Source organism: Pseudoalteromonas sp. OF7H-1 (genome assembly GCF_022347825.1).
Taxonomy (GTDB): Bacteria; Pseudomonadota; Gammaproteobacteria; order Enterobacterales; family Alteromonadaceae; genus Pseudoalteromonas; species Pseudoalteromonas maricaloris.
On the sequence record NZ_JAKRFX010000008.1, the window covers coordinates 1 to 230,686 of the forward strand.

Below are 230,686 nucleotides of genomic sequence, written 5' to 3' on the forward strand. Positions count from 1 at the left end.
TCAACTGCTTGTAACTCATGGTAACTACTCTTGTTTTTTGGCGATTACAGAGTACCACCAACAGGCAGTTGATCTCTCCTCACCGATTAACCATGAGTGGTGCACTTATTATCTGAATTCGGGTATCCACTCCTCGCCCAAAGTAGCCTGCCACATTAAAGATAAACTCGTCCGTTAGTACGATAAATCAGATATGAAATACTAGCGTTAAATCAACTAAAGTAGTGCCCTAACGAATAAAGCAATTTGTCTTTTGGCACATTTCCATGCTTTTTTCTAAATTTATCAATTACTTTTGCAGCGTAGCGATAGGTTATTCCAATATGATCTTCAATTTGCTTCATCGGTTTCCCCGAAACCAAGTATCGCATCACTTGACGCTCTGTATCGCTCATTTTTATATAATTGTCGTATAATTCAGCGACCAAGTTTGGATCTGAGAAAATTTTGCTGTTCAACGCTGAGCAAAATAATCCGATTTGTTCTTCATTTACCTGTACGAGGTGATTAAAGTCTTTATCACTTAAATTGCTATACAAAGTAACACAAGCGTAGCCTCTGTGGTCGCACATGAGAGGGACGACAAAACCGTTATTGAGACCAAATTCGTTTTTTGCATGGGTCAAGGTAGCAACTTGTAACTCTGTGGGGTTGAAACCATGTAGGTCCCGCCACCAGTTTATTGGATCTCGATGACCAGCAAGTATTTTAGCTACGAAGATATCTGTCTCAGGCTTAAAAATTTCATTTTCTTGATAGTACTTTAAATAATCCAGAGGGGCGTTTTCGGTGGCTAGTATGATAGGCATTTGGTTCAAGTGTTTAACAAATTCATGGCTTGGCAAAAAACCATAAATTGCGCTATCAAATCCGATATGTGAGATGGCACGATAAAAACTTGCAGTGTATTCTGCTTGATTCGAAGCATTCAACAAATCGACTAGATCTTGATAGCGCATTTTTATTTTCCTACTTTTTAGCTACGATTAAATTCATTGCACCATGAAAGTGAGTGCAATCTCTGTTTGTTACAGACAGTCCAGCTTGTTCTAGCCAACCTTCAACTTTATCTAAAGTATAAAACGAATGTTGGTATTGTGTGACAAATTGTAAATTCAATCTCTTAAAGTCTGCAACAGCAGGATTGCCACTAAATTGCGATTCATACAATTCAATCATCATTTCCATGTGAGATTTTGTCATGTTTTCATTGGGGTTTGCGATAATTAACAGACCACCCGGAGCAAGTAAGTTATAGCAGTGTTTAAAAACCAAAGACGGATTATCCATCGCGTAAACACTGTTTATTAATGTAATCACGTCGTATTGATGCGTATTAACAAACTCTTCTAGTTGGACATGAAATGCTTGAAATCGCTGTGGTTCTTTCAGTCTCTGCAGATTGGCGTTGGCTTTTTGCACCATATCAAGAGACGTATCTACACCGTGATAAGTAGAAACTTCACCATTGACAAAAGCGGCTAAGTTTCCATTTCCACATCCAGCATCCAGAACAACTCCTGACAACAGCGGAGAAATTGTATTATAAAGTTCAACTTGTGGTGGAGTAATAATAGAGTCAAATGCACTACTATATTCATCCCAATGAGATTTATTCATAATTTCCCTTTTAATTAGACTATCACTCTTATTAAAGCAAGATGATAAGTTTCGATTTAGGAAGCGAAGCCCCCTTTGCTTTATTTCTTTCGTTTCAACAACTAGAGCAGATATTTTTCTATCAACCCCAATATCATAGTTGCAATCATTTTTAATCAGTATAGCGTTAAATAACTTTTTATAAAAATCAACATTCCCTCTCAGGATAAAAAACAACCGCTCATAACCCATCTGTTGTGCTTTATCTAATAACAGGCCATAAACCACTCTGGTAATTGCGACATCTTTACTCGATATACTAAGCTGGCCGACAACTGCATCCTTTTTAGGGTCAAAACCATCACTTAATGATGCCCTTACTTCTTTCCAAACATCCTCATCTTCATACGCGCTGCTCAGTCCAAAAGTGGCTATTGGATTATGTGGAACTTGGCTTATATCACTAAGTAGGTATAGAGAAATACCTTTACCTAAGATTTTATCTTTAGTAACTCTGATAGCTGGAAAGTTTTCCACATAGTTTTCTTTCAACGTTTTAACTGCGACATCAATATTATTTAAATTACATGCTTCTATTTTAAAAGACATAGTAAATTCCTCTCATTCTGTTTTTAAAGGAGAGGTAAAATCTGTCTGCAGCCAGAGTTCACCTTACATCAGGCGTTTGCTTGTTTGCCCGATAGACATAAGGTTAAGGCGATAATGGCAGATGCCAGAGGCCGATATTTGGAAAATCCAAAAACCAATAAGCCATTTAATATCAATTAGTTAATGTATTAGGAAGGAAATAGGAAATAGATTGGAAGTAAAGAAAGGTGCTACTTGTAGCACTTGATATAAAAGGATCTCAAACTAGCTCTGTATTTTTACAAACGTCAGTTACAGACAACCCTCTGCCAGCTCTTTAGTCAGCAATCGTTTTGCTTGAAAGTTTTGCAGGTAAATATTGTAGTTCGATGTAATGGTTGAACTTAAACACCTTAAGCTGAAGGCTCGTGGTATTTGAGGGTGTCTCAATGAGCTATCGCTAACTCATCGAATAATGAACAAAAGTTCTCTCGATTTTCACTTCTGTTGATGGGGAGTATGCAGCAGCGCTGAGTGCGCTGCCCATTGGCTTAGTTGAAAGTTAGCCCAATAAACAAGCAACTCAGATTAGATAACACTTCCATTGTTATTTGCTTTCACTTCAAGTTTTACTACCTCACCTAACTCCTCAAGCCACTTAGGCGAGTTAGAAATTCTGGAACTCAAGTAGTCAAGTAACTGAGCTTTCATCACAGTTGTTGCTTCATATTGAGTATGAAACTGTTGTTTTTTCAGCGCTTCAAGGTGGGCGTCCAATGCATTTCTCAAAACATTAGGGTCCAAATCTAAAGCTTCATTAAACAGAACAATGTATTTTTCTCTCGCTCTTTGAATATTATCTTGAGTATCACGGTAATTCTTGACCAAGTTAGCCTTTGGGTTCTCTTTGGTTGACAAATAGTTACCAAGGATCTCAAGCTGTTTCAAATCATTCGAAAGGTCCGCTGCAAGAGCTGAAAGGTTACTTACCAAAAGGCTGCTTTTTTCCACTAAGTCTTTGTTTACTCCAGCTTCGACAATCATCACGATATGTGACGGCTGCCCTTTCACATTTTTCAGCTTAATGTAAAACATTTCATTGTTTTCATAGACATCAGAGTCAGGAATAATTGGAATATTTATTGATTTTTGCACTTCACCAGGCTGGAACTGTAAAGCAATATCAAGGGCTCGATAGTCCTCAGCTGCTTTTGCAGTACCATCTTCTGTTATTAACTCAATCTGTTGTACTAAATCAATGTTGGCTGTTCGATGAAGAGTAACTTCCACGACAGCACTAGACTCTTGAACTTCAGTCTTCACACCAGAAAAAGTAATATTTTCATATTCTTTAGGAAAGAAATATGGATAAGACAGCGCTGCTAATGTTGATAAACAAAGTACCCAACAAAAGGAAGTAACAAACGAAAAATGCCAACGTGCAAACAGTAATGGCTGAGCACAAACACCACACTTGTTGGCATATGATTTAGTAAATAACTTATGCGCCCGAGCATTACTACAGTGTTCTATATTGCTGCAATAATATTGTGCTTTTATTGGTTTAATCGACATCTACATTACTCAAAGTATCATATCTATTTCTTGTGCTAGTGATTCAAGCTCACTCTCTAGCTGGTTTAGCATTTGCTGTTGTCGTGATTCGCTTGCCGCTTCTTGAAATTGTCTCAAGACCTCCTCTCGACTCAGGCCGAGCCATGGGTAACGTGTTTTCAACTGGCTAATTTTTGTCTGATTAATACGCTCAAGACCTTTGTATGTTTCTATCTTACCCAGCAACGCATCATGGCTTGCAATTAAAGCGTTTAACTTCTCACTTTGTATTACTATCAACTGCGTTAGTTGTACCTTGTCACTTTCAAGCTCTTGATTTTCTTCTTCAATCGCATTCATTTGAGCTTCGATATCCACTACCCTTCGGTTTAGCTGTGCCTGTCGTTGCTTTGCTTTTTCTTCGCTCCATCCATACAACCCACCAGTTGTTGGATCACCTGTCGTCTCACAACCTGATAGCAAAGACAAAAACAAGCAATATATAACCCGCTTCAGCATTAGTATAATTTCCGTCTATCTAATGAAGCTAGCTGGGCTTGCATGAGTTCTAGCTCGTTCTTTTCAGCAAGAAGTTGTTGAATAACCGTTTCACTATGTGAGGCTAATTGTACAGAAACTGTTTCTCTTTCTTGTGCCAGCACATCCTTTTGGTACTGAATTTCTTCAGTCAATATCTCGACTAACTTAGCTGACTTGGAAACCGCTTTAGACAAGCTATCTTTTTGCGTTTCTAAGCCACTATACTCAGCACTGCGTTTTTGAGACTCTGCCTCAATGCTTTCTAACTGCGCGGTATAACCTTCTATTTCCAAATGAATTTTTTCTCTTTCATTTTTTGCTGCGATAAGTTTCTCTTGTGCCCCTTTAATCACATCTTGCATATATAACTCAGTATTAGCGTAATCCTGCTTCTTCTTAACCACACTCTTGGCATAAAGATCACCGGCAACAGCACCAATCAATGCACCAATCATAGCGGCTTGCTTATTGTCACCTAACACCAAACCAAGCGCACCACCAATGAGTGCACCTGTCGATGCACCCTCAGCTCGAGTTTTAGTGTCGTCAGTCATTGCACACCCGGATAGCAAAGCTGTCATGATTGAAGCAGCAACAAGGTTTTTTCTACTTTTCATCGTTCGTTTCCCACTGGTTATTGGATTTAGTAAGTACATCAGCTAATTCTTCGATATCGCTCGAGGCATGGCTGTTAGGGGCAGGCAGTAGCTCTTCTATGGTCGACTCTTTAGTATTTAAATGACGGTAATCATTTTCGATACGCTCTTTTTCTTCTAGTAAGTCCTCAAAATCATCGCTGTCGCGCAGGAAACTCAACCTTCTTTCTGTAACTTCGTCTGCCAGCTTTTGCTTTTCGTCTTTGCTTTGTTTTAAATCAACTAAACGCTGCTCTAAACGCATACTATCGACATCGGCAATTGATTTGAGCTTACGATCTCTACTATCAAGCTGCGCTTGGATCAGGCTTTCGTCTTTAATTTCTAGTCTTTCAATCAGTAGATCCATTCCTCGACTGCGCCTCAACAGAGCCGATACCTCACTGAGTAATTCATCTTGTAACTTTGCGTTATATTCACGTTTGTTTACCCAAAGCGTAATGGAAGGGATAAGTAATGTTGATGCCTTGAAAAGCCTAATAACTTCCTGTTTTATATCTTCTAGTTCATTCTCAATCGCCAATTTTTTACAGACTCTATCGTCATTCCCTTTAAGGGCTGTGTTAGTATGACGCTCAGGAGAATCGATTCGGTAACCAAAATCCCATTTTTCAAACGTTTCCCAACTATGTTCACCACCGGCATCACTGACGACTAGACCGAGCACTTCAAATGCGCCACTGAATGAATACTCGGCACCAATCCCGTCTTGTCCACCAAAAAAATGCTTAAATTGGATTGGTATTTTTTTACCTCTTAGCTCTTCAAGCCTCATGGCATCTTCAGATTCAACTGCCATAAGTGACTTAATACTTACCACCAAGCCATGTTGTTCACTTAATCGTTTGCCAATCTCATCTTCAAGTTGAGGCCGGATTAATTCTTCAAACTGACTTAATGCTTTGTAATGATTAAACTTGTCATTCAACATCACTTCTTTGCAAATGTCGTGTACTAATACTTTTATTCTGTCGAGAATTTGTGCTTGCGTTATCGCTAACAAATCAATCTGATTGTCGTTTTCACTACTTGCAAATAAGTGACGGTATTTTTCAAACTCTCCTTCTTTCGCCTTAACTTCCATGCGAATATTTAACCGTACACGGCTACCAAACATCCCCGTTTTAAATGCGCCATCTTCTTTATCAAACGTGAGCATCAACCCATTCAATAACCTCAGCGGAGCAATGTTTGGTAATGTATGAAATGAGTTAAGTTCATAACCAATTGCAGTAGCTTGTTGCTTAACACTATTTTTAACCTGATCGGAGATAGAGACGTCTTGACTCGTTGCCGTTTTGAAGTTGCTCAGCAAATCCATTTCAGATTTGCCCAAAATATGCTGACGGATTGCTCTATCAATACCCGCTTTCATGTGTGCTACCACCCCCTCGATATCGCTAATTTCAGACTTGCGATAGGCTTGGTAGTTATTCAATGTCATTTGACATTCGGACGTTACTTCTAAGCCCGTTTCTTTAATCTTGGTACTATATTTAAATTCGGCATATCGCTCTGGTGCGTTACGCAGTGTGAAGCCAATATTAAAATCCATTCCTTTTAATTCTTGCTGCATTTGCTCGCACACCGACGTGTTTAATTCACTGCTTTCTCCACGCTGTAGCTCTAGCTGATAAAACTCATCTAATAAGTTGCTATTTTGTGAGTCCAAGCATTTCTTATACATTTTCGACATGCAGTGATGCAGGTGCTTATCTATTAAATTAAATAATCCTTTTTCCGGCGTGCCGGACATACTTAAGATTTCGACTAACTTATGCGCTTCAGTTTGATCTGTAATTTTAAGCTGAAAGGTAGCGTAAAACTCTAGTGCAATCTCACTTGCACCTTCATGCCATTCAAATGGAATTTTGCTAATGACGATTGGTTTTGTATGAGATTTAACAAAGAAATATTCATAATGTTTCTTATTAAATAAATCAGATAGCAAACCTTGCTTGGTTACGATTTGGTTGGTTTTCTTATTCCAAGTGACAACAAACCCCTCTCCATGAACTCTCGGATTGTGAAAGTTAGTATCGACTTTTCTGATTAAGTTGCTCAAATTAGAGATGCTTTCATGCATGGTAGGATTCTCTTCTAGGTTTTTTAAATTGTTTAATAGCTTCGCTTAACACGCCTTTTTTTAGCTTTAGTAGCATCCTCTGCTCTTTATCTGATCTACAATTTCTGTACTGATCTATCGCCTTGTCTCGCTGAATTCTTAAATCCGCTTTAATTTGCTCGTACTGTTTTCTGGTGCAAGTAATGGCAAACAATTGATTCAATCGTTTGAATTTTTCATCCAACTCCGTAAGCATCATGTCGTAATGCTCATATTCGCTTTCATCGGAGACATATTGCGTTTGGATCAGCGTTTGTTTTATATAAATTGATGCAGTTAAAAATGCAGTGATATTTCTCTTCTTTAGGCTTTCATTCAAACTAGGCATCGCTAGCAGTTGGTAAATTAACTCTTCCGCCCCCTCTTCAAACATTAACGTAATCAAGTAAAAGGTGGCCTTATCATCAAGTTGATTATTTCCCTCTAACACACGATGCATAAGGCTAAAAACAAAAATTCTTACAATCATTAAAGTTAAAACACACTTTTCACTATCGGAAGGTATATTTTTTAGTATTTTTAATAAGTGAGATGCATCTGCATATAGATAGCCAGAAAAATAGTAACGAAGCACTGCAAATCCAGGGCGCATATTATTATCATAAAACCCAAGTTCAGAGTTTTTAGAAAACACATACTCCAATGACAAAACTTCAGATTCACTTTCAAACTCAATTGAATAAGCTAGAGTATTAAATAAAAAATAGAGGTGATTTTTGAAGTCATACACCTTCGATTTAAGATTATTTTCAAAGGTTGACTTAAACTCTGGAACCCAATTATCAATATGAATTTCTAAGTCTGATATAGATATTAGACCTTTCTCTTTTTCTTCCACTTGCCATAGTAGTTGACAAATAAATTCATCGATGGCCAACTTGAATCTATCTTGATAAGAAAGCGCCCTAACAAACGAAATAAAATGAATTATTTTTGAATTTTGGCACTGACGATATCGCTCAAAAACTTTTAATAGGTAATCACTATTAATAGTAATTACCCCAACTTCAGAAAGCTTTAAGTAGAAGTAGGCAAGGTCTGAAAAAAGCGCATCTATATCAAGGAGTTCATTTGTTATATCCTGATCAAAAATGACTTCTTCAATAATTGCAGAGAGTACGGCTAGTTGGAATGGGTTGTTTGTAAGCAACTTTTCTCGATATACGCTCGCTTGCTTAATCGAGCTTAGCCGGATACAACAAGTACCTAAACCCGACGGTGATGTGAGCTCAAGCCCAGCTAATTTCAAAAATGCATCAGGATCTTGCTGCCAACGAGCATAAGCATGAGTTAACGCTTCTTCTCCTTCTCCCACTTCTTTAGCTTGATCTAATTTATGGTCAAATGCTTTAGCTATGACATTTTGAAACAACACCAGTGGCATGTTGTTAAACCAACAAGTTAGTGTAATAACTAAACAGTCCAACCAATCGTCGTTATCTAGTGCTGCTACAGGTAATGAGTCATGTGTAAAGTGAACTGCAGGCTGCCAATAACCAAGCATGGAACTTACAGAGTTGAAACGCAGGTATTCTTGGATCCTTCTAGGACAATCACTATCGCCTTTACTATCCAATACCATAAGCAGCGTCGCCTTACGTGCTTTTAGTTTAGACGTCAGTGCATTTAGATTTTCACGGGTTTCGATAAAGCGCTCGAAACTTTCTAAGTCTTCTACTGGCTGCCTAATAACATAAGCGTGTTGACTTTCTACGTAAGGAAATTTTGAATCTAAGTACTCAGTTATTCGACATGAATTATGACGTATGTAGTAAGATGATATGTCGGTGTGCTGTAAAGCAGCAGCGATAGCCTCTGAGAGATAAAAGGCATTCTCGTTATTTTTTTCAATAATCAGCCAGTTGTGACAAACGAGGAAATTGTTAAGTTCGGCTAACTTGATGTCATCTAAAATGACCTCATTACTCGCAATTTTTGGAAACGTTCTTAACTGAAGTGCTTCATACTTCAGTGGTTTCTTATCAGCATTTGAGAAATAGTTATTGACCTGAACATCTCTATTCCCTTGGATCACAGCTTCTTCAAACGTACTACTGTCAAATTGGCTTAGTTGCTGCGGAACATCATCATCATATGCATTGGTTTCGATGCCAATGCTTGAACCAACCTCTGCTTCCTTTGGATCAGCACTCATATAAAATCACTTTTAAAATTTTAAAAACGGGAGCAATTAAGCCTTAAGAGCTTCAAATAGCGAGTACTTCGCTATGAAAGATACAAGCTTCTTAACTAGCTTAAATTTACAGGGTCAAACCACCCCTTATCGGAATTTAAGGTTACCTTTAGTCTTTAGCACCAAAGTTAAGCGTAATGTCCCTATTACCAGTGATGACATTTGGTGCATTCGCCCCGCCGTTAAAGGTACACCCTTGAAACTGAGCATTGCTTTGCTGGCCATTTTGATTTGTAGGGTCTGAGTGGTGGTTGTTTTGTTGATTTTCTATTCGCTTTTGGTGGTATTCCAGCGCTTCTTCAGGCTCAATATTAAGCGCAGTCAATAGATTCTTTAGCTTACTTACCGTCGATGACGAGAGTGGCGCTAAACTGGCTAAGTAGCCTTCCGTCTTATAATTGCGAAGACTTCTATCACTCATGTAAGCACTGTCTGTAACTTGCTGTTCGGACAGTCCTTTTTGATTAATCTTCTCAACAATCAGCTGCCTTAAAGACTCTAATTGCACCTCATCCGCAAAGTTATAAACTTGTTCCATTTCGCGCTCCTTACCCTTAGGCATACCAAAAAATCTCATTTACCGGTCTAAAAAACCACATTTAGATTACATTTCTATACAATTAGAGCACAATTTTCAAATATAATTTCACTTTGTTACTCAAATATAAACAATGAAAGTAACCATCATTAGGTTACCTGCATCATTGTGAATTTTACGTAACCTTGCTCAACAAAATAAAAAAACGATTTAAAATCATTACAATAGAAATTAAGACCATGTTAAGCAACATCAAACACTCTCATCTAACAAGCAAGAGTTAGCACTGTTTACTAGTTCAAACAGGTGCGTCAAGGTAGAAATAACCACCCTTAACGGAGTTTTTAAAAGACAATAAAGTTAAGAAAAATTAACAAAAGGAGTTAAATATGAAATTTCTACCAATACTGAGTGTTATCGCTTTATCTAGTTACTCACTCAAATCAGAAGCTAACTTCACGCTACCTACTCATGACGCTATGACTAGCGCCCCTGTTAATGCCATCAATTATCAAACCTTTAGTAATACTGATGGCATTATTGGGTCAGGTGTTGATGTGTATAAAATCAGTTATAGCGGCGGGGCCGACGATTACGTGATAATTGTTAACTTAGATAGAGGCGGACACCCACTAATAATTAGCTCTGAAAAGCATTCTGTGACCAACTCCTGGATGATGGGAGGAAATTCAAACCAAGATAGTACCCCATATTATTACTTCAAAGCAGCCAGCGGATACGGATTTCATGATGCTTTAAAAGCGTTAGACACTGATCTGGCTCAATCATATGTCGGTTTCACTAACTTAAGTTACTTTGGCCCAGTTAGTTCAAACATAGGTGAAAAGAGAGGGATATTATTTCCTAGCCGCTCGCATTCAATTTGGATGGACGGAGGAGAATTAAAACATTCCTTTTATCATGAAGATTCTGGGTATTACGAGGATAGTATTGACAAAACTTGGGGCTACGCTCTTGATAATTTAGCTAAGCTTGAAATCGGTGGCGGTAAAGCATTTGTAGGGCGTGTTGATGAATTTGATGATGTCACTTCCTTCCAACCCAATGATTCAAGAGATTATTTTGCAGCATTGACTGACTTAGATAATGCAACATATCGGCGCAGTAATTTAGTATCTTACGCATATGCCTTTACTACCAATCATTTAAGTTCCATAAAAGGATACAACTGCAGCTTTGGAGGTGGTTATCCAAGAGGATTTGTCGGCACAGTTGATGCTGATAACAACCCAAGAAACAAGCATGAAAAGCTAGTCATTCTAGTAAGCCAGTGTCAAAATTATGGATACGCGAAGGATGTGCTAGAGATGTATGGACTCAATATGTCTAACGTGATGACTCTAGACAGTGGAGGTTCTTTAAAGTTGTATCTAAATGATTCGAATAGTAAGAAAATAGATTATGGCCGTACAATTCCTAATATACTTGCATTTTTTGAGGATTAACAAAGTAGCCACTCAATTGCTACTGTAAATAGAAAAATCGCTCACTACTCAAGTAGTTTTCGTGGATTTATTCAGATTCTACCGATGACTACTTGTTCCTGCTCACTTATACTCATAGCCTTCCCCCAAAGCGCAAGAGAAAATATACATCCTCGATGTGCTAGCCCAAAAGGCTTTCCATTTGTACTGCCCACAGCTCTTTAAACCAGAGAGAAAGCATGGATTGTATTAATTCGAGTTACCCAGCTCAATTAATCTCCACTAAGCTAAAACTGAATGAAGCATACGGTATAGCAACCATTCGTTCAAACAGGCCTTTCACATTAAAACTCACCATAAATTCAGTTTTCATTCCGTTTAGATTCCTATCATTTCCTTCAAAATCAATAAATTAAATGCAAATCTATAAACACCAAAACAAACCAGATGAGGTGAATATGAAAAAGCTTATTGAAATTTTTATGAAAACAAATCAAGAAAGACAGATAGGAGAATCAAAAATGACTAAAACTACATTGTTAAGAAATGGTTTCTGCCAATATTCTTTGCCAAATTTCAACGTTGGTTCACTACAAGATATTGAGTTGTTACTGAAACAGGTGGAACCTGAATTAGGCTTAGACACTTATATTCCATCCGGCCAAAATGCAAGAGGTATCGTGCGTTATACCGTCAAGGACGCTAACACATACCTTATCAATCCCGAGGATAGACAAGGAGGTCAATATTATGTTTACGGCTTATCTCAACAACTAAACCCGGACGCAGGGGGTAAACAAAGGTGGTTCAAAGCAATAACACATTGCACTGACGGTACATTGATTTGCAACCACCCAGTGATCACAGCGCTGACTGAATTTTTGATCCAACATTCAATTTCGGCACCGTCGTACCATGTTGAGCATCAGTTTATTGGCTATTATCCGACACCTTACGCGGATTGCTTGGTAACCCCAAATACGCTTCATTTCGACGGGTTAAGTCATCAAACAATTACCTCAATCCTTACGCTGGCCAGAGAGAATGTATCAGGCGGGGAGTTTGTGATAGCTGACGGTGTCGCGGTAAACACCCCTATAGATAATGTTAGTACCCAAGATCTTCGGCTCTTTACTGAATTACCTGTGGGGTCAGGAGTGATTATGGACGAGTGTCAACGTGGTACTTCCCGCCCACTTTGCCATAGTGCAATGGCGACAAGAATGGAGAATGCGCAACAAAATACCGTCTCTAAACGAATAATCTTAGTCTCAGAAGTCACGCCTATTTGGCACTAGAAATTCAAAGGGCTCTTTTATAGAGCCCTTTTCAATATAGCTGATTGTAGAGGATAGCTTTTCTATAGCTCGAGTATTACGCCGCAACCCGTCCTTTATGGATCAATCGCTCACATAGCGCCTGCCACTCATCGGTTTGTTTTTTGCCTTCAATTCGGCGACCAAACAGCGTTAATACAGTCTCGCGATTGGCATCAAAAAACTCAATAGAGGTAACCACAGTATTGCCGTTATCCGTGGGTTTTCTGACCACGAACGCACGGGTTAGGTCGTCTGCTTTTATATGCAGGTTAAACTCAGGATCTAATACGTTAAACCAAGGGCCAACTTGTTTGAGGTTTTCAACCTTTCCAGAGAAGATCTGTACCGCACCTGGATTGCCAACGAATACCATAATCTCTTGCTTAAACATGTTTGCTTGCTGAAATATATCTGCAAGGTCAAAGCTTTGTAGCTCAAAGCTCCATGGTGAGCCAACGATTTCAAGGGCCTGCAAGCGTTCAAGGTTGTATGTCTCTAAAAGCTTTGGAAAATGATGGACATCATTTAACTCGCCCCACTGCGACCTAAAATCATCTAGCTGCGCAGTACTCAAGTCCTTAATATTAGTATCTAGGACTTCAAAAGGCGTTACATCCAACTCGTGACTATGTGTTAGCTGGTAGCGTGCTTTAAGGTTCACAAACTCGTTAAAGTCGGCATCTGCTGTCATATATACCTTATGTACAGCCCGACCGTTTTCATCGAAAAATTGAAAACTAGTATGCTTATCCGTTTCAACAAGAAATACACTTTTCCATTTGTGCAAGAAAAGCCGCAGATCAATCCCTCCTGGATTGATGGCCACGGCACTAAGTTTGTTACTGTGCCCTGTAACATAGAGCTTTTCATACAAACCAGTTATCTCGCTCACCACAGAGCCATTTCTAGTCAAAGCCATCACTTTTCCAAGCTTTTTAAATCCTTTTAATAAATCCGCGATTTTATGCTCATCTAATCTGGTAACTCGAGACGTAACAGGCTCATCCAGCTGTGCGTTTAGCAACTCAGCTTCACTCACACCTAGCTGCATAGCCGCAACAATGGGCCTAATGTTAGGCTCTCCGATTAGTAGCATTTTATAATCTTGAATAAGTTGTTCCATATTTCCTCCACAAGGAACCTAGCTTAACCACCCATTTGGCAAAGAAAGAAGACAAGTTGTTGATTTACAGTGCTCACATATATAGACGCAACATCATCCGCTCAAACCACGTACCAACTTTGCAAATACCATGAAGCCCAAACCAAATGAAAATGAGAATTAATATCAAAACAATACTAGCAATTTATTTTGTCTAATGAAAGTCCACACAGATTAAAACATTTCTACTCAATCAAAAGCACTCGTGTTCGATCGAATATGCAGGCTGGCATGCCAACTCGCTTAACTCAGCTTCCAATTTTGAGGCAAGAGAATCTTGTCGATAACACCGCTACCGCGTCCTGCTATCGCCAAGGTACCTACATCCATGTAGGCAAGGCGAAAATTTTGCTATTTAGTTTTTCTAAATGAGAAATTTTTAACGCCGTAAGCGTCAGATTTGCTCCTTAAAATTGAGCAAGTATTAAGGCTAATTGGTACTAGTTACCTCCTAAATTGATGCGCCTTTTACCGGGCGCAAACACAAAATAGCAAGACTAAACAAGGTAATAGCAAGCAGCGTCATCGCAGCCACACCAAGGCTATAAGCAAAACCCGCGACGGCAGACCAGCTCGCTACACCAATGTGCATCATGCTCATAGCCAGTGAGATAAGCACACCGCGATGTGCAGGCGAAAGCTCTGAAATATATGCCTGTAATGCCGGAGCCCCGATACCGCCAGCCAATGCCCAAAGTGTCATCAAAAAGTATAACGGTATGAGAGAGGTACCTTGATACCAATAAAGACCGCTACTGGCGATGAGGCAAACGACCAATGATGCACGCATTACCTGCCGTCCACTTTCAAAATGGGTTGCGAGTTTTGGCATCATCAGGTTTCCAGCAACGCTCACTAAGCCTAATAAGGCATACAGTACACCAATAAACCACACTGACAGTGCTTGTGTATCTCGTAAATGCTGCCCCACCAAATTGAACAAACCAATACCACCACCTAAACCAATACACATGGTAAGTAACGCGCCAACAACACCGGGGATTTGCCATAGCTTGACCGATATCTTGGTGCCTTCTCCAGCTTTGTCATTTGGGATCGCACGGTGGTTTACGGTAAGTAATAATGCCACAACCCAAGTGGCGATCCCGAGCGCAACAAAAGCCGCTCGCCACGACATTAGATGCGTTAAAAACGCGCCAAACGCAGGACTTGAGATCATGCCAAGGGTTAAGCCTGCTTGCACCCAACCGATCCGCTTTAGCGCATCTTCACCAGAGCTTGCCGCGATGGCAAATGCAATCGGTAGCATGCCAGCACTGGCAATACCTGTGATCACACGAGCAAATAAGCCCCACTCAAATGAAGTGACCAGCCCTGTCGCGATAGAGGCACCACCAAAAACCACGATTGCAGGTAAGATGATAGCGCGGCGCCCTACTTTATCTGAGAGTGCCCCAAATAGCGGAGCCACAATCGCAAGGGCAACGCTGTAAGTGGTAATAAACAGCGTAACTCGTTCAGGCTTTACACCTAATTCGAGTCCAATAGGCTCAAGAATAGGCCCAAGCATCAGCTCATCGGCCCCAACTAAAAACGCAATAAAGGCGAGTAATAAAGTCAATAACATCTCATTACCCCTTTTTTGCGCAGCAAACGTTTACCTTGCAGGTGTTCAGCAAAGCAAAAGAAATAAAGCCAACATTAAGCTTGTGTTTGTATGAGTCTATACCTGACGTCATCAGGTCATTTAAAAGCAAATTCATTAAATTACATCCATAAAAAACGGGAGATCGGCTGTAATATCGACCTCCCGTTTCAAAAAATTTCGAAAACGTGTGCCACTGAATTTCGGGCACAAAAAAGCCGACGATGAAGTATCATCACCGGCTTCGTCTTTCCAATCATCAGATACACTGCCGCTGTCCACCTTTATTCAGGTAGTCGCCAATGTCTCTGATGAAGATTTAGAAAGTAAACTCCGAGCAACACTTCATCGTGTTAATGCGCGGAGCAAAGCCTTCTAACAAAATTCTTAAATAGGATGTAAAACATCGTGGAAAGATCCAAATTAAAATCGCGCGCTAATCTATACGATGTTGATTAAGTAGTCAATAATCCAAACTAAGATACATCAACACCACGGTGTACTACCCCTTATCCCTAAGCGCAAAGCGGTAAACACCTGCGATCAGCAAACAAATGGTTATAGGCAACCACAGCGCCTGAAAGTAAAACTTGTTATAAAGCCAAGCGCCTAACACGCCGCCTGCCACAAACCCTGAGATTATCAACACAAACAGTTTTGCTTTTCTGGTATCCAGTGGCTCGCCTCTACATAGCGCCCCAATCATTAGTCCTAGGTCGGTGAATATTCCTGTTACATGGGTTGTCCTCACCACAGCTCCACTGTACGTGGTGGCTAATGCGTTTTGTAGTCCACAAGCTGCAGAGGCAAAAAAGTGACCATAAAATGAGCCTTGCATCAGTAATACGAGAGACACGGTAAGCAAAATAGCTTCAAGTATCAGCGCGGTATCGTAATGTTTGCCAAGCCTTAACGTGGTGCCATGCAGCAAAAACCCCGCAAGTGCAGAGCCAAGCAAGAACGCGAGTAACACTCCAAATAAGTGCAGGGTTTCTTTAAGATTGTCACCTAAAAAACTGGTTCCGAGCATAGTCGCAGTGCCGGATAAGTGAGAAACGGATTGATGCTCGAAGCTAAGTAGGCCGATTGCATTCACAAATCCTGCGACGAGCGCCAATATAAAAGCGCCGATCTCAACCCATTTTGGTAACTTTGAGATCATCTCTTCGCCATAGGATGATCAGGGTTTAGCTGCAATAAGTCCCAGCGGTTGCCATAGAGATCTTCAAATACAGCAACCGTGCCATAATCTTGCTCTTGTGGCTCGCGAATAAACCGAATACCAATAGACTTCATACGCTCATAATCACGCCAGAAATCATCGGTATTTAAAAATAAAAATACCCGTCCACCAGCTTGATCACCAATAAACTTCTGCTGCTCTGGCGTAGAAGCTCTGGCAAGTAGTAACGCCGTACCATGAGAATTAGGCGGTGCCACCACCACCCAGCGTTTATTTTGCTCGGGTTGATAGGTGTCTTCTATTAATTCAAAACTTAGTTTATTGACGTAGAAGTCGATGGCTTCATCGTAGTCTTTAACGACGAGCGCAATATTGACAATATTTTGTTTCATGATGAGGGCAACCCATAGCCTCTTGCCATAAGTGCAGCAAGTAGCGGTAAAACTAAAAGTAACAGCATTTCTAGCCTTTTAATGACGATGATGCGCTGGGGCACAGACAAATTAGCTGCTGTTGTCTTACGGTGCTTCAATAAAAACACAGTCGGAATGATAGATAGTAAAGCGATTAACAAAAATAGTCCGACTTTGGCATGGAAAATCGGATTTTTAGTGTAGAACTCACTGGGCTTGCCAACTGCAAACCATAGCGTTAACCCTGCGCCAAGGGTTACAAGCGCACTGACACCATACAAACCATCAACTACCGCTAACCGCTTAATGCTCTGACTACTCATTGATTTGGAGAGTAGCACGTTTTCAATCGCGAGCGTTGATGCCAAAAATAAAATACCGATAAAATGAATATATCTAACGACTACCTCTTCCATGCTATGCCCCAATTGCTATTTTAGTATCGATAAAGTGTGTTGTTTTCTTCTAAAAAGTTCACCAAAGGCAAAAACAGAGGTTGCGGCAATTCATCAAGCGAAAACCACTGCCATTGTTTGCATTTATTTGGCTCTTTAACTTCTGCATCATGAGTATCGCACCTTGCCATGACAAACAAAGTGACATAATGTTTCTGCTCATCGGCAAAATAATCATTTGTAAAACCAAGCTTTTCAACGTTTACAACATCTAGCCCCGTTTCTTCATACACCTCTCTTATTGCGCATGCCTCAATGTCCTCTCCATACTCTAAATGGCCACCCGGCGTTGCCCAAGTATGTGCGCCATGAGCACCGATGCGCTCACCGAGCAAAATTTTATTATCATGCATTATGACCACGCCAACCCCGACGCGTACAACTTGATCCATCATTTTTCCTTTAGGGCCTGTTTACCTTTCAAATTTGTTTTTGCAGCAGTTTGATTGGTATTTATACAAGGCAGAGCCTGCGTAGCATAGTTGTTCTATGTGAGTCAGGCGAGAACACAGTAGAAATGCCAATCAAGCGCTGCCCTTTGGGTTCACCTGAGTGCGCTTTGTTCATTGTTGCTCAACTTTTACCTAGATTACTAGGCGGCAAGTCGAGCGTCGCGACCAAAACCCACTCAGGAGAACAAAAATCAAACAGCAAAGATCAACAGGCCCTAGTTGTTACTGCAAATATTGACTCGCTGAACTTATTATTCAGGATGATTTAAACACCTCGAGCTCAGCAAGTTTAGCTTCTAGTACCTTAGTGTTTTCATTTTCATGACGGAGCGTCATTTTTTCCGTACCTGACATCAACTCACTCCCCGGTAATGGGGCGTCATCAGCTCAGTGCTATTTCTTTCGCCCCGACATAAAAGGCAGAATAAGTAGAGAAAGGATACACAACCACATCGTTTCCAACTTTCGTTCCTTGTAAATTTTTAACTCGCAGTGTACCGCAAACCTTCACCTAAGTACTATCTTCACACTCCGACTTTTACGTTAAGCCCGCCAAGATTTCAAGCGCATGTTTTCTATCACTTAGCTCGTATAAATCGTTGGTAAAAATAAACTCATCGACCGCTAGCTCACGTTTAATCATACTGAGTTTATGATGGACCGTCGCGGGGCTTCCAACCACAGATAGGCCTAAAAAGCTGTCGACTTGCATTTGCTCTTGGGCATTCCACAGCCCCTCCATCGAATCAACGGGGGGTTTCAGCCATAACGCCTGACCTCGCATCAACGCTAGGATACGCTGTTTTGACGTGGTAGCTAAATACTGCGCTTGCTCGTCGGTATCGGCTGCAACTACCGGTAAGCCAAGCATTACATAAGGTTTATCTAACACCTTTGATGGTTGGAAATCGCGGCGATAAAGTGCGATAGCATCATGCACGAATCGTGGCGCAAAGTGACCCGCAAATGCATAAGGTAAACCTCGCTTTGCGGCGAGCTGGGCACTATAAAGACTCGAACCAAGCAACCAGATTGGTACCTTGGTGTTTTCACCCGGAATAGCACGCACCGAGGATTTACCATCATAAGGACCGAGTAAGGCTTGTAACTCAGCGACTTCATCGTCAAATTGTTCTGCACGTCTGTCATCGCGACGCAGTGCTCGGCTGGTAATCGGATCGCTGCCAGGCGCGCGCCCTAATCCCAAATCAATACGCCCCGGATAGAGGCTTTCTAAGGTGCCAAACTGCTCAGCGACGACTAACGGTGGATGGTTTGGCAACATCACGCCACCCGCCCCCACCCGAATATTGCGAGTATGTCCGGCAATATGCCCTATCAATACGGAGGTTGCTGCGCAGACAATGCCACGCATATTATGATGCTCAGCCATCCAAAAGCGTTTAAAGCCAAGTTCATCCGCTTTTTGCGCATAAGCCACGCTGTTAGCGAGGGTTTGTGAAACGGTATCTCGCTCTTTCATCGGGCTTAATTCGAGCAAAGAAAATGGCATGTTAGCAAGTGAAGTCATAACAATCCTTAACGGTTTGAGTTACACCATAGAGTAAGGGTTGCTACTTCTATTTCAATCCGAAATCCCGCACTACATTGTTGCTGATTCTCGACTGGTTATGAACAGTCAAGCCATTAGCCCAACGTTAAAAGGCCTGATTTCCATGGATCCACGTTTGCGTAACTTTGGTCGCTTTTATTTCTTCGAATGATATATTGAATAGATTTTGGTCTAACACAATAAAGTCAGCAAGCTTTCCAACCTCAAGACTTCCAACAATGTCTTCTTGTCGCATCGCGTACGCAGCATTTATTGTGTAGGCTGCGATTGCTTGTTCTAATGAGATTGCTTCAGGCTGTCGAGTAATTGCATTCGCGATACCGATAAAAGGATTAAGCGTACTCACATTCCAATCGCTGCTCAGCGTGAGCATCGCACCATTTTCACTTAGGCTTTTAATTGGAACCAAATGATCAGCCCGCTCGCGGCCTAACAGTGGTTGCATTTCTTGCCAATGATGCGGTTGAGTAAATTCTCCTGCGACTTGTGCATCAGCTATCACACTCAGCGCAGAAAACCTCTTGTAATCTTCAGGATCAACAACTTCTACATGTGTAAGGCGATGCCGAGCAGCTCCTTTAGAGGCTGCTTCAATAGCATTTAACGCTTCATGTATTCCTCTGTCGCCAATTGCATGAATGTTAAAGTCAAAGCCACTAGGCTCCAATGCTTTTATATATTTCTCTAATCGAGCTTGGGTAAAATAATTCACTCCACGGTTACCATCGAGCTCAAGCCAATCTACTTTATAAGGCTCTTTCATTGCCGCAGTGGTATTCACCAAAATACCATCCATGTAAAACTTTATTTGGTCGACTTTTAATAAGCTATTTGGCGTCGTATTATAAAACGATTTAAGCGCTCTAATTTGGCTTTCATCACTTGCTTCTGGATAAGCCCATAAGCCCAAGCTGACTCGCATCTTCAAAACACCATCCGCTTGTAGCTTTTGCCAAGTATCTAATTGGCCGCGTTGCCAATATACGCGAGCATCACTAATAGATGTTATTCCGTGGCTTAAAAGCATAGGCTGAGTATATTCAACAAAGCCATTATAGTTTTGGCTCTGCTCATCTCCTAAAGATTGCATTGCAAGATCCATAGCAATATTGCCCGCGTTGTCATACAAGATGCCATTCAGCTCTCCGGCATTATTTCGGCCAATAACCCCTCCTATCGGATCACGGCTGCTCGCATGTATGTTAGCCAACGAGAGGGCTTTGGAGTTTACCCACATTGAATGTGAAGTTTGCTCCATGATAATGACTGGTCGGTCTGGGATTACCTCATCAATTAAAGCTTTAGGCGATATATCGAGATCAAGTAAGGTATCTATATTATGACCATAGCCGATTAACCAAGCTGCATCAGGGTTTTCGCTTGCAACTTGGTAAAGTGCATCCTGATAACCATCTATTGTGTCGTACTGCGCAGCTGTAAAATGCGTTGCATCTGACGCTGATTCCAATGGGTGGATATGGACATCATGAAGGCCTGGAAGTACCATCTTACCTCCTAAATCATACACATTTGTTTTTTTACCAATATAGGACTGAGCTCCTTTGTCATCACCTAAATAAACGATTTCGCCATCCTTGATCGCCATGGCTTGGGCCCAAGGCTTGGATTGTGTAACAGTGTAAATAGCAGCGTTACTAAACACTTTGTCTGCAAACTGGGGATCTGAAGGTTCTATTTGAGTTGTTAGCGTATTATTCTCTCCACACCCAGCTAATACACAGCTCAAAGCTATCGCGGTAAATGTGATCATCGTATCTCGCTTGTTCATATCGCTCTCCTAAAAGTCCTCCTAGTATAGCTATACTTAGGTAACCAAAAGGTAACCACCATTCTCATATTTTAGTCGCTAAAACATTTCAGGTTCGCTAGCATAGAGGAAGCAACAGACAAAACCGCGTTTTTATGATTATTTTATTGGTTGAAGATGATCGCCAGCTCGCTACCATCACCGCAAATTACCTCAATGATGAAGGCATTGAGGTTGATTATGCAGACAGCATTTCTAGCGCTAAAGTCATATCGTCAGAACAACAATATGATGCAATTGTACTGGACTTAGAACTACCAGACGGTTTCAGCTTTGAACTTGCCCGTGAGTTTTCAATAAGCCACAAACAAACTCCCATTCTCTTTCTAACCGCGCAGCACTGTATAGAGGCAAAGTTGCGTGCGTTTGAGCTTGGTGCACTTGACTATCTCACTAAGCCCTTCGAACTTGCCGAGCTTAGCGTAAGATTAAAACTACTTGGGCGAAAGCATCACCCCCAACCGAGTGAAATATTTCACCTTGATACCCTCACGGTGGACTTAAGTGCCCACATTGCAACTCGCGCGTTGAGGCCAATCACATTGTCACCACAACAATGGTGCTTATTGAAGCTTTTGATCCGGCACTCCCCTAACCCAGTATCAAAACACACTGTAATAGAACATGTCTGGCAACATGATGACGTTTCGCCTGATATGTATAAGTCACTTTTAAGTCGATTACGAAAAAACCTCAGTCAAGGTCATGAATTGGAGTTATTTCATACCATAAAAGGGGTTGGAGTCCTGCTGGATGCAAAATAGCACACTATCCTTAACAACATATCTCACTAATCGGTTAGTGGGGATATTTATAATTATTAGTCTCATTTTTTTCAGTACCACAATGGTGATTTATTGGTTTGGACTAGATGACACCGCAGAGTTTTACCTTTATGAGGATGCGCACGAGTTTCAAATACAACAGCAAGAAATTGATACTAGATTTCGAACAATGACTCAAACGCTTGGTAGCCTGAATGAACGCGAACAGAATAACTTTAATCATGGCGTTCCATGGGAACAACCGACCCTGATCAGTGAAAATGGCTTAGATACCTATTATCTTAAACTCCCCCCTCTACATAACACCCCTGCACTCTATGTGTTGCATCGTTTCGAACAGCATCAATCCCTAGATATAAAGCCTCTATTATTCACTGTAACTTCAATGATGCTCTGCGTTTTAGCCATAGTCATCTTTTTTGTTTTACGAAAAGTGAGGCAACAAACGCATTACTTTAGAACAAATATCGAGCAACTAGCGAGTCACCACACTATCATTTTTAGTGAATTAGCCCTTGCTCAACAAGCGATACTTGATGCGGTGACAGAACAAAAAAATGCAGTGAAGCGTGAATATGAATTTGCTAGTTTTTTAAGTCATGAGATCAGACAACCGCTCACGTTAATCGGACATCAATTAGCAAGGTTTGACCAACTTGATATGTTACCTCCACCCAGCCTATCGCTAATAGATGCGCTAAAACATGCTCAGCGCGATACGACTCAATTATGCGATACAATTCTGAATTTATGGCAACCGCAAGACTGCAATGTGTCCTCTAAAACGAAAATGAACCAAACGCTACTAGAGTGGGCAAACACCAGTGATGCAGATATTCAAGTTGAGCTTCTTGCTCCAGAACACTATTTACAACTAACTAAACCCGAATTAGCCTTGTTACTCAAACAAATAGAAACTAACTTTAATAAGTACGGTATTGCACCACTTAAAGTCACAGTTCATTCGCAGTATTTACAGTTTGAAAACGCCATCAATGAGGAGCTATTCCACCAGTCCAGTCACGGTATAGGGATGTTTATCATCAAAGCCATAGCTAAAAAAGCAAATTGGCAACTAACCTCTAGTCAGACTGAGTTTACGTTCAGTTTGAAGCTCACTAAACTATAAAAGTGACGCACTTAGCTGCTGAATCATGATAGCTCATCCAGCATTTGGCCAAGACAACTGTTACTACAGCGAATTTTTCGTACTTACAGGTGTTTCTAAGCTCGCTAGTTGCTTCTTTGCAGATTCGAGGTTAGGGTCAAGTACAATTGCCTGTTTTAAAATCGCCTTTGCACGTTTTAGTTGATTATCGGCAATCAGTGCCTCTGCGAAACTATCTAACCCATTGGCTGAACTAGGGAATGCTTCAACGTTTAGCTCAAATGCAGCAATAGCAGCGGCATTTTTCTCTTCTCCCAAAAGCGCATATCCCAAGTCATTCAACTGCGCTTCTGAAAAATCATAATTGTTATACCTATCGGCCTTGAGGCGATTATATTGACTTCTCGCCTCAGCAGGTTCCCCTTGGGTAAACATCTTATAAAGAACTGCTGAAATAGGTTGTTTCACTTGAGGGTATGGTTTCATCGCTAAAATGGCTTCTACCGCTTTTTCATTCTCATCAACAACGTCATCTTGACCATTATTTGTTAATAGAATAATAGTTCTATTATCATCCAATTGATGGCTGTAAATCGACTTAAAACCTCGCCAGTGGCCACTGTGGCCAAACTTGGGATGATCATAGGCATCAGCCTTTAACATGAATCCATAACCGTACTGTTTAGTGTTGTTGTCTAATGTTTTGGTCGGCTGCAGCGCTTGCAGCCAAGTTTCCTTCGAAATAAGTTTATTATTGCTTAACGCTAAGTGCCACTTATACAAGTCCTGAGTCGTTGAATAGATCCCGCCCATCCCCTCAACATCAAAGAAAGGAATTTGATCAAAGGCGCGCTTCTTATCATTTAAGTGACGACGAAACCCATATGCACGAGTTGTTATTTTCTTTTCCGTCAACTTGGTTCGACTAACTGTATAATGCATACCAAGGGGTGAAAATACTTGCTGTTGAAGAAACTGGCTATACGGCATTCTAGATACTGACTCAATGACTTTTGCAAGTACAACATAGCCAGTATTACTGTATTTAAATTGCTCACCCGGTTTAAACATTAATGCAGGTTGCTCACTCAGCAGCACACTCAATAAAAAACTTTGATCAAGGCTGGAGTCCACTTTTCCTTGACGATACAAGTCCGAGATATAAGGCATCATATCTGGCACACCAGAAGTGTGGTTTAATAGCTGATTGATTTTAATATCTTTATATGGAAAGTTAGGAATATATAAATAAACGGGATCTTCAAATTTCAGTTTGCCTTGCTCTTTAAGCATCATGATCGCGATAGCGGTAAACTGCTTTGAAATAGAACCAATATCAAACTGATGTTGAGTCCCTAGCAGCTCTTCACTAGCGTGACTAACCTCTCCCATCGTTCTTTGGAAAAGTATGGCGTCATTTTCTGCAACTAAGACACTGCCATTGCATAACTTTATTTGTTCGCAGTGTGTAAAGTAAGCTTCTAACAATTGTACTCGGTCATCTTCAAAGCTTTGCACATTCATACTATTCAACATTAATACGGTTGAAGTAATGGCAGACAAGACAAACTTTTTCATAATTAATCCTTGTTGTTTTTATACATGTTGAGTCAATCAACTTACACGCCAAAATATATAGCTATAAAAAACAATAGGTTAAATATAAATTCCTTCAACTATTACGTTGATGGTGTATCGAAAGTGGGACATTCTTATAAGACTTGTAGCACTTCCGGAACACCGCAAAATACACTTTACAAGCCTTCCAGACGGTGCGTAAGCGCAACATAGCAAGCACATAATAATCCACATAAAACCAGCTTTTGCCTGCTAGACTCATAAAAAACTGACTTGGAGCAACATCTTATGAGAGCCGCTATCCTGTTTATTTTATTTACTTTTAGTAGCCAGTTATTGGCAGAAACGGACACAGCTAAAATCAATAAACTGTTCGACAGCTACATGAGTAAATACAACCATTATCTGCAAACTGGTGATTTACCAACCAGTCCTCAACTGTACACAGATACGCTTATGTTAATGTCATCAAGTTCAAAGCCGAGCGTGATCACACAAACGCAAATGAATAAACAGGTGCAAGTATTCTTAACACGCCTGAAGGAAGAAGGTGTCAGTCACGTAAAGTGGAGCAAGGTCAGTATTCATTTTCTTGATAAAAATATTGCGTTAGTAAGCAACATTGCTGAGCGATACACCCAATCAGGCGCACTTTTTAATAAAGTAGGCGCAAGCTATTACGTCTATTTAGTTGATGGTGAATGGAAAATATCTGCGTTCGCTGTACATGATGCGAAAAACACTTTACTTTAATTGCATCTAAACTTTGGTGTTGTAGGCATGGAAAACTGGGATGACTTTCAATTACTGCTTGCATTAAAGCGTGCCAATACACTCAGAGGTGCGGCCAAAGTTCTAGGCGTAAACCACACGACGGTATCTCGTAGGCTACATGCTTTAAATCAACGCTTTAGTCTTGATATATGCATGCTTTCGCAAGGCAAAGTCTCGTTTTCTGAATTGGGACTGCAGCTGCTCAGTGCCGCTGAAAACATGGAAGCCTGCCTTGCCCCTCACTTAAGCCAAATTAACACTTCAGTTAAGCAGTTAAAACAACAAATAAACTTATCTATTCCCCCAGCGATTTTGCAGTTTGTCTTGTTAGACGAATTACATGAATTTCAGCAGAACAATCCTTTTCTCACACTGTCGATTAATACTACCTATGCACTTTCCGATCTAGAGAAATCAGAAGCCGATGTCGTGATCCGAGCTTCTCACGTTCCGGATGAGCACTTAGTTGGTCACCGGCTATTTCCGATTTCACTTGGTTACTTCATGCATAAAGACTATCTCGATAAACGCACGAGTGAAAGCGTTTCTTGGATAACCGCCGGCGTAGCAGAAAGACCGACTTGGCTACTTGATACGCCCTATCCAACCGCCCCAGTTTCTCTATCAATTGAAGATTTGGTGCTGCGTCATCAGGCTGCATCCGAAGGGCTTGGTATGATCAGAGGGGCGCACTATATTGCAAGGCATTTCCCTAATTTAATTGAATTTGCACCAGCGAGTGAGCACTATGCAGATTTATGGATCTTGACCCATCCAACAAAAAAATCCTTACCCAACGTCAAGCGGCTCATCAGCTTTTTACTTAAGACTATGCGCAGTAAACACATACTGATCGACTGCGCAAAATAACATTCGCCACGTTAGTTTAGAGCCTGTCCATTTTAATCAGCTAACCATTTATACATAATATAGCTATCAACCAAGCCCAATATCCTGTGTTTATATGCCTTGGGAATAGTGCCCACAATGGTAAAACCAAGCTTTTGCCATAATTTAATCGCCAGTTCATTGGTCGATACCACACTATTAAATTGCATGGCTTCGAACCCCAGCGCTAACGCTTGTTGCTGGGAATGTTCACACATCAGCCGTGCAATTCCTTTACCACGAGCCAAACTCGACACCATGTAACCACAGTTACATATGTGGCTACTCGGACCCATCGCATTTTGTCGCAAATAATAGCTGCCAAGTACTTGCCCATTTTCAACATATGCAAAAGCTTTGAGAGGCGTTTCGCACCAAAGTAAAAATGCCTGCTCCATACTCATATTTGAGTCAAATGCATACGTTTCTTGCGCTTGGATCACTTCTGAAAATGTTGGCCAAAATGACTCAAAATCATTCCGAGTTATCTCTCTTATCATCCCATTTCCTCTAAACGTCATACCTGATAGCAATTAACCCAATTCTTGAAAATATACTCATTCTACTAACCTCACACCACTTTTGTTTTAGGGAGCCTGAGACGAATACTTGTCGAATCGTTAGTTTTTCACGCTAATAGCTACTGACTTACCACTCCTGTAATGCACTGTAACTTTCTGTAATGTATTAAGCCTTTTTCAAAGCCTAGTATGAAACAGTATATTGATGAGAAACCACTCATCAAAAGGATATTTATCTTTCTTGTGAGGTTGTTATGTGTACTAGAGCTTTTAATAACTGGAATAGAGCATATTTGGCTACTGCCAGAAATATGGACTGGATGTTTATATTACCTACCAGCTTGTTTGTACTTGAAAAAGGACTAAAAAAATCGGGGCTTGAGCCTGTTTCGGAGCTAGAGGCAATAGCAAGTGAGAAAACTCGCAACCCACTTACGTGGACATCTTCCTATAGTAGTGTGGTCGCTATGGTTGGAGATGATTGCAGCGGCTGGGCAGCCTCCGATGGCATGAACTCTATGGGGCTTGTCGCAAATGTATTGTACGACTCAGGCGCGACGTACGGTAAATCAGCATGCAAAAGTAAAAAGCAGCTGAGCGTCCTGAGATGGTTGCAATATGTGTTAGATAAATTTGTACTCGTCAAGGAAGTCGTTGACGTATTCAGCAAACAAGAAATTCAGGTCGTTGGTGCAGAAGTACCTAACAGCGAAGGTAAAACCGCAGCATTGCATTTAATAGTGTCGGATATCAGTGGCGATTCAGCCATTATCGAAGTTGAGAATGGGGTTTTTAAGATCCATCACAGCGCTGACTATCGCGTAGTTACCAATGAACCAAGTTATGAAGATCAGCTAAGGATTAATGATTATTGGCTGTGGCAATGGAGTGATAAAAACAATCAGCCGAGCCATACGATCCCTGGCGGTCCATACTCAACCGATAGATTCGAGCGCGCTGCGTTTTATCTTAATCACTTAGATTTACCAAACGATGAGCATGATGCCCTTGCACAGGCTCGCTCGGTTGCTGCAAGTGCATCAGTACCCCTTGGCTATAATTTTACAAGCAGTGCCAGCCCAAATATATCTAATACCTTGTGGACAACCGTTGCAGCGCATAGGAGCCAAACCTATTACTTTTGCAATGCCCGCACGCCTCATGTTGCTTGGGTGGAATTGACAAACTTTAACTTTGAATCGCCAGTCAGTGCCTTCACACTGATAAGCGAAGAGCCATCTGGGGAGTACATCAATAGCACCAGAAATGGCAAGTTAAACAAGCATTTTGAACCAACCGAAGATCCGTTCAAAAAGTAAGATTAGCAGAGCTTCTGAGCCAAACACGCTATAGTTCGTTTTGGCTCAAAAGCACTTAATTTACCGCCATATTCACAGCCATCACTAACAACAGCACCGCAAATACCTTTTTAATCGTGGCAACAGGCAAGTGATGCGTGGCTTTAGCCCCCATTGGAGCGGTGAACCAAGACGTGCACACAATTCCTAACAGGGCTGGCAAATAAACAAATCCGGCGAAACCATCCGAAAGTGCAAAGTGCGCACTGCCCGAGCTAATGTAGCCAACGGAACCAAAGAGCGCGATAACAATGCCACATGCAGAAGCGCATCCTATGGCCTTTTTCATATCAACAGAGAAAAACGTCAACAGCGGTACCAAAAGCGCTCCACCGCCAATGCCTATCATGGCAGATAAACCACCGGTGATCGTCGTTAATACCGTAAGTATGCCTTTATTTGGCAGCTGCCTTTGGGTTGTGCTCTCATTTTTGCTGCTATAAAACATTTTTATTGCTATCAATACCACGCTTACTGCAAATACAATACGCACTGCGTTTTCGGGTAATAGCGCAGCCAAAAAACCACTGATAAGCGCGCCTAATGCAACGCCCGTCATTATCCACGGCGCTACATCCCAAGGTACATTGCCATTTTTATGATGCGCGATTGCCGATGAGGTAGAAGTAAATAAAATGGATGCCAGCGATGTCGCTACGGCGGCTATCACCACTTGCTCCGGTGGTAACATGTTAAAATACAGTAAAATACTGCTAAGCACCGGAACAATAACCAGCCCACCGCCAATACCTAACAACCCGGCTAAAAAGCCGACAACACTACCGAGTAGTGCACAATACACAAACAACAATATCAACTCACTCATTCCACTTATCTCTTCTTTTAATTGAGGCGCAATCACCTAAGTGAGCAATATCGGCGTTGCTTTTAGCCTTTCTGCCACCTAAGCGCTGGCGAGTATAACAACATAACGCTTTGCCATTGGTGCTTTTAACTTGGATAAGCCTTGAATATTCCTCACGTTTTACTTGAAACAAATGCAATTTAGACATTTAGCAGTCTAGACTCTCGGATTTCCAAAGGGTTTCACTCTACAATTGCTCATATTTCCTGCACATGTGACTCAATAAGCGGCATCTATTTTTGTAACTCATGAATCAGACTCATGTTTTATGTGAAATAAAACCGTTTTTCTTCATCTTGTGATCCACGTATAAATCTCACATCACTTAATGTTCGGCACTCTCACTGCGTCCCCGTGGATATCTGTTTATCGCTGTGAAACGTAATTGCCGAGCGCGTCAGCATTAGAATTGGATACCTGAAGAACATGAATAACGAGTTTACTTTCACTATTAAGAGCATTCGTCTTGACGAGAATTACCATCCGTCAAACAGCACGCGGATCACCACTAACTTTGCTAACTTGGCAAGAGGCGAAAGCCGCCAGCAAAACTTACGCAATGCCTTAAAGATGATTGATAATCGCTTTAACGCATTGGCTAACTGGGATAACCCAAAAGGCGACCGTTATTCTGTTGAGCTTGAGATAGTCTCAGTTGATATGGATATTGCAGGCAGTGGACAAACTTTCCCGTCAATTGAGGTGTTAAAAACCAATATTGTTGACCACAAAACCAATGAACGCATTGAGGGAATTGTTGGTAACAACTTCTCATCTTACGTACGTGACTATGATTTTAGCGTGCTATTGCTTGATCATAATAAAGATCAACCTAAATTCAGCATCCCAGCTAACTTTGGCGACTTACACGGTAAGCTATTTAAATACTTTGTCGATTCAGAAGCTTACAAGAGTCACTTTAGTAAGCCACCGGTGATTTGCCTAAGTGTATCGGATAACAAAATCTATCACCGCACTGAAAATCAGCACCCTGTGCTTGGCTTTGAATATCAGCCAAATGAGTCATCATTAACTGAGCAATATTTCAAAAAGATGGGCTTACAGGTGCGCTACTTTATGCCACCAAATAGCGTTGCACCTTTGGCTTTTTACTTCTTTGGTGACTTACTGAATGACTACACCAATCTGGAGTTGATCAGCACCATCAGCACTATGGAAACATTCCAAAAGATCTACCGCCCTGAGATTTACAACGCCAATGCGGTTGCAGGCAAGTGCTATCAGCCAAACTTGAAAAACCTAGATCACTCATTAACGCAGATTGTTTATGACCGCGAAGAGCGCAGCCAGTTGGCGATTGCACAAGGTCGATTTGCCGAAGAGCATTTTATCAAGCCTTACCAAACCGTGCTTGAACAGTGGTCTGCAAATTACGCTTTATAATCAACGGGAATATGGAACAGCATTTATTATGAAAACACTATTACCAACGTCTACTGCTGGCAGTTTACCTAAGCCCGCTTGGCTTGCTCAGCCAGAAACCCTGTGGTCACCTTGGAAACTAGAGGGCGACGAGCTTACTGATGGCAAAAACGATGCGCTACGTATTGCTTTGCAAGAGCAACAACTTGCAGGGATTGATATCGTGAGTGACGGCGAGCAAACCCGTCAACACTTTGTAACCACTTTTATTGAACACCTAAGCGGTGTGGACTTTGAGAAGCGTCAAACGGTAAAAATTCGCGACCGTTATGATGCCAGTGTTCCGACCGTGGTTGGCCCAGTATCTCGCCAAAAGCCAGTTTTTGTTGAAGATGCCAAATTTTTACGCAGCCAAACAGACAAACCTATCAAATGGGCATTGCCAGGTCCTATGACGATGATAGATACGCTGTATGATGACCACTACAAAAGCCGTGAAAAGCTAGCGTGGGAATTTGCGAAAATCCTTAACCAAGAAGCCAAAGAGCTGGAAGCCGCTGGAGTCGATATCATTCAATTCGACGAACCAGCGTTTAATGTATTTTTTGATGAGGTCAACGACTGGGGCATTGCGGCGCTTGAACGCGCTATTGAAGGACTCAAATGCGAAACCGCAGTGCATATCTGCTACGGCTACGGTATTAAAGCCAACACCGACTGGAAAAAAACCTTAGGCTCAGAATGGCGTCAATATGAAGAGGCGTTTCCTAAGCTACAAAAATCCAATATCGATATCATCTCTTTAGAGTGCCATAACTCTCACGTGCCCATCGACTTGTTAGCGTTGATCCGTGGTAAAAAAGTGATGGTTGGTGCGATTGATGTTGCAACCAACACTATCGAAACACCAGAAGAAGTTGCCAACACGCTACGTAAAGCCCTTGAGTTTGTTGACGCCGACAAACTCTACCCATGCACTAACTGCGGCATGGCGCCACTTTCTCGTGAAGTGGCAAGAGGTAAACTAGCCGCATTGAGCGCAGGGGCAGAACTTGTGCGCCAAGAGCTATTAGCCAAAAAATCAGCTTAATCAAGCTTGGTTAATCATAACGCTAGCAGCTAAATAAAACTTAAATTATGTGCCGCCTTCAAGGAATGATAGCGGCGCAGCTTTAGCGGCTTGCCATTATTGATGAACACTCATTTTTTCAGATAACTTACGCACAGATAACTTACGGACACTCACTTCAAACATCCGCAACTTTCATCCGATTTCACACAAAAAACGGCCACTCATTCCTATTCTATTTGACACATCGAGTTTTTATTTCGTTCTATCGCGTATTAGGTGACATTGAATTGCACCTGAATAACTATGTAGCCCTGAATAAAAATTATATAGAGGGTGGCATTATGCCTTTTGGATTGAAACGGACGCTCATTTGCACTTTACTGGCTTGCGCTGCATTGCCAACAGTCGCACAGACTGAGGTGGGATTACAGGCTAAAGACATTTTTGAGCTGGAATATGCAAACGACCCGCAAATATCACCAGATGGTACTCAGGTGGTATATGTGCGTAACAGCAATGATGTAATGAAGGATGCTAAGCGACAAAACCTGTGGCTGGTCGATACTAAGTCAGGCGCACAATCACCACTCTTTTCTGATGAAAACAATTACAGTCAACCTCGTTGGTCGCCAGATGGTAGCAAAATCGCCTTTGTGAGCAATGTATCCGGTAGCACACAAATTCATGTACATTATCTTACTCAAAACCGTACGGCACTACTTACACAGTTGCAATCTGGGATCAGTGGCTTAACTTGGTCACCAGATGGCAAATGGCTGGCTTTTAGCCAAAAGGTTGCTGAAAAGCCTGCGGTCATCGCCAAAATGCCAGAAAAACCAAAAGGCGCGAAGTGGTCCGACTCTGCCATTGTTATCGACAAAGCTTACTACCAAGCAGATGGCCGAGGTCTTATCAAACCCGGCTATCGTCAGATCTTCGTGTTACCGAGTGAAGGCGGCACTCCACGCCAATTAACCTCAGGTAATTACCACCATAGTGGGAAACTCGCGTGGCGAGCAGACGCACAGGCGATTGTGTTTTCAGCAAACCGCATTGCAGACTGGGAATACAAGCGCCTAGAGGGCGACTTATTCGAAGTTGATTTTAACCGTAATATCACCCAGCTTACATCTGCTCCTGGTCGTGAGTACGCACCTAGCTTTTCCGAAAATGGTAAACAGCTGGCTTACCTTAGTGCATCGAACGCGCTAAACCCTTACCGTAATAGCAAACTGAATATTATGGACTGGCAGGACAAAACCTCTCACATGATTGCCAAAGACTTCGACCGCTCAATCCAAGACCCAACTTGGATTGGCAGTGATAGACTGGCGATGACTTACGATGACCACGGCAAGCGAAAGCTCGCGAGCATCACCACAAAAGACAAAATTACCGACATCACAGATACGCTCTCAGGCACAACCCTTGGTCGTCCTTATCTAAGCGGTGAATTTAGTGCTAACTTTGATGGGGAAATTGCCTTTACGCAAGGGTCGAGTGAGCGCCCTGCAGACATCGCTATCACAACAAGAAAAGGCAAAGTAACGCAATTAACCCGCCTTAACGAAGACCTACTTGCACATAAAACTCTTGGTAAAGTGCATGAGATCACGTATAGCTCATCGTTCGACGGGGAAAAAATTCAGGGCTGGTATATTACGCCACCAAATTTTGACCCGAAAAAACAATATCCGTTACTACTAGAAATTCACGGTGGCCCACACTTAGCCTACGGCCCCCATTTCTCAGCAGAATTACAGCGTTATGCCGCTGAAGGTTATGTGGTATTTTACGACAATCACAGAGGCAGCAGCTCTTACGGCGAGCGCTTTGCAATGTTGCTCAAGTACAAATACAGCTCGAAAGAAGACTTTGCCGATCATAACTCAGGGGTAGACGCTATGCTTGAGAAAGGCTTTATCGACAAAGATAATCTGTTTATTGCTGGCGGCTCTGCAGGTGGTATCGCAACAGCCTACGCGATTGGCTTAACGAACCGTTTTAACGCCGCTGTTGTCGTAAAGCCTGTGATCAACTGGCTGAGTAAAGTGCTTACCGCTGACAGTGGTCTTGGTCAAATTCCAACGCAATTCCCGGGCATGCCATGGGAGCATATGGAACACTATTGGCAGCGCTCACCGCTTTCGCTCGTTGGCAACGTAACCACACCAACCATGCTAATGACGGGTGAAGAAGACTTGCGCACGCCAATGGCCGAAACCGAGCAGTTCTACCAAGCACTTAAGCTACGTAAAATTGACTCTGTACTGGTCAAAATTCCAGGTGCGCCACATGGAATTGCAGGCCGTCCTTCTCGGATGATCAGCAAAATCGAGCACACGCTCGCTTGGTTTGAAAAGTACAAGAAGTAAGGAAAAAAGCCGCGTAAAGCGGCTTTTTTCATAAATCGACTCGTTTTTAATCTGAAGTTTATAAAAGTAGCGAACTCACTACTTTTAAAGTTCGCATTTAAAGTTAGCTTTAAAACACCACCTCGCCTCGCTTGAAGCTTCCGCTAACGGTTATCTCACCGACTAAAATCCCACGCAATCAAGGCGATTATATCTATTTGATCCTATACTCACATTGGCGCTTGTGTGGTTGTAAAACAGACAAAGTAACTGGATTGGTATAAGCGCACATTTGTTTGATTATTTATGGTTTTTTATCGTTTTACTTAGAATAAGCAACTCGAGAAGGTAGACTACGATGGCGCGGTTCCAGATCCCCAGCGAACAAATCGGATCAATTCCTCGAAACCCCTGTTTAATAAGCGCTTACAGGGACTATAAGCAAGGAAAGATAAGTTACGCGGTTTTAAACGAAATTGCAGAGCACGAAACACAACAAGTGATAAAAGAGCTCGAAGCGATTGGCTGTCAGGTCGTCAGTGATGGCGAGCAAAGAAAGTTTGATGGTTTTGCTCACTATTGCTTACACGATTCACCTTGCTACTCAGATCAGGGCTTGCTCGTTGATTTTAACGATGGTCACTCTCGGGTCTTTGCGCCACACCTTAAAGTACCGCCATTTCGCTATCAACATACGGCGGATGAATTTCTCGCTTTCGCACTCAAACACGCAACTGTGCCCGTCAAACAAGCCGTTATTTCTCCTTCAATGTTGAGCTTAGTTTATCCATCTCACGGGATTGAAAATTACGATCACGAAAGTTTTATCAGTGATTTGATAACTGAGCATGTTGGCGAAGTAAAACGCTGCTTAGCACTGGGTGCACACAAAGTACAAATTGACTTTACAGAAGCGAGGCTGTCTTTAAAACTAGACCCGTCAGGTCAGACCCTCAAGTCCTTTGTTGAGCTAATCAATAAATGTCTCGCCCAATTTAGTGATAGCGAAAGGCAACGAATTGGTATTCATACCTGTCCGGGTGCTGATATTGATGCAACCCATAGCGCCGACATTGACTATAAATATCTGCTGCCCACGCTTTTCGACATTAATGCAGGAAGCTTCTACGTTGCACTTAGAGGTGAAGAGAACCCCAAGAAAACCCTGAAGCTGATAGGCAGCATCCTCAAGCCCTTCCAACGTGTATTTATTGGTGTGATTAACCCGAACAGTCGCGAAATTGAGAGCCCTGGATCCGTACGAGATCTGGTGTTACTGGCGAGTGAATTTATTCCTATTCCACAGCTAGGCACTTGTGATGATTGCGGTTTTTCGCCATTCGCCGATGATAGTTCAACAACCAGAGAAATAGTATATGAAAAAATAAAATCGCGACTAGTCGGCACACAAATGGCCGAAGAAGCACTCAATACACGTGCGCAGAAAAATTGAATTAGCCAATGGGTTATGCATGAGCGAAGTATTTCCACCTAAATCAGATGACGCAGATCTAATTGCTAAACTTGAAGATGAAGTGCTGGCATTAGAAATAGAAAACCACAAGCTGCAACAAAGGTTACGTGAGAACGAATACGATAGAAAAGCTCTGCTGGATATTCAAAAGCTTGCTAATGTCGGTACGTGGCGGCTTAACCACCTAACCTACAGCGTTAAAATGAGCGATAAACTTGCTGCAATGCTCGGTATTGATGGCGAAGCCATTACACAGTGGGACGACTTTATCAATGCACTAGATCCAAGCGCCGAGCTAGCAATAAAACAGCAGCTCCACAATGTTTTTGTTCACGGTGGAAGCACCACATTTGAGCATGTTGTAACTAGAGCTGACGGCTCCACACTTTATGTAAGACACCACTGTGAAACGCTACTAAACGGCATTGGTCAGCCCCTTAATTCAATTGGCCTGATGCTGGATGTCACACAAGATAAAGTCAAGGCCGCACAATTGGAAGTGCTATCGAATAAGGATGAACTCACCAATTTATACAATCGTAGGAAAATGAATCAGGCACTACACGAGGAAACGGCAGAGTGTTTAACTAACGGGCTCCCCCTCAGTACGATTATTCTGGACTTGGATCTGTTTAAGCAAGTAAACGATAGGTTTGGCCATCATATCGGCGATGAAGTGCTGATGCGTGTGTCGCAGGAAATTCAAAATAGTCTAAGGTCAACGGACATCGCATCTCGTTGGGGCGGTGAAGAGTTTCTTATCTTATGCCCCAACACTAGTCTTAATGATGCACAGAAAGTAGCTGAGCGGATCCGTAAAGCGATTGAAGCCATTCAATTGTCCTGCCCACACAAGATCACTGCCAGTTTTGGAGTAGGCAGTTTACAAGATGGGCAAGACCTATCAGAGATGCTAAAGCGAGTTGACTCTGCCCTATACCAAGCAAAAAAGGCGGGTAGAAACTGCATACGCGTAGAGACTGAATGACGCAAATGCAGATTTAATCATGCTATATCTAGCATCATGTTATCGTTTTCTGTTAAAAACTTCCTTTGAACCCTTAACAGATGGAAGCAAGAGCTTATCGTTGATTACGCACACTTCATGCGTTTGGATATTCAAAGGTATTCTTGGATCCTCAAGTTGAAGTTTGTAGCATTGGCCACTGTCCGAAACAGAAATAATTGAATATGGAGTATGAGTTGGCACTCTGCCGCGAATAAACCCTGAATATATATTTTCGGTTATGATTATTTCTGCTGGTTTTAATATTGATGAGAATTCTTTGACTTCGGCTTCTGTCATTGCTGAATTTTTAAAGCTCTCAATCGTTTCATGTTTACTAAATATCCAATGCCCAATAAAGGCGTAATTCATATTTTGCTCATGAGCGATGCACCCAAACGATGAAAAAATGTAAGCTATGATCCCTAGAAAGAATCTTTTCATTAACTTTTACCTTAAATTATGATGAGCCTGTAGAATTGCTCTTTTTTATATATTTTTCATTACATTACCGACCTTAGCCGAGTTCATGATTTGATTCAATTCTTGACTCTAAACATTACGGTCATTATTTTGCAGTGTTTTGTAACACTATAAACTTGGTTTCTCTGGTGTTTTGCAGCTTGCACTACACAACTAAATCAGGCTATACACTATCGCTTTTTATTCACAGATAATTGGTAATGCATTGTCTCCTAATTTGGCATTCGTTCGAGAAGAACATAAACACAAAAGCTGAAATCTAGCCAAAATAGTTAAATCCAACCGCATTCCAAATCCAAAATGCATAAATAAAACTCAAGCAACTCAGTGTAAAAATCAAATAGTGTATTTTATAAAACCAATGCAAATCACTCATGCGCAACATGACTGGAAGGCTTAGCACTTTCAAAAAGGTCGTGAGAACGATTGCTATCACCAAAGACAGTAGCAGCTTTACCTCTATGGTGGGAAAGCTTGCGTGAAATTGATATTCATCGAACACAATATCGGCATTCATTAAAACAAAGCCCAGCACTGCTGCAAGTATCATACTTGAACTAAAAAATGCCAGCTTTTCAACTACGCCAAGCCTTTTGCTTTTACGAGCTCGAACAAAACTGAACAGCAAAGTGGATAGCGATAACAACGAAGATATCGCCAACGCCAAGTTGAAGAAAAGTGGGCTTTGTAAGAAGCTTACTCGTTCATAATCGCCAGACCACATACTCGCCGAAAAACGATTTACCTTCCCTGTCCCATCGCGATAAAAGTAAAAAATAGGCGCGTCTCGAGCTCCGGCTTGAAAGACGTCCGCTTCAAGGTGCTCCAGTTTTATTTTATTCCCTGCAACCATCATAACTAACCTATTTTGATCATCAATGGCTATCTCAGCCGCCGCATCTAATGCGGCCAGTTTTTCCAGTTGAGTATACGAACGACGAGTACTCAGAAATGTTCCCGTATAATCTTCAAGGTTTGCTTGGCTAACTTGCTGTTTTAAAACTTGCGTGTAGATGTTTGCTTGGGAAGATGTGCTGAGCTGCGACGGCTTTACAAGACTTATCGGCTTGTTTCGATAAAATTTATTAAATATCGCAGTCGGTAAAGCCTCAACAAAGTGTGCCCCGCTTCCCATAACGTTAGTTGAAACAAAAATACCTAATTGAACTTCAGGAAAGATCATCATGTTGGCGGCAAACGTATGTGTGGCACCAGAGTGATGACGCTGCTCATAGCCCTTAAGCTTGCCATTAAACATGCCATGAGCAATCCCTGTCGCCAGCGGTCTATCGTCGTAAAGTCGATGTATCATTGTTTTTTGGGTAGTTGGCTGCACGAACAGGTTGTTATCACCCATCAGAGCTGACATATAAAGCGCCATGTCATGTGCAGTTGCAGAAATGGCCCCCGCACCACCTACATGCCCAATAAATTCAAAAGGTTTGGCGATATTATTGCCTTGTCTATCCCTAAAATACCCCGTTGCAAGCTGTTGTTGTAGCTCAGGCTTCATCGCTGTTAAGGCAGCACTGGTTTTTACTGGCTCTCGTAATGTCGTGTTTTGCATACCCAGTACAGAAAAAATATGTTGCTCCATATAAGTCGCTAAATCCATACCCGACTGCAACTCGACCAGATAACCAAGCAAAGCAAAACCATAGTTGGAATAGGATACATTAACACCCGGTGGCCAAATTCTCTTGGGCATATGTGTTGCGAGATATCGCTCTGTACTGAGCATTTCTGAGGCATTTTCAACGAACAAGTTACCGGCATCCGCTTCTTCAAAACCCGCCCGATGACTTAATAGGGCACGGATTGTAATAGGCGCTTCAAAGGTGTCAGGTATTTTAAATTCGCTCAGATATTCATTTACATCAGTATCTATAGATAGTTTACCCTGCTCCACCAGCTGCATTACTGCAAGTGCAGTCATTGTTTTGGTGATAGAACCGATGCGAAATAGTGTTTTATTCGGTTTAACCATAGCTTGGCTGTATACATCAGCAAATCCATAGCCTTTGAGTAATACAATTTCACCGTCTTTGACGATAGTAACCGCAGCTCCTGGCAGATTATATTGCACCCTTGCTTTTTTGACCCAGTCATCAACATAAGTCCGTAGTCCTTTTAAATCTGGATTTTCCAAGGACGCTTGTACATCGCTAACTGCGCTATCACGCAACAGCTGTGGGCTGTTATCACCCCACGCTTTCGCGTTAAAAAATATGCCGATCGCGACAGTTAACATCAAGGCTTTTAGAACAAGTGTAATATCAACAAACTTCGTTTTCATATTAGCTTCACATCCCTTTATTTGTAATGCGCATCAGTGGGGCTCAAAGAGGTATACAGGAGCCCCTTCGTCAAAAACTAGGTTTCTTTGAGTATTTGGAACTTCAATATCGACTAAGAGTTAGCGGTATTATCAGTTTTACCTTCGCGCTCCACCGTGCCAATCATACTCACCACTTTCTTAGATACTGCTTCAAGCTGCCTAGAAGTAGTTGCACCAAAAATGCCTTCGATAAACTCAGATCGAGTATCTAGTATCGACTCACCAACGACCTCGTTAGTGTCAGTGTTTATTAGCTTTACATTGAGCTTCAGCTCGGCATCACCCGCCATTACACCTACCATAAAGCGGCCAAACCCAGACACATAACGAAAGTGCTCGATGGTGATCTCGACTGATAAAGGTGCTTGAGCTGCACTTCCAGACTCAACAATACTGCCATTAAAGTCTTTGGCTATTAGCGCTTTTAGCTCATTAATGCTGTTAGAAAGTGACTTACTTTTAGAAACTGAGTGCGATGAAGTAATATCCAAAAATACACTTTGTGGCGTCTTCCCTACAGCTCTATTCGCTGTTTTACTTGTCTCTTGAATGTGGGCGGCGCAGCCACTGAAAATAAGCACTGAGATTATTACGGCAAATATTTTAAGATGTTTCATTAGGGGTAAATTTCCGACCTTCAATATATATTCGGTTAACGGCATGCTAACCTTCGTTGGCAGCTATGGTATCAAATATTTTCCCGTAATAGGTAAGCAGTTGAATCACCTCTGCTCTTTGGCTTTGCATCTATTATGATTTATTTGATAGGTTTAATGACCAAAGCCCGGGTTAACTAAGTTTCCTTGTGAAGAGTATTAAGCAAACTCCGAAGTGGATACATCAGCAATTTCGTTCAAGTTTTTTATTGATAGTTTGAATATATTGACTTGGTAGTTTTGCAAAAGTGCTCAAACAGAAGGAGGGAGTGTGAGTAAAAATAATCACTTTATATATACCCATAGCGCTCAGCAGGATGATGTGTCCATGCTGAGCGCAACCATGAGTGATTTCACCTACACCAAACATGCTCATGAAGAGTACTCGATCGGGCTCACTCTAAAAGGCAGACAAGACTTTTTCTGTCGCAGTGCTTTTTATAAAAGTCAGCCTGGCTGCGTAATGCTTTTCAATCCCGAAGATATCCATGACGGTCATTCTGGGGGCGAACACAGCTTAGAATATGTGATGCTTTACGTGCACCCAAGAGAATTGCAACCACTGTTTCGCTCTCTTGGTTATAAACAAGAAACAGTACTAAGACTTAACGACACCTTGTTCAATGACCCACTGTTGCGCTATCAAGTTCTTACCATATCTCAGCAACTTTTGGGACGATCCTACTCCAAAATTGAGCACGAAGCCGCTTTGTTTCAGTTGGCTCAATCATTGGTTCGTTTGCATGGCTGTTTAGAGTTACCACTTCGTAAAACAAGGGCTGAAATTTTAGTACTAAGAGCTAAAGACTATATCTTGGCTAATCTTGCCAACGATATTTCGGTTGATGACATCGCTGATGTCGCCAATATGTCTAAATATCACTTTATTCGAGCTTTTCGAGAACACTTTTGCATAACTCCACACCAGTATGTTTTGAATTGTCGTATCAACTATGCTCGCAAACAGCTACTTGTAGGCCGTAGCGCCACCACCGCAGCGGTAGAGTCCGGCTTTGCTGATGCCAGTCACTTAAATCGTAACTTTAAACGCGTATTTGGCATGACACCAAAACAATTTCAGTTGCAGTTGGGCCGCTAGCTTAGCTCGTCGACTGCTTATATCGGAGTAGTAAATCATGTCAGAAATTTTCGCCTATGCTATCGGGGTAATGTATACCCCTGGGCCTATCAACTTGCTTGGTCTACATAGTGGTCTAAACAAACAGACGCGTGTTCATCTCGGTTTTTTCGCCGGTGTTGGAATGGCAATGTTCATCTTGTTCGTTATCTTAGGGATTGTCGGGCTCAAGTTTATTAATCCACAGCTACTGCCTTTTATCAGCTTGGCTGGGTGCCTTTATATTCTATATATTGCTTGGAAAGTGGCACATGCTAACGTTGAGCTCTGTGATAAGCGAAGTGCGGCCAAATCGTTGAGCTTTCGAGACGGACTTTTCATGCAGCTACTCAACCCCAAAGCGCTAATCGCAACGTTGCCGGTTTCTACCATTCAGTTTCCAAGCGTTGGCATTACCGGCATTGCCGTTGTCATATGGTCAATGCTCCTTGCTGTACTTGCATTCGGAGCCCCCACTAGCTATTCGATAGTGGGTTCAATGATGGGTAAACAGATCTCCGATCCCAAGTATTTTAAAGCTTTTAACTTAGTAATGGCTGCGCTATTAGTCTACGTGTCTTTAAGCATTGGTTATGACCATGTCATAGTGCCTTGGATAGTAAAATAACAAATTAGCAGATAATGGCAGAGATAATTAAGGATAAAGGCTGACACCCACGACGAACTTCAACCGTTTTTGGCTGTATCTTTGAGGTGGGTGTCTTAATCTTCCTTTAATCTTCCCTCTATTCGTAATGATTATAACGGTCGCTATTATTACATGGTGCTTTGTGGCGTCTCTTTGAATGGAGTGCTATTCGATAACTCCTCAAGCTTGTCGTTAATTTCCTTGATTTGATGCCCATCACTTACTGACTTTTTAACTTCATTAAGCGCTATTTTATACGCCACATCTAAGGCGTTAGCCCGTGATGTTTCAATATGAGGTTTAACGCCAATCGATTCCCAATTTGTTTTCGTTTTCGGATTAATAGCCTTCGCTATAGGAATACCAGCTCTAAAACCGCTGCCTAGCTCATAAAACTGCCAAGGATTTGCTCCACCTTTCGTTGTTTCCCCCACTAAAGTTGCCCGTTCAAGGTGCTTTAAGTTATAAGCAAACTCTTCTGCCGCAGAGAACGTATCATTGCTCGTGAGTATGTATATGGGAGTGTCCAGATGAATTGAATCGCTAACATTATCAAAAGTACGGAATTCACGAGTAGAGTCAGTCGCTCGCCAATAAATGCTGTTTAAATGGGTATTTGGCTTTAAAAAATAACTACTAATAAACTGCACCATTTCAGCACTGCCGCCCCCGTTATTACGAAGGTCAAATATAAGAGCATCTACATTAGATACAAATCCCATTACACTTTCTGCTATGTTTCTTGAGTTTTTCGATAATTCATCAAACCCCCAAAAGTCAACATAACCTATATTGCCATCGAGTACTTCAACACGATTAAAGCCTGAATTTTTCCGACTTAATTTGGTAAACCAAGATTCACGCTTTGTTTTATTATTCTGGCTTTCATTTGGGTTTCGCCATTGCACAGTAAAGTGCTTGTCAAACTTTTGCAATTCTGCGGTTAGTAGCGAGGCAAATTGTTCTTGTGACTGACTATTAGTAAATGCAGGACTTGCTTTAAGCTCTGTAAGAGTGTCTGAAATTTTATCTATCTTTTTTACTTCAACATATTGTTGCTCAATGTTATTTGTAAGCGTATTCAATACATGAGTTTTATCAACATAACTGATGTCAGCATGTGCCAACGGGGACAAAATAACAAAGCCCCACGTTATAATGCCATTCCTAGATTTCATCTTTTTTCCTTTATTAGAGCAGATAATGGCTGACACCCACGACAAACTTTAACCGTTTTTTCTCTATCTTTGAGGTAGGTGTCTGAATCTTCTTTAGTCTACTATTGTTATTTTTTAGCGCGCTTGCACCCGATACCGAACCTTATTGCTCGTTCCAACATTATTCGTTAATTGTAATATGCCTTTTGTTATACCGGTTGGTATCGTAAATGTAAGGCTAGATGGTGTATGAGTTGAAGGAACAAGTGTTTTATTTCCCATTACGATACGGGTTTTATCATCAAACCCCACTCCCTTAAGCTCATATTGCTCGCCTTCTTGAACTTTGATTGAGGCATATCCAAATATTAACGGTGAGCCCGCTTTGTATGGGCTTAATCGCACTTCATTAGAACGCTTATTTCGAGTGTAAATAAATGCCTTATATTTACGAAATGGTAGATTGAGTTCAAAGATTAGCGCTGAATTAGTGTGCGATGTTGGCGTGATATTATAAATTTCTTCACCGTTATAGATAACTACTTTTGGGTTCTCCAGCCCGGCAAAGTCATCTCCAGAAAACACAACACTATCGCCGATACGATAAATTCGAGGCAATGAATAGCCATTGTAATAGCCAGCTTGAGAGGATATTTGTACACTCGGTGAATCACTTAATTTAAAGCCTCGCACTCGCTCATATGGCTCGGCGTCATAAATATCTAAAACTTTGTCGCCATCATTATCCAGATCAATAAAATCCTCAACCCCGTCTTTGTCAGAGTCTTCAGGCCATCCTTTCGTATTGAGTTTTTCGTCGGCATCCGCTATACCGTCATTATCAGAATCAAGATCCAAAAAGTTTAATTTATCATCTTGATCTGCATTTCCTGAGCCTTCGTGCTTATCACTAATGCCGTCGCCATCACTGTCTAAGTCCAATAAATTAATTACCCCGTTGTTGTCCTCATCGAGTGTAGTACCTTGCTTTACATAATACTCATAGAAGTCATGAACAGAGTCCCTATCGGTATCAATACGAGTTGGTTCCACACCAATTGCATATTCGGCATGATCATCAATACCATCGGTGTCATTATCTTTAAATACGTAAATTTCATAGGAATAGTCCGGCGCGCCACCCGACAAGTCATCAATGACGCTCAAATTGAATTTTCCATCATGGGGTATTTTAGTCAGGATATGCGCCATTTTGAGTGCGCTATGGGTATGGATCTGCGATGAGTTGATCACCAAACCACCTTGTTCAGAAAAATACACTTTGGGCTTAAAATTATCTGAGCTATAGATAATGCGAGCTGAGATATAGTCGCCCTTTTTTGCGCTAAACTGGTACAAATCACCATTATCACCCGCGTTTGAAATCACCCCCTTTACTTTAAACGGAAGTTGATGCGCAACTTTTACCGCATTGCTAGGGTTATCATTAGGTTCAATCTCGACGATTTCGGGATAACGAGCGCGTTGACCATCGAATGGAAACTCATCATGCTCGTCTAACACACCATCACCATCTTCATCTTTGTTTTGCCAAGTTCCCTTAGTTGGGTCAAGCGAGCCATTATGTGGAGTTGCAAACACAATGGTACTAACCAGTGCAAGTGCCAATAAAATGCATCGTGATATCATAAACAATCCTTATTAATGTTGTTTTTTAAATAATTTTTCACCCTGTAACCCGCTTCATAGTTGCGCTCTTTCACTAATTATTATGAATACATTACATTGGGTGTCTTCGTTACTTTTGCTCGGGGTCTCTTTGTTATTTTTGCTGCTTTCAGTACTCAACTCCCACCCCGCTCTACGCTAAAACTGACTTTTGCACCACTGTCTGGGTTATTGCCTAGTTTGAGTTGTCCACCGTGGTTTTCAATAATGATACGAGAGAGCATCAGGCCGATGCCGTTGCCATCAGCTTTGGTGGTGTAAAATGCTTCAGCAGCTTCGTTTAGGTTAGAGAAACCGGGGCCTGTGTCTGTGACCAAAAACACTAATTTGTCAGCATCTGCGGTGATGTTGAGTGTAACTTCTGGCGAAGGCGTGCACGCTTCTTGAGCATTATTAATGAGGTGGCAAAGCACCTGTTTGATTTGGCTCGTATCAAAAAAACCGAGCAGGTCGGCTGTGCTTTCTACCTTTAGTTGCGGGTAGATACTTTGTAGCTGAGCGCAAAACTCATTGAGCGCGACAATTTGCTTGTGCGCAGGAGGCAGTTTGGCAAGGGAGGCATAGTTGCCCATAAAAGATTTAAGGTAATTGGCGCGCTCGTTGATGAGTGACAGTCCACTGTTAAACCTTTCTATATCTAACTCACCGTTTAGACGCTTGGTAAGGCTGCGCGCTACTGTGCCTATCGGCGCTAAAGTGTTATTGATCTCGTGACTTAAAATACGAACAAAACGCTGTAAGGCGTCTTTTTCTTGTTGATATAAAATGCTATCGAGCTGTTTTAAAACCAGTAAAGTGTGAGGTTTATTGGCAATGTAGCAGCTGTCGTGTTCAAGTAAAAAAGCGTGCTCAGTCCCCTCTAGCATCACCGAAACCTTTCCTTGTTTTTGCTGAGCTTGTAATGACTGAAACCAGCACCAAGCATCGTCTTTGTAACAGTCAAAAAAGGTGCGCTCAGCGTAACTGTTGGCAAATGCAACGCTTTGGCTGTCAAACACGATAAGTGCACAATCAAGCTTTTCAATGATTTGTTTTAACAGGTCACTTTGCTCGACCAGCGCTCGCTGATCGGCTTGCATGGTTTGCGCAAGCGCATTTAAGTGCTCCACCGTTGAACGTAATTGTGCGTCTTTGCCGTGTACCGCTCTTAGGGCATAATCGCCTTGGCGAAGTGATATCAACAAGGTATCAATGAGATTAATGGTGTTTTGTCTAGTCGAACCATATTTATAAGCGAGCAAAGCAAAACATAGTGCAAATACTAAGTCTATCAACATAATAAGTGTTGCTGGATAGTCGTGCACAAGGAGTAAAACATTAGTAATTACAAGTAGTAATGCACTTAACAGCCAGTGTCCAAATCGATAAAACAAGTTTGCTTATCTCCTACTCATATTTGTCCATTTTGCGATACCACGCACTGCGCGATAGTCCCAAGCTCTTCGCCGCTTTTGATACGTTGCCACCGTGAAATTCCAGTCTTTTAAAGAGTGCTTGCTCAATAATTTCATCCAGCGTTAAATCATGATTTTCTGATGCGCTCGCAGTAGCAGTATTCATCGATTGCAACGCTGAGTACGGTGTAGTGTTGAGCGCCAAATCACTGGCAAATATCTGAGCATTTGAACAAGTAAACACCGCGCGCTCCATCATATGCTTAAGCTCTCTCACATTACCTGGAAAATCGTATACACTCAGTGCCTTAACAGCACAAGGCATAATGCTCGGTGTTGGCTTTTTGTAATCTTGACTAAAGCGCATTAAAAAGCGCTCAGCTAATGGCAAGATATCCTCTGCACACGCTCTTAAAGGCGGTATTTCTACTTCTACCGTATTTAATCGATAATATAAGTCTTGGCGAAACTGATTATTGGCAATCGCTTCATTGAGTTGGCAGTTAGTAGCAGAAATAATCCTCGCAGTATTGTCCAAGACTTTGTGACTGCCAACCGCCACGTACTTTCGCTCTTCTAACACTTGAAGCAATTTTGCTTGAGACTGCAAAGATAAATTGGCAATTTCATCTAAAAACAACGAGCCATCACTGGCGAGTGTAAATGCACCCACTCGATCTGCTTTCGCATCAGTAAATGCCCCCTTTTTATGGCCAAATAACTCAGAGTTAAATAGCTCGTCACTCACCGCCCCCATGTTAATTGAGATAAAACTGCCACGAGCACGGCTAGAGTGCTCGTGTACATACTGAGCGTAATAGCTCTTTCCTGTGCCATTTTCACCGGTCAGCAAGATGTTCATATCGCTTTGTGCCAGCTGGGTGAGCTGTGTCAGCACACGCTGCTTTTTCTCACTTTGCGTAACAAAATCTACCGTTTGATGGGGCTTTTTAAGGTGTTCGTTTTCAGCAGATAGCCGCGCTAAATGTTGTCTGTCAGCTCGCTTCTCGATTTGTACTTTGATGCTATGAGCAAGACGCTCATCATCCCATGGCTTTGCAATGAAATCGGCCGCTCCTTGCTTTAGGGCAGCTACGGCAAGGTCTAGCGTCGCCCAGCCTGTCATTACCACAATGGGTAGGAGCGGATCGATTTGAATGAGCTTAGCAATCGCCATCAGCCCTTCTTTGCCACTGGTAGTGTCTTGGGTAAAGTTCATATCCAATAGCACCAAGTCCACTTCCTGTGTACTGACATAATCAAATGCTGCCTCTGGTGTCACCACACCGTGACAAGCGTAGCCTTCATCCTCAAGTAAAAACTTCAGACTCGCTTGAATATCAAGCGAGTCGTCTACTATTAGCACCTTTTTCAAATTATTATTCCATTCTTAAGCTAACCGCAGGTTGGACTTTTATGCTGCGTTTCACCGGGATATAAAGCGCAAGGCATACCGCAGCAAATACCAGTAATAGAGTGATACTACCTGCACCAAACATAACACTAAACGGCACAATACCGCGGAAAAAGTCTACAGCAAGATAACATAAGATATAGAAAATTAATGCAGAAATAGTCAGTCCTGTAACGGTATGGGTTAGATTTTTCTTGATAAATAACAACATGATCTGACGATCTTTGGAGCCAAGCGCACGGCGAATGCCTATTTCATAGCTAGATTTGTTGATATTACTCAGGCCCATGGCATAAATACCAATTAAAGAAAGCGTCAAGGCAAATCCACCCACAATCAAAAACACATAAATGATACTGGTGAACGCCCCCATCATAGAGCGATGGTTGTCGTAGTGATCAAAAATATAGCTGGTTTCGAGCTTGCTTGAGAGCCTACCTAACACGCGATAGAAGGCTTCGTAACTTTGGCTTGGCGGCAACTCAGTAATGAACTTAACCGCCATTGCATTTTCCTTTGGCGCATATTGACGAAAACTAAAATAGACTTCATGACGACGATCGCTAGCAACAACGCTCATCTCATCCACTGCAATACCAACTATTTTAGCGCTTGGCCATTTTGCATCACGTAACATCAGTGAGCGCCCCAATACTTCCTCACTGCCAAACAGCGCGTGTGCGAGAGACTGGCTAATGATCACTACGGGCGCTGCTTCTGTGTTGTCTTGTGCCGTGAAGTTCCTACCACTTTGCAATTCGCGCTTAAAAAGATGAGATACCGCTTCAATATTTATGATTTTATCGGTATAAACTTCGCCCTCACTTGTTAGCACATCAAGCTCCATCTCTCGTTGATACACGCGCCCTTCTTTAAAGGCAGGATCCAATGTCATTCCCACGACCAATGCGCTTGCCATTTCGACCGCTTTATCACTCGAAAACTCGCTTTCAGTTTGAAATTGCAGCTCAGTTGAGTACACCCCTTTGAGGGTCTCGCCGTCAATATTTCCCGCCATAGAATACATCACATAGCCTATGGTGCTCGACGCCATCAGCATAAAGCTCACTAAGGTCACCTGCAAAGACAGTAGGCGTTTTGACATCAATCCCGCCTGTTTTCCGGTTGCACCACGCGTGCCGTCTCGCAGTACATCATTGATGTTAAAGTTAGCGGTTTTCACCGCAGGTAACAGCACTGCAATAGCAAATACCAAGCTTATCAGCAGTAGTGACACCAAGATGGTGACTGTATTTAGCTGCCAATACCACCAGTACGGCATTTTGCCACCAAACATCATATTCATAAAAAAGTTCAGCGCTCGCAAACCAAGATCCGTTAGCAATAGCGCCACCACCCAACTGCTAACGCAGTAGATCAAGCCCTCGCAAGCATGCTGCTGAACCACCCTTAATTTTTTCGCGCCAATCGCGGCGCGAATAGCCGACTCTTTTTGTCTCTCGATGATTTTGGCAAAAAGTAAGTTACCAATGTTGATTGAGGAAATAAGCAAAATAAGTACGATACCAGCCATAAACAGGGTAAATATAAATACCGCTTCACCGTCGGTGTTGTATTCCACCAAGGTCATAGATTCAACACGAACGGCTTTATCTACCTCGAGTGCTGACTGACTAACGCGTTGCTTTGCATAATCAGTGAAGAATAAGCTTAAACGCTGCTCAAGCCTTGCCTCTACTATCTCATTTGGCATCTTATAAATAATATCGATGGCATCAGCAGGTGCTGTGTTATTGCCTTTAAGAGGCAGCCAAAGTTTAGAAAATATCGGGAAGTTATTGTGTTTGGGCATCACACCAATTATCTCATAAGGCTTTTGGTCAACGACCATCGTGCGCCCTATGACGTCTTTGCTACCTTGAAATAGATGCAACCAGAGATAGTCTGAAATCACGACCACATTTTGGGCAGCTCCCACAAAATCCTCAGCAGTATAAAATCGCCCAAGTGCAGGTTTAATGTCCAGAAACTGAAAAAAGCGTTCATCAACATAGGAGCCTCGATAATGATTGCCTCGCTCAGCGTCACTTACCCAAACACTCGCTGGCGCAATATAAAGCCACTCCTCAAGTTGTTTAACTTCATCAAGTTCTCGTAGTTGTGGCAGCATGCTGTATTCAAAGCGATTATGCATGCTGATTGGGTTACGAACCTTAAAGATCCTGATTTCTGGGCTGCCACTACCCACTTGGCTATGTGAAAATGCCACCGTATAAATATAGTTAAAACCAATCAAAGATATGGTCAAACTGCCAACCATGATAAACATCATCAATAATGTAAACCGCATTGATTTGGCGATATTTCTCAGTGCGTAACGAAAGTCTAGAAGTAATCCCATACTAAGCTCCAACGACTTTGCTTGCGCGCTCAAGCTGCTTTTTGTCTCTTAAAATTGTGCCATCTAGCATAGAGATAACACGGCTAGCGTAAGTCGTAGATTCGATATCATGCGTTACCATACAAATCGTTTTGCCAGCAGCATGAAGCTCGCTTAACAACCCTAGCACTTGCTGGGCATTATTTGAGTCCAAGTTACCGGTCGGCTCATCGGCGAGGATGAGGTCTGGGGAGTTAATCAAGGCTCTTGCAACTGCAGCGCGCTGCTGCTGACCGCCTGAAAGCTGAGAAGGAAAATGATTGATGCGGTTTTCTAATCCCACCATCGCCAGCGCGTCTTTGGCTTTTTGCTCCATTTCTTTTTGGCTAATGCCGCCGATATAAGTCAGCGGTAACATGACATTTTCGAGCACGTTTAAATCACTGATAAGATTAAAGGCCTGAAAAATAAAACCGATATGATTAGCGCGAATATGAGCACGCTCGTCCGAGCTTAAATTAAATGCTTGGTTACCACTGATAAAGTACTCGCCGTTACTTGGTTCATCAATCAAGCCCAAAATTGACAGTAACGTTGACTTGCCGCACCCTGACGGTCCCGTGATAGCCACAAACTCGCCGGGCTCTACTACGAGATTAATGCCGTCTAGCGCTTGAGTTGCAATTTCGTCCGTCCGAAACCGCTTTTCGATATTATTAAGTTGAATGACTGAGTTCATAATGATGTCCTGTTAACGCACTAGCACTTGGCTATCTTGAGTATACTTTTCCATATCGGAAATAATGATAATTTGATTTTTATTAAGCCCTTCAAGCACTTCGATGTAGTTTACCGAACGCTGACCAAATTTAACCGTTTTTTTCGTGGCGAGATGCTCATCAACAACAAACACGCTCGCTTGATTATTTGCAACAGCATTGGCTGGCATTGCGACGAATATCGCCTCGGCCTTATGGCTCGTTACAATAACCCCTTCAATGTTGAGTTTATCTCTGGCTTCTCTTGGCAAAGTGCCTTCAATGCTCAGCTCTACCTCAACTTGGCTATTGGTGACTTTTGGGGAAACGCGTTTTACGATGGCGTTAAAACGCGAAGTGTAAGTATCGATTGTAGCCGACTGCCCAACTTGTACATGCGGCGCATCTAGTTCTGCGATGTTTATCTTAGCAACCAGCAAACGCGGATCTGCCACCTCTGCAACCGAGCTGGTATTAGACAATTGCATGCCCACTTCAATCAGCACATCCTGAATTTGTCCAGTAATTGGCGAGCGCACATCAAGTGCTGCAATATTCTCTTCAAGTAGCTTTATTTCGGAACGTAGACTTGCTTGCTCAGCCAGCTGTGCTTTGGCTTTTGCTTGTTGCACTTCTTGCTGAGTGGCAACCCTAGCTTGCTGTAACTCCACTTGCTTTTGACTACGCTGCATTGCAAACTCGCTGCGTTGATGATCAAGCATAGAGATAGTGCTATTGCCCTTTTCTATTAAGGTTTTTTGCGCCTGCCACTGAATTTTGTCGGCTTTATAAGCCAGCAAAGCATCATGATGTGCGGTGTGGGCCTCTTGCACTTTGGCCTTTAATTCTGCAAGTTCAGCCTCATGTTGTGCTGAAATTTTGGTAAGTTGGCTATGTTTTTGAATGAGCGCTTCGCGCAGTGATGGGTTTTCAAGCCGGGCAAGTAGCGTACCTTGAGTGACCATTTCACCCGGTTTAACCAACACTTCAACTACTTTTCCGCCACTACTACTGGTAACCAAATGGCGTTTTTCCAATGCAAGACTGCCAAGTCCCTTAACACTGAGTTCAAACTCGCCCTGTTGGACTTTAGCAACGATTAACTCTTCTTGGAAAACCACGTTTGATGCACTTTGGGTATATGCTTTGGCAAAAAACACCAAACCGACCACAAGTAGCACAATAACAAGCAATGCGAGCTTCTTAAGCGGCATGCGCTTTGTTTTCGCCAGTTTTATATCCATACTCTGTACTCCACTTTGAGAATACAGATGATGAATCAAATTTCAGGCCAAATATTTTTTATATTAAAATCAATACAATACAATAAATTTAAGTTCGTACTCGATAAAACATGTGTCGAAATCGAGACACTTACAACTTAATAACTGTGTCGAAAGCGAAACATTTGTATTTGCTGATAATCGTAGAGCGAAATTCCATATTTTTTTAATGGAAACATCACCGTAGTATTCAAGCCTGAACTCTGTACGTGCAACGCTGTTTGGTCGTCGCTCAATGTCAGCTCACGCACGCCGAGCCAGTTGCAAAAGGTTTCACCAGTGACAGGACCGCCAAAGGTAATACCTTGGTTATCAAACCGGACAAACTGTTGCTCCGCCACACCAATAATAATGCTATAAACCAATGCAATAACTGGCCCCATCCCCACGGCAGCCATCAGTTTTCCAGCACCATTAATGTTTGCTTGGAGTAAGTCTGGCAGGTAGACAAAACCAAGTGCAGTGGCTGGTAATAACACACTATTAAGCAGTATTACTTTGCGTAACTTGGCACTTCGACTTTTGCTTAGTTCTTTAAATTCAAGAATCATACGGTACTTCGCATACACTATAAAACTACGGATGCACTAAGTGCAATACGCTATGAGCTTCAAACCATGCAACCAATTCATTCTGATATTCCGTTGCGGGCTGTGCCAATTGAATACCGTAGCTAAATAAACGATAAGCAAGCACAGCATAAAATGCATCGACCATAGTTGGCTTTGCAAACATAAATGGGCAGTGAGCCGCAGCAAAAAGAGTCTCTACCCTTTTTAGCTCGCACTTTGCCGCATCCGACAAATTTATTGATGTATTTGGCGTGAAAGAAAAAGGTAATTCACAGCGTAGCGCTGTGAAGCCGGCGTGCATCTCAGCGACAAGACTACGTGCCTGTGCACGCTCATAAGGGTCTTGCGGTAGCAAACCGCCTTCACTAAGGTCGTTGAAGAACTCCGCAATCGCGAGTGAGTCAGCAATGACATGACCTTCCACGAGCAAAACTGGTACTTGTTTAGTCGGCGATACATTGGCCAACTTTGCTTTGTCATCACAAGAGGTCAAATCGATAAGTTCAATGTCTAACTTAATATCTAGGATAGACGCACATAACAGCGCTCTTAATGACCAAGTTGATTCGGTCCCAATTACCAATTTCATTTAATTTCCTTTATATTTTTGAGTATGTTGCTGTTTGCGCCTCGTGCAATGCGCTAAGACTTTGAGCTTTTCATCTTCGCTGTAACTTGTCCAGCCGGTGATTTCGTCCAACGTTCTAAAGCAGCCTAAGCACACATCTTTATCATCCAAACAACACTTTCTGATGCAAGGGGACTGGACTAAATTACAACTAGAGTGTGACATCGCTGCTCCTTCATACAGATTTACTCAAAATAGCTTGCCGGAAAACAAGACTCTCTCTTTTTGCCTTTAAAATGATGGCAGACCTCTCCAGTCTCAGTATTAATCAAAAAAGAGTGGTCAATACCCTTAAAGTAAAACCAAATAAATTCCATACCTTCCTCTGAAAAGTGTTGTTCAAAAGTCGGCTCATCAAAATGCGCCGCCAGCGCATCAATATCTGTTATTTCGTCGTAGCTAACGGCATAGACAGCTAAGCTCGTGAACGTGGCTAAAACAAAAAATACCTTAACTAGGCCAATATGCATCTTAATACCTATAGTCATTTTATTGGACGAAATACACCATCTTCATCAATCAATATACAAACTGGGCGGGGCTATCCCCACCACATACGCACTACCTGTTGCGCGTCGTTTAACTCAATATTGAGTCGCTGAGGTTGATGATCTTGGGTAAGCATATCTCCAGATTGGTACACTCTAACCACCTTACCAACGATTGTTTGTAGGGATTTTGAATAATCAATATCTTGCACCACTTTATCCTCATTTATGCTTGGAATTTAAAGCCAACGACGCACTCTCCTTTGATAGCGTAAATAGGCATCTCCAAAAGTTTGTTCCATCATCTTTTCTTCAAATTGAATGTACCATCTGTCGGCAATAAGTAAAAAAGCAATCACAAACAAAAATGACACGAATGCACCACCGATTAATACAGCATAGCCTAGTAATGCAATGACAAAGCCTAGGTACATGGGGTTGCGGGTATATTGAAATACCCCAGCCTCCACTAATTTATCAGGCTTATTGAAAGTCATAATATTGGTTTCTTCCTTTGCGAATAACTTGCTACCCGACTTGGCCAGTGCAAACCCCAAAGCAATCGGTACTAACCCTAACAGATTGAAAGGGTAATAAATAAAATGTGGTGCCGCAGTCAACCAACACACCACAGGCATCAATATGACAAATAAAAACAGTAAAATAGGAGGCAGTAACTTTTTCATGATGTTATTCCTTATCTGTAGGACAAAAATTAAAGATAAGGTAATGCGAATTTTGTTGCTGTGCCTTAACCTATGTTAAGCCAAGCTCTTTTCTGATTCTCGACAGTGATACATCCGTGATCCCGAGATACATCGCGATATGGCGCAATGCAACCGAGCGGCTTAATGGTTGATTTTCTGTGATAAAGCGTAAATACCTTTCCTTTGCACTTAACTGGAGTAACGCCGCTTCGCGTTTCTCTTTTTTAAGCACTAACTGCTCATAAATCTTGCGCACAAACCGCCCCCAGTTGAGGTTTTGCTCAGATACAGTGATTAAGTCAGCATAGCGAATTTCGGCAATCACACTGTCCGTTAGCGCTTGCGTTGAAAATGGACTCGGCTGCTCTTCTAGATAACAAGATAAACAAGAGAATGCCCCGCCCTTCTGTAGCAGAGATTTGTTCCGTTCATTGCCTTTTTCATCTAGGTAGAAATAACGTCCATATCCATCTAATAAGAAATAAACACTCGAGATTTTCTCACCCTGTTCGAATAGCATCGTATCGGCTGTGATATGACCGATTTTTATATACGGAGCCATAAACAGCCAATCCTCGAGTGAAAACTCCACTAACCGCCCATATACAGCTAACCATTTTTGATAATTTTCATTACTTGATTTAGACATTAATGTAAGTGCTTTTCGAATAGTAACAGGATTTTATTGTCGTATGGCATCATATCGAACTGCTGATATCCAAGCTTTTGGTATATGTGCTGCGCTCGCGTATTATCTGCAAAAACATCTAGCCAAATGCGCGTTATACGCAACTCCTTTAACACATATTTTTCCATCTGTTTTATCGCTTCTTGCCCTATTCCCAATCCCTTTTTAGCAACCACAATCCGGCGAAATTCAACACTTTTCAGTTCTGGTTCAACGGCTAAAATAATAAAGCCAGCTATTTCACTACCTGAGTAGATCGTTAAGTAGCGTAAATTGGTATCAGCGAACTGAGATTGGTGTGTCGAAAGCGGGCTGCTTATTATAAATTGGCTATTATCTGCTGCACTTTCCATAGTAACAAACCTGCTAAGGTGTACGCCTTCGCTTGGTGTGAGTCTGAGCATATAGTTCCTTACATTTAATGTTTGTTTTTCCCTGCTTTAGGGTCAATTAATTTGATTCTCAAATCACGAGGCGCTATTGAGCGTAATTGTTTTACTCAATGCATTATTACTAGGACCTGAGTTAGAACTGACTCACATTTAACCCAGTCTTTATAACTTTTAAAAGTAAATCCTTCTTACCGTCTCGTTTTTCTTCACCTGAGAAAGTCCTCACAAGCCTTTAGGTGAACTACAAGACTCTATTCATTTGAGCGGAGCTTTATTGACTTGATACACCTAACGTGAACGAAAGTATATCCAAACCAAAAACACGTAGGCCACAACAATCAAAATTTTACTCTTGGCAAGAGTGAATAGCTATATCACCGAAAGTCCTTAAAAACATGAGTAAAATTAACCTTTTTTTAAAGATAACCATCAAATAAATCCCATTTTAAGTAACAAAAAGTTGAAATACCACCCAGAAAGGAACTATATTTGTTCAAATCCTGAACTAGGATGTAAACAAAAACAATTAAAAACCATAACAAATATGATGGGGAAATCCGATGTCAACTCTAAATAAGTCAGCACTCGCAATCGCCGTAGTGACCGCTTTATCTTCTTATACCGTTACCGCTGCGACGTACAATCAATATAATTTTGAAAACAAACCTCCTTTACAAAGCCAATATCCCGATTTTAAAAACAAACAGGCGAGAAAATCGACTCACAACGTCGTTACGTGGTTAGTTAAATTACACACACCTTCTATTGCAGAACAGAGCCTTGCTGGTATTAACTTCAAAAATGCAACATCAAGTATTCAGCAAGCTCAACAAAGCGTAGAAGCTGCTATCGCTAACACTAGCCCAACACTGCAAGTTGTAGCTAAAACGTCTAAGCTATCTAATGCAATTATCGTCAATGGCGAAGAAGCTGAAGTTAACAAACTACTACACAATCCATTAGTACATTCTGTGTTACCTGTATTTGATTATAAATTGAATGTGGCTGACAGTGCCGACTACATAAAGGCAACGCCTTTAGTTTCTACTGGTGAAGTTACAGGTGAAGGAGTTCGTGTTGCGGTACTTGATACGGGTATTGATTACACCCACCAAGCGTTTGGTGGCGCTGGCACAGTTGAAGCGTATGAAGCGGCTGCAAGCAACCCTGCCGATACGCCGGCTTGGCCACAAGGCTTAGTATTAGGTGGATATGACTTTATCAACAACGATCCAGATCCAATTGATGCAGGTACTAACCACGGTACACACGTCTCTCATTCAGTAACAGGTATCGCACCAAACGTTGAATTATTTGTTTACTCCGTCTGTGCAGAAACTTGCCCTGGCTTGGCTCAACTTTTAGCGTTGGAATCTGCAATGGATCCCAATGGGGACGGTGATATTTCTGACAGAGTAGATGTTGTTAATATGTCACTAGGCGGAGACTTCGGCGATAATCGAGCAGGTGCGGTTCAAGAACTTATCGATAAAGCCGTGATGCTAGGTACTAACGTTGTTATCTCAGCAGGTAATGATGGCCCTACACCATTTATTGTTGGTGGCCCAAGTACAACAGATAATGCACTTTCTGTTGGTGCTATGGAGCACTCTGTCATAAAAGGTCAGCACATTTTAGCAACCTTGATGGGCGAAACGACTGAAGCAGGTGCGGCAAGTTTTAACCCTGAGGGCTTTGAAGAGTTTGAATTTAGTAGCGACACAACCCCGCTAGCATTTGTTGAGACTGAAAAGAACGACCGCGGAGATGCAACATCTATTGCTTGTGATCCTTTTGCAGATGAGGTCGACTTTACGGGAAAAGCAGTCCTCGTTGACCGCGGTGCATGTAACTTCACCCAAAAAGTGCTAAACGCCCAAGCGAAGGGCGCTAAATTAGTTATGATTGCCAATAATGTTGAAGGTGGTGGTCCAACAGAGCCTGGAGGCAGTGCTCCAGGTATTGAGATCCCAACAATTGGTTTGAGCTACAGCCAAGGTAAAGCACTTAAACAACAGTTATTGGCTGGAAACAATGTTGCCTATAATGTGAGTGCCACAATCATTCTAAAAGAAGGCATGATAGCATCATTCACCTCTCGCGGACCTTCTATCAGCGGAAGGTTAAAACCTGAAATCACAGCGCCAGGAGTTAGCATTATGACTGCACATCCAGGCCTTGGTGATGGACTTACTCCAGCAAGTGGAACTTCATTCTCTGGCCCTATTACAGCTGGAGCCATGAGTATGCTTAAAGAAGCACTACCCAATCGCAATGGTTTTGAGCTAAAAGCAACATTAATGAACGCGGCTAACTTAGATGTTACCATGGAGCCTCGCTCGCAAAACCCAAATGCTGCGCTTGCGCCAATCAGCTTTATCGGCTCAGGTCTTGTGGATGTCGAAAAAGCGGCAAACCTTCCGGTTGCAGCATGGGCTGAAGATACGATGCAAGCAGCGCTATCCTTTGGCTTGATTTCATTATCTGAAACTTCATCTATCACCAAAAAGGTCGTCGTTAAAAACTTCTCGAATCAAGAGCAGACCTATACACTTGCATATGAGCAGCGATTTGCTGACGACGCTGAGCGCGGTGCACTTAGTATGGCTTTCCCAGAGTCGATCACCGTACCTGCAGGACAAACCATTTCGTTTGACGTCACGGCAACTATAGATCCAACTAAACTGCCGGAATGGACATTAACTTCTGCCAACATGGCATTCTTGGATGCAACACACGACCTTACAACGTTGGAGCTTGATGGTGCATTGAACTTTATGTCTGGCGGTGAAAAAGCACTACACTTAGTCTATCACGTACTGCCAAAAGCGGCCGCTAACGCGGAAGTTATGCCTGTCGTTGATGACAAAGGTGCAAGACAGGTGTTAACGAACACTGGTGCGGCAACACTAGAGCCATTTTTTACTCCAACGGTTGCAAAAGATAAAGCAGGTGATAGCGAGCGTTTAGATCTAGTGGGTGCGTCAGTGGAAACACTTTCAGTTCCAACTAGCGTCTGTGATACCGGTTACATGCTATTCACTACCATGGTTACTAATCAACCTATTATCCACACTTATCAAGGTGGCTTTATGGCTGATTTCGATTTGCCAGCTGAAGGTGGGACATCGCCAGATGGCACTTATGATGTAACTGTTCAAAACGGCAAACTAGAATGGTTTGGTAATTACTTGTCAGGAAGCGCCATCTCATTTACTCATGGTTATGGCTCAGGAAGCGGTTTTATTACTAATATTAATTTTGCATCAGGTAATAATTTCGTCACCATGAGCAGTTGTGCCGACGCATTTGGACTTACAGCCGAGCAAGTAGCTACTGGCGTTGAGGCCAACATTCGTTTCCGCACAGAGGAAGAAACATGGATGCCCATTCCTTCTAACTCATTAGATGAAGCTTTCGCGAATAGCTTCATGATAAAAGCGCCAGCAATGGAAGTGGCAATGACTCAAGCTGAAGGTTTGGCGATGCTCGTTGATGATGCTGGTAATGAAGTAACTAAATTAGAACCAGGTGAATCGGCAACACTGATGTATTCTGGTAGTGACTTTATTATGCTCTCAAGCAACGGAGCTACACCGCTTGTCGCATCACCAACGCAAGATGCTGATGTAGCACCAATGATCCCCGCTGATCAAACATTTAGCGTAGAAGAGAATACAGCATCAAGTACGGTAATTGGCCAAGTAGCCGTTGAATATGCGTCAACACTTGCAAGCCCTGTGTCAGAATTTATAGTATTAAGCTCTAACAGTAGTGCTGTCACGGTTAATGCTTCAGGTCAGGTTGTGGTGGCAAATAGCGAGCAACTCGACTTTGATGCGGGTCTTAACAGTGTCATGCTCCAGTTAGTTGCGGTAGATACCTCTGGAAACATATCTGAAAGCGCACAAATCATGGTTAATGTAACCAATTTGATGGATGAGCCAACAGAGCAGCCTGTTCCGACCATCGCTGCAGAGCAAACATTTAGTGTTGCAGAAAATACCGCTAATGACACGGTAATAGGTAAGATTGAAGCAAGCTTCTCAAACCCAGCAGGTAGTTTCTCATTGTTAGAGTCTTCATCCGAAGCGGTAACAGTAACTGCTGAAGGTAATATCGTTGTAGCCGATACCAGTTTACTGGATTTTGAGTCTGGACTTACTTCAATAGAGCTAACAGTCAAAGCGACTGACAGTGCTGGACTTGAGTCTGAATCGGCGATGATAACGGTTACAGTAACCGATGTCGACGACACAACGGCTACGCCAGATCCAACACCTACGCCGACACCATCAAAATCTTCAAGTGGTTCACTATTTTGGTTACTACTAGCTGCACCACTTGTACTGCTACGTAGAAGAAAATAACACCCTACTTTTTATAATTAAGTAATGAAATGGCGAGCATTGTGCTCGCCATTTTTATTTACTCTCATCTTATTCATTGTTTCGGATCAAATTGCTCCTAGTTATAGCTGCTAAGCTACTATCGACTCAATCAAGGAGCAAAAAGATGAAAGCAGCGTTAGTGCACCAATTTAAACAACCGTTAGAAATTCAAGAAATTGAAAAACCGCAACTTACTCAAGGATCGGTCATCGTTGAAATAGCCGCCTGTGGAGTTTGTCACACCGACTTACACGCCTGTCATGGTGACTGGCCAGTTAAGCCTAAATTGCCACTAGTGCCTGGTCACGAAGGTGTGGGGACAGTTATCGCAAAAGCTGACGATGTTAAACATCTAGCCGTTGGTGATAGAGTGGGTGTACCTTGGCTTCATAGCGCCTGCGGTCATTGTGAACACTGCCTAAAAGGCGACGAAAACTTATGCCCAGAGCAGTTAAATAGCGGCTATTCCGTCGACGGCGGATACGCACAGTACTGTAAAGCCGATGCCAACTACGTGGTAAAAATCCCCGAAGGCTTGTCATTTGTCGATGCCGCACCTCTATTCTGCGCGGGCGTCACCACCTATAAAGCACTAAAAGTATCGAAAGCCAAACCCGGTGAATGGGTTGCCATTATTGGTGTAGGGGGCCTTGGTCACTTAGCAGTGCAATACGCCAAAGCAATGGGGCTGAATGTAGTTGCGGTTGACACTGGCGAATCAAAGTTAGCACTGGCAAAAGATCTTGGCGCCGATTTATGTATCGACTTTAAGCAGAGCGATCCCGCAGAGTTGATGCAAAATAAGCTAGGTGGAGTCCAAGCCGTAGTTTGTACCGCGGTCTCAAAGCCTGCCTTTACGACATCATTTAACAGCGTGAAGCGCGGCGGTACTTGTGTGCTCGTTGGCTTACCACCTGAAGAAATGCCTATTCCTATATTTGATACCGTTCTTAAAGGTATTAGTGTTGTTGGCAGTATCGTTGGTACCCGTCAAGACCTCACTGAATGCTTACAGTTTGCCGCTGAGGGCAAGGTAAAGGCCATTATTGAAACCAAACCACTTGAGCAAATCAACGATATATTTGACGATATGCTCAATAGCGACATTAACGGCAGGATCGTGCTTACTTTCGACTAGACCCATCGAGCAGCCAAATACTTGTTATCCATTTGGCTGCTTTCTCACTTCGGCAAAGTAACAAAAGCCGAGAACGACCAACCAGAACGTGGGATGACAACGGCCAGAGAACAAATTGTTATTCCGAGCTTAGGTTAACTATACTTTGTGTATTCGAGTCTTAACAACGTTGAATACATGGCAGCCAGTCAAAGCAACATACTTCATCCAAGTCAGTCATTTAGCTTTAAGTACTTCTACCATATATCAGCGCTCTCCATGCTGCTTTTTTTTCTTTCTGTGGTGTTCACATTTTTGGCATTCGTCAATAAGGAAGCGCAAGAGCAAGAAATAGAAAGAAATTTTAATCTTGTTCGTTTATCCCAAGAGTTGAGACTCAGCTCAGATCAACTCACCATGATGGCTCGGGCTTATGCCGCCACGGGCAACCCCAAATTTAAGCAATTTTTTGATGAGATCTTAACGATCCGTAACGGCACTTCCCCCCGCCCTAAGCATTTGCACCGCGTCTATTGGGACATGTTGCTGGTCAAAGAGGGTCAAGCACCATTTGAAAAAGAAGCACCAAAAGCGCTACTGACATTATTATTAGAAAATGGGGTTTCTACGGATGAATTAACTATGTTGCGAAATGCAGAGGATAAAAGTGAAGCACTCGTGTCACTTGAGCGTGAAGCCTTTAAACTCGTGACAGCAGGGAAAAATCAACAGGCCCTCAAGATTTTGTACAGCGAGGCTTACCTCCAAAGTAAAGTACAAATAATGACACACATCAATGCCTTTTTAGAACGCAGAGAACAGGATTTCAGCTCACTCCTTGCAAGCAGCAATAAAAAGGTAAAGTCCTATTATGGTGCCGCGTTTGTTTGTTTTATCTTGCTATTACTTAGTCTCATCGCGTTGTACAACTCTCGTTCTGCCATCCGTAAAAGTATTATTGATTATCTAAATACGGAGGTAAAAAGCCAAACTGAAGAGTTAATAGAAAAAAACAAAGCACTTAATCACGCGATCAGCGAACTCAGTGAGACTCAAAAACGCCTGATAAACGCCGAAAAGTCAGCAACGCTGGTGCGATTGATCCCAGGACTTGCCCATGAAATTAACACGCCGATTGGCGTCGCCATGACCGCTTCCAGTAACCAACTATTGCTTGTCGAAGGAGTAAGACAAAGGGTAAATAAAAATGAAATCGCCAAGTCTGCTTTATTGCATTCGATAGAAAATATTGAAAGCTGTGCCAAACTCGTCGTCAATAGTACCGAGCGGATCACAGGTATTATCGACAAGCTCAAAATCATCACCAATACTGGATTTGAAGGAGAAGTAAAGCCTATTTACTTACAGCCACTTATCACACGATGTGTGAGTGAGCTTGCCAATCAACACCCACATATTGATATTACCTTAGATATTCCCGAGGCACTTGCTATCACCGCGCCTGAAAGGTTGTTACAGCAGGTTTTCCAACCTGTAATAGAAAATGCGTTTTACCACGCCTTTGCTGATAACTCAATGCAAAGCCCATGTGTGATTATATCAGCTCAAGCCTCAAAACTTGGATATACGATTAAAGTCACGGACAACGGCAGCGGTATTCCATATGAAATCAAAGATAAAGTATTTGATCCTTTTGTTGTCGGTAATCGCACCCAAAAAGGCTTGGGTTTAGGGCTAAGCGTTGCGCTCGCTATTGTCACTCAGTACTTTAATGGCGTAATTGAGTGTGAAACAGAATCTAATTCCGGAACATGCATCATTATCAAGTTGCCGAGCTAGTCGCACTAGCGGACCCAGCCGATACTTAACAACACTCGCGTACCAGCTTCTACTTTAGAAACGGAATGCTCTGATTTATCGGGTCTAAAAAGTTTGATGCGACTGCTGCTATAAAGCGGATCTTTACACTTAAATTCACCGCCTAACTTAGCCCGCTTTAAAACAATATTTAGCCTGAAATGTTTCCCTGAAACGACTTTATCGGTGTGCGGTGGTACTTCGCATCCAGTCGGAAACTTCAGTAAATACATATCAAACTTAACTGGCCACATCGCGGTTGCTAGTAACATTTTTTGATAGCCGGACTGTTGTCTGCCAAGTTGCCAGCGAAAATACTTTGGTTTACTTTCCATAAATGCACACTTTAAGCTTCCCTATTATTGCGGTAGCGCTTTGTAAATAGAATACAGAGGAACAACGCACTGCCACTCTTCCTGAGAAATAGAGTACACAGCAAGGTTGAAGCACTCGTTCCGATAAACACCTTCACGACGTAATATGCCATCAAAGTTCGCACCAAATTGCTCAACCAACCGGCGTACTAAATCATTACGCTCGTCGACTCTAAATTCAACCAAAGCGAAGCCGAGAGTATTCAAATACTCTGTCACGAATAAACAAAACACCTTGTCGAAGAGAGTATCGTGAATAAACCAACTCTCTTCTACCAATACTTTTTTGGCCGCTGAGTCATCGACTGTAATTAAGATCATGCCAAGCATTTCGCGCGTTTGAGTTTGCCGCACACAAATACAGTGCTTTGATTTATCTTCAGCTGCTTGTAAAAAAGGTACTAGCACTTTTTGTTGTCGTAACTTTAATAACTCTTCGGCATCGTACTCTGCACCATATCTAAGCGAAAACAGATGCTCCAACCGTTGATATTCACCCGCTCTTAACGTTCTCAAAGCAAATGCCGAGTCCGAAAATTCAACACGGATGTCACTTATGGGGACGTTGTTTTCATCTGTTGGGGCGATCATTGGCTTTTCTGGGTGACGGTTGCATAACTCAGATTATTACACCTATTCAAGTCTAAAAGCTATGCCTGTGACTTCCCATCAACCTCAAACGACAAATAGTCCGTAAAGAACAAGCACAACCAAAGTCAACCCAAAGCCAACTCGGATCCGCTTGAGTACGGTCTCATCATTCAGTGTTTTAAAAATCACACCACCTAATACCAGCCACATTGTGTCGACCACTATCGCCACCACGTAGCACACGCTAGCGGCAAGTAGCGTAGCAACTAGGTTTGAGCTTGCTGGCACCGAAGCCGTCGCAAAAATAGCGATACAAGCCGCGTAGGCTTTGGGGTTGAGGAGGTTAAGAATAAACCCGTCTTTAAAGCTCGGTAGCTGCGCACCTGCATTGCCAAGCGCAGCGTTGTTTGCTGCGATTTTATAGGCAACATAAATTAAGTAGGCGGCTGCAAGCCATTTGAGTACAAGCGTCACTTGGGGATGACTAACCAGTAACCCTGCAACTCCAGTGGCAGCAAAGATCACCGCAACAAGCAATCCTGCCAAAATACCTGCTAAGAACGGGAAACCTTTTTTAACACCTTGACTCGCCCCCGTTGCAGCCAGCGCAAGTGGCGCTGGACCGGGAGAGCCAAGTAACACCGTGGTTGTGATTGCTACAGAAAGTAAAGCTTCAAACATCATATCGCCCTTATGAATTACAAGTCTGCATGGTGGAAACCAAAGAAGAAGCCGAATGACAGGCACACCTTCACGACCAAGCAACAACTCGGGAGGTTTCTTATCTTGAAAATAAGGCTCTTGGGAACAGAGCCTTTAATTTAGTGTGGAGCTACGCCTCTGGGACGCGAACTCGGCCTTCCATTAACACGCGAGCGCTGCGGCTCATAACGGCTTTTTTAGCTTGCCAACGGCCAGACTCTTGTAGTGCTTCCGCGCCAACCTTTAAGGTGCCTGACGGATGTCCAAAGGTCACGGAGTTAAGATCACCACCACCAGCGGCTTCGTTAACTAAGGTGCCAGGAATTGCCGCAGCGGTTGCTATCGCCACAGCGGCAGTGCCCATCATCGCATGGTGTAACTTACCCATGGATAAGGCGCGAACGTTTAAGTCGATGGTATTGGCTTCCACTGCTTTACCGCTCGATGCTGCATAAGATTTAGCAGGTGCAACAAAAGCAATCTTTGGGGTATGTTGGCGAACTTTCGCTTCGTCAATATGACCTATTAAACCCATTTTAACTGCGCCATAAGCACGGATCTTTTCAAATCGCTCTAGTGCAGCTGAGTCTCCATTAATTGCTTCTTGTAACTCAGTACCTTCATAACCTAAATCGGAAGCACGGAAGAAAAGCGTTGGGATCCCGGCACTTATCATGGTCACTTCAAAGGTGCCTTCATCAGGCACAGTTAACGTATCGACGAGATTGCCCGACGGAAACATATCAACATCTGGGTCGCTTGGATCCATAAACTCAACCACCACTTCCGCTGCTGGGAAAGTTACGCCATCCAGTTCAAAGTCGCCCGTCTCTTGCACTTCTCCATTGCTGATTGGAACATGCGCCACTATGGTTTTGCTAATATTCGCCTGCCAGATTTTAACGACAGCAACACCGTTCTCTGGCACTTTATTCGCGTCGACTAAGCCATTGCTGATTGCAAATGCCCCCACCGCAGCCGTTAAATTGCCACAGTTTCCGCTCCAATCAATAAATGGTTTGTCGATAGCAACCTGACCAAAAAGATAATTCACGTCATGGTCGGCTTTGTCGCTTTTACTTAAAATCACGGTTTTGCTGGTACTGGAAGTTGCACCGCCCATGCCATCGGTATGTTTACCATAGGGATCTGGGCTGCCAATCACACGTAGCAGCAAGTTATCTCGCGCTTCACCCGGTTGCTGCGCGTACTCGGGTAAATCTGTTAAATTAAAGAACACCCCTTTAGAGGTGCCGCCACGCATATAAGTGGCGGGAATTTTAATTTGCGGCTTAAATTGACTCATGGTTATACGCCTTCCGCTTCGAGGAAGTCTTGAGCAAAGCGTTGTAACACGCCACCTGCAGAGTAAATAGATACTTCTTCAAAGGTATCTAATCGACAAGTCACAGGCACCGCTACACGCTCACCACTTTGACGGTTAATCACGAGAGTTAATGTAGCACCTGGTGCTGGTTCACCCTCAACGTCATAGGTTTCTGTACCGTCAAGTTCAAGCGTTTTACGGGTAGTGCCCGCTTTAAACTCAAGCGGTAGTACACCCATACCGATTAAGTTAGTACGGTGAATACGCTCAAACCCTTCTGCTGCGATAACTTCAACTCCAGCCAAACGCACACCTTTTGCAGCCCAGTCACGAGACGAGCCTTGGCCGTAATCTGCGCCAGCAACGATGATCAGCGGTTGTTTACGCTCCATATAGGTTTCGATGGCTTCCCACATTCTGGTGACTTTGCCTTCAGGCTCAACACGCGCCAGTGAACCTTGTACTACTTCACCGTTTTCTACCACCATTTCGTTTAACAGTTTGGGGTTGGCGAATGTCGCACGCTGCGCCGTTAAGTGATCACCTCGGTGTGTCGCGTATGAGTTGAAATCTTCCTCTGGTAAGCCCATTTTGGCCAGATATTCACCCGCCGCACTGCTTGCTAAAATCGCATTCGATGGCGATAAATGATCAGTCGTGATGTTGTCCCCTAAAATCGCTAATGGACGCATACCTTTCATGGAGCGCTCACTCGCGAGTGCCCCTTCCCAATATGGAGGGCGACGAATATAGGTACTCGTTGGACGCCACTGATAAAGTGGGTCGTTGTCTTCACCATAGTCTACCGAGAGGTCAAACATTGGCTCATAAACGGCGCGGAACTGCTCTGGTTTTACGCTTTCTTTGATCACCGCATCGATTTCTTCATCGCTTGGCCAGATATCTTTAAGCGTGACTGGATTGCCCTCTTGGTCGCGACCTAAAACACCATTTTCAATATCAAAGCGCACGGTGCCTGCAATTGCATAAGCCACAACCAACGGTGGTGAAGCTAAGAAGGCTTGTTTTGCGTAAGGGTGAATTCGACCGTCAAAGTTACGGTTACCCGATAACACTGCCGTTGAGTATAAATCACGGTCAATCACTTCTTGTTGAATTTTCGGATCAAGTGCGCCACTCATGCCATTACAAGTCGTACAAGCAAAGGCAACAACACCAAAACCGAGCTGCTCAAGCTCAGGTAGGAGCTTTGCCTCTTCCATATAAGAACGTACCGCTTTTGACCCCGGTGCAAAAGACGTTTTCACCCAAGGTTTACGAGCAAGGCCTAATTTATTGGCATTACGTGCTAGCAAGCCTGCGGCAACTACGTTGCGTGGGTTACTGGTATTCGTGCAGCTGGTGATCGCAGCGATGATCACCGCGCCATCTGGCATCAAACCATCTTTTGGCGCTTCAATCTCTTTAACGATACCTTGATTAGCAAGGTCGTTAGTTGCAACGCGGCGATGCGGATTTGAAGGACCGGCAATATTACGCGTCACCGTCGACAAATCAAACTTAAGTACACGCTCGTACTGCACGTTTTCTAGGGAATCAGCCCAAAGTCCTGTTAGCTTAGCGTATTTTTCCACCAGCTTGATCTGCTCGTCATCACGGCCTGTGAGCTTCAAATAATCAATGGTTTGCTCATCGATGTAGAACATGGCCGCGGTTGCACCGTACTCTGGTGTCATGTTTGAAATTGTCGCACGGTCACCTAAATTAAGGTCTTGCGTACCTTCACCAAAGAACTCTAAGTAGCTAGAAACGACGCGCTCTTTACGCAAAAACTCAGTGATCGCCAGTACGATATCTGTTGCGGTGATCCCCGGTTGGCGTTTGCCAATGATTTCAACCCCAACAATATCCGGCAATCGCATGTAGGAAGCACGGCCAAGCATCACGCTTTCAGCTTCAAGGCCACCCACACCAACGGCAATAACACCAAGTGCATCAACGTGTGGCGTGTGGCTGTCGGTGCCAACAAGCGTATCTGGGAAGGCAACACCGTCGCGCGCTTGAATAACTGGCGACATTTTTTCTAAGTTGATTTGGTGCAAAATACCGTTGCCTGGCGGGATCACATCAACGTTTTTAAATGCCGTTTTCGTCCAGTTGATAAAATGAAAACGGTCGTCATTTCGACGGTCTTCAATCGCGCGGTTTTTCTCAAATGCATCTTCTTCATAACCGGCGTGCTCTACAGCCAAGCTGTGATCCACAATCAGTTGAGTCGGTACGACTGGATTGACTTTAGCCGGATCGCCGCCTTTTTCAGCGATAGCATCACGCAAACCCGCAAGGTCGACTAGTGCAGTTTGACCCAAAATATCATGACAAACCACACGAGCTGGAAACCACGGAAAGTCCAAATCGCGACGACGCTCGATAATTTGTTCAAGATAATCATTGAGTTTTTCAGGCTCAGCGCGGCGTACTAAGTTTTCAGCAAGGACGCGTGAGGTATAAGGTAAAGTCTCGTAGCTACCTGGTTTGATGGCTTCTACCGCTTCTTTTGTATCGTAATAGCAAAGCTCAGAATCAGGTAAACGTTTACGGAATTGAGTATTCATAGCAACTTCCAACAATCGGTGACGGAGAACAGGCGGCCATGGCGACCGCCAGAATAGATTCGAACAGTGTTCGATTAACGCTCAGAAATGGCAGGAACTGGGCGTAGCTCCTCGCCAGTATATTCCGCCGATGGACGAATGATACGGTTATCTGCGCGCTGCTCCATAACGTGTGCAGCCCAACCTGTTAAGCGTGACATAACAAAGATTGGTGTGAACAATTTAGTCGGGATCTTCATGAAGTTATAAGCTGATGCATGGAAGAAATCGGCATTACAGAATAGTTTTTTCTCGCGCCACATGACTTCTTCACAGCGTACAGATACAGGGTAAAGTACCGTATCACCCACATCTGCCGCTAGTTTTTCAGACCAACGTTTGATGATTTCATTACGAGGGTCACATTCTGAATAGATAGCGTGACCAAAGCCCATGATCTTCTCTTTACGCTCAAGCATACCCATCATTTCTTGCTCTGCGTGATCCGCAGATTCAAAGCGCTCAATCATTTCCATTGCCGCTTCGTTTGCGCCACCGTGAAGTGGGCCACGTAGAGAGCCAATCGCACCAGTAATACATGAATGCATATCAGAAAGCGTTGATGCACAAACACGCGCTGTAAAGGTTGATGCGTTAAACTCGTGCTCTGCATAAAGAATAAGTGATACGTGCATCACACGCTCATGTAGCTCACTTGGTTTTTCGCCGTGCAATAAGTGTAAGAAATGTGCACCGATTGAATCGTCATCCGTCTCCACATCGATACGAACGCCATCATGGCTAAAGCGATACCAGTAACAAATAATGCTTGGGAAGCTTGCTAGCATGCGATCGGTTACTTTACCTTGCTCATCAAAGCTTGCTTCACCTTCAAGGTTGCCAAGCATTGAACAACCCGTACGTAATACGTCCATTGGGTGTGCATCAGCAGGAATACGTTCTAATACTTCTTTTAACGCCTGCGGCAAACCGCGCATTGCTTTTAGTTCGCTTTTATAATCGTCTAATTCAGCTTGATTTGGTAAGTTACCTTTAAGGATAAGGTGAGCCACCTCTTCAAACTGACAATTTTCAGCTAGATCCTTTACATCGTAGCCACGATAAGTCAAACCTGAGCCCGACTTACCTACCGTTGATAGTGCTGTTTTTCCTGCTACTTGACCACGAAGGCCCGCGCCACTTAGTACTTTAGCCATATTATTGTCTCCTGAATTTTTTACCTGCTGGGTATTGATATTTTGTGCTGCTGAGCAACCCTCAACAGCTTTAATTTTTTACTTATTCTTACCTTCGGCGAATAATGCATCGAGCTTTTGCTCATAATCGTGATAGCCAAGGTAATCATACAAATCCATTCGGGTTTGCATGGTATCGAGTACCGCTTTCTGGTCCCCATTTTCTAAAATAGACTGATACACTAGCTCCGCCGCTTTGTTCATCGCTCTGAACGCACTCAATGGGTAAAGCACCATATCTACACCCCACTCACCCAGCTCAGCTTTGTTCCAAAGTTCTGTCTTACCAAACTCAGTGATATTCGCGAGGATGGGCACATCAAGTGCTTCGCTAAATGCGCGATAGTGTTCTTCAGTTTGTACCGCTTCTGCAAAAATGCCATCAGCGCCTGCTGCAACATAGGCTTTTGCACGCTCAATTGCCGCTTCTAGCCCTTCTTGTGCAAAAGAATCTGTTCTTGCCATAATGAAAAAGTCAGGATCGGTGCGCGCATCAACTGCTGCTTTAATACGGTCAACCATTTCTTCGGTCGACACGATTTCTTTATTTGGACGGTGACCACAGCGTTTTTGCGCTACTTGATCTTCCATATGTACCGCAGCTGCACCTGCTTTTTCCATATCTCGGATGGTTTTTGCAATATTGAATGCGCCGCCCCATCCAGTATCAATGTCGACCATTAAAGGTAGATCACAAGCCGAGGTAATGCGACTAACATCTGCAATTACATCATTTAGAGATGTCATTCCTAAGTCAGGTAAACCATAAGATGCATTAGCAACGCCACCACCAGAAAGATAGATAGCTTGATGACCGATTTTCTTTGCCATCATCGCGCTATATGCGTTGATAGTGCCGACGATTTGAAGCGGTTTGTTGGCTTTTAATGCTTCACGAAATTTTTTTCCTGCGCTCATGATGATGTTCTCTCTTAAAAGTGTGATTGATTGCTTGCTAACTTGGTTGCGATATTATTTTTAGAATATTGAATATGTCGACGCATCAGTATTTCTGCCAGTTCTGGGTCGCGGTTACTGATCGCACGAACGATATGTTTATGCTCGTCAAATGCCGTGGTGACGCGGGGACCGGCCATCCCTAACTGCACACGATACATACGTACCAAGTGGTACAGTCCATTGACTAGCATAGAGATAAGACTCGCATTTTTACTGCCAAGAATAATGCGGTAATGAAAATCGAGATCGCCCGCTTCTTGATAATAAGAATGTTGGTTTTTGACTTCATCGAATTGACTCGACAACAAACCTTCTAAGTCTTGAATTTCAGTGTCAGTCATGTGCTGCGCTGCAAGCCTTGCCGCCATACCTTCTAGTGCTTCACGGATCTGATAAAGCTCCATTAACCCTTCCGGTGTGAGAGTAACAACGCGCGCCCCTACATTGGCTTTACGTTCAACTAAGTGACATGACTCCAAGCGATTAATTGCCTCGCGAACAACCGCTCTGCTGACTTCATACTTTGTCGACAATTCCATTTCGCTGAGCTTAGAACCTGCCGCTATTTCACCTTCTACAATTTCCTTTCGCATACGAAAGAATGCTTTATCAGAAGAAGTAACCGCTTGCTCGTCAAAAAAGCTCATCATTCGTTAGCCAGTCTTAGTAATTTAAGTTGTAGACAATATAGTGCTGGTTGACGCGTACGTCAACCAGCCCCGCCGTAAATTGTCGACAATTTTCAATATAAGCAGTATTCACCATATTTATAACTTGTGACAAATAATCAGTCTGATGTATTTATCTCGATACGGTATCAGGAAAGGATTAATTGCATCGCTCAAAAATCATGCATATTATGAAGATACCTTTACTTTAGCCTGAAGATTACGATGCGGTGTTTTCAAATAGTAATGCTTCCCCTACTGCTAATAACCAGCTTAGCGCAGGCGAAAACCTATACCGTACTGGTCTATCACGGTGCTAATCCTCCTTACTATTTCGAAGAACAGGGAAAACCCAAAGGTATTTTTGTCGACATTTTTCAAGAGTTGGCAAAACTGACTTCACACCAATTTGAGTTTATGCCGCTCTCTGTCGCTAGAGGACAGCGCTATTTCGACCAAGGTAAAATAGATATTGAACCTGGGATCAATAAAGTGTGGCGGGCCGAAGCAGACGTTCCGGGGATTTACAGCATCGACTATGCCTTCTCAACCGAAGTGCTGCTTGGGTATCAATCTCGTTGTGTGGGCAAGCATAGACCCGAGCAGTTTTATGGCACGTTAGTCGGCAAAGTAAGAGGATATCGTTACGATAATTTTGAAGCGCACTTAGGCGAAGACAAGATAGTAGTTTATGAAAATGTATCGGAGAAAGAACTGCTCGCACAGCTTGAACATGAGCGTTTAGACTACATCATGATTGGTTCGGTGACAGCAGACTACTATATTTCACAACAACCAAAGTATCGAAAATTTCAGTCTTGCTATGAAATAAGCCGATTACCCGTACATATGCGCTTACAGCCTCATCTAACTGAGTTACAAACGGAAATAAATATCGCCTTGCGACGAATGGTTAATGACGGAAAAATAAAATCCATCTATGCTAAATATAGATTAACGCATTAATGTGTGGAGTAGTTTGGTAATGACGAATGCTGTTGTTGGACGTCTACTACTGTTTATTTTACTGATTAGCCCGTTGCCCTTATGGGCGAAATTACAGGTTGTTACGGAACTTTCTCCACCCAATCAAACCATAGAAAACCACCAAGTTGCAGGCTCAAGTACCGATCTGGTCAAAGCGATTTTAAAAGCGGCTGAACTTGAGGGACAGTTTTCTATTTACCCTTGGGCTAGAGCTTTTAAATTAGCGCAGCATGACAAACATACCTTGATTTATAGCATCGCAAAGACCCCCGCGAGAGAAGACAGCTTTCATTGGATTGGCCCCGTTGCTGTGTTTCATTTAGGGTTTGTTACCAATCGCTATCGTGAGGACATAAAAATTCAATCACTTGAGGATGCTAAACAATACAAAATAGCAGTTCAGCGTGGTGATATCGCCGAAGGCACACTTAAAGCACTTGGATTTAACTTTGTTCAAACCAGCGACATCGAAAAATCATATGAGTTACTCGTCGCAAATAGGGTTGATTTAGTGATTGATGACCCGCGTTATATCAAAACCATGGCCATAGAGCTTAACCTTCCTGCTGACCACTTTACCTTTTTATACGATGTGGAAGCACTCTCGGTAAAAGGTTACCTTGCAACGAACAACCAGTTACCTTTAGCGATCGTTGAGAGACTACGTAGTGCATTTACTAAGATTAGTAAAACAGAAGCTTACCGACGCGTTTTAGAGCTGTAGTACAGCATTTATGGGGCTCTCATTTTACTATCTAAACCGTTTAGACAATCAAATACCTCCATACTGGCATTTTCCATATTTGCTAACATAGAAATCAGTGTCTCTTTGTCACCTCGCGCACTAGCTCGCAATGCACTAATTCCCGATTCATGCACTTTGGCATGAGGTGATTCTAGACGTTTATAATCACCGTAATTAGAAAAATCAGCCTTACCTTCTCCCTCGTAATACCACTTACCTAAGCGGCATTGATGATGATCGGCAAATTTGCTTTCATCCCCCTCCTTACCTTCTCGAATCGCCTTGTAAATGTTTACTTTCCAAACTAAGTGATCGAGCTTCACCGTTTGCACAAACGTGCTCATGCTGGCTGCTGAAATTACATCGGCCATCATTTTTGAGGTTGAAGCCATAGATCCGACGGATTCATTGATTTCTGAGGCTGTATTAGATACTACCAGCGTCTCTTCTGTACTTTGCTTAACATGTTCAAATGCATTATCAGTGTGCTGCGTTGTCACGTTAGTTAAACTAGAGATTTTCTCAGCCGCTTCTGATGAACGACCTGCAAGTGTTCGTACTTCGTCTGCTACTACAGCAAACCCTCGGCCCTGCTCACCGGCTCTGGCTGCTTCAATTGCCGCATTTAAAGCCAGTAGGTTGGTTTGCTCAGCAATACTCTGTACTTGTGAAACAAATGAATTAATTTCTGATGCTGACTGCGATAATTGCTCAAATGACGTATTTAAACGTGTAGATTGTTCTGTTAAGCCGCACAAGACTTGAACACAATTTGTTAGCCCTTCACTGATCCCCTGAAAATCTTTTAAACTACCCGTTAACCTCGTTTCCTCACCTTTCAGTAGATCAGCCGAAGTAGCCACATCGTGCCTCACAGCATCAAGCATTTCTAAAGATAAAAAGAAGTTTTGTACTATAGTTCGCTCAATTTCAACGGCTTTTGCCACCTCTGCTGCTTCTTCATAGGCAGTATGTAATCTTCGTTCAACATCATCCAAGCGTACTTGAAGTAATGTATTATCATTTTTAACAGAATCGAGTTCGGCCAGCAGCTGTGTTACGTTATCCTTTTTGAAAAACATCAAACACTCCTACAAAAAAAGAGCAAAAGAGAATGGTTTAGTGAAACTGGTTTACTAGTGTAAAGAGTAGCCCATATCTTTGAAAAGGGATAAAATTTCGCTATTAAACCTGCTGATTACAGTAACGATTAGAGAGGAAAAACAGTGATTGAACGAATTGATACCAAACAACGAATGAGCCGCATTGTAAAACACAATGGTACTATTTATTTATGTGGCCAAGTCTGTAAAGACGCCGAGCAAGGAATTAGGGCACAAACTGAAACCATGCTTGAGAAAGTTGATGAGCTACTTATTCAAGCAGGCAGCGACCGCAAACACATTCTTTCTGCGACAATTTATATTAAAGACATGAAGTATTTTGCAGAAATGAACGAGGTTTGGGATGCATGGGTGCCTGAAGGTTATGCACCAGCTCGCGCTTGCGTAGAAGCGAGCATGGCTCGTGATGCATTACTTGTTGAGATTTCGGTGGTTGCTGCAGAAATCTAGTCTAAAAAACATAAGCCTGATTTAGATAGGGCTTGCCTTTACTCTGTCAGATTTGGTTTTTAGATATTGATCAAATTTGACAGCCGTATTTGACGAATCAGTGTCAGGTGGTAATGATACCACCTAAAGTAGTGTCCGGATTTATTGAACCACAACACTATGGCTTCTCTGCTTTGCGTGTCTGTGACTCCAGTGACCTTATGAGTGCTAACTTTCGCGGCGGTCAATGGCGCTTTAAAACTCCATAACCTCTGAACACTTATCCACTTAAGTATTTGCTTTTTTCACAAATTTCGCCGTAACCAACATTTCGCCAACACCATCAACTTTGCAGTCAAGTTCATGGTCTTTTTTATCGAGCACGCGCCTTACCAAAGCCTTAGTGCCAATCTTAATGACTTGTGAGCTGCCTTTAATCTTAAGATCTTTAATCACAGTGACTTTATCGCCATCCGCTAATAGTGTGCCATTGGCATCTTTTACTTGAATGTCGTCCTCGGTAGCAGTCACGCTTGGATCCCATTCGTAAGCACATTCAGGGCATACTAGCTGACTTTGATCTTGATAAACATATTCAGAATTGCACTTGGGGCAAGGTGGTAAAGACATATATTGTCCATTCGCTAATTCAATTTAAAGCACATAGTAATATCAACGTTCTGAATTTAATAGGGATAATGTCAACTCTTTCGATCCGAGAATTTAGGGTGAGTTTTTGGCACTCAATTTGCTAACTAATAATCGTATTTAACCAAATGCATGGAAGGAATTCTCAATGATTATTAATCAATCTAGTAATGTCAGTGCCGTATACTCTCAACTTGTACAACAGCAGTCCACGTCTCGACAAGATGAGAAACAGGAAGTAGTAGCCACAGATACTGTAGCAATCAGTGAGGCTGGCAAACAAGCGCACCAAAACTGGCAAAATATTGCCTCTAAATATGATGTAAATAATATTTCGGCTCAAGAAGCTCGCGCTATGTCTAAAGAGTTGTTTGAAGGGGGGCTTATCAGTACTGGTCAAATGATGGCGATCGGTGCTCCAACTTCTATGGTGGAAAATCCATCTCAAAAATACAATCTACTTAATGACATGAAACATACTTTTAGTTTATCAAACTCGCTTTCAGCTCAAACCAAAGAGGCTAGAGCCAACTATTTAAATTCGATATCGATTTTGGAAAGGCTCAACAGTGAAAGAAAGGGACTAAATGGCTAAAATATTCTAGATAGGTGCATTTAGTATTATTCAAATGCACCTTAGTGTTTAGTTCAAATCAAACTAATTAATATAAAGCGAGTCGCTTGACGTACCAAATGGCGAAGCTGTTGAATTTGAAGAAACTTTAACTTGACCAGACTCTTGACCTGAGAAGTCCCAACCATACAACCAACCCGTGACAGTTTCCCCAACCGAACAACGGTGTAAATCGTTGCCACACCGAGCTTCACTCAATCCAGTTGATTTAGAGATCCCATTCATCACCGCATTATTCGGATTGCCATAACCAAACTGCCAAGCGTAGATAAATAGATAGCTGCCACCGTGGTTAGTTCCTGTAGAAAGTTGACTTTGTGAAATAGTCTGATCGCCGCCTAATTGCGAACGTACGATACCCAGCTCAAAATACGTGATCCCTTGAGCCGGTGCCATTGGCATGATCTCAGCACTACTCATTGAAAACTCATCTCTCGCGACAGGTGCATGCATAGCTAGTGGGGATTGTTCAAAGTCTAGCGAATAGTAAGTAGTTGGGTTTTTCATCACACCTTGCTCGATATCTCCAGCAACAGCAGAAAATGCGGAAGTGAGAGCCAACATTAGTAGCATTGAATAGCTTTTTTTCTTCATCTTAATTGTCCTTTTAAACACTGTTTAAGTTATCGATGCCAGTTATGTCAATTCGTTTTAACTTATACACATTAGCAAGCTATGGATAACACTTTCAAAATTAAAACAAGCTCTTAGGTTAATCTTGAAATGCATATGGCTTAGCTAAAATTAAAGCGGCATCTACTCAAAGGTAGATAACTTCATTACGAGGATTGATATAAACCGCCGCTGGCAGTTACAAACATTAACACAAAAAGAACATCAAACAACAAAATAAACAAATTAATTTACATTCAGTGTATAACAGGATCTGGGTCAAGTGGTAAATAAGCCAAGCACGCTGGACATCAGTAATGCCAATGCGTTGTAAAGTAGAAAGTAGATGAGTAATAGTCAAAAACTGAAGCGATTATATTTAACTTGAGGTTTGGATAAGGAATGTTCCAACTCATTGTTGCTAAAGCACAACTTAGTTTTCTCCTTGTCTAGCCAGAGAGTTTTAGGGAAAACACCGCTTCCGCGTCCTGCTCTCGCTAAGGTACCTGCATCCTGTAGGCAAGGCGAATTTACGCACCAATAGCTGGCTATTGGAAGTGAATTCAACGCAGTTAGCGCTAAAACTGGCTGCTAGAAAGGCATTAATTATCCGCAGCTCAGGTTATTTATTGACTGAGTGGAAAATTTTTTGATATTCAGGCACAAAAAAAGCAAGCCTTAGCTTGCTTTTTCTTCATCAATTAAGCGATTAAAGCTTAACGATTTTCTCAGCTTGAGGACCTTTCTGGCCGTCAGTAACTGTGAATTCTACTCTGTCGCCTTCAGCTAGGGTGCGGAAACCGTCACCTGTAATTGCGCTGAAGTGTGCGAACACGTCAGGGCCATTTTCTTGAGCGATGAAACCAAAACCTTTAGACTCGTTAAACCACTTAACGGTACCTGTAAGAGTGTTAGACATAATACTAATCCTGATATAAAAACAAAAACCAATGCTGCGCATTGATGAGCTATGCCCATGTGGGCGCATAGACCTAAATTTGTAGAGTGGATAAAACTTCAGGACGGTACTACTACAAGCAAACACTTATACAACAACGTAATGGAGATTTTAAAACACTGACTCAAATTCTGTCTATGAACATCATATAGGGATTCCGCCCTAAGTCAATGTATTTTTAATCATCAATATGACTTGCTAATGACAAATATCAATATTTTTTTCACGGCTTTTTCAACACCCTATTTTTTAAACACATTATTCCCCTAACCCTGTGTAAATAATAGAGATTGCAATAAAATATTCATAAAGCTAGAGAGGCTTTTTTGACTCTAATTCCCGAATTAATTGCACCACTTGCTCGACAACCACTTGCGGGGCTTTCATAGGTACGGTGTGGTCGCTTCCCTTGGCAATAATTAGCTCAGAATCACAATGTGATGCCAATGCTTCTTGTCCTTCTCGCCATGCTTTAACATCGCGTTGAGTTGGATCAAATGGTCTTTGGGCAACGATAACACGACACGGAATATGCTCAGGTGCTTGGTGCGCCCGAACACTCGCAACTGTTTCACTTAGCGCTTGAGTTTCTCGGCGCAGAGCTTCACCGAAGGTATTTTCTGGCAGAGTACTCAAGGGGTGAAGTAGCTTATCCTGCGCTAAGGCATGGGTTTTATCAATGAAGTAAACGGTCACAGGGTCAACATACAACAAGGCTGCAACTTGCTCAGGATAATAGGTGATGTAGTTTTGCATTACATAGTATGCGTATGAATGACCGACATAGATAAACGGCGGCCGAATATCAAGCGCTCTCAACACTTCACGAAGATTACGATTATCCGTATCAACACTATAGGCTCTGCGGCTAAGCTCGCTTTTGCCATAACCTTCACGGTTATAGGCCACCAATGTATTGGGTACTTGCTGCGCGAGACCCATCATTACTGGTGTCCAATAAATTGCAGGCGCTGCAGAACCACTTTCAAAAACAACGGCAGGTTCATTGCCCGCAACATGATAAACCTGCAAAGATACTTTGTTCGCAACCACGATGTGCTCTTGAATATCACGTTCGAGCGCAATCTGTGCATAAGCACTATTAACGAACAACAACCCAAATAAAGTTAGCGTGCGATACATATCGTTTCCTTGATATCTATAGTTCGACTCTAAAGTTAGCAGCTAGATGCACCATAAGCTAATGACATTTTTGCTGCATCTCCCCTTTATTTAAACAAAGTAAAAGCGACACTTAAAACTCAAATTCCAATGCAAGTCTAAAGCTATGATCTTTGCCAGATTGGCTGATCTCCGAAATAAAACCCGCTTCCCATTTCAGCTGTTTTTGACCTTCGAATCGATGCAGTCCGATAAACCCTGGGCCAACACCAAAAAAGTCTTCTCCGACATAGACTTCAATTGCCGGCTGAAAAGCACTATACAAGCGGTAGCGCAGTTGCGCTCTAAACTCAGATTCCCATTCATCCTCAATGTCTTTACCCCACTCCCTCACCAAAAATGCATTCATGGTAAGGCTCGTGCGGCCAAATTCCTTCTCAAATAAAAACCCTGCGGTTGCTTCATAGGCATCGAATTTATGGCGTTTTTCAAGCTCAAACAACATGCCAATATCCGCCCAGTAGCGCCCTTGCTCTACAAATTGCCACCGCGACTCTAACTCGTAAGCTGCCAAGTCAAAGTTGCCCTCATCGTCGCGCTCACCAATGGCATAACCTTCAACAGTCATTGTCTCAGTGAGACTCCAACCAAGCCCTAAGCGCTGTGCCAACACATTCCCTTGCTCGGTTTGGCGAGATAGTAGTCGCCACTCCAACTCACGTTCAAGCGGTAAAACGTATGGATGATAAACTTTGTCCACCACCATACCATCCGCTTTTGCACTAAACGCCACAATCCCAAAAAAACTCACCAGCAGCGCGAGTAAAACATTATTTCGCATGCGCTGTTCTCCAATATGTACATCCCAAGAACGTAATCAACGCGCCTCCAAACCCTGCAAGCGTCGCAGCATTTGGTGTTGCCTCATACCCCACTAATACTCTCAGCACTCGACCAACAACACTGTGTTCGTCCACAATCTGTCGCAAGTCTATTTCAAGTCTGGCGGCACTAATTAAGTCCACTTGAAGCGCCAAGTCCAATGCAATCGACACCTTACTCGCACCGTGTAAAGCCAATAACAACAGCAACAACCAAGGTAAGTGCTTACTCTTCAGCCAATCAAGGAAAAAGAAGAGTAGAATAGAAAAGCTCAAACAGATCCCCACACCAAGCGAGGTGCCAATGGCGAGGGTTTGACCATCCGCTGGCTTTGAATAAGAGAACGCAAAGCTTGCCAAATGGTGCAAGTACAGTACCACGGCTAGTCCAAAGGCCAAGGCTGCAAGTGCCGTATGTCCGGTGCGTTTTGTTGCAATCATTAAGCAAAATAAACTGAGTAGTAGTCCTATTTGCAATAACTCGAACCCGCGATAATCAAAACTCGAGGCTATTTCTCCACCCAAAAACCATATGCCAAAACAGCCGACTAGCCCCGTACTCAACGCGATGAGTGTCGTTTTAAGTGGTAAAGCAGCATTGGTACATTGTGCTAATAGTACCCAAAGTACAGTTACTGGTAATAATTGGTTCACGCTCACCACCACCGCATTAAGAAGCATTGTTTGGCTCCTTCACGATAACGATACCTTGTGCTGTATTTGGTGAAAATTCACCAAAAAAACTATATTCACCGGGTGCTAGCGGGCCGATATAAATCACACTTTTACGGTTCGGAAAAAGCACTTTTTCACGATTAAGATCAAAACTGTCAAACTCTTCAACCTGAGGGTCTTGATTTTCGATGATGAGCTTTACTTTACGATTTGCAGGTACCTCAACGTGTGCTGGTGTAAATAAATGATTTTTAAGAATAATGGTATAACTTTCTTCCGCCCACAAGGCGAAACTACAGGTCGCCAAAGGCAAACCAAGCGCGAAAGACAGCGAAGAGACCTTAGTCCTTAGCATCCAGCCCCCTCGGTAAATTTACACAAACTCTAAGCCCGCCTAAATGACTACGAGCAAAAGAGATATCTGCATGATAAATTGCAATTATATGATTGACTATCGCCATTCCTAAACCTGCCCCTTTTTCCCCTGAAGGGTGTTTATCTCCACCAACGCGATAAAATCTGTCAAAAATTCGTTCTATTTCCGCATCCGACATACCACAACCCGAATCATCGATTTGCCATACAACCCGCTGCGCATGCTGCTGAATTTTTACTTCTATGTCACCTTCAATTGGCGTGTATTTATTAGCATTACCAATTAGATTAGAAAATAATGTGGTTAATGTGAACTCACAGCCCTCTAAGGTCGCTTCTGACGCTTCTAAGCTGATATTTTGTGATTTTTGTTCAATTCTCGGGTAACAGTTAGCAATCAAGTCTTGAGTTAATGCCACTAAGTCTTGCTGCGCAAATTGCTTATGCCACAGTTCTGGCTCTGTACGCGCTAACGTCAGCATTTGTTCAACCACATGGTTTAGCTGCTCAAGCCCTTTTGACATAGCAGTGGCACTGGGATGCTTAGTATCATGCGTTAAATTATGAAGATGAATTTTTAAGCTTGCGATCGGTGTTTTTAACTCATGAGCGGCATCGGAAGCAAAATAACGCTCTTTGAGATACGCGACTTCAACCTTTTGAAAGAGGTCATTTAGTGTCGCGATAACGATTGCCACTTCCGCTTTGTCGCTTTGCACTGCCAGCTGTGTAAAGTCTTTGGGGTTACGTCGTCTAAGCTCTTTAGAAAGATCTCGTAAAGGTTTTAACGCCGTATAAATAATCCATGCAATAAACACCGCAAGAAACGGCATAATCACCACCAATGGCGTCATTGCTGAGACAATCATACCTTCAGCAAGGGCAAAACGCTTTTGTACTGGCTCAGCCACCAGTATTTGCCTTTCGCCAAACGCTTCACTGAAGGTTCTGAGTCTAGTCGCCCCCACATTTTGGGTGCTAAACCCAGCATGATATTTAAGCTTGTTCTTGTACTTAGCAAGTAGCTCACTACCCGCAACAACTTGATTGTGCTCAAGCACTAAAAAGTAAAATGCGTTGTTACCCGCACCACTGGGCAAGGTAGTCGCAGTAACTTGAGCATTAACGAGTGTTGCGATGGACTCTAAATGGCTGTCTAATTGTGTTTGTGCCATCGCCATGCTGGAGTGATAACCCCGTAGTAGCGCCATGGATGCAGTCAGCACCAAAGCTGACACTAAAATTAGGGTCAACTTTCTCGTTATTGAAGCACCTCCAAGCGAGCTTTTCGTGCCCACTAAGCCCCCTTGCCAACCACATAGCCAATGCCACGCAGCGTTTTGATAAATCCATCGGGCATTTTCTTGCGGAGGTGGTGAATATGTACCTCAATAGCATTAGAGCCTAAAGCTTCTCCCCAATCATAGAGCTTAGATTCTAACTGAGTTTTAGACAGCACACGGCCGCTGTTTTCCATCAGCGCCTTGAGTAGCATATATTCTTTACGAGGTAATTCTTGAGCGCTACCGCTTACAAGCACCTCGTGACTGGCGAGATCTAACACGACATCGTTGCAGCTCAACGTGCTGCTCACTTGTTTGGTGAAGCGTCGACCAATCACCCGTAAACGCGCAAACAGTTCTTTAGGCTCAAACGGCTTAGCCAAATAGTCATCAGCCCCTAAATCCAATCCTGCAATCTTATCATCAAGACTATTTCTTGCCGTTAGAATGAGCACAGCAGTTTGCGATTTGGTTTTTTTCAGCGCCTTGAGTACCGCCAAACCATCTCCGTCGGGTAGACCTAGGTCAAGCACCACCAGCTCAAATTCACCAGATTCAACAAAACTGATTGCTTGTCTTTGCGTCGGCGCGTGCTCGATGGCATACCCTTCTTTTTTGAGTGATGCGATGAGCCCCTGTGCCAGTAGCTCATCGTCTTCTACAAGTAATAGCCTCATTTATTCCTTCTTTTTAGCTTTTTTTCGACTTTCGCCAATAGCTGTGCCACTTCTTCTTGGCGGTATTCATCGGCTTTTTCTCTACCTGGACGACTTGGCGCATTCTGCGCTTTTTTCAAGTGCGCAAGTGCAGCACTATAATCACGTTCGTCATATAAAAACTGTGCATAGAAATAGTTTACATCAATTCCTGCCGGATTGATCGCTAATGATTCTTGGAACAGCTTTTTCGCCTTTTTATCGCTGCCAAACCCAATTGGCCAGCCTGGGACCTGAGCATAGAGCGTGCCTAAACTCGTTAATGCAGAACCAGACAGTGCGTTTTTATCAAGTTCAATGGCTTTTTCGAATGAGGCTTTCGCATCTTTGGCAAGACCAAGCGCCCCCAAGCCACCTTTCGCTCCTGCAAAGCTCGACTGCACAATACCACGCCAGATGTAAGCTTCAGCGCGATCTGGATATTGTTCAACAAATGCCACGCACTGCTTAACCAATTCTTCAAATGCTTTTTCTTGGGCATCGCCCTCGGTTTCATAATTTACCATTGCCCATTTAGTTTGGACTTGGCTAAGATCATCGTCAAATGCAGCCCAAGCACCTTGACTGAATACCAGTAATGTTGCTGAAGCTAACAAGGTTTTTAGTGCGTTCATCGTAATGACTCCTTAGTGGAAAAAATGGTTTGGATGGTTTTCACTTTTTTGATTAATGCGTTATCAACGAGCTCTGGTAACAAGCCATTAAGTCTCGCAAAAAACCTTTCAGGAAAACCAATGGCAGCACGTTTGGTGTTGCTATGGAGCAATTTCATAAAAGCTTGTGCGACGACCTCTGGCGAGTCCATCTGATTGCCTAGTGCATGGTTTACAGCTGTCGCGCGGTCGTCATTCATTTCAGTTGTGGTTGCGCGTGGCGCGAGATATTTAACCGCTACTTGGTTATCGAGTTCCCGCGTCAGTGCCTCTGTAAAACCACGCAAACCGAACTTGCTTGCGCAATAACTGCTTTGGTATGGAAAGCCGATAGAACCAAACGCTGAACCTACGTTAACTATGGTGCCATGACTTGAGATCAGTTGTGGTAAACAGGCTTGACTAACTAGCATGGGCGCCAATAAATTCGTCTCCATCTGCTTTTTCAAGTCAGTTGGTAAAATTTCAGCAAACCCAGCCATGGTATTAATGCCCGCGTTGTTGACGAGTAAGTCAACCCCACCCATAGTCGCCGCTTTTCTCGCGATTTGTGTCGCAGCGTCCTCAGCGGTGATATCCAAAGCAAGATAATCGTGTTCTCCGGATAACCCTGCTATCACCTGCTTTAATTTTTCGCTGTCTCGACCAATCAGCAAACAACGCCAATTATGCATGGCCAACTGTTTACTAATGGCTCGGCCGATCCCCCGAGATGCCCCAGTGATAACGGCAAGTTTTGTTGCTTTCATCAGCCTACCTCCGCAAATTCAACACCTGCAGGCACCGCTTCAATATTGCGGAATATGTCGCCGTACAAGCGATAAAACTGTTTAGCGCTGTGAATAATGATCGCTTGCTCTTTTTCACAGCTGATCTTGTTCATCAGCCCTGCAAAAAAGTCAATATGCTCAACATCTAACGCGCCATGAGATGTTAAATAGGAAAATGCGCTACGAGGCAGACCAAGTTTATTCGCAATTTGACGAGCTGCATCATCGGCAAGTGCGATGGAAGTGCCCTCAAGCACATTAACCATGCCAAAAAAGCTCAATGGGTGTTTACGAGCGATACTGTCGTACGCATAAGACACCATCATTTCAGTTGCGAAGCTTGGCATGCTATGACGTATTACCTCTTTATCCACACCACAGGCGGCAATATCATTAAGGATCCACTCTTGGTGTCCCATTTCTTCTTCGATGTAATGCCCTATTGCTTCTCGCAACCATTCTTTACTGTCATCAAGCCTTGCGCCACACGCCATAAGGAGTGGTACTGTGTGCTTTACGTGATGAAACGCCTGCTGTAAAAATGAAACGTATTGGCCTTTGGTGATCTGACCATGAAAAACATCATGAATAATTGGTGCGCTTAGTAGATATTGGCGCGCTTGTTCCGTTTCTGATTGTAGGGTTTGGTAAAAGTTGCTCATTGTCGTTTTCCTTTTAAACCGAAGCTACGGACTCTGCCGCTTCGTATTGATTCTGGGAGTAAAGCGCTGAAATTTGCTGCGCGAAATTAGCTAAAATCACGTCGCGTTTAGGTCTACCGTTCGCGGTAAGCATGCCGTTACCTACCGAAAAGGCTTCATCTACGCGCACATAACGTTTTATTTTTGCGTAATCAGGGAGTTGCTGGTTGGCAAGTTCAATGGCGTTGTCAATCACAGCTGCTGTTAGTTGTGTCGGTGTATAAATAAGCGTCGTTAAAAATGGCTTGCCATCACCCACCACAACGCATTGCAGTAAAGGTACATAGGCAAGCAAAACGGACTCCGGCCACTCGGGAGAAATATTGCGTCCAAAGCTATTGATCAGAAGATTTTTTAGCCGGCCTTCAATGACAAAATGCTGCTCACGCTTCGACACTCTATCGCCGGTTTTTAACCACGCATCTTGGGCTATCGCTTCGCCGCCCAAGTAACCTAAAAAGTTATTCCCTTTGATCTCTAACTCATCTGCCACAATACGTGCCTGAATATGAGGCAGTAACTTACCGACGCTACCATCTTGCTCACCAGTATTCAGTGCAACAACAGACCCCGACTCGGAAAGTCCATACCCTTGAAACACAGGTAAGCCCAGCTGTTTAGCTTGCTGTAGCAGTTCAGTGTCAACTTTCGCGCCACCGACTGCAATAAAGCGTAAACTTGCAGGGGGTTGCCATCCTTGCTGCGTGGCACTTAGCAGGCAACGCAGCAGCTCAGGCACTAAAATTAAGCTATTTGGTTGTACTTCACTTATCTTTTGCAGCAACTTTTGTGGATATAGCAACTGGCTGCCCGAAAAGCCTAGCGACGCTAGTTCGGTTACTTCAACCATGCCACCACTCAGTAGCGGCGCATACACACCCGCGATGTTTTCTAGCAACACAGGTAGCGGTAATAAACACAAGTGCTTAGGCCGATTAAGTGCGATGGTTTCGCATAAACTGCTCGCCACGACAAGCTGGTTTTCAACCGACAGACATACGCCTTTTGGTGCGCCTGTTGAACCTGAGGTATAAGTGATCTTTTGCGTTTTAGGAAAATAGGTTCCCGTGCTTTCGTACCTAGTTTGATATACATAGATTGCTTGACCATAGACATCCAACACCGAAAATTCAGCGCTATTTTCAAGCTTGGTATCGCTGATCAACCAGTTTGCTTTTGACTGCTCAAGGGTGTGTTCAACTTGTGCTGTGGTAAAGAAATGAGGTACTGGAATAGACACTTTATTCGCTTGTAATAGTGCAAAATCTACCAATAACCAAGCGATAGAGTTGTCTAACGAAACCGCAACACTCTCGCCACTCATCACAATAAAGCGCTCTGCCAAAGCTTGCGTGTAAGACTTTACCTCAGCAAAAGTGAGACGAGTTTGCCCTTGTTGTAAAATCACATCACTGTCTTGATGTGGCAGTTTTTTTAAGAAATCACACATATAAAAATGCCTCTTTTAAGCTCGCGATTTCCACCTCGAGTCCTTGTAGTAAGTGTTGATACATTTCAGTGTTTGTGATCACCTGCTGGGCTTGATGTAAATCGACCGAACAAACCATAGGAGCACATTGGTAATAGCTGCCATAATCTTTGGCTGAAGCGATAGTGCCGTGTGCCAAAGAAATCTTGTTAACCTCGACTTGGCATAACTTCATCAATGCACGCACTTGTTTGGTTGCCGTAAACACCAAGTAGCGGATGTCACTCTCAAGCAGTGCTTGAGTCAGTACAATAAAGTGGCTTAACGTTGCCATTCGGCCTGTTGAGAACAAATTGCCAAGTTCTGCGATATGATTACGCTCTGAAACCGTTGAGAGACACTGCTCTACCGGACGATTAAGATACTGCTCCACAAATAATGCGTCTTTGGCTGCAAATCTAAGACCTAAAAAGCAATCGCTTTGACGGTAGTTTAAATGGCTTAAAAGGGGATAATACTCATGAATGTCAGCGCCAAAAGCATGGGCAAAACCACCGTGGATAGCGTGCTCCAATTCAGCACGCGCGCCGCACGTCTTGTTTGCCCATCTAAGACGACTTTGTGAGTTTGTTGCTTGTAGTGCTTCGCCCATCGTTTTCACACCTTTCCTGTTCTGATGTAAAAACTTTAAAAAGCGAAAATTAAGAAAACCTTAAGTTTGAAAAAAGGACGAAAAAATTTTTCGAGATACGCATTCTACTTTTAAAACGCTTGCTTTCGGCTAATCACAAATAAGGCAACGAGCGATACCAAAATAAACAGTGCAGCGAGTAAGAAAGTCAGTGAAAATGCCATATTGAGTTGTGCGGAGCTTGCCAAGGCCGCACTCTTTACCTGCAACAACACACTAAATACACCACCAAGTAATGAGGCTCCAGTCATTAGCCCTAAGTTTTTACATAAATTAATGAGCCCTGACCCCATGCCCTTTTCTTTTTCGGCTACTGTCGTCATCACAAAGGTATGGTGAGCCGCTAGAAACAACTGCCTTCCGGGAGTTAACACAAATAACGCCACAACATAGCCATAAAGTCCAGATAATGAAGGTAGGATTGCAAAGCTAATTGTCCCAATGAGGATCATCAGCAAGCCCAAAAACATGGCAAACGCGATACCAAAATGATCAACCACCTCGCCTGACGGATAACCAGCGACAGCAGCAATACAAGGTCCAATAGACACAATAAGACCAACCGTAACCGGGCTTAGCCCTAACGCATAAGTGAGATAAAAAGGCCCGACAACTAATGTCGACATTGCGATGGCATCAACTATAAAGCTCACGATTAATGAGGTGTTGCGTAACTTGTGTTTCAGAAAAGCCAAACTCACAAGTGGAAATTGAGCACGCTTTTGACTTTGTACAAAACAGTAGATAAAAACCACAGAAAAGAAGAAAAATATGCTATGTAAGACAAGACTAAACGAACTACTCGATGGCATAGCCAACACATAAAATAGGCATGACGCCGACAGCCACACACTTCCAATAACATCAAAACGCTGCGGCTCAGGTGGATTTGCGACATCATCAGGCAGAAATCTTGCTATTAAAAAGTAAGCTGCACCACCAAGCAATATCATCAACCAAAAAGTGAAATGCCATGATAACCACTCTAGCATTGCGCCACTTAGCAATGGCCCCAGTGCCGTGCCAATCGCAGCAGTAGTACCGAGTAGCCCCATTGCAAGTCCAACTTTACGCTTTGGCATCGCAACGCTTGCCAGTGCAAATACTTGAGATAATAACAGCGCAGCGCCAATGCCTTGAAACAGTCTAGCAGCAATCAACATCCAAAGATTTACGCTCAGCCCAGCGACAATGGAGCCCACACAAAAGACGCTGATTCCAATGCGAAGTGCCCTTTTTCGGCCAACACTATCTCCAACAGCGCCAGCACCAAGAATAAACGCGGTAAGCGAAAGTAAATATGCCACAACGACCCAATTCACCAATGCCTGCCCCACGCCAAACTCCTCAGCAAGTGTTGGCAACAAGACATTGATACTACTCATGCCAAGCGTTGGCAAAATGAGTACCACAGCCAAGCTGAACAACACCCGCTTTTGTCCGGCCCCCAGAGCAGTTTGATCCTCTGTATTTACCGTATCTTCTAACATGCGTTACCACTCCTACCATTGCGCCATGCTAATAAGTGGTGACTGTACTACTTCAAGTGAACTTGAGGTCAAGTGTGGCTGGAGCCCACACATTTTGTATGAATTAGGTTTTTGACAACTCATTAATAAGGTTAGCGACAAGAGGAGTTTGATATTTTTTAGATAAAGTAACGAAAAATAATGAAGAGTGGATCAAGTGTCATTTCTTTATTTGCAACTACCGAAATGACACTGTGTTGGTGCTTTGAGATTAAAGCAGTTTTACAACCCCATTGCGGCCATATGCATTTTTGATTTTGTCTTTACCGCAACTGCGCTCACGCATACTTTATAATGTTGCTTTTCATTTTTTAGTTTTCTGAGTAACAACTCTCGCGCAGACTTTTTAATATAATTAATTGGGGATTGTCCTATGGTCATTGGCCTAGGCACCAAATCCATCAAATCGGAACACTTCTTTGACTGTTGCAGCATTTTAACAGTTTGATCAAACACAGCGTCGTTTATATCCCAGCTGTCTACTTGTGCTCCATAAAGGCTTGAGAGAAAAGTTCTCAAATTGTCTTTTTCTTTATCACTTAATGCCATGATTACTAACTCCTTTTAACTATTTTGTTTACCACATTTTGAAACTGTATTTGTTGTCCAAAAACCTCTATTTTATGAATGACTTGTGCTTCAAGAACAAACACTATTCCATGCGCTTCCTCTTTGTTGTAACTACTAAATATCGTAATATCGTCAATTGATTTCTGCTGAACATTCTGTATTGGAAAAGAGTTTGCGATCTCTTCTGAAAGTACCTGGAGCCAAGCTGGCAATTTCATTCTTGAATCGACCTCAAACAAACTCCGTATAAATTGATGTTCATGCCCAGATAAATCAACAGCAGGTATAAATCTTTTCGGATCTAACGTTTCGTGAAGCAACTTATTATCTTCAAACGTCAACACTAACGTTTCAGATACATGCGAAATAATAATAGGTGAGTCGACATTTAACTTGATGACCCTCGATAGGATCAACTCTTGAGCGCTAAGACTGGTTGCCCAAAAGAAAAAAATGAGTGTAAATACGGTCCTTATCATAACATTACTCCTTTAAATTGATTAAAAATAGTATAGCGCTAGGTTAACGAGTTACTGACTTTCCTCAATCAATAACTCACCCTTGATTACAAAAATCTTAAGTTTGACATGCTATGATCACGTAAATTAACTTTACCTTAATGCTGTTACCTCACAAACTTGATTGCACCAGTCACACTTCTTATCAATCATGTTTCCGAACTAATTTGCAATATTTTTGGCGTCATAGCATGACAATAACCATTTGTTTTTATTTCTTTTAATCTGGTGAACGTACAGATGTTTTTAAAGGAGAGCATCGTATGAAAATAGGTACATTTATTGATGCATTGAAAAGAAAGTTTCAGTATGATGATTTATTGGCCACTTTGGAAATAATAACAATATAATAAATAAGGAATAATGATGAAATACCTTGCCATTTTTTTGCTCATGTTTGCCTCTTTTCAGAACCATGCGGTTGTCAAAAGACATGATGTTGACCCTGACTTGTATAAGGTTAACAGCATTCCGCAGTTTTATGTTGATATGCCATTCCAAGGCGGTTCGGTGTTAATCGATAAGCATTGGTTATTGGCACCAGCTCACGTCATTTATACGTTTATGTATGACTATCAAGACAAACCTATCATGGTGCATGGTGTTGAAAATCAAATTGCACAAATCATTATTCATCCGGATTACAAAAAGGTAGAAGGTGATTGGAGTGAAGGCGACCCGACACCGCTTATGGAGCAGCTAAATAACGCCAAAGACATTGCATTAATTCGCTTAAGCAAGCCAGTAACACACATTCAACCCATCGCTATATATGAGGGAAATGAAGAGTTAGGCATGGAAATAACTGGGTTTGGTCGCGGCGCTATCGGAACGGGGGTAACGGGTGAAGAGCACGACTCTGAGGGACCAAGCCTAACGACCTATGCATGGTATCAAGTCACCAAATTTTTTTCAGATTGGGCGTTCACTCAAGACGACTATCAAATGCATGTTTACAACAACGTGATCACAGAAGCAAAAGCCCACTGGCTCAGATTTACCTTCGAACAAGGAGCCGATGCGCTACCGTTAGAAGGCACCATAGGCTCTGGAGATAGCGGCGGCGCAGCAATCATTTATCAAGGCTCAACACCAGTATTGGTTGGATTGGCAGCGTGGCGAGAAATTGAAGGCGATTTGGAAAATTATACTTTAGGAAAATACGGTTCAACAGCAGTATTAACGCGTGTATCTTATTACCAAGATTGGATAAATAAGCATATCAATAAAGGTCAGTAGCAAGTATAGCGCGTCTAAAAAGCAGATCATAAAACGGTTGCTAAATTTACCAGTGTCCATAGCTAGATACGGAGACTTTATGGATTACGAAAAATTTTTACCTAGTGAAAATTTGTCCTCATTTATCAATTGCTTTTGGACACTGGAAATTACTGCAGATAAAAATGCCGCAAAGCAACGTATTGTCCCCGACGGCTGCATTGAGCTGGCCTTTATATTGGGCGACGATATTAAGCGCTATACATCAGAACATGAATACATATTGCAACCGCGCGCAATGGTACTTGGCCAAACCGTTTCTCCTTTTTATATTCAACCAACCGGATACGTTCACACCTTTGCAGCCAGCTTTTTTCCTTATGCCTTTTCCCACTTTATTTCGAAACCTATAAAGAGCTTAAAAAATCAAGAAACATCGATTTACGAGCTATTTAAGCCAGATGAGGCCACAAAGCTTGAAAGTGATATCATCCAAGCGCGAAACACAAACCAAAGGATTGAGATTTTAGAGGCCTTTCTCCTTCACAAGCTGAGCGACCCGCAGACAATTGAGCACATTGTAAAAACAACGGTAGACATTATCTTTGCACAAAATGGCGATATATCTGTTAATGCAATCACCAAATCAAATCCCAACAAAAGGCGCCAACTAGAGCGGAAGTTTTTAGATCTTGTCGGTATTAGTCCAAAACATTTAAGTAAACTTGTACGCTTGCAAAGCGCTTTAACACTCCTCATAAATCGTGAAGATAACTTCACCAACATCGCGTACAAAAGCAATTATTATGATCAGTCTCACTTTATTAAGGACTTTAAAGCACTCACAGGGGTAAACCCGCGAGCGTTTCTCGATGACGAAGGCATGACGCTTTCACGGCTTTTCTATAAATAGTCCTGTCGCTTTTTTACAATTAATTGTTGTCTCCCCACGCTATCTTAAAGTTGAACTCGTTGAGCCTTAAACGAGCCCAGTAAACACCAACCTAGTCACCAATAGCTAGCCGACCCACATAGAAAATAAGGACGATAACATGCACAGCTTTGCATCAATTTTTGAAATTCCAGCAACCGACTTAACCCGCGCCGTAAAGTTCTACAGCCGCATTTTTGCGGTCTCCATTGAAACCATAGATATGTTTGAAATGACAATGGCACTCTTCCCGTACGAAGGGCAATCTACCGTAGGTGTGATTGTTCAAAGTGAAGGTTGCACTCCTTCCAGCACTGGCGTCACTCTGTATTTAAACGCGGGTGAAGATTTACAGCTGGTGCTATCAAAAGTAGAAGAAAACGGTGGGAAAATACTGACCCCCAAAACCCCACATGCAGACGAAAGCGGCTTCTTCGCGTTATTTTTAGATACAGAAGGTAATCGCTTAGGTCTGCACTCACCAAAGTGAATTCGCGCTTTCATGGTAATTGGAATAAGTTAATACTTGCGATATAACTCTGCCCATAAGCAGAGTTTAATTTTTAACAGAGGTAAGTTTGCCATATTCGCTTATCCCATAATACTTTGCTTGGATAGTGCTGTTTTTGCGCCGCTTTGGGCTTTACTACTTTTTCCCGTCTTTCTGTTGGTTGACTTTGATTAATCATTATTGTGCCCTCGAGTATGACCTCTTCGAAGTGCACATAAAGGGCAGTGAAGATTTGCATGTTTTCGCTCAAGACTAAAGTAATTGCATTGCCCGCTTAGCATGATGTACAGCAACTTAAAGTATGATTCTTTTGGTTTTACTTTCTGAGTTTGTTCCTTCATCGCTCACCATCTTAAAAATTAAAAAAGTGTGAATAAATAGTCTTATGAATACTTGAACGCATATTGCACTCACCTGCACTAATAATTATCACATGCTCTAGAAGTAAGAGAATATATGAGCTTTTGTCCAATGTGTTTGACGATTCATAGTGGTTACAGTTAAAAATAAAACATTGACAGTAAGAAACATAAATTTCACAATTATACATATTCACCCATTCATAAATTTGGCAAGGACGATGACAGAGCAGGAAAAAGGCAAGACGAAAATGATCGAAGATCTTAGCTTAATTGGCTCTAAGTTCAGTGGTGAAAATATTCTCTACATGCGTTTATCGCTCGGCCTTAGTCTTCGAGGTTTTGCTAAGTTCTTAAATATGGGTGTCTCTCACCAAACAATCAGTAATTGGGAAAACGAATATTGCAAACCTTCTAATGGTGCTTATGAGGAGTGTGTAAACAAGTATTTGGCTAAAAAACATAAAGTAAAACAAAACCCTGCTAGAGTACTGTTACTAAACCCAGCTACTGTGCGATACTTAAAATCGTTACTCAGTTCGGTTTCGAAAGAGGAACGCCAACAATTTTTAGATAAGCTAGACGATGGAGACCGCTAAGCGATGAACTGCATGCGTAAAAACCAACAAAAAAATTTAAAAGCATGGCAATGTAAGCAAATTTCCGGTGGTGTAGGAGGAGGTGGTGATGTCGGCGGTGACCCTTATAATGTCGCAAAGAGTTCAATCCCACAGCCATCAGTCAACATCCTTACCATGGAGAGGTTTAAGCAATGAATCATTACACAAAATTAACGACCCAACAATGTAAACAAATCTCAGGTGGAGTTGCCGGTGGTGGAGTAAAAGGTGGTGTTCCTTATGATGATACAAATAATACTACTCTACAATTATCAACTCACACGCTCACCTTGGAGAGATTAAAACAATGAGAAACTTTACAAAATTGACTAAAAAACAATGTAAAAATGTATCAGCAGGAGTCAATGGAGGTGGAATTCAGGGTGGGGATCCTCAATCGGCAAATGCCACCAAGACAGAAAGTCCAGAAGCTCAATCTCAACGTAGAGCGTGAACATGGAATATGTATTGAATATTTTTGATAGTCCAAGGCTCGCTATCACTGAAATAGTGTTTTTCACACTTCTTATTGCAGTTATTGTAGCCAATCGTAAAGACGGTCATCGAGTCTATCTGGTACTAGTGATGTTTTCAACTAAGCTGGCCGACCTAATTATAAGACCTTTTTTGCCTTGGGACGTCATTACATTTCAATTTGCACTTTTTATACTGAATTTGCTTCCCGTTTTACTAATTACATATCGATTATCTATAGTTAGTTGGGTACAAAAAGTCACCTCGCTTTCATTCACAGTTTTCAATAACAATAATACAGCCAAAGAACAAATTGCGATCTCGTATATTTATGGCTTTGTCGCCATACTCTGCCTTGGAATGATTGGTGAACATATTCTTAGGCATCCAGAATTGATAGGCCTCTCAGAAAGCTTGGCTATTCCAATTCGTTTACTGTACGACTCATATCCTTTAATAGTAACAGCCCTTACATATTTGCTAATACTAATCTTATTTATTATGACCATTGATGGCTGGGCCATTAGGAAAATGCGAGCGATGGAAGAGAAAAGAAACGCCAAAAAACGCTTAGGTTAAGTGTCTTACTCACGATATAAAAACAGTAGAGTAATGGCTCCCACATAGGACTCATTACTCTACTAAACGCAGCACGGGAGTCATTATGGGTTTAGACCATATAGTTAGCTGGAAGCATCATGGAAATAATTAGAAGCAAAACATTCATAGCACAACGCGCTTGGGGCGCAAAAGACATCGCCAATATGAATGGTATTACAACCCGCCTGCATTGGACTGATCAGCCTTATAAGTGGCATGTTAATGACGGTGAAGAAGTCTTTGTCGTGTTAGATGGCGAGGTTGACATGTTTTACAAAGAGAATGGCGTTGAGCAATCAGCCCTATTGCAAACTGGTGATATTTTTTATGCGTCAATTGGCACTGAGCATGTTGCCCATCCTCGTGGCGAGGCGAGAATTTTGGTCATAGAATCAGAAGGTAGCGTATAAGGTTTGGGTCGGTGTTAAACACCGATATCCGTTAAACTGGATAGGTCTAAACTTGAACTGTCAGACCCGATTGATAGGATTCAATCAAATCTAAGAGCCGCATATGTGCCAATAGTGAGCGGTGAGTAGCTATAATCCTGCACATTCCAAGATATGTCCTCATGACTTTGCACTAAACTAACGGGGAATAACGTAGAGGTATAATAATGAAGCGCTACTGTATTCTGCTCCTGGTAGCGAAGGGGAGGTGTTCTATGCTTTGTCAATATTCTTGCGGGGCTCGATCTTTAGTGCCATTAACTCTTTGTCTATTATTTTTAAACCCAATTCTGCTCGAATAAAATTTCTGATTTCAACAACCAATTCAGTATGGTTAGAGCCATTGTTCGAAGTAACTTCTTGAACAAACTTTTTACACAACTCTATTTGTCTAGGAGTGCCTATGAGCATGATGTTATTTACAGCTTTTTCAACTTGAAGATAATTCCCTAAAATATTGATATTTCTACCTAGTTCATGAAAGACATCGTATGCTTCAATTAGGTATTTTAACCTTAATTCTCGCTGATTATTTCTTAGATCTCTATCTGAATTCAGCTTATGACCAATAACCCACCCCACAACCGCAACGATCGAAGCAATGCATACTGGAATTAAAATCTTCCATTCCATGTTTGAAATTCCTACTGAAACCTAACAATCTTAATCTACTGAGCGATTCGGTCTTTTTCTGCCTTGAACCGTCTCGATTCTCTACTTAGAGACTTTTTATCATATTGGATAACATATTGCTACAAATCGCTTTCTTCCTTTAAAGCTAATATCGCTTGAGGTCAAATATGACCAATTCGCTCGCTTTCCTAACTATATGAGAAACTTGCAAATGGGCAGTCGGTAAGGATAGAAATCTACCGCTTGCTTCTCGATCTTAGCAATCTCCCCTTCAAAACTGCATGGTTAGATGTCAGCGACGACAATTAAACCCACTATCGCCTTGAATTTTTGCAAACCACTACACCTCACTCAAATACTGGATCATCCGTCCTGAGCGTTTCTCTTCTTTAAAGTCACAACTGGTTAGACGATATTAAACGAAGTTATCTGTTAAACAGCGGGTGTCGTGGATATCGCCAAGTAGAAACACTCGGCAATCGACGCTTGCTAATTGTGATGGGTGTCAGTTATTTTTGTATGGTTATCTATAAATTTATCGACTAGATAATGATTATCCAATGCCTTTTTCACTGTGAGTGGCAAGTTTTTTACATGCCTTGTTCCGCCAAAATCGCCAAGCAGATTTCCAAAATAAGAATCTGCATTGGGCTGTGCTAAATAATTCAAAGTAGCTACTGTTAAATTTGATGGGACTCTGACCAGATCCTGAGTTCATCTAAAATACTCAGTGCGGTTTTGCCAAAATCGGTTAATTCATAAGTTACAGCGACAGGTCTGTCACTTATCACTTTTCTACGAACCATCCCTTCACTTTCTAGTTCCTTTAGGCGTTGGTCGACCATTTTTTTGCTGGCACCGCCAAGCATACGGGTTAAGTCATTAAACCTTACAGGTTCATCTTTAAGGTGATAAATAATGGAACCTTTCCACTTTCCGCCAATTAAACGCATGCCTTTTTCGATAGCACAGGGTTCAGTGCATGCATTTAAAACTTTTTTTCTACCTTTACTGTCTGTTTTTACGACACTTTCCATCAGTTTTCCTAAAAAACAACTAGGTTACTAAAAGTATACTAATTGATAACTTAAATCAGGTTACTAAAATATACCACACATTGATTGAGTAGGAGAGTGCCTCTCTTACTTATTTTTGCTGAAATTTAGTTTGGAGTTGTTTTATGAGCACTACTGATCTTAAAAACGTATTAATTATTAATGCCCACCAATATTACCCATTCTCTGAAGGTAAGCTAAATGCAGCCTTGATTGATAAGGCAATAACCATGCTGGAAGATAAAGGTTATAACACGCGCGTAGTAACAATGAGTGACGGGTACGATGTGGAGGAGCAATTAGCACTTCATCAATGGGCAGACATTGTATTTTTGCAAACACCAAGCAATTGGATGGGCGTGTCTTGGTCATTCAAAAAGTATATGGATGAAGTATACACAGCAGGCATGGGAGGAGCTTTATGTGTTGGCGACGGTCGCACAGCAGAATCACCAAAGAAAAACTATGGTAAGGGCGGCACGTTAACCAACACCAAATACATGATGTCTCTCACCTTTAATGCGCCGGAAGAAGCCTTTAATGATCCAGAAGAATTCTTCGATGGGAAATCAATCGACGATTTAATGTTCCCTATGCACATGAACTTCAAGTTCTTTGGAATGAAGCCAATGGAAACATTTGCGTGCTTTGATGTGATGAAAAACGCAGATGTTGAAAACGACTTCAAACGTTTCGAAACGCACATTAACAAGCATTTTTAAGGAACAGTCATGAGCATTGATTATACCAATAAGCTTCATGCAGGTTCAGACTTTCCTGCAATTGAAACCAAACTTCTAAATGGTGATATTAAAAAGTTGTCTACGCCTGAAAATGGTTTGGATTGGAAGATGGTTGTTGTTTACCGAGGGCAGCATTGCCCACTTTGTACTCGCTACTTAAACCAGTTAGAAAGTGCGAAAGACCAACTCGCTCAAACAGGCGTAGATTTGATAGCCGTTTCTGGTGACAGTAAAGAACAACTCGAAAGTCATATGGAAAGACTTAATGTGACTTTCCCTATCGCATACGGTCTTACTGTTGAACAAATGCAAGAACTTGGGTTGTTTATATCAGATCCAAGATCGCCTGAAGAAACTGATCATCCATTTGCTGAGCCGGGGCTATTTGTTGTCAATAATGAAGGAAAAGTTCACGTAGTAGATATTTCAAACAACCCGTTTGTAAGACCTGAACTTCAGTCATTGATTAGTGGCTTAGGTTGGATACGAAATCCTGCAAACAACTACCCTATTCGTGGTATGCATAAATAGGAATTCCTATGAAAAAGGTTGTATTTACAGCTGTTACTTCAGTCCTATTGTTTGGAAATGCGTTTGCACAAGACAAGAAGGTCGAGGCTGCACACATTGCATCTCCAAACCAATATCAACTACTGCTAGAGAACGAAGAGGTTACTGTACTTAAAATGACACTCAAACCAGGGGAACAGGATAACTGGCATAAACACAATGCTGAGACTGTTTACTTCGAAAAAGGTGGCAAGGCGACGATAACAACGAGTGAAAAAGACATGACCTTGGAGATCCCGGATGGCTACGTGATGTGGCATGACCAATGGGAACATCAAGTTAAAAATGTTGGTGATACAACAATCACTGCAATTATCGTGGAGAAGAAATAATCATGTCAAAGACACAAATCAACATTGATATCGTTTCTGATGTGGTTTGTCCTTAGCGTGTAATTGACTATGGTCGCTTAAAAGCAAATCGCTGACCCCCACCACTAATTACTATAGTGATGGGGGTCACTTATTTTCTCTTGCTCCCGATAAGGGGGAGGAGTCCATACATCTCCCACAAAGCTATCCGCACTGCTAATTAGGAGGCTATGCTGATAGTTTTTGTAACCCTTGCAAACAGCTTCATCGTAAAAATCGTAGAAGATCTTACAAGCAACTTATTCCCCCTCCATCACACCCGAAAAGCATAAGCCGATATGCAATGTGCCGACAGGATGTCGGCTAAGTCTTGTCTGGCACACGGACGTGCCATACAAGACGGTTGCACTATATCGGCTTAGGGTTTGAGGATTGAGTGTGATGCTGGGGCGACGTTTTCTTGGTTCGTTCTTTTTCGTCGTTTAAAAAGAATGAACGAGGAGCGCATGGATGCGCTTTGATATTAAACATGGAGGTTTATGTTGCTAACGGCTGGTAGCTCGAAATGTATCGTGAAGTCAGCCCGTCCTCCTGACTGGTTTCGACGCCCATCCATGGGCTACGACATACTTTTCTTTGATGCCCAAAGAACAAGTATGCAAAAGAAAGGGCACTCCCGACATCACACTGACTCCTCAAGTAAATTGCCAATATGAACGTCACCGCTGTGTAAGGGCCATCCTTGGCCCTGTCACAGCTTTTCACGCATCCATGCGTTGAAATGACTCATTGGCACTTTACTTTCGGGTGTGATGAGGGAGGAAAACGGTGCTAAGAGCTTTTTTGGTGCTTGCAGGAAAATTTGCTGCTTTTGAGAGAAAAACTAGAACTCGCAACCAAAACTAATCCCCCCTTAACCACACCAGAAAAACATAACTTCTCGGCGGGTGAACCACCTCCCACAAAACTACTTAGACTGTTAATTAGGAGGCGATGCAGATAGTTTTTGTAACCCTTGCAAACAGCTTCATCGTAAAAACGTAGAAGATCTTACAAGCAACTTATTCCCCCTCCATCACACCCGAAAAGCATAAGCTGATATGCAATGTGCCGACAGGATGTCGGCTAAGTCTTGTCTGGCATAGGGATGTGCCATACAAGGCGGTTGCACTATATCGGCTTAGGATTTGAGGATTGAGTGTGATGCTGGGGCGACGTTTTCTTGGTTCGTTCTTTTTCGTCGTTTAAAAAGAATGAACGAGGAGCGCATGGATGCGCTTTGATATTAAACATGGAGGTTTATGTTGTTAACGGCTGGTAGCTCGAAATGTATCGTGAAGTCAGCCCGTCCTCCTGACTGGTTTCGACGCCCATCCATGGGCTACGACATACTTTTCTTTGATGCCCAAAGAACAAGTATGCAAAAGAAAGGGCACTCCCGACATCACACTGACTCCTCAAGCAAATCGCCAATATGAACGTCACCGCTGTGTAAGGGCCATCCATGGCCCTGTCACAGCTTTTCACGCATCCATGCGTTGAAATGACTCATTGGCAATTTACTTTCAGGTGTGATGAGGGAGACACAAGGCGCTGATAAATTCTTGTGGTGCTTGTAAGCGACTTAGCTGCTTCAGGAGATAAAACCAGAACTAACAGACAGCGCGATTCCCCCTCCATCACACCCGAAAAGCATAAGTCGATATGCAATGTGCCGACAGGATGTCGGCTAAGTCTTGTCAGGCATCATGGACGTGCCTTACAAGACGGTTGCACTATATCGGCTTAGGATTTGAGGATTGAGTGTGATGCTGGGGCGACGTTTTCTTGGTTCGTTCTTTTTCGTCGTTTAAAAAGAATGAACGAGAAGCGCATGGATGCGCTTTGATATTAGCCAAGGAGGGAATGCTTGATTAGGGCTGCTTTATAAAATCAAATAGTTAACCTGCTTAATTGCTCAGGCTATCGGCCTCTGTACGCGTAAAAAATATCATTGATTATTAAGGCAAATTTAGGTGTAATGAATATATAATAAGCGCTGAGCAATGCACGGAAAGCTTACATAACACTAGCTAAACTGATTACACTAGCTAGGAAAGTGAGAGCCTCCAAAAAGCTTGTTTTTTCTAAGTAAGCCATAGCATAAACAACACCAACTCTGTCACACCGAGCTGGTAGTGGCTCAGTTCAACAAGCGATTATGCAACACAAACTGCGTGTCGCATAAATACTAAAGTGTTATAACTCAAAGGGAGAATGAAGTGTCTGATGAATCAGTAGAAACAAATCAAGAACAAGAAATTCGATCAGAACGTCCCCAGCTATTCAAAATTATTTCTAGCCCTAAGGCTCTCGCTGGTGCTGTGCTTGTATATGCAGGCATTGGAATTCCATTTTTACTTAAAAGTGAATCAGATCTTGTTAGCCTTCTGAAAAGTCAGGCTCCCATGGTTATCGGAGTTGTTATTGCGATATTAGGTTTCGTCATGATGACTTCAGAAATGAGTAAGCTGAGAATTAGCCGAAAAGAAGAGCGCTTTGTGGATGTAGATGAAAAACGAAGTGCTGACAGCTCCGACTTGCAACTAAAGATACTAAAAGATATCAAGTCACTTAAGAATCAGACAAGCAGTTTAACTTCAGAAAAAATTGAAGAGTTACTATTAAAAGCAACTGAAAAGAAAGCTAAAGAAGATTCAGCTCTATTCGAATCATTTGAAAATTACTTTAATGACATTAGAAGTGTCTTAATTGAGCAAGCTCACACTGCCGATAAAAAAGCATCAATCCTTCTTGATAAAGGTACATCGTATTCAAGATGGGGAATAATGTTTTTCATTGCGGCAATCATTGCATGGCAGGTACTGTCTTGGGTAACTGGGTTTAAAGAGCAATATATTTACGGCATTGTTTCGTGTTCTCTTTTATTTATATTTATAGAGTTTTTATCTGCATGGTTTTTGAAGCAATATAGGCATTTTGTTGATACGTCAACTTATCACATTAAAGTGAAATCAATATTTGATAAATACATGATGTCTTTTTTGGCAATAAAAACCTTGGGTAGTGATAGCGAAAATCAAGAATTAAAATATCAAGCAATGCTCAAGATTTTAGAAGACGATATAAAGTGGCCAGAGACTTACCTGCTTAAAAATGGTGATGTTAGTTTTGCGAAAGAAGCCCTTGAAACAATGACTCATTTTGCAAAAGCAATGAAGTCAGAAGCTAAAAATCAGGCAAAATCAAGTTGAGTTATAACAAGTCAATCAACTTTGCGCCTACGGCGCCGGACGCAGCAAAGCTGCGCCGGTTATTGAAGCGTTAGCTCATAGGAATTTTTAAGCGAAATTCGTCTAATACAGCCGACGACCTAAAACGTTTTTGTCCAAAAAACGAGCTACCTGAACGTCAGCTACCATAATTGACTGCAAACTATCATGGTAGCTGTTGAACGCCGATATTTACACAGAGCCCCTTCAAAACAGCTTGATTAAATATCAGCAACGACAATTAAACCCACTATCGCCTTGAGTTATTGCAAACCACTACACCTCACTCAAATACTGGATCATCCGTCCTGAGCGTTTCTCTTCTTTAAAGTCACAACTGGTTAAACGATATTGAACGAAGTTGTCTGTTAAGCAGCGGGTGTCGTGGATATCGCCGGGTAGAAACACTCGGCAATCGCCGGCTTTGAGTGTGTCTGTTCCTCGGGATACAAGGTGGGTTTCGCCGCTTGCTGTGGTGATGGGTTTGTAAGTTGTCATTTCCATTTCGCCAGATTGCACAGCATAAAATACCCAACCTGCGCCGTGATCATGGGGCGGGCGGTACGTGCCCTTTTCTTCGGCATGGACTAGCAGCATAAAACCATGGTCAGGGTCTTGGTAGAGTGTTTTTGATGCCAGTCTTTCACGCATAATGCTCGCAAGCCAAGGCTCGTGCGGTGGAGACTGAGTAAGTTCGCTTAACAATTCACGTACAGTTACTGTGGTGCTTGAATTTAGCCCGCTCCAGTTGGCTTTTATATCATTGACGATTTTATCTAAGCTATTTTGCATTGCCTCTACCTCTTATCGTTTGTTCACTGTCATTCGTTTAAGAGGAGCATACAACTTCAAGTTCACTTTAAGTCAAGGAATAGAATTGCTCGAATAATAGCGGTTTTGTTTAAAACTGATAACTTAACGAAAGTTTGATGGTGCGACCAAAAATGGGTCTAGCGTAAAAGATGGCCTCTTGGTGGCTTAAATCATCCCTAGGATTGCCCTCAGTTAGCCCCAAAGCATTGGTGAGGTTTTTAACCTCAAGCTGTGCGCTGAGCTTTTCATTAATTGCCAACTCTGTAAATAAATCCCATGTTTGATAGGCTGGTAAGGCAAACCGATTGGCGATATCCGAATAGCGCTTACCAACATACGACCAGGTGATAGCCGCGGTAATAGGTCCTGCTTTGTATTCCGGCGTCAGTCGTAGTTGTAACTCCGGCGTTCGCGTTATTTGATTGCCATTAAATTCGCTTTGTGGCAATTGCTTGGGAATGCCATAAAACCCAGCGTCTTGCCACACACCTATCGCTCTAAATTGCAAGGCCGGACTATATTGATAGTCAAATTCGAACTCCAAACCTCGTGTTTGGGTATTGATTGAAACGGCTTGTTGAGTCGTAGCCGCACCGCGATACACCGTGAGCGGGAGCGGATCAAATTTGGTCTCAAATAACGCGCCACTAAACTGCCAATCAGCGGTTTGATAACGCAGTCCAACTTCACCTAACGCCAAGCGAATAGGTTGGCCAAAGTCTTGTTGTACGCGCTCCTCTTCACTTTTAGCCCACCCGCGGCCATTGCCGTAATTAATGAGCCGTGGCATTTCAAAGGCGTCGGAATAACGTGCAAATATCGCCATCGCGTCGCCAATTTGGTAATTTGCGCCAATACTGAGCGCATTTTGCGTAAAGGAATCACGCAAGGTAGTAGCCGGGAGATAGTGGGAGTAAGAAGCTTTTGATGAGTTCGTGTACGACTTTACCCCTTCAAGTAGCGTGCTGGTGAGATTCAGATGTTCATTACGAAGTGCCAAATCAACTCTAAGGTTTTCAGTGAGCTGCCAGTCAATATTGGCATACAGCGAATGTGATTGAGACAAGCCACTACCGCTTAAATAAACGGGACCGGCGTAAGATAAAAAGCCTTGTTCGGTAAAATTGGCAATCACCTTTTCTTGCCCATCAACCAGTACGATGTCCAGCCGCTCGGGTTGATGCTTTACATCCGTTAGTAATGCGCCGAGCCATTTATCTAGTGGTAACTCGTCGAAATCACTTCGAGCGTAAATATGACCGAGGGTCAGTGACCACTGCGCGTCGAGATAGTCCACACTAAAATGATTTACCAGCTGCTGTTGCTTGTAACGTGAATATAAAGGATAACTAGCAGTCACGAGACCATTACCATTAAGCGTTGCAGGGTTGGCAACTAAGGTGTTATCTGAATAACGTAAGTATCGAGGGCGCAATGCGCTATTTGCAAAATGGCGTTTAAATTCGATGATATCGGCGTGTTGCAATCGGCTTGTGGCGTCGACTATGGTTTGGTTGCCCAAATTCATTAAGGTATACAAATCATTGTTTAGGCTTGAAAATCGCGTACGATTGCTCAGGTTAACGTGTTCAAAAAGCGGCATATTAAACAGTAAAGTGTAGCTATTTAGGCGAGTTTGCTGAGCGTCTTCTAGGTCACGCTGCACGCGTCCTTCCGGAGTGAAGAAGGTGAGAGACCTGAGATCGTCGCTCAGTAGCGTTCCATCGTCATAAGACAGGCTCGCCAGCTCTCGAATTTCGCCGCTATTTTTCATCACTAAAGGCGCGTAAAAGCTGGTTTTATCGTTTAAATGTTTATAGCTAAAATCAAGCTCAAATGCGTCGGTTAACCAGCTCATGCGCGCACTCACTTGGCCGCCTAAGTCGCTTTGATAACCCGGCTCCCGAATACCATCGGAAGTACGATAAAACCCGCCTACCGTATAAAACCATTCATCACTCAACGCTCCGCTAAACACGCCATCAAAACGAGTGTAGTCATAGCTCAATCCCTGACTCACTTTCACTAAATTAAAAGGATTTTCTGAGCCTCGCCTGCCGATATAGTTCACCATTGCCGCAGGCCCGTTCACCGTAAAAATACCGCTACTGCCGCCCCGCACCGCTTCAATGGCTTGATGGGTTAAGTCTGGACGTAAAAAAAAGTCCCCCCAAATACCGTCATAGGTCACGGGCAACCCATCTTCCATCAGGCTGATAAATCTAAACCCCTCGCCGCCTCTAAGTCCCCTTGGCGCAACATTATTATTCGTTTCGCCACCCGAGTCTTCAACCCAAAAGCCGGTGATATTTTTGAGCGCTTCTGCACTGGAATACGGCGTTTGTTTTTCAAGTTGTAGGCTTGCAAGCTGAGTGATTGAAATAGACGAGTTTAAAATGCTACGGTTCTTGCCGCTTACACCCGTTACGATAATGCGCTCAAAGTGTTGTGCAGACTCAAGTTTTTTAGGAGTCACAAAAATACGCTGCTGCTCTGGGTCTAGGGAAAAGTCGTAGGCAGCTTGTTGAAAACTGGTAAGCAAGACTTGTTCGAGGGTATAGCGGCCAGTTACCTGCTCAACACTAATGTTATCTGAAATTTCGGCTGCACTTAACTGCCAGCCACTTTGCGCAGCAATATCGAGTAAACGCTGCTGCAAAGTCGCTTTGGGCAAGTTAAATTGATGATCCGTGGTAGCAAATGCAACGCCACCAAACCATATTAACCACGCTAACAGCGGGATTAATAGCTTGAATAACATAGTTTAAATCAATGTCTTTATTATTGTATAAACTTTGTACCACTTATATTGTGACTTTGCTATGACACTTTTAGCTAATTTGCGATTAGGGTGTATTCCTCGCCTTTTTGCATCACAGTGATTGGATAAATTTTTTCTAAACTATTGAGCCAATCGCCTATTTCAGTGGTTAAAAAGGTGCCGTTGTAGGTCAGTTTTGCTAGGCGCTGATCGCTTAACTTCACTTTGATTTCGCTATATCGCGACACATCATTAAGCACATTGCCTAATTCTGCGTTTTGATACACTAAGTAGCCTTTTTGCCACGCCATGGTCAACGCTTCACCCTGGGCTTTACTACGGGTAACTTCGCCTTGCTGCGTGACTTCTACCGCTTGCCCTTGGGTCAATTTAATGGCTTGTTGCTGAGTCACAGCCACACGGCCCTCAAGCACATCGACTCTAATTGAAGCCGGATTGGCGCGAACATTAAACACTGTGCCTAGCGCCTCGACTTGGCTGTTTTGGTAGCGCACGATAAACGGTCTCTGCTTGTCTTTACTCACGCTAAACAGCGCCTCACCTTGGTATAACAGCAGTTCTCTTGAAGTGTTGCTGTAGCGTACAGCCAATTGGCTATTGGCCCCTAAATCAACCTGACTATTGTCATCAAGGGTAATGGTGCGGTGCTCATTGACCTTAGTTTGAAAGAACTCGCTGTACACTGTATCGACTGGTGCTGGCTTAGCACTAGCAACCGGTGCTTGCTGTAGTGGCTGCTCCGGTGCCATAAAAGTCACCAAACCAACCAACAGCAAAGTCGCGGCAATCGCAAGATACCAAGGCTGAGCGCGGCGTTTGGACTGTGGCTTAATGTCAGTTACAGCCGTGGCGTTTTGTGCATCCAGCTGTGCAAGCTGCTGAGTAACATAGTCATCGTCAAGTTGGGCTGAAAGCGTCCAAAACTCCAACATGTTGTTGAACACATCACTGTGAAGCGGATTTTCAGCTAACCACACGTTAAGCGGCTGTGGATATTGAGTGCTGTCATGAGGTGAGATCTGCTGCTCGTCTAAGACTAATAACCAATCAGCGGCTTGTTCTTCAATTATTGCTAAATCGTCAGATAATGGAGTCATGTTTATATCCTTAACACTCATGATCAAAGCTCATGCTGTAACTGCTGGTAGCAATGACGAACTGCACGTAATACATATTTTCTTACCATACTTGGGGATATCTGTAAGGTCAAAGCTATCTCCTCATAGCTTTGACCACGTATTTTATACAATAAAAAAGCCAGCCTACATTTGTCGGGTAAGCTTGCGAGAGACTTTTCCATTTCTTTAAGTAGCTCTTGGTTGTGGTGGTTTTGTTCAGGGTTAGCACTTGCGTAAGGTTGTGGCATTTGATCGCTATCGTGCTCACGATCATCAAACGGGCTACGCGCTTTACGGCGCAGCTTATCAATGGCCAAATTGGTTGCAATTTTATACAAGTACGCGGCGATGTAGTTGCTGACATTATCCTGCTCAAGTCCAAGCAATTTCACAAACGCCTCTTGGGCAACGTCTTCCGCCTCACGTTTGTCTAACCCTTTGCCCATAATGTGGCGGATCAGCTTTTGCTGTTGTTTTAAAAACAACTCCTCTACCTGCTGACGACGTGCAAGGTCGTCGTTTGCAGCTGCCTTAGTGGTATCAACGGCTTTACGCTTAAAAGATAATAACGGTGGCATGAATACGCATCCTACTCTTCCATTTGTGTTAGCGTGCAGCGAACCCATAAATTAGTAGGTTCGCTGGCGTTGCTTAAATCAATTTGCTTAATTAACCGTTGCGACTCGGCTTACTTTGCCCGAATCACTCACCGTTCTGAGTTGTACTTTAGATGACGCGGTCAATGTCACAGGCCCTTCATAGCGATGCCATGTTGCGCCTTGGTCAACCGAATACTCCGTAGCCATGCCAACAAACCGGGTATTGACGATTAACTTACCGCCTTCAATCGCGCCTCCAGGTAATGGAATACGATAATTTACCCCTACCTGCTGTGGTATTTGAGCATTAATATCGACCACTTGGTAATAGTCCAATAGTGGTAGAGCGTATTGTCCTAAAGTGTTGGTAAAAGTGTGCCAAGCCTCGGTAGTCGCTGCGCCTTGCGCTGGCATATCTTGCACCCATGCACGCTCAGCGGCACCCAGTAATTTCGGGAAAGTCATATAATCAAGAATTTCTGGTGACTTTTGGTTTTCGCCAAATAGTTGCGCCTGAATACCTTGAACATTTTGTTTACCCGCTTCGCTCAGTAACACCCATTTTGGATCCCACGGCACTGGATTGCCCAGCTTGTCACGCTCTGCATTGGCGTAAATATTAAACGGACGATATTCAAACGCCTTTTTGGTATCTGTGTAACCTGCCCAGTGATAGCCTATTTCATCAGGATGTTTGTTATACGCAAGGTCAAGATACAAGTTTGTCGCATGGGCCAGCACGACTTTGTGACCTTGGTTAGCAAACTTGTAGGCCTGATGCTCATTGCCCCAACCCCACACGTTATTCCAAAACACGGGGAATATCTCACCGTAACTAACATTACCCGTACCATTGTGCGACAACACATCGCCCCAAGTTGCCATATCAAAACCATGCTGATTGACTATCTGCTTCCAGCGTAAAAAGAAGTAGTCAAACAGCTCTGCATCGGTTTTGCCTGCTGTAGCTGGGTTTTGATCGACCGCTGGAGATTGCGCCCACCATTCATTCGGACCTAAATGTGGCAGCTCGTCACCACCGCCATGCAGCCGAGTCAATGTCGCATCGGGCACGGCATCATAAATGGCGCGAGTTTCTTTCACCACATGGTTGAGGAAAGTAAAGGTGCTCTCAAGCGCTGGGTTAATAAAGTTGTCGGTATAAAATTGTGGGGTGTAATACTGCGACTGGTCGAGCGGATCAATCAATCTAAAACGATTTGCTTCAACTGGGTCGCTATCTTTATATTTGTTGTAGCGATATTCCATCGCTTTGATTGCTGCGCGCGCATGGGCTGGAAAATCATATTCGATGATCACATCAATATGACGGTCAGCGGCATACTGAAGAATTTCTTTAAAATCATTCACCGTGTAGTAGCCCCAGCCTTTACCGAGAAAATTTTGCTGCGCAATTTCAAACCCCTGATAACTAGGCGCGGTACCTAAGTTTGCCGCGGTTTCATCCGTGGGTTTATTTTCAATCCCATCTCCTGGTGCAAAGCCATTGGCAGCTCCCATAAACGTATGCAGCATCGTGCTTTCGCTCAGGTCATACCCCCGCTTTGCCCCAAACTCCGTGAGTTCAGGAATACCCGGTATTTCTAGTCGCCAACCTTCATCGTTGGCAAGGTTAATTTCAAATTTGTTTAACTTGTAAAATGCCATTAAGTCCAACAACTTAAATACCGTTTCTTTGCTTTGGAAATTACGCGACACATCCAGCATCATGCCTCGATATTCAAACCGTGGTGTATCCAAAATAGTGCTCGCGGGTAGTACGGCATTGTCGGACAAAGTGGTTGAGTTTTTAGCCGTTTTATACACAGTGGTGGGGATCATTTGACGAAGTGTTTGAATACCATAAAACACCCCTTGGGCGTCACTTCCAGTAATGGTGATCCCCGAGAATGCATCGACCTCAAGCTTATAACCACTAGAGTCCGGCTGATTGTCTTGATTGGTATCGAGATTTGGGTCTAGCTGCAACTTGATAAGGTTCGGGCCATTTTGCACAGTGCTATTAATCGCAAATGTGCCGCTCAGAATATCACGCAGCGCAGTTTGTAAGAAAGTGGCTTCTTTAGCCAGTGAAGTCGGCGCTGAAATACTGGTTAATTGGCTCATCAAAGTTAAGAATTCATCATTCGGTGTGACCACTGAATGGGGCTGCGGAACCAAGCGATTTTTCAGCGGCAATGCCATGTGTGTCGCGCTGTTTTCGGCGAATCGGATGGCGGACGTTTGCACCGGCATATTATCGTTAACCGCTTGCTTTGTTTGTTTTGGATCGCTAGGGTCCATCATCACATCCACCAGCACAGCTTGAGGCGCTTGATTATTGTAGCTAATGTGAAAACCCGACGGTGAGTCGTTTTTCAGCATTTGCCAATACTGTGCAACGATTTCAATAGTACGAGATTCACCCGGTTGAATGGGGGCAAAACCCGCTGTGGGCTTAAGTACAAAGTAATCACCACTTTTTGCGTCATCGGCATTTTCTAAACTTAGATTCTGTGCGGCGATATGCTGGCGCGCATACTGACCATTTGGATCTGAGTCTGGTAGTACGCTTGCAGGCGGCCTTACCGAGCTAAAATAAAGCGCCCAGCCAGACTCACCCAATGGCTCAAGACCATTATTAGTAATCGTCAGACTGCCAAGAAAGATATTCTCTCCAATGCCATGATCCACGACTTGCCAGTGTAATGCTAAGTTATCTGGGTGAGGATGTGCGACGCTATAGTGGCTCGCAGTCAACAAGGCTAAGCCTGACAGTGAGGCAGTAATTATCTGTTTTTTTGCAAACATGTTGGCTCCTAAAATATTGTTATTGTTCGGATAGAGCGCGTACTGCTGCCACTCTATCTATGTAAACGTTTGAGCCGAGGAAGTTGGGAATAGAATCGTAAATAAAGCCCTAATTAGGGCTTGTGTGATTAATATACCGCTATTTCATCGATATACAGGGGAAGTTTGGGGATTTGAATATCGTCAGATTGCTTACTATTAATGGCCACCACCTTTAAAAAACGTACACTTACAGGAGCAAACGACAACACCGACATGGGCCCACGCGGATTATTAACCTCAGCTAACGTTTGCCACTGCTGTTTATCACTTGAACCCAGCACTTGAATATGTGTTGGCGGGTGCAGTTGTCTATGTCGCCCGCTGTCAAAGCCCAGCTTAACCTGCTGCACTTGCGTTGACGCATCTAAGTCAATAACCGCCTCAAGATCGGTATCGTAAAAAATCGCATAATCATCAACGCTGTAAAATTGATCATAAGCAAATTGACCATCCTGCAGCTTAATCGCAGAGCCTTCGGCAGCTAACGAGGCAAGCGTTATTTCTTTTCCAAGTGCTAAATGAGGTGAAAGCGTTAAACGCGCATTGCCTACCAATTGCCCCAAATCGCTTACATAACTGCGGGCACGAAGCTGCGTTTCGTCAGTTATCACTAGTGGCTTTTGATATTGCTGCGATTGCAGCGTTGGCTCGCTGCCGTCTAAGGTATAGTAAATAGCCGTGTCGGCAATTTCAGAGGTAATGGTGGCGACGAGCTGCTGCCCATAAATCTCGCTTGAAATAATAGGCTTATGGCTACTATAAGCGGTATTGAGGTGCATCTGCTGGTAGCGTTTTATAAGCGCGGGTAACCGATATTGGCTGTAATCAGACCACGACTTTTGTGTTTTATTCGACCACAATGTTTCGGCCAGCGCACTCAAGCGCGGAAACAGCATATACTCGGCATGACGAGGGGTTTTTATATATTCAGTCCAAAGTGCCCCTTGCGCACCAATAATAAAGGCTTGCTGCTCAGCGCTTAAGTGGCTCGGCTGTGGCTCATATTGATAAACGTTTTTTAGACTTGAAAGCCCGTGGATGGCTTTGGGCTCATCAAGATTGCGCGATTGATAGGCATCAAAATAAATATATTGATAAGGGCTCATGATCACCTGATGACCCATTTTTGCAGCTTGGATGCCTCCTTCCGTGCCCCGCCAAGACATGATCACGGCGTCATCCGCCACCCCTCCCTCTAATATTTCATCCCAACCGATCACCGTTTTACCAAGATTTTGGACGATTTTAGCGACCCGTTTAATAAAATAGCTTTGCACTTGCTCAGGTGTGGTTAACTGATGCTGTTGCATCAACTTTTTCACTTCGGGGCTTTCTAACCACTGCTTTTTTATCACCTCATCGCCACCAATGTGGATATATTGGCTCGGAAATAGCTCGGCAACCTCTTTGTATACAACACCAAGAAACGCAAACACGTCTTCACGGGGACATAACACATCTTCAAAAATCCCAAACTGCGGCTGCACCTTTACTGCTCGCTGGTGGCAAGATAACTCGGGATATGCAGCAAGCATCGCACTGCTATGCCCGGGAATATCGATTTCAGGGATCACTTCAATATGTCGCGCCTGCGCATACTCAATCACTTCCTTAATTTGCGCCTTGGTATAAAAGCCCGACACCGTTTTATTATCAAACAATGGTTGAAAATCATAGGTATGGCCAACCACGGTATGAGGCCGCGTTGCCCCAATCTCGGTTAGTTTAGGGTATGCATCAATGGCAATTCGCCAGCCTTGATCATCGGTTAGGTGCCACTGAAAGACATTGAATTTATGCATCGCCAGCCAATCGATATAACGCTTCACAAACGCCACATCGAAAAAGTGCCGACTTACATCTAAATGCATGCCACGGTATGAGAATCTGGGCTGATCTTTTATTTCTACCGCAGGTATTGCCCAACTCGCCTGATTTATAGGCATACGCGACTCAATCTCAACAGGGAGTAATTGTCGCAGTGACTGCATCCCCCAAAATAATCCGGTCGCAGTATTCGCTTGTATTTCAACCCCTTCAGGCGTCACGCTCAGCGCATATCCCTCTTGAGATAGCGGTATATCGACAATCTTAAAGGCAATACTATTTTTAGTTGTGCTATCAGCCTGAGACACTGGCAACTGATAGCCCGTAGGCGAGCGTAAAAAGATCGCTAATTGCTGCGCAACGCTTTGAGCTTGCTGCTGGTTAAAGGTAATTTTACTGTCATGGGTGAGGTTAAAGTGACCATTACCAACACTAGCACTCAGTGGTTTTGGGGTGATCTGTAGCGCTGTACAAAGTGGTGTAAGCAACAAAGAAAACAGCAATAAACTGCTTTGCAAAAATGTATAAAAGACACTCTGGTTCATAAATAACTTCCTGAGAAAAGCCCGCTTTTAGCGGGCTTGAGTGAACTAATGAGCACTGGGCAGTGTGCAAATTAGCAAGGGAAATACAGGGCCTAATGACCTTTGCTATTTAATTTTTGTTCCCCTGAGAGAGTTTTGGTCGCGACGCCCGACTTGCTACATAGTGGGCTGAGCAAAAAGTTAAGCAACAATGAACTAAGCGCACTCAGGTGAACCCGATTAGGTCCTAAAAATTAAGCGTCAGCGAGGCGCTGATGGTGCGTCCTAAGATCGGCCGAGCATAGTAATAATCGTATCCTGCTTGAACATCGTTGATGGCCCGCGGGTTTCCTTCGGTTAACCCGAGCTCATCACTGATATTTGTCGCTTTCACATGCAGCGCAACCGCGTCGGTAAAGCGATAATTCACCCCCATATCGATTGTGGTGTAGGCAGGGAGCTCAAACTTGTTCTCCCCATCTGAGTAACGCTCTCCTAAATGGTGAATAGTTAAATAGATATCACCATCGTCAAAGTAGTAGGTTGGCGTTAACCTAAGCTGTACTTTGGGTGTGCGCTTCACTTGCTTGCCTTCCCAGTGTGCAAATGCTCCGGTAAATCCTTCCATTTTTGGGTCTTGCAACACGCCTGTCAGCTCAAGCTGTAAATTGTCATGCGCCTGCCACACCGTTTCAAATTCGAGACCATCGGTGACAGTGTCTATCGTTTGATTCGCCACCTCACCATCGCTGCCGGTAAAATTACGTTCCACTAAGTCATTAAATTTAGTTCTAAACAAGGTCAGTGATGCGCCAATTGAATCACCAGCATAGCGAGTACCCAACTCGCTAAAAGTTAGATTAACGCTGTCATTAAAGTCGGCTTCAACCCCCGAGTGAATATTCTGACCAAAGCTCATTAACCTTGGCATTTCAAAGGCATCGGCATAACGACCAAATACTGACACATCATCCGAGAAGGTATAATTGAATCCCACCGTCCATGCAGTTTCGGTTTCGCTACGTGTTTTTGACAGGAATTTGTGTGACGGCATATCGACGTAATTGTTGGCAAGATTGTTATCTATGTCATTACCAGCGCTGTCAAAAGCGCCCGCTACAGGCTGTGCAAATGTGGTCGCTGAGACGGTGCTATCTAGCTCCAACCACTCAACCCGAACCCCACCGTCAATACGAAGGTTATCGGTTGCTTGATATTGTTCATTGATAAATAAAGAGTTGGAAGTACTGGTACCAAAAGCAGTTGCCTGTCCCCAACCAGGTGCATAACCCGTTGAGCCGTGGTCAGTTAGTTGACCCACCACTTGCTGATTGCTGTTAACTGCAACAATATCGAGTAATCGAGCATTGTCTTTTACTTCCGTTAAAAACTGCGATTCCCATTTATCAACTGGCAAGGAGTCCGCATCTACATAGGCAAATAACCACCCTATGGTCAGCGTGTGCTGATCACCTTCATAGGTAAAATTGAGCTTATTAACAAACTGCTCAGCATCGTAGCGCGAATAAAGCGGGTAGCTTGTGGTGACTAAGCCGTTTCCGTTTAAATTGCTAACATCTGTCAGTATTTCTCCATTATCGACGTATCTATACCGTGCGGCAACGGCGCCATCACTGGCAAACTGGTCCAGCATATTTTGCACATCTTGCTGCCCAAGTCGGGTATTGGCATTGACGAGCGTCGAGTTATCGAAGTTAAGCAAAATATACATGTCGTTTTCAAACTGTGAGTAACGGCCAGCTGTATTGAGTAGCCAACGGTCGCTTAACTCCCAATCTAAGTGATAGCCTATGGTACTAAACTTGGTATGCTGCCCATCTTTAAGGTCTCGTGTTTTATAGCTGCCATCAGGCTGTAAATAGTGTAAAAAGCGCTGACCATTACCAATTAAGGTGCCATGCTGTGGGTCGACACCAGCAATGCCTTTAGGGTCACTTTGATCTCTTAGCGGAATAGGCACAAAGAAAGTGGTATGGTCATTGAGGTGTTTGGCAGACAGCGTGAGTTGGCCTTTGTCAAACTCACGTACTAAATTGAGTCGAAGTTGGCCGCCGTGATCTGCGGTAAACTCTGTGTCTCTCACGCCATCAGAACGACGATAAGAGCCACCTATCGACATTTTCCAGTTGTCACTAATGGGTGTGCCATAAAAGAACTCGCCGCGATACATGCCGTAATCGGCAGCAGTTAAGCGGATCGTCGCTTCTTCAATATCATCCGGTTTACGGGTAATAAAGTTTACTAACGCCGCGGGGCCATTTGTGGTCAGTAGGCCTGAGGTGCCCCCACGAACCGCTTCCATATGTTCAATCGTGATATCTTGACGCTGATAGAAATCAACCCATACGCCGTCGTACACCACAGGTAGCCCGTCTTCTTCAACGCCAATGTAACGGAAGCCTTCACCGCCACGTAGTCCTCTAGGCGCAACATTATTGTTGGTTTCACCCCCTGAATCTTCAACCCAAAACCCTGGCACGCTTTCCAGTAGATCCGCCGTACCTAGTGGCGCTTCTCGCGCCAACTGTTCAGCATTTAATGTGGTAATTGAGACCGATGATTCCAACTTAGTTTGGCCGCGCCCACCGCTGCCAGTCACGACAATTCGCTCAAGGTCGAGTAGTTTCTTTTTTTCTGTAGTTTCTTGCGTTTCTTTTGCTTGTGCAATAGCTGTGTGTGGCCCCAATAACGCGCCACTAATAGCAAGCGCAATAAGGTGTTTGTTATAACGAGATGTATTATTGCTCATGGTATTCCCTTCATTCTTGTTGTTGGCAGAGCGAGTGAGTGAAGCTCTGTAAATCTATAAACGAACGAAGGGAAAGTTTTAGGAATATTTTTATTAAACTTAGCTCAATTTAAGTCTCTGAATGTCTTTTTGCGGTGGTAATCCGAATAATCGACTGTACTCACGGCTGAACTGCGACGGGCTCTCATAACCCACCACACCACTGGCTTGGTTGGCATCTAAACCATTAATCAACATTTGCTCTCGCGCTTCTTGTAAACGCAGGGTTTTAAGATACTGTAATGGGCTTGTGCCTGTGGTACTTTTGAAATGCTGCCGAAAAGAAGACGCACTCATGTGCACTCGCTCCGCCAGTTCATTGATTTCAATTGGTCGCATAAAGTTGGTTTTAAGCCAGCTCACTGCTTTTACAATTTGACTACTTGCAGACCCCTCAAAAGCCAACCGAGTTAAGGTCTCAGCATGCGGCCCCTGTAGCAATCTAATGACGATTTCCTTTTCAATAAGCGGCGCTAAGCTATCTCGCAAATTTGCGTCGTACTCAAGAGAAAATAATCGAGACAATGCGTCGGTTAAGCCTGCATCAATATGATGTATTGAGATAGATTTGGAGACTGACTGCTTTGCGGGCTTACTTAAGTTGAGCTCCGCCGCAGTTTGCAAAATAAGGTTGTAATCGAGCTTAACAAGCATACCAACAAAGGGGTGGTGGCGAGAGGCTTCGGTCACATGAGAAATGAGCGGTAAATCAAACGTCGTCAGCATAGCTTGGCCTGCGGAGCAAAACAAAATTTCGTTATCTATCGAGATTTGCTTTGTACCTTGAAGCACCACCGCCAAACTCAACGTATAAATACAATGTAATGGCTCTGTTGGGGCACTGCGAATATGCATGGAGAGCTTTTGTACTTGGCTCTCATGATCTCCGGACTTTTTACAGCACAGCAGTACACGCTGTGCCAGTGGTTTCACGAGTTCACGATAATCCTCAACCATTTAACTCCCCCTTAGTGCTTACACATGCTTAGCTAAAAATGGAATAATTTGCTCCACGGCTAACGCAACGGCTTTTGGATGATCATAAAGATCGTAATGAGACCACTCTGATAATTCAACCAATTGCCTGTCTGCCGAAGCAAATGACTTCCCGTATATTGCCTTACCATCACGATAAGCGCCAAATGCACCTATCTTTTGGCCAACAATGGCCATCATAGGCTGTGTCATCAACGTTTCAGCAAATGCAAACGCGTCCCAACTTAAAATTTTGTGCGCGTGCGAAAACAACATCCGCGTTGCACCGCCCTCAGCTTGGCCTCGTTTTGTTTTGTAATACTCGGTCGCTTCAAAAACATCACGCTCCGTTAAGCCGTTTTGTTTAGCAAATTCTAGGCTTGGCGGTAGCAGCTCATTTACTTGCCCTTCAGCCCCCAATGCTTCCGCGGTACGCTGCTGTGATATCGCCTCAAGCGTACCTAAAGGATTAAATTCAGAGAAATCTTCACGGAACAAACGACCAAGGTTGACGGGCGTCACACCGATCGCGGCTTTTATCCTTTTCTCTGTAAGCGCTGAATTAAATACATAACCACCACCGCCACAGATCCCAAGTGAAGCAATACGGTTTGCATCCACGAAATCTAAGGTAACTAAATAATCTATTGCATGGCTAATATCTTCAACTCGCTGATGCGGATCTTCCTTGAATCGCGGTAGTCCTCCCGAACGACCCTGAAAGCTGGCATCGTAAGCAATAACCACATAGCCAGCATCGGCCAGTGCTCGTCCGTAGATAGCACTCGACGTTTGCTCTTTACAGCTACCAAACGGATGTACTGACACTATCGCAGGGTATTTGTTCAAGGGATTAAAGTCATCTGGGGTTAGCATCAGTGCAGCGATATCCCAAGCCATGTCTTTATTTCTAAACGTAATTTCTTGCTGAACCATTGTTATCTCCAATTCCAAGTAATGAGTGGTAATTCCCCTTTTACAGCCAAACCTAAAGCGTACGTTTGAAAAACGCTGTTAACACGTTTACGGCTTCATTGACTTGCGCTTCGCCATCGTACAATTCCATGTGGTTTGCTCCGTTCACAACATGCATAGCTTTGTCTGTTGAAGCCGCTCTTGCTATCAGGTCATCGCTCATCCATTTGCTACCAGCAACACTGCCAACTACCGCAAGTAGCGGTTGGGTAAGGAAGGCTTCAGACTTAAAAAAAGCATCGTATGTAATGATTTGAGTCAGGCTTCGCGCAGTTGCAAAACCTGGCGCAGTAGGGTGTGCGGCTCGCGCTGTATGATAGTACTCCCACGCTTGGCGAAGTTCTTCATTAGGGGCATCCTCTTCTTTAAGTGGTGCTAAAGGGATTGTTGCTGTTTCATCGCTATTTGCATCAGCTGAGCGAGCGTCAGACCCCGCCTGAATATAAGGCATAGCAAGTGCATCAGCTACGCTATTATCCCAACCATTTCTAAACATTTGTCCAATATTTACCATACTGACCATACCAACCGCTTTAATTCTTTGGTCATTGATTGCTGCATTCGCCGAATAGCCAGCGCCAGCACAAATCCCCATAACACCAACTCGATCATTATCAACAAATGGCAGGGTCGTAAGGTAATCAATCACTGCACTGATATCTTCGGTACGCACATGTGGGTTTTCTAATTGACGAGGCTCACCCGTACTTTCCCCTTGATATGAAGCATCGTAAGCGATGGTAACGAACCCTTGCTCCGCCAATCTAGATGCATAGGTGCCAGCAGTTTGTTCCTTAACGCCACCACCGGGATGAGAAACAACAATAGCAGGATAAGTCTTCAACTCGTCAAACTCTGCAGGTAAATTGAGTAAACCTGAAAGCGTGATAGCTAAGCCATTTGTGTTTGGAAAAGTAACTTTGTTCATGTGAAACCCTCAAAAATAAATGTGGCTAATGCGCTGATATACGTTGCCAAGAACACTGCGCTTTGTTGCTATCTAGTATAGGTAAGCGTAATTATGAATGTTTGCCTAAAATGATGAGGTGTTTGTCTATTTCAACGAAAAGTACTTATTTACATACCGCATAAACGATAAAGATTTGAGTTACTAGAATGTACCTAGTTTTGACCTAATCTGCGCCTTTCTATGCTCATATGGGTACTGAGAATCGGGGTGATCTCTGACTCTGGGGCGGGAGCAAAAAGGTGGTTGCCTTGGATAAGGTGACAGCCATTGAGATTAAGAGACTTAGCTTGCAACGCGGTCTCAACACCTACCGCTACACATTCTACATCCAAGCTCTTTGCCATCTGTACAATCAGTTTTGCAATATCATTTTGTGAGGCAACCGACTGAGGGGTAGCAAGGAAAGCCGGTGGAATTTTAATGGTTTCAAACGTGAGCTTCTGCAAGTACAGCATGCTAGTATGCCCGACACCAAAATGATCAATTGAGATCCGCATACCGGTTTGCTCTAATTCCGCCATCACTTCCGGTGCTTTATCAAGTAGCTCTATCAGGTCAACTTCTTTGATTTCTATTTCAATTTGCCGAGATGGCAACTGATGTTGCGCAGCCTGCTCCATAAAGTTTTTTATTACGGTTTTATTGGTAAGTTCAGCAAGCGAAAAATTAAAGCTAACCACGAGATTATCGTACTCGTAAAACCATGTTTTCATCGCCTGAAAGGCCAGAGCTCTGAGCTGTTGCCCAATTTCTACCATCAGATCGCCATCACATGCCGCTTCAAAAAAATCTTCAGGTACCAACAATTGTTCATCTTGCTGCCACCTTGCGAGCACTTCAAGTTTTTTAATCTTGCGGGTATGCGCATCGACAATAGGCTGGTAATAAGGAATAAACTCTCGATTATCTAACCCCTGAATGATCCGACTTTCTTGCACTAAACGCTGTTCCGATTCGTGATCTAGGCGTGCGTTGTAAAATTGAAATTCCGTTTGTGTGGCTTTTTTAGCTCGATACATTGCGGTATCAGCATGTTTTAACAAAGCTTCCGTGTTGTCACCATCATCAGGGTAAATTGCAACGCCAGCACTCACCGTGGCTTTTAGACTAACTTGGCGCAAACAATATTGTCCATTAACGCTACTCAATACTTTACTCACCACCTTACGTACATATTTTTTATCTTGGATCCCGTCAATGAGTAACACAAATTCATCGCCTCCCATTCTGGCAACGGTGTCGCATCCTCGAATTTGCTGAGTTAATCGACTCGCAATTTCTTTGAGTAATAAGTCACCATAATCGTGCCCCAGTGAATCGTTGATTTTTTTGAATTTGTTGACGTCAATAAATACCAAAGCAAATTGGTGACTCATGCGCTTGGCTCGTTTACAAGCCTGCACTAAACGGTCATGCAGCAATAAGCGATTGGGTAGCCCAGTTAATGCATCATGATGGGCAAGGTGATTCATTTTTTTCGCCATTAATCTCGACTCTGTCACATCTTGAAAGACCATTACAGTGCCAAGGTAGCTGCCATCTTTAGCTATAATAGGAGAGAAGGAATCTTGGATAGCAAAGGTAAGACCAAGATGATTGGTGATGGAAGTGAGTTCAGGTAAACAAATGGTATGGCCTTGCTTTAGGCAAAGCTCAGGAAATTTATTCACCGAAGCTTTGGTTTCTTCGTGATACATAGACATAACATCATCAAATCGCCGCCCGACCACTTCTTCATTTAACATCGCGAGAATGGCTTCTGTGACAGGGTTAATATAAGTGATCACGCCATTTACGTCTGTACAGATCACGCCATCACCAATAGAGCTCAGCGTCACTTCGAGCAATTCTTTTTCTTCTTCTAGTGCCTGAGCGAGGCGGTTTTCTCTGCTGCTAGTATTAAAATAACAGAGATATCCTGTAACGGTATCCGCGACTTTAATTGGTAAAGCAACAGGAGTAATAACTTTGCCACTGTGTTTGGTCGTGCAATTACCATAACTTTGCATAACAAGCGCTTCGAACATGCTTATTGCACCACTCTTGCCCTCGCTATGGATGTTACCGCTCACCGCGATTAAATTTTCAAGTTTTAACCCTATTACTGAGCTGCCAACACCCAGTATGGATTGCATTTGCTCATTGGCTTGTAGAATAACGCCATCGCTGTCTAACAACGCTTGTGGCACGCTAGAGTCATCATCAACCATAATTTTTTTAGTATCTTGTGCCTGCCACCAAAGTAGTGCTACAAACAAAAAAACTAAAGCGCTGATGGCAATAAAAGTAATAGGCAACAATAAGAATAGGCCCAATTTATCGGCCATAAGCATGGTTAAGGAGAGTAAAATACCAACAACTAAGAATATCCGTCTCATTGCCTAATCAAACCTAAGTATGGTGATGATGCATTTAGCGGTGTTTTGTACAATGATTGCCCTTGCCACCTGCACTTCTACGCTAAACCTAAACCCATTAGATAAGTCTATTGGCTGATCACGCAATAAGTAGGTATCAAACACAAAGAGATGTTTGCATCAGTGTTTAATAACTATTGTTCACAATAGCAACGAATTCAAGTTTTTATCTGTTCTGAAAACGAAAGATTATTGCAATAAAACCTCAGTATTTACGTGTGCTGTAAAGGGGCTTTACAACACATCGTCTAGTTATTTACCTGAGGTTTGAATAAGGTATGTGTTAACTAATTATTTTTAAGCTCAGGTTATTTAGACCACACCGCAAATTCATTGCCGCTCGGTTCAATAAAGTGAAAGCGACGACCGCCAGGAAATTCAAATATAGCTTTGCTTATCTCTCCGCCCGCTTGCTCTACTTTGCTTTGTACGGCTTCCAACTCATCGCTGTACAACACTACGAGCGCTCCACCTTGCGCTTGTTTAGAAGACACATCGGCTCGGAAAAAGCCGCCATCAAGGCCTGAATTTGCAAACGCAATATAATCTGGCCCGTAAGATTCAAATTGCCAGTTAAATACCTGCTCGAAGAAAGCTTGTGTTGCTACTAAGTCTTTTGCTGCTAATTCTACATAATTTATGTGGTTGTTCATTTTTTATTCCTTTTAAAATCTGTGCTTCATTTATGCTGTTATCGCCTAATAGAAAGCATTTTGTAGTCGCTTCTAAATCAATGTTAAAGTGTAGGCAATTTTATTCAGCGTTTATTATTGATTGTGCGATTATTATCTCTGCTCACTACTTTAGGAACTATCACATTCATGAGTTTCATCACTTCAGCTCACGCAACAGCAGCACAAGTGCCACTGACCACTTCGCAAATGCTTGGACAAAAGCTTATGCTCGATTTCCGCTATTACTGCGGTGAAAGCAAAAAGCCAAGTGGAGATTGTAGAGCAGCGATGACAACTTTACCGCCTGAGCTGTCCGAATTAATTAGTAAATACGACATCGGCGGCGCTATTTTGTTCGCCGAAAATGTGCAAAACACCGCGCAAATCGTCAGTCTAACCAATGCTTTGCAAAGTGCGGCACAACAAAGTAAAAGTCAACTTCCTTTATTTGTTGCCATCGATCAAGAAGGTGGCCGTGTTGCGCGAATAAATCGTGAACAAGCAACGTCGTTTACCGGCAATATGAGTATTGGAGCAACCTATCCAAAACAGGGTGATACTTACGCAACCAAAGTGGCAAGTGCAATTGGAAAGGAGCTAAATAGCTTAGGGATCAACGTAAACTTCGCCCCAACGGTAGATGTGAACAGCAACCCGAACAATCCGGTGATCAATGTGCGTTCATTCTCGGAAAATCCAACAGTGGTCGCCAAATTAGGTCTTGCGCAAGTAAAAGCATTTGAGGCCGCAGGCGTTCTCTCTGCGCTAAAGCATTTTCCTGGCCACGGTGATACACATGTCGATAGCCACACGGGACTACCTCACGTTGATCACGACCGCGAAAAAATTAACCAGCAAGATTTATTGCCCTTTGCCGAGATAATCAAAGCATCGCCTCCTGGCATGATAATGACTGCCCATATTCAATATCCGGCGCTCGACAACAGTAAAGTCGTTAACTCTCAAGGTGAGAGCATGATAAGGCCCGCGACTATGTCTTATCAGATCATGACACAACTTCTAAGACACGAGTTGGGATACCAAGGCGTGACCGTCACCGATGCGTTAGATATGGCTGGGATCAGCGACTTTTTTAATCCAGTCGATGCAACAATTGAAACGTTTAACGCCGGCGTGGATATCGCGCTAATGCCTATTGCTATTCGCAATCGTGCAGACATCAAACGCTTTGAGCAATATATGGCTCAGCTAGCTAAAGCGCTTGATACCAATAAACTAAACCAAGAACAACTTAGCAGTTCTATGGCGCGTATCGCTAAGCTCAAGACAAAGCTGCCACAATCGAGCGCTTCTTTGGCCATTGCCAATTCAACACTGGGTAATCCAAGCCATCGTCGCTTAGAAGCAGAGCTTGCACTAGCAGCTATCACCGAAGTAAAAAACGATGGTGTATTACCGCTCAGAGGTAACGCTCAAGTTGTTCACCTTATCATGCCTGATAGGCAAAAATGTTTTGCGCTTGAACAAGCATTACAAACATACAGCAAAAATTCGCTCACACTTTCTTGTACAAGCCTACAAGCCTACGACCCAAACATTGCACATGAAGCAATTAAACAGGCCGACATGATAATCGCCGCACATGCATCACCACCGCAAAGTGCGGTAGAGATTGGCGGCATGGACGATGTGAAAAAGTTACGAGAGCATGGGGTGGCGCGTAATGTGCAACCTGAGGCGCTGAAAGCATTACTGCAATACGGTCAGAAACTGGGTAAAAAGCAGCTATTTATCAGCCTAAGAGCACCATACGAAATTAGTACCTTTGGCCCTCTTAGTAACGCAGTATTAGCAAGTTATGCTTATAATGTAGACGTAAATCATGATAAAAAAGTAGCTGGGCCTGCCTACACGGCTCTGGCCAAAGTGATTTTAGGAATAGCGAAAGCGGAAGGTTCACTGCCTGTTACAGTAAACCACTAATTGGAGGAATCTATGGATCCCAGTGCTTCTTTAAGTGCACCACATGCAATAAGAAAAATGATCAAGGATGGTGATTATACGGGCCCTACTAAAGGGTTCGTGCCTGGGTTCACACAATGTAATGTGATTATTTTGCCACAAAGCGAAGCATATTCATTCTTTCGCTTTTGTGAGAGTAATCAATCTGTTTGCAAGCTAATTATTCCGCCCAGCGAGCCGGGTAATTTTAACTTTGACACTTTGGGGAAAGATATAGACATTCGCTACCACCTCCCCAAGTATCAGATTTTAAAGCATGGCCAGCTCGCCCAAGAATGCCATAATATAGAAGAGCACTGGCGCGACGATTTAGTTACCTTTGCTTTTGCCAGTTATCTTTCTTTTGATAACTTACTCGCGCAGTATGGAATAAACCCGCCATCAGCGAATCCAACCACGCCTTTACCACTTTACATCAGTAACTTGCCTTGCAACTCAGTGGATAAGTACGAGGCGAATCAAATATTGGCGATGCGCCCATTAACCAAGCAAAATCTTATTAGTGCCATTCAAGCGGCAACATTGAGCCGACTTCCCTATGCGTTGCCACTTCATTTTGGTAAGCCAAATGAGGTTGGGATCAAAGATCTTAGCAAGCCTAATTTTGGCGAGCCATTGATTTGTAAAGAGGGGCAGCTTCCGGTTTTTTGGGGTTCCAGCCTAACAGCTCAGTTAGCCATAGCAAAAGCGGCACCTGAGTTTTGTATTATGAATAGTCCACACCATTTATTGGTGACAGATAGACAAGATTTAGAGCTTGCAGTAACGAAGTAGGAAATAAGCATGTTATTAAATTGCGACTTGGGTGAAAGCTTTGGCGCTTGGAAAATGGGGTTAGACGAACACGTAATGCCACATATCGACATGGCCAATGTCGCTTGTGGTTTTCACGCAGGAGATCCTGATGTACTCGCGCAAACACTAAAGCTGGTCAACACGCATCAAGTGGCGCTTGGCGCACATCCAAGCTATCCAGACCGCCAAGGGTTTGGCCGCCGCTCAATGCAGCTCTCTGAGCAAGAGATAATCAACGCCTTACATTACCAAATTGCCGCAATTGAAGGGATGGCAAAGGTGCAAGGCTTAACACTAAATTATGTAAAACCACACGGCGCACTTTATAACGATATGATGAAGTCACAAAGGATATTAAGCTGTGTTATCAAGGCCATTTCACACTATCCAAGTGAGCTTAAGTTGATGGTACTAGCCACTGCGCAACAAGCAAGTCACCAACAACTCGCCGACGACTATAATGTATCACTGATTTTTGAAGCCTTTGCCGATAGACTGTACACCGATGAAGGCTTACTTACTCCCCGCTCTGAACCGGGCGCAGTGCATGACAAATCAGCGCTACTTGCGCAAGTTAAGCAATTACATCAGCAAGGCAGTGTTACAACTGCAAGCGGGAAGTCACTTGCCTTACGCGCCGATACCTTATGTGTTCACGGTGACAACGAGGCGAGCATTGCCTTAATTGAAGAAATAAGAAACGTGATAAATCAATAATTTGTGATAGTCTGGCCGTATATGTTTAATAAGTGAAAGTTAACTCAGCGAAAGGACTTTAGATGCAGCTCACCACAGAAAGACTTACCTTAAGGCCTATACTTAATACAGATTGGTCGCTTTGGGCAGAACTTCATCAACAACCAGATGTCATGCGTTTTGTCGGTGAGATCACCGATGAAGCTACGCTGCGTGAAAAGTTTAACCGTGGTTTAAGCGCCGGACTAGGGCAGTGGCACAAAGAAGATAACACTTGGCTCACCTTAGTGATTGAAGAAACGGCCACAGCGACCCCTATCGGGCTACACGGATTTTTAAGTATGTGGACACCATTTCAACAGGCTGAGTTAGGTTTTATGCTCTCTCCCAAATTTCAAGGAAAGGGTTACGCCTTAGAAGCTTCTAAGGCCGTCATTGATTTTGCCTTGCACGAATGTAATTACCACAAGCTCATCGCCACCGTTACCCAAGGAAATCATGCCTCTCACCATTTACTCAAAAAACTAGGATTTGAGCTTGAAGGCACGCTAAAACATAACTTCCAAATTAACGGCGAGTGGGTAAATGACGAGAAGTTTGGATTATTGAGGATATGATCCGTACAGCAAGAACAAAACTTGTTGCACTCACTTCAGAGTATGCAGAGAAGCTTGTCACTTATCACCTAGAGAACCGTGATTACTTTGCACCGTGGGAGCCGTCTCGACCAGAAAGCTACTACTCAATGGATTATTGGTTGGCTCACACAGAGCAAGCCGAATATGCCGCACAATCCGATACCGCTTATCACTTTATTGCGTTATTGCCAGAACGGCCTCAGATAGCGGGGCTGTGTAGCTTCACCCAAGTTGCACGAGGTCCGTTTCAAGCTTGTTATTTAGGCTACTCCATAGCATCACAATTTGCGGGTCAAGGCTATATGACCGAGATCTTAGAAGCTGCAATCTCACATATGTTCGATCAGCGAAACATGCATAGGATCATGGCAAATTATATGCCCAGCAACGTGGCAAGCGCGCGAGTGTTGCAAAAAATAGGCTTTGAACAAGAAGGCTATGCTAAGCAATATCTACGCATTGCTGGGAAATGGGAAGATCATGTTTTAACAGCCAAGCTGAGAGCAGAATAAACCCCGCGTTGACTATTTTTACATTCATTAACATCAACCTCTGTACTTAAAGACCCTAAAAAGGGTAAGTTTTTAGTAAGTATATTGTAACAATCAGAGAAAATAATAATGAATAAAAAAATATTTCAACTCTCTTTAATCAGCTTAGGATTAGTACACCTAAGTGCTTGTGACCTTTTTGGCGGTGATGATAAGAACACTCCACCAGAAATCGTAACCGCAATCGAAGCAAGCATTGGGGAGCGGAGCTTCCTAAGTGGTGGGGTGACAATTTCAGACAGTGATGGATCAATTTCGTCTCGCACTATAAAACAAACTTCAGGACCAGACGTCATCGATCTTACCTTAGGCGATTCTAGCCTTTCTTTTACTGCACCAGAAGTCACTGAAGATACCAAAGTAGCCTTCTTGATAACTGCTACTGATGATGACGGTGATAAGACAGAAAAAGAAGTTTCTGTCACCATCAAACAAATAAATAGAGCCCCTCTAATTACAGGTTCAGAACACAGCCTTGAATATAACAACACCTTAGAATTTACTCTGGATGTAAAAGATGAAGATGGCGATGCACTGGAGGTCACTTTCGAGCCGGCACTTTCGGGTGTTGTTGAATTAATTAATGCAACAACGCAGACATACAGCTATACCCCAACGCATAACAACATAACTAAAGAGATTTTGCACTTCGGCGTGAGCGATGGCGACCTCACAAACTCTGCAGAAGTTCAGATAGAAATTATCGATACAACAGCACCACGACTAATGACAAGTTTGCCAGAGTCCTCAGCGACTCGGGTTAGCTTAACAGGTGAGATCCAGCTGCACTTTGACGACAATATGTCCGCGTCTTGGTCAAGTGAAATTGGTACTTCAGAGTGTAATGGCGCAATTCATATAAGAGAATCTGGTAATCAAACTTGCGTAGAATTTTCAGTAGGACAAACACAGCAAGAAGATGGATACGCTTTTTCTTTAACACCAATGGAGCCCCTTAAAGCAGGCACTGAATATGAATTAACCATCTCAGAAACGGTGACCAACTTTTATGGGACTGCCATCGCCCAAGCTGAAAAGCTTACTTTTGTTACTGGACAGAAAGATTTACTTATCACCGAGATTTCATCGTCTAGGTATATCGATGATAACCGCTGGGTAGAAATCTACAACGGTACAGACGAAACTATCGATTTGAGTAATTATCAACTCGTTGCCGAAAGCATCGAGTTGGAAAACTACAATGATGGCGGCACTAAAGTCTTTCCGTTGAAGTCACAGCTACTTGAACCGGGCGAATATATCGTAGTGCAAAATGAACATGGACCTCAAACATGGCAGCGCAGCGTTACAAGCTCTAATCAGTTGATGCTAGTCGGCGATGGACAGTTTGCGCCAGCATGGTATATATCTGGGTATGTAGAATTACAAAACAAGCAAGGTGAAACGGTTGATTTTGTCCGTTTTGGCGAAAGTGATAAAGCACCAGCAACGCCTTCAGAATGGCAAGAAAGTGCCGAGTTATTACCAGTTTCAAATCAACTAGGTCAAAGCCTTGTTAGAACAAACCTATTAACAGATACCAATTCGATTAGCGACTGGCAATCTACCGCCTTTTTTACACCTGGCGGCAATAATGATGTGCTCTGTGATAAAGATGAGGACTTAGATGGAATCCCTGATTGTTCAGAGCAGCCTGGTGGCACATTCGCAGGCTTACCTTTATACGAATGGGGTGCAAGAGCTGGCGTCAGAGATATTTTCATAGAAGTTGACTATATGGAAAGTAATGATGCAGGTATTACGCCTCACAAACCCGCACTAGACAAAGTAAAAGCGGCGTTTGCAGCTCAAGATATAGCAGTGCACTTTGACGTAGGTAACTTGTATCACCAAACAGAAGGCTTATCACCTGAACAACATGATTTGGGTGGCGGCGAGCAAATCCCCTTTGTACAAACCACAACCTTTGCCAGTTCAGAGCAAGCGCCGAGTATTCTTGATCACAAAGCCAAGCATTTTGATCTTAAACGCCGGCCAATTTTTCACTATATGCTGATGGCAAACAGTCAAGAAGCAGACGGCAGTGGCGGATCTTCTGGCTTAGCTGAGTTATTTGGCAACGACCTTATTATCTCGCTGGGGAATTGGGGACTGAACTTAGAGTCAGAGCTCATGACCAATGTGACCTACAACTACCAAGCAGGAACGATTATGCACGAATTGGGGCATAATCTCGGTTTGTATCACGGCGGCAATGAAAATACTAACTTTAAGCCAAATCACTTTAGTGTGATGAATTATTTGTATCAACTCAGTGGCTTATCAACCATTGGCAATAACGAAGGCGATCGATACTTACGTCGCTGGTTCCGTAATAACGAAAACTGCTTTCCGGAAGGCACGGCAATTTTAAACGGCCCGACAGATGATATTACGAACTTTGTTATTGACTACTCTCATGGTAAAAACCTGCCATTAGACGAAGCCAAGTTGGACGAATCAAAAGGCCTTAATAATCCCAACTCAGAAGCCATTGATTTCAACTGTAATGGCAGCACTTCTGATATTTTAGTGGACTTTAACCTTAATGATGACAGCGAAAACGCATCCATTTTGACTGACTACGATGAATGGTCAAGTTTAATACTGAATTTTACACACTTCTGGAGTGGTGCGAACAGCGGTCACTCGCATCAAACGACTGAAATGCGTCCTAAACGGTCCATCATGCATACCGACATTCAATTAGTGCATGAGGAAACGGCACCACCGAAAGCGGTATTTGAACAAATTAAACATTGGTCAAACTATCAACAATAGATATAACGCACGAATAGGCCCTAGTTTGGGCCTATTTTTTACATTAATCACTATTACGCTCAGAAGGCAGGTCACTCATATATTCCACAAACTCAATTTCGTATCCGGCTGGATCAATAAAGTAAACGTTTTTTCGGTGTGGATGCTGCGCTCCGACTTTATCGACTACATAACCTGCTTCGGTTAGCCTATTAACGACACGCTCGACACTTTGAACCACATAGGCAAAATGTGCCAAGCCGACTTGGTGACCTTCGAGTGCTCTGTTTTGACCCTCACCGTGATCGCTAAACGCTATATAATGATAGTCATCACCAAAATGCAGCCATGTTCGTGCTTTGCCGTACCACTCGCCTTGCCCTTTGCTTCTAACTTTCCAGTGAGGAAATGCGGCGCGATAGAAGTGAAGCACTTCTTCTAGGTTGCTAACTACCAAATTTACGTGTTCTAAGTACATATCATCCTCTTCATTATAAATTTCGCTAACTGGTAGCAACGATAAAACCGCAAGCTAAGTTGAGGTAAAGCACTTTTTTATAGATTTTTAATTTGTTCACCGCAAAGAGTTGATTAAGCTGCAATATGGCGCATAGTGGAAATGATAATTAGAAACAGGATGAGTCATGAAATACTTTCTAGCAGGCGTCGCGATTGCAAGCTCAGCTTGCGCTGTGCAAGCCGCATCGCTTGAGCCAACCGATATATTTAATCTTGAATATGCTAATCAAATTGACATCACCAATGACGGTGACAAAGTCTTCTTCGTGCGAAACCGCATGGATATCAAAAGTGATAGAAAAGTCGGTAATATTTGGTCTGTAGACCTTGCTACCAATGCAATGCAGCCAGTTACCTCTGGATTGCACATGGATTATTCTCCTGTGCTGTCGCCCAGTAATGATCGCATCGCTTTTGTTTCTACTCGCGACGGTAGCAGCCAAATTTATGTGAAATGGTTAGCAACCGGTGCCATTGCCAAGATCAGCAATTTAGCCCATGGACCATCAGGACTACATTGGTCACCAGATGGTAAAAGCCTGTACTTTAGCCAGTTTGTTCCCAGCCAAAAGGCACCACCGGTATCTGTTGCAGGGAAACCCAAAGGGGCAGAATGGGCAAAACCACCCGTATTTATCGATGAGGTATATTATCGCGCCGACGGTGCTGGTTATACCGAACCGGGCTTTAATCATATTTTTAAAATTGACGCCAACGGTGGCAACGCAAAACAGTTAACCTCTGGCAACTTTGATCATGGCGGCGAACTGAGTTTTGCTGATGACGCAAAGACACTGTATTTTTCGGCTAATCGCCACAAGGATAACCAATTAAACCCAACCAACAGCGAAGTCTATAAGCTAGACCTAAACTCGCTTGAAATCACCGCGGTAACTGACCGAGTTGGCCCAGATAATCACCCAGAGGTGTCACCTAATGGCCGCTATCTGGCTTACCTTGGTTATGATGATAAAAAAACCAATTACGAGAATAGCCTACTCTATGTCAAAGATCTCAAATCAGGCGAAACCAAAACCTATGCAGCCGATTTAGATAGAAGCCTTGCCTCTGTCACTTGGGCCGCCAACAGCCGTGGCGTCTATGTAAGTTACGACAGTGAAGGGAAAACCACACTTGGCTATCAGCCGTTAAAAGGGCGTTTTGAGCTGATAACGGATGCCATTGGTAGTGTTAGTTTTGGTCGCCCCTATTCAGGTGGTGACTATGCCATCAGTGACCGTGGATTAGTGGCTTTTACACTCGCAGATACCCAGCGCCCTGCCGATGTCGCAATTGTAAAACGCGGCGAGCCAAGACCAATTACAAAGCTGAACGAAGATGCCCTTGGCGATAAAACACTGGCAAAAGTTGAAGAAGTTTGGCTAAAGTCGACACATGATCAACTGCCAATTCAAGCTTGGGTCGCCTACCCTCCTGGGTTCGATAAATCTAAAAAGTATCCGCTAGTACTTGAGATCCACGGTGGCCCAGTTGCAAACTATGGCCCACACTTTAGCGCCGAGGTACAGCTTTTTGCTGCCCAAGGCAGCGTAGTGCTTTACATGAATCCACGAGGCAGCGACTCCTACGGCAAAGAGTTTGCTCAAACTATCCACCATAACTACCCAAGTCATGACTTTGATGACCTAATGACAGGTGTAGATCACCTGATTGGCGAAGGCTATATAGACAAAGACCGCTTGTTTGTTACAGGCGGTTCAGGTGGTGGCGTACTCACCGCGTGGACGGTAGGTCACACGGATAGATTCGCAGCAGCAGTCGTAGCAAAGCCAGTGATCAACTGGTATAGCTTTGTATTAACTGCAGATTTCTATCCATTCTTTGCGGACTACTGGTTCCCAGGAAAACCATGGGAGCACATGGAACATTATATGAAACGCTCGCCTATTAGCTATGTGGGGAATGTAAAAACCCCAACCATGTTACTGACAGGTGAAGCGGATTATCGTACGCCAATCTCAGAAACTGAGCAGTATTATCAAGCGCTTAAGCTACAGGGTGTAGAAACAGCTATGGTCAGAATTCCAGATGCCTCACACGGAATAACCAAAAGACCATCCAACCTGCTAAACAAAGTAGCTTATATTCAGTGGTGGTTCGACAAACACGATCCGAAAAAATAGACGGGATCCCAACCAAGCCGGGGCAGTCTTGCCTCGGTTTATTTACTCGTTATTGTTAAAGAAAATCCACAAAAATAGGAAATTCAATATGGATTATGTCTCTCTCAATCGTGCGGCATGGGAAGAACGAGCCAAGGCACATTTTGACTCTGAGTTTTATGACGTCAATCGCTTTTTACAAGGCACCTCTTCGCTCAATCCCATTGAATGTGAGCTACTTGGTAATGTATCAGGCAAGAGTCTGCTTCACCTACAATGTCACTTCGGCTTAGATAGCCTATCATTCGCAAGGTTGGGGGCTAAGGTAACTGGTGTCGACTTTTCAACAGAAGCCATTACGCGAGCAAATACGTTGGCTCAACAAACTGGGCTCGATGCCAGTTTTATCTGTCAGGATATCGCGCAATTTGGGCTTGAGAATACCACACAATTCGACATTGTCTTTGCATCCTATGGCACTATTTGCTGGTTACAAGATTTATCTCAGTGGGCTGCCACTATTGCCCGTGCATTAAAGCCCGGCGGTCAGTTTTGTTTCGTGGAGTTTCACCCAAGTATTGACCTTCATTTAGGTTACCCTTACTTCCCACAAACTCAGCCTGATATTAGCGAGGAATCAACCTATACCGAAAACCATCAAGATAGCAAACAAACCATTGCGATTTGGCCGCACTCAATCGCCGAAGTGATGCAGTCATTAATACAAGCTGGTCTTACAATCACTCACTTTGATGAGCACCCTTATAGTCCATATAACTGCTTTGAAGGTTTAGAGGCAGTGTCTGGACAAGGCTTTCAGTTATTGAGTAAAGGGCATCAAGTGCCATTGCTATTTTCAATATTGGCGATTAAAGCGGAGTAGAACTCACTACTCCGCCATATATTTTTTCATCTCCAATACAATCACGAGACTTTTTTACACAACCCTTACGCACCTAGTTAACTACCAAAATACAATATGGTCTTACAAGCTTTCTGTTCCAAGCCAATTATTGCAAAAGACTAAATTAAAGTTTCACTTCAAAAATATTCTTGCTATAGAAGATAAACATAACACTTTGATAAATTAAATTTTTTATCGATTTATTTTTCCGAATATACCAATTTGTTTTTCTGGATTTTCTCTTTCTAATTTGTGAACTAAAGTTTAACACGCAGTTTGAGACACACTTTAATTACGAGGGAAAACCCCATGAATAGAAAATCTAGAACGATGTTGTCTGCCGTAGCGCTCGCAGTAACAACAACGCTATCAGCCCCGAGCTTTGCAGCAATGAGTGAAGCAAAAACCAACCAATTTTGGTGGCCAGAACAACTAAACCTAAGCCCATTAAGACAGCACAGCCCAGAATCCAACCCTTATGGCGCAAACTTTGATTATGCCGCTGAATTTAGCAAACTAGATCTTAAGCAAGTCAAAAAAGACATCGAGCAAACACTCACTGATTCACAAGACTGGTGGCCTGCCGACTGGGGACATTATGGTCCATTTATGATCCGCATGGCATGGCATAGCGCTGGGGTTTATCGTGTACACGATGGCCGTGGTGGCTCGGCAGGTGGCCAACAACGTTTTGATCCGCTAAACAGTTGGCCTGATAACGCGAACTTAGACAAAGCAAGACGATTATTATGGCCGATTAAACAAAAGTACGGTCGTAGTCTATCGTGGGCAGACTTAATGGTCTTAGCGGGCAACGTTGCGCTTGAATCAATGGGTTTTAAGACCTTTGGTTTCGCCGGTGGCCGTCAAGACGATTGGGAGCCAGATTTAGTTTATTGGGGTCCAGAAGATGCTTTCTTAAAAGACGAGCGTCGTGACAAAAAAGGCAAACTAAAGGGCCCATTGGCAGCAGTTGAAATGGGACTTATTTATGTCAACCCTGAAGGTCCACACGGTAAACCAGATCCATTACTTGCCGCAAAAGATATTCGCATGTCATTTGGTCGCATGGCCATGAACGACGAAGAAGTGGTCGCACTTATCGCGGGTGGTCACACCTTTGGTAAAGCACATGGCGCGAAAAAGCCATCTGATTGTGTGGGTAAAGAACCAGCCGCTGCAGAGATTGAAGCGCAAGGCCTAGGCTGGAAAAATAAATGCGGCACGGGTAAAGGTGCAGACACCACAACAAGTGGTTTAGAAGGGGCTTGGACGGTCACACCAACTCAATGGTCAACCAATTATCTCGACAACCTAATGAACTTCAATTGGGTAATGACAAAAAGCCCAGCTGGTGCGACCCAATGGATCCCTGACAACAAAGCTGCGGCAAACCTAGTACCAGACGCCCATATTGAAGGTAAACGCCATGCACCGATAATGTTCACCACGGATTTGGCATTAAAATTTGACCCTGAATATCGTAAGGTCATTGAACGCTTCCGCAAAGATCCAAAGCAATATGAGTTGGCGTTCGCTAAGGCTTGGTTCAAATTGACCCACCGTGATATGGGTCCAAGAGCCCGTTATGTAGGTTCAGAAGTACCAAGAGAAGTACTGACTTGGCAAGATCCAATTCCAAAAGCGGATTATAAGATGATTGGTAGTAAGGACATAAACACTCTGAAAAAATCAATCTTGAACTCAGGTCTAACAAAGCAAGAACTGATCAGAACGGCATGGTCGGCAGCATCTAGCCACCGTGTTACTGATATGCGTGGTGGTGCAAACGGTGGCCGTTTACGCCTCGAGCCTCAGGTAAGTTGGGAGATAAACAACCCTGACGAGGTAAACAAAGTACTAGCTACATTGACGGACATTCAAACCCAGTTTAATAAACGCGCTGGCAAAAAAGCGGTCTCTATAGCCGACTTGATTGTGTTAGGTGGTTCTGCGGCAGTTGAAAAAGCCGCAAACGACGCAGGCTACAAAGTAAATGTAGCGTTTAAACCGGGCCGTACCGATGCCTCACAAGCACAAACAGATGTCTTATCATTTAGCTATCTGGAGCCAAAAGCTGACGCGTTCCGTAACTATTACAGTGATGAAGCATTTATGTCACCAACTGAAATGTTAGTAGACAAAGCCAATATGTTGGACCTATCAGTACCTGAAATGACGGTACTATTAGGCGGCCTACGTAGCTTAGACGCAAACTACAAAGGTTCAGAGCACGGTGTATTTACTGACAAACCAGGTCAGTTGAGCAACGACTTCTTTGTTAACCTGCTAGATATGTCGACTAAATGGTCAAAAGTAGAGGGGCAAGAAGGCTTATATGAAGGCCGTGACCGTAAAACTGGAGAGATAAAATGGACAGCAACACCGGTTGATTTAATCTTTGGCTCTAACTCTGAGCTTCGCGCAATTACCGAAGTCTATGCATCGGACGATGCCAAACAGAAGTTTGTAGACGATTTTATCGCCGCTTGGGTGAAGGTAATGCAACTAGACCGCTTTGACTTAAAATAAACCAATTAAGTAGAGTAAACGGGGGCCTAATTTAGGCCCTATTTTTTATTCGTGCTGCACACCTACCAAAGTCAAAATATAGCCAATATGGGTTTTCGCACCACTTGCCCACAGTGTTTTCACCAGACATTTGTAAATTAGTTTCAGGTACTAGAGACCCCTGGGTAGACAAATATGGTTGATAATTTATCTGACTGGCCGTGGGTAGTTGGCTTTATGCAACAGGTAGAGAGCCGATTCTTCAGTTTAGTTTATGCACAAAAAATCGGCGCTTAGCGCGCCGAGTGAACTTAATGATCAATCATATCAGCCAAAATGATGGCTGCGTGGGTTTCCACCGCACCTGAATCGAAACCATACATGTGCCCATATTTGTTCGCTAGCTCGGAATGCACATTATTGATGATCTCTTCTTGCCAGCGTTTGAACCAAATGAAGTGGTTGCCGTCTCTAAAAATTGGGGTGTAGGGCGCAACTTCTAATTGTTTACCGACTTCAGTTCTAACATCAGCAATGTATTCCAGCAGGTCTTTTACGTCCTTTTTTGAGCCTATATTGCCATGACCGCCATTAATAAAGTTCCAGTGCTTACTGAGCGGTTTCCTCAGAAGATTTTGTAGATCCACTTCATAACCATGGAAATCTTCCGCTCCCGCAAAATTGTAAAACGGCAGCTGATCAGGGTTAATCATGTCGGCGAAATGCAGCACGCGATCGCTTGGAATTAGAATCATCGTGTTATCCGGTGTGTGACCAGAACCTTCTGGTGCCATCATCTTCAGCCTTATGGAGCCAAATTTGACCGTTCTAGCTCTTTTCAAATCGTACACTTCATTTGGTGCAGGAACTTTAGGGGTTCTCACACCGTTCTCGTTCAATTCAGCGTGAAGGTTGATCTTGTCAGCAACAGTTTGACTAGCGATAACACGGACATGCCCCACTCTTGGGTAATTTTTCTTAATTAAGTCAATAAGTTGATTACCTCCACCTACATGATCTAGGTGATAATGAGAATACATAATAGCAGTGATCGGCTTATTGGTGATGGATTGAATACCTCGAAACAGCGCATCAATACGACCATCACCAAGAGGGTCAATCAGTAACACCGAGTCTTTGGACACCACAACGGTAGCGTTGTAGTAATTTACTCCAATCCAGTAGGTGTTTTTACCCAATTTCTGTACAGTGAATTTACTGTCATCAAACTGGCGTTCATAAAGGTTATTGATTTTTTGGCCGATTTTCAGCGAGTGCTTTGCTGATGGTTCAACTTCGATTTGAGCCGTTTCACCAGGGAATAAAATCGCGTGTTGGTTATTATGGTCATGGCCTAACGCACTGACATTAAAAGTAAACACTGCAGCAGCAATAGGGGTTAAAGCTAGGGTGGGTAGTTTCATTTTTCTCTCCTCAATAAGATGAAAAAAAGATAAAACAAAAACAAACATATCAAAAATGCATGTTTGTTATAGTATGTAGATCATTTACGCATAATTTTATACGGTGATGGCATGGGTGTACCTGAGTTGAATCTACGCAGTATTGACTTAAATTTGTTAACGATCTTAGAGAAGGTGTTGATCCACAAGCATATTAGTCAAGCCGCTCAAGCATTAAACATGAGCCAGCCAGCAGTGAGCCGAGCCCTGATGCGCTTAAGAAAGCAATTTGCTGATCCATTGTTGGTAAAGGTGAAAAATGAGTATCGTTTAACTGCAAAAGGTGAGCGCCTTCGTAGCGAACTGGAGCTATCACTCACTACAATTCGTCATATGTTGGTGGATGATGAGTTTGACCCCCTGCAATACTCAGGCGTATTCACTATAGGGGCGCTGGATTTCGAAATGATGATGATTGTGCCGAAATTGTTGGCGCGTTTTCAACAGCGTGCTCCAAATTTGAAATTACAAATTGTGTCTTACAACTCGTTTATACCGCTTCATGACTACTTGGAAAAGGTAGCGGATTTATTACTGTACTCCACAGATGAGACACCCACCAACGTATTTAAACAGCGTTTATTTAATGATAATTATGCCATAGTAATGTGTTGTCAGCATAAATGGGCTCATCAGCCTATGACGTTAGCGCGCTATTGCCAGAGTCGACATCTAATCGTTTCAGGTAATGGCTTGTGCAAAACGGATATGGATCATGAGCTAAAAAGGTTGAATGCTCAGCGGGAAGTAGTGGCATCTTTACCCCATTTTTCGATGGTCCCGGAGTTATTGATTAACACGGATCTGATTGCCACTTTACCAAAGCGGCTGGTCACTCATTTAAGTAGACGTTATGACATCACGGTGGCCGATTTACCGTTCCACACTGCCGATTTTCAAGTTGAACAATTTTGGCATCTCATTCATCACAACAGTCCAATCCACCAGTGGGTGAGGCAGGAAATAAAAAGCTTGGTGGATGAAGAGATCGGTGAAACGGTGTGAGGCGACTCGATTAAATCGCTTTTACACTCGCTCTCTCAACTGAGCATTATCTTTATCGATAGTTCTGTTATTAAACAGCACTTCGCGCAGCTAGACATCCTGAGTTATTTTTAGGCAATGCAACAAAGCAAAACCGAGATACGAAGTTATCCGTCACCACATCGCTTTGCGCTTTATCGCTACTGTTATAGAGGTGCAATTGATTATCTTCGACGAAATAAAATCCCAATTGGTTTAATCGTGCCGCCCACCGAAACCCCGATGCTAAATCACACTTTATATAAGCACTTAACTCTCGATATTGCATTTGTTTATCACCGCCCCACAGCAACTGGTAAGGCACATTTGCGCGCTGTAAAGCCCCTTGCCAAAATCGTGATAAGCGCTGATTTTTATCATTACAAAGTACCTTTCCATGTGGATTCCAAAGACTTAAGATAGCGCCCCGTGTAACAAAGCGGATTGGCTGTAATGGTTGAAAATATACTTGTAAATAAAGCTGCCACAGGTTTGGTTCAATTTTCATGTTTTACTGCTTGTTTGATTGTATTTATCAGCTACCAAGATGGGCTCATGGCTGCAGGTTTGGCTGCTCCGCGTAATCGGCCTATACATCTTATCAATAACTAAAAAATTATCACTTAACCAATACAGCAACTCGCTTTTGCTCATTCTCCGTAAAGGTTTGTTTGAGTAGTGACTCGAGTTTTTCTTTTGCGACTTGGCTATCACCAAGCTCGGCTAAAATATTTTGCTTTTGCAGCATAAAGCTTTGTAGTTTTTGCTGCCAATGCAGCTGTTGCTTCTGGACTTCAAGTATACGCGTTGCGGCTTCATCGCCGTACTCAGCACTTAGTTCGTTATAGTGTTTTTGCTGCCAGTTTGCGTTTAGGGTGTGTAACTGGCCTGAGGTTTGAAATAACACTTGTTCGCGCTTTGGGAGCCCACTGATATGCGTTTCAATTAATTGCTGCTTTTGCGACTCAGATATAGATGCGTCTGACAAAATTTGCCAGCGATTCAAAGCTTGCGTATCCCACGCATTATCATCTTCAAACCAAACTGCAATCACTTCATCCGTAAAAAATTGCCGCTGCAGTGCGTGTAGCAATTCAACACGTTCTTGTAGATTAAGATGTGTGTCCACATCAATTAAGGCCTGCTTAAATTGCACGTAGAGACCTGCAACTTCGTGAAGGCATTGTGGTAATAGTTCCAGATAAGCTTGCCACTGCTCGGCTTGGTTATGGTTTTGTAGCTCAAAAAGCCAATCGTCGATTTGGTGCTTATGCTGTTTATTAATGGTCTCACAATGTGCGCTTACAGATACATTCCTTTTGGGTTGTGGGACCTTATGCGCATCATTTTTCAGCTCAGATAACTCCGCGAACCGGGGAACATGACGCGGCGTCTCTTGCTGTTCACTCTCGATATAAACCAGCGACAGCATAGTCAAAATGATTAGCAAAAGGCCCCACTTTTTCATAGCGCCAGACCTTTTAAGCGGCGAATATGCTGACGATAAACGGTTAAAGGGTCTGTTTCGAACAAGTGATGAATACCAATGGTGTGGTTTACCTGATCTAAATGGTTCATTTTGAATTGGTTGTTGATCACCTGACCTAAATTACTAGAACAAACTGATACTAGGCCGTCGTTGGCCTCATCAAAGACTTGAGAGAACAGTGCAAGTGCGTTGTCAGCGGGGTCAAATACGTTGGTCCATGCTTTGCTGCCACTCCATGAAAAATAATGCACGCCATTGCTCGCTAGACTTTGCGTTTCGCCACAATAATGACTTGGCACACCCTCTGGGTATTTTTGGTTAAATGCTAATGTGCCAGCCGTGGTCAAAGCACTTAGTGCTTCGAGTGCATCTTTTGGTGCGGTTGCTTTACCAGATAACAAATCAATCAACCCCGCAAGGCCGTTAGCAAGCGACGCTAAAAACTGCTCCGAAAATGAGCCACTGTCTACTCCACCGCGAACAACATCAGCAAAACGACTCCCCCAGTTTACGCCACCAATACTAGTCGCTGAGGCCACCCACTCAGGTTTAACTGAGGCGACATAGCGAATTGTTTGCGCGCCTTGGCTGTGGCCAATCAAATTAACTTTGTCTTTACCCGTTAATGCTCGAACCAACGCAACTTGCTCTAGTAGTTGCTCACCACGCAATTCTGAATTATGGGCTGATGATACTTCTGCAACATAAACCTGCCCACCTTCATCATGGATCACTTGTGGTACGCGATAAAAATAATCTACTCCGAGCAGATTATCAAAACCAAACAGACCGTGAACTAATACCACGGGATACTCTAATTCCTCACCGCTGTGGGCGGGAGAGGTAACGACCGATAGCAACCCAAGCAGGGCGCTGAGAATTAACCTTTTCATGTACTTGCTCCAATTATTACAATTTAGTAACAAACAAACTTTAGATTACAATGGTCAGAGGTCAAGCCAGAATAGTGTAAAAAATGAAATTTTAATGAATGTTACGTAAACAAAAGTAAATAATGGGAGTGTGAGTTAGTACCTAGGCCCAGAGGTTAGTACACACAGGATGCCCCAAAAGAAGCCAAAATACGGCTCCTTTTGAGAATTTCTAAAAATTAGGATCAATCGAAGGTAAGGTCTACAAGCAATCAGCGTGAGGATAAGTTGTGAGCTCACCTAAATGCACTTGGTAACTATTGCCGGTAATTGCTGTGGTACCGTAATGTCCGGCATCAGAACCAATAGTAAACGCCTCTGAAGCTGGGATCCCCGCTTTGATAAAGGCTTCAGCATCTGTTTTGGCATTACCATAAGCACGAACGACATCAATGCCCTGCGCCTTTAAGCGATTAATCTCCGCAGTTTTATATTCTGCCGTTTTAAACAAGCTGGTTTCATTACTGAGTGATGTGCGTAAAAAGCCTTGCGGTAGGCCCATCCAGCTTAACCAACCGCGCGTTCCTTTGGCATACCAATATACTCTGGCTGTTAAGAATACGGGTTGATAGCCCAAATCAAGATAGTGGCGAACTAAATCATAGGCGCCATCTTTGGGGTCGGCATGATCTATTCCGGTATAGTCGCCAATTTGCTCGGCATCGGATTCGGTTAATGTACCATCGATGTCAAACAGGACCGCTTGAGTACCTGGCTCAACGACCGTGACATAACCTTGTGCACCGGAGCCGTCAGCTGGTACGCCTGCGTATATACGATACTGACCTGCCGATAATTCAGGCAAGGTGATAAACGCCTTACCATCGCCATTGGTGGTTTGCTCTCCAAGATACTGCCAATTTGTGTCCGACTCAGCACGGTAGTAAAACTCCACCGACTCGAATTCCAAGTCTTTATGAGTGATGCTACCGTAGTCAAATTTAGCGGTGATCTGAGTTGCAGCACCGGCAGCGGTTACTTGGTCGTGTACCATATGGTAACTCGGCAGCCAAGATAAGTATTTGTTAAATGAGCTAGAAAAGCTACGCTTGACCATATTAGGTGCTGCATAATGGGTTTCTAATGCGGTAATACTTGGGCAAGTAGGGGTTGCCAGCGAAGAAAAAGAAGCGAATAACGCTGCTGTTAAAATAGAATGTCTCATGCACGACTCCGTGTTTATTATTGTCATAACGAATACGTCACCCAAGCAAATAATCGACTTACGTAGGTAACAAAGAGCAAGGCACAACTGGGTTGGCCTTGTCATAAAACGCTAGAGCATAAACTCGAAATGTGTCAAATTTGTTAACTTAAATATTTTATTTAACATTCCATAGATGTTCTACCATCTCTTGTGTACTAACTTCCATGCAACCTTGGCGGTTAACCCCAGCCCAAAGCGGGCTAAAATCTCCACTTCCTTGCTTTTCAGCAGCGGCGCGTAATGGTGTCAAAGCAGCTGATGCATATGGAAAAGTGGGTACATCATCATTAATAAAGCTGAGATCTATCATTAGTCGATTTTCGATCCCACGCGCAGGGCGACCAGAGAACACATTGGTCACGGCGGATGGCTCAGCCAGTGACTTAAGTGCATCTCGATGTACCAAAGAAGTGCTTGCTTCATCACATAGTAAAAAGCAAGTGCCGATTTGTGTTCCACATGCCCCCAGTTCATGCATCATAGTGACATCATGATGAGAAGCAATTCCACCTGCAGCGACTACAGGAACCGATAGCGCATCAGCGAGGATAGTGACTAATTGACGAGTATGTAGCTGAGACTCAAGCTTTGTCTCGGTGAAGGTTGCTCTATGTCCACCCGCTTCAATCCCTTGTGCTATCACGATGTCTGCACCATTTTCAGCTAACCATATCCCCTCTTCCAAGGTTGTTGCTGAAGATAAAATAGTCGTCCCCCACGATTTTGCCAACTCAACCAATTCGGCATCTGGAAGACCAAAATGAAAACTGATCACGGGAGGTTTATAAGGGGCAATGGCCTCAGCCATGTCCCTATCAAATGGGCGTCTTAAGATCCCCATGTCGTCGCTAGGTGTTAGCTCCAGCTCATCGTAATATGAAGCCAGCATTTTCTTCCACTTATCTTGCTGATAAGGGTCAAGTTCCGGCATTTCATGGCAAAAAAAGTTAAGATTATATGGGCCTGAAGCATGCGCTTTAAAATGCTCGATTTCAGCAACGACCTGCTCCTTGCTCAGCATCCCACAAGGGATTGAGCCGAGTATGCCGGCATTGGTCGCTGCGGCCGCTAAGCGCCAATTTTGCACGCCCGCCATTGGCGCTTGGATCATAGGAATGGAGATATTGAGTAATGTGGTAAGCTGCATCACAAGGTCCTTGTTTTAGGCAAAACGACATAAAGCCGAAGGTGCTTTCAGTGTGGGGAAGAAGCGCTTAACGGTCAATGATTGTGCGGCTAATAAAGTAAACTTTCTCTTGCCAAAACAACCATGTTTGAAATAGTGTTTCTATAACAATACAAGGACGCCATGATGAACATCTCTCTAAGAGCCATTGATAAACACAACTACGAAGCCATTTGCGATTTAGATGTCAGCCCTAGGCAGCAAGATTTGGTAGCCTGCAACATGTTTTCCATCGTGGAATCAACATTTAATGATGGCTATACCACACGCGCAATTTATCAAGATGATGAAGCTGTTGGGATGCTAATGTGGGTACAAGAGAGTATAGAGCGCATCTCCATTTGGCGCTTTATGGTTGATCAGCAATTTCAACAACAAGGGATTGGGCGTAAAGCGCTCACCCTCGCACTCGAAGAAATCAAGCAGACACCAAACCTTACCACCATAGAAATCTGTTATGTACCGAGCAACCCCGTTGCAAAATCGTTTTACGCGAGCTTTGGCTTTGAAGAAGTTGGAATCAATGAAGAGGATGGTGAAATGCTAGCGGTGATCAAACTTCCTCTATAACAAGTTGTAATCTTCGGTAATTTGCGCAAATGGAAGCGTAGGTTAAACTTACTGACAATGTAAGTTAAGCTGCTCAAAGGAACCCGAATTAACATGCATGAGCATACAAAGCGCATTTGTGATTTTCTCACCGAAATCCAGCTACCTTTTCGATTTCATGAAGTCGAGGAAAATACGTTTTTACCGGGTCTAAAAACGGTGATGGGCACACTCTATATTGATAATGAGAAATTGCTATATCCAGGTGATATATTGCACGAAGCTGGTCATATTGCCGTATGTGAGCCGATATTCCGCGACCAACTTCATGAAGACGTGTATAAAAATGGCCTAAAAAATGGTCGAGAGAAACAAGCCATGCAAGGCGAAGAAATGGCCGCCATTGCTTGGTCGGTTGCTGCCATTCAATATATCGGCTTGCCTCTAGAGGTCGTAATACATAAGGATGGCTATAAGGGCGCCAGCAATAGCTTCGTAAGTGCTTTTAAGGAAGGGAAAGGGTTCGGCTACCCATTACTCAATGCATGGGATATGACTTGCCCAGAACAAGGCTTTCCTAAAATGCAGAAATGGATCAGGGATCATCGCTGGATTAATGAATTAAGTTAATCCATTCCCTATCTAAACCTTAAGCTCCCTAGCAGCTCGAAATAAAAAAAGCCCGACTACAAAGTCGAGCTTGGGGAGGCGTGGCGCTTTGGATTGCCACTTGCTTACTGATTAAATTCTTTCTCAGACAGTTTGCCATCTCCGTCGCTGTCTAGCTTATCAAAGATTGAAGCAAGAGATTCTGACAGTGATGCTTCGCTTTTAGAGATAAAACCGTCTTTATCTAAATCAAAATCGTTAAATTCTGCTGCCATTGCAGAGCCGGCAAAAAGTACTGTGGCGGCTGTAATTGCTGTTGCTAACTTTTTCATTGTGACCTCCTAGCCTTTAAAGTTAGAGAATTCAGAAGCGCTTAGCTGACCATTTTTGTCTGCATCTAGCTTCTCGAACTGACCAAGTAGTGTTGATGATACTGATGCTTCTTGCTGGCTGATCTGCCCGTCTTTATCCTTGTCTACATCTTGAAATGACAAGGTTGCTGCCAGTGCCATCGTACTCACCAATACACCTATGGTCGTTGCACATACCGTTCTAAGTTTCATAGCCATTCTCCTCACTATGCCCGTCTCTCATTGCGGCTCTAGTCGCAAATTAACCTTTAAAGTTAGAGAACTCAGTTTCGTTTAGTTCTCCGTCAGCGTTTACATCTAAGTCTTTAAACTGCTCGATAAGCGCTGTATTTACTTTTGCTTCACTCATGCTAATAGCACCGTTGCCATCTGTGTCATAGCTTGCGAAATCTTCACCAGCAATAGTATTTGCTGAAGCCAATGTTAGACCTGTGATTGATAGTGCGATAAGTACATTTTTCATCATTCTGCTCCTAAAATTTCCTAAATATGATTTGCTTTTGGACGGCTTGATTAGCCTTGGTAATTTGCGAATTCAGACTCGCTCAACTCACCGTCGGCATTGCTGTCTAGTTGTGTAAATTGCTCTGCAAGCGACTGATTTACTTTTGCCTCAGTCATGCTGATGGTGCCGTTACCGTCAGTATCATATTTAGTGAAATCTTCACCAGCTAATGCAGAAGCTGAAGCGAATGTTAAACCTGCAATTGAAAGTGCTGCTAATACGTTTTTCATGATAGTCCAATCCTTCTGTCGTTTTCGTAATGGTGTTAAAGGCAGTGGGCGCTATGCCCACCTAGCGATTAACCTTCGTAGTTCGCGTACTCAGATTTGCTTAGCTCGCCATCGGCGTTCGCGTCTAAGTCTGCAAACTGCTCAGTTAACGAAGTACTTACGCTTGCTTCAGTAACGCTGATTGAACCGTTGCCATCAGTATCTAGTTTTTCGAAATCACCACCAGCAAATGCTGATGCTGAAACCATTGATAAACCTGCGATTGATAGTGCTGCTAGTACGTTTTTCATAATCTAATCCTTCAATTGTGTCATTTTGTTCTGATGAGCTAGGCATGCGGCCCAGCTCTTTAACTCATTATTAAATCCAGTGCCAAATTAGCCTTCGTAATTTGCGTATTCTGACTTGCTTAGTTCGCCATCGGCATTAGCGTCTAAATCCGCGAACTGCTCGCTCAATGACGCGCTTACGCTCGCTTCTGTTACACTGATTGAACCGTTGCCATCAGTATCCAGTTTTGCGAAGTCATCACCAGCGAGTGCTGACGCTGAAACCATTGATAAACCTGCGATTGATAGTGCTGCTAATACATTTTTCATAATCTTTTCCTTAAATTGGGGTATATTTAAAACTTTGCTATTATGTCGTCGGCTCGTGCTTAGCCTTCAAAGTTATCAAACTCAGACTGGCTTAATTGACCGTCTTGGTCGGCGTCAAGGTCTTTAAACTGCGCCATCAAATTTGGATTTGCTTTTGATTCGCCTAGTGAGATGTAGCCATCTCCATCAACATCGTATTTATCAAACTCAGAGTTTGCGTGAGCACCTACTGATGCGAAAGAAAGTACAGCTGCTGATAGTGCGATTGCTAAAGTTTTCATAATCAGTTCCTCTCATATTTCTAAACTTGTCGTTTCTGCTTCTCTACGTTGGTTTGTGTTGAAGCGAATGTTTTTTGCTTTCGAGATAACTATTCCAACTTTGATGCCAAAGTTTAAAAGTAATTAAGAATCAATAGGTTAAAAATAAAGGTAAATTTTCATTAAGGATGGATTCAGTGATATTGTTGCCATTTAGCAACAGGTGATTTTGAGATAAAATTAAAATTTATTTATTTTCAATAGGTTAAGCTGTCGCATAAAAGCAACACCTTAAAAAATTAGGATGTAAGTGCAGCCCAAGGCGGTTAAGTTTCATGCGACAATCATTCACATTCGGTATTGAGCAGACCCGCCAGAAAAATTTTTATGAAAATATCGAAAATTTTTTCTTATATTTTCTAAAAATCAAAAAATAAATATAACACATTGAAAGTAAACACATTAAAACCAACTTTCATCTTGGGTAAATTGCTATAAAAGTGACTGAGTGGGCGGGAAACTGACGAAAAACACAAGTATTTTAAAAAAGTAGTAAAGAAAAGAGAGGAGTGTTGCTAAAAAGCAACACCCGCTAGATTGGTGTTAGATTACGAAGCGGTACCCAACCTTGCAGCTCTGACTTTTTACTTGAGCACCACACCCAACCATTGAGTTGGTTATGCCCCAATAAGCGTTCACCTTGAACTACCGATAGTTCCTGAGCGGTATAGTCCATTAATGCGATACCTTGTTTGGGATTGACTAAGCGAAACACTTGAGCAGGTACCCAACCAGACACTTGCTCCTCAGTTTCACAGAAAAACCAATTGTCCCACCCCTCTTCGCCCTCATATTCTTCACCAACGGCCAATCTGGCGCCTTGTTTAAACGTGATGGGAGTCGGAAACTCATTGATATGTTCCTTGATTACTTGATATTCGATATCTAACTGCTTATTTTCCAAGTTTCAACTCCATATAGACAGACAGCGGATCCGATCTGTGATCACCAAATTCTTTTCTTTCGATAAAACCAAACTGCGCATATAACCTGAGGGCTTCTGGTTGCTTAACTCCGGTTTCTAACCGTATCAGTGGATATTGACGATTATCTGCAAAAGCGATTAACTCGGACAAGATTGCTTTTGATAAACCAAGACCGCGATGGTTTGGCTTTACATACAGTCTTTTCAACTCACCATAGAGACAATCATGATGCTTTTCGACGATTGCGCCGCAAGCAATGATCTCGTCATGCTGGATAATACCAATAAAATGCGCAGTAGGTGAACATAGCTCTTGCAATGCCGATAGCTGGTTGCTTTCAGCAGGGTATAGCGAATTCATCAGCGCATCGATTTCTGCTATTAATGTATCAAGCGATGGAACACTCGCATCAAGTGCAACGATTTGCATTTATCATTTCCTTGATTTTCGGTATTAATTAACTAGAGCCGGGGATTAAGCTGAACATTCAAGTGCAACTATTAGTAAAAGTACTAAAGTTTGGTAAAGCTCAGCTCCTCACTCAGTTAGCCTTAATATGCGTCAGCCATTAGACTGGCGTTTTAGCTCTTCTAGCATACGCTCATCGCCCATCAAGTTTTTGAGGATGGCTTTAACCTTAGGGTCCGATGCATTTTCGTAGAGAGACAGCAAATCTTGAGCGATCCTTTGTTGCTGCTTTGGATCAGCGCCTGACTGGAAGTACTGTGACATCAATCCTTCTGCTGCGAGACTTTTCACGTAATCATTAGGTTCTTGCTCTAGCATTTTCACGAATGACTGTGACAAACGCTCATCAACGATAGGTGTACGCGACACAAGCTCAAGCGCCTGTAGCCTCAACTTTTCATCACTCATGTTATGCGTCATATTGAGGATAGATTCTACTGCTTGATAATCATATTGCTCTAATTCATTGCGATTTAGCATAAACATGTTCATTTGCAGTTGACTCATTGCGGCTAAGCGCTCCGTAGCCGATAAACTACTATTTAGAATTTTCTGTTTTAACTCATTGCTAACTTGGCTTGCGTACTCAGGATCGGTTTTGATCCGCATTTCGTAGTCTTCGGGTAAGTCTTCATAGAAGCCATAAATCGGGTTTTCTGCTTTCATCTCGTCGATTTTCTGCTGCTCACGCTTTTCTATCAAAGAGAAGATTAAAGACTCAAACTCATCCGGTGCTTGCTCAGAAAGTAAATCAGACTTTTCCATCGACAATGCCTGTAACCTCGTTTCAAGTTTATTGATCCGAGCCATTAACTTAGCAACTTGTTCAGACTCATCAGCTGAAGTCTGAGCATCCTGTGTATACTGAGTTGCATTATAGTGAGGCTGCTGAGTAGAACTCTGATACACGTGCGTTGCCACAGGAGAGGTTGCTAATTTGGTTTGAATGACATTAAACCCAGAAAAAGCCAATGCAAGAACTGAGCATGAAAGCGCTATATTGAGTTTAAGATTAGACATGAAAGAGTTACCCTTATAAAAAGTAGCAATGTAATAGATCTGCAAGACAAATACTGTAAATGATTGTACTGTAAATTGATACAGCAAGAGGCAATTACGCAGATAATTATTACACTTTGCATAAGGTGAAAAACGAGCCTCTAAACAGCTTGCCAAAATTGCCAACAAGGAATGACTGTGAATAATATACTGCAAACCGTCCACTATAAACCTATCACATTGCTTTTACTTGGCGTTGCGACCTTGACGTCTTTGCTTGGCAGCAGCCTACTCTGGCAAAGTCACCAGGCCTTATTTCAATGGATTTTACCATCAGCCTCACTACTTCTTGTGTTGCGATTAGGGTGGCATGTTCGTAAAACAAGCTTGGCTACTAGCCCGAGCAGTTTGCACAAAGATATAAAACTCTGTTGGATTGCTCTGCTCTTGTGTACTTGCGGAGATATCGTCAACTTCAATCTCTTTGAGCTTTATCATCGTCAAGATCAAACCATAAAGCATGACTACTTGATCGACTCCATTTGGTTTTTTGCCCTTGGTTATGGGCTTTTACTTGGACTGCTTATTCGGTTTTTAAGGCGGGAATTTGCATTAACATTAGCAACCGCGACCGTATTGGTTGTGGTGTCTATTACGTTATCGTCGCTTAGCTATCAAACGATGTACCTACCCACGATAAGCCAATACTCCCTGCTGTTGAGCGCAAGTTATAGCTTATTAGTGACCTTGCTCGGCGTATTTGGCTTTTGGCTTATTATTCAAAACGTTAAATTCAACGAAAAAGCCAACTTCGCAGTTGCCAGCGGCTTTATCCTAGCAATGCTAGCGGATGCTATTATCGGTCAATTTTGGCTGTTCGCAAACCAAGGGGATGGCTACTTTCCCATTGCAAGGCACGTTAATTGGGTCATCTATATTGGCTCGCAAACGCTACTATTATTGTTTCCTGTTGCCATGATAAAAACTAATGTTGCGAGGTGTAAAGCATAGGCAATAAAAAGGCCGAACTATGTCGGCCTTAACTATTTGTGCGCTATATCGATAAGCGGCTTATCTTTTGACAATCGCATTGTGGTAAACGTTTTGTACGTCATCCACATCTTCAAGCATATTGATTAGCTTTTCGAATGTCTCGATTGCTTCTGGATCTTCAATTTCTACGTGAGTTTGCGGCACCCAAGTGATTTCGTCTACCTCAAACGTGATCCCCTCAAACGCTTCTGTCAGTGCAGTTTTCGCCTTGAAGTATTCAGTGTGAGGTGCGAAAACAGAAACTTGGCCGTCTTCAACTTCTACGTCAGTAACATCAACATCAGCCATCATTAGCGCTTCCAAAACTGACTCGTCGTCATCACCTGCAAATCCTAAGATTGCAAAGTGGTCAAACATATGCGCCACACAACCTGGGTTACCTAAGTTTGAACCAGTTTTGGTAAACGGTAAGCGAACATCTTTGATAGTACGGTTCATGTTGTCTGTTAAACAGTCAACAATGATCATGCTGTTGCCAGGACCGTAACCCTCGTAACGCGCTGGCGTGTAATCTTCACCTGCACCGCCTGCCGCTTTTTCGATTGCTTTATCAATAACGTGTGCAGGAACTTGATCTTTCTTTGCCTTGTCGATTAAACGACGTAGTGACAAGTTCGTTTCAGGATCTGCGCCGCCATTTTTAGCAACAACGTAAATCTCTTTTCCGTATTTTGAGTTTACTTTTGTTTTTGCCGCCGCCGTTTTTGCCATGGCGTTTTTGCGGACTTCAAATGCTCTGCCCATCTTAATGCTCGTTTTTATAAAAATTGGCGAAGATTTTACCAAGACATTTGAGTTACGGCTATACCCTTATTATCCGTGATGGTAATTTGCTTTACGTCGCACGATTATATGCTTGTTTTGCGGCGATTTTGTGGCGGACCTAAGCAACTTTACTATAGTTAATATTGTTAAAATTTACCGCTACGGGTGGCTTATATATGATCACGTTTGGCTTGGGAAAAGCAAAAAAGCAAGATGGACAAGATACAGCGCTATTTCAACACTTTAAGGCAACTACGCCTTACTTAGAAGTGGATTATCAAACAGATATTTTTCAGGTTAGTCCAGCCTTTACCCGCTTACTCGGATACCCAGTTACCTACGAGCTGAAATCTCTCGCTTTTATATGTCACACCTCAACCGATGCCGCTGCACTTAAGCGTGGGCTCGCTCAACTTGAGCACCAAGCACATGTAAAGATAGCGCTCTCTCTCAATACTGCGAATGACCACAAACCGAAGAAGTTGTTACTAGAGCTATCACGTACTCAAGAAGGCAGAATTTTAGTTATTGCGACTGACATTAGCGATTACCTCACAACCATTGCCAACATGAGTGCAAATTTACAAGCTTTATCAGCGTCCTTTGCGATTATCGAGTTCGACATGCACGGTAAAGTGCTAAGCGCGAATGACAACTTTTTGTCTGTTATGGGTTACAGCCTAGAGGAAATACAAGGCAAGCATCACAGTCTGTTTGTTAAGAATGACTACGCAGCCAGTGAGGAGTATCAAGCATTTTGGCAACGCCTAAACAATGGCGAATTTTTTGAAGGTGAATTCGCAAGGCAAACAAAATCAGGTAAAACGATATGGATCCAAGCCACTTATAATCCAATTTTTGATGAACAGAATAGGCCTATCAAAGTCGTAAAATATGCCTCAGATATCACCGCTCAAAAATCAAATGCTGCGGACTTTCAAGGTCAAGTTAATGCCATCAAACAAACTCAAGCCGTTATTGAGTTTGACCCTTACGGCAATATAAAGACTGCAAACAGGCTATTTTTAAATGCGGTTGGTTACACATTAAGTGAAATACAAGGTCAACATCATCGACTCTTTGTGGCACGAGAAGACGCTGAGAGCAGCGAATATCAAGACTTTTGGCACGCTTTACGACAAGGAAAGCATCAATCAGGTGAGTTTAAACGCCTAACCAAATCAGGAAACACTCTGTGGATCCAAGCAACCTATACTCCCATCTATGACGAAAATGGCCAGTTGGGCAAAATCGTCAAATATGCCTCGGATATTACCCAAGCAAAACTGGCGTCTTTCGACTTTGCTGGACAACTCAAAGCCATCAATCGCTCGCAAGCCGTTATCGAGTTTGATTTGCAAGGTAATATTTTAAAAGCAAATGAAAACTTCCTGTCTGTCATGGGCTACAAGAAAGAAGAAATCATTGGCAAGCATCACAGCATGTTCGTCGACAGCTTTTACGCGCAAAGCAGTGAATACAAAGCATTCTGGCAGCGTTTAAAACAGGGCCAATTTGAATCCGGAGAGTTTCACCGTTTCGGCAAAGGTGGCAAAGCAATCTGGATTAGTGCCACCTACAACCCCATTTTAGACGAGCAAGGCAAGCCGATAAAAGTTGTTAAGTTCGCAACGGACATTACCGAGCAAAAAGCCACTGCTGCTGATTTTGATGGTCAGCTTCAAGCCATTCGTAAATCACAAGCCGTCATTGAGTTTGCAATGGATGGTACTATTTTATGGGCCAATGAGTCATTCCTAGATACGATGGGGTACTCACTTGACGAAATCAAAGGTAAACATCACCGTATTTTTGCTACACACGAACAAGCCACTAGTTCTGAATACCAGCAATTTTGGCAAAAGCTCAACCGAGGTGAGTTCGACTCAGGGCAATACTTAAGATTGGCAAAACAAGGTCGAGAGGTATGGATCCAAGCGTCTTATAACCCTATCCTCGATCAACAAGGCCGTCCCTTTAAAGTCGTTAAATATGCAACAGATATCACAGAACAAAAACAAGCGGTTGAACATATTAAAAATGCTATCTTAGCAATGGAACAAGGTGATTTAAGACATAGGATCACCCACCACTTAGGTGGCGAGTTCTCGGTGCTGCAACAAGCGATGAACGGCTTATTCGATAAATTAAGCGACTTAGTTAACACCATAAACAACGGTGCAGAGCAAGTGTTTGATGTAGCTAAACAAATCGCGAATAACAACGAAGAACTCAATAGCCGCATTGAAAATCAAGCGGCGAGCTTAGAAGAAACCGCCGCCACTATGGAAGAGCTTACCGCTACGGTTAAAAAGAATGCGAGTAGCGCAAGCAATGCCGCAGAGAAAGCGACTATTGTTAGAGAAAAAGCACACTCAGGTAAAGCATCGATTGACGATGCCATTACCGCAGTGGGTAAAATCGAATCTTACAGCACGAAAATCTCTGACATTATCAGTGTCATTGACGAAATCGCTTTCCAAACCAACCTCTTAGCACTCAATGCTTCCGTTGAAGCAGCCCGGGCTGGTGAGGCTGGACGCGGATTTGCCGTGGTTGCCGGAGAGGTGAGAAACCTTGCTCAACGTAGTGCATCAGCGGCACGTGAAATCAAAGCACTGATCAAAAATAGCGTTGATGCTGTGGCGCAAGGCAGCAAACTTGTATACGAGTCTGGCACGACTTTCGATGAGCTAATGCAATCAATTGCCGAGGTGAGCAAAATGGTGGCCGATATAGATAACGCGGGGAAAGAGCAAGCTGAAGGGATAGCTGCGGTTTCCACCACCATCGCGCAAATGGATAATATTACTCAGCAGAACGTTACTCTGGTTGAAACAACATCTCGTTCAGGTAGAAATATGGAAAATCAAGCCAAACTACTTACCGATCAAGTTGCATTTTTTCAACTAGATGAATAGTTAAGGGCGCGCACTATCTATACAACCACATACAAGTAGTTTATCTGAATATACCCGTTGTACCCTTAATGCATCGGGTATGTTAAGCTCGTCCGGCTGGCCAATCTTCCTTTTGTTTATCGCTTTACCCATTTGGACTGTTTTATTAGACAAAAGGAAAAATGATGATAAGTCCAGTTACACCAAGCGATCACCAAGAACTACTGGCTGTTTGGGAAGACTCTGTGCGAGCCACTCATGATTTTATCACTGAGGCGGATATCGCTTATTTTAAACCTATTATTATTGAACAGGCGTTTCCAAACGTTACGCTGCACTGTGTAAAAAATAGCGATGCGAATATTGTCGGTTTTATTGGTGTACATGACCGAAAGATCGAGATGTTGTTTGTACTGGCGAAATGCAGAGGACAAGGTGTCGGAACTGAGCTGCTTCACTTTGCGCTTGAAACACAAAATGTGCAGTTTGTTGATGTCAATGAGCAAAACCCAGAAGCCGTCGGCTTTTATGAAGCAAAAGGTTTTAAGGTATATGAACGCTCACCAACTGACGATATGGGAAAACCTTTTCCAATCCTGCGAATGCGACTTTGTAAATCCATTTAGCTTACATATGGGCCCGAAGTATGGGCCTATTTTACCTCCTATTGAATCTCAAATTTATTATTAGTTAATGCCTTCAACACTTAGAAGTAGGGATACAAGAAAAAGCCATACCATTTACAATCATTTACTATTTCAAAAAAAAGCACAACAAAAATACTTCCTCTCCAAAAAAAGTATATTTTTCAACCTCAAAATGTTGAATTTTTCAGTACAAAAACACTTTAACAAAAACCTTAAAGTTAAAGTTAAATTGACATTCACACACAAAATAAAATAAATGTAACAAGACAAGGACAAGGAAAGAAAAAATGATAAAACAGTTATTACTTACTTCCGCTCTATTCGGATTAGCGATTTGTTCGACTAATGCACTAGCAGATCAAGTGCTGTGCGATGTAAGCCCTACTAGCACCCCTCAGGAAATGACGCCCGATTTTTGTGAAAGCCAAAGCGTAACGTCCTCGAGACCCTACGTAAGTTTCCAATTTGAACCATCCAAACCTATAGAGCATGTGACTTGGCAATTCAGCACACAATTATCTGGAAGATGGGATTGTGATCCACACCGCACAGAGTGTGTTTTTTATGACGATGGAGAAGATAAACCATCTTTTCGCGATGCTACGGCCTGTGTAAAAAGAGTAATTTACAAAGATGGCACATGGAAAAGTATGAACGAATGCGCAACGGCGATTTATAGCTTAGGTCCTAGATTCTAAAACTCATCAACAAACCAATAATAATTTTAATTATAAGGAATATAAAAATGAAGAAAGCAATAATTTCAAGCGCACTACTTGTAATCGCTGCAACCGCATACTCACAACAAGCTGAAGCAGCACACGTCGAGTGTTTAATTGGCGGAACCAGTACACAACAGTTTTTTGAGCCCGACTTCTGCTCTGCGATGACTAATACAGATCGTCCTTCTGTCGCCTTTAGATTTGTAGCAGATAAAGATGTGGCAGATGTCGTTTGGTCATATAGTGCATCAGCTTCAGGGAGCTGGGAATGTAGGAGTGGTTCATACTGTAGCTTTCGTGATGATGGCAGACAAAACCATGATGTATTTTATGACGCATCCGCTTGTGTGACGAGAGTGCTTTACAAAGACGGTACATGGGAAAATACCAAACACTGTGCCACAGGGCATTACTCGAAACAACCTAGCAATCCATTCTAAGGGGCTACGCGTATGAAATTTTCAATATCAGCCTTGGTATTTCTCACGACTTCTGTCTTTTCAGGCCACGCCTCAAGCTCAGAAAGTGTACAATGCGTAATTAGCCCTACGAGTACCCCACAAGAGTGGCAAGATATGTGTGTAACTCATGATGTTATGTCACCAAAGCCTACTGTAAGCTTCCGTTTTCAATCGACAAAACCGATTGAGCAGGTTCGATGGAATTACAGTGCGTCCGCTACAGGCGTTTGGGATTGTGGTACAACACAATACTGTCAGTTTAAAGATAACGGTAGAGACTTGAGTAGTTTCAGAGATGCTAGAGCTTGCGTAACCCGAGTTTTATACAAAGATGGAACTTGGAAAGACACTAACGAATGCGCACAAGCTTTGTATGGAACTGGAAATCGTTCTAGATAGCGTCAGTGGATAAAAATGAAGCTTTGCATTCATGTAAAGCTTCATTTTTATTTGCCAAACTAAGAAAATAAATTGGGGTAATCAACTTCAGCAAGCAGCATACTATTTGGCAGGCAATCATTTCTCACAAAAGTCGTTAGTTCTGGGCGTTTCTCACATAGCAACACATCCAATGCTAAACGATTTTTTCCATACACACCTCGATGTATCATATTGGCTGAAAATACAAGAAGATCTCCTGCCTTTAGCGCTATGACCTCACTGTTAGGCAAATTGTCATGGTTTCGATACCCTGCCTGTTCTAACCTCACATTTAACTCTTGAACTGTGTCCCAACGCTTGTGGGTACCTGGTATCAATTCTATTCCGGGCTCATCTTCCAGTGCTAACCGAAAATGAACCACTTCGGGTCCCGACAACAACGCTTGTTTTTGCTCTTCGATGGTTAAATGGTATTGCGGATCTCGGTGCCAGTAATTGAGTTGAGTGGTGTTCACTGGGTTAAAAAATAGCTGAGTATTCATAAACCTAAACTCACCCGAAAATATGGATGCGGCTAGAGACACCAGAGGAGTAGAGGCAATGAATTGAAAAAGGACAAGCCGTTGCTGTTCGCCTAGGTACTTTGGTGCAGTAAGGTAGGCAGAATTTACTGCTCTGTTTTGATAAAAGTCATTATTGTCAGCCCGCCACGCATGATGAAACGCTAAAACGACTTGCTTTATTTTGTTAAGTTCGCCGGACGGTATAAAATTGTGTTTTATAACGTAGCCACACTCGTCAAATTCATGGGCTGATTTTACCATCACATATTGACCTCTGACATTGTCGGAAAATTCCAGTAAATAAATTAACCCCCATGCGGCTTTATAAAAGCTAAGAGGCATTTAGCCCAATCAGAGTGCATATTTATCACCTCTTATCAGTGGCTTAAAAATAGTCGTTCTTTTTCATACCAATTCGCTCAGACAAGCGCACCTTTAGGCCATTCAAAGCGAACTGGTATTATTTACCTGAACTTCAGGTCATTGAATTTTACAGTCATAGAGCACCTAAAATAGCTTCTGCTTTACTAACTTCAAATTGCTTAGGTTGTTCTACATTGAGTGTTGTCACGACGCCGTCTTCAATAATCATAGCGTAACGCTGCGAACGTACACCGCCAAATGAACCGGTATCCATTTCAAGCCCTAGCGCTTTGGTAAAGCTCGCATCGCCGTCTCCAAGCATCATAATTGCTTCTGCATTTTGTGCATCACCCCAAGCTTTCATTACAAAAGCATCGTTTACCGATACACATGCGATGATATCAACACCTTTTTCTGCAAATTTATCTGCATTCACGACAAAACCGGGTAAATGAGACGCAGAGCAAGTTGGTGTGAAGGCACCAGGAACCGCAAAAAGCACTACTTTCTTACCAGCGAACAACGCTGTCACTTCGTGATTAACCATGCCGTCTGAAGTAAGTTCGCTTAACTCGGCTTGTGGTAATTTTTGTCCAGCTTCAATCATTGTTTAAATCCTTCATCTAAGGGCTAATTGCCTTGAGTTTGTTATATAACCTGAGCTTGGGATAGCTAATTTCTTATCCAAACCTGTGGTTATGATAGTCGAGAAATTGTGACTCATGACTACATTTCGATTCGTTTTATATCTACTTGTGGGATTTCGTAACCGGTAAATAGCAGCCACTGTTTTTCTGCTATATATACAAGCCCGCGACTTCGGCTAAAGCTACGTTCTGGAACTCGGATAATATCTTTATGCGCTTTACTGGCAAAGTCAAAATAACTAATGCGGAAGTCTCCACGACGAACATACAAATAGTAAAGTCCCGCATCGGACACTGACCAGCTTGCACTCGAAGCCAAGTGTGCATTTTCAAATAACAGCGTATCGACCCCAGTTGCCAAATCGATACGCCACATTTCTTGTGTCTCGCTTTTATATACGTACAACATCCCTTCATGTTCAAGTGCGGTGGTGCCAGTAGTTAACTTCACTGGAGCGGTTTTTGAATCAAGAAAAATGCGAAATACATTATTGTCATCAGAAATATAAATTGAGCTACCGTCTTGAGACCAACTGGGTTTACCGTGATACTTTAGCCCAGTTTTTAGTTGCGTTACTTGTTTAGTGGCCATATCCAAAAGTTGAAGTTGGCTTCCTTGATGTGACTTTGTGGTAAAAATCACTTTAGTGCCATCAGGTGACCATGCAGGGTGCATTGCTTGTAACCCAAGCTCTGTCAGTTGTATTCGCTGGTCACCTTCCAAATTAGACACCCAAACTTCATCAAACCCTGATTGGTTAGACACAAAGAGTAAACGCTCCGACACAGGTGAATAGCTGGGATAACGGAAACTAGTTTGTGATTGTAGTAATGGAAAGGGTGAACTGGTGACCTGCGCGTTAAGGTCAAGTTTCATAATAGAAGTATTAATGTTCCAGTCATGAAAATATAAACGCCCTGATTGACTAAAGCTTGGGTAACTTAACCCATCAAACGGCAATGTCCCCAATACTTTACCTTCAAGTGAAAGTTTATACGCGCGACGTGCGCCATGTTCAATCATTGATACAACCAAATAATCATCATTGGGATGCCAACTCACGCCTCGCAGGTCATCATGTCCACTTAATATTTTAACTTCCTTCCCGGTATCCAGATTTTTCAAATAGAGATTTTCAAGTCCGTTCGGCAAGTTGCGACTAATCGCGATTTGCTTGGCATCGGGAGAAAGCGCAATACTTTCAAGCCCACTCCCGTCACAATCTAGCTCACAGCCTAACTCTGTCGCTGTTTTATCGTTTAAATTTAGCAAGGTTACTTTTGGATGATCCATAGGGCTTTGCTTTGCGATAAATCCAAGGAGGTTTTTTTCAGCTGAATAGCTTAAGGTAGTGGTCGTATCTGCAATACAGCTAGCTATATCTGATTGTGTTTTGGTCACTATATCCAGTGACTTAATCGTACATGCTTCTGAGCGCTTCTCTATATAAAAGAGCGTGCGATTATCTCGCCCCCACACGGATACCGACACATTTCCAGGGCCATCGACTAATACTTCAAGAGGTTCATCCGGACGTTTTAGATTTTTTAAATATAGTCCTGCATGACTGCCAAACTTTCGCCAAGCAAACGCTAGATGCTGCTCATTCGGGGAGACACTAGGAAAAAGCTCACGTCCAGGATAATCCGTCACACTTTCGAGCTGATGGCTTGACTGTTCAACAAAGAAATATATAACAACACTCAGTAGAATGAATAATGTAGCGACTCCCCCTGCCACTTTGAGCTTAAAAGGCAAATTTTGCTCGCCTGGCTTACTGGGAGTAGCCTGGATATCGACGAAGGTTGGCTGTGCTTTTAGTCTATATCCAGACTTTCTTATGGTTTCGATCACCTCAAAATCAGCGGTGCTGCTTTCTTCCTCATTACTTGCAAGTAGGGTTTTAAAAGTTTTGCGAAGATGCCAAATTGCATTAGTTAGCGCTTTCTCTCCAACAAATAGGTTCCCCCCCCAAACCTGCTCAATGATTTCTTCTCGAGTAACCACGCTTGGGTAAGCAAGCGCCAATACTGTCAACACTTCGATAAATTTAGGTTGGACACAACACTCCTGCCCGGCACTGGACAAAATATGCCCAACCGGATCAATATTGACATCTAATAACTGATAAGTCGCACTGTGCTGCATTTTTATAACCATGGGTAAATACGTTGTAAATCATACCTAAATTAGCGACCAAAAGACAAAAGTAACGCGACAAGCATCATGGCAACAATGCAACACCTCAAAAAAATAACACGTAATAGATTGAATTATATGCTTATTTTAGAATAGATATTAAATAGAGTTAAAAACGTCAAAGAATAGATGTCCAATTCGTTGCATGAATCATAGTGACAGTCACAATGGCTAAAATGAGGTGCAGTGCTTTTTTGCTTAGTCAAAACAATGAGGTATGTACTTCTTTCAACAAGCCCTAACTATCTAATAAATAAACAACAATCAGAAATTAAAAGAGGGACTCCCGTGTCACCTAACAATAATATTAAATTACTCGCCCTGTCTATTGCGCTCGCATGTAGCAATACAGCAACTGCAGAAGAGCAACAAATCGACCGTCAACAAGTTGAACAAAGTAGTTCGGTAGTTAAAACGCAAGGTGAAGATAAAGCACTAGAAAAAATCGTCATCACCGGTTCTCGTATCAAGCGTGATAGCTTTTCGGTACCTACTCCTATCGCCACTATGGGGGCTGAGTCTCTCAATGATGCAGGCTTCGGTTCGCTTTCAGATATTCTTTTTGAAGAAATGCCTCAGGTCAGTGAGGGTACAGGCAATGGTAACTCGCAAAGCAGTGTTCAAAATACCGGGCTTTCAACTATCGACTTACGCGAATTAGGCGAAAGCAGAACATTAACTTTGATTGATGGTAGACGAGTAGTTTCTAACAGTTATTCAGGCAACTATGTAAGCCTATCAACCATCCCCAAAGGTATGGTTGAGCGAGTTGAAATCATTACCGGTGGTGCGTCAGCGGCTTATGGCTCCGATGCAGTTGCAGGTGTTGTGAACATCATAACTCAGCAAGATCAAGAAGGGGCTACATTTAGTGCTCGTGGTGGTGAAAGTACCGAAGGCGGCGCTCGTGAATATACGGTAAATGCTGATTACGGTACGACTTACGATAATGGTAAAGGCTACTTATTTGTCAGTGCTACTTACGACGAAGAAAAAGGACTAAGCTACTGGGATAGAAAGCGTGCACAGCAACAAAATAGCTGGGACTACGATACCGACCGTATGTGCAACGTGATGCTCACTGCCAACTACGACCCTGATACAAAAAGTGCCTATCACTGCATGAGAGATATTGATAAATCCCAGTGGACAAGTTTAAGCGATTCAATTCCAGGTGGTGTATTTAACGAATCAAGTAGCTTTAAACCTGATTCTGGCTTTTGGTATGACGGCACAACTTTAAGGGATGATTGGCAAGAAGAGCTTCACGGCATCGACTTTGAGCAATTTACAATGTTAAAGGTGCCTGACAAAGACCTCTCAGCGGCAGTAAAAACAGAGTATGAGTTTGACTCAGGTACAGAAGCTTACTTTCAATTGCAGTACAGCCGCAACACCTCTCGCAATGTAAAGTCGCCTGAAAGCGAAGACGAGTGCGACGCAATTGTGACCTATGACCCAAACAGTAATCAATTTGGCTCAGACTGTATGGGCCGTATTCCTTATGATAATCCATATATGCCAGAACCAATTCGAGCTGAGGCAAGCTCAAAAGGTGTGACCTGGGATCGACTATTCACAGAGGTCGGTAACATAGTGAATAGTAATGAAAGAACAACAATCAGAACATGGGGCGGTCTACGCGGTTATATTTGGGATGACTGGGAGTGGGATGTTTCTGTTGGCTACGGCAAATTTAAGCAAGAACAAACCCGCAGTAACGAAATCTACGTTGCGCGAGTTAAACAGGCGCTAAATGCTGAGCGCCTTGCTGATGGTACGATTCAGTGTAAAGACGAGCAAGCACGTAGCCAAGGCTGTGTACCAATTAATTTATTCGGTGAAGGCTCAATCACACCTGAGGCGGCAGACTATATTCGCGCCAATCCTTCCATTACAACGGATATTGATCAGGTAACGGTATCTGGATTTGTTACTGGTGATTTATTTGAACTCCCAGCAGGCGCCGTTGCTTCAGCTTTTGGTTTTGAATACAGAAAAGATACACAGAGCGTATCGACCAACGTGCCAAATGGTGGCGTCACGTTTAACTATGTGCCCACATTTGAAGGCGATGTAAGTGTTCGTGAAATCTTCGGTGAATTATCGTTACCGCTATTAAAAGACGCGCCAATGGCAAAATCGCTTAGCGCCGAGGTCTCTGCTCGTATCGCAGATTACAGCTGGGCAAATACGGGATTAATCCAAAGTTACAAGGCTGGCTTTATTTATGAGCCAATCGAAGGTTATTCCATTCGTGCAAACTGGGCTCGAGCCATGAGAGCACCGACAATCACCGAACTTATGTCACCACCTCGTGGTGACTATGATAGCTTTGATGATATCTGTGATGGTGTTACCGCGACATCAACAGATGCAGGCCACGACAATTGCCGTAAAGATGCGGGAATACAAGCCGCTATCGCCGCTGAAGGTACTTTTGAAGACGAAAATAACGGCTACTCACCCAACTCAGGAAATAGCGAGCTGTTTGAGGAAACCGCAGATACCATCACCATTGGTTTATCTTTAGCGCCTTCCTTTGCGCCGGATTTTAGAATTGCGCTAGATTACTACGATATTCAAATTGATGATGCGGTAAGCTCACTTGCTAACGAAGACATCATTAAGTTCTGTTACGCTTCGTCTATGGAATTCGGTGACAATAACGAGTTTTGTCGTGATATTAAACGCGATGAAGAAGGGCAGATTTATGAAGTCAATCAACGTGTCATCAACACGGATGAGATCCGCACTAAAGGTTACGATATCGCACTAGAATATGTGTATGACGCTAGCGATTACGGTAGCTTTAAGGTGAAAGCCGATTGGACACACGTGATCGAATACTCAATCACCAGTACGGGGCCTGACGGGCAATACGAAGACCTTTATGAAGGCTATTTAAACGAAGATATTTTCGAAGACAAAGGCGCTATTTCACTGACTTGGTATAAGAATGATTGGCGTGTACGCTGGAGCACAAAATATAAAGGCGCAGTGGAAGCCAGCCGTTCGAGATATGAAGACTGGCAAGCTGCAATCGCCAAAAATAACGAACGCTGTACAGCTGGTGAGACAAGCTGTATCGCAGATCCAGAGCCGCTCTGGCAAGGTGCGCTGCCATCAGTTACTACTCATAGTTTAACGGTAAACTACAGCATGGAGCTAGGCGATAACCGCACTCTCTCTGTTTATGGTGGTGTGAATAACCTATTTGATGAAAAAGGTCCGTTTATCGTCGGCGGCTCAGGTAACTTTGATAGTGCCTATGGCTCAGGTGTAGGACGTTTTGCGTTTATTGGAGCAAAATACCAGTTTTAGACTTCAGCATTGACTTGAGGGGCTACCACTGAGTAGCCCCTTATCTTTACAAACCAAAAAGTGTATCGCGTAACTTATCTGAGATTTTATCAATCTCTGTATTGCATTGATTGTAGCCTTGGCAATTAATAATTGCGCTCATAACCATGTTTTCTGACGGCAGATACCAATTTAACGTCGCGTACCCAATCTCAGCACCGTTATGATGATAAACCGGTTTATTTCCGACGTGCTCGCTAAAGATACCCATGCTGTATTGCTGTCCGATGACATCAGTATCCACCCATACAGATTCGCCTAGCAATTGCTCACGCACCTTAGCGGGAATATCTGGGCTCGTTATCATGATTTTAAATAAGTCACCAAGGTCCTTAGCCGTCGATACAATCGGTGCATCAGCCACACCAATATTGGCATAGTAAGGTTGCGTATTAATTTCATTGCCCTCATCATCAACAAAGTACCCTGATGCAATTTCACCAAACGCCTTTTCGATTCCTCCATAACTCATACTACTTAAGCCAAATGGTTCAAAGATATACTCACGCATCGCCTTTGAGTGATGCTCCCCCAAAACTTTATCCATAATTAGGCCCGCCAATAAATACCCGGTATTAGAATATTTCCACGCAGCTCCGGGTTTGAAATTGGCTTCTTGATTGAGGGCAAACTGCAGTGCAAAGCTATCCGTTTTTATTAAGTCTGGCTGTTGTAATACTGCAGCAAAAAATTCACCGTTAGCATCATTGAGATAATCATATAATCCAGCCGTATGATTGAGTAACTGCCGAACATACATTTCGTCACTGTTTTCTATCTGTTGTAAAAGTTCGTCAGACAAATAATCACTTATCGGTGCATCTAGATCTAATAACTGTTGTTCATGCAACATCGCCATTAAGAGCGCTGTTACTTTTTTCCCCGCACTGCCATTTGGGATCCTAGCGTCCGTGGTCATGGGTATCGTGTTTTCTTTATCTGCTAACCCGGCCGCACCATAAAATTGAAGCGTAGGCGAGTCAATATAAAGCACAATACCAGGGATACCCGCTTCAACACTTTGTTCGAGCATCGCTTGAAAATCAACTTCGGCTACGGGAGGAGAGACAGAGCTCGGTTTAGGGTTAGACGTCGATGGGCCATCATTACAACCAAATAACGACAGACCACCACACAATAATGTGACCAGTTTTAGTGTTCTCATGAGAAATACCTCGTTTCGTTTAAGTGATAAAACAATAACTAAGGTATGCACGCCATGCTGTCTCTGACTTTTTCAAAATGTATCAAACAGTAACGACTTCCTTTATTTTCAGGCATAATGTCAGACCATTATGGAAAGCCAGAACAAGCTGGATACAATTCGATACAACTTGCAGAAAGTCGATACAGCTATACTCGCTTACACTCACTACAGTAACTAGCAAATTAATAACTAATAGAAATTGCTATGAAAACACATTTATTGATTGCAGCCGTGCTTATGGCCGCAAGTGCAGCGCAGGCCAAAAGCACTAACGCAAAAAAAGAGGGTCACGGCTATTTGGCCATTGGTTATGGGATAAATTACAACAGCGATATTTACAATAATGCCGAGACCTCGTTTTCGCCCACTGTACATGGCGCCTACTATTTTAGTAATGGTCTATTTGTCGAGTTTCCGGGCCGCGCTGAGAAGTTTGACCCAGCACTTGCACTCGGTTATCAGTTTTATGAAACAGAAAATTGGGAATTTGATGCCCTACTCTCAACCGCTCATGGGCGAATAAATTACCGTTTTGGCGGGACTCGCTATGAGCTAAACACTTCGTCTTATCTTGGGGTAAGAGCGACAGGGGATGTATTTGGCTTACAAATTAGAGCTATTGTTGCACCAAAAGTGATTAACTCAGATTATTCAGATGGTAGCTACGCTTCATTATGGATCTCTAAACCCTGGCAATACAAAAACTGGCACTTTTATAGCGCAGTCGGTGCACAATACCGAAACTCGGCCATGTTAGATTATTACTACGGTGGCGCACCATTTAAAGGTTACGATGCCAAAGGCGGGGCTAATCTTGGGGTAAAGCTCGGGTTTTCACGCGCTTTAACAGAAAATTGGATAGTCGATGGCCACGTCAGCTACACCAAATATGCATCAGGTATTATGGATAGTCCTATCACCAAAGCAATTGTCAGTTTTAACGATAGAATTGAGCATGGTGAAAGCATTGGCTTGTCACTTAGCTACGTTTTTTGAGGAGCTAAATATGAAAAAACGACTATTTGGCTTAGCCCTACTCGCAATGCAAACTCAAGCGAAAGAAGAAATTAACGTCCCCGTATGGACCGTAAAACCAGGGCAATGTGTTGCGCTCGAACAAGGTCAGCAATGTTTTATCGACCTCTCAGTGACCTGGCAAACCTCTGTGGCCGGTAACTTTTGTCTCCATGCCGATGAAAAAGAGCTGGTTTGTTGGCAGCAGCAAAAAACCGCGAGTTGGCAAGGCGAGATTTTAGTTGAGAACGATTTGCTCATTACCTTAGAAGATAACAAGGATATTCTCGCAAGCTATGCGCTGCAATATGCTTGGGTGTTTAAACAACAAAAAAGTAACGCCGTGCGTTGGCGACTTTTCTAGGAGTAGTTGTGGTAGCCGAGTTAGTCCTAATAGAAGACGATAAAGAATTGGCCCAGTGGCTGAGTGATTACCTCTCTACCAAGGGATTTTCAGTGGGGATATATCATGATGGTCAAGACGGGCTGGAGCACGTTTTAGCCTGTCCTCCCGATTTGGTGATTTTAGACGGTATGCTGCCAAGTTTAGATGGCTTTGAAGTCTGCAAGCAACTTCGTCAGTCGCTAAGCATCCCAATATTAATGCTAACAGCAAGGGATGAGGAAATTGATGAAATTATCGGTTTAGAGATGGGTGCTGACGACTATCTCAAAAAGCCAGTAAGAGGCCGGTTATTAGAAACTCGCATAAAAGCGCTATTAAGGCGCCATCATCCTCAAGATACCTTTCCCAAACAAACACTTGAGTTTGGCGCTCTCTATATCAATAAAGAAGACAGAAGTGTTACTCTTGCTGGGCAGCCCGTTAACTTATCCAGCAATGAGTTTGATGCGCTTTGTGTACTTGCCAGTAAAGCCGGAAAAATTGTTACCCGAGATGAGCTTACTAAAGCACTCAGAGGATTTGATTATGATGGGTTTGACCGCTCTATAGATTTGCGTGTTTCGCGACTGAGAAAGAAGCTAGGTGATGATGGCCAAAACCCATTTAAAATAAAGACGGTATGGGGTAAAGGATATCAGTTGGCGAAGGACGTGTGGTAATGTGGCGCTTCGTGTTTGCTTTGCTTACCATCTTAACGCTCGCAAGCGTTATCACAGGTCTGATATTTGACACGCTTATCGCCTCATCCTCAGAGAATAATGAAGCCCACTACGATCCACTTAGCACAACCGCACCAATTATTGCCGCAATGGCTAAAGACAACATACCTGAATCACAAATTATTGCGATCCCACTGCACCAAACACTAACCGCTCAACTTGTACCAAGAGCCGACTATCCACTCCCTGTGAGCTTAAGCCGCAAACTCTCTCAACAGCGATTTATTTATCTCGAAAGCGAATCCTCAGTAAGTGCTTGCATACTTATAAGCCAAGAAAATGTCTATATTTTAACAATGCAGAAGCAATTGCAGACTAAATATGGTCTGCTCATGACCTTGTTATTTTACGCTATCGTTATCGTTGTTGTCGTCGCCTTTTTAACCCCATTTATTGCTAGGCTGTTAAAGCTCAAAAATGCCGCACATCAGCTGGGTAAGGGCGAACTCAACGCCCGCGTGCAAGTCGGTACGGTATGGTACTTAAAGGATATTGAGCAAGCGTTTAATCAAATGGCACGACAAATAGCCGGGTTAATGACTGACATGAAGCTATTAAGCAGCGGACTTTCTCATGAATTACGTACGCCACTTGCAAGGGTAAGAATGGGGCTAGACACACTGGTTGAAACTCATGATGATGAGCTGCGGGCACAGTACGAAAATAGGATTAACCAAAACCTTGATGAAATGGAGCAAGTGATTGATGCTATTTTAGATTACGCAAGATTGCAGCACCGCCTTGACGACGTGGAACTTCAGCCTGTTGACTTGAATGCGATGGCTCGCCTGTTAGCCAATAACGCCCACCATCATGACTTAACACTAAAACTGTCGTCAAAACCTTGCTGGATAATCGGTGAAGGTCAGTACTTACGCATGTTAATCAATAACTTACTATCTAACGCGATAAAATATGCCAACGCTAAAATATCACTAGAAACCCGAGTCGATAATGACAAGGTTAAGCTTATTATTGAAGACGACGGGATAGGTATAAGTAACGAGGTTCGAGACAAAGTGCTACTACCATTTTATCGCGACGGTTCTCAATCACAATCAGGGTATGGTATTGGCTTGGCCTTTGTGCAACGTATAGTCACTCGTTTTGGCGGTACCATTGTAATTCAAAAAAGCCCCGCGCTGGGCGGGGCCAAAATCACTGTTTCGCTGATACAGACTCAGCAAAAGTAACGTTAACTCTGAAGCTGTGGTAAGCAGTGCTACAGTTCACCGCTTGGCAACGAAACAGTGTACAACAACCTAATATTCAAAGGGAGTTAGGTTAATGTGGTCCACTGTTGTCAGCAGGCGTTTGCCAATTACTCTGCCACACGTAGTTGCCATGGATATAAAGCAGTTTATCAGCCTGAATAAGCCCTCTATCTGCTTCGGTATACCCGAGTGCTTTGTCACTCGCTATGGGCGTTGCTACCTCGGCACGGCTACTCCCGCGATAAGTGAGTGTTGAGTCCACGCCGTGGATAATTTCAAATGCGGCGAGATCGTTTTGGCTATACCAGTTATAACTACTTTCATTCACTTGCTCTGTATTCCAGTAAACAATCGGCAAAGTGAACCGGGTTACTGAGGCATTGTCTTTTAGCATGGCCAAAGCGCGATAATCATATTCCAGCGGTGTAAATCCCCCTGCAAACGTATGATCTTTTAATAGCTTGGGTTCAGCAGGATTTGCAACATCAAACAAGCTCACTTTGGTGCCGGGCTGCACGTTTCCATCAGGATCTCCAAGGTGCTGACCTACCCCAAGAAGCAAACCGTCACCAACAGGGTGCAAATAAGAAGAGAAACCGGGGATCTCTAAACTTCCCGCGATTTTAGGCTGTGATGCGTCAGATAAATCCAGAACGTAGAGAGGGTCTATTTGTCTAAAGGTCACGATATAGGCGGTATCGTTAAAATATCTAACCGCATAAATGTCTTCATCCACAAGCCCCGTATCCGGATTAATTTTGCCAATAGGGGTTGGATTTTGGCTATTTGGTAGCGTCGCCACGGTGTTAAGTTCATTCCCTTGTGGTTTGAGCATATACAACTTATGACTATTACCGATATCTGTATCATACTGACTCGTTACTACGCGCAGAACGCCATCTTTTTCATCAAATCGAGTCGCAGCCATCGTATCGCTGACACGAGCAAGTTGACCTTCCACCTCACCAGTTGCTTGGTATGTCACCCCTTCATTCGTTAACAATAACTTATGTAATACTATGCCTGATGGATCCCAGATTGATGTGTTGACATCGCCATCACTGCCATTAAAGGAGTAATTGTAAAGATACACAGCTGTTGCAGACATATAAAAGCCAAAGATGCGCGTACTGACGCAAGTTGTTTTCACCTCATCAGGATTGCGAATGTCAATCTCAGTCACTGTTGTTAAGCCATTATATCCATCTTGCGCGGTAGCATCGGCAGGCAAATAACAGCCATCTGCGGCAACCAGTGGCGCTACACTTCCTTGCTTTAAATTTCTAAATTGAGGTAATAAATCGTTAATGTTAGTGTCCATTAAGCGATTGTAGCTTGCTACTTTGTCAGCGCTATTAAAACCACTGTAGCGTATAGTATGGTCGGCGATAACATAGAGTTTGTCACCGATTAATCTGCTGCCAACTAGTGAACCATCAATTTGAAAGCGTTTTTCGACCTCAGCCTGTGCGGGTAGGGATACGTTACTAAAAGCAAGCTCAATCACGCCTTGATAATTGACCTCAGGTTGCACCTCTAGCGATGACATATCATCAGCAAAATCATACTCATAGTCCATTAATACGCTGATGAGTTGATTGTTTTTAAGGTAAAGATTTTGGCTTGCAAACTCTGAATCTGATACCGCTAATTCATTAACTTGTGTAGGGACATCCGTAGCTTCTGTATCTAAGATCCTAACGAAGGTTTTGCTGTCAGTATCCGCATATGCAACGCTGGTCGAGCCACCGATGAATAAGTAACGGCCATCGAATTTAATCCGGTCGCTTTCTGATACCCCTTCAACCAGTTGATTGGTGCCTGAGTAAGGTGCACTATCTGTGGTTGCTGATGGATTTTCCAAATCATCGCCATTATTCAACCCACCGCTGGCAACGAAAATGCCGTTTTTAATAAACTGACTAAACTGTGCTGATGAAGCTGACTTCAACGGCGCAGAGCTATTATTAAGCGCGTTAAGTTCTGGTAATTTATCTTCATCATTGTCGTTACTACCACCACATGCGCAAAGGCTAGCGGCAAACGGAAGACTGAGCCAAATTTTGCATCTCATGATATGTTTCCTTGTAAGTTAAGTGCCAACGTAAGCCTAAACTTTCACACTAAAATTTCTGTTATCTTCGCTACTTGTTTTGTTATTTAATGTTACCCTTTCTGGTAATTTGTACAGCGACTGGTAAATTACACTGGTAGTAATAATGCGCTTTGATTGACACCTCTAAAAAGCCAGTGCAAAGCCCAAATTCAGAACTGGAGTTCCAAGTTGAATAAGTTATTAATGGCCTTAACCTTGCTGATTACCACTCAGGTAAATGCCACGGCGGTGCCATGTGACGCCAATGACAGCGAGTGTACGCCAGTCGATGAATGGCGATTTGGCATTGCGCTTGGCGGCGGCGTGATCTCCAACCCACTCCATGACGGTGAAAATATTCCCTTGGTTGTTGTGCCCTATATTAGTTATTACGGTGAACACCTCTTTCTTGATAATGGGACTTTGGGCTATACCTTTCACTACACTGATAAATTTGATCTTAGCTTGATCGGCACATTTAATACCGAGCAGGCCTATTTCGAGAAATTTCACCCAAGTAATATATTCGTGCAAAAAATGGGGTTTGATGCCAGCAATGAGCTGCCTGGCGGTGAATTTGCCGCAGAGCAAACCGCTATCTCCTTAGACGATATTGAGTCGAGAAAATGGGCCATAGATGGCGGCGTTTTAGCCCACTGGATAATGAGTGATAGCGTAAAAATCAGCGCATCATGGCTCACCGATATCACCAACACTTATCAAGGTTACAATGCTGATGTTGGAGTTAGCTATCGTTTTAGATTCGATAATTCACCTAACACTTATGTGTTTATTAAAGCGGGGCTAAAATGGAAAAGTCGACAACTGGTGGACTACTACTACGGCATAGACAAAGCGGATACACCGAATAGTGAGCTATGGTATAAAGGCAGCTCAAGCTTCCAACCTTATGTTAGCTTTGCCTACTCTTATCCCGTAAGTGAGTCTTGGACCTTTAAATTTAACGCCAAATATCAGCAACTTGATAGCACAATGACAGATAGCCCGATAGTCGAGGATAGCTATACCGCGACGGTTTTTGTCGGGGGAAAATATGAATTTTAGGTTGTACTTAATCATAATTATAATTTTCAGCGCACCAAGTAGAGCTTTAACCAAACCCAACAATGGCATTAATTTAGAAATAAAACCGATTACATGTATGGTGAAACAAGCAGGGCAACGCTGTGAAATGACGGCAAAAATTGCTTGGCAATCGCCCTCTAAAATGAACCTATGTTTATTTCAGGAAAAACAAAAATTACAATGCTGGGAGCAGGCCAAGGAGGCAAAATCAACACAAATTATCCAACTCTCAAAGTCCATGCTCTTTACCCTAAAAGATGCTAAAAATAACGTTGTTGCAAAACAAAATATTGAAGTACACACAAGCGTCAACCAACAATATAGACGCAAACTCAGAAGCGATTGGAGTGTGTTTTAATGGCCAAGGTATTACTTGTCGAAGATGATGTAAAACTAGCGGAGTTAACCGCAAAGTTCTTAATCCATAACGGCTTTGAAGTCGTTCAATTACACAATGGTATTAACGCCATTAAAGCGATTGAAGCAGAAAAACCCGACATTCTCATTTTAGATATTATGCTACCGGGACTTGATGGTTTTTCTATTTGCAAAGCTGCGCGCGGTGAGTTTAAAGGGCCGGTTTTATTTCTTACCGCCAAAGACAGCGACTTCGACCATGTAAAAGGGCTTGAGATCGGTGCTGATGATTACATTATCAAGCCTGTTGAGCCATACGTACTACTTGCCCGTTTGAATGCGCTATTAAGACGTACACAAAATGATGAAGTTCAGTCTGATTCCATTACCTTAGGCGAATTACAAATAGATAAATCGGACCGTAAGGTCTATTTGGCTGGAGATGAAGTTGAGCTCACAAGCTATGAATTTGATTTACTAAAGACATTGGCAGGCCATGCGGGCGAAACGCTGAGTCGAGACTATATCTATAAACATGTTGTTGGCCGCGAATATGACGGATTAGATAGAAGCGTTGACGTACGTATTAGCCGTTTGCGTAAAAAGCTTGGCGACAATCTAGAGCAACCCGCGAGGCTTATTACCGTGTGGGGTAAGGGCTACCTCTGCTCTAAGTCTGCTTGGGGCTAGTGTATTTGTGCTAAAACTATTACTCAGCCTCTATTTGGCTGTGTTTACCAGTATTGTCGTCATCAACCAAGTGAGCGAAGCTATTTGGTCTCATTGGGTGCACTCCGCGCCCGATGAGTTGCGACACGCAAAAGCGGTTGCCAACACACTGAAATCCACGATTTCCTCAGTTCAGCTACCCCAAGAGTCAGAAACGCTCAAAATACTCAACATGGACGATGTCGCTTGGCTGCCTGAGCAAGCCAGCACTTTAGTTCAAGGTGGTATTTTAACGAGTTTTGATGATGAAGGCCGCGCTTGGCTGACTTTCAAAGTACCCGATTCAACATTGCTGCTGCAATTAGGGCCATTAGCACCGGCGGCTTCTGCCGCCAATAAACAATGGATCATCAAGTTGCTTTCTTATGCCGTGCTCGCGTTTTTACTTATGCTGTGGATAAGACCCTTGTGGCTTGATTTATTGCAACTGAGATATATCACCGAAAATCTCACTCAAGGTCAACTGCCCAAAGCGACCCGACATTCCCGGTTTTCTGCCATTTCAAATTTAACCGAGCAGATCCGCGACTTAGCGTCTCAAGTTGCAAGGCTAATTGAAAACCAAAAACTACTCGTTAATGCGGTTTCTCATGACCTGCGCACCCCACTTGCCAGACTTAAGTTTGCTTTAGCTATGCTGCCAGAGCAAAGCCGTGAGCAAGCAAGTGATATGGCGGACGATGTGGTCGAAATGGAGGCGATGATTGATGAAATGCTAGCTTACGCACGGCTTGAATTTGAAGTAGAGAAACTTGAGATAACGCCAATTGACCTTTGTGAACTTGTCAGCGATCAGATAAGCAAACTCAATAAGCTTACCGATAAAAAAATAACGTTCAAGAAAATGAGTAATACAGTCATCATCTCTGGCAACCTACATTATCTTTCTCGGGCTTTGCAAAATATCGTACAAAACGCTGATAAATATGGTCGCTCAACCATAGCGATTAATATTGAGTGTGACAAAAGCAACGCTTATCTTCATATTGAGGATGACGGTGATGGAATTCCTAAATCTCAGTGGGAGTCGGTTTTTATTCCCTTCTCGCGCTTAGATGAAAGTCGCAGCAAAGATAACGGTGGCTATGGCCTTGGACTGGCTATCGTACGCAAAATCGCCACTTGGCATCGCGGCAGTTGCCATGTTGGGTTCTCCGAACTTGGTGGTGCTAAGTTTACTCTGACTTTGCCACTGGCAAACTAATTTGCCTAGGGATAGGTATAGCGGTGAATACCGCATAAAACAAAAATTTTACCTTAACCATCTTATTTGGGTAGAATTTTATACCAATTGTATTTAAACATGACTTACAAGGAAAGTTTATGGCTTTATTAGAACAGAGGTCTCTCCATCATATCGATCCGCGTCTAGCTGGCGTTGAGATGCAGTTAAAAGAGGCCTATTACAATTTAGATAAAACCACATCCAGCTTTGATAGCGATCTTGACAATAAATTGAAGCCGCTTAAACGCTATAAGTGGTGGGCAATTGGTATTGCAATCCCGTTACTATTTCTTGCGCCTTTTCTCTTAATCTCAATAATTCCTATCTACTTTTTGTTAAAACACTCTCTTAAGTCTTTCACTAAGGGAGTGTTAACTCGAGCTTATATGATGGCGCCAATTGCTTCGGCGCTTAACTTAGAATATTCAGTCGGCGGTAATTTACTTATCTGCGAGGAAGCTATCAGTGCAGGTATATTAACCAAAGGAGGACGAGCAGTAGCTGAAGATGGATTTAACGGCGAAGTAAATGGCATTCATTTTTACTTTACCGAAGTGCATATACGCACGCTTCATCAGAATAATGACAGTAAACGTTTGTTTAATGGTGCAGTTATAAAACTGAGTATGCCTGAACCTGTAGATACCCCAATCGTGGTATTACAAGATGCGGGACTTTGGAACATGCTGATAAGTCGACGTCAATCTCTAAAAGGATTACAGCGAGTTAAACTTGAACAAAAAGACTTTGAAAAAGAGTATCAAGTCTATGCTAAAGATGAACAAACCTGCCGCGAAGTACTCACGCCAGAATATATGGCAAAATTGTCGCAAGTCAAAACGTTCTTTTCATCCGGTAACCTACCAAAAGGGTTAAAAATCCCCGAAGTAAAAGCCCAAATGTTTATAGAAGGTAGCGATATACTGATCACTCTTGATTATGGTGCCAATTTATTTAGCCCAAAAAAACTGCAAAATGAATATGATCCCAGCTGGGCTGAAGATATCGCAAAACAATTTTTACTGATTGAAAATTTAGCAAAAAGCCTGGTGCGCTAGCAGCCGGCTTTTTTTTGTAGTTGAAAATACGATAACCCAGCGCTGAATACAGCGGTATTTAATACAGGTAATAACAACCGCTGTAGCAATCTTAACAATCAAGGAACGAAACTATTTAGTGATTGTTTTACATTAGTTTACACGTGGCTTTACGCCATAGCTGATACAGTGTTCTCTGTTCAAAAGAATAATGTAAATCGCTTACCCCCTGTTACTGTAAGCAGGTTTATCTAGCGCTTAAGGAGAGCAGCATGAATATTATAAAACCCACCCCCCCCTTACTTTTTGCAGCCGTCATGCTCACCAATCATGTCCATGCTAACGAAGCCTTTCCAACGTTAGAAGGACCTTGGCTTGGCCAGACACCGCCGGGGTTAACCGCGCAGCTTTTTGCCCCCGATATCATCTCGATTAATGGTCGTTATGAATTCGGTGTGTCGTTCTCTCCCGACCTTACAGAAGTGTATTTTACCGCCTTCGAAGAGCAAGAAAATGTGGATTCAAGCCCACGGATCATGTATTCAAAAATAGAAAATGCACAGTGGACTCAACCTCAAGCCGCAAATTTTACTGGTGGAAGAATGAGTTATGAACTGGTCCCTCATGTAAGTTTGAACGGCAATCGGATTTACTTTACCGCGCGTTCAGATGATCCCAAAGCGTCCGGAATTTGGTACGTTACCCGCGGCAAAGATGGCTGGAGTGAGGCTAAAAGGTTCGATTCGGCAATAAATACGGGTAAGTTTTCAGACTTCAACCAAAGCGCAAATGGCGACACTGTTTTTTCCAATATGTCAGAACGCAAAATGTATACCGCAGAAAATAAAAACGGCGCGCTTACAACTCCCAAAGCCATTGATATTGAGTTTGGATTTCATGGTTTTATTTCGCCCGCTAACGATTACCTATTGGTTAATAGTCGTCACAGAGGCGATAAAAGTCGAAAAGATAACGACCTATATGTCTATTTTAAGGAGCAGGATGGCACTTGGTCTAGCCCTATAAATTTAGGTGAAGGGGTCAATACCCCTTATTCAGAAACCGTCCCAAGAATTACACCCGATGGTAAATACCTGTTTTTTGGTAGATATAATGAACCCGGTGATGTATCAAACATTTATTGGGTAAGCACCGAGGTCATTACCCGGCTAAAAGAAACTTATTTTGCCGGAAAGTCGACTAAGCAGATTTAGCAGCGTATTCGATATGGCAGCTCAACTTCGAGCTGCCAGTTACCTCTCTTTAATTGCTGATGGCTAATTTACACTGAGCCGAACTATTTATCTCGTCCTGCAAACTCTACCTCAACCATCTCGATAGCGCCGCGTTTTTGCATGGTAATAAATAAGCGTTTCCCCTCCTCGCCACCAAAAGCCACATTGGTCGGATGCTTGCCTTTCAGTTTAATTTCTTTCATTAGCTTGCCCTGAGGTGAAACCACAGCGACCACACCAGCGCCATAACGGGCGATATAAAGATTGCCTTGGTTGTCCGTACGCATACCATCTAAGCCAAAATCGGTAAACGAGATAAATAATTGTTTGTTACTAATATTGCCTTGTTCATCTAACTCATAGCGCCATACTTTACGCTGCACGCTTTCATTCACATAAAGTGTTTTATTGTCAGGGCTAACTTCAATGCCATTGGTGGTGCCCATATCCGCTTCCAATAAGGTTACTGCTCCGTTTGTATTTATACGCCAAAGCTTACCGCTACTGGCTTGCCAATTAGGATCGCTGGCGAAAAGAATTCCGTTGTCCATGATCGCAAGGTCATTAGGTTGATCCATGCGATTATCGTGAGCAAATACCGTCACGAATTGTGACAAGTCACCACCTTGTGCAAGTGCCGCTTTGGTGACTTTAAGCACGTTATGATTGACGTAATCGGCTATATACATATTGCCTTGCTTATCAAAGCGAATACCGTTACCAATAGAGCCATTTTTTAACGTCAGCAGGGTTTCCGCTCTGCCTTGCGCAGTCACTTTACCAATGGTGCCTTGCTGTTGATGATTAACCGCATACAACACGCCGGTATCATCCACCGCAGGTCCCTCAATACCTTGCGTGAAAACACCATCCGTTATCCAATCTTGTGTATCTACAACCATGTTGGCAGCTACATAACCACTGCTCTGTAGCAAAAATAAACTGAGTATGACCTTTCTCATGACTTTCCTATTTACAATGAAGGTAAAGCGCTCGAACTGGATATATTCCAGTTATGACCACTTCATCCGTTAAATTTTGCAGCGCTAACAGCTTGCTATCTAGGTGCGGAGCCTGTAAAGCCCCTTTACAAACCTCAAGCACTTGCTGACTCAATGTAATAAACTGCGTCACCGTTAACGCCGTTGAGTGTGCTTCTGTAAGTTTGGGACTTTGCTGTAACAGTGTTAACGCCTCAAGCCCCGCTTGCCAACGTTGCAATATCACGCCAATGTGCGCTAAGGCAGTGTTATCACCAGCAATATAGCTTGCGACTCGCTCCTCAAGCAGCCTCACCTGACGGCTTTCAACCGCAATATAGTCGACAAATTTATCAAGCGCTGCAAACTGGTGATACTCGTCGTTTAAGAACTTAATATGGTGACGTGTGTAATAGTGACTTGGCTCTACGAGCTCAGCAAGATGAGTGAGTAATGCAAGCGTAGCCTTGCGCTTTGGTTCATCCAAGGTTGTGCTGATAAACCTATTAAAACCCGCTTGTTGCTGCGTTTTATGACCTAAGCCAATGACGTTATGTGCAAAATCGCTAATATCCTCCAACCGCGCGTACATCTGCTTGCTATCTGTAAGCGTTTTAGCGGACCATAAACGCTCGGCAATCACAAAAAGCCGCGGCCATATTCTGACATCAAGATTATGTTCGGTGACCATTTCGCTCCAAATGGTCGCCTCGCCACCTAAAATACGTACACCAATTTCTTGGCTTAACGGTGTTGAAACCTCGACTGGTTGTGGTTTTTCAAGCGCCTCAAGTGTGAGCGGATAACGGCTATTACCAATCATTGCCGCGCCTTGTTGCTGCGCTGTATTAAACTCAAACTGTAACGGTCCCATCCAACTATCCATGGCTGCGGTAAATTGCTGAGTCTTGCTAGTAATTGGCTTATCTGTTTGTGCTAGCTGATGGCGGTTGTTATTAAGCTTTATAAGCACTTGTTCACCCAACACCACAAGCTCGCCTTTGACTGCGCTGCCTTTTAGGCGTGGGATGGTAAAGGCTAAGCTTAATACTCGCGATTGAGTGAGATCCACTGTCGGTAGCACCGGATGTGGGTCGTTACGGTAATGAAATGATGAATACTGCGGCTGATCAATATAAAACCCGGTTGATAAAATACCTTGATAACCTGCTTCTGCAATTGCAGTTAATGAATCATGACCACGCCAAGACTGCACGACAGTATCCGTAGGCAACGCCGGATGAAAAATTTCATCCCATCCCATCATCACACGTTGGTGCTTAGCAATAAGCTTTTGTACGCGAATATTAAAGTAATTTTGCAGGTCGTGACCGTCTTTCAACGCATGTTTTGCCATTAACTCCTGTATTTCAGGGCTTTCCAACCAATGCTCAGGTTCTACCTCGTCACCCCCAATATGCAGGTAGCCGTCTGGAAATAGACTCGTCATCTCAGCCAGTAAATCGTCGATAAAGGCGTACACATCAGGACTTGCGATATTGAGCAGTGGCTTAAATACTCCCCAATGACGCTCCATCTCATAAGGTTGCGCTTTAGTCATCAGCTCTGGGTAAGCGACGGCAATCGCGCTTGCATGCCCCGGCATACCAAATTCAGGCACCACGCGGATCCCTAAAAGGCTTGCATACTCAATCACTTCTTTCACTTCTGATTGACGATAATACAATCCGTCTGAGGCCAGTTGAGTCAGCTTAGGAAACACCTTACTTTCCATTCGCCAGCCTTGGTCATCAGTTAAGTGCCAATGCAAAACGTTTAGCTTTGCCGCAGCCATACCATCGAGTTGGCGCTTTATTGTCGCAATTGGCATAAAGTGGCGAACACTATCAATAAGTAGCCCACGCCAAGGGAAGCGGGGACTATCGCTGATCGTTGTATAGGGGAGTATGAATTGACTCGATGTATTACTCTGGGCCAATTGTAATAGGCTAGCAAGACCGTGCTGCGCGCCGAAAACGGAGGTTGCGCTAAGCACTATTCCACCCTTTTCAATATGAAGCTGGTAGTCTTCTGGCATATTCAGCTGAGGAAACTGTAACTCGGTTTCGATATTTTCTACGCGAATGGTTAAGTCCGCTTTGCCACGCTTTACTACCCGTATCGGAATAGGTTTTCCAGTAATGCGCTCAATGTATTGCTGCATTCTGGCGAGCAAAAATGCCTGCCTCTGCGCACTAAAGCCGTGTATCGCAACCTTGATTTCGTTATCAAATACTAGCGAGCCTTCGGTCATACTCACTTGTTGCGGCATGGGCATAAGCGACAGTGGTGTTGCCTTTGCAGTTAAAATCGGCAACAACACGGTGAATAAAAAAAGACTAAAATACATTCTCATCATTACACTATTCCTGAGTAACAAGCTTTGGCAGAAAGTCGGCAGATATCAGCGCGCCGTGATGCTGGATCACCTCGGCGGCAACTTGGTGTGCAAAGCACGCAGCCGTTTGCAAATCGCGACCTTTCAGCCAATGCGCTAGAAACCCCGCCGCAAACGCATCGCCCGCACCACAGGTATCTAAGATAAGCTGCGGCGCTATGTTTTGCGCCGCGATATAAATAGGTGAAGAATTATTAGGTGGCGCGATCACGCATGGCTGAGCACCTTGGCGAATAACTAAGAGTTGTGAGCTTTGCTTTTGATGCTCTGCGATTATTTCGTCCACATTTGCGGTGCCATACACTCCATATTCGTCCTCGTCGGTTAAAAATGCGATGTCTGCCAGCGCCATTACAGCCTGATAACTCAATTTTGGGTTATCACTACGCCAAAGGGTTTGGCGATAGTTGTTATCAAAAAAGATGAGCCCACCTCGGTTTTTAAACGCGGCTAACGCCTCAAATAAGTGCTTTCTCTGTGACTCATCTAGGATAGCAAGGCTTATTCCAGAGAGATAAATTGCATCAATATCCTTGTTGTGAAGCGCCTGAGTTAAGGTCTCATCACGCTTAAAATACTGCCTTACGGGGCTGTGTTCACGGGCAAAGGTAAAGCGTCGTTCCCCTTTCTCATCGAGCGTAATCCAGTACTCGCCAACCGCGCTATGTGGTTCAAGCACAATATAGTCTTGTCTGATGTTGGTGTTTGACAACATATCAAGCAAGTTTGTACTGGCCTTGTCCGTACCAATGGCGCTGGCAAAACTGACTGCGATGTGGTTATCGTTGCTTTGCTTGAGTAACTGAGCCAAATACCAAGCCGTGTTAAAGGAATCACCGCCAAACGAGCTAGTCCCGTCTGCTCTATGCTCCACCATACATTCACCAAAGCACAGCAACTGTTTTATTGCGCTTTTCATGATGCCACTTCCGTTTTTTCGGGCGATGCGGTAACACTGGGTTTTGTCACCACACTCGTCAATACACCAAACATCAAAGCACTGAGCAGCGCAGGAATAATCGGGTTACCAAAATAAGCCAGCCAACCGTCGTTCATACCAACGAGCAGGGCAGCCACTGAACCTGCCATCAAGGTGACTAAACTGCCTTGCCAAGTATAACCTTGCCAAAAGCGCCCCAATAACCCCATCACACAAAGCCCCGCTAATACAACGGAAATCATTTTGGTGATATAGCTAATAATGTCGCTCGACAACACCGCCATAAATAATGCCAGCGATACGGTAGTCAGCATGGCAATACGAGAGACCAAAAGCGGATTGTGTGGCGCAATATTTCCCTTACACCAAGTCAGATAAATATCAGCAACCAACACACTGACTCCAGCAATGGCGTCGGAGCTGGCACTAGAAAGCGTTGCAGAAATACCCGCCAATAAAATAAAGCCGCCAATCAATACCGGCATCGCCGTTAACGCCAAATAGGGGAAAGCAAATGAAGGGTTGTCTAAACTCGAGTTAACTGCATAAGCACCAATACCAATCACCGCAGGAATACATGAAAACCCTAAATAAAGTAATCCCGAGATAATAAACGACATACGAATACTGCCTATGCTTTTGGCGGAATAGATCCGCTGCCTAAACGATGGGGTTGCCAATACGCCCACCAACACCGCCAGCGCCATTGAAATAGCAGGCAACAAACCAATATTTTGATATGAAAAGAGCCCAGCTCCCGCTGCAACCGAAGCACTGGTTAGCGTTTGCCAACCACCGACCACCTCGACTACAAAGTAGGTCATCAACAAAAAGCCCGAAAACAAAATAACAGCCTGAATAGCATCCGTCCAGACTACCGCCGAATATCCACCTAAGGTCACATATACCGCAAGCCCCAGTCCAATAATCAGTTTTGCACTGTTCTCATCTAGCCCAGTAAGCCAGGCTAAATACATGCCCCCGCCAATCAAATGTGCGCCAAGCCAGCCGACACTTGCCGCGTAAATCAATATTGCTAAGAGCTTTTTAACGACTTGATGATTGCCTACATAGCTTGCTAACTCTTCACTCATTGTCGCGAAGCGCTCAGCCCTAACCGGCGCAAACAACCAAGCCAGCAATAAAATACCCAGCGCGCCGCCAATGCCATAAAGCGTGCCCGCCCAACCGTGTTGATAGGCAAAGCCGACCGCTCCCATCGACGAGCCGGTGCCGACCATAGTGGCAACGGTGGTACCTAGCGTCAGCATCAGCGGTACTTTTCGCCCAGCTAATAAATAGTCGCAATTTGACCGTTGCCACCGAGATGCCAGCCAACTCACCATTATCATGGCAGACAAATACAACAGAAAAATAAGCAAATACACTTGCTGACTATCCGTCATGCTTCTCCTCCTGTGAACATTGTTGTTCGTATAACGTCTATTCGCCTTTGTAACAGGTGACATCGACCTCAACTTTACAGTCCACGACTAAGTCGGCCACCATGCAAATTCGCGCAGGAGGATGCGCTGAAAAATACTCTGCAAAAACCTTATTAAAGGACTGAAAATATCTTGCGTCAGTTAATACCACAGAAACATGCGTAACATGCTCAAGGCCATAACCTGCCTCGGCCATAATCGCGATACAGTTTTCTATGGTCAGACGCGACTGCTCAACAATGCCACCCTCAACCACTTCACCATCTCGCATTGGCGTTTGCCCCGAGACCTTTAACCAACCGCCAGCTTCAACCGCTCGTGCAAAGGGTAAGTGTTGTCCACCAGTACCCGTACCGCCTTCAGCACCTATTCTTCTTATTGTCATGTTAACCTCTTGATGATTTTTTTGATTTTTATTAGTTTTGACGCGTTAAAAATCGTCCTGCTCGGCCGAAATCGACAATGGTGTCTGCATTCGCGCCCTCAACATAGCTGAGCTTGCCATTCACCCAAACCTTCACAATGCCTGAGGCAAGTTGTTTTGGATTACTGTAACTTGCTTGGTCTAGAACCCGATTGGGGTCGAATAACACCAGATCGGCAAAGTAACCAATTTGAATATTGCCACGTTGCCGCAGCTTAAAGCGCGCTGCTGGCAACGCTGTCATTTTGTAGATAGCCAATGCCAACGGCAGCGATTGTTGTTCTCTACAATAATGTCCAAGCACCCGCGGAAATGTCCCCCACAGTCTAGGATGCGGATGCGGATCGCACGGCAAGCCATCAGACCCCACCATGCTGTGTTCATAACTTAAAAATCGCTGCACATCATCTTCCAGCATACAGTGATACACAGCGCCCGCTGGCTGCAAGCGCTTTGCTGCTTCACGCTGAGACACTTGCCATTGCGTAGCAATGTCTGCCAAGCTTTGCTGTGCAAGTTCTGGATGAGACTCCGACCAAGTAATAAAAATGTCCGTCTCCTCCGTCACTTGATTAAGATCTAAGGTGCTTGAACTCGCGGCGTAAGGATAGCAATCGCAGCTCACTAGGTGTGTTTGCCTATGCTGTTCAAAATGCGCTAATACCTCAGACGCTCTGCCCCAATTCTCTCTACCTGCGCATTTTATATGTGAGATAACCAGCGGCAGTTTGGCATGCTCTGCCGTTGCAAAGGCTTCGTCCATGGCTCGGATGACTCCTTGAAATTCTGTACGTAAATGCGTGGTATAGATACCATCAAATGGTGTAACAACCTCGGCCAACGCATTCACTTCAGCTTGACTTGCCCCCTTCGCATTGTAATAAGCAAGGCCAGTACTAAACCCTATCGCCCCTTGCACCATCGCTTGATGCAGCAAGGTTTTCATCTGTTCAAGCTCTTGCGCATTAGCGGCTTGAGATAAATCCGTCATGACCTGCGCTCTGAGCGTTGTATGACCAACTAACATGGCTAAATTCACACTCGGAGCGGCCTTATTAAAGGCATGTTGATAATCCTGTAGTTCACGATAGGCGAATTCTGATCGCTCCCCGAGTAAGTTAATGGGGTCGAGCGGCGCTTGATTTGTACAGTAAGGCACTGCGCTAATGCCACAATTCCCAGCAATGACGGTGGTGACACCTTGGCTCACTTTGCTCAGCATATGGGGGCCTCGCAACACTTCAAGGTCATCATGGGTATGTACGTCAATAAAACCCGGCGCGAGCACTAAGCCCGTAGCATCGATGCATTGCTGTGCTTGCAAATGGTTGCAGTTGCCAAGCGCAACAATTTTGTCTTTGCTAATCGCAACATCCACCACTTGCGCTTCAGAGCTTGGTTCAAAATACACCGTTGCGCCTTGAATGAGGGTATCAACATAAAGAGATGAGCTCAGCATTAATCCCCCAAAGGAAAGCGTTTATCGGCAGGTGGCATATTGCTGTTTTTATCTCGATGCTGATCTAACTGGGTTTTAAGCCGTCGGAGTTTTTCTCTTGAGCGCTTTTGATTACGGATAGCAACTTCGCTCGACAAAATGTCCACCGCTGCCATCATGGCATAGCGTGCAGCGCTGGGCTTAAATATGTAGTCACTTTCTTGAGTTTTGATGGCTAAGTGGTGATCGGCAATGTCCGCTAAGTCGCTCACTGGACAAATAGCAATAATCTCTGCACCATACTCTTTGGCGATAAGCGCCGCCGCTTTCACATCAGGAGAAACACCACTAAGCGAGAGACAAATCACCACATCCCCTTTATTCACCGTTGCCGCAACCATGCGCATCATCATAGGATCGGAGTGAGCATTACTAAGTACGTCCAAGCGAAATAAGCGATTTTGACATTCTTGTGCCATCAAGCTGCTACCACCACCAACCCCAAAAATTAAGCAATGACGTGTGGCGCAAATCACTTCACTCGCCTGCTCCACAACCGCTTCATCGATGAGTCCCGCATTGAGCGTGAGGATCTCCTGAATAGAGGTATAAACATGAGAAATCTTTTCTTTTTCAATTGGCTCAGGATTTGTAAAACGCTCACCAATTGCGGCTGATTGTGTCAGCTGAAACTTAAGGTCACGTACATTGGTACAGCCTAGGCTGCGCGCTAACCGTGTGATGCTGGCATGACTGACCTGTGCTTTTTCGGCTAACTCACTAATGGATGCGCTTGCGGCAAAGTTAAGCTCAGCCAAAATAAGCCGGGCAACTTTTTCTTCCGCAGGGCTAAAGTGCCCCAAACCTTCCTTAATTTTGCTAATAATGTCCACAGCTTCGCCTCAATTAAAAATAGGTAGAAATGGTTTGGGTGATCACCCAATCTCGCTCGACAACACCAATTTGTCGCCACTTATCAAAGGTCAAGCAAGGATGAGAAGTCGAAAAGCAGATCATATCGCCAACCTGTACCTCGCACCCAGATGCAATACTTACCATAGCATGTTGATCCATGATTGTTTCGACCTTTACCGCGCCGTCTAATGAGCACAGCTGCTTTGACGGCGGAGAGTAAATCAGCTCTGGTGTGGGCATGCCAGCATCAAATGCGACATCCCTTTTACCCATACCAATTATCGCGACACCCGGCTCTGGAGTCGAAAGCACGTAAGCCCATATGCTTAAGCTCGACACCAAACTTTCCCCCAAATCGCAAGCGAGATTGCTCCGTGATAACACAGCTTGCTGCGCATCCTGATAGATCCCGGTATCGTGAATAAGGTAGCAGCCGGGACGGATCACAAATCGAAATTGCTGAGCCTGTTCACTTTTGTTTAGTGTCTTTGTCACAACATCGTACCAAGCAGACCCCGCCCCCGTGATAATAGGTAACGCCTTTGAAAACACGTTTTTTTGTCGTAAATCTTCCGCTGTTTTTATTACTGAACTAACGAATGTGGCGATCCTTTGTTCGGCATTATCACCGTGGATCACGCCTTCATAAAATCCGATGCCTGCTACCTCTAAGCTAGCATATTGTTGGCATACATTGACCAGCTGCACTAACGTTGCAAGATTGCGCCAACCAGCGCGACCGCCTTCAACCCCCACCTCGAGTAAAATAGAAATACGCAGCGACTGCCGGGTAAAAAATGTGCCTAAGGCATGGGCATTTGCAATAGAGTCAACAAAACAATAGAGCTCAACGTCAGTATCAGTTAGCATGTTTGCAACTTGCTTCATATGATATTCGCCAACAAGTTGATTCGCTAAGATCACTCGTTTTGCGCCCGCGACTATGGCCACGGAAACTTGTGGCACAGTCGCTACCGTGACGGCCCATGCGCCATGTTCAAGCTGTAGCTTAAATAGCGCTGGTGACATCGTTGTCTTGCCGTGGGGTGCCAATAATACTTGGCTTTCCTTTGCAAAATTCGCCATCCAATTCGCGTTGTGGCTGATGGCGTCTTGCTTTATCACTGCAACTGGCAAACTTACCTGCTCTGCGAGAATATCCCAGCCGCTACCTTCTAGTTGCAGTGGGTCGCCAGTGCCTTTCGCTAATATTGTCATTGTTTATTCAAATCCTTGAGTTTAAACATTAGTTCCCCACGTCAAAATAGTACATTGACTTACTGCGATTGGTATCAGGCCAAGCTGCACTTGGCCTTTGCTGACATTAGAAAGTCGCACGGACGCTCAATGCAAAACGTCTATCCGTGGTAAAGTTGAGTGCCTGCGTTTTTGTCCCAGCTTGGTCCATCTGATACTTGGTTTTGGTTTCCGTATCCAATAAATTGCTGGCTTCAAAACCCACTTTCCAATGGTCGTTGATGGTGTAATACAAGCTTGCGTCCATCATACCCGACGCCTCTGCATAAGCAGGGACATACTCTTCAGATTCCCTAAGTGTGAGCAAATACTCAGAGCGCCAAGTGTATGCAAGGCGAAAAGAAATGTCCTCGTATTCATACATACCGATGATATTAAAGTTTTGGTCTGAGTAACCTTGTAGCGGCAAACCTCCAAACACTCGGAAGGTATTACGATTATCGGTCAGCGGGTTACCATTTTCATCGAAACCAAGCGTGCCTTTAGAGACTTCATTTGGATCTTCAAGTCCATCTTGATCGATATAGGTAAAGTTAAGTTGCAAACCTAAACCGCTCCATGCTCCCGGTAACATGTCGTAGAATTGAGAGTAGGAAAACTCCATCCCACGAATGGTGCCAGAGCCCGTGTTAGCGGGGCCGTAAGCAGAGACATCATAATCTTCGCCGCCATAAGACACATCAAGATCAAAGGCGCGGCTACGGATTATATTATCTAGCTTTTTGTGGAATAGCCCTACCGTCACGTAACCTGCGGACGCGAAATACCATTCGGTAGTTAAGTCAGTATTGATCGCTTCTTCAGGCTCTAAATATGGATTCCCAGAAAGTGCGGTTAGACTGATATCGTCTAGCCCAACAACGGGGTTAGTTGCCTCGTCATAATCAGCGCCGGGAGTTTGTAGCACGCGAGTGTAATCCAAGTTAAGAATACTGATATTTCTGGCATCAACTAAATTTGGGTAATACAGCGCTTTTGACGCACCAAATCGCACCACTACGTCTTCTGATACACCAAAACTCAAATTTAAGCTCGGAAGCAAAGTGCCGTAATCTGTACCTTCAACGGTACTGAGTTCAGACTCTCCCCCAGCAATGTCGTAATATCGCTTATATTCTGCTTGCTGCATCACATTATTAAGTGATGTCCCCTCTTCACCACGTTTGATGAGGGCGGGTTGCACCAAAGCGCCCGTAGACTCAAGTTGATAGTTTACGTAGCGCAGGCCAACATTGCCCACCACAGGAATGTCTTGAAACTCGAAGTCAAAATCACCACGAATGTAAAATTCAGTACGCTTCTCGTTAGTCGAACTTATATTGTGTGCGGCGAATGGGCCTTCAACGCGATTGGGTTTGTCTTCATAAGGTACATAAGTGCCAGAGCATGTGCCGTTGTTTGCCGCACTGTTGGTGGCATTGTGCCAACCATCACGACAACCTTGGCGCAAAGACTCGGCGTAGTTTTTCACCAGCTCCATGCTTGGGAACAAGAAGTTATTGACCGGCCCCTGTAATACCTGACCATTGTAATAATCTGAAAAATCAACGCGCTCAAATAATTCTGGACGATTTACCGCCGCGGCGGCATTTCGGTCATCTTGGATCCAAGGGGTGCCAATTGCAGACCAGCCCTCGTAAGCGGTATCTCGCACCGTTAGGTCTTTATTTGACATATAAAAACCGGAACTGACACTCGTGAAATGACCGTCTAGCTCATACTTAAAATCCAGTTTAACACTGTCTGATTCTGCCGTGTTGCGCTCAACCTGCTCCATACCGCTGCCCAAAAACAGGTTAGGCACAGGTCCATTCCAATCTTCATTGGGTGACCAACCTGCCGTTAGAATATTGTCACTGAGAAACTCTACTGTCGGCCTTGAGCCACGCATATCGAGGAAATAAGGCGAGACAACGTGGACATGGTTTCCCCGTGTTTGACCCGACATACTGTAGTTTTGCACTTCTTTGTCGGAGTCGATCCGCTGGTAATCAAAATCAACCGTCAATCTATCTATTGGTTTTAACGTTAGTTTAAATGAAGTGTCCTTCACGGTATTTTCGTTGTAATTCCAGCGGCTACGATAAAAGAATGGCGTTTCGGGGCTCACGCCAAGTGCAATACCGGAAGTCACAAAACCATCATCTGTAGTGAGTGGATGGCCACTTTCCGTATTTTCAGTCCAATTTTGTGAAGACCCCATGAAACCTTTAAAGCCTTGAGCTGCTTGTCCTATTTGGCGCTCGTTCCACTCAAGAGATGCTTCTGAGCGAATGTGCTCTAATGTCGCAACTATGGTCTCATCGGCATTTGCCCACTGCAGTGAAGAGGTTAAGCCGGTACGTTCACGGTCATTGGTTGCTGTGCTCATATGGATAGCGACAGGCACATGCCATACACTGCCAGCTGGTTGCCCAGGTAAAGCGGGGCCATCCACAGGCGATGATGGATCAACACCTGTTATGCCACCCCATTGATCCAAGGTAGGAATAAAGGAATCGCCTCGAGAGTGGAAGTTGCCAAGGCCAACACCATCTCCTCGAGTCTGATATTCTGATGAAGAAGCTGCAATTAAAAATCCGAACTTACCTGCACTGGTTTCCCAACTGTCGGAGAACAGCGCTGAAAACGAAGGCGTCACTTCTTCTCTAAAGTCGCCATAATTGGCCTTTGCATTGAACGAGATAAGCCGCTCATCAGAATCGAATGGTTTGCGGGTGATAAGGTTTACCGTGCCAGATATACCGCCTGAAATAAGATCTGCAGTTTGGTTTTTAACCACTTCCACTGCGCCTAGCAATTCAGCAGGAAAGTCTTCATAGCTCAAACCGCCTGACGGATTTGCACTAAAAGCGTCTCTGCCGTTCACCTCAGAGCGAACCCTGTCTAGGCCACGAACCAGCACGCCTGTACCTTCATCAGCATAATGTTTAGGGTCATCGGATGATGCAAATCGCTCAATCGTAACACCCGGCACACGCTGCAGCGCTTCAGTCACCGATTTGTCTGGTAATGCCCCGATATCTGACGCCGTGATCACGTCTTTGACCGTATCAGCGAAGCGCTTAATGTTTTGTGCGCTATTGATACTGCCTCGGATCCCGCGAACTTCAATGACTTCAACCGCTTCGTTCTGTTCCGAGGTTTTGACATCGCTGTCATTTTGACCCACAGTTTCAGCGGCAACCCAAAGTGGAGAAAGCCCAAAAAGTACAGACGAAACCGCAAGGCTCAGTTTGCTTCGTTTAGGGTTATGTTTACCAATATCGGTGACTAGTTTTGACATTTTGTTGTTCCTTTCTTCTTTTTAAAAACCAGTGAAAAAGCCAGCAATGCCATCACTAGCACCACAGCTCAAAAACCTACCACACAGTGATGTGCTCTAAACGCCCCAACACATCACATGTTACTTACTAACAAAAATACAATATTACCTTGTTACTTTTTAACATTACAGACTAAAAAGCAAACACTTTTTTGCGTAAAATTTGGCTATGTGGACTATGGTTTTGAAATGTAAGGAATTAAAATTAGTTACATCTAATCTAATGTTTAAGAGAAAATATTGACAGTTACGTTTACATATCTGGTTAATGACTTGTTCAAACAGCTTTAAATCGAATGAGTTTTGTATTCAGTTTGCCGTACATTGGCGGGAAAATTAAGAAACTACATTACTAACAACTAAGCACTTACCAGTTCACCGAGCCCCTCAGTGATTTGGTTTGGCCACGTTTGCTCTTTTGATTTAGGCGTTTCTTTTGCGAGCTTTTTGTTGGCTTGGTTGCTCTGCGTGTCTTTTCAACTTTGGTGGCTTCTAAGATCAGTGTTTTTAGCCGCTCCAAGGCATCTTCCTTATTTTGCTCTTGGGTGCGAAAGCTCTGAGCTTTAAGCACAATGACACCCTCTTTGGTCACTCTAGAGTCTTTAAGTGCAAGCAGGCGCGCTTTGTAAAAGTCAGGCAGTGTTGAGCGGTTGATATCAAACCTAAGATGAATGGCACTTGAGACTTTATTAACGTTTTGCCCACCCGCACCTTGGGCGCGAATAGCGGAAATATCGATTTCCCACTCTGCTAGAGTGACATTATTTGAGATTTTAAGCATAGTAATTTCAAGCCTCCGTTCGCCATTTTAGCAAAGTAACGGAAGGCTTGAAATAGCAGTGGTTAGCGTGTAGCTATGCTGTTCGAGTTGCGATAGCTGGTGGCACTCTTGCAGCAGCCACAGCAGGGTAAGTAACCGCCAACTGACCTGCGAGCAACATTACTACCGCACCTGCAATCAAATAATCACTGGGTACACTGGTAAGCCCAAAGTAATTAACCAAATAAATATTCGCAGTGATTGCGATGATTATGCCCAGAGCAATGCCAAGTAAAGACACCACCGCATTTTCAATCATAAAGTAACGTAGAATGTCGGCCTGAGTTGCCCCAAGAGCACGACGAGTACCGATTTGCTTACGACGTTTATAAACGGTGTATCTTGCCTGACCAAAGATCCCCAGCATAGTTACACACGCCAGAGCTGCGATCACCGCTTTTAGCGTTTGGCTCACCGCATAATCTGCTTGTAAATTTTCCGTTTTTATTTGCTCGAAGGATTTAAAGGCATCAAGTTGACGGCCAGGCTTTTTAAGCATTAAGGCTTGAACTTCATCCATTGCAATTTCTCTTTGACCAGACTTTGCTTTTACTACTATGATGCTTTCTTCATAATGTTCTCTAACCGAACTTATTACGGTCATATCGTAAGCGTACCAAAACCGCCAAGGTGACTTCATAGTTTCAACGATACCCACAACCTTTTGCGGTACCGATTCAACATAAATAGTTTCTCCAATCACACTGCGCCAATCGTTAGGACGAATTTTATGTGCCAAGTCCTGCGAAACTAACACGCTGGCTGATTCCGTATGGCCATCAAAATACGTGTGTACTACATCATTATGTTGTAAGTTTCTACCCGCAACCACTCGCAGTCCAAGCGTATCTACAATGGTGTCATCCGAACCATAGTAGCCTGCGTGAGTTATCCTTTCATCTTCCTCAGGGGTTAAACCAACATCTAGTGAACGGCCCCAGTTAGTAAGCGGCATACTCGTGATCGTACTTACACTCTCAACACTGGCTAGTGCACGGATATCGGCAAGGTCGGTATCAAGAGCTGCATTTTTTTCTTCATCGCTGCCTTCAAAATGAGTTCTAAAGCTGAACAACTGGCTCTCGGCTAACCCTGTCGGTTGCACCAATTCTTGCTCTTTAAGTATCATCATATAAATGGCATTAACCAAAATGGTAAATGTAAGCGCAATTTGCAAAACGAGTAGTAGCGGAGAAGTCTTATTTTTGTTTAAGGTTTTTAAAATTGGCAATAAATCTCTCATGGTCACGCTCCTACAGGCTTTTTAGCTGACTAGATGGTTGTACTTTTGCCGCATGTAAAGTCGGTAGCAAACCAAAAGTCACAGCACTCGCCACAGCCAATACAATCGTCATGATGACTATACCTGCGGTCATCTCAAGCATCTCAGCATAAAGATGGCTGTATAATTGCGCAGTGATACTCAAACCAATTTGCGCAAGTAATAGCCCAAGTATCCCTCCCAAGAGCCCAATAATACAGGTCTCAACAGTAAACTGAGTGATAATATCTTGTTTAGAAGCTCCAACCGCTCTACGAAGCCCAACTTCACCAGCTTTACCATGAAACTTTGCGACCATCATTGCCATACAGTTAAGCAGACAAACCGCAAGAAATGCGAATGCAAGCCACACAGCTACATTGCCATCATCTTTGATAATTTTTCTTTCAATTAATTGCTCCTTCACATTAAATAATTGATGTAAAGGCTCTCGTAAAAAGCGACCATACTCTCTTTGTTCCATCGAGTAATTAACCAAAAAGTCCATGTAATTATCACGCTCTGACGCGGAGTTTAATTCAACCCAGTAGGAGACCCATACGCATTCAGATGCTAAAATTGCCGAAAATGAGTCATCAGCGGGTTCTTTCCAGCATTGATAAGACACGTCGGAGCCTGTCCACAACTTATTATTAATTTGCGCTTGGAATGGGACAATAACGTCTCTAGGTTTGTTGAAAGCACGAGTTCTGTAATCAAAAAACTTGGGGATAGGATACCAATCGTCGGTAACACCAACCACTCGGTACTGTAAATCTCCTAAGAGCAATGACTTACCGACGGAGTTTTCTCCATCAAATAACTTATCATTCAGCTCGCTACTGATCACCGCAACTTGCAGCCCATCCTGATCGGCAATCTCATCCCATGCACCACCAAACTTAAACGGCACCTCAAACATGGTGAACATGTCTCGGTATGCACTTCTAATTGGGGTCATTTTTGCTTCAGTGATTGACTGCTCTGTGGTGCGAGTCATCATTTTGAAACTACCAAGAGGTGTTTGATTAACGCCCTGTTTTGCTTTTTGTAGATTGATTGCATCTTGATAGGTAAGAATAAAAGGTGGAACTTCTTTCCCTTGGGAAATATTGAACGGCTTATCTGGGCCGTAGCTATTCAATCGAACATTAAACAAGCGATCACTTTTTGTAGGGATCGGATCTTTTTGTAGCAGATAACTCACTGTATAAGTAGTCATTGCTGCGCCAATTCCAATCGCGATTGTCATAATCATTAACAATGATAAAAAAGGCGTTTTCCGCAATGAGATAAGCGCTAATTTAAGATAATAACTAAACATAACTTATCCTTAAGCAATGGCCTTATCGTAGTTCTTTCTCTCGCTCAACATACCATCACGGATTTCAATAATACGCTGAGCTTTTGCCGCTTGTTGAGCATCATGAGTCACCATCACAATGCTTGTTCCCTGCGCATTGATATCTTTGAGCAGTTCCATAATACCATCGGCCATTTTACTATCTAAGTTGCCCGTTGGCTCATCGGCGAGTAGAAAGGACGGTTTACCAGCAATCGCTCGAGCAATTGCTACCCGTTGCTGCTGACCTCCAGACAGTTGCGATGGGTAATGCGCTTTGCGTGATGCAAGACCCACTTTATTCAACGCATCCATGATCCGTTCGTGACGCTCTTTTGATGATAATTTGCGATAGCGTAAGGGCATGTCGACATTATCGTAAAGATTTAGCTCAGGAATTAAGTTAAAGCTTTGGAAAATAAAGCCGACTTTTTCGTTACGCAGCTTTGACTTGGCTTTATCACTTAACTTTTCAACATTAATACCATCCAGCTCATAACTGCCATCGCAGAAATCCTCTAATAAGCCGGTGATATTTAGAAAGGTCGTTTTGCCTGAGCCTGACGGGCCAATAACGGAGACAAACTCGCCTTGCTCTATTCTCAAGTCAAATGGCTGCAAAGCTTGAGTTTTTATTGTGTCTGTATAGTAAGCTTTTGATAGATGACGCATGGATAGCATGTTGCAGCTCCTTTATTGAATTATTTTCACACTGGGAGCATCTTTAAAGATCCGCGCGTCAGAGGTGATAACCTGATCGCCGATATTAAGCCCCGATAGTACTTCTACTTGTCCAATACTTCTCAGTCCAATCTTTATTGGCGTTTTGACGGCCGTGCCTTCTTTTACTACATAAGCAAACTGTCCATTGTACGCTTCTAAATATTGACCATGTGGTAGGTAGGCGATATTTTCTTTTTGCTCGAGTACAATTCGACTAGTTAACCTTTGGTTTTGCCTTAATCCCTGAATTGTGTCGTCTCTAAATCGGATTTTCCCGGCAACGCGGCCATTTTCAATTTCAGGCGAAATGGCAACGATTTCGCCACTATAAACATCACCATTGAGGTTCACCTCGGCTAACATTCCTAAGGCTAAATCATCTGAATAGCTCTCAGGTATTTGCACCTCTATCTCGTATTTGGAGAGATCGACCACGCTTAATAGTGGCTGATTTTTAGCCACTGAATTTTTTTGCTCGACTACTAAATTACCAACGAGTCCCCCTACTGGTGAGACAATTTTAAGCGCATCGACTTGCCTTTCAAGCTCTGCTACTTTGACTTTTTGTGCTTCAAGTTCAAGCTCTTTGGTCCGAATCTCAAACTTCTGACTTTCTTTTTGCAATTCAACTTCTTTAATTGCCAGGCGGTATTCTCGAAGCGCATTTTCGAGATCATCTTTGGCTTTTTGATAATCAATATCGCTGACAACTTGAGTTTTTAAACCATCTTCAGAGCGACGCATTTCACGCTTAGCAGCATTCAATACAACGGTAGCTTTACCTAAATAATTTTCCTGTGCTAAGTCTTGTTTTTTAGCTTGAATGATTTGTCGCTGAAGTTCAGTATCTAACTGATTTAGCTTAGCTTGATGCTGTGCAAACTCGCTCTTTAACTCCGGACTATCTATTACGGCAAGAGTTTGACCTTCAATAACGCTATCTCCCGATTCGACCAAATAGGTCACAGTCCCTTGAGCAGGGCTATATATTGTCGGACGCCGTGCTGCGACGACTTTTCCCTGAACAGAAATATCGCGAACAAAGTCACCTTGTTTAACTGCTGAAATATGAATTTTATCGCTTGAAACTGCTGTTTGACCACTTGCCCATTGCTCAACAATTGGTGCAAAAAATAAAACAGTAATTAATATCAGAATACTTACTACCGCTATCAATATTTTATTTTTTTTAGGTCTTTCAACCTCAGAGTCTTGAGCACTCGTATCTGAAATATAGGCCATGAAATAATCCTTTTACCACTGCCTTAGTTATTGAGAAATATGCACTTTACAAGTACTTTTCACAGCTATTAGCTCAACTAGCGTTAACGTCACTTGATAGAGTTTGGAACCGAGCAAGTGTATCTTTCTCGCCACTTTTCAAGTGAAGCAAATCTCAAAAGATAAAAAGCAAAACAGGTAATGTGAGTGCCTAAACCTTACACAAACTCAAGACTAATGTCACGAAAAATAAAACACTTTGTTAACTATTTGGTTTGATTCTTGACGACTTCCAAATATCGGCTTTCTATAAATTTTTTCTCTTTGGACAAGTGCTCAAGTGCATCTCGGGTTTGCTCCAACTCTTTTTGAATAGCTTGCAACTTTGGACCATCTTCAACCTCTTGTTCTTGAACCATTAGCTGTTGCAGAGCCTGGCTTTGTTCAGCAATTTGTCTTTTGTATTCATTGATAGTTTGAGACATATCTTGGCGCTCTTTTTCAAAGGTTGCGACCAGTTGCTCTAGCTCTTGCTCGGATGTACCTCCCACAGACTTAGAGGCTTCTAGTTGCTGCTTTAATGTGTCATTTTCTTTTTGTAGTTCCTCTGTAGACTCATATTGGTCATATAGCTTTCTTCTCGTTTGCTTAAGTCGCTCTAAACTTTTCGACAAATCTCCTCGAAGTTTTTTTATTAGCCGATGCGATTTAAGCAACTGACTGTTTAAATCATCCATGCGGGTTTGCTCTTCTGGCGAAATATGATCCTGTGTTGAGCGTTTAACCTCAGCTAGTTGCTGTTCTAAGTGAACTTGTAAGTTAGCCAATTCTTGAATGGTGTGTTGGTTATCTTCGACAAACTTCATTGACTTGTTAATTGCATCGCGACAGTGCTGAAGCAGATATTGTTGCTCTGCGTTGGATGTCCCAGCTCCACCAGCAGTCTTTGCAAACAATCTAAATTCTCGAAGGATTAACAGCAAAATATAAAACCAAAAAACTAATATCAGTAGCCCGATATTCACCGCCATATAGATAAATACATCGACTGGTAGTTTGCCTAGAAACATATTATGCACTCATTATTTTCTTACTTTCATTTTAGTATTGGTTAAAAATCGTGCCTATAATAAATCTATATTTTTCAATAAAGTGGTAATGTGTGAAGATATTGCTCGTGGATGACAGTGCCGCAACACTTGAGATTATTCGTCGCGGTTTAGTACGTTTTAGATATCGTAAGCTGTTGATAAAGAAAGCACAAAGTGCAAAAGAAGCACTAAAGATTATTGGTTCTTGGCATCCAGATATTGTATTGACCGACTGGCATATGCCCGATATTTCAGGACTCGCTCTCGTCAAAGCAATCAAACAAAAACAGCTTGATGTCACCATGGCGATGGTAACGACTGTCGACGATCGTGAGCAAATTAAGCTCGCCCTTGACTATGGTGCCGCGTTTGTACTGTCAAAGCCGTTTGCTGACGACGACCTTCATAACAAAATCATGCCGCTGGTCAAAGCCGCAGAAGAAAGCAGCAAAACGAGAGAAATTCATACGCTACATAAAGGCGTGCCCTTGCCTCAAGTTGGGCAACTTGAAAAGCTAATGAACAAACATATTGATACAGAGTTGAGACTCTATCAGGTGCATCAAATGGAATATAATCCCGATAACCTTCCGTGTGTTATGGTCGCATACGAAGATCCGAGCAGCCAGAAAGTTCGCGCAATCGGAATATTTGATGTGTATTCGGTCTGTGTGCTTGCCGCATCCACAGGGAATTTAACTGATCAAGCTGGGTTTGAAGCGATTCATCAACATCAGATAACAGACGACATGTTAAGCGCCTGCCACTCAGCACTAAACTCTACGTCTTATGCATTTCTAGACGGCATAACCAGAAGGAGCCTTAGAGTAAAAACCCTACAGTTGGTCACTAAGCCTTTTCCTAAGTTAAAACGCTTGTATAAGTCCGCCGCAAACATGCGCATAGATTTATGTTGCCAACGTCCAAATATGGCACAAGGTAAAATATTGTTGGTTGGGTTTTTAAGCTAACGCTTTAAGCAAGATGCCAGGATCAGTTATCCCAGCTTCTTTTAAAGCTTTTTGGATATTTTGGGTTAATTCAATAACTTGATTCTGCATACGCAAAATATATTCAAGTTTTTGTGTAACTAGCTCCGCTTTCATTTCATCTGAATAAGCGTTATTTACTTTTAGCTCTTCGAGTAATTTTTGCTCTTCTTTTATTTTCTCTCTGAGCTCTTCTAGCTTTTCAACCATTTTTTGAATGTGAGGTGGTAGTGCTGCTTCTTCCTGCTCCTCTCTTACCTCTTCTCCAGATAACTTAGACATATCTTTTTCTGATAGTCTGAGTGGTTTAGATTCTGTCGTTTCTTCAACCTTGGTTTTCTGCTCCATCTGACTCGTGGTTGATTGAGCTGGTGAGTGAATTAAAAAGTTCACGTTCATTGTCTTAGGCCAATATGATTTCCTTTGACCTATATATCGGTAATTTATCGAGGATCTTTAAGAAAAATTGCGCGGCTTCCTTGCCGCTGCAAGTGCTTGGGAATGGAATCACTCGGTACTGAAAACTAACCGAGTTAAAAATAATTCTGTTTTAAGATTTGCTTGCAGTTGCTCAATGCCCGATTTAATGCCTGCAACAAAGTTTTACCTTTTGCCTTGACCTTTAACGTTGGTAATCCGGGTAATAAAAGCTCAACTTGGCATAAGGTAAACTTGCCAATCTGCTTGTCCACCTGTTTTTCAATTCGTACATTTATTTTTCGAATATTGTTTGCATAGCCGCACAACGCTTCATTTATTGTCTTAGCAAAAGCCACTTTACTTGACACCGCTATCGGCTCATTTACACCAACAAGGTTCAATTTCATCATTACCTCAGACAATCGCATCACATATAACTTTGTTGAAAACTTAGAATGACTCGAATTAAAAACGCTTACGCTATCCGCTACATTCTCTCAACTTCTACTTGCGCCATGAGATCAAATCTACTAATGTTCAATAAAAGATAAAAGCTGATTATATCTAACTAAAAGAAAGATTTTTACGAACAATATGAACATAAACTTCAATCACCTTTACTATTTTTGGCAAGTAAGCAATGAAGGCAGTATCGCAGGTGCAAGTAAAGTCCTTCATTTGACGCCTCAAACCATCAGCGCGCAGCTATCAAGCTTAGAAGATCGGCTGGGGAAACCTTTATTTATAAGAGAGGGCAGAGGACTCAGGTTGACTGACTTCGGCATTTTGACCAAGCAGTATGCGGACGATATGTTTTCGATTGCCAAAGAATGGTTAGAAACAACACAAGATGGTGCAACAGCCATACATCGCACATTAAAAGTAGGTATCTCAGATGCCATTCCAAAATCCTTAGTATCAAAATGGCTTGCGCCTTTGATAGAAAATGAGCAAGTTGCCAACTTGCACTGTATTGATGGTCAGCAGTCTGAATTATTGGCTCAGATGGCGATGCATAAACTCGATATCGTACTAGCGGACAAACCACTTGATAGTAATCTGCCATTTAAAGTGTTTTGTCACGAAATAGGAAAGAGCCAGATTGGCTTTTATGGTTCAATTTCTAGTTGTGAAGAACTTAGGGCAAACTACCCAAAGTCATTACAAGCGCAACCAATCATTCTTCCAGCGAAACACAGCCCAGTAACGAACTCGATTCAATTTTGGCTACAAGAGCAAAATATAGAAATCAAAGTCGCAGGTCATGTGGATGACAGTGCCTTGATGAAGGCATTAGGTCAACAGGGGTTTGGCATTTTTCCTGCCCCACTTTCGATAAAATCAGAATTGCAACGGCACTATGATGTCTGCCTCATTGGCACTATAGAAAGTACGTATCAAAACTATTACGCTTTCACACCCGATAGATTAATTAAAGACTCTATCTTCAGCGAGTTCGTAAATTTTGCCAAGGGAGTAAGCTGACGCTACAGTCAGTTTATGTTGGCTGTAAAAGAGAAGATAAGTTTTGTTTATAACGTCTTGATAGGTGGAGTGAATCTCCGTTTTCTAGAATAACGTCGTAATCTCCATTATCTCTTGTCTTAAGTTCACTGATAGCATTCAAATTAACGAGTGAAGACTTATGGATCCTAGAAAAGCCAAAGGTTTTAAGACTTTTTTCCATTGATGACATCGTGTCCCTATGCAAGATTGAGCGCTGCCGATTGATCATATGAAGCTCGACATAGTTTCCCGCACCACCAACCCAAGCTAAGTCTTCCACTTTTATCACATGAATGTGCCCCGAGTCTTTTACAATCAATCTTTGATTAGGGACATATTCTAATGAAGCTTCTTTAGAGTGCGAGAATGCCAGCTGAAGAATATTGGTGATCAGAGCACCTTCTGTATCTTTACCATCAACATTCATTGTTGTAGAAGCATTTAATTTAACATCTGTCGTTATTTTAATAGTTGGCACAGAGTCAAAATTTCTGGTGATTAATTCTTGCTGTCTCAGGTCAGTATCATGTGAAATATCAATTAACAAACAGTCGATTTCACCCACTCCAATAGTTTCCAAAACATCAACAATATTTTGATAATAAACAAACTGGGAACAAACTGCGACTTCTTTTAACTTTGTACTTATTTCGACGCCAAGCTCAGATAAATAGCTAGGAATAGAGATCGTCACTCTTTTCATTCATCACCTTAAACACATCAATAGGTTAACAAGGATACTAATACTTTGTATCTTATTTCACAATAGTTAACATATTATTGTTATAGATTGTTACTATGTAATCTGCAAATTAAATTTGATCTTTTTTTTCTCGCCTGTCGTCACTGATTCCCATCGCCTTACGTATCTCAACTGGCATATTCCAAGCTTCCGTCATAACTTCGTCGTGATACTAATAAGCCTTTGTGATGAGTTATTAAACTTACCGAGGGTATCTAAAACAAACCTATCAGGGGATATCATGAAACAATTCAAGCGTTCTAAGTTAAGTATGCTTATCACTTCCGCGTGCCTAATCGGTGGAAGTCTAAGTATCCAAGCATCAGCCGAGGAAACAGCTGATGGTGCTAATGAAGAAGTCGAAAGAATTTCTATTACAGGCTCTCGTATTCAGCGTGTCGCATTAACTGCGAAAACACCGGTTATCGAACTAGACGGTTCTGAGTTTGCCATGTCGGGAAACTTAAACGTTGAGCAAAAGCTTGCCGAACTGCCGCTAACAGTTCCTTCTTTCGGCCCAAGCTCAAATAACCCTGGTGACGGTACCGCTCGAGTAGACTTACGTGGTCTTGGCAACGAGCGCACTCTTGTTCTTGTTAATGGTCGCCGCTGGGTACCAGCGACACAAACAGGTGTTGTCGACTTAAACACTATTCCAGCGTCTCTTATTGAAGGTGTAGACATCATTACCGGTGGTGCAGGTGCGGTATACGGTTCTGATGCCCTAGCAGGTGTTGTAAACTTTCGTTTGAAAGACGACTTCGAAGGCGCTGAAATTTCTGCGTTATACGACATCACCGAAGAAGGCGATGGGGAAAAGTTCAACACTGACCTTACCTTGGGTGGAAACTTTGCCGACGGTAAAGGTAACGCTACTGTTTATATCGGTTACGCCAAACGTGAATCAATCTTCCAAGGCGACAGAGACTTTACTAGCGTAACACTCACTGAAGGCGATACAGGTTTAGTACCTGGTGGTTCGTCAGGTATCCCTGGCACTCGTGTATTCGCAGGTCCAACGCTTCCTAACGGTACAACTTTAGGCCGTTTTGGTCCTAACGGTGAAGGCCTACCATATACATCATCAGACGCGTTCAACTATGCCCCTGATAACTACCTGCAACTACCGCAAGAGCGTCTAACACTTAACTCTTTTGCACACTATTACATCAATGATGAAACTCGCTTATATAGCGAATTATCTTTCATCCGCAACGAAGTTCCGCAACAGCTAGCTCCAACTCCTGCATTCGTTAATGGCTTGGTAGTTAACCCTGACAGTCCATTCTTCGGTGCAGATGTTCAAGCTGCAATGAAAGCATTAGTACCTGAACTTGATGCTGAAGGTGAACCAACTGGCAACATGGTTAGTCAACTTGACGCCGATGGTAACTTTACATTCGCTACAATCGGTCGTCGTATGGTTGAAAACGGTCCACGCCAAGCGATTGATACACGTAATGCGATGCGTTTATTGGTCGGTGTAGATGGCTTTATCGGTGACTGGGCATACAATGCTTACTACAGCCGCTCTGAACTAGACCGCTCTAATCTACTTAATAATGACGTTTCTGAAACGCGTTTCAGACAAGCTATTTTAGTTACTGATGACGGTAGCGCATGTCAAGACACATCTGGTGGATGTGCACCATTGAACATATTCGGTGAAGGTAATATTTCACAGGCTGCGATTGATTTTATCAATGTTGGTGCATCTAACGTAACAAACATCAAACAAGAAATCTTCCACATCGATTTTGCTGGTGAGTTACCATTTACCGTACCATCTGCTGACATGCCTATAGGTTTCGTAATTGGTTACGAAAGCCGTTTTGATGACTCAAGCTTCCGCCCTGATGAATTCTTAGCATCTGGTGATGTTTTGGGCTTTAACGCTGGTGAACCAACAGTTGGTAGCTATAGTGTTGATGAAATCTTCACAGAGATTGATATTCCATTAGTAACTGATGCGGCATTTGCTGAAGACATTACACTATGGTTTGCGGGACGTCTTTCTGATTACTCAAACATTGGTAATGCTTCTTCATTTGCAACCACGTTAAACTGGAAAGTAAACGAATACGTTTCGTTCCGAGCTGGTTATCAAGAATCTGTACGTGCGCCTAACATCGCCGAGCTATTCCAGGGCGCTGCAAATGGTTTCCCAAGCGCAACTGATCCATGTAGCGTAGACGGTTTTGAAGAAGGAAAAACTGATAGAGCGCTTTGTGAGGCTCACGGTGTTGCGTCTTCTCAAGTAGGTGTATTTGAACAAGCAAACGCGCAAATCGAAGGTAGCTTCGGTGGTAACCCTGACCTGAAAGAAGAAACATCAGAAACGGTTACTCTAGGTCTTGTTATTACACCGACCGAAAACTTTGACATTACAATCGATTACTTTGATATCACAATTGATGATGCTATCGATGTACTAGGTGGTGGCGTAAACAATATTCTAGATATTTGTTACAACCAACTTAAAGATCCTAACTCAGAGTTCTGTCAAGCAATTACTCGTCGTCCTGACGGTAACGTTGACCTTGTTACAGCGCTTAACGCGAACATCGCGTCGCTAGGCACAAAAGGTTATGACGTTAACTTCAACTGGACCACAGAGCTTGATTTTGGAATTGGTGAGAATGGTTCAACCCTGAACATTAACTCTAAGAATACCATCCTAGATGAGTTCTTTAGAACGCCAAGTGTTGGTTTCACTGAAACAAATTACTGTGAAGGTAAATTCGGTAATACCTGTGGTACGCCACGTCCTGAGTTCCAAAGTAATAACCGCTTTACTTGGACTTCAGGCGACTTAAGCATCACAGCTCTAGCCCGCTACATGAGCGAAGTTGATGACGACTCAGGCACTAACGAAATCGCTCCAATTTCTAAAGCAGAATGGTATCTTGACCTTAGTGCAAGCTACCACTTCACAGATAATGTACAAGCAACATTTGGTATTAAAAATGTGTTAGACACTGAGCCAACGCCATTAGGTGATGCTCAACAACAAGCAAATACATTCCCAGAGTTGTATGACGTAATTGGCCCACGTTACTTCGTGAGTGCTGTGTACACGTTCTAATCAGTTGATACTGAAAGACTAGGGAGCTTCGGCTCCCTTTTCTGTTGTTGCTGTATTAAGTCCTTTATCTACAGTGAGTTACTAAATTTTCCATCGCGTTTACTGAAAAATTGATAGAAACCAGCAAAACTTCAAAATAACAACACTTTACTCGCAACTAAGTCGAGTTTGGCTAAAATAAAAAGTATGCAGCTCAGTCTAATTGACCGTTTAAGAAAAATATAATATGAAGCAAGCGCCCGAAATTACTATTGCAGTTCAAGATGCTTTCAAATTGATCCAACAAAAACAATATCAACAAGCGTTAACTAAGTTACAGCCTTTTACTGACTCGCCTCACCCCGATCTGCATTACCTTTTAGGAATTTGCTATAAATCACTAGCCGAGTGGCAAAGCGCAATAACCTCATTAAGTGATGCAGCTAAACTCGCTCCACTTAAAACTGAAATCTTAACTCATCTAGCCAAATGTTACTGGCTATCGGGTGATTTACACCAAGCAGAGGCCCATTACCTTGCGCTGTATGAAGCTGAGCCCAAAAATCTAGATTTACTTAAAAACTTGTCGCTTCTGTATCTTGAACAAAACCGGCTCGACTTGGCAAGTGAGTGGGCACTCAAAGGACAATCTCTAGATGATTCTGGACAACTCACCAAAATACTCGGGGACGTTGAAAAAACAAGAGGAAACCTCAGTGAGGCGATCAGTTACTATCAACAAGTTCCCCAACACTCTCCGGTTGTCTTTCGGGCAATACACAATTTAGGCCTTTGCTATAAATTACAGGCTAAATTTGACCAAGCAATTCAATGCTTTAAATTTGTGCATCAAAAAGCACCTGAGCACTATGAACCGCTTTACAACCTCGGCGACTGCTTTTTTGCAAATGGTCAATTTGAACAAGCACAACAAGCCTACAATCTGGCATTAAAGCAAGCCCCATACAATCCAATCATACATAAAGCGATTAACGAGCTTTATTGGCAAAGTGGGCAGCATCAGCTTTTTGCTACCAGTTTACTAACCGCGATGGAGTCAGCAAATAACCGCCTAGAACTCATAGAGTGCCTAGCTGAACTTTACTGGAATACCAATCAGTACAGGTTATGTGAGGAATGTATCCAGACGTCAGGTTACACCGATACTTCCGCTACATTACTCGCGTTAAGAGGGCGTCTGGCGGCCACAAACAATGAGCTAAATGCAGCCTTTGAGCATTTCGATAGTGCCAATAAGATAGTCATTAATTGCGACAGGATATGTGAGCAAGCAAAATTTGCAATCCAGCTTGGAGAGTTCGGTACCGCACAATCCCTGCTCGAAAAAGTGTTGCAAGCGCAGCCCAACTCACAACTTGCATTAGCTTGGCTAAGCGTAGTATATCAAGCTACCGATAAACAAAAGCACCACGCTCTATGCAACCCTGATTTTATTCTGACCACAACCTTAGGTGCTCCGATCGGCTATCAAGACACTGAAGACTTTCTTAAAGCGTTGGAGTCATGCTTACTAACACTTCATCAAGGCAAACAAGCACCAAGTGAACAAACCTTAGTAAATGGCTCACAAATTTCAGGAGGCTTGCTTAATAGAGATATCGAAATCATCTCCAAAGCTCGAACTCAACTGCTGCGAGATATAGATAAATGCCTTAATAAGTTAGATTTAGATCCAGAGCATCCATTTTTAGCTCATTTAAGCAAAGAGAAATGCATTACAGGCTCATGGTCTGTCAAACTGACGGAGCAAGGTTTCCACGTAAGCCATATTCATCCCGCAGGTTGGATTAGTGTAGTTTTATATATCAACACGCCAAATGACGATAGCAATAATGGTGTAATTGAGTTTGGGCGGCCACCACTGGCACCACCCTACGATTTTCCACCATTCAAAACCGTAAAACCCCAACGAGGGCAAATCGTGATCTTCCCCTCTTATTTTTGGCATGGAACACAGCCATTTAACCCTACCGATAATAACTATCGAATGACTTTGCCATTCGATATTGGCGTTCTTAATAAATAACCTGAGGTTTGGATAAGGAATGTTCAAACTCATTGTTTCTAAAGAACAACTTAGTTTTTCCTTGTCTAGCCAGAGAGTTTTAGGGAAAACAAGGCGAATTTACGCACCAATAGCTGGCTATTGGAAGTGAATTCAACGCAGTTAGCGCTAAAACTGGCTGCTAGAAAGGCATTAATTATCCGCAGCTCAGGTTAAATAGAAAGAGAAACCACTTTAATGACAAACGAAGAGACACAACCACTCAATATAGACTCACTTTTACAGCCAATTCTCGAATGCGAGCCACAAAATAGTTGGCCATTACTATTATCGAAGCTAATCGATAGTTATCCTCAAAGTGCTGAACTAAGCTATCGGGTTGCTGTAATTTTAGAGCAAATTGGAGCGTTACCTGAAAGTGAAAAGGCCTACTTTCACTGCCTTACTCTGGCACCCAAAAACTACTTAGTATATCTGTACCTTGGACATTTATTAGAGAAGAAGGGAGAAGATAGTACAGCACTCGTATGTTACACCCTATGTGAAGCACTCACAGGCAGCTTTAAGCGCCTTCAACTCGCCAATAGTACCGCCCCTCAAACACTTGAGCGCTTCCAAAAAGCTTGGCAGTGTATGGAAAAGAACCTTGGTACAGCATCAAGTATTGAGTCGGGTCGCTGGGTGCAATACAGTAGTAAACCTTTTGAAACAGCCCAAGCACCACACCTTTTTTACGTTGCGAATCTAAGTGCTCATCCTATCTGGCCCGCGGAGCAATTTGCATGGTATGAAAGCTTTAACGCTACGATCCCCGACATTATCAAAGAGTTTCACAAGACGTTTAATAGCGCATCTTCACACCTTACGCCTTATTTGTCGGGTAAAGAGTATGAAAGCGCATTTCCAATGCTCGCAAACAGTAACAACTGGCAAGCGTTATCCCTTTTTAAAGAGGGTGTGGAAAACGTTTCAGTGTCAAAGCACTTTCCTATACTCAAAAAGGCCTTAGAGAAAGTACCTTGTTATGGCTTAACAGCATCTCCATACGAAGTGTTTTACTCTAAATTAGCCAAAGGCCAAACCATCACTCCACATTACGGCCTTTCGAACCACAGCTTAACAGTGCATTTAGCCATAGATATTCCCCATGACTGTTACCTAGACGTCAATGGCGAGCGTGCTTCATGGCAAGAGCATCAACTCACCATCTTCGATGACTCCTATTTGCATATGGCACATAATGGCAGCGACCGTGACCGAATTGTACTTATATTCTCAATTTGGCATCCTGATCTAACATCGACTCAATGCCAGGCAATACAATCAGAATTTAAAAATAGACAACGCTGGATTGATAATTTAAACGCAACTTTGGATCAATATAGAAACGATCACTAGAATCCTAATTTTCGTCACGTCTCCCCCCCAACTTACCACAAAAGGGGTTGTTACTATGTGAATAACCCGTAACTTAAAGTCTGACCTTATGATTGAGGTCTCCCTGGATAATTTCGGGGGGTAACCCCCGTTTTTTTCATACTAGCCACACCATAAATCACAGTGCTAAAATCCAACCACAATCTTCAAGTTAATGTAAATTCATGCAAAAACCGATCATTACAATTCATTACTGCGTGCTTTGCCAATGGATGCTGCGAGCTTCTTGGCTTGCACAAGAGCTGCTTTCAACTTTCTCCGACGATTTAAAGCAAGTTGCGCTCACGCCTGCAAGTAAAGGCGTATTCGAAATTTACTACAATGATACGTTAATTTGGTGCCGCAAAGCAGATGATGGCTTTCCAGAAGCCAAGGTGCTCAAAAGAAGAGTGAGAGATTTATTAGATCCTGAGCGCGATTTAGGCCATGTAGATAAGTAACCGGCGAACAAGGGTGGCTATCACTTAATCCGGAGCGTGTATGAGCAAGTCCAAAGTCCCCACCGGTTAACAGCTTCATAAATAAATTCCAGCACATGATCCAGACCTGAATAACTCCGATTTAGTCCCGTGCAAACGGGGGCGAAGTAGGACCGACAAAAATATCTGGAATATTTTTGAACAGCTCTGCTGACCCGAAGGGCGAAAGGCAGGAAGTCTGGAGTCATCATCGTTTCGCAGCCTGCTGAGGTGAGCGCATGGATGCGTGAGGGATGCTGCTTCACGGACGATTTACAGCACATGATTCAGACCTGAAAAACTCAGGTTTAGCCCCGTGCGTACGGGGAACACAGCTGGTTCTGCTGTATCTGAATCAAAGTCGACGGTATAGCCCCGTGCGTACGGGGAACACCCATGAGAACTCTTTAAATACAGCACTATTGCCGGTTTAGCCCCGTGCGTACGGGGAACACCAACAATCAGCTCGATGCTTGTCCCCGTCGTTCGGTTTAGCCCCGTGCGTACGGGGAACACTGTTACTTTATCAATGAACGATGCGATAACATCGGTTTAGCCCCGTGCGTACGGGGAACACACTTTGCCAATATTCGTATTTATCAATGGCGGCGGTTTAGCCCCGTGCGTACGGGGAACACGCGAACCAATTGCAACCAACCAATGTTGACGTCGGTTTAGCCCCGTGCGTACGGGGAACACATGAATTGCTCAAAAATCCAAATAAAAACATCCGGTTTAGCCCCGTGCGTACGGGGAACACTTTTTATGCCACTGGTGATAATGAAATCTATGCGGTTTAGCCCCGTGCGTACGGGGAACACTAGAAATCGTAGTAACAACAGGACTATTTTACCGGTTTAGCCCCGTGCGTACGGGGAACACTAGGACTGAGTAGGAAATTCTTTCCTGTGGCACGGTTTAGCCCCGTGCGTACGGGGAACACGCTATACCAGCCGATTTTGATGATATCGAGTGCGGTTTAGCCCCGTGCGTACGGGGAACACTCCCTCTCTGCGCAAATCGTGATAGCGTAAATCGGTTTAGCCCCGTGCGTACGGGGAACACAGGGAAAGGTATTTTCTTATGCTTTATGTGAGCGGTTTAGCCCCGTGCGTACGGGGAACACTTACTCCCCTCGCTAGGTGCGTTATATCCGAGCGGTTTAGCCCCGTGCGTACGGGGAACACAGCCGGTAAGCCAGTACCTAAACCAAGCATGACGGTTTAGCCCCGTGCGTACGGGGAACACAATACAGCGTGGAGGGCCTGTTTGATGAGTGACGGTTTAGCCCCGTGCGTACGGGGAACACGGGTGAATTAACACTCTCGAATGGGTAAAGCACGGTTTAGCCCCGTGCGTACGGGGAACACCGGTTTCTTTCTAGCCGCGAAGAATGGCAAGACGGTTTAGCCCCGTGCGTACGGGGAACACTTTTTCATCACCACGCTTTTGAGCCTTATAAACGGTTTAGCCCCGTGCGTACGGGGAATACCAACAATCAGCTCAACGCTGGCCCCCGTCGTTCGGTTTAGCCCCGTGCGTACGGGGAACACGTTTTGGGTGATGCCGTTGCTAGATTTGATTGCGGTTTAGCCCCGTGCGTACGGGGAACACGAAGTGTAGGTTGTTCCATCGGCTCGTTGCATCGGTTTAGCCCCGTGCGTACGGGGAACACAATAAGAACTCACAAACCTGTTTGCGGTTAAGCGGTTTAGCCCCGTGCGTACGGGGAACACGCCAATACAAATCTGCACCGACCAACCATAACCGGTTTAGCCCCGTGCGTACGGGGAACACGGGATTATGTGCATTCGTGAAGAATGGAAAGACGGTTTAGCCCCGTGCGTACGGGGAACACTCAATTGAGTTGGTTATTTTCATAAGTTTTCTCAGGTTTAGCCCCGTGCGTACGGGGAACACGCATGATGGTAACAAACTACTACTAGATGAAATCGGTTTAGCCCCGTGCGTACGGGGAACACGGTGTTGATGTTGTTTTGCCAGCTGATTTGCGCGGTTTAGCCCCGTGCGTACGGGGAACACAGATTCTGCGTTTGCTGGCATCTGTGAATTCTCGGTTTAGCCCCGTGCGTACGGGGAACACACCTTAATTCTCAGGTTAACGATGCTCATGTGCGGTTTAGCCCCGTGCGTACGGGGAACACGCCTGATATCAAGCAGAACGTGCAAACCGTTGGCGGTTTAGCCCCGTGCGTACGGGGAACACATTGTTATGTCGACAGCAGCGTCCTGCAACGCCGGTTTAGCCCCGTGCGTACGGGGAACACCGGGTTGTTGTTACGTAGCCCGCGAACCGTGTCGGTTTAGCCCCGTGCGTACGGGGAACACTTTCACATCAGATGGCGCAACCTCGTTAATGTCGGTTTAGCCCCGTGCGTACGGGGAACACTGACCAGTCCAGCCTAAATCAGCTAATGCCGCCGGTTTAGCCCCGTGCGTACGGGGAACACATTAATGGATTGAGCAGCCTCACTATAAAATTCGGTTTAGCCCCGTGCGTACGGGGAACACACTATTTTCTCAGCGGCTAATTTTAGGTGTTTCGGTTTAGCCCCGTGCGTACGGGGAACACGGCAAAAATCAACCCTGATTTTTGATGCTCGGGCGGTTTAGCCCCGTGCGTACGGGGAACACTTCACAATCCGTTGGCGGTGGTGGGTCTGTGTCGGTTTAGCCCCGTGCGTACGGGGAACACCTACCGAGCAGGTTCAGCCAGTACCTCAAAATCGGTTTAGCCCCGTGCGTACGGGGAACACTCTCTAGTGCTTTGTTTTCATCCTTGGTAAGTCGGTTTAGCCCCGTGCGTACGGGGAACACTGAAGATGTTCTAATGCACTTTGCAGATGCGACGGTTTAGCCCCGTGCGTACGGGGAACACATTTACTCGACATTCAAAATCATCCTGTAAACCGGTTTAGCCCCGTGCGTACGGGGAACACGGTACGTTCCTTGTGTGGGTCTTCGTTGAAGGCGGTTTAGCCCCGTGCGTACGGGGAACACATTGTTGTGGTCGTCATGAGATAAGCGGAACTCGGTTTAGCCCCGTGCGTACGGGGAACACTCTAAAATTATATACTTGTTTTTAATAAAGAAAAATCACCTAGTAAAAGTTACCGAAAATTTTAGGTACAAAAGTACCTCTCATTATGAGGTAAAAATCTTAATCTCCAACTTGTTAAAGAGCATTAAATCGAATTAAAAAGTGGGCGTTCGCTAATCTGCCCCTTGGCTATCATCTACTCTGGGCGTGTACTTCACCAGTCTCAGGCCCTGAAAATCGACTGGCATTCTGGCGTTTTCGCCGTAAGTGATAAAATCAAAACCCGACTCGGTATTAGTTGCCCAAGCCATAACCGCATTGCCGTCTTCCGCCAGCTCACTGACCTGAAACCAGATCATTTCGCGAATGCGTTTACTTACATCCCCCACGTACACACCCGCACGAATTTCCAGTAGCCACACCGCCAGACGACCTCTTAACCTAGGTGGCACTGCCTCAGTAACAACCATGCACATACTCATAGTGGTCCTCCGCTGCGATGACCTTCGTCACCAATGGATTCAGGTTCAGGGATAGCGGGCGGTTGTGCGTCAGCATAGGGCTCGGGCGGTGTTACCTCTCCGGCGGCTAATACTTCTTCAATCAGCGGGATAAGGCGTGGTAATACCTTGTCTTTACGGAACGCTTCGCGACAGGCGATGCGTACTTCACGATCGGGGAATTGTGGTCGCCGTTTGGCAATTTTAAACGCCACAGGCACCACGGTATCGAACTTTATAATGTCTGCAATATCATACACAAACGACAATGGCTTTCCTGTATGCAAAAAGCCAATGGCAGGCGCATAGCCAGCAGCCAGCACTGCGGCTTCGGTGACGCCATACAAGCAAGACGTGGCGGCGCTGATACATTGATTGATCACATCGCCCTTCGCCCAATCTTTAGGGTCATAACGTCGTCCCTGCCAGCTTACCTGATACTGTTTAGCAAGCAGTTCATAGGTTTTGCGTACACGCGTGCCTTCAATGCCCCGAAGCTGATCAACCGAGCGCCGCTCCGGTGCCGGTTCGCCAAAGCGTAGCTCAAACATTTTGCGCACGACTTTGAGCCGCAGGTTTTCATCCAGCGCCAGCTTGGCCTGATAGAGCAACTTATCGGAGCGTGCACCACCGGGCTGCCCAGCAGAGTATAGCCTGACGCCCGCTTCGCCCACCCAGATAAGCAACGTGCCCGTGGTTGCAGCCAACTTGACCGCCGCATGACTCACCCGGGTGCCCGGTTCCAGCATAATGCACACCACAGAGCCCACTGGAATCAGCATCCGTTCACCGTTTACTTCATCAATCACAACAAATGCGCCGTCGCGCACGTCAATACGCCCCATACCGATAAAAATCATTGAGTTACGATCTTTAATTGGAATAGGTTTTAAAGGAAGAAATGCCATTCCCTGCACTCCCAAATTAAGTAAAAAATTAGGAAAAAGGCGAGTCTCCCCGCCTTACAGATTAGATTACAACGGCTTGATCAACATCAGCCCGCAACCAAAAGCTTTGGATCGACCGATGCCGTTGAATAATGCCTGCTCCAGTTTTTGCACATCGGTGATTTTTGCCACGCCAAAATAATCCAGTGTACTGAGCTGAATTGGCCTAGCCCCGTCTTTTTTAACCACTTTGTGCTGCTTGTAATTGCTAAACTCAATACACTGAGTCAGCAACTCCAGGCCACCCTTTTGCAGCTTTCTGTCTAGCCAGGCTTTTGCCGCTATATCGACTGCTTCATTCACATTACTATTTGCTTTTTGAGCCTGTTTTTTGGCATGCATCAAAACATCGTGACGGCGAGTTTTCTCTCCTTTTGGCGTAATATCTACCGTTGGGTTAGCTCGCAACGAGAACTGAACCAGCCCTGCTTCTTTGAACTGTTCCTGCTGTGTTTGAGTGACTATTTTCCAGCTTTTAATCGCTTCTTTTAACTGACGCTTTGAGCGAATAAATACTGTTGGTACTGGCAGGGCCATATCCACACGAAACATAAAGTCAGCCTGAGTCAGCTCGCTTTCAACAAAACAACGCCATACCCACTGATGCTGCTTGTATAGATCATCGGGATGTAAAAACCCTAAATCTTCTCCATCCTGATCAGGATCAAAATACAATCGGCTTTCATGCCAGAGATTGTCAGACATATAGCACTTCCTCCGTATCCACCAACCCCCAACTGCTTTTAACGCTTCTAAATGTAAAGGCCCTGTGGTTTATCTCAAAGCTCAGTGGCACGTCATGTCGTTGCTCCGTGCCTTCTTGTGCCTCGCTGTCTATGATGTATTTCACCGGTGTTCCGTCTGCCTTTTCATGCTCGGCTTGCATTCTTGGCGCTTGTTGTAGTGCCCGCTCTAAACTCAGCTCAACACGGGCGTTATGCGGATCAACTAAGGGAACGCCCGGCAAATAGGACTTACGCCCTAAAAATTGTGGCCAGACCGGGTTTAACAGAGCATGATGCAGTTTTTTAAGCAAAACCGCGTCGCCTTCAAAGCCTACCCAAAAGGCGGCATCTGCCAGATAAGCACGATGTGACAACTGCGTATCCGGCTTGCCACCGTCAGCCTTTGCCACATTCAGCGCCGTTTGGTAATCAAATGCCAGATCGCCTGGTTTATCTATGCGCACGCCCATTCGCAATGCAGTAAGATCATTCAGAGGCTCATTTCGCTCACGCCCTAGTGATGCACACAGCAAACCGATCACACCACTTTTTGTCGGATCAAGCTGAGTGTTGCGCAGTTCAAAGGCACTTTTTAGCCCCCATGACTGCATTGGTCCGGCTAATCGGATCAACAAAGTACTCATTGACACTCCAAAGCACCTTGCAGTGCATCAAGCATCTGAGCTTCCAGTTGTGCAATGGTGCCACTGTCTTTGTCCTGATACTCTTCCAGATTATCGATATAAGTGCTGCGGCCCTCAAAAATAAAGCCCGATTCACCATACATACCTGCAAGCTTCTTAGCGAACATTTCCAGTTTTTGTGCTGACTGTTGCTCAAGCTCCGCTTCATCAGGCTTGTCTATCATTACTGCCTGAGTAAATGCGTTGCTCAGAGACCAGGGCGCGCCATCTTTGCGCACATTCACTTTGATATAGCTTGGCGGATTCTGCGCCGCAAAACTGTTTTGTTTACCCGAAGGCACCGCCTGAACTAACGCCCGGAAAAATCCTTTTACCGCGCCAGTCACCTGTTCCTTATCCTGTCCAAGATTGGCAGCCAGTTTATCAATATTGATCTGGGCATAGCGGTAATAACAGGCACTGTTAAAGTAAACGCCACCCATCATGCCAGAGCCTTGCTCACCCGCCTGCAACTCGTCGTCCACAGCAGTGAAAAAGTCCATGGCTGGCGTAACAATATTAGTTGAAATTGCATGAGCCACCTGGCACGCCGCATCAACATTGATATTGTTGTTGTCCGCGACCATACGGCCGAATAGTGCGATATCTGCGGCGAAAGCCTGTTGATGCTTACCAAATACTTCACCCACTAGTTTTGCGAGCTTTTTATCTAGCTTATTTTTATCCTCCTGATTTAGCTCATCAAAATTTTCAAGTGCAATATTCTTTAGCGCTTCGACTTCATTCAACCCTAGGTAAAGCAAGTATTCAGTTTTGAACTTATGTTTTTCTTCTTTTTGCACCAACTTCAGCTCAGCAAGTCCAAGTAAATTTTCACAGACTATATTACTTGCATCTTCAGGTTTGCCATTGGCAACCAAGAAATCTCTAATCTTAAAAGCTAGCTTACGAGTGCGTACAGCGCGGTCGCCCTGATGCTCTACAACAGCATCGTTAAATGCCCCATGCGTACGAATTGCGCGCTTCTGACACTGGCTTGAGATCCGCGCCCGTTGTGAACCACCAAACACACAAGATTTAGGCGTATTGGTATCGTCGCGGTTTAAGTTGCTTGGGGCAAAGTTCTGTAATACATGAAATTCGATAAAAGACATAAGGTAACTCCTTTTTAATTTGTCGCGTCTGCTGAGTCTGTAGACTCGTCGGATTGAGTTGGTTTGGCCCAGTAATCTCTGGCCCATTTAAGTTGAATGCGTTTGTCATCGCTATCCCAGTGATAGAGATCTTCCATCAGGGTTCGGTAATCAATGGCAATATCTTTGCTTTTTAGAATTTGTACCATCTGGCGCAGCGTTTGCTTTAACTGCTCACCTTTTGCCTCCAGCAGGCACTCAAAGCGAAAGCTCATGCCGCGGCGCTGATCTTTATCCGCTTGATACCAAATGTGACCAAAACTGCTGTGTTGTGCTTCTTGATACACTTTGGCGTGACTTGCAAATAAACCAGCAATAAAAGCCTGCACTTTGGAGCGTTCATCCTCACTGGAAAGTAATGGCCCTAAGTAAGATATCGCTGTCAGTTGAGAGCCTTTTTGCAGATCCAGAGACTTCCTAAGTGCAGCCAGAATATCTCTTTTAGGGAAATCCGGATTGCCCCACTGATATAACTGCCTGATGATTTCTTGAGTATCCTGACTCCAGTAAACATGACGCTGCCATGTTCTCCCGTGTAATGACTCTTCCAATTGTTGTTTGGCGATACTCAGGCCCTTTTGTGCTCTGACTCCACCATAACACCAGCTATGCGTTGCACCTTCAAATGCAGCAAATGCTGTTTCCTTGCACACTGTACGCCAACTAGATTTAGCCTCTTCACTGTTATTACTTAATGCCCAAATAAATTGTTCAAACGACTCATTGAGTTTAGGCCAGTAAAAACGCGCAGGGTTGATCGACTCAACTTTTGTTGAAATATCTTGTGCCCTAGCACCATCTGGTAACAGATGAGAAGCAAAGGTTCTTACTGCCCCCATAAGCTGGCTATTAATGGCCTCTGCGGTTTCCAGACCTTTAACCAGATGTGCACTGTACTTGTTCTTTTGTACTTGGTCTTTTTCGATCAAATTAATCGCAAGTGGCAAGCGCTCGTCAAACCAACATAAGGGGTTGGCTTTGTTATTATCTAAACCAATTAACTGACAATTAAGATGAAGCTTATCAATTAATTCATTATCTTCCGCAGCAAGCAATTGGATACCAGCGGGCCTTAAATCTGTGGGCTCTATACCCACTTTAGTCGACCTGGCATATTGCAATAAGTTAGCCGTATCTCGCCAATAGGCTCGTTCAAAACTCAACCTAATCGGCAATTTCTTTTGCTCTTTATTGAGACGGTAAGCGAAGTAAGGCTCCTGCTCCATTTCTTTTGGATTAGGTAATCCCTGTGCTATGAACATGCGGGCAACGCTGCCATCTTTTTGGGGCAGTAAACGCACATGACGAGCACGCCAAGTAAGATAATCACTCAGCCCTCGCATTTCACGAGCCTGAGGCTGCTCAGGCTCATTTTGCTCCCATACAGGCAGGTCCGTTTTACGATCGAGCCACTCTTCATTTTTTGGCATATGTAAATTGAGCATCAAAGTTTGGAACAGGTTTTCGCCCTCCACCATTACAACTGCACCGCCAACTAATGGGGCATTGGTCAGGTTTGGGTGCTTACCAAACTGCACCGAACTACCACTCACCCCACCGCCCAAGCTAAAATACTGACAAACAAGTAACTGAAGTGCGGCTTCATTTGCCGGTAGTGAGAACTCATGATTATCAGCAATATGATTGAATAGGGTTTTATTGTTACCGCTCGCCAGATCAGGCGAGAGCTTTTTGACCGATGTTGTTACGCCCTTTTCTTTCGTGAAATTTGCTGTTTGAAAGAAGGGGTTTGATTCTGAAAAAAGGTCAAACCGTTCTGCGCACTCAGCCGAGTCAAGATAGCTGGAGACTTGCTCATCGAACTCTCCAGCTGCAAAAACCTCATCCCACTCGTCCGGTTCCAGATAGCCGTAACTGCGGTACAAAATGGCCAGTAACAAGCGTTGTACCGATGCCACTACAAGCGGCTTTTCGTGTACTATCCGCTTTAGCTTTGGGGCTGCCTCAAGCAAAGATAGTATTGAGTATTCATTGGTTACCCCCTGTAAATCCAGGGCTGGTATCCAGCTTTCAGTTAATAAATCGTATTTCATATTCCCTCACACTCTGTAAGTAAACCAATTATTGCTTACCAATTTCATTAATTTTGGACAAAGCTCCGCAGTGTTACTGCCACTTTTAACAAAACCGGAAACTCCACTTTTAAACTTTTTTTCTATCCACCATAAGCCCCAATCGAGGATCTAACCTAAGTGCTCCCAACCCACTATTGGAGTAAGTTAAGTCTTGACCCAAAACAACAGGAATACAGTTAAACAGTGTTGGCGAACGTCGCCAGGTTTCTTTAGCGACAAAACTAAACGGCCAGCACTCTTCTTGCTCCTTAAAGTGCGTCACCCACTTGGCGTGACTGAGTGATATTTGTGCCTGTTTTAAGCGAGCAATATCTGCTTTTTTAAGCCTTTCTCCAGCTCGCCAATCAATCGCTTCTGATTCTGCATATTCCTTTACCCTCTGTTTAAGCGCTTGCACATTTTGTGTATAGGACGGAAACTCTGTTACCGGAACAAGCACTCCTTCTCCGTTATCAACAAGAAAAATCAATTGAACGCTGACACTGGTTAAACGCGTGCTGAGGACAATGTCATCGTTTTCAATTTCACTATTCGTGTACTTTAATAGAGCCCTGACGCTCGACTTATCCGCATCAAACATCATTTCTTTAGCCAAAGTATATTGCGTCCGCTTATCCAGCCTGAATTCAAATGCCTTGTCGTATTCCTGCTCAAGCCAGGTTATTTGTTGATCAACATCGGCATACACTTTATTGATCCATGTATCCATATCGCTATTAATATGAATGGCAAAGCCACCCCCACTTACTTCCTCATTCCTCTCCCAAAGCAAGCGAGTTGTTACAGCCAGTAGATGTGAGGGGTAGATAAATATTTCACCGTGACCAAACCACTCTCCATAGTCCTCGGGAATTTTATCCATTGAAGGCAGATAGACATTTAGTGTGGGTGTTTTAATAAACTTGGAGCGAACAGCGTTATTGACTTGATGACGCCAAACACGGCCAACTCTTTGCAAAAGCAGATCAATTGGTGCAATTTGGGTAAACATCTCGCATGCATCATAATCCAGACTTTGTTCCAGGACCTGACTCCCTATTAGGATCAAACATTTATCCTTCACTGGTCGGTTAGGGTTGATGCTACGATGATCCGCAGGATGTTTGCCAACCTGATATTCAATCATCTCCTCAATGGACAAACGTGTGGCCAATGGATACTTTGCATGGAAAGTTAAATACTCAACTCGACCATCACTTTCGCTGCAATGTCCTGCAATGAGCCTGGACATTTCCTGAACTTTATCAACAGTATTCAAAATACAAACAAACACGCCACAACCTGCGTTATTGGCCGTCGTTAAAACATCATCTGCCATATTATTGATACACAACTTTGGAGACGTTGAGTGCAGCTTTATCTTGTAGGTTCCGGGTGGGCTGGTTAAGTCTTCTTTTTGACTATCACTCTCAGTTTCTATAATTGTGTGAGACCTTGCCAGAGCACCTGAGCTGTATGTGGTGATCCTTGGATAGGGTTTATCTTCTACTTCAATCTCTGTTTCAGATGCTTGCCCATACGCCTGAACCAGCTCAACCAACATAGTTCGGGGCAAGGTTGCAGAAAGAATGATGACTCTGACATTAAGCTTGGCCATCCAATGCAGCGTATTTTTCAGCAAATCTAGCTGAAAACTCTGTAATGAATGCACCTCGTCCAGTACCAGAACTTTATTTGAGAGCCCAAATAATCTGACAAAGTTATGCTTATAGCGCATTGCAGCCATTAGCAACTGGTCAATAGTCCCCACACAGACACCGGCCAGTAAGCCATGTTTTTTTGGCGTGAACCATTGATTTGCTACCACTGAGGGAGTGGTGTTTTGCTGATGCTGATAGTCGATACTTTTTAATTTTAATGCTTCATATTGCGGCTCAAAATCTGCGTTGCTGTGTTTTAGGTGGGTTTCTATATTCTGATACCCAAGCACATCTTTTTTAAGTAACCTTAAAGTCCGTTTGAATAACTGATTTGCTGTCGCTTGTGATGGCATGGCCACATACAAACCCGAGTGGCCCAGGTGGCGAATGAAATGATCGGCTAAAACCTGCGCCGCTTCTGTTTTACCACTTCCCATACCGCTTTCAATAATCGAGAGCCAGGGCAGCTCGTTGAGCTTGATAAGCTCTAATACCTTTAATTGCAAAGCATTAGGCTTAAAACCAAAAACATCTACGAAATCTGCCTTGTTATTTGAAGCTGTGACATGCTTGATATTTAATAAGCTCACAAGCGCATTGGCAGTATCCATTCTTTGCACAGCATTGTAGTCACTGGCTGTACAATACCTAAACTTTGATTCATCTGAACCAATCCAATCAGCAACCGAACACAGCCCAGCCATATAAGAGTACCAGGCTGGCGTTAAGGTTTGTGCTGCAAGCTGGTTAAATAGATAAAGGTCAATGGAAAAGTAATCGGCTAACCATTCTATCGTATTGCTCTGCACCTCGCTCCATTGCTCATCGCCGCACAAACCACATTGCTTTTTATTCGCTACAAATACACCATGATGACTGGCTACTGCAGAAAATATTACTCTCGCAACACTTTTATCTACTCCATACTGTCCACACAAGTAGTCATGCAAAATAACAAACCCTGAATTGCCATGTTTGGTCTCAGCGTCTCCACACACTTTGAATGTGTTAATGTCGAATAAATCCTTTACCCGGCCCTGCAACTTATACTGAAAACCCGGTGTGATCTTACCAATATCATGCAGGGCAATAAGCAACACTACCATAGCAATCGCGGTATCTTCATCAACGCCTTCAATAGCTAAAAGCGGCTTGAGTAAAATAGCCCGCTCCTGAGCTGCCAGCTTGAGAATAATCGCCCGGGCCACAAAGGCGACATCCAGCATATGGCACACTGCGGGTAGAGTCTTATGCTCGTCGGCCTTACCCCAAAACTGAAAAATGTCGCTGTTAAAATCACTCACACTGTTACTTCCTTGCTTTCAATACACTCAGCTTACGACGCGAATAAAATGCCAACAATCCTGCGATTGCAACCAGTAAAAAAATTACCCGGTCGGGTGCGTTTACTCAAATGTTCCATAGCAAACCCCTAGCCCTCAGCTCCCGATAGCAAGCCGGTTCCATCACAATTTGCTGTGCTTCCGGGTGTGGATGCTGAACATCTAACCTCAAAATGCTGTTCAGGTAGTTGATCAGTGCAGCGTTGGTTTTAATTTGCTTTTGGTAATTGTGCATATCAAAGTCGTGAGCGATAACTTGCTGGGCGTACTCGCTGAGTCTTGGGTCGGGGATTATGGTTAAAGTGACTTCCTGCTGCCAGGCTTCGTCGTCTTTTTTGTACTTTTGCGCTTTGCTGATAAATTCTGGGGAGGCAGAGACGATACGCGATAATGAAAAGTCTCTAAAGCCTTTGGCTTTTTCACTGTAGGCTCTCAAATGATAGCGCAGTCCAGAGTTAATCAGCGTGTGAGGGCGGATCACGCGCTCGGTTTCACCGCCTTCTTTTATAGACTGATAGCGAATATCCAGCACGCTTTGTCGCCGACAGGCATTCAGTATGGGCCGCAAAATGGTTGGATTGAGCTTTCTGTGTGGTAGTGCCAGCGCTGTGATGGTGGAGGAACTCAAGTTGTGGACGTACTGTTCCCCAGTGAGACTAGTATACTCAGTAAAATCCTGAGAGATATAGTTAGGTGTAAAGGGGCTTGCCAGCACATAGGCTTTCTCAGACTCATTGTAGCTTGCGGCAATCTGATAACGCTCAATAAAGTCGGTGACATAACGCCGTGCGCTGGGCCTTAAAAGCTTAAATTTGCTCTGGAAAGTACCAGTCTGGATTTCTCCCTGCCAAAACAATACCGCTTCAATATATCTAAAATACAGCTCTTCCTTAGCCTGCATAAAACACTCTGGTAAAATTTTCGTAAAATAAATGTATCAGAACAAACAAAGTAAGTCATTGACCTGAGACAAACTGACAGAGAGATCACGCTAGCATTTTTTTGATGGTAGATTAATAATCAACTATGGCGGCAGTGTTTCCAATGGGTAACGGTTATATGCAGTTTATATATGATGTGAGTTCGAGTCTCACCCTGCCACCACTTCCAGCCAAGCTGTCCACCGCCTCTTTCCTACTAAAATGTCCTATTGGTTAGCCCCGTGTGTACGAGGGCGAAATAGGACCGACAAAAATATCTGGAATATTTTTGAACAGCTCAGCTGACCCGAAGGGCGAAAGGCAGGAAGTCTGGAGTCATCACCGTTTCGCAGCCTGCTAAGGTGAGCGCATGGATGCGTGAGGGATGCTGCTTCACGGACGAATACAGCACATGATTCAGACCTGAATAACTCAGGTTTAGCCCCGTGCGTACGGGGAACACTAGGTTCTACGCGCGCCATTCTCATCGAGTGCCGGTTTAGCCCCGTGCGTACGGGGAACACAAATCGCTAAGTAATAAATCAGGCGTTTCGCTCGGTTTAGCCCCGTGCGTACGGGGAACACGAATATATTTAGTGCGAAATCGATCATTGATACGGTTTAGCCCCGTGCGTACGGGGAACACGCGCTAAAAAACCCCGTTAGCAGTTTAAAGGCCGGTTTAGCCCCGTCCGTACGGGGAACACGTTCAATTGGTGTGTATCAAAAACGCCTAGACCGGTTTAGCCCCGTCCATACGGGGAACACTCAGTCACAGGCAAGTTTATTAGTTTCGTTGGCGGTTTAGCCCCGCGTCTGCGGGGAACACTTACTCCTTAAGTTTAAAGAAAGGAGATTATCCGGTTTAGCCCCGCGTCTGCGGGGAACACCTCGTTAATGGTCACCACTGTCCTATTTGGTACGGTTTAGCCCCGCGTCTGCGGGGAACACTTCCTTTTTTAACATTGAGTGTGTGTTTTATGCGGTTTAGCCCCGCGTCTGCGGGGAACACTGGAATCGTTCGGCGTTGGCCGTTGGGGTGACCGGTTTAGCCCCGCGTCTGCGGGGAACACTGCCGCTATCTTAGCCGGGGTGGGTATATTAACGGTTTAGCCCCGCGTCTGCGGGGAACACTGACGGGTCGCATGGCGGCGTTGGGTCACACTCGGTTTAGCCCCGCGTCTGCGGGGAACACTTTATGAGAAATTGGCTCGTGTGATTGTTTCGCGGTTTAGCCCCGCGTCTGCGGGGAACACAAAAACTCCGCTAAGTCTCGTACGCTAAAATTCGGTTTAGCCCCGCGTCTGCGGGGAACACACTAACAAATAAACAAAGCGGCATAGATTCAACGGTTTAGCCCCGCGTCTGCGGGGAACACTCAGATGACAAACCAACGGTTTGAACGTTCTGCGGTTTAGCCCCGCGTCTGCGGGGAACACGCACAAGCACCATTGAGCAGTTTTTTTGATTTCCGGTTTAGCCCCGCGTCTGCGGGGAACACAATTCAGGTGATGCGGGAAAGACAGAAGAAAACGGTTTAGCCCCGCGTCTGCGGGGAACACCAAATTCATAACGCACAACAACTGAAGTTTCACGGTTTAGCCCCGCGTCTGCGGGGAACACATCGGCGTTGGTTGAATGAATACCGAGCGCCTCGGTTTAGCCCCGCGTCTGCGGGGAACACTTGAAAAATGATGTGAATGTTTCGATTATCTCCGGTTTAGCCCCGCGTCTGCGGGGAACACGCATATAGGATATCAATTAGACGCGTTAGAGCCGGTTTAGCCCCGCGTCTGCGGGGAACACTTTGTTTACTGCACGTTTAGCCAAAGTTATGCCGGTTTAGCCCCGCGTCTGCGGGGAACACGAGGTATCAAAACTCTAAAAAGGATAAGTCTGCGGTTTAGCCCCGCGTCTGCGGGGAACACTCTAAATATATAGTATTGTTTTTATTAACAAAAATCACACTTACAATGTTCACCAAAAATATTGGGTACAAATTCTACGTATGTTTACTCGGCTCAATTGTTAAAGATCGGGGTTTCTCTTCAAATAATGTATAGCCAACAGGCCAATAAACTTCACTATACTTGCTCAGCAAAATCGATGAGCTCTTGCCCTGATAGGCGATAAATAATCCATTCGTTTTGTGCTTTAGCACCAATACTTTCATAAAAATCGATTGATGGTTTATTCCAGTCAAGCACCACCCACTCAAAGCGACCGCAGTCATTTTGTAGTGCAAGTCTTGCGAGGTACTTCATGATCCCTTTACCTGCGCCAACACCGCGTTTGTCTTGTGACACATATAAGTCTTCAAGATAAAGTCCGTGCTTGCCAAGCCAAGTAGAATAATTAAAGAAATACACTGCGAACCCGATTGCTTCACCATCTAGTTCACAAATAACGCTGTGTGCTCTGGCTTCTTTACCAAACAATTTCTGTTCTATTTCTTCCACGGTATTGAGCACGGCATCTGGCTCTTTCTCATAAATTGCAAGTTCGTTAATAAAATGCAGTATTGTCGCGGCATCAGCTACTTCTGCTGGGCGAATTGAAAGGCTCATAATAGCTCCTGTATGTAGATTTTGGCTAGCTTAGCAAATTGTAAAGGGGGATGACAGCACCTTTCAGACAGCAGCAAAGTGAACAAACTCCCCAGCTCGTTCGTATAAGAAGCTAACTGTTTTTATATAGGAAGAGGTTAGTATGCAAAGGACCATCTTTGCCTTTTTGATGTTGCTATTCAGCACTCAGGGTTTCGCAAGCGCCAGTGATCTTGTATATCAATTTATAGAAAACCCTCAACAGGTCGGTAAAACAAGTCGAATGACCTATTTGTTTTGGGATGTTTATGATGCCAGCCTTTATGCCCCCAAAGGAGCGTACTCTCAAGACCAACCTTTTGTATTGGCACTACATTATTTACGCGCGCTTGATGGCAAAGAGATAGCAAAACGATCACTGAAAGAGATGGAAAAACAAGGGTTTAATAATTCGAGTCAAGGTGAGCGATGGCTGGCAGAAATGGAAAAGATTTTCCCCAATGTCTCTAAAGGGACCGTGCTTTTTGGCGTGAGAACACCCGAAGGAGCTACACAGTTTTACCAAGATAAAAAGCTTATTGGCGAAGTGAAAGATTCGGAATTTACTATCCGTTTTTTCAATATTTGGCTCGGTGAAAAAACATCCGAACCAACCATGCGAGCCGAGCTTCTAGGTCTAAAGCGGAAGTAGCATATGGCTTTTTTCCATTAATTTCATCTTCGCTATTTGGCTCATATATAAAAAGCAATAGCACTCAAAGAGGCCTCTAGCCTAAGGAGAAAACAATGCGCATCACTCTTGCAGTACTCACTCTATTTTTATTATCTGCTTGTAGTTCGGGCATTGACGGTAAAAAATACTCGACACTTAAACCGCAATTTGACCCTTATGAGTTTTTTGTTGGTGACATAAAAGCATGGGGGATAGTCCAAGACAGAGATGGTAACTTAGTGCAACAGTTTACCGTCGATATCAAAGGTTCAATCAATAACCAGTCAGAGCTTGTTTTAGATGAGTCCTTCAACTATCTGCTCGGTGATGGCGTCAAAACACGAGTTTGGACTATTACAAAGGCATCAGGCAACCAGTATTCAGGCCGCGCCGACGATATTCTCAACTCAGCATCGGGTGAAACCTACGGCAATGCGATGAATTGGCAGTATAGAATGGACTTACCCGTTGACGACACCAGCTACGAAGTACACTTTGATGATTGGATGTGGTCGTTTGACCAAACCACTCTTATGAACCGCTCTTATATTGAAAAGTTCGGTATTGTAATGGCTGAAGTCACAATATTTATGCAAAGGCAATAATAATTACGCCAAATCAACTTCAATTTAACCTTCTTACTCGTGTATTTGTCTACAATTTGTAGACAAATACACGAGCTTCACTACAATCCACAGCAATTCTAGTAGCGTAATCATGTCCCACACTGATAAATGCTTAACAAAAAATGCCGTATCGAAAAGTCTTATTGCTGAGTAAGGCGCAAGAAACTGCGGCGAGATAGTAGCTAATAAGAACCAATAGGAATCCCCACAATGATAAAGAAGATACTAGCTGGAGCCATTGCTCTTGCGCTTGTCGGATGTGTTAATACCGAAAATGAACAATCTAATAATGCGGCATTGACGCAATCTGTGAAATATCCAATCACTAAAACAGGCACAGTGGTAGACAACTACTTTGGTACGCAAGTGGCGGATCCATATCGCTGGTTAGAAGACGATAAAAGCGCAGAAACCGCTGCGTGGGTAAAAGCACAAAACGAGACTACTCAAGCATATTTATCGCAGATTCCATATCGTAAAGACATCGAAAAACGCCTCACCGAACTACTTGATTACGAGCGTGTTTCTCAGCCTTTTAAACACGGCAACTATACTTATTTTTACAAAAATGATGGATTGCAAAACCAAAGTGTTTTGTACCGCCAAAAAGAAGGTGGTGAGGCTGAAGTATTTTTAGACCCAAATACCATGAGTGACGATGGCACAACATCGCTTGCAGGATTAAGTTTTAGTAAAGACGCCTCATTGGTGGCTTATCAAATTTCCGAAGGTGGGAGTGACTGGCGTAAAGTGATTGTGCTAAACGCCGAGACTAAAGAGCAGGTCGGTGAAACGCTGGTCGATGTGAAGTTTAGTGGTATCTCTTGGTTTGGTAATGAAGGCTTTTACTACTCAAGCTATGACAAGCCTAAGGGCAGTGAACTTTCTGCAAAAACTGACCAACATAAAGTGTATTATCACAAGATTGGTACACCTCAAGATCAAGATAAGGTCATTTTTGGTGCCACTGATGCGCAAAAACACCGTTATGTTTATGGTGGTGTAACCGACGATAAAAAATACTTAGTGATCTCTGCTGCGGTATCAACATCAGGTAACAAGTTATTTATTCGTGACTTAAGCAAACCAAATAGTGACTGGGTAACGATTTTAGATCATACCAACTCTGATACCAGCGTGATCCACAGTGAAGGCGACACATTGTTCTTAAGCACTAACTTAGATGCGCCGAACCGTCGTATCGTTAAAGTCAGTGCGAAACAGCCACAACCAGAAAACTGGCAAGATGTGATCCCAGAAACCGACAATGTACTATCGGTTTCAACAGGTTCAGGTTATCTATTTGCGACTTACATCAAAGATGCAATTTCATTGGTAAAACAATATGACTTCACAGGTAAGCTGATCCGTGACATTGCGCTTCCAGGTGTAGGCACTGTGAGTGGCTTTAGCGGTGAGGAAGAAGACAAAGTACTTTATTACTCATTCACTAACTACAACACCCCGAGATCTATCTTTGCTTTCGATGCAGAATCAGGGCGTAGCGAGTTATATAGTTCAGATAAAGTAGATTTTGATTCAGATGCTTACGTGTCTAAGCAAGTTTTTTACACCTCAAAAGATGGCACCCGCGTACCGATGATCATCACCCATAAAAAAGGGCTGAAATTGGATGGTAACAACCCGACTCTGTTGTACGGTTATGGTGGATTTAATGTCAGTCTTAAGCCTTATTTTAGCCCTACACGTGCAGCTTGGTTAGAGCTGGGTGGTGTTTACGCGGTAGCAAACTTACGTGGCGGCGGTGAGTATGGTAAAAAATGGCACAAAGCAGGTACTCAAATGCAGAAGCAAAACGTCTTTGATGATTTTATTGCTGCAGGCGAATACTTAGTATCTGAAAATTATACTTCAAGTGAAAAGCTTGCAATTAACGGCGGTTCGAACGGTGGTTTGTTAGTAGGTGCGACGATGTTACAACGTCCAGACCTATTCAAAGTGGCTGTACCTGCGGTAGGGGTACTTGATATGCTGCGTTACCACACGTTTACTGCTGGAGCTGGCTGGGCTTACGACTACGGTACGGCGGAAGACAACAAAGAGATGTTTGAATATCTGAAAGGTTATTCACCTGTACATAACGTAAAGGCTGGCGTAGATTATCCAGCAACCATGATCACAACAGGTGACCATGACGACCGCGTAGTACCTGCACACTCTTACAAGTTTGCAGCTGAGCTACAAAGCAAACACACAGGTGCTAATCCGACGCTTATTCGTATCGAAACCAATGCTGGGCACGGCGCAGGCACACCGATAAGCAAGACAATTGAACAGTATGCCGATATTTATGGCTTTACGCTTTACAATATGGGAATTAAGTCTCTCTAAAGTCAAGTTCGAAAAGCCACCTGAACAAGCAGGTGGCTTTATTCAATAAGGACGTATCTATGATCAGTTGCCAACAGTATGATTATATTGAACTGGCGTGTATAAAACGCCTTGCGGTTACTATTGAGATGAAAGATGGTGACGTTGTGCGTGGCAGGTGCAAAAACACGGCCATAGTCGGCAAACAAGAGTGTTTAGTTTTAGAGCGAGAAAATCAAACTGTCGCTGTGGTGCTTGCAGAGATTGCCTGTATCTCTGCCGATACCGACAATCCCTATTTTACTACGTTAAGATTTCAGTGATAACGCCATAAAGACACTTAACGGGTTGTCACGATACATACCAAAGCGTTCACATCGCTCAAACCCCAAGCTCTCATAAAGACTTATTGCATTAGCTTGCTTAGAGCCGGTTTCCAACCGAATAAGTGGGATCTGCGCTTCACCCGCATAGTGAAGCAAAATTTGCATAATACGTTTAGAAAGCCCTTTACCTCGATAGCTAGGTTTTACGTACAAGCGTTTAATTTCACCGTACAAGGTTTTATCAAACTGCTTTACAATCGCACCGCACGCTACAATGCCCTCTTCATTTTGTAAGCCAACGGCATACACGTTAGGTTGGTTAATTTCTTCTATTGATAAAGACTGTGCACTTGCGATTGGATATAAGCTGTTCATAAGCTTATCGATTTCAGAAAACACCGCGACTACTTGTGGGTCATCTGACTTTAACTGAATTAATTGCATACCTGCCTCTGAGAAGTAAGGCCAATTTGTCCCATGCTCATAAACCGAGCAATATTATTACTATCCTGGCCGACGTCAAACTATACCGAGTTAGAAATAATAAGCAAATTATAGAGGCAAGATGATAGGCTGAATGCCTACGGAAACTTTATGATGGTGTTAGTTCAATATAATAACTATCTGTTTTAAATAAATAAAAGTTAGTAAACCTGAACTGTTACAAAGTGTAAGGTGATGGTGTGAATTAGATACTTTTAGGTAAATACGAATTTTTCATTCTTATTCTGTCTGGCGGACTTCATGCTTTATCGCGCCGCTCTTATGTATTGCTACTTTGGTTTCTACCGACTGTTTGCTCTTACTTGGAAAGCTCAGTAAAGTCAGTAATAACAACACGCTTGTTAGCGCTACAATCAGCGGGATAGAGGTATGCGAACTTGTGTGTGATGCTCTATGGGGCATAAACAAACCTACGAAAATTAATTTGTCTTCCCTAAAAACCAATCCTTTTTAACCAATAACAAAAATAGCACTTAGTTAAATATGATTACTTTCTATCACATCTAAACTTTTAGTGCTATATAATTTTAAAAAAACACCAAAAAGTATCAATACAACCATTTACCAATGACATTACTGTTCATTCACTTTCCACCTATCCAACCGACGGACCCCAACCAAAGTTATTAGCTTGCAGCTTGAAGGCTAAACTGTTTGTTCACTAGGCTTTGGTAAAGTGAAGAATGTTGCATCAGATACTGATGGTTTCCCTGTGATTCAATCTCACCTTTGTTAATGACGATAATATTATCAGCATCCATAACCGTACTGAGCCGATGCGCAGCGATAATTGTAGTACGACCTTTTTTTGCATTTTTAAGGGCAATTTGAATAGCGGCTTCACTTTGTGAATCAAGGCTTGCCGTTGCTTCATCCAACAGCAGCAATGCAGGGTCTTTTAATAGTGCTCGCGCCAATGCAACTCGTTGCCTTTGTCCGCCAGATAGAGTAATGCCACGCTCACCAATTCGAGTATTCAACCCATCAGGTAGTGTCGCTATAAACTCTGCTAAATCGGCCGTGGCGATGGCATGCTGTAATTGTCCATCATCTATTGTTTCATCAGCACCGTAGACCAAGTTTTCGTATAAGGTGCCACACAGCAGCGGGCTCTCTTGCGCAACGTAACCGATTTGCGCTCTCAAATTGGCTCGGTCTAGCTCTTCAACATTAAGCCCTGCAATTTCAATGTAACCACGCCTCACTGGATAAAAGCCCTGCAACAAAGCAAAGAGTGTAGACTTACCAACTCCTGATGGCCCAACAATAGCGGTCGTTTTTCCACTTAAGAATTCACAGCTCAAGCTTTTAAATACTGGTTTATCATCAGTATAACTAAAAGATAAATTTCGAACATAAATTGACTTATCAGTCAGGTTAATCGTATGACCACTTTCATTTTCCGGTGCCGTTGCTAAGATCTCATTAATACGAACGGCCGCTCCTTTTGCTTTATTAAACGCAGCTACCACCATGCTTAACTGCCCCATCGGCAACACGATGTTCAGTAAAAACATAATAAACGCAACAAAAGCGCCCAGAGTCATTGCACTATTGGCAACCCTTGATGCGCCAAATCCTAGTACTAACACTATCGAAGCCATGATCACTAAATTCACCAATGCGCCCATGGTCGCTAAAAGCGTATGTTCTGACATTGCAGTTTTATAGAGTGACTTCAATTCATTGTTATTCTTTTTAGCTTCTATTTTTTCTGCACCTTGTGCTCTTAGTAAGCGGATATTAGCAAACAGCTCGGTTAACCTTCCTAGCATAGAGGCTTCAGTATCTTGTAATGACTTAGACAGATCCGTTAGCCTCACGGAAAACGGTAAGATAATCAGAAAACTAGCCGTCACTGCACCAAGCATTACAAGTGTCATTTGCCAGTCTAAAAACCATAGAATAATAAAAGAGCCAAATAATGAAACCACACCAGATATAAAAGACACAGACTGCTCGCTCACAAGGTTTTCAATAATTTCAGTGTCTTTTACGATACGATTCGCGGGCTCCCCAGCTCTAGTATTATCAAAGAAGGAAACAGGCAAACGAATGAGGTGCTGAAAAAGGTCTCCGCGTAATTTAAGCTTTTGCTCATTGCCAATTTTACCCATGATGTAAGTCATCAGCCCTGTTAGCACAGCGGAAAACACTAACACCATAATTAATATGACTACCTGTTCATTTGAAAAATGACCATTTTCTCCGAGTTCTTCCAGCAACTTTTTCGTTTGCAAAGGCACCAACAAACCTAAAGCACTAGAGATAAGCGTAAATAAAACCAGAGTGGATAGTAATAGGCGGCTTGGCCGCGTGCGCCTGACTAGCTGTATTAAAGATGATGTATTGTTCATAATTATGATGTTCCCGTTGAATAGACAACATAATAATTGACCACATTTTAAATTTAGTCAATTTAAAAATGACCTATTGGTCATTTTTAAATTGACTGTATACTGCAATGTGAACAGGAGGAGCTATGTCTGATAAGCGGAAATTAATACTGGCATGCGCGGAGCAGTTACTTTTAGCAGAGGGCGATAGTGCCTTTAGCATGCAAACCATCGCCAATAAAGTGGGCATTTCGAAAGGTGCTATCTACCTACACTTTAAGTCAAAAGACGAACTACTATTAGCCGTTTTTGAGCGTCAAACAGCGGATCTGCTAGATAAAATAAGAGCAATATTAGAAAGTGATAAATTGACACCAATTGCTAAGCTAAAACAACAAATCCGCTTCCAGCACGAAGATTTAAAGCAGTACCAAGCGATGTTTCAACTCTTATTACAGGAGGAGTCACTGAGCTTTTCAAATAACTTGATCATGTTCTATCAAGAGTTTCGCTTGACGTGGCTTACGCTACAAGAAGGCTTTTTACTTGAAAACTATGGCGAGCAAGTTCGTCCATGGAAAACCGATCTCGCGATGACGCTTGATGGTATTATTGCTAATTATCTTTCGCTGCCCGTGATCGAAGGTATTGATTTCGACACTGAAAAGCTGGTTAATTGGGTGGTGTCATGCATGGACTCAATTTGTACAGCGCTACCAAATCAAACACTGTTGCCGGTGTTAACCGAACAGGATTTTCCGTCCCAAAAAGAGATCGAAGCTAAAAAACGACAACTCCACGAACAAAAAGTCCAACAAGCTTTTTTACAGCTCCAAGAAAAATCCCAAAAGCTAAAGCTTGCACCACAAAAGCGTGAGATCGTAGACCATACAATCGCTCTGTTGGAGGCTCAACTACAAGGTGAAAACCCTGATACCGTATTAATCAGGGCGCTTCTCGCAGGACTTCGAGACTACAGAGGACTAAATACTGAGCGCCAGCTACTCGCGGAAAGACTCAATGTAGAGGCAGTGTAAACCACCGAGTATGTGGTACTCGTATGGTTAGAGGAAAGCAAAATATTGCTTTACACTGCTGACTATTTTTCTTTTAAGAATAAGACTCTCTTAATCAATACATCGACGACTTCATAGGTTGCGATGGCTTTCTACTTTAATTTATATTCCTCACCATCACGCATTAGACAAAACTCTATAACCTCAGTATCTACAACGAAGCGCCCTTGAATCTCTCTGTTACTTATTTTGGCGCTCAGGCAAGTGACCCTACTAAAAAGCTGTGTATAGGTTTTCTTCAGTTTTTCTTTCCCGGAATACGCTATTCCACCAGGAAAGTAGTGAATTTCTACATCATCGTGATACGTTGCGACGAATGCATCGATATCTCGCTTGTTATAGGCCGCTACCTGTTGCTCAACAATCGCGGTGATATTCTCCTCATTAGTCTGGTCTAGCTGTGCATAAGCTTGACCACTATACATAAGTGCGTTGAGTGAGCCTGCGATGACCACAGATAAATAACGTTTCAACTTGGATTCCTTTTATTATTTTTAGCCATACCACCCGTTTTGGGGTACAAAGACATATTACAGTTTATAGACTCGATATAGCAAATCGCTTAGTTTCAACGTGAAGTCGGTCATCGTTTATAGCCGATTATTTCTAGGCCATTCGCTCAGTTCATTATTACAGTGCGCATCGGTATGTCTGTGGGTCTCATGAATACAGTACTAAGACTCAAACTTCTACGATCTACAACCTTTACCCATCTTCCTAAACATCACTAGATTGACTATAAATCCAGCAAGTTAATCATGAACTGCTATATTGTTTTATGAGGATATTATGGGGGATACGATGCTAACTGCGCTTAAAGACAGTATGCCAATTTTGATTGTTACATCTGAATGGTATGTCAGTCATACAACCGCCGTTGCGGAAAAACTGTTCGCACCTGTCGATAACGTCATCAATAAGCATCTTGAAGACTTATTTATCTTTCCTTTATGCGTAGAAGAGCAGCAAAAGACGATTGCTGATGGTTCTTTGGTACAAGTGTCGTTGCGCACATCGCCAAATGTACAATTTTTACTGTCATTTTATGATGTTCGCAGCAACGAAATATTTGTACATATTGCCGAGCTCTCTACGTATTATTGTCAAAATCCTTTGGAAGACGAACAAACTCGAATTTTGCGCCACGCCGTCAACAGCGCAAACCTAGGAGTTTGGTGCTACGACCTCCTTAATAAAACAGCGTATTTCTCTCCTAAATTCAAATCACTGATAGGCCTCCCAGCCTCGGCAGAACTCGACTGGGACACCTTAAAAAGCATGATTTACCACGAAGATCAGCCACTATTTGCCGAGCTACTCGCTCACCATATTGAACAAGGTCTTATGCTGCATTTTGAGTTCCGGCTTGAGGTAAGGGGAACAATTCATTGGTTTGAGTTCAAGGGAGAACAAGTTAAGTATTGTATTCGCACACACAGTGTTTATGGGATTTTAGCTGACTGTACTCACGAAAAAGACATGCTAGTTGCATTACATGATGCAGAAGAAAGCAAAGAACTTGCCATGCAAGCGGGGAAAATAGGCACTTGGCGAGCAATACGAGTGGCGAATCAATGGATCTGGAATTGGGATCATCAAGCGAATGAAATTTTTAAGCTTTCGGAAGACGATATTGGCAATTTGCATCTTTGGGAAGCAAGCCTTCACCCCGACGATAAAGCACGTGTTACTCAAGCGCTAGAAGCGTCGCTAAACTCAGGTGAAACCTTTGAGCAGCGTTATCGCGGCTTGCTCAACGATAAAGACATTGTTGTAGTGTATGCCAAAGGTGTTGTGGGGCTTGATGAACAGGGTCAGCCAGCACGTATTGACGGTGTTGTTATCGATCAAACCGATGTATATATTGCCCAGAAAAAACTCCAGCACATCAATCAAGAATTAGAGCAACGCGTCGCAGAGCGCACCGCCGATCTTGAGGCTGCTATTATTAAAGCTGAGCAGGCCAATCGCACTAAATCAGACTTTTTGTCCATGATGAGCCATGAACTTAGAACCCCCATGAATGGCATTATCGGCTCCTTAGATCTCATGGCGCTATCAGAGCTTGATGAAGACAATCAAGAGCTTTTAGAAACCGCGTCTATTTCAGCCAATAATTTAGTCTCAATATTAAATGATATTTTAGACTTAGCCAAAGTTGAGCAAGGGAAAATGGAGCTTGAGAGCTATCCTTTCTCCCCTTCTAAAATGCTCAATAACATCATCAAAACCTTCGAAGCCCACGCGCGCGACAAATCAGTAAAATTAACGGTGCATGAGGACATAAAACTACCGCTAGAAGTGATTGGCGATGAAAATAGAGTACGGCAAATTATCTTTAACGTTGTCAGCAATGCCATCAAATTTAGCGTTGCAGATCGCGAAGGCGGCGCGAAAGTCACCATCAATGTGCACTGGGCATGTGAAGGCGTAGCCTTATCTCACTTGATATTTAAGATAGAAGACAATGGCATTGGCATTGCACCAGAAGTACAAAAGAAACTGTTTACCCCCTTTACACAAGCCGAACGCTCTATCACGAGAAAATACGGTGGTACGGGGTTAGGGCTTGCAATATGTGGCAAACTTATTGACTTAATGGGCGGCAAGGTCGTCTTAAAAAGCAAATCCGGTGAAGGCTCAACTTTTACCATTACCATTCCTATTTGGCGCCCAAGAACACAACAGCAACCCAATATTCTATTTAATACGCTCTATTGGTTAAGTGATATCCCTTGGCAAAGTTCGTTGGCGCTGACTCAGTTGTACAATGCCTGCACGCATTTTTGCAATGAGCTCAAAGTCATCGAGTCACCCAATGAAATCAAAGAGACAGACGATACCGCACTTATTCGTGTTGTCACAACGCAAGCCGGAGCCTCTGCAGAGCAAATACGATCACCTATTCCAGAGTTAGTATTTCTTGATGAAAAGGCATTTGCTAACTTGAACAGTACAGCGTTAACCACACAAAAACCAAAACCAATTGCACCGCAGACTCAATACGCCATCGGTCAATTACTGAGTAAACTTAAAGCAAGTCAGCAAAGTGACGAGACTGATTTAGGTGAATTAAACGATCTCAGTGAACTAGATGCGCTACTTTCACTAGACGATAAAGTATCTAGCCCTACCGATGATGAATCGGATACTAGTGGTAAGCAGCATATACTCCTTGCCGAGGATAACCCCTTTAACCAAAAACTCATCGTCAAACAGCTTTCTAGACTTGGCGTTTCCTGTGATATCGCCAATAACGGTAAAGAAGCCTTGGCGATGTATAAAAGCCAGCAATATCAGCTTTTGTTGACGGATTGCCATATGCCAGAGATAGATGGCTATGAATTAACTAAGTTAATTCGCGCATTTGAGTCCAGTGAAGAGCGCAGTGCGATTCCAATTGTTGCCGTCACAGGCGCCGCTATGAAAGGGGATAAAGAGCTTTGTTTAGATAGTGGCATGAATGACTATGTTAGCAAACCGGTGCGATTACAAGAGCTTAAAAACACCTTAGGTAAATGGTTAGATATGGACTTTACACAATGAGCAAAACCCTCAACCCTCAGGTGCTTATCGATTTAATCGGTGATGATTTTGCTACGGCGAAAAAGTTTTACACCGATTTTCTAGTGCAATCAAAATCTAGCTGCGCAAAAATTAAAACTGCATACCAAACTCGTGCTTTTCAAGCGTTAAAAGACGAAGCCCATTACCTCAAAACCTCCGCCAAAGCAGTGGGTGCAGAGGTACTAGCTGAACATCTACAGGCGTTAGAATATTCAGCACTTGATAACAACACCACTGAGTGCGCCGAAAAAATAAAAGCGATACACCATGAGATCGGCAGCGAGTTTGTTCGAGAATTAAAAGCCTATTTAACCTCTCAGTCGCAAAATTAAAGCGCAATCGGCTGCTCAGCAAGCACCGCTTTGAGTCCTGCGCGTTCGAACTTCACAACATCTTCTTGATGCTGGTAATGATAGACCCAAATATTTTTAATGATGTCTTCACGATAGCTCATCAACAACTCATTAAGGGAGCAGTGACTGGGATTGTTTGCAAGACCGCAATCATGAAAAATAACCTCGTTGTTACTGACGTGATGATGGAGCAGCTCAGGAATAGCTTTGGTATCACCACTGTAAAACAGGC

Annotated in this window: 208 protein-coding genes, 1 pseudogene and 2 CRISPR repeat arrays (1 of these 211 cut by a window edge); of the genes and pseudogenes, 76 read left to right on the plus strand and 133 right to left on the minus strand. The window is 43.3% G+C overall.

Annotation, left to right across the window (positions count from 1 at the left end):
* Nucleotides 1–212 precede the first annotated feature (212 nt).
* The 8 genes from MHN30_RS11285 to MHN30_RS11320 all read right to left on the minus strand — a co-directional run bounded on the left by MHN30_RS11285 (nucleotide 213) and on the right by MHN30_RS11320 (nucleotide 9,794).
* Nucleotides 213–959: an autoinducer binding domain-containing protein gene (locus MHN30_RS11285; RefSeq protein WP_239359645.1), complete on the minus strand. Its 747-nt coding sequence runs from the start codon at nucleotides 957–959 to the stop codon at nucleotides 213–215.
* A gap of 10 nt (nucleotides 960–969) precedes the next feature.
* Nucleotides 970–2,208 carry a class I SAM-dependent methyltransferase gene (locus MHN30_RS11290; protein WP_239359646.1) on the minus strand — a complete coding sequence of 413 codons (1,239 nt, stop codon included), beginning with the start codon at nucleotides 2,206–2,208 and terminating at the stop codon, nucleotides 970–972.
* A 567-nt stretch (nucleotides 2,209–2,775) separates the two neighbouring features.
* Entirely contained in the window at nucleotides 2,776–3,762 is a 987-nt protein-coding gene (locus tag MHN30_RS11295; protein WP_239359647.1) for a Calx-beta domain-containing protein, read from the minus strand.
* Nucleotides 3,763–3,771: 9 nt separating this feature from the next.
* Complete coding sequence (locus MHN30_RS11300) at nucleotides 3,772–4,260, minus strand: hypothetical protein (RefSeq protein WP_128727492.1); 489 nt, start codon at nucleotides 4,258–4,260, stop codon at nucleotides 3,772–3,774.
* Nucleotides 4,260–4,898 carry a glycine zipper domain-containing protein gene (locus MHN30_RS11305; protein WP_161568693.1) on the minus strand — a complete coding sequence of 213 codons (639 nt, stop codon included), beginning with the start codon at nucleotides 4,896–4,898 and terminating at the stop codon, nucleotides 4,260–4,262. Before MHN30_RS11305 ends, MHN30_RS11300 begins: the two co-directional genes overlap by 1 nt.
* Complete coding sequence (locus MHN30_RS11310; RefSeq protein ID WP_130165802.1) at nucleotides 4,888–7,023, minus strand: hypothetical protein; 2,136 nt, start codon at nucleotides 7,021–7,023, stop codon at nucleotides 4,888–4,890. Before MHN30_RS11310 ends, MHN30_RS11305 begins: the two co-directional genes overlap by 11 nt.
* The gene (locus MHN30_RS11315; RefSeq protein ID WP_239359648.1) at nucleotides 7,016–9,217 is read right to left on the minus strand and encodes a hypothetical protein; all 2,202 of its coding nucleotides are present in this window, start codon (nucleotides 9,215–9,217) and stop codon (nucleotides 7,016–7,018) included. The genes MHN30_RS11310 and MHN30_RS11315 overlap by 8 nt, the downstream gene beginning before the upstream one ends.
* A gap of 148 nt (nucleotides 9,218–9,365) precedes the next feature.
* A complete protein-coding gene (locus MHN30_RS11320; RefSeq protein WP_130165800.1) occupies nucleotides 9,366–9,794 on the minus strand; it encodes a hypothetical protein in 429 nt (142 codons plus the stop codon).
* Between the two features lie 389 nt (nucleotides 9,795–10,183).
* Between MHN30_RS11320 and MHN30_RS11325 the strand changes: the two genes are divergently transcribed.
* Together MHN30_RS11325 and MHN30_RS11330 are read left to right on the plus strand one after the other, a co-directional pair.
* Nucleotides 10,184–11,260, plus strand: coding sequence for a hypothetical protein (locus tag MHN30_RS11325; RefSeq protein ID WP_130165799.1), 1,077 nt, complete (start codon nucleotides 10,184–10,186; stop codon nucleotides 11,258–11,260).
* Nucleotides 11,261–11,760: 500 nt separating this feature from the next.
* The gene (locus MHN30_RS11330) at nucleotides 11,761–12,537 is read left to right on the plus strand and encodes a 2OG-Fe dioxygenase family protein (protein ID WP_165384133.1); all 777 of its coding nucleotides are present in this window, start codon (nucleotides 11,761–11,763) and stop codon (nucleotides 12,535–12,537) included.
* 76 nt (nucleotides 12,538–12,613) lie between these two features.
* Here MHN30_RS11330 and MHN30_RS11335 read toward each other — a convergent pair whose 3' ends face one another.
* The gene (locus MHN30_RS11335; protein ID WP_130165797.1) at nucleotides 12,614–13,681 is read right to left on the minus strand and encodes a ChuX/HutX family heme-like substrate-binding protein; all 1,068 of its coding nucleotides are present in this window, start codon (nucleotides 13,679–13,681) and stop codon (nucleotides 12,614–12,616) included.
* Between the two features lie 490 nt (nucleotides 13,682–14,171).
* The gene (locus tag MHN30_RS11340) at nucleotides 14,172–15,308 is read right to left on the minus strand and encodes an MFS transporter (protein WP_239359649.1); all 1,137 of its coding nucleotides are present in this window, start codon (nucleotides 15,306–15,308) and stop codon (nucleotides 14,172–14,174) included.
* Between the two features lie 208 nt (nucleotides 15,309–15,516).
* Between MHN30_RS11340 and MHN30_RS11345 the strand changes: the two genes are divergently transcribed.
* The gene (locus MHN30_RS11345) at nucleotides 15,517–15,705 is read left to right on the plus strand and encodes a hypothetical protein (protein ID WP_239359650.1); all 189 of its coding nucleotides are present in this window, start codon (nucleotides 15,517–15,519) and stop codon (nucleotides 15,703–15,705) included.
* 123 nt (nucleotides 15,706–15,828) lie between these two features.
* Here MHN30_RS11345 and MHN30_RS11350 read toward each other — a convergent pair whose 3' ends face one another.
* From MHN30_RS11350 to MHN30_RS11375, 6 genes are all read right to left on the minus strand, one after another.
* Nucleotides 15,829–16,488 carry a YoaK family protein gene (locus MHN30_RS11350; RefSeq protein WP_130165794.1) on the minus strand — a complete coding sequence of 220 codons (660 nt, stop codon included), beginning with the start codon at nucleotides 16,486–16,488 and terminating at the stop codon, nucleotides 15,829–15,831.
* Nucleotides 16,485–16,901, minus strand: coding sequence for a VOC family protein (locus tag MHN30_RS11355; protein WP_130165793.1), 417 nt, complete (start codon nucleotides 16,899–16,901; stop codon nucleotides 16,485–16,487). Before MHN30_RS11355 ends, MHN30_RS11350 begins: the two co-directional genes overlap by 4 nt.
* The gene (locus MHN30_RS11360; protein ID WP_130165792.1) at nucleotides 16,898–17,338 is read right to left on the minus strand and encodes a DUF2214 family protein; all 441 of its coding nucleotides are present in this window, start codon (nucleotides 17,336–17,338) and stop codon (nucleotides 16,898–16,900) included. The genes MHN30_RS11355 and MHN30_RS11360 overlap by 4 nt, the downstream gene beginning before the upstream one ends.
* A 20-nt stretch (nucleotides 17,339–17,358) precedes the next feature.
* Nucleotides 17,359–17,769: an NUDIX hydrolase gene (locus tag MHN30_RS11365; protein WP_130165917.1), complete on the minus strand. Its 411-nt coding sequence runs from the start codon at nucleotides 17,767–17,769 to the stop codon at nucleotides 17,359–17,361.
* Nucleotides 17,770–18,367: 598 nt separating this feature from the next.
* Entirely contained in the window at nucleotides 18,368–19,360 is a 993-nt protein-coding gene (locus tag MHN30_RS11370; RefSeq protein ID WP_239359651.1) for an LLM class flavin-dependent oxidoreductase, read from the minus strand.
* A 127-nt stretch (nucleotides 19,361–19,487) separates the two neighbouring features.
* Nucleotides 19,488–21,191, minus strand: a complete 1,704-nt coding sequence (locus MHN30_RS11375) for an amidohydrolase (protein ID WP_239359653.1) — start codon at nucleotides 21,189–21,191, stop codon at nucleotides 19,488–19,490.
* 134 nt (nucleotides 21,192–21,325) lie between these two features.
* Here MHN30_RS11375 and MHN30_RS11380 point away from each other — a divergent pair, with 134 nt between their 5' ends.
* Together MHN30_RS11380 and MHN30_RS11385 are read left to right on the plus strand one after the other, a co-directional pair.
* The gene (locus tag MHN30_RS11380; protein ID WP_239359654.1) at nucleotides 21,326–21,994 is read left to right on the plus strand and encodes a response regulator transcription factor; all 669 of its coding nucleotides are present in this window, start codon (nucleotides 21,326–21,328) and stop codon (nucleotides 21,992–21,994) included.
* Nucleotides 21,995–22,076: 82 nt separating this feature from the next.
* The gene (locus MHN30_RS11385) at nucleotides 22,077–23,144 is read left to right on the plus strand and encodes a hypothetical protein (RefSeq protein ID WP_239359655.1); all 1,068 of its coding nucleotides are present in this window, start codon (nucleotides 22,077–22,079) and stop codon (nucleotides 23,142–23,144) included.
* A gap of 63 nt (nucleotides 23,145–23,207) precedes the next feature.
* On the opposite strand, the gene MHN30_RS11390 is transcribed toward MHN30_RS11385, so the two are convergent.
* Nucleotides 23,208–24,701 carry a serine hydrolase gene (locus tag MHN30_RS11390; protein WP_130165786.1) on the minus strand — a complete coding sequence of 498 codons (1,494 nt, stop codon included), beginning with the start codon at nucleotides 24,699–24,701 and terminating at the stop codon, nucleotides 23,208–23,210.
* A 288-nt stretch (nucleotides 24,702–24,989) separates the two neighbouring features.
* On the opposite strand from MHN30_RS11390, the gene MHN30_RS11395 reads away from it, so the two are divergent.
* Nucleotides 24,990–25,454 (plus strand): hypothetical protein, encoded by a 465-nt coding sequence (locus MHN30_RS11395; RefSeq protein WP_239359657.1) that lies wholly within the window; start codon nucleotides 24,990–24,992, stop codon nucleotides 25,452–25,454.
* Between the two features lie 27 nt (nucleotides 25,455–25,481).
* On the plus strand, nucleotides 25,482–26,345 hold the full coding sequence (locus MHN30_RS11400; protein WP_239359659.1) for a LysR family transcriptional regulator: 864 nt from the start codon (nucleotides 25,482–25,484) through the stop codon (nucleotides 26,343–26,345).
* Between the two features lie 32 nt (nucleotides 26,346–26,377).
* Here MHN30_RS11400 and MHN30_RS11405 read toward each other — a convergent pair whose 3' ends face one another.
* Nucleotides 26,378–26,863, minus strand: coding sequence for a GNAT family N-acetyltransferase (locus MHN30_RS11405; RefSeq protein WP_239359661.1), 486 nt, complete (start codon nucleotides 26,861–26,863; stop codon nucleotides 26,378–26,380).
* Nucleotides 26,864–27,138: 275 nt separating this feature from the next.
* Here MHN30_RS11405 and MHN30_RS11410 point away from each other — a divergent pair, with 275 nt between their 5' ends.
* The gene (locus MHN30_RS11410) at nucleotides 27,139–28,203 is read left to right on the plus strand and encodes a linear amide C-N hydrolase (protein WP_275446625.1); all 1,065 of its coding nucleotides are present in this window, start codon (nucleotides 27,139–27,141) and stop codon (nucleotides 28,201–28,203) included.
* Between the two features lie 55 nt (nucleotides 28,204–28,258).
* Here MHN30_RS11410 and MHN30_RS11415 read toward each other — a convergent pair whose 3' ends face one another.
* The gene (locus MHN30_RS11415; RefSeq protein WP_239359665.1) at nucleotides 28,259–29,068 is read right to left on the minus strand and encodes a sulfite exporter TauE/SafE family protein; all 810 of its coding nucleotides are present in this window, start codon (nucleotides 29,066–29,068) and stop codon (nucleotides 28,259–28,261) included.
* Nucleotides 29,061–29,255: a hypothetical protein gene (locus MHN30_RS11420; protein WP_239359667.1), complete on the minus strand. Its 195-nt coding sequence runs from the start codon at nucleotides 29,253–29,255 to the stop codon at nucleotides 29,061–29,063. The genes MHN30_RS11415 and MHN30_RS11420 overlap by 8 nt, the downstream gene beginning before the upstream one ends.
* 278 nt (nucleotides 29,256–29,533) lie before the next feature.
* Between MHN30_RS11420 and MHN30_RS11425 the strand changes: the two genes are divergently transcribed.
* The 5 genes from MHN30_RS11425 to MHN30_RS11445 all read left to right on the plus strand — a co-directional run bounded on the left by MHN30_RS11425 (nucleotide 29,534) and on the right by MHN30_RS11445 (nucleotide 36,378).
* Nucleotides 29,534–30,511, plus strand: a complete 978-nt coding sequence (locus MHN30_RS11425; protein ID WP_039496432.1) for a DUF1852 domain-containing protein — start codon at nucleotides 29,534–29,536, stop codon at nucleotides 30,509–30,511.
* A 28-nt stretch (nucleotides 30,512–30,539) separates the two neighbouring features.
* Entirely contained in the window at nucleotides 30,540–31,580 is a 1,041-nt protein-coding gene (locus tag MHN30_RS11430) for a methionine synthase (protein WP_239359669.1), read from the plus strand.
* A 323-nt stretch (nucleotides 31,581–31,903) separates the two neighbouring features.
* Complete coding sequence (locus tag MHN30_RS11435; protein ID WP_239359671.1) at nucleotides 31,904–33,937, plus strand: S9 family peptidase; 2,034 nt, start codon at nucleotides 31,904–31,906, stop codon at nucleotides 33,935–33,937.
* 337 nt (nucleotides 33,938–34,274) lie between these two features.
* Entirely contained in the window at nucleotides 34,275–35,369 is a 1,095-nt protein-coding gene (locus tag MHN30_RS11440) for a 5-methyltetrahydropteroyltriglutamate--homocysteine methyltransferase (protein WP_211856655.1), read from the plus strand.
* 19 nt (nucleotides 35,370–35,388) lie between these two features.
* Nucleotides 35,389–36,378: a GGDEF domain-containing protein gene (locus MHN30_RS11445; RefSeq protein ID WP_239359673.1), complete on the plus strand. Its 990-nt coding sequence runs from the start codon at nucleotides 35,389–35,391 to the stop codon at nucleotides 36,376–36,378.
* A gap of 39 nt (nucleotides 36,379–36,417) precedes the next feature.
* Here MHN30_RS11445 and MHN30_RS11450 read toward each other — a convergent pair whose 3' ends face one another.
* The 3 genes from MHN30_RS11450 to MHN30_RS11460 form a co-directional block, all read right to left on the minus strand.
* Nucleotides 36,418–36,840 (minus strand): hypothetical protein, encoded by a 423-nt coding sequence (locus MHN30_RS11450; protein WP_130165776.1) that lies wholly within the window; start codon nucleotides 36,838–36,840, stop codon nucleotides 36,418–36,420.
* A gap of 298 nt (nucleotides 36,841–37,138) precedes the next feature.
* Nucleotides 37,139–39,175, minus strand: a complete 2,037-nt coding sequence (locus MHN30_RS11455) for a serine hydrolase domain-containing protein (protein ID WP_239359680.1) — start codon at nucleotides 39,173–39,175, stop codon at nucleotides 37,139–37,141.
* A gap of 113 nt (nucleotides 39,176–39,288) precedes the next feature.
* Nucleotides 39,289–39,834: a DUF4410 domain-containing protein gene (locus MHN30_RS11460; protein ID WP_239359681.1), complete on the minus strand. Its 546-nt coding sequence runs from the start codon at nucleotides 39,832–39,834 to the stop codon at nucleotides 39,289–39,291.
* Nucleotides 39,835–40,144: 310 nt separating this feature from the next.
* Between MHN30_RS11460 and MHN30_RS11465 the strand changes: the two genes are divergently transcribed.
* Together MHN30_RS11465 and MHN30_RS11470 are read left to right on the plus strand one after the other, a co-directional pair.
* Nucleotides 40,145–40,972, plus strand: coding sequence for an AraC family transcriptional regulator (locus MHN30_RS11465; protein ID WP_039496419.1), 828 nt, complete (start codon nucleotides 40,145–40,147; stop codon nucleotides 40,970–40,972).
* A gap of 37 nt (nucleotides 40,973–41,009) precedes the next feature.
* Nucleotides 41,010–41,618 (plus strand): LysE family transporter, encoded by a 609-nt coding sequence (locus tag MHN30_RS11470; RefSeq protein WP_102058354.1) that lies wholly within the window; start codon nucleotides 41,010–41,012, stop codon nucleotides 41,616–41,618.
* A 149-nt stretch (nucleotides 41,619–41,767) separates the two neighbouring features.
* Here the strand turns inward: MHN30_RS11470 and MHN30_RS11475 are convergent, their stop codons facing one another.
* The 15 genes from MHN30_RS11475 to MHN30_RS11545 all read right to left on the minus strand — a co-directional run bounded on the left by MHN30_RS11475 (nucleotide 41,768) and on the right by MHN30_RS11545 (nucleotide 55,162).
* Nucleotides 41,768–42,853, minus strand: a complete 1,086-nt coding sequence (locus MHN30_RS11475; protein ID WP_239359683.1) for a S41 family peptidase — start codon at nucleotides 42,851–42,853, stop codon at nucleotides 41,768–41,770.
* Nucleotides 42,854–42,931: 78 nt separating this feature from the next.
* Nucleotides 42,932–44,446 carry an MSCRAMM family adhesin SdrC gene (locus MHN30_RS11480; protein WP_239359685.1) on the minus strand — a complete coding sequence of 505 codons (1,515 nt, stop codon included), beginning with the start codon at nucleotides 44,444–44,446 and terminating at the stop codon, nucleotides 42,932–42,934.
* Nucleotides 44,447–44,601: 155 nt separating this feature from the next.
* Nucleotides 44,602–45,858: an ATP-binding protein gene (locus MHN30_RS11485; RefSeq protein ID WP_239359687.1), complete on the minus strand. Its 1,257-nt coding sequence runs from the start codon at nucleotides 45,856–45,858 to the stop codon at nucleotides 44,602–44,604.
* A gap of 13 nt (nucleotides 45,859–45,871) precedes the next feature.
* The gene (locus tag MHN30_RS11490) at nucleotides 45,872–47,254 is read right to left on the minus strand and encodes a sigma-54 dependent transcriptional regulator (RefSeq protein WP_239359689.1); all 1,383 of its coding nucleotides are present in this window, start codon (nucleotides 47,252–47,254) and stop codon (nucleotides 45,872–45,874) included.
* A 4-nt stretch (nucleotides 47,255–47,258) separates the two neighbouring features.
* Entirely contained in the window at nucleotides 47,259–49,655 is a 2,397-nt protein-coding gene (locus MHN30_RS11495; RefSeq protein WP_239359691.1) for an ABC transporter permease, read from the minus strand.
* A 1-nt stretch (nucleotide 49,656) separates the two neighbouring features.
* Complete coding sequence (locus MHN30_RS11500; protein ID WP_239359692.1) at nucleotides 49,657–50,373, minus strand: ABC transporter ATP-binding protein; 717 nt, start codon at nucleotides 50,371–50,373, stop codon at nucleotides 49,657–49,659.
* Between the two features lie 12 nt (nucleotides 50,374–50,385).
* Nucleotides 50,386–51,636, minus strand: a complete 1,251-nt coding sequence (locus MHN30_RS11505; RefSeq protein ID WP_130165770.1) for an HlyD family efflux transporter periplasmic adaptor subunit — start codon at nucleotides 51,634–51,636, stop codon at nucleotides 50,386–50,388.
* Nucleotides 51,637–51,773: 137 nt separating this feature from the next.
* Complete coding sequence (locus MHN30_RS11510) at nucleotides 51,774–52,226, minus strand: hypothetical protein (protein WP_130165769.1); 453 nt, start codon at nucleotides 52,224–52,226, stop codon at nucleotides 51,774–51,776.
* A 25-nt stretch (nucleotides 52,227–52,251) separates the two neighbouring features.
* Nucleotides 52,252–52,836 carry a glutathione S-transferase N-terminal domain-containing protein gene (locus MHN30_RS11515; protein ID WP_130165768.1) on the minus strand — a complete coding sequence of 195 codons (585 nt, stop codon included), beginning with the start codon at nucleotides 52,834–52,836 and terminating at the stop codon, nucleotides 52,252–52,254.
* Nucleotides 52,837–53,040, minus strand: a complete 204-nt coding sequence (locus tag MHN30_RS11520) for a DUF1289 domain-containing protein (protein WP_130127601.1) — start codon at nucleotides 53,038–53,040, stop codon at nucleotides 52,837–52,839.
* 20 nt (nucleotides 53,041–53,060) lie between these two features.
* The gene (locus MHN30_RS11525; protein WP_130165767.1) at nucleotides 53,061–53,345 is read right to left on the minus strand and encodes a hypothetical protein; all 285 of its coding nucleotides are present in this window, start codon (nucleotides 53,343–53,345) and stop codon (nucleotides 53,061–53,063) included.
* A gap of 71 nt (nucleotides 53,346–53,416) precedes the next feature.
* A complete protein-coding gene (locus MHN30_RS11530; protein ID WP_239359693.1) occupies nucleotides 53,417–53,575 on the minus strand; it encodes an I78 family peptidase inhibitor in 159 nt (52 codons plus the stop codon).
* Between the two features lie 27 nt (nucleotides 53,576–53,602).
* Nucleotides 53,603–54,049 (minus strand): isoprenylcysteine carboxylmethyltransferase family protein, encoded by a 447-nt coding sequence (locus MHN30_RS11535; RefSeq protein ID WP_130165766.1) that lies wholly within the window; start codon nucleotides 54,047–54,049, stop codon nucleotides 53,603–53,605.
* Nucleotides 54,050–54,119: 70 nt separating this feature from the next.
* On the minus strand, nucleotides 54,120–54,719 hold the full coding sequence (locus MHN30_RS11540; protein ID WP_239359694.1) for a Crp/Fnr family transcriptional regulator: 600 nt from the start codon (nucleotides 54,717–54,719) through the stop codon (nucleotides 54,120–54,122).
* Complete coding sequence (locus MHN30_RS11545; protein WP_239359695.1) at nucleotides 54,719–55,162, minus strand: GNAT family N-acetyltransferase; 444 nt, start codon at nucleotides 55,160–55,162, stop codon at nucleotides 54,719–54,721. Before MHN30_RS11545 ends, MHN30_RS11540 begins: the two co-directional genes overlap by 1 nt.
* A 548-nt stretch (nucleotides 55,163–55,710) precedes the next feature.
* Between MHN30_RS11545 and MHN30_RS11550 the strand changes: the two genes are divergently transcribed.
* The 3 genes from MHN30_RS11550 (at nucleotide 55,711) to MHN30_RS11560 (ending at nucleotide 62,458) form a co-directional block, all read left to right on the plus strand.
* Entirely contained in the window at nucleotides 55,711–59,520 is a 3,810-nt protein-coding gene (locus MHN30_RS11550; protein ID WP_222244276.1) for a S8 family serine peptidase, read from the plus strand.
* Nucleotides 59,521–59,665: 145 nt separating this feature from the next.
* Nucleotides 59,666–60,679 (plus strand): alcohol dehydrogenase AdhP, encoded by a 1,014-nt coding sequence (gene adhP / locus MHN30_RS11555; RefSeq protein WP_239359696.1) that lies wholly within the window; start codon nucleotides 59,666–59,668, stop codon nucleotides 60,677–60,679.
* A gap of 177 nt (nucleotides 60,680–60,856) precedes the next feature.
* A complete protein-coding gene (locus MHN30_RS11560) occupies nucleotides 60,857–62,458 on the plus strand; it encodes a HAMP domain-containing sensor histidine kinase (protein WP_239359697.1) in 1,602 nt (533 codons plus the stop codon).
* A 5-nt stretch (nucleotides 62,459–62,463) separates the two neighbouring features.
* Here the strand turns inward: MHN30_RS11560 and MHN30_RS11565 are convergent, their stop codons facing one another.
* The 8 genes from MHN30_RS11565 to MHN30_RS11600 all read right to left on the minus strand — a co-directional run bounded on the left by MHN30_RS11565 (nucleotide 62,464) and on the right by MHN30_RS11600 (nucleotide 70,888).
* Nucleotides 62,464–62,811: a hypothetical protein gene (locus tag MHN30_RS11565; RefSeq protein ID WP_010370178.1), complete on the minus strand. Its 348-nt coding sequence runs from the start codon at nucleotides 62,809–62,811 to the stop codon at nucleotides 62,464–62,466.
* A gap of 24 nt (nucleotides 62,812–62,835) precedes the next feature.
* Nucleotides 62,836–63,441 (minus strand): GNAT family protein, encoded by a 606-nt coding sequence (locus MHN30_RS11570; protein WP_239359698.1) that lies wholly within the window; start codon nucleotides 63,439–63,441, stop codon nucleotides 62,836–62,838.
* An 84-nt stretch (nucleotides 63,442–63,525) separates the two neighbouring features.
* Nucleotides 63,526–64,125 carry a LysE family translocator gene (locus MHN30_RS11575; RefSeq protein WP_239359700.1) on the minus strand — a complete coding sequence of 200 codons (600 nt, stop codon included), beginning with the start codon at nucleotides 64,123–64,125 and terminating at the stop codon, nucleotides 63,526–63,528.
* A gap of 148 nt (nucleotides 64,126–64,273) precedes the next feature.
* Nucleotides 64,274–65,449 (minus strand): 2-methylaconitate cis-trans isomerase PrpF, encoded by a 1,176-nt coding sequence (gene prpF, locus MHN30_RS11580; protein WP_222244284.1) that lies wholly within the window; start codon nucleotides 65,447–65,449, stop codon nucleotides 64,274–64,276.
* 2 nt (nucleotides 65,450–65,451) lie between these two features.
* Entirely contained in the window at nucleotides 65,452–68,046 is a 2,595-nt protein-coding gene (gene acnD, locus MHN30_RS11585) for a Fe/S-dependent 2-methylisocitrate dehydratase AcnD (protein ID WP_239359710.1), read from the minus strand.
* A 74-nt stretch (nucleotides 68,047–68,120) separates the two neighbouring features.
* Nucleotides 68,121–69,242 carry a 2-methylcitrate synthase gene (gene prpC, locus MHN30_RS11590; RefSeq protein WP_239359712.1) on the minus strand — a complete coding sequence of 374 codons (1,122 nt, stop codon included), beginning with the start codon at nucleotides 69,240–69,242 and terminating at the stop codon, nucleotides 68,121–68,123.
* 78 nt (nucleotides 69,243–69,320) lie between these two features.
* Nucleotides 69,321–70,199, minus strand: a complete 879-nt coding sequence (prpB, locus tag MHN30_RS11595) for a methylisocitrate lyase (RefSeq protein WP_010603812.1) — start codon at nucleotides 70,197–70,199, stop codon at nucleotides 69,321–69,323.
* Between the two features lie 14 nt (nucleotides 70,200–70,213).
* On the minus strand, nucleotides 70,214–70,888 hold the full coding sequence (locus MHN30_RS11600) for a GntR family transcriptional regulator (protein ID WP_176474655.1): 675 nt from the start codon (nucleotides 70,886–70,888) through the stop codon (nucleotides 70,214–70,216).
* A 246-nt stretch (nucleotides 70,889–71,134) separates the two neighbouring features.
* Here MHN30_RS11600 and MHN30_RS11605 point away from each other — a divergent pair, with 246 nt between their 5' ends.
* Entirely contained in the window at nucleotides 71,135–71,875 is a 741-nt protein-coding gene (locus MHN30_RS11605; protein ID WP_239359713.1) for a transporter substrate-binding domain-containing protein, read from the plus strand.
* A gap of 19 nt (nucleotides 71,876–71,894) precedes the next feature.
* Nucleotides 71,895–72,620: a transporter substrate-binding domain-containing protein gene (locus MHN30_RS11610; RefSeq protein ID WP_239359714.1), complete on the plus strand. Its 726-nt coding sequence runs from the start codon at nucleotides 71,895–71,897 to the stop codon at nucleotides 72,618–72,620.
* Nucleotides 72,621–72,628: 8 nt separating this feature from the next.
* Here MHN30_RS11610 and MHN30_RS23825 read toward each other — a convergent pair whose 3' ends face one another.
* The gene (locus MHN30_RS23825; protein ID WP_052258321.1) at nucleotides 72,629–73,723 is read right to left on the minus strand and encodes a methyl-accepting chemotaxis protein; all 1,095 of its coding nucleotides are present in this window, start codon (nucleotides 73,721–73,723) and stop codon (nucleotides 72,629–72,631) included.
* A 144-nt stretch (nucleotides 73,724–73,867) separates the two neighbouring features.
* Between MHN30_RS23825 and MHN30_RS11625 the strand changes: the two genes are divergently transcribed.
* Nucleotides 73,868–74,215 (plus strand): RidA family protein, encoded by a 348-nt coding sequence (locus MHN30_RS11625; RefSeq protein WP_010603817.1) that lies wholly within the window; start codon nucleotides 73,868–73,870, stop codon nucleotides 74,213–74,215.
* Nucleotides 74,216–74,482: 267 nt separating this feature from the next.
* Here MHN30_RS11625 and MHN30_RS11630 read toward each other — a convergent pair whose 3' ends face one another.
* Nucleotides 74,483–74,824, minus strand: a complete 342-nt coding sequence (locus MHN30_RS11630) for a zinc ribbon domain-containing protein YjdM (protein ID WP_239359715.1) — start codon at nucleotides 74,822–74,824, stop codon at nucleotides 74,483–74,485.
* A 166-nt stretch (nucleotides 74,825–74,990) separates the two neighbouring features.
* Between MHN30_RS11630 and MHN30_RS11635 the strand changes: the two genes are divergently transcribed.
* Nucleotides 74,991–75,437 (plus strand): hypothetical protein, encoded by a 447-nt coding sequence (locus tag MHN30_RS11635; protein ID WP_069020947.1) that lies wholly within the window; start codon nucleotides 74,991–74,993, stop codon nucleotides 75,435–75,437.
* 63 nt (nucleotides 75,438–75,500) lie between these two features.
* Here the strand turns inward: MHN30_RS11635 and MHN30_RS11640 are convergent, their stop codons facing one another.
* The 16 genes from MHN30_RS11640 to MHN30_RS11715 all read right to left on the minus strand — a co-directional run bounded on the left by MHN30_RS11640 (nucleotide 75,501) and on the right by MHN30_RS11715 (nucleotide 88,920).
* Nucleotides 75,501–76,070: a DUF4879 domain-containing protein gene (locus MHN30_RS11640; RefSeq protein ID WP_239359716.1), complete on the minus strand. Its 570-nt coding sequence runs from the start codon at nucleotides 76,068–76,070 to the stop codon at nucleotides 75,501–75,503.
* Between the two features lie 727 nt (nucleotides 76,071–76,797).
* Nucleotides 76,798–77,007, minus strand: coding sequence for a cold shock domain-containing protein (locus MHN30_RS11645; RefSeq protein WP_010370225.1), 210 nt, complete (start codon nucleotides 77,005–77,007; stop codon nucleotides 76,798–76,800).
* 351 nt (nucleotides 77,008–77,358) lie between these two features.
* Nucleotides 77,359–78,189 (minus strand): alpha/beta hydrolase, encoded by an 831-nt coding sequence (locus MHN30_RS11650; protein WP_130165755.1) that lies wholly within the window; start codon nucleotides 78,187–78,189, stop codon nucleotides 77,359–77,361.
* Between the two features lie 112 nt (nucleotides 78,190–78,301).
* The gene (locus MHN30_RS11655; RefSeq protein ID WP_130165754.1) at nucleotides 78,302–79,009 is read right to left on the minus strand and encodes a hypothetical protein; all 708 of its coding nucleotides are present in this window, start codon (nucleotides 79,007–79,009) and stop codon (nucleotides 78,302–78,304) included.
* Entirely contained in the window at nucleotides 78,999–79,730 is a 732-nt protein-coding gene (locus MHN30_RS11660; RefSeq protein WP_130165753.1) for a hypothetical protein, read from the minus strand. The genes MHN30_RS11655 and MHN30_RS11660 overlap by 11 nt, the downstream gene beginning before the upstream one ends.
* Complete coding sequence (locus MHN30_RS11665; protein WP_039496375.1) at nucleotides 79,720–80,079, minus strand: cupredoxin domain-containing protein; 360 nt, start codon at nucleotides 80,077–80,079, stop codon at nucleotides 79,720–79,722. The genes MHN30_RS11660 and MHN30_RS11665 overlap by 11 nt, the downstream gene beginning before the upstream one ends.
* Nucleotides 80,066–81,397 carry an ATP-binding protein gene (locus MHN30_RS11670; RefSeq protein WP_130165752.1) on the minus strand — a complete coding sequence of 444 codons (1,332 nt, stop codon included), beginning with the start codon at nucleotides 81,395–81,397 and terminating at the stop codon, nucleotides 80,066–80,068. Before MHN30_RS11670 ends, MHN30_RS11665 begins: the two co-directional genes overlap by 14 nt.
* Nucleotides 81,397–82,059 carry a response regulator gene (locus tag MHN30_RS11675; RefSeq protein WP_010370238.1) on the minus strand — a complete coding sequence of 221 codons (663 nt, stop codon included), beginning with the start codon at nucleotides 82,057–82,059 and terminating at the stop codon, nucleotides 81,397–81,399. The genes MHN30_RS11670 and MHN30_RS11675 overlap by 1 nt, the downstream gene beginning before the upstream one ends.
* A complete protein-coding gene (locus tag MHN30_RS11680) occupies nucleotides 82,056–82,712 on the minus strand; it encodes a hypothetical protein (protein WP_045963623.1) in 657 nt (218 codons plus the stop codon). The genes MHN30_RS11675 and MHN30_RS11680 overlap by 4 nt, the downstream gene beginning before the upstream one ends.
* Nucleotides 82,709–83,500 carry an SDR family oxidoreductase gene (locus MHN30_RS11685; RefSeq protein ID WP_239359717.1) on the minus strand — a complete coding sequence of 264 codons (792 nt, stop codon included), beginning with the start codon at nucleotides 83,498–83,500 and terminating at the stop codon, nucleotides 82,709–82,711. Before MHN30_RS11685 ends, MHN30_RS11680 begins: the two co-directional genes overlap by 4 nt.
* A complete protein-coding gene (locus tag MHN30_RS11690; RefSeq protein WP_039496368.1) occupies nucleotides 83,500–84,183 on the minus strand; it encodes an iron-containing redox enzyme family protein in 684 nt (227 codons plus the stop codon). The genes MHN30_RS11685 and MHN30_RS11690 overlap by 1 nt, the downstream gene beginning before the upstream one ends.
* Nucleotides 84,184–84,196: 13 nt before the next feature.
* A complete protein-coding gene (locus tag MHN30_RS11695; protein WP_239359722.1) occupies nucleotides 84,197–85,672 on the minus strand; it encodes an AMP-binding protein in 1,476 nt (491 codons plus the stop codon).
* Nucleotides 85,665–86,303: a thermostable hemolysin gene (locus MHN30_RS11700; RefSeq protein WP_239359724.1), complete on the minus strand. Its 639-nt coding sequence runs from the start codon at nucleotides 86,301–86,303 to the stop codon at nucleotides 85,665–85,667. The genes MHN30_RS11695 and MHN30_RS11700 overlap by 8 nt, the downstream gene beginning before the upstream one ends.
* Before the next feature lie 110 nt (nucleotides 86,304–86,413).
* Nucleotides 86,414–87,832: an MFS transporter gene (locus MHN30_RS11705; RefSeq protein ID WP_239359726.1), complete on the minus strand. Its 1,419-nt coding sequence runs from the start codon at nucleotides 87,830–87,832 to the stop codon at nucleotides 86,414–86,416.
* A 261-nt stretch (nucleotides 87,833–88,093) separates the two neighbouring features.
* Complete coding sequence (locus MHN30_RS11710) at nucleotides 88,094–88,420, minus strand: hypothetical protein (protein ID WP_099029860.1); 327 nt, start codon at nucleotides 88,418–88,420, stop codon at nucleotides 88,094–88,096.
* 5 nt (nucleotides 88,421–88,425) lie between these two features.
* Complete coding sequence (locus tag MHN30_RS11715) at nucleotides 88,426–88,920, minus strand: hypothetical protein (protein ID WP_239359728.1); 495 nt, start codon at nucleotides 88,918–88,920, stop codon at nucleotides 88,426–88,428.
* Between the two features lie 402 nt (nucleotides 88,921–89,322).
* Here MHN30_RS11715 and MHN30_RS11720 point away from each other — a divergent pair, with 402 nt between their 5' ends.
* The 8 genes from MHN30_RS11720 (at nucleotide 89,323) to MHN30_RS11755 (ending at nucleotide 94,082) form a co-directional block, all read left to right on the plus strand.
* A complete protein-coding gene (locus tag MHN30_RS11720) occupies nucleotides 89,323–90,198 on the plus strand; it encodes a trypsin-like serine protease (protein WP_239359729.1) in 876 nt (291 codons plus the stop codon).
* Between the two features lie 79 nt (nucleotides 90,199–90,277).
* Nucleotides 90,278–91,090 carry a response regulator transcription factor gene (locus MHN30_RS11725; protein ID WP_239359730.1) on the plus strand — a complete coding sequence of 271 codons (813 nt, stop codon included), beginning with the start codon at nucleotides 90,278–90,280 and terminating at the stop codon, nucleotides 91,088–91,090.
* Nucleotides 91,091–91,229: 139 nt separating this feature from the next.
* The gene (locus MHN30_RS11730; RefSeq protein WP_239359731.1) at nucleotides 91,230–91,598 is read left to right on the plus strand and encodes a VOC family protein; all 369 of its coding nucleotides are present in this window, start codon (nucleotides 91,230–91,232) and stop codon (nucleotides 91,596–91,598) included.
* Between the two features lie 601 nt (nucleotides 91,599–92,199).
* Nucleotides 92,200–92,577, plus strand: a complete 378-nt coding sequence (locus tag MHN30_RS11735; RefSeq protein ID WP_239359732.1) for a helix-turn-helix transcriptional regulator — start codon at nucleotides 92,200–92,202, stop codon at nucleotides 92,575–92,577.
* 12 nt (nucleotides 92,578–92,589) lie between these two features.
* The gene (locus MHN30_RS11740; RefSeq protein WP_239359733.1) at nucleotides 92,590–92,754 is read left to right on the plus strand and encodes a hypothetical protein; all 165 of its coding nucleotides are present in this window, start codon (nucleotides 92,590–92,592) and stop codon (nucleotides 92,752–92,754) included.
* On the plus strand, nucleotides 92,751–92,909 hold the full coding sequence (locus MHN30_RS11745) for a hypothetical protein (protein WP_174169609.1): 159 nt from the start codon (nucleotides 92,751–92,753) through the stop codon (nucleotides 92,907–92,909). Before MHN30_RS11740 ends, MHN30_RS11745 begins: the two co-directional genes overlap by 4 nt.
* A gap of 145 nt (nucleotides 92,910–93,054) precedes the next feature.
* Nucleotides 93,055–93,651: a hypothetical protein gene (locus MHN30_RS11750; protein ID WP_174169610.1), complete on the plus strand. Its 597-nt coding sequence runs from the start codon at nucleotides 93,055–93,057 to the stop codon at nucleotides 93,649–93,651.
* A gap of 119 nt (nucleotides 93,652–93,770) precedes the next feature.
* Nucleotides 93,771–94,082 (plus strand): cupin domain-containing protein, encoded by a 312-nt coding sequence (locus tag MHN30_RS11755; RefSeq protein WP_239359734.1) that lies wholly within the window; start codon nucleotides 93,771–93,773, stop codon nucleotides 94,080–94,082.
* Nucleotides 94,083–94,334: 252 nt separating this feature from the next.
* On the opposite strand, the gene MHN30_RS11760 is transcribed toward MHN30_RS11755, so the two are convergent.
* The 3 genes and pseudogenes from MHN30_RS11760 to MHN30_RS11770 form a co-directional block, all read right to left on the minus strand.
* The gene (locus MHN30_RS11760) at nucleotides 94,335–94,754 is read right to left on the minus strand and encodes a hypothetical protein (RefSeq protein ID WP_239359735.1); all 420 of its coding nucleotides are present in this window, start codon (nucleotides 94,752–94,754) and stop codon (nucleotides 94,335–94,337) included.
* 519 nt (nucleotides 94,755–95,273) lie between these two features.
* A pseudogene (locus tag MHN30_RS11765) lies at nucleotides 95,274–95,423 on the minus strand (DUF479 domain-containing protein); the annotation flags it as partial.
* Nucleotides 95,424–95,434: 11 nt separating this feature from the next.
* The gene (locus tag MHN30_RS11770; protein WP_017217773.1) at nucleotides 95,435–95,791 is read right to left on the minus strand and encodes a helix-turn-helix domain-containing protein; all 357 of its coding nucleotides are present in this window, start codon (nucleotides 95,789–95,791) and stop codon (nucleotides 95,435–95,437) included.
* Nucleotides 95,792–95,934: 143 nt separating this feature from the next.
* On the opposite strand from MHN30_RS11770, the gene MHN30_RS11775 reads away from it, so the two are divergent.
* The 4 genes from MHN30_RS11775 (at nucleotide 95,935) to MHN30_RS11790 (ending at nucleotide 100,687) form a co-directional block, all read left to right on the plus strand.
* Nucleotides 95,935–96,531: an NAD(P)H-dependent oxidoreductase gene (locus MHN30_RS11775; protein ID WP_017217774.1), complete on the plus strand. Its 597-nt coding sequence runs from the start codon at nucleotides 95,935–95,937 to the stop codon at nucleotides 96,529–96,531.
* Nucleotides 96,532–96,540: 9 nt separating this feature from the next.
* A complete protein-coding gene (locus MHN30_RS11780; RefSeq protein WP_017217775.1) occupies nucleotides 96,541–97,083 on the plus strand; it encodes a peroxiredoxin-like family protein in 543 nt (180 codons plus the stop codon).
* Between the two features lie 8 nt (nucleotides 97,084–97,091).
* Nucleotides 97,092–97,454, plus strand: a complete 363-nt coding sequence (locus MHN30_RS11785) for a hypothetical protein (RefSeq protein WP_017217776.1) — start codon at nucleotides 97,092–97,094, stop codon at nucleotides 97,452–97,454.
* 2,240 nt (nucleotides 97,455–99,694) lie between these two features.
* Nucleotides 99,695–100,687 carry a hypothetical protein gene (locus MHN30_RS11790; protein WP_239359736.1) on the plus strand — a complete coding sequence of 331 codons (993 nt, stop codon included), beginning with the start codon at nucleotides 99,695–99,697 and terminating at the stop codon, nucleotides 100,685–100,687.
* A gap of 294 nt (nucleotides 100,688–100,981) precedes the next feature.
* On the opposite strand, the gene MHN30_RS11795 is transcribed toward MHN30_RS11790, so the two are convergent.
* The 12 genes from MHN30_RS11795 to MHN30_RS11850 form a co-directional block, all read right to left on the minus strand.
* Entirely contained in the window at nucleotides 100,982–101,497 is a 516-nt protein-coding gene (locus MHN30_RS11795; protein WP_010603861.1) for a hypothetical protein, read from the minus strand.
* A 109-nt stretch (nucleotides 101,498–101,606) separates the two neighbouring features.
* Complete coding sequence (locus tag MHN30_RS11800; protein ID WP_130165736.1) at nucleotides 101,607–104,279, minus strand: TonB-dependent receptor; 2,673 nt, start codon at nucleotides 104,277–104,279, stop codon at nucleotides 101,607–101,609.
* A gap of 74 nt (nucleotides 104,280–104,353) precedes the next feature.
* Nucleotides 104,354–105,397, minus strand: a complete 1,044-nt coding sequence (locus MHN30_RS11805; RefSeq protein ID WP_130165735.1) for a FecR domain-containing protein — start codon at nucleotides 105,395–105,397, stop codon at nucleotides 104,354–104,356.
* Nucleotides 105,398–105,420: 23 nt separating this feature from the next.
* Entirely contained in the window at nucleotides 105,421–105,996 is a 576-nt protein-coding gene (locus MHN30_RS11810) for an RNA polymerase sigma factor (protein WP_130165734.1), read from the minus strand.
* Nucleotides 105,997–106,083: 87 nt separating this feature from the next.
* Complete coding sequence (locus MHN30_RS11815; protein ID WP_239359737.1) at nucleotides 106,084–108,828, minus strand: family 20 glycosylhydrolase; 2,745 nt, start codon at nucleotides 108,826–108,828, stop codon at nucleotides 106,084–106,086.
* Between the two features lie 128 nt (nucleotides 108,829–108,956).
* Nucleotides 108,957–111,242, minus strand: coding sequence for a family 20 glycosylhydrolase (locus tag MHN30_RS11820; RefSeq protein ID WP_239359739.1), 2,286 nt, complete (start codon nucleotides 111,240–111,242; stop codon nucleotides 108,957–108,959).
* Between the two features lie 226 nt (nucleotides 111,243–111,468).
* The gene (locus tag MHN30_RS11825; RefSeq protein ID WP_239359741.1) at nucleotides 111,469–113,991 is read right to left on the minus strand and encodes a TonB-dependent receptor; all 2,523 of its coding nucleotides are present in this window, start codon (nucleotides 113,989–113,991) and stop codon (nucleotides 111,469–111,471) included.
* 99 nt (nucleotides 113,992–114,090) lie between these two features.
* On the minus strand, nucleotides 114,091–114,987 hold the full coding sequence (locus MHN30_RS11830) for an AraC family transcriptional regulator (protein WP_010603868.1): 897 nt from the start codon (nucleotides 114,985–114,987) through the stop codon (nucleotides 114,091–114,093).
* Between the two features lie 18 nt (nucleotides 114,988–115,005).
* Entirely contained in the window at nucleotides 115,006–115,941 is a 936-nt protein-coding gene (locus MHN30_RS11835) for an alpha/beta hydrolase (RefSeq protein ID WP_239359743.1), read from the minus strand.
* A 52-nt stretch (nucleotides 115,942–115,993) separates the two neighbouring features.
* Nucleotides 115,994–116,908 (minus strand): alpha/beta hydrolase, encoded by a 915-nt coding sequence (locus tag MHN30_RS11840; RefSeq protein ID WP_239359745.1) that lies wholly within the window; start codon nucleotides 116,906–116,908, stop codon nucleotides 115,994–115,996.
* A 194-nt stretch (nucleotides 116,909–117,102) separates the two neighbouring features.
* A complete protein-coding gene (locus MHN30_RS11845; protein ID WP_239359747.1) occupies nucleotides 117,103–119,328 on the minus strand; it encodes an EAL domain-containing protein in 2,226 nt (741 codons plus the stop codon).
* A 347-nt stretch (nucleotides 119,329–119,675) separates the two neighbouring features.
* Nucleotides 119,676–120,020, minus strand: a complete 345-nt coding sequence (locus MHN30_RS11850) for a VOC family protein (RefSeq protein WP_239359749.1) — start codon at nucleotides 120,018–120,020, stop codon at nucleotides 119,676–119,678.
* A gap of 168 nt (nucleotides 120,021–120,188) precedes the next feature.
* Here MHN30_RS11850 and MHN30_RS11855 point away from each other — a divergent pair, with 168 nt between their 5' ends.
* The 6 genes from MHN30_RS11855 to MHN30_RS11880 all read left to right on the plus strand — a co-directional run bounded on the left by MHN30_RS11855 (nucleotide 120,189) and on the right by MHN30_RS11880 (nucleotide 127,485).
* Nucleotides 120,189–121,985 carry a glycoside hydrolase family 3 protein gene (locus tag MHN30_RS11855; RefSeq protein ID WP_239359751.1) on the plus strand — a complete coding sequence of 599 codons (1,797 nt, stop codon included), beginning with the start codon at nucleotides 120,189–120,191 and terminating at the stop codon, nucleotides 121,983–121,985.
* Between the two features lie 12 nt (nucleotides 121,986–121,997).
* Nucleotides 121,998–122,798: a DUF1445 domain-containing protein gene (locus tag MHN30_RS11860; protein WP_239359752.1), complete on the plus strand. Its 801-nt coding sequence runs from the start codon at nucleotides 121,998–122,000 to the stop codon at nucleotides 122,796–122,798.
* Nucleotides 122,799–122,807: 9 nt separating this feature from the next.
* Nucleotides 122,808–123,536, plus strand: coding sequence for a 5-oxoprolinase subunit PxpA (locus MHN30_RS11865; RefSeq protein ID WP_239359754.1), 729 nt, complete (start codon nucleotides 122,808–122,810; stop codon nucleotides 123,534–123,536).
* A gap of 62 nt (nucleotides 123,537–123,598) precedes the next feature.
* A complete protein-coding gene (locus MHN30_RS11870; RefSeq protein WP_222244392.1) occupies nucleotides 123,599–124,132 on the plus strand; it encodes a GNAT family protein in 534 nt (177 codons plus the stop codon).
* Nucleotides 124,129–124,665, plus strand: a complete 537-nt coding sequence (locus tag MHN30_RS11875) for a GNAT family N-acetyltransferase (protein ID WP_239359756.1) — start codon at nucleotides 124,129–124,131, stop codon at nucleotides 124,663–124,665. The genes MHN30_RS11870 and MHN30_RS11875 overlap by 4 nt, the downstream gene beginning before the upstream one ends.
* Nucleotides 124,666–124,773: 108 nt before the next feature.
* On the plus strand, nucleotides 124,774–127,485 hold the full coding sequence (locus MHN30_RS11880) for an Ig-like domain-containing protein (RefSeq protein ID WP_239359757.1): 2,712 nt from the start codon (nucleotides 124,774–124,776) through the stop codon (nucleotides 127,483–127,485).
* Nucleotides 127,486–127,528: 43 nt separating this feature from the next.
* Here the strand turns inward: MHN30_RS11880 and MHN30_RS11885 are convergent, their stop codons facing one another.
* Entirely contained in the window at nucleotides 127,529–127,942 is a 414-nt protein-coding gene (locus tag MHN30_RS11885) for a VOC family protein (protein ID WP_222244396.1), read from the minus strand.
* A gap of 166 nt (nucleotides 127,943–128,108) precedes the next feature.
* Here MHN30_RS11885 and MHN30_RS11890 point away from each other — a divergent pair, with 166 nt between their 5' ends.
* The 3 genes from MHN30_RS11890 to katG all read left to right on the plus strand — a co-directional run bounded on the left by MHN30_RS11890 (nucleotide 128,109) and on the right by katG (nucleotide 133,542).
* Nucleotides 128,109–130,127 (plus strand): S9 family peptidase, encoded by a 2,019-nt coding sequence (locus tag MHN30_RS11890; RefSeq protein WP_222244398.1) that lies wholly within the window; start codon nucleotides 128,109–128,111, stop codon nucleotides 130,125–130,127.
* 88 nt (nucleotides 130,128–130,215) lie between these two features.
* Nucleotides 130,216–130,989 carry a class I SAM-dependent methyltransferase gene (locus MHN30_RS11895; RefSeq protein WP_045990738.1) on the plus strand — a complete coding sequence of 258 codons (774 nt, stop codon included), beginning with the start codon at nucleotides 130,216–130,218 and terminating at the stop codon, nucleotides 130,987–130,989.
* A 330-nt stretch (nucleotides 130,990–131,319) separates the two neighbouring features.
* Nucleotides 131,320–133,542: a catalase/peroxidase HPI gene (gene katG / locus MHN30_RS11900; RefSeq protein ID WP_239359758.1), complete on the plus strand. Its 2,223-nt coding sequence runs from the start codon at nucleotides 131,320–131,322 to the stop codon at nucleotides 133,540–133,542.
* A gap of 290 nt (nucleotides 133,543–133,832) precedes the next feature.
* Here the strand turns inward: katG and MHN30_RS11905 are convergent, their stop codons facing one another.
* Entirely contained in the window at nucleotides 133,833–134,945 is a 1,113-nt protein-coding gene (locus tag MHN30_RS11905) for a VarG family subclass B1-like metallo-beta-lactamase (RefSeq protein WP_239359760.1), read from the minus strand.
* 111 nt (nucleotides 134,946–135,056) lie between these two features.
* Here MHN30_RS11905 and MHN30_RS11910 point away from each other — a divergent pair, with 111 nt between their 5' ends.
* Nucleotides 135,057–135,989 carry a LysR family transcriptional regulator gene (locus MHN30_RS11910; protein ID WP_211856752.1) on the plus strand — a complete coding sequence of 311 codons (933 nt, stop codon included), beginning with the start codon at nucleotides 135,057–135,059 and terminating at the stop codon, nucleotides 135,987–135,989.
* Nucleotides 135,990–136,059: 70 nt separating this feature from the next.
* On the opposite strand, the gene MHN30_RS11915 is transcribed toward MHN30_RS11910, so the two are convergent.
* The 5 genes from MHN30_RS11915 to MHN30_RS11935 all read right to left on the minus strand — a co-directional run bounded on the left by MHN30_RS11915 (nucleotide 136,060) and on the right by MHN30_RS11935 (nucleotide 140,782).
* Nucleotides 136,060–136,515 carry a hypothetical protein gene (locus MHN30_RS11915; protein WP_239359762.1) on the minus strand — a complete coding sequence of 152 codons (456 nt, stop codon included), beginning with the start codon at nucleotides 136,513–136,515 and terminating at the stop codon, nucleotides 136,060–136,062.
* Nucleotides 136,516–136,626: 111 nt separating this feature from the next.
* Entirely contained in the window at nucleotides 136,627–137,475 is an 849-nt protein-coding gene (locus MHN30_RS11920) for a lipase chaperone (RefSeq protein WP_239359763.1), read from the minus strand.
* Nucleotides 137,472–138,389: a triacylglycerol lipase gene (locus MHN30_RS11925; protein ID WP_239359764.1), complete on the minus strand. Its 918-nt coding sequence runs from the start codon at nucleotides 138,387–138,389 to the stop codon at nucleotides 137,472–137,474. The genes MHN30_RS11920 and MHN30_RS11925 overlap by 4 nt, the downstream gene beginning before the upstream one ends.
* 241 nt (nucleotides 138,390–138,630) lie before the next feature.
* Entirely contained in the window at nucleotides 138,631–139,593 is a 963-nt protein-coding gene (locus MHN30_RS11930; protein WP_239359765.1) for a phosphatidylinositol transfer protein, read from the minus strand.
* A 157-nt stretch (nucleotides 139,594–139,750) separates the two neighbouring features.
* Complete coding sequence (locus tag MHN30_RS11935; RefSeq protein WP_239359766.1) at nucleotides 139,751–140,782, minus strand: nitronate monooxygenase; 1,032 nt, start codon at nucleotides 140,780–140,782, stop codon at nucleotides 139,751–139,753.
* A 165-nt stretch (nucleotides 140,783–140,947) separates the two neighbouring features.
* Here MHN30_RS11935 and MHN30_RS11940 point away from each other — a divergent pair, with 165 nt between their 5' ends.
* Both MHN30_RS11940 and MHN30_RS11945 read left to right on the plus strand, forming a co-directional pair.
* Nucleotides 140,948–141,391, plus strand: coding sequence for a GNAT family N-acetyltransferase (locus MHN30_RS11940; RefSeq protein ID WP_239359811.1), 444 nt, complete (start codon nucleotides 140,948–140,950; stop codon nucleotides 141,389–141,391).
* Between the two features lie 93 nt (nucleotides 141,392–141,484).
* Nucleotides 141,485–142,000: a hypothetical protein gene (locus MHN30_RS11945; RefSeq protein WP_130165717.1), complete on the plus strand. Its 516-nt coding sequence runs from the start codon at nucleotides 141,485–141,487 to the stop codon at nucleotides 141,998–142,000.
* Nucleotides 142,001–142,104: 104 nt separating this feature from the next.
* Here the strand turns inward: MHN30_RS11945 and MHN30_RS11950 are convergent, their stop codons facing one another.
* The 10 genes from MHN30_RS11950 to MHN30_RS11995 form a co-directional block, all read right to left on the minus strand.
* A complete protein-coding gene (locus tag MHN30_RS11950) occupies nucleotides 142,105–142,311 on the minus strand; it encodes an EF-hand domain-containing protein (RefSeq protein WP_010375685.1) in 207 nt (68 codons plus the stop codon).
* A gap of 9 nt (nucleotides 142,312–142,320) precedes the next feature.
* On the minus strand, nucleotides 142,321–142,542 hold the full coding sequence (locus MHN30_RS11955; RefSeq protein WP_010375684.1) for a crotonobetainyl-CoA--carnitine CoA-transferase: 222 nt from the start codon (nucleotides 142,540–142,542) through the stop codon (nucleotides 142,321–142,323).
* 49 nt (nucleotides 142,543–142,591) lie between these two features.
* The gene (locus MHN30_RS11960) at nucleotides 142,592–142,813 is read right to left on the minus strand and encodes an EF-hand domain-containing protein (protein ID WP_010375683.1); all 222 of its coding nucleotides are present in this window, start codon (nucleotides 142,811–142,813) and stop codon (nucleotides 142,592–142,594) included.
* A 50-nt stretch (nucleotides 142,814–142,863) separates the two neighbouring features.
* On the minus strand, nucleotides 142,864–143,085 hold the full coding sequence (locus MHN30_RS11965; RefSeq protein ID WP_017218753.1) for a calmodulin: 222 nt from the start codon (nucleotides 143,083–143,085) through the stop codon (nucleotides 142,864–142,866).
* Nucleotides 143,086–143,153: 68 nt separating this feature from the next.
* Nucleotides 143,154–143,375, minus strand: a complete 222-nt coding sequence (locus tag MHN30_RS11970) for an EF-hand domain-containing protein (protein ID WP_017218754.1) — start codon at nucleotides 143,373–143,375, stop codon at nucleotides 143,154–143,156.
* Nucleotides 143,376–143,462: 87 nt separating this feature from the next.
* Entirely contained in the window at nucleotides 143,463–143,684 is a 222-nt protein-coding gene (locus tag MHN30_RS11975) for a calmodulin (protein WP_010375680.1), read from the minus strand.
* 59 nt (nucleotides 143,685–143,743) lie between these two features.
* The gene (locus tag MHN30_RS11980; RefSeq protein ID WP_010375679.1) at nucleotides 143,744–143,965 is read right to left on the minus strand and encodes a calmodulin; all 222 of its coding nucleotides are present in this window, start codon (nucleotides 143,963–143,965) and stop codon (nucleotides 143,744–143,746) included.
* 571 nt (nucleotides 143,966–144,536) lie between these two features.
* Nucleotides 144,537–144,908, minus strand: coding sequence for an SH3 domain-containing protein (locus tag MHN30_RS11985; RefSeq protein ID WP_069021588.1), 372 nt, complete (start codon nucleotides 144,906–144,908; stop codon nucleotides 144,537–144,539).
* Nucleotides 144,898–145,359, minus strand: coding sequence for a GNAT family N-acetyltransferase (locus tag MHN30_RS11990; RefSeq protein ID WP_130165716.1), 462 nt, complete (start codon nucleotides 145,357–145,359; stop codon nucleotides 144,898–144,900). The genes MHN30_RS11985 and MHN30_RS11990 overlap by 11 nt, the downstream gene beginning before the upstream one ends.
* 132 nt (nucleotides 145,360–145,491) lie before the next feature.
* Nucleotides 145,492–146,418, minus strand: coding sequence for a hypothetical protein (locus MHN30_RS11995; protein ID WP_130165715.1), 927 nt, complete (start codon nucleotides 146,416–146,418; stop codon nucleotides 145,492–145,494).
* Between the two features lie 171 nt (nucleotides 146,419–146,589).
* On the opposite strand from MHN30_RS11995, the gene MHN30_RS12000 reads away from it, so the two are divergent.
* Nucleotides 146,590–147,408 (plus strand): hypothetical protein, encoded by an 819-nt coding sequence (locus MHN30_RS12000; RefSeq protein ID WP_239359767.1) that lies wholly within the window; start codon nucleotides 146,590–146,592, stop codon nucleotides 147,406–147,408.
* A gap of 60 nt (nucleotides 147,409–147,468) precedes the next feature.
* Here MHN30_RS12000 and MHN30_RS12005 read toward each other — a convergent pair whose 3' ends face one another.
* Nucleotides 147,469–148,194: a YebC/PmpR family DNA-binding transcriptional regulator gene (locus tag MHN30_RS12005; RefSeq protein WP_010375669.1), complete on the minus strand. Its 726-nt coding sequence runs from the start codon at nucleotides 148,192–148,194 to the stop codon at nucleotides 147,469–147,471.
* A 197-nt stretch (nucleotides 148,195–148,391) separates the two neighbouring features.
* Between MHN30_RS12005 and MHN30_RS12010 the strand changes: the two genes are divergently transcribed.
* The 5 genes from MHN30_RS12010 to MHN30_RS12030 all read left to right on the plus strand — a co-directional run bounded on the left by MHN30_RS12010 (nucleotide 148,392) and on the right by MHN30_RS12030 (nucleotide 153,344).
* Nucleotides 148,392–151,136, plus strand: coding sequence for a methyl-accepting chemotaxis protein (locus tag MHN30_RS12010; protein WP_239359769.1), 2,745 nt, complete (start codon nucleotides 148,392–148,394; stop codon nucleotides 151,134–151,136).
* Nucleotides 151,137–151,300: 164 nt separating this feature from the next.
* Nucleotides 151,301–151,741 (plus strand): GNAT family N-acetyltransferase, encoded by a 441-nt coding sequence (locus MHN30_RS12015; protein ID WP_130165910.1) that lies wholly within the window; start codon nucleotides 151,301–151,303, stop codon nucleotides 151,739–151,741.
* Nucleotides 151,742–152,049: 308 nt separating this feature from the next.
* Nucleotides 152,050–152,460 (plus strand): hypothetical protein, encoded by a 411-nt coding sequence (locus tag MHN30_RS12020; protein WP_239359771.1) that lies wholly within the window; start codon nucleotides 152,050–152,052, stop codon nucleotides 152,458–152,460.
* Between the two features lie 47 nt (nucleotides 152,461–152,507).
* Nucleotides 152,508–152,924, plus strand: coding sequence for a hypothetical protein (locus tag MHN30_RS12025; RefSeq protein ID WP_239359773.1), 417 nt, complete (start codon nucleotides 152,508–152,510; stop codon nucleotides 152,922–152,924).
* A 12-nt stretch (nucleotides 152,925–152,936) separates the two neighbouring features.
* Complete coding sequence (locus tag MHN30_RS12030) at nucleotides 152,937–153,344, plus strand: hypothetical protein (RefSeq protein WP_239359775.1); 408 nt, start codon at nucleotides 152,937–152,939, stop codon at nucleotides 153,342–153,344.
* 59 nt (nucleotides 153,345–153,403) lie between these two features.
* Here MHN30_RS12030 and MHN30_RS12035 read toward each other — a convergent pair whose 3' ends face one another.
* The 3 genes from MHN30_RS12035 to MHN30_RS12045 all read right to left on the minus strand — a co-directional run bounded on the left by MHN30_RS12035 (nucleotide 153,404) and on the right by MHN30_RS12045 (nucleotide 157,048).
* Nucleotides 153,404–154,231 carry a phytanoyl-CoA dioxygenase family protein gene (locus MHN30_RS12035; protein WP_239359777.1) on the minus strand — a complete coding sequence of 276 codons (828 nt, stop codon included), beginning with the start codon at nucleotides 154,229–154,231 and terminating at the stop codon, nucleotides 153,404–153,406.
* Nucleotides 154,232–154,385: 154 nt separating this feature from the next.
* On the minus strand, nucleotides 154,386–154,859 hold the full coding sequence (locus tag MHN30_RS12040; RefSeq protein ID WP_239359779.1) for a peroxiredoxin: 474 nt from the start codon (nucleotides 154,857–154,859) through the stop codon (nucleotides 154,386–154,388).
* A gap of 119 nt (nucleotides 154,860–154,978) precedes the next feature.
* Entirely contained in the window at nucleotides 154,979–157,048 is a 2,070-nt protein-coding gene (locus MHN30_RS12045) for a winged helix-turn-helix domain-containing protein (protein WP_130165709.1), read from the minus strand.
* A 339-nt stretch (nucleotides 157,049–157,387) separates the two neighbouring features.
* Here MHN30_RS12045 and MHN30_RS12050 point away from each other — a divergent pair, with 339 nt between their 5' ends.
* Entirely contained in the window at nucleotides 157,388–160,423 is a 3,036-nt protein-coding gene (locus MHN30_RS12050) for a TonB-dependent receptor (protein ID WP_239359781.1), read from the plus strand.
* A 46-nt stretch (nucleotides 160,424–160,469) separates the two neighbouring features.
* Here the strand turns inward: MHN30_RS12050 and MHN30_RS12055 are convergent, their stop codons facing one another.
* On the minus strand, nucleotides 160,470–161,627 hold the full coding sequence (locus tag MHN30_RS12055; protein ID WP_239359783.1) for a serine hydrolase domain-containing protein: 1,158 nt from the start codon (nucleotides 161,625–161,627) through the stop codon (nucleotides 160,470–160,472).
* Between the two features lie 246 nt (nucleotides 161,628–161,873).
* On the opposite strand from MHN30_RS12055, the gene MHN30_RS12060 reads away from it, so the two are divergent.
* Genes MHN30_RS12060 through MHN30_RS12075 form a run of 4 tightly spaced genes read left to right on the plus strand, consistent with a single transcriptional unit; the run spans nucleotide 161,874 to nucleotide 165,001 of the window.
* A complete protein-coding gene (locus MHN30_RS12060; protein ID WP_039496253.1) occupies nucleotides 161,874–162,665 on the plus strand; it encodes a MipA/OmpV family protein in 792 nt (263 codons plus the stop codon).
* Between the two features lie 10 nt (nucleotides 162,666–162,675).
* A complete protein-coding gene (locus MHN30_RS12065) occupies nucleotides 162,676–163,047 on the plus strand; it encodes a DUF3019 domain-containing protein (protein ID WP_239359784.1) in 372 nt (123 codons plus the stop codon).
* An 8-nt stretch (nucleotides 163,048–163,055) separates the two neighbouring features.
* Nucleotides 163,056–163,748, plus strand: coding sequence for a response regulator transcription factor (locus MHN30_RS12070; RefSeq protein ID WP_239359785.1), 693 nt, complete (start codon nucleotides 163,056–163,058; stop codon nucleotides 163,746–163,748).
* Entirely contained in the window at nucleotides 163,748–165,001 is a 1,254-nt protein-coding gene (locus MHN30_RS12075; protein WP_069021565.1) for an ATP-binding protein, read from the plus strand. Before MHN30_RS12070 ends, MHN30_RS12075 begins: the two co-directional genes overlap by 1 nt.
* 91 nt (nucleotides 165,002–165,092) lie before the next feature.
* Here MHN30_RS12075 and MHN30_RS12080 read toward each other — a convergent pair whose 3' ends face one another.
* Nucleotides 165,093–167,096, minus strand: a complete 2,004-nt coding sequence (locus MHN30_RS12080; RefSeq protein WP_239359786.1) for a beta-propeller domain-containing protein — start codon at nucleotides 167,094–167,096, stop codon at nucleotides 165,093–165,095.
* A 210-nt stretch (nucleotides 167,097–167,306) separates the two neighbouring features.
* Here MHN30_RS12080 and MHN30_RS12085 point away from each other — a divergent pair, with 210 nt between their 5' ends.
* The 6 genes from MHN30_RS12085 to MHN30_RS12110 all read left to right on the plus strand — a co-directional run bounded on the left by MHN30_RS12085 (nucleotide 167,307) and on the right by MHN30_RS12110 (nucleotide 172,765).
* Nucleotides 167,307–168,182 carry a MipA/OmpV family protein gene (locus MHN30_RS12085; RefSeq protein WP_226899030.1) on the plus strand — a complete coding sequence of 292 codons (876 nt, stop codon included), beginning with the start codon at nucleotides 167,307–167,309 and terminating at the stop codon, nucleotides 168,180–168,182.
* Nucleotides 168,172–168,561 carry a DUF3019 domain-containing protein gene (locus MHN30_RS12090; protein WP_010375649.1) on the plus strand — a complete coding sequence of 130 codons (390 nt, stop codon included), beginning with the start codon at nucleotides 168,172–168,174 and terminating at the stop codon, nucleotides 168,559–168,561. Before MHN30_RS12085 ends, MHN30_RS12090 begins: the two co-directional genes overlap by 11 nt.
* A complete protein-coding gene (locus tag MHN30_RS12095; RefSeq protein WP_010375648.1) occupies nucleotides 168,561–169,250 on the plus strand; it encodes a response regulator in 690 nt (229 codons plus the stop codon). The genes MHN30_RS12090 and MHN30_RS12095 overlap by 1 nt, the downstream gene beginning before the upstream one ends.
* A gap of 7 nt (nucleotides 169,251–169,257) precedes the next feature.
* A complete protein-coding gene (locus tag MHN30_RS12100) occupies nucleotides 169,258–170,493 on the plus strand; it encodes an ATP-binding protein (RefSeq protein WP_130165702.1) in 1,236 nt (411 codons plus the stop codon).
* A 119-nt stretch (nucleotides 170,494–170,612) separates the two neighbouring features.
* Entirely contained in the window at nucleotides 170,613–171,572 is a 960-nt protein-coding gene (locus MHN30_RS12105) for a DUF3137 domain-containing protein (RefSeq protein ID WP_130165701.1), read from the plus strand.
* A 251-nt stretch (nucleotides 171,573–171,823) separates the two neighbouring features.
* A complete protein-coding gene (locus MHN30_RS12110; protein ID WP_130165700.1) occupies nucleotides 171,824–172,765 on the plus strand; it encodes a PD40 domain-containing protein in 942 nt (313 codons plus the stop codon).
* An 83-nt stretch (nucleotides 172,766–172,848) separates the two neighbouring features.
* On the opposite strand, the gene MHN30_RS12115 is transcribed toward MHN30_RS12110, so the two are convergent.
* The 15 genes from MHN30_RS12115 to MHN30_RS12185 form a co-directional block, all read right to left on the minus strand.
* Nucleotides 172,849–173,748 carry an SMP-30/gluconolactonase/LRE family protein gene (locus tag MHN30_RS12115; RefSeq protein WP_130165699.1) on the minus strand — a complete coding sequence of 300 codons (900 nt, stop codon included), beginning with the start codon at nucleotides 173,746–173,748 and terminating at the stop codon, nucleotides 172,849–172,851.
* A gap of 7 nt (nucleotides 173,749–173,755) precedes the next feature.
* Nucleotides 173,756–176,125 (minus strand): family 20 glycosylhydrolase, encoded by a 2,370-nt coding sequence (locus MHN30_RS12120; RefSeq protein ID WP_239359787.1) that lies wholly within the window; start codon nucleotides 176,123–176,125, stop codon nucleotides 173,756–173,758.
* Between the two features lie 4 nt (nucleotides 176,126–176,129).
* Nucleotides 176,130–177,083 (minus strand): sugar kinase, encoded by a 954-nt coding sequence (locus MHN30_RS12125; protein ID WP_239359788.1) that lies wholly within the window; start codon nucleotides 177,081–177,083, stop codon nucleotides 176,130–176,132.
* Nucleotides 177,080–178,510 (minus strand): sodium:solute symporter family protein, encoded by a 1,431-nt coding sequence (locus MHN30_RS12130; RefSeq protein WP_130165697.1) that lies wholly within the window; start codon nucleotides 178,508–178,510, stop codon nucleotides 177,080–177,082. Before MHN30_RS12130 ends, MHN30_RS12125 begins: the two co-directional genes overlap by 4 nt.
* A gap of 37 nt (nucleotides 178,511–178,547) precedes the next feature.
* Nucleotides 178,548–178,934, minus strand: a complete 387-nt coding sequence (locus tag MHN30_RS12135) for a RidA family protein (protein WP_130165696.1) — start codon at nucleotides 178,932–178,934, stop codon at nucleotides 178,548–178,550.
* A gap of 31 nt (nucleotides 178,935–178,965) precedes the next feature.
* Complete coding sequence (locus MHN30_RS12140) at nucleotides 178,966–180,432, minus strand: D-aminoacylase (RefSeq protein WP_130165695.1); 1,467 nt, start codon at nucleotides 180,430–180,432, stop codon at nucleotides 178,966–178,968.
* Nucleotides 180,432–181,304: a MurR/RpiR family transcriptional regulator gene (locus MHN30_RS12145; RefSeq protein ID WP_045988986.1), complete on the minus strand. Its 873-nt coding sequence runs from the start codon at nucleotides 181,302–181,304 to the stop codon at nucleotides 180,432–180,434. Before MHN30_RS12145 ends, MHN30_RS12140 begins: the two co-directional genes overlap by 1 nt.
* 13 nt (nucleotides 181,305–181,317) lie before the next feature.
* Nucleotides 181,318–182,544, minus strand: coding sequence for an amino acid deaminase (locus MHN30_RS12150; RefSeq protein ID WP_130165694.1), 1,227 nt, complete (start codon nucleotides 182,542–182,544; stop codon nucleotides 181,318–181,320).
* A 106-nt stretch (nucleotides 182,545–182,650) separates the two neighbouring features.
* Entirely contained in the window at nucleotides 182,651–185,869 is a 3,219-nt protein-coding gene (locus tag MHN30_RS12155; protein WP_130165693.1) for a TonB-dependent receptor, read from the minus strand.
* 406 nt (nucleotides 185,870–186,275) lie between these two features.
* A complete protein-coding gene (gene arfB, locus MHN30_RS12160; RefSeq protein ID WP_130165692.1) occupies nucleotides 186,276–186,689 on the minus strand; it encodes an alternative ribosome rescue aminoacyl-tRNA hydrolase ArfB in 414 nt (137 codons plus the stop codon).
* A 73-nt stretch (nucleotides 186,690–186,762) separates the two neighbouring features.
* A complete protein-coding gene (locus MHN30_RS12165; protein ID WP_045988990.1) occupies nucleotides 186,763–187,971 on the minus strand; it encodes an FtsX-like permease family protein in 1,209 nt (402 codons plus the stop codon).
* A gap of 10 nt (nucleotides 187,972–187,981) precedes the next feature.
* On the minus strand, nucleotides 187,982–189,313 hold the full coding sequence (locus MHN30_RS12170) for an ABC transporter permease (protein ID WP_045988991.1): 1,332 nt from the start codon (nucleotides 189,311–189,313) through the stop codon (nucleotides 187,982–187,984).
* A gap of 9 nt (nucleotides 189,314–189,322) precedes the next feature.
* On the minus strand, nucleotides 189,323–190,012 hold the full coding sequence (locus tag MHN30_RS12175) for an ABC transporter ATP-binding protein (RefSeq protein WP_045988992.1): 690 nt from the start codon (nucleotides 190,010–190,012) through the stop codon (nucleotides 189,323–189,325).
* Between the two features lie 12 nt (nucleotides 190,013–190,024).
* Nucleotides 190,025–191,296, minus strand: a complete 1,272-nt coding sequence (locus MHN30_RS12180) for an efflux RND transporter periplasmic adaptor subunit (RefSeq protein WP_130165690.1) — start codon at nucleotides 191,294–191,296, stop codon at nucleotides 190,025–190,027.
* Between the two features lie 245 nt (nucleotides 191,297–191,541).
* Nucleotides 191,542–192,345, minus strand: coding sequence for a chromosome partitioning protein ParA (locus MHN30_RS12185; protein ID WP_130165689.1), 804 nt, complete (start codon nucleotides 192,343–192,345; stop codon nucleotides 191,542–191,544).
* Nucleotides 192,346–192,437: 92 nt separating this feature from the next.
* Here MHN30_RS12185 and MHN30_RS12190 point away from each other — a divergent pair, with 92 nt between their 5' ends.
* Nucleotides 192,438–193,337, plus strand: coding sequence for a response regulator (locus MHN30_RS12190; RefSeq protein WP_130127548.1), 900 nt, complete (start codon nucleotides 192,438–192,440; stop codon nucleotides 193,335–193,337).
* On the opposite strand, the gene MHN30_RS12195 is transcribed toward MHN30_RS12190, so the two are convergent.
* Nucleotides 193,329–193,754 (minus strand): hypothetical protein, encoded by a 426-nt coding sequence (locus tag MHN30_RS12195; protein WP_222244469.1) that lies wholly within the window; start codon nucleotides 193,752–193,754, stop codon nucleotides 193,329–193,331. The genes MHN30_RS12190 and MHN30_RS12195 overlap by 9 nt on opposite strands.
* A gap of 134 nt (nucleotides 193,755–193,888) precedes the next feature.
* Nucleotides 193,889–194,185 (minus strand): hypothetical protein, encoded by a 297-nt coding sequence (locus MHN30_RS12200; protein ID WP_239359790.1) that lies wholly within the window; start codon nucleotides 194,183–194,185, stop codon nucleotides 193,889–193,891.
* Nucleotides 194,186–194,369: 184 nt separating this feature from the next.
* Between MHN30_RS12200 and nhaR the strand changes: the two genes are divergently transcribed.
* Nucleotides 194,370–195,260 (plus strand): transcriptional activator NhaR, encoded by an 891-nt coding sequence (gene nhaR / locus MHN30_RS12205; RefSeq protein WP_039496207.1) that lies wholly within the window; start codon nucleotides 194,370–194,372, stop codon nucleotides 195,258–195,260.
* 13 nt (nucleotides 195,261–195,273) lie between these two features.
* On the opposite strand, the gene MHN30_RS12210 is transcribed toward nhaR, so the two are convergent.
* Complete coding sequence (locus MHN30_RS12210; protein ID WP_239359792.1) at nucleotides 195,274–195,984, minus strand: LytTR family DNA-binding domain-containing protein; 711 nt, start codon at nucleotides 195,982–195,984, stop codon at nucleotides 195,274–195,276.
* 280 nt (nucleotides 195,985–196,264) lie between these two features.
* On the opposite strand from MHN30_RS12210, the gene MHN30_RS12215 reads away from it, so the two are divergent.
* From MHN30_RS12215 to MHN30_RS12230, 4 genes are all read left to right on the plus strand, one after another.
* Nucleotides 196,265–199,108: a TonB-dependent receptor gene (locus tag MHN30_RS12215; RefSeq protein ID WP_130165684.1), complete on the plus strand. Its 2,844-nt coding sequence runs from the start codon at nucleotides 196,265–196,267 to the stop codon at nucleotides 199,106–199,108.
* Nucleotides 199,109–199,334: 226 nt separating this feature from the next.
* Nucleotides 199,335–201,134 carry a tetratricopeptide repeat protein gene (locus tag MHN30_RS12220; protein WP_239359794.1) on the plus strand — a complete coding sequence of 600 codons (1,800 nt, stop codon included), beginning with the start codon at nucleotides 199,335–199,337 and terminating at the stop codon, nucleotides 201,132–201,134.
* Between the two features lie 216 nt (nucleotides 201,135–201,350).
* Nucleotides 201,351–202,511: an aspartyl/asparaginyl beta-hydroxylase domain-containing protein gene (locus MHN30_RS12225; RefSeq protein ID WP_130165682.1), complete on the plus strand. Its 1,161-nt coding sequence runs from the start codon at nucleotides 201,351–201,353 to the stop codon at nucleotides 202,509–202,511.
* A gap of 203 nt (nucleotides 202,512–202,714) precedes the next feature.
* Nucleotides 202,715–202,990, plus strand: coding sequence for a SelT/SelW/SelH family protein (locus MHN30_RS12230; protein ID WP_239359796.1), 276 nt, complete (start codon nucleotides 202,715–202,717; stop codon nucleotides 202,988–202,990).
* A gap of 322 nt (nucleotides 202,991–203,312) precedes the next feature.
* Nucleotides 203,313–206,090: a CRISPR direct-repeat array (repeat unit 29 nt; unit sequence CGGTTTAGCCCCGTGCGTACGGGGAACAC).
* 152 nt (nucleotides 206,091–206,242) lie between these two features.
* Here the strand turns inward: MHN30_RS12230 and cas2e are convergent.
* The 9 genes from cas2e to MHN30_RS12275 all read right to left on the minus strand — a co-directional run bounded on the left by cas2e (nucleotide 206,243) and on the right by MHN30_RS12275 (nucleotide 218,644).
* Entirely contained in the window at nucleotides 206,243–206,551 is a 309-nt protein-coding gene (cas2e, locus tag MHN30_RS12235) for a type I-E CRISPR-associated endoribonuclease Cas2e (RefSeq protein WP_130165681.1), read from the minus strand.
* The gene (cas1e, locus tag MHN30_RS12240) at nucleotides 206,548–207,477 is read right to left on the minus strand and encodes a type I-E CRISPR-associated endonuclease Cas1e (RefSeq protein ID WP_239359798.1); all 930 of its coding nucleotides are present in this window, start codon (nucleotides 207,475–207,477) and stop codon (nucleotides 206,548–206,550) included. Before cas1e ends, cas2e begins: the two co-directional genes overlap by 4 nt.
* Nucleotides 207,478–207,543: 66 nt before the next feature.
* Nucleotides 207,544–208,221 (minus strand): type I-E CRISPR-associated protein Cas6/Cse3/CasE, encoded by a 678-nt coding sequence (gene cas6e / locus MHN30_RS12245; RefSeq protein WP_130165680.1) that lies wholly within the window; start codon nucleotides 208,219–208,221, stop codon nucleotides 207,544–207,546.
* A complete protein-coding gene (cas5e, locus tag MHN30_RS12250) occupies nucleotides 208,214–208,885 on the minus strand; it encodes a type I-E CRISPR-associated protein Cas5/CasD (protein ID WP_130165679.1) in 672 nt (223 codons plus the stop codon). Before cas5e ends, cas6e begins: the two co-directional genes overlap by 8 nt.
* Complete coding sequence (gene cas7e / locus MHN30_RS12255) at nucleotides 208,882–210,039, minus strand: type I-E CRISPR-associated protein Cas7/Cse4/CasC (protein ID WP_130165678.1); 1,158 nt, start codon at nucleotides 210,037–210,039, stop codon at nucleotides 208,882–208,884. Before cas7e ends, cas5e begins: the two co-directional genes overlap by 4 nt.
* A gap of 14 nt (nucleotides 210,040–210,053) precedes the next feature.
* Nucleotides 210,054–212,132, minus strand: a complete 2,079-nt coding sequence (casA, locus tag MHN30_RS12260; protein ID WP_130165677.1) for a type I-E CRISPR-associated protein Cse1/CasA — start codon at nucleotides 212,130–212,132, stop codon at nucleotides 210,054–210,056.
* A gap of 109 nt (nucleotides 212,133–212,241) precedes the next feature.
* Nucleotides 212,242–215,118: a CRISPR-associated helicase Cas3' gene (cas3, locus tag MHN30_RS12265; RefSeq protein WP_239359799.1), complete on the minus strand. Its 2,877-nt coding sequence runs from the start codon at nucleotides 215,116–215,118 to the stop codon at nucleotides 212,242–212,244.
* A gap of 106 nt (nucleotides 215,119–215,224) precedes the next feature.
* Nucleotides 215,225–216,058: a WYL domain-containing protein gene (locus tag MHN30_RS12270; protein WP_239359802.1), complete on the minus strand. Its 834-nt coding sequence runs from the start codon at nucleotides 216,056–216,058 to the stop codon at nucleotides 215,225–215,227.
* A 453-nt stretch (nucleotides 216,059–216,511) separates the two neighbouring features.
* Nucleotides 216,512–218,005: direct repeats of the CRISPR family, unit length 29 nt; unit sequence CGGTTTAGCCCCGCGTCTGCGGGGAACAC.
* A 156-nt stretch (nucleotides 218,006–218,161) separates the two neighbouring features.
* Nucleotides 218,162–218,644: a GNAT family N-acetyltransferase gene (locus MHN30_RS12275; protein ID WP_130165674.1), complete on the minus strand. Its 483-nt coding sequence runs from the start codon at nucleotides 218,642–218,644 to the stop codon at nucleotides 218,162–218,164.
* Nucleotides 218,645–218,786: 142 nt separating this feature from the next.
* On the opposite strand from MHN30_RS12275, the gene MHN30_RS12280 reads away from it, so the two are divergent.
* The 4 genes from MHN30_RS12280 (at nucleotide 218,787) to MHN30_RS12295 (ending at nucleotide 222,615) form a co-directional block, all read left to right on the plus strand.
* Nucleotides 218,787–219,314 carry a chalcone isomerase family protein gene (locus tag MHN30_RS12280; RefSeq protein ID WP_130165673.1) on the plus strand — a complete coding sequence of 176 codons (528 nt, stop codon included), beginning with the start codon at nucleotides 218,787–218,789 and terminating at the stop codon, nucleotides 219,312–219,314.
* Nucleotides 219,315–219,409: 95 nt separating this feature from the next.
* A complete protein-coding gene (locus tag MHN30_RS12285; RefSeq protein WP_099029777.1) occupies nucleotides 219,410–219,940 on the plus strand; it encodes a DUF3833 domain-containing protein in 531 nt (176 codons plus the stop codon).
* A 231-nt stretch (nucleotides 219,941–220,171) separates the two neighbouring features.
* A complete protein-coding gene (locus MHN30_RS12290) occupies nucleotides 220,172–222,313 on the plus strand; it encodes a prolyl oligopeptidase family serine peptidase (protein ID WP_130165672.1) in 2,142 nt (713 codons plus the stop codon).
* A gap of 59 nt (nucleotides 222,314–222,372) precedes the next feature.
* Nucleotides 222,373–222,615, plus strand: coding sequence for a Rho-binding antiterminator (locus MHN30_RS12295; RefSeq protein ID WP_130165671.1), 243 nt, complete (start codon nucleotides 222,373–222,375; stop codon nucleotides 222,613–222,615).
* Here MHN30_RS12295 and MHN30_RS12300 read toward each other — a convergent pair.
* Nucleotides 222,601–223,062, minus strand: a complete 462-nt coding sequence (locus tag MHN30_RS12300; protein ID WP_088532757.1) for a GNAT family N-acetyltransferase — start codon at nucleotides 223,060–223,062, stop codon at nucleotides 222,601–222,603. The two genes, MHN30_RS12295 and MHN30_RS12300, sit on opposite strands and share 15 nt — an antisense overlap.
* Before the next feature lie 686 nt (nucleotides 223,063–223,748).
* The gene (locus tag MHN30_RS12305) at nucleotides 223,749–225,479 is read right to left on the minus strand and encodes an ABC transporter ATP-binding protein (protein WP_130127540.1); all 1,731 of its coding nucleotides are present in this window, start codon (nucleotides 225,477–225,479) and stop codon (nucleotides 223,749–223,751) included.
* 125 nt (nucleotides 225,480–225,604) lie between these two features.
* Between MHN30_RS12305 and MHN30_RS12310 the strand changes: the two genes are divergently transcribed.
* Nucleotides 225,605–226,495 (plus strand): TetR/AcrR family transcriptional regulator, encoded by an 891-nt coding sequence (locus tag MHN30_RS12310; RefSeq protein ID WP_069018700.1) that lies wholly within the window; start codon nucleotides 225,605–225,607, stop codon nucleotides 226,493–226,495.
* A gap of 131 nt (nucleotides 226,496–226,626) precedes the next feature.
* On the opposite strand, the gene MHN30_RS12315 is transcribed toward MHN30_RS12310, so the two are convergent.
* Nucleotides 226,627–227,007 carry a nuclear transport factor 2 family protein gene (locus tag MHN30_RS12315; RefSeq protein WP_130165670.1) on the minus strand — a complete coding sequence of 127 codons (381 nt, stop codon included), beginning with the start codon at nucleotides 227,005–227,007 and terminating at the stop codon, nucleotides 226,627–226,629.
* A gap of 328 nt (nucleotides 227,008–227,335) precedes the next feature.
* Between MHN30_RS12315 and MHN30_RS12320 the strand changes: the two genes are divergently transcribed.
* Both MHN30_RS12320 and MHN30_RS12325 read left to right on the plus strand, forming a co-directional pair.
* A complete protein-coding gene (locus tag MHN30_RS12320; protein ID WP_130165669.1) occupies nucleotides 227,336–230,080 on the plus strand; it encodes an ATP-binding protein in 2,745 nt (914 codons plus the stop codon).
* Nucleotides 230,077–230,433 (plus strand): Hpt domain-containing protein, encoded by a 357-nt coding sequence (locus MHN30_RS12325; RefSeq protein ID WP_010603970.1) that lies wholly within the window; start codon nucleotides 230,077–230,079, stop codon nucleotides 230,431–230,433. Before MHN30_RS12320 ends, MHN30_RS12325 begins: the two co-directional genes overlap by 4 nt.
* Here MHN30_RS12325 and MHN30_RS12330 read toward each other — a convergent pair.
* Nucleotides 230,430–230,686: the 3' portion of an MBL fold metallo-hydrolase gene (locus MHN30_RS12330; protein ID WP_130165668.1), read on the minus strand. 526 nt of this gene lie beyond the right edge of the window; 257 of the gene's 783 nt are visible here — the last part of the coding sequence; its start codon lies beyond the right edge, outside the window; its stop codon occupies nucleotides 230,430–230,432. The two genes, MHN30_RS12325 and MHN30_RS12330, sit on opposite strands and share 4 nt — an antisense overlap.

Bases quoted from the DNA above. Each gene is read 5' to 3' on its own strand.
- MHN30_RS11285 (WP_239359645.1), bottom strand. From the start codon at position 959: ATGCGCTATCAAGATCTAGTCGATTTGTTGAATGCTTCGAATCAAGCA.
- MHN30_RS11290 (WP_239359646.1), bottom strand. From the start codon at position 2,208: ATGTCTTTTAAAATAGAAGCATGTAATTTAAATAATATTGATGTCGCA.
- MHN30_RS11295 (WP_239359647.1), bottom strand. From the start codon at position 3,762: ATGTCGATTAAACCAATAAAAGCACAATATTATTGCAGCAATATAGAA.
- MHN30_RS11300 (WP_128727492.1), bottom strand. From the start codon at position 4,260: ATGCTGAAGCGGGTTATATATTGCTTGTTTTTGTCTTTGCTATCAGGT.
- MHN30_RS11305 (WP_161568693.1), bottom strand. From the start codon at position 4,898: ATGAAAAGTAGAAAAAACCTTGTTGCTGCTTCAATCATGACAGCTTTG.
- MHN30_RS11310 (WP_130165802.1), bottom strand. From the start codon at position 7,023: ATGCATGAAAGCATCTCTAATTTGAGCAACTTAATCAGAAAAGTCGAT.
- MHN30_RS11315 (WP_239359648.1), bottom strand. From the start codon at position 9,217: ATGAGTGCTGATCCAAAGGAAGCAGAGGTTGGTTCAAGCATTGGCATC.
- MHN30_RS11320 (WP_130165800.1), bottom strand. From the start codon at position 9,794: ATGGAACAAGTTTATAACTTTGCGGATGAGGTGCAATTAGAGTCTTTA.
- MHN30_RS11325 (WP_130165799.1), top strand. From the start codon at position 10,184: ATGAAATTTCTACCAATACTGAGTGTTATCGCTTTATCTAGTTACTCA.
- MHN30_RS11330 (WP_165384133.1), top strand. From the start codon at position 11,761: ATGACTAAAACTACATTGTTAAGAAATGGTTTCTGCCAATATTCTTTG.
- MHN30_RS11335 (WP_130165797.1), bottom strand. From the start codon at position 13,681: ATGGAACAACTTATTCAAGATTATAAAATGCTACTAATCGGAGAGCCT.
- MHN30_RS11340 (WP_239359649.1), bottom strand. From the start codon at position 15,308: ATGTTATTGACTTTATTACTCGCCTTTATTGCGTTTTTAGTTGGGGCC.
- MHN30_RS11350 (WP_130165794.1), bottom strand. From the start codon at position 16,488: ATGATCTCAAAGTTACCAAAATGGGTTGAGATCGGCGCTTTTATATTG.
- MHN30_RS11355 (WP_130165793.1), bottom strand. From the start codon at position 16,901: ATGAAACAAAATATTGTCAATATTGCGCTCGTCGTTAAAGACTACGAT.
- MHN30_RS11360 (WP_130165792.1), bottom strand. From the start codon at position 17,338: ATGGAAGAGGTAGTCGTTAGATATATTCATTTTATCGGTATTTTATTT.
- MHN30_RS11365 (WP_130165917.1), bottom strand. From the start codon at position 17,769: ATGGATCAAGTTGTACGCGTCGGGGTTGGCGTGGTCATAATGCATGAT.
- MHN30_RS11370 (WP_239359651.1), bottom strand. From the start codon at position 19,360: ATGACTTCACTTGCTAACATGCCATTTTCTTTGCTCGAATTAAGCCCG.
- MHN30_RS11375 (WP_239359653.1), bottom strand. From the start codon at position 21,191: ATGAACAAGCGAGATACGATGATCACATTTACCGCGATAGCTTTGAGC.
- MHN30_RS11380 (WP_239359654.1), top strand. From the start codon at position 21,326: ATGATTATTTTATTGGTTGAAGATGATCGCCAGCTCGCTACCATCACC.
- MHN30_RS11385 (WP_239359655.1), top strand. From the start codon at position 22,077: ATGGTGATTTATTGGTTTGGACTAGATGACACCGCAGAGTTTTACCTT.
- MHN30_RS11390 (WP_130165786.1), bottom strand. From the start codon at position 24,701: ATGAAAAAGTTTGTCTTGTCTGCCATTACTTCAACCGTATTAATGTTG.
- MHN30_RS11395 (WP_239359657.1), top strand. From the start codon at position 24,990: ATGAGAGCCGCTATCCTGTTTATTTTATTTACTTTTAGTAGCCAGTTA.
- MHN30_RS11400 (WP_239359659.1), top strand. From the start codon at position 25,482: ATGGAAAACTGGGATGACTTTCAATTACTGCTTGCATTAAAGCGTGCC.
- MHN30_RS11405 (WP_239359661.1), bottom strand. From the start codon at position 26,863: ATGATAAGAGAGATAACTCGGAATGATTTTGAGTCATTTTGGCCAACA.
- MHN30_RS11410 (WP_275446625.1), top strand. From the start codon at position 27,139: ATGTGTACTAGAGCTTTTAATAACTGGAATAGAGCATATTTGGCTACT.
- MHN30_RS11415 (WP_239359665.1), bottom strand. From the start codon at position 29,068: ATGAGTGAGTTGATATTGTTGTTTGTGTATTGTGCACTACTCGGTAGT.
- MHN30_RS11420 (WP_239359667.1), bottom strand. From the start codon at position 29,255: ATGTCTAAATTGCATTTGTTTCAAGTAAAACGTGAGGAATATTCAAGG.
- MHN30_RS11425 (WP_039496432.1), top strand. From the start codon at position 29,534: ATGAATAACGAGTTTACTTTCACTATTAAGAGCATTCGTCTTGACGAG.
- MHN30_RS11430 (WP_239359669.1), top strand. From the start codon at position 30,540: ATGAAAACACTATTACCAACGTCTACTGCTGGCAGTTTACCTAAGCCC.
- MHN30_RS11435 (WP_239359671.1), top strand. From the start codon at position 31,904: ATGCCTTTTGGATTGAAACGGACGCTCATTTGCACTTTACTGGCTTGC.
- MHN30_RS11440 (WP_211856655.1), top strand. From the start codon at position 34,275: ATGGCGCGGTTCCAGATCCCCAGCGAACAAATCGGATCAATTCCTCGA.
- MHN30_RS11445 (WP_239359673.1), top strand. From the start codon at position 35,389: ATGAGCGAAGTATTTCCACCTAAATCAGATGACGCAGATCTAATTGCT.
- MHN30_RS11450 (WP_130165776.1), bottom strand. From the start codon at position 36,840: ATGAAAAGATTCTTTCTAGGGATCATAGCTTACATTTTTTCATCGTTT.
- MHN30_RS11455 (WP_239359680.1), bottom strand. From the start codon at position 39,175: ATGAAAACGAAGTTTGTTGATATTACACTTGTTCTAAAAGCCTTGATG.
- MHN30_RS11460 (WP_239359681.1), bottom strand. From the start codon at position 39,834: ATGAAACATCTTAAAATATTTGCCGTAATAATCTCAGTGCTTATTTTC.
- MHN30_RS11470 (WP_102058354.1), top strand. From the start codon at position 41,010: ATGTCAGAAATTTTCGCCTATGCTATCGGGGTAATGTATACCCCTGGG.
- MHN30_RS11480 (WP_239359685.1), bottom strand. From the start codon at position 44,446: ATGATATCACGATGCATTTTATTGGCACTTGCACTGGTTAGTACCATT.
- MHN30_RS11495 (WP_239359691.1), bottom strand. From the start codon at position 49,655: ATGGGATTACTTCTAGACTTTCGTTACGCACTGAGAAATATCGCCAAA.
- MHN30_RS11500 (WP_239359692.1), bottom strand. From the start codon at position 50,373: ATGAACTCAGTCATTCAACTTAATAATATCGAAAAGCGGTTTCGGACG.
- MHN30_RS11505 (WP_130165770.1), bottom strand. From the start codon at position 51,636: ATGGATATAAAACTGGCGAAAACAAAGCGCATGCCGCTTAAGAAGCTC.
- MHN30_RS11510 (WP_130165769.1), bottom strand. From the start codon at position 52,226: ATGATTCTTGAATTTAAAGAACTAAGCAAAAGTCGAAGTGCCAAGTTA.
- MHN30_RS11515 (WP_130165768.1), bottom strand. From the start codon at position 52,836: ATGAAATTGGTAATTGGGACCGAATCAACTTGGTCATTAAGAGCGCTG.
- MHN30_RS11520 (WP_130127601.1), bottom strand. From the start codon at position 53,040: ATGTCACACTCTAGTTGTAATTTAGTCCAGTCCCCTTGCATCAGAAAG.
- MHN30_RS11525 (WP_130165767.1), bottom strand. From the start codon at position 53,345: ATGCATATTGGCCTAGTTAAGGTATTTTTTGTTTTAGCCACGTTCACG.
- MHN30_RS11535 (WP_130165766.1), bottom strand. From the start codon at position 54,049: ATGAAAAAGTTACTGCCTCCTATTTTACTGTTTTTATTTGTCATATTG.
- MHN30_RS11540 (WP_239359694.1), bottom strand. From the start codon at position 54,719: ATGTCTAAATCAAGTAATGAAAATTATCAAAAATGGTTAGCTGTATAT.
- MHN30_RS11545 (WP_239359695.1), bottom strand. From the start codon at position 55,162: ATGCTCAGACTCACACCAAGCGAAGGCGTACACCTTAGCAGGTTTGTT.
- MHN30_RS11550 (WP_222244276.1), top strand. From the start codon at position 55,711: ATGTCAACTCTAAATAAGTCAGCACTCGCAATCGCCGTAGTGACCGCT.
- adhP (WP_239359696.1), top strand. From the start codon at position 59,666: ATGAAAGCAGCGTTAGTGCACCAATTTAAACAACCGTTAGAAATTCAA.
- MHN30_RS11560 (WP_239359697.1), top strand. From the start codon at position 60,857: ATGGCAGCCAGTCAAAGCAACATACTTCATCCAAGTCAGTCATTTAGC.
- MHN30_RS11565 (WP_010370178.1), bottom strand. From the start codon at position 62,811: ATGGAAAGTAAACCAAAGTATTTTCGCTGGCAACTTGGCAGACAACAG.
- MHN30_RS11570 (WP_239359698.1), bottom strand. From the start codon at position 63,441: ATGATCGCCCCAACAGATGAAAACAACGTCCCCATAAGTGACATCCGT.
- MHN30_RS11575 (WP_239359700.1), bottom strand. From the start codon at position 64,125: ATGATGTTTGAAGCTTTACTTTCTGTAGCAATCACAACCACGGTGTTA.
- prpF (WP_222244284.1), bottom strand. From the start codon at position 65,449: ATGAGTCAATTTAAGCCGCAAATTAAAATTCCCGCCACTTATATGCGT.
- acnD (WP_239359710.1), bottom strand. From the start codon at position 68,046: ATGAATACTCAATTCCGTAAACGTTTACCTGATTCTGAGCTTTGCTAT.
- prpC (WP_239359712.1), bottom strand. From the start codon at position 69,242: ATGGCTAAAGTACTAAGTGGCGCGGGCCTTCGTGGTCAAGTAGCAGGA.
- prpB (WP_010603812.1), bottom strand. From the start codon at position 70,199: ATGAGCGCAGGAAAAAAATTTCGTGAAGCATTAAAAGCCAACAAACCG.
- MHN30_RS11600 (WP_176474655.1), bottom strand. From the start codon at position 70,888: ATGAGCTTTTTTGACGAGCAAGCGGTTACTTCTTCTGATAAAGCATTC.
- MHN30_RS11605 (WP_239359713.1), top strand. From the start codon at position 71,135: ATGCGGTGTTTTCAAATAGTAATGCTTCCCCTACTGCTAATAACCAGC.
- MHN30_RS11610 (WP_239359714.1), top strand. From the start codon at position 71,895: ATGACGAATGCTGTTGTTGGACGTCTACTACTGTTTATTTTACTGATT.
- MHN30_RS23825 (WP_052258321.1), bottom strand. From the start codon at position 73,723: ATGTTTTTCAAAAAGGATAACGTAACACAGCTGCTGGCCGAACTCGAT.
- MHN30_RS11630 (WP_239359715.1), bottom strand. From the start codon at position 74,824: ATGTCTTTACCACCTTGCCCCAAGTGCAATTCTGAATATGTTTATCAA.
- MHN30_RS11635 (WP_069020947.1), top strand. From the start codon at position 74,991: ATGATTATTAATCAATCTAGTAATGTCAGTGCCGTATACTCTCAACTT.
- MHN30_RS11640 (WP_239359716.1), bottom strand. From the start codon at position 76,070: ATGAAGAAAAAAAGCTATTCAATGCTACTAATGTTGGCTCTCACTTCC.
- MHN30_RS11645 (WP_010370225.1), bottom strand. From the start codon at position 77,007: ATGTCTAACACTCTTACAGGTACCGTTAAGTGGTTTAACGAGTCTAAA.
- MHN30_RS11650 (WP_130165755.1), bottom strand. From the start codon at position 78,189: ATGTATCGCACGCTAACTTTATTTGGGTTGTTGTTCGTTAATAGTGCT.
- MHN30_RS11655 (WP_130165754.1), bottom strand. From the start codon at position 79,009: ATGCGAAATAATGTTTTACTCGCGCTGCTGGTGAGTTTTTTTGGGATT.
- MHN30_RS11660 (WP_130165753.1), bottom strand. From the start codon at position 79,730: ATGCTTCTTAATGCGGTGGTGGTGAGCGTGAACCAATTATTACCAGTA.
- MHN30_RS11665 (WP_039496375.1), bottom strand. From the start codon at position 80,079: ATGCTAAGGACTAAGGTCTCTTCGCTGTCTTTCGCGCTTGGTTTGCCT.
- MHN30_RS11675 (WP_010370238.1), bottom strand. From the start codon at position 82,059: ATGAGGCTATTACTTGTAGAAGACGATGAGCTACTGGCACAGGGGCTC.
- MHN30_RS11680 (WP_045963623.1), bottom strand. From the start codon at position 82,712: ATGAACGCACTAAAAACCTTGTTAGCTTCAGCAACATTACTGGTATTC.
- MHN30_RS11685 (WP_239359717.1), bottom strand. From the start codon at position 83,500: ATGAAAGCAACAAAACTTGCCGTTATCACTGGGGCATCTCGGGGGATC.
- MHN30_RS11690 (WP_039496368.1), bottom strand. From the start codon at position 84,183: ATGAGCAACTTTTACCAAACCCTACAATCAGAAACGGAACAAGCGCGC.
- MHN30_RS11695 (WP_239359722.1), bottom strand. From the start codon at position 85,672: ATGTGTGATTTCTTAAAAAAACTGCCACATCAAGACAGTGATGTGATT.
- MHN30_RS11700 (WP_239359724.1), bottom strand. From the start codon at position 86,303: ATGGGCGAAGCACTACAAGCAACAAACTCACAAAGTCGTCTTAGATGG.
- MHN30_RS11705 (WP_239359726.1), bottom strand. From the start codon at position 87,832: ATGTTAGAAGATACGGTAAATACAGAGGATCAAACTGCTCTGGGGGCC.
- MHN30_RS11710 (WP_099029860.1), bottom strand. From the start codon at position 88,420: ATGGCATTAAGTGATAAAGAAAAAGACAATTTGAGAACTTTTCTCTCA.
- MHN30_RS11715 (WP_239359728.1), bottom strand. From the start codon at position 88,920: ATGATAAGGACCGTATTTACACTCATTTTTTTCTTTTGGGCAACCAGT.
- MHN30_RS11720 (WP_239359729.1), top strand. From the start codon at position 89,323: ATGATGAAATACCTTGCCATTTTTTTGCTCATGTTTGCCTCTTTTCAG.
- MHN30_RS11725 (WP_239359730.1), top strand. From the start codon at position 90,278: ATGGATTACGAAAAATTTTTACCTAGTGAAAATTTGTCCTCATTTATC.
- MHN30_RS11730 (WP_239359731.1), top strand. From the start codon at position 91,230: ATGCACAGCTTTGCATCAATTTTTGAAATTCCAGCAACCGACTTAACC.
- MHN30_RS11735 (WP_239359732.1), top strand. From the start codon at position 92,200: ATGACAGAGCAGGAAAAAGGCAAGACGAAAATGATCGAAGATCTTAGC.
- MHN30_RS11740 (WP_239359733.1), top strand. From the start codon at position 92,590: ATGCGTAAAAACCAACAAAAAAATTTAAAAGCATGGCAATGTAAGCAA.
- MHN30_RS11745 (WP_174169609.1), top strand. From the start codon at position 92,751: ATGAATCATTACACAAAATTAACGACCCAACAATGTAAACAAATCTCA.
- MHN30_RS11750 (WP_174169610.1), top strand. From the start codon at position 93,055: ATGGAATATGTATTGAATATTTTTGATAGTCCAAGGCTCGCTATCACT.
- MHN30_RS11755 (WP_239359734.1), top strand. From the start codon at position 93,771: ATGGAAATAATTAGAAGCAAAACATTCATAGCACAACGCGCTTGGGGC.
- MHN30_RS11760 (WP_239359735.1), bottom strand. From the start codon at position 94,754: ATGGAATGGAAGATTTTAATTCCAGTATGCATTGCTTCGATCGTTGCG.
- MHN30_RS11770 (WP_017217773.1), bottom strand. From the start codon at position 95,791: ATGGAAAGTGTCGTAAAAACAGACAGTAAAGGTAGAAAAAAAGTTTTA.
- MHN30_RS11775 (WP_017217774.1), top strand. From the start codon at position 95,935: ATGAGCACTACTGATCTTAAAAACGTATTAATTATTAATGCCCACCAA.
- MHN30_RS11780 (WP_017217775.1), top strand. From the start codon at position 96,541: ATGAGCATTGATTATACCAATAAGCTTCATGCAGGTTCAGACTTTCCT.
- MHN30_RS11785 (WP_017217776.1), top strand. From the start codon at position 97,092: ATGAAAAAGGTTGTATTTACAGCTGTTACTTCAGTCCTATTGTTTGGA.
- MHN30_RS11795 (WP_010603861.1), bottom strand. From the start codon at position 101,497: ATGCAAAATAGCTTAGATAAAATCGTCAATGATATAAAAGCCAACTGG.
- MHN30_RS11800 (WP_130165736.1), bottom strand. From the start codon at position 104,279: ATGTTATTCAAGCTATTAATCCCGCTGTTAGCGTGGTTAATATGGTTT.
- MHN30_RS11805 (WP_130165735.1), bottom strand. From the start codon at position 105,397: ATGACTCCATTATCTGACGATTTAGCAATAATTGAAGAACAAGCCGCT.
- MHN30_RS11810 (WP_130165734.1), bottom strand. From the start codon at position 105,996: ATGCCACCGTTATTATCTTTTAAGCGTAAAGCCGTTGATACCACTAAG.
- MHN30_RS11815 (WP_239359737.1), bottom strand. From the start codon at position 108,828: ATGTTTGCAAAAAAACAGATAATTACTGCCTCACTGTCAGGCTTAGCC.
- MHN30_RS11820 (WP_239359739.1), bottom strand. From the start codon at position 111,242: ATGAACCAGAGTGTCTTTTATACATTTTTGCAAAGCAGTTTATTGCTG.
- MHN30_RS11825 (WP_239359741.1), bottom strand. From the start codon at position 113,991: ATGAGCAATAATACATCTCGTTATAACAAACACCTTATTGCGCTTGCT.
- MHN30_RS11830 (WP_010603868.1), bottom strand. From the start codon at position 114,987: ATGGTTGAGGATTATCGTGAACTCGTGAAACCACTGGCACAGCGTGTA.
- MHN30_RS11835 (WP_239359743.1), bottom strand. From the start codon at position 115,941: ATGGTTCAGCAAGAAATTACGTTTAGAAATAAAGACATGGCTTGGGAT.
- MHN30_RS11840 (WP_239359745.1), bottom strand. From the start codon at position 116,908: ATGAACAAAGTTACTTTTCCAAACACAAATGGCTTAGCTATCACGCTT.
- MHN30_RS11845 (WP_239359747.1), bottom strand. From the start codon at position 119,328: ATGAGACGGATATTCTTAGTTGTTGGTATTTTACTCTCCTTAACCATG.
- MHN30_RS11850 (WP_239359749.1), bottom strand. From the start codon at position 120,020: ATGAACAACCACATAAATTATGTAGAATTAGCAGCAAAAGACTTAGTA.
- MHN30_RS11855 (WP_239359751.1), top strand. From the start codon at position 120,189: ATGAGTTTCATCACTTCAGCTCACGCAACAGCAGCACAAGTGCCACTG.
- MHN30_RS11860 (WP_239359752.1), top strand. From the start codon at position 121,998: ATGGATCCCAGTGCTTCTTTAAGTGCACCACATGCAATAAGAAAAATG.
- MHN30_RS11865 (WP_239359754.1), top strand. From the start codon at position 122,808: ATGTTATTAAATTGCGACTTGGGTGAAAGCTTTGGCGCTTGGAAAATG.
- MHN30_RS11870 (WP_222244392.1), top strand. From the start codon at position 123,599: ATGCAGCTCACCACAGAAAGACTTACCTTAAGGCCTATACTTAATACA.
- MHN30_RS11875 (WP_239359756.1), top strand. From the start codon at position 124,129: ATGATCCGTACAGCAAGAACAAAACTTGTTGCACTCACTTCAGAGTAT.
- MHN30_RS11880 (WP_239359757.1), top strand. From the start codon at position 124,774: ATGAATAAAAAAATATTTCAACTCTCTTTAATCAGCTTAGGATTAGTA.
- MHN30_RS11885 (WP_222244396.1), bottom strand. From the start codon at position 127,942: ATGTACTTAGAACACGTAAATTTGGTAGTTAGCAACCTAGAAGAAGTG.
- MHN30_RS11890 (WP_222244398.1), top strand. From the start codon at position 128,109: ATGAAATACTTTCTAGCAGGCGTCGCGATTGCAAGCTCAGCTTGCGCT.
- MHN30_RS11895 (WP_045990738.1), top strand. From the start codon at position 130,216: ATGGATTATGTCTCTCTCAATCGTGCGGCATGGGAAGAACGAGCCAAG.
- katG (WP_239359758.1), top strand. From the start codon at position 131,320: ATGAATAGAAAATCTAGAACGATGTTGTCTGCCGTAGCGCTCGCAGTA.
- MHN30_RS11905 (WP_239359760.1), bottom strand. From the start codon at position 134,945: ATGAAACTACCCACCCTAGCTTTAACCCCTATTGCTGCTGCAGTGTTT.
- MHN30_RS11910 (WP_211856752.1), top strand. From the start codon at position 135,057: ATGGGTGTACCTGAGTTGAATCTACGCAGTATTGACTTAAATTTGTTA.
- MHN30_RS11915 (WP_239359762.1), bottom strand. From the start codon at position 136,515: ATGAAAATTGAACCAAACCTGTGGCAGCTTTATTTACAAGTATATTTT.
- MHN30_RS11920 (WP_239359763.1), bottom strand. From the start codon at position 137,475: ATGAAAAAGTGGGGCCTTTTGCTAATCATTTTGACTATGCTGTCGCTG.
- MHN30_RS11925 (WP_239359764.1), bottom strand. From the start codon at position 138,389: ATGAAAAGGTTAATTCTCAGCGCCCTGCTTGGGTTGCTATCGGTCGTT.
- MHN30_RS11930 (WP_239359765.1), bottom strand. From the start codon at position 139,593: ATGAGACATTCTATTTTAACAGCAGCGTTATTCGCTTCTTTTTCTTCG.
- MHN30_RS11935 (WP_239359766.1), bottom strand. From the start codon at position 140,782: ATGCAGCTTACCACATTACTCAATATCTCCATTCCTATGATCCAAGCG.
- MHN30_RS11940 (WP_239359811.1), top strand. From the start codon at position 140,948: ATGAACATCTCTCTAAGAGCCATTGATAAACACAACTACGAAGCCATT.
- MHN30_RS11945 (WP_130165717.1), top strand. From the start codon at position 141,485: ATGCATGAGCATACAAAGCGCATTTGTGATTTTCTCACCGAAATCCAG.
- MHN30_RS11950 (WP_010375685.1), bottom strand. From the start codon at position 142,311: ATGAAAAAGTTAGCAACAGCAATTACAGCCGCCACAGTACTTTTTGCC.
- MHN30_RS11955 (WP_010375684.1), bottom strand. From the start codon at position 142,542: ATGAAACTTAGAACGGTATGTGCAACGACCATAGGTGTATTGGTGAGT.
- MHN30_RS11960 (WP_010375683.1), bottom strand. From the start codon at position 142,813: ATGAAAAATGTACTTATCGCACTATCAATCACAGGTCTAACATTGGCT.
- MHN30_RS11965 (WP_017218753.1), bottom strand. From the start codon at position 143,085: ATGAAAAACGTATTAGCAGCACTTTCAATTGCAGGTTTAACATTCGCT.
- MHN30_RS11970 (WP_017218754.1), bottom strand. From the start codon at position 143,375: ATGAAAAACGTACTAGCAGCACTATCAATCGCAGGTTTATCAATGGTT.
- MHN30_RS11975 (WP_010375680.1), bottom strand. From the start codon at position 143,684: ATGAAAAATGTATTAGCAGCACTATCAATCGCAGGTTTATCAATGGTT.
- MHN30_RS11980 (WP_010375679.1), bottom strand. From the start codon at position 143,965: ATGAAAACTTTAGCAATCGCACTATCAGCAGCTGTACTTTCTTTCGCA.
- MHN30_RS11990 (WP_130165716.1), bottom strand. From the start codon at position 145,359: ATGCAAATCGTTGCACTTGATGCGAGTGTTCCATCGCTTGATACATTA.
- MHN30_RS11995 (WP_130165715.1), bottom strand. From the start codon at position 146,418: ATGTCTAATCTTAAACTCAATATAGCGCTTTCATGCTCAGTTCTTGCA.
- MHN30_RS12000 (WP_239359767.1), top strand. From the start codon at position 146,590: ATGACTGTGAATAATATACTGCAAACCGTCCACTATAAACCTATCACA.
- MHN30_RS12005 (WP_010375669.1), bottom strand. From the start codon at position 148,194: ATGGGCAGAGCATTTGAAGTCCGCAAAAACGCCATGGCAAAAACGGCG.
- MHN30_RS12010 (WP_239359769.1), top strand. From the start codon at position 148,392: ATGATCACGTTTGGCTTGGGAAAAGCAAAAAAGCAAGATGGACAAGAT.
- MHN30_RS12015 (WP_130165910.1), top strand. From the start codon at position 151,301: ATGATAAGTCCAGTTACACCAAGCGATCACCAAGAACTACTGGCTGTT.
- MHN30_RS12020 (WP_239359771.1), top strand. From the start codon at position 152,050: ATGATAAAACAGTTATTACTTACTTCCGCTCTATTCGGATTAGCGATT.
- MHN30_RS12025 (WP_239359773.1), top strand. From the start codon at position 152,508: ATGAAGAAAGCAATAATTTCAAGCGCACTACTTGTAATCGCTGCAACC.
- MHN30_RS12030 (WP_239359775.1), top strand. From the start codon at position 152,937: ATGAAATTTTCAATATCAGCCTTGGTATTTCTCACGACTTCTGTCTTT.
- MHN30_RS12035 (WP_239359777.1), bottom strand. From the start codon at position 154,231: ATGCCTCTTAGCTTTTATAAAGCCGCATGGGGGTTAATTTATTTACTG.
- MHN30_RS12040 (WP_239359779.1), bottom strand. From the start codon at position 154,859: ATGATTGAAGCTGGACAAAAATTACCACAAGCCGAGTTAAGCGAACTT.
- MHN30_RS12045 (WP_130165709.1), bottom strand. From the start codon at position 157,048: ATGCAGCACAGTGCGACTTATCAGTTATTAGATGTCAATATTGATCCG.
- MHN30_RS12055 (WP_239359783.1), bottom strand. From the start codon at position 161,627: ATGAGAACACTAAAACTGGTCACATTATTGTGTGGTGGTCTGTCGTTA.
- MHN30_RS12060 (WP_039496253.1), top strand. From the start codon at position 161,874: ATGAAAACACATTTATTGATTGCAGCCGTGCTTATGGCCGCAAGTGCA.
- MHN30_RS12065 (WP_239359784.1), top strand. From the start codon at position 162,676: ATGAAAAAACGACTATTTGGCTTAGCCCTACTCGCAATGCAAACTCAA.
- MHN30_RS12075 (WP_069021565.1), top strand. From the start codon at position 163,748: ATGTGGCGCTTCGTGTTTGCTTTGCTTACCATCTTAACGCTCGCAAGC.
- MHN30_RS12080 (WP_239359786.1), bottom strand. From the start codon at position 167,096: ATGAGATGCAAAATTTGGCTCAGTCTTCCGTTTGCCGCTAGCCTTTGC.
- MHN30_RS12090 (WP_010375649.1), top strand. From the start codon at position 168,172: ATGAATTTTAGGTTGTACTTAATCATAATTATAATTTTCAGCGCACCA.
- MHN30_RS12095 (WP_010375648.1), top strand. From the start codon at position 168,561: ATGGCCAAGGTATTACTTGTCGAAGATGATGTAAAACTAGCGGAGTTA.
- MHN30_RS12105 (WP_130165701.1), top strand. From the start codon at position 170,613: ATGGCTTTATTAGAACAGAGGTCTCTCCATCATATCGATCCGCGTCTA.
- MHN30_RS12110 (WP_130165700.1), top strand. From the start codon at position 171,824: ATGAATATTATAAAACCCACCCCCCCCTTACTTTTTGCAGCCGTCATG.
- MHN30_RS12115 (WP_130165699.1), bottom strand. From the start codon at position 173,748: ATGAGAAAGGTCATACTCAGTTTATTTTTGCTACAGAGCAGTGGTTAT.
- MHN30_RS12120 (WP_239359787.1), bottom strand. From the start codon at position 176,125: ATGATGAGAATGTATTTTAGTCTTTTTTTATTCACCGTGTTGTTGCCG.
- MHN30_RS12125 (WP_239359788.1), bottom strand. From the start codon at position 177,083: ATGAAAAGCGCAATAAAACAGTTGCTGTGCTTTGGTGAATGTATGGTG.
- MHN30_RS12130 (WP_130165697.1), bottom strand. From the start codon at position 178,510: ATGACGGATAGTCAGCAAGTGTATTTGCTTATTTTTCTGTTGTATTTG.
- MHN30_RS12135 (WP_130165696.1), bottom strand. From the start codon at position 178,934: ATGACAATAAGAAGAATAGGTGCTGAAGGCGGTACGGGTACTGGTGGA.
- MHN30_RS12140 (WP_130165695.1), bottom strand. From the start codon at position 180,432: ATGCTGAGCTCATCTCTTTATGTTGATACCCTCATTCAAGGCGCAACG.
- MHN30_RS12150 (WP_130165694.1), bottom strand. From the start codon at position 182,544: ATGACAATATTAGCGAAAGGCACTGGCGACCCACTGCAACTAGAAGGT.
- MHN30_RS12155 (WP_130165693.1), bottom strand. From the start codon at position 185,869: ATGTCAAAACTAGTCACCGATATTGGTAAACATAACCCTAAACGAAGC.
- arfB (WP_130165692.1), bottom strand. From the start codon at position 186,689: ATGCTTAAAATCTCAAATAATGTCACTCTAGCAGAGTGGGAAATCGAT.
- MHN30_RS12165 (WP_045988990.1), bottom strand. From the start codon at position 187,971: ATGAGAGATTTATTGCCAATTTTAAAAACCTTAAACAAAAATAAGACT.
- MHN30_RS12170 (WP_045988991.1), bottom strand. From the start codon at position 189,313: ATGTTTAGTTATTATCTTAAATTAGCGCTTATCTCATTGCGGAAAACG.
- MHN30_RS12175 (WP_045988992.1), bottom strand. From the start codon at position 190,012: ATGCTATCCATGCGTCATCTATCAAAAGCTTACTATACAGACACAATA.
- MHN30_RS12180 (WP_130165690.1), bottom strand. From the start codon at position 191,296: ATGGCCTATATTTCAGATACGAGTGCTCAAGACTCTGAGGTTGAAAGA.
- MHN30_RS12185 (WP_130165689.1), bottom strand. From the start codon at position 192,345: ATGTTTCTAGGCAAACTACCAGTCGATGTATTTATCTATATGGCGGTG.
- MHN30_RS12195 (WP_222244469.1), bottom strand. From the start codon at position 193,754: ATGAACGTGAACTTTTTAATTCACTCACCAGCTCAATCAACCACGAGT.
- MHN30_RS12200 (WP_239359790.1), bottom strand. From the start codon at position 194,185: ATGATGAAATTGAACCTTGTTGGTGTAAATGAGCCGATAGCGGTGTCA.
- nhaR (WP_039496207.1), top strand. From the start codon at position 194,370: ATGAACATAAACTTCAATCACCTTTACTATTTTTGGCAAGTAAGCAAT.
- MHN30_RS12210 (WP_239359792.1), bottom strand. From the start codon at position 195,984: ATGAAAAGAGTGACGATCTCTATTCCTAGCTATTTATCTGAGCTTGGC.
- MHN30_RS12215 (WP_130165684.1), top strand. From the start codon at position 196,265: ATGAAACAATTCAAGCGTTCTAAGTTAAGTATGCTTATCACTTCCGCG.
- MHN30_RS12220 (WP_239359794.1), top strand. From the start codon at position 199,335: ATGAAGCAAGCGCCCGAAATTACTATTGCAGTTCAAGATGCTTTCAAA.
- MHN30_RS12225 (WP_130165682.1), top strand. From the start codon at position 201,351: ATGACAAACGAAGAGACACAACCACTCAATATAGACTCACTTTTACAG.
- MHN30_RS12230 (WP_239359796.1), top strand. From the start codon at position 202,715: ATGCAAAAACCGATCATTACAATTCATTACTGCGTGCTTTGCCAATGG.
- cas2e (WP_130165681.1), bottom strand. From the start codon at position 206,551: ATGAGTATGTGCATGGTTGTTACTGAGGCAGTGCCACCTAGGTTAAGA.
- cas1e (WP_239359798.1), bottom strand. From the start codon at position 207,477: ATGGCATTTCTTCCTTTAAAACCTATTCCAATTAAAGATCGTAACTCA.
- cas6e (WP_130165680.1), bottom strand. From the start codon at position 208,221: ATGTCTGACAATCTCTGGCATGAAAGCCGATTGTATTTTGATCCTGAT.
- cas5e (WP_130165679.1), bottom strand. From the start codon at position 208,885: ATGAGTACTTTGTTGATCCGATTAGCCGGACCAATGCAGTCATGGGGG.
- cas7e (WP_130165678.1), bottom strand. From the start codon at position 210,039: ATGTCTTTTATCGAATTTCATGTATTACAGAACTTTGCCCCAAGCAAC.
- casA (WP_130165677.1), bottom strand. From the start codon at position 212,132: ATGAAATACGATTTATTAACTGAAAGCTGGATACCAGCCCTGGATTTA.
- MHN30_RS12270 (WP_239359802.1), bottom strand. From the start codon at position 216,058: ATGCAGGCTAAGGAAGAGCTGTATTTTAGATATATTGAAGCGGTATTG.
- MHN30_RS12275 (WP_130165674.1), bottom strand. From the start codon at position 218,644: ATGAGCCTTTCAATTCGCCCAGCAGAAGTAGCTGATGCCGCGACAATA.
- MHN30_RS12280 (WP_130165673.1), top strand. From the start codon at position 218,787: ATGCAAAGGACCATCTTTGCCTTTTTGATGTTGCTATTCAGCACTCAG.
- MHN30_RS12285 (WP_099029777.1), top strand. From the start codon at position 219,410: ATGCGCATCACTCTTGCAGTACTCACTCTATTTTTATTATCTGCTTGT.
- MHN30_RS12290 (WP_130165672.1), top strand. From the start codon at position 220,172: ATGATAAAGAAGATACTAGCTGGAGCCATTGCTCTTGCGCTTGTCGGA.
- MHN30_RS12295 (WP_130165671.1), top strand. From the start codon at position 222,373: ATGATCAGTTGCCAACAGTATGATTATATTGAACTGGCGTGTATAAAA.
- MHN30_RS12300 (WP_088532757.1), bottom strand. From the start codon at position 223,062: ATGCAATTAATTCAGTTAAAGTCAGATGACCCACAAGTAGTCGCGGTG.
- MHN30_RS12305 (WP_130127540.1), bottom strand. From the start codon at position 225,479: ATGAACAATACATCATCTTTAATACAGCTAGTCAGGCGCACGCGGCCA.
- MHN30_RS12310 (WP_069018700.1), top strand. From the start codon at position 225,605: ATGTCTGATAAGCGGAAATTAATACTGGCATGCGCGGAGCAGTTACTT.
- MHN30_RS12320 (WP_130165669.1), top strand. From the start codon at position 227,336: ATGCTAACTGCGCTTAAAGACAGTATGCCAATTTTGATTGTTACATCT.
- MHN30_RS12325 (WP_010603970.1), top strand. From the start codon at position 230,077: ATGAGCAAAACCCTCAACCCTCAGGTGCTTATCGATTTAATCGGTGAT.